The following is a 191,108-nucleotide window of genomic DNA, read 5'->3' on the forward strand; positions in this document are numbered from 1 at the left end:
GACCCAGCGCCTTGGCCAGCGCCCTGGCCAGCGCCTTGGGAGGAACTGGAAGCCCTTGGTGCCGGGCGGGCGCCGGATGATTTCGATGGTCCAGTGGCCGGTAGGGGCAAGCGCGCGCAGCAGCTGGTCACCGCGATAGACTCGGTCGGCGAGGATGTGGTCGAGATCGGGAAAGCGCTGACGCAGCTTGGTCGGCAGTGGCACGGCGCCGTGGCAGTCCTGCACGTTGGCGGGGTGGACGTGGACGGCGAGCAGGTTGCCTCGCGTACTCGGTGACGATGTGCCGTTTGCGCCCCTTCACCCTTTTGGCCGCATCCTTTCCAGTGACCTTTCGCCCGAGCACCCGCCGCAATAGAACTCCCCGGTCCCACCGCGATCTGCGCCACGCACGGCAAAAAGGCCGCGCGGGCTCGTCGCCCCCGCGGCTCTGGCCGATTCGCCGCCGAAGTCGGCTTACTTGATCTTGGCTTCCTTGAAGTCGACATGCTTGCGCACGACGGGGTCGTACTTCTTGAACGACAGCTTCTCGGTCTTCGTGCGCGGGTTCTTCTTCGTCACGTAGAAGAATCCAGTGTCGGCGGAGCTGACGAGCTTGATCTTGACGGTAGTCGGCTTGGCCATGAGCCCGGTCCTTGCGTTCTTCGAATAGCTAAAGCGACGGCAGGGAGCCTGCCGTCGCTATCAGCGGTGGCGCATGGCGCAGCAGGGCTGGCAAGTCAACCGACGCCTGGCCTCAACCCTGTCCTTAACCGCGTCTTCATTCCGATACGCGCAGCATGTGCGCAGGGGATCGGGAGAGTCGGCATGGCGGAGCAGGTGGACATGGATTCGGTGCGTGCGGACCTTGCGGCGCGGATCTCGGCGCTGGACGTCCGCGCGCCTCATGCCCGCGCATGCGAGTTGGCGCCGGAGGTGGATGCGATTCGCGTCATCGCCCACCGCAACGGCATGAACCCCGCGGTCACCGTCGCCCATTTCCTCGATTTCGCGCTCGCCCGCGGTGAGCACGGACCGCTGCTCCACGGCTGGCTGTCGGTGCTGCGCGACGCGGTGACCAACGAACGCCAGGATGTCGCCGCCTGCGACGCCTTCGCTGCGGCCTGCGCGGTGCGGATCGCGCATTGATCTGCGGCCAGGCGCTGCCCGGCCGGGCCGCGCTGGCGCCGCGGCGGAAAGTTCGATGGACGCGCTGATGGCCGCACTGGTCGCTGCCGCCGCGGCGCAGGTGGGAGATCGCACCGCATGGCTGGCCGCGATCCTTGCGGATCGCTGGCGCAGGCCGGGACTGGTCATCATCACCGCCGCGCTCGGCCTGCTGGCCGCCAGCGGCATCGCGGCGGCGGGCGGTGCGCTGATCGCGCCGACGATCGCCCCGCAAGCCCGCCAGCTGCTGCTGGCGCTGGCCCTGCTGCTCCAGGGTGCGGGCAGCTTTTTTCCGGCCAAGATGCCCGATCGCCTCACCGGCTGGCGCATCGGCGCGGGTGCGACGACTTTCCTCGGCATGACGATCCTGGCGTTCGGTGACGGCATCCAGTTCATCGTCGCCGCTTTGGCCGCGCGCACGACCGTCCCCGCCCTCGCCGCGATCGGCGCCACCCTCGGCTCGCTCGCAATCATCGCACCCGCCGCGCTGCTCGGCGAAGCCGCCTGGCTCCGCCTGCCGCTGCACCGGGCACGCATGGTCATCGGCGCGGCGTTCCTGATCCTCGGCGCCACCCTTGCACTCGGCGCCCTGGGCCTCGTCTAGAACATCGACTCCAGCACATCTGCGGGGACTGGGAGCGATGCGGCTTGCCCATGCGTTGCGCAACCCATGCACGCCTTCGCCGCGCTCCTCGATTCGCTGATCTACACCCGCTCGCGCAACGCCAAGCTGAAGCTGATCGGCGATTACCTGCGCGCCCCGTCCGATCCGGACCGCGGTTGGGCGATGGCGGCGCTGACCGGGGATCTCGATCTGCCCGGCGTCAAGCCCGCGCTGATCCGCGCGCTGATCGAATCGCGGGTCGATCCGATCCTGTTCCGGATGAGCCGTGACTATGTCGGCGATACCGCCGAGACGGTCGCGCTGCTCTGGCCCGAGCCCGATCCGCCGGTGCCCGCCGAACCCCTGTCGCTGGCGCAGGTGGTCGATGCGCTCGCCCATCTCTCGCGGTCCGATGCGCCGGCGGCGCTGGCGGCGATGCTCGACCGCCTCGATGCCGAGGAGCGGTTCGCACTGTTGAAAATGGCCACCGGTGGCTTGCGGATCGGCGTATCCGCACGCCTCGCCAAGACCGCGCTTGCAAGCGCCTTCGGGATAGACGTCGATGCGGTCGAGGAGGTCTGGCATGGCCTTGAGCCCCCCTATGCCGATCTGTTCGCCTGGGCGGAGGGGACCGGTGCGCAGCCGACGGCGGCCGATGTTCCGGTCTTCCGCCCCTTCATGCTCGCGCATCCACTCGAAGACCTGCGCGTCGATCTCGCGGACTATGCCGCCGAGTGGAAATGGGACGGTATCCGGGTCCAGATCGTCCATGTCGCCGGCGTCACGCGCCTCTACAGCCGCACCGGTGACGACGTGACAGCCGCCTTCCCCGACGTGGCGCAGGCATTCGCCACTCCCGGCGTGGTCGATGGCGAACTGCTGGTGAAGGGCGAGGCGCAGGGTGGCGCGCTGGACGAGGGCGGCGGCGCGGCCAGCTTCAACGCGCTACAGCAGCGCCTCGGACGCAAGCAGGTGTCGGCGAAGATGCTGGCGGAGGCGCCCGCCTTCGTCCGCCTCTACGACATCCTCTTCGACGGCACGCAAGACCTTCGCGCGCTCTCCTGGACCGAACGCCGCGCCCGGCTCGAAGCCTTCGCGCCGGCGCTCGACCCCGATCGCTTCGATCTCAGCCAGGTGATCGAGGCCGCGGATTTCACCGCGCTGGAGGCGCTGCGCGCCGGCGCCCGCGATGCCGCGATCGAGGGCGTCATGCTCAAGCGGCGCGACAGCGCCTATGTCACCGGCCGCCGCGCCGCTTTGTGGTACAAATGGAAGCGCGATCCGCTGACCGCCGATTGCGTGATGATGTACGCCCAGCGCGGCAACGGCCGCAGGTCGAGCTGGTACAGCGACTATACCTTCGGCTGCTGGACCGAGGACGGAGACCTTTTGCCCGTCGGCAAGGCGTATCAGGGTATCACCGATCAGGAGATAGCCCAGCTGGATTCGTTCGTCCGCAAGAACACCCTCGCGCGCTTCGGCCCGGTGCGCGAGGTCGAGAAGACGCTGGTGCTGGAGATCGCCTTCGATTCGATCCACGAATCCAAGCGCCACAAATCGGGCGTCGCCATGCGCTTCCCCAGAATCGCGCGGATCAGGACCGACAAGCCTGCCGCGGAGGCGGACCGGATCGAAGTGCTGAAGCGGATGATGACTTAGGACTTATCGGACAGTGCAGCGATGAACGCCTCGGCGTCGATTCCCGACTGCCGCACGATGCTCCCCAGCGTGCCGCGCTTGACCTCCTTGTGCAGCGGCACAACGCACCCGAGTCCGCCTCGCTGCATCACGACGTGGCTGCCGGCTTCTCACCCGCTCGAAACCAAGCCGCTCCAGCGCCTTGATGATGTCGGCGCCGGAAAGGACGGGATAATCAGGCATGTTCGGCAACGGTAAAGGTCGTCACGAGCGGCGTTCCGCTCACCTTGAGCGGAAACACCTCGAGATAGAGTTCGACGGCTTCGCGCAGGTTGGCAATCGCTTCCTCCACCGTTTCCCCTTCGCTAGCGGTTCCGGTTTCCGGATTTAGCGCGGTAAAGCCGCCTTCGGGCGCGGATATCAGAATGGCTGTCACCTGCATGCGTCGTCTCCCGCGAAAGAAGTCGCACACGATCTATCGGATCGACAGGGCTTCGTCATCAAATACCCAGCCAGGCCAGAGGAGCCGGCAGAGCAAGTGCCGTATAATCGACTTGCAACACCCGCCGGCGGCTGTACCCCAACGCAGCGGACGAGGCATGGACGATCGGTGTAGCGTAAGCCCAGACGTCGCCGCGCGATGCAAGGCAAGTCCGTTCCCCAAACCGATTGATGACCTGCGCCAAATCGGCTTCTGCGACCCGCCCCAGCCGGTGCGACCCCGGTGCGATCAGCAGCGGCGCGTTATGCTCGGGAACGTCGTCCAGATGGATACGCAGCGTAACCATATCTTCGATGATGGCGAACGGCGGTTCGACGTGCTGAATGCCCGCTTTGATGGACCACGGCCCGAAGTTCGGCATGTCGCGTCGTTCGCGAACTGCGATGGTACGATCCTGGTGCCACCCCAGCGCCCAATTCGTGCCGGGCGTCTTGTCGAAAAGAATGGCCCGTACTGGCCGGGCATCCGATCCGAGAATATCGGCGACAATGCGCCCCACGTGACTTGAAGACGCCAGCAGCTGCCCAAGCCCGGCGACGCCATGCAAACGAATCCCGGGACGTTCGTGGACGAAAGGCGCCAGAGCAGCTTCAAATTGACCCAGCATGCCAAGGGCGGCGCCATCGTGTCGCGCCGCCCCGTGTAGATCGAACCGAAGCGGCTCGTCCAAACTACAGCTTCTCCGTCAATTCCGGCACGATCTTGAACAGGTCGCCGACCAGGCCGATGTCTGCCACCTGGAAGATCGGGGCGTCCTCGTCCTTGTTGATCGCGATGATGACCTTGGAATCCTTCATCCCAGCCAGATGCTGGATCGCGCCTGAGATACCGACCGCGACATAGACCTCCGGCGCGACGATCTTGCCGGTCTGGCCGACCTGATAGTCGTTGGGCGCGTAACCTGCATCCACCGCGGCGCGGCTCGCGCCGACGCCCGCGCCCAGCTTGTCCGCGAGCGGGTCGATCAGTTCGTGGAACTTCTCGCCCGAACCCAGCGCGCGTCCGCCCGACACGATGATCTTGGCGCTGGTCAGTTCGGGCCGGGTGTTCGCCGCGATCTCCGAACCAGCAAAGGTCGACAGGCCCGCGTCGCCCGTCGATGCCACCGCCTCGATCGTGCCCGAACCACCCTCGGTCGCCGCCTTGTCGAACGCGGTGCCGCGCACGGTGATGACCTTCTTGGCATCCGACGACCGCACGGTGGCGATCGCGTTGCCGGCATAGATCGGCCGGGTGAACGTGTCCTCGCTCTCCACCGACAGGATATCGCTGATCTGCATCACGTCGAGCAGCGCGGCGACGCGCGGTGCGATGTTCTTGCCGTTGCTGGTCGCAGGAAACAACACCGCGTCGTGGTGGCCCATCAGTTCGACGACCAGCGGCGCGACGTTTTCGGCAAGCGCATGCGCATAAGCCGCATCGTCGGCGACGTGCACCTTGCCGACGCCGGCGATCTTCGCCGCGGCTTGCGCGACCGCATCGACGCCTGCGCCCGCAACCAGCAGGTGGACCTCGCCCAGCTTCGCCGCGGCGGTGACCGCCGAAAGGGTTGCATCCTTGACGGACGCGCCGTCGTGCTCGACCCAGACCAATGTCTTCATGACTTGGAAATCCCCATCGCGGACAGCTTCATCACCAGTTCGTCGACATCGGCGACCTTGATGCCCGCCGATCTCTTGCCCGGCTCGACGACCTTCAGCGTCGCGATCCGCGGGCTTACGTCGACGCCGAAGTCGGCGGGCGTCTTCTGCGCCATCGGCTTGGACTTCGCCTTCATGATATTGGGCAGCGAGGCATAGCGCGGCTCGTTCAGCCGCAGATCGGTGGTGATGATCGCAGGCAGTTTCAGCGTGTCGGTCTCCGATCCGCCATCGACCTCGCGGGTGACGTTCACCGATCCGTCGCCGATCTCGACCTTCGAGGCGAACGTGCCCTGCGCCCAGCCGAGCAGCCCGGCGAGCATCTGCCCGGTCTGGTTGTTGTCGTCGTCGATCGCCTGTTTGCCCAGGATCACCAAGTCGGGCTTCTCCTCCTCGACGATCCTGGCGAGGATTTTGGCGACGCCGAGCGGCTCGACCCGCGTCTCGCTGACCACCAGGATCGCGCGGTCGGCCCCCATCGCCAGCGCGGTGCGCAAAGTCTCCTGCGCCTTCTGCTCGCCGATCGACACGACCACGATCTCGGTGACGCCCTTGTCCTTCAGGCGGATCGCTTCCTCGACCGCGATCTCGTCGAACGGGTTCATGCTCATCTTGACGTTGGCCAGATCGACCCCCGTCCCGTCCGCCTTCACTCTAGGCTTCACATTATAGTCAAGCACGCGCTTGACCGGCACGACTACCTTCATTCCATCCACTCCTGTGGTCGCTGATCCCGTCCTGGGGAGGAAACGGGGCCGTCTCTAGTGCGAGAGTTCGAGGCGCCGTTCGATACGATCGAGGCGCCGGCTGACATTGTCGATGGCGACCTGTTGCGCAGCGTCGGCGGCCGACAAATGCGCGAGATGTTGCATCATCGACGCCAGCGCGCCCCCGAGATTGGCGATACGCCCGATGATCTCGTCCTGCTTGCGTTCAAAGCGATCGAGCGTTGCCTGGAAACGCTTCAGATGCTCCAGCATCAGGTTTTCGACTTCACCGGTCATGTTGCCTCCCTCACGCCGCCTTCTGCACCTCGGCCACGATCTTCTTCGCCGCGTCGCCAAGGTCGTTCGCGGGCACGATCGCCAGCCCGGAATTCGCCAGGATTTCCTTGCCCTTCTCGACATTGGTGCCTTCGAGCCGAACCACAAGGGGAACGCTCAGATTCACTTCCTTGGCGGCCGCGACGATGCCGTCGGCGATGATGTCGCACTTCATGATGCCGCCGAAGATGTTGACCAGGATGCCCTTCACGTTGGGGTCCGCCAGGATGATCTTGAACGCGGCCGTCACCTTTTCCTTGTTCGCGCCGCCGCCGACGTCGAGGAAATTGGCCGGGAACATGCCGTTCAGCTTGATGATGTCCATCGTCGCCATCGCGAGACCCGCGCCGTTGACCATGCAGCCGATGTCGCCGTCGAGCTTGATATAGGCCAGATCGTAGCGCGAAGCCTCGATCTCGGCGGGATCTTCCTCGGTCTCGTCGCGCAGTTCGACCAGATCCTTGTGGCGGAACATTGCATTGCCGTCGAACGCGACCTTGGCGTCGAGCACCATCAGCTTGCCGTCTTCGGTGACGGCCAGCGGATTGATCTCGATCTGCTCGGCATCGGTACCGACGAAGGCGTCGTACAGCTTGGAGGCGACGTTGGTCGCCTGTTTGGCGAGGTCGCCGGTCAGTTCCAGCGCCGCCGCCACCGCGCGGCCGTGATGCGGCATGAAGCCGGTCGCGGTGTCGATGTCGATGCTGTGGATCTTCTCAGGGGTGTCGTGCGCCACCGTCTCGATATCCATGCCGCCCTCGGTCGATGCGACCATCGACACCCGGCCGGTCGCCCGGTTGACCAGCAGCGCCAGGTAGAATTCCTTGGCGATATCGACGCCATCGGTGACGTACAGCCGGTTGACCTGCTTGCCGGCATCGCCGGTCTGGATCGTCACCAGCGTGTTGCCGAGCATGTCCTGCGCCGCGGCGCGCACCTCATCGGCGCTCCTGGCGAGACGCACGCCGCCCTTGGCATCGGGACCGAGTTCGACGAACTTGCCCTTGCCGCGCCCGCCCGCGTGGATCTGCGCCTTCACGACGTACAGGGGTCCGGGCAGCTTGCCTGCCGCCGCCACGGCTTCCTCGACGGTCAGCGCCGCATAGCCTGCGGGAACGGGCACGCCGAACTTGGCGAGGACGTCCTTGGCCTGATATTCGTGGATGTTCATGCGCGCGTGCCTCGCTCGAAGATCGGATAGGTCATGGCCTAAAGCATAGGATCGGAGGCGAATCCACCCTATATGCCGGTTCGATGAGCTGGCCGCTGGGCATCCTGGTGTTTATCGCCACCGTGATCGCGATGGAGGCGTTCGCCTATGCGGCGCACCGCTGGATCATGCACGGGCCGGGCTGGTTCCTCCACGCAAGCCACCACGCGCCGCGCCACGGCAATTGGGAGTGGAACGACCTTTATGCGGCGATCTTCGCGGTGCCGTCGATCGTGCTGCTGCTCGGCGGGGTACAGCTCGGCTGGTGGGCGGGATGTACGTGGATCGGCGCGGGGATTGCAGCATATGGCGCGATATATTTCGGCTTCCACGACGTGATCGTCCATCGCCGCTTGCCGACCCGATACCTGCCGAAATCGGCCTATATGAAGCGCATCGTCCAGGCGCACCGGCTGCATCACGTCGTCGAAACGAAGGATGGCAACGTCAGCTTCGGCTTTCTCGTGGCACCGCCTCCGGAGGCGCTGAAGGCCGAACTCAAGCGCCGCGGGCGGGCGGGGGTGCGGCGAGGAACCGCGGCGGACAGCGGCGTAGAATCATTGCGCGCGTAGGATGTCGTTAAGCATTCCGGGTCTATGTTCCGGTCATGACCCAGCCTGCCTTCGATTCGTCCTTGCAAGCCACGGACGACCCTCGTCAGACACTGCGCAGATCTGTCAAGATGCGCGCCCACCTTCGCGACCGCGGCCAGACGCGCTTCGAGATCGATGTCGTCGACCTGTCGAAGGCGGGTTTTCGCGCGGAGACCAGTTTCACGCTATGGCCGGGCACGGTGGTATGGCTGACGCTGCCCGGCCTGGCGCCGCTGGAGGCCGTCGTCGCGTGGCGCGACAAGTTCAAATACGGCTGCGCTTTCTCCAAGCCGCTGCACCCGGCGGTGTTCGATCATATCGTAGCTTTGTCGCAGCGCTGACGCTGCGACAAAGCAAGATCGGCCGGCAGGCAAGACGGCGATAACAGCTCTGACACCGACCAGCAACGCCGGCAAAGCCGCCGTCGGGCTGGTTCGGCCGAAGCCGACCCGCCGGCCGTGCCGGGTGCTGCTGCGCTTCGCTTGCATCGGCGCGGGCGCCGCCGCGCCTGCACCCGTCATCAATCGAACAAGCTGCTCACGCTCGTCTCATCCGCGATCCGCTTGATCGCCTCACCCAGCAGGGGCGCGATCGGGAGGTGGCGGATCTTGGCGCACGTGCCGATCGAATCGTGATTGCCGATCGAATCGGTAATGACCAGCTCGGTCAGCTTCGATCCTTCGACCCGCGCCACCGCGCCGCCCGACAACACGCCGTGGGTGACATAGGCGACGACGCCTTCCGCCCCTGCCTCGCACAAGGCGGCCGCGGCGTTGCACAGGGTGCCGGCCGAATCGACGATGTCGTCGACCAGGATGCAGAACCGCCCCTCTACCTCGCCGATGATGTTCATCACCTCGGATTCGCCCGCACGCTCGCGGCGCTTGTCGACGATCGCGAGCGGCGCGTTGTCGAGCCGCTTGGCGAGCTGGCGCGCGCGCACGACACCGCCGACGTCGGGCGACACCACCATCATGTTGCGCCCCTTGAAGCGGGCATGGATGTCCGCCGACATCACCGGGGCCGCGTAGAGATTGTCGGTGGGGATATCGAAGAACCCCTGGATCTGCCCCGCATGGAGATCGACCGACAACACCCGGTCCGCGCCCGCGACGGTGATGAGGTTGGCGACGAGCTTGGCGGAGATCGGCGTTCGCGGGCCGGGCTTGCGGTCCTGCCGCGCATAGCCGAGGTAGGGGATGACCGCGGTTATCCGCCGCGCCGACGCACGCTTGAGCGCGTCGATGATGATGAGCAATTCCATCAGATTGTCGTTCGCCGGATAGCCGGTCGACTGGATCACGAACACGTCCTCGCCGCGCACGTTCTCCTGGATTTCGACGAAGATCTCCTCGTCGGCGAACCGGCGCACCAGTGCCTCGGTCAGCGGCGTCTCCAGATAATCCGAGATCGCCTGCGCCAGCGGCAGGTTGGAATTGCCGGTGATGAGTTTCATGGACGCGCCCCTTTGCCGGGCATGCTCTTACCCGGAGAGGCGCCGAACGCAACCGGGGCGGTTGTGGCCATAACGCTCGATCGGGTAGGACAGCGGCAGAGGAGTGCCGTCATGCGCCATGTTCCCATTGCCGAGTTTCAAGACAATGCCGTAGCGCTGCTCGCCGCGGCCGAAGCCGGCGAGGAGATCGTCATCACTCGCGAAGGTTATGATGTCCTGCACCTCGGCCTAACGCATGCTGCGCGCCGTGCGCGCAAGGCGGCGGCATTGAACAACCTTCACAGGATCGGCCAGGAAGTTCGGGCAAAATATGGTCCGACGTCGGCCGCGGAGATCCGGGAGTGGATCGAGGAAGGCCGGCGGTGATCGTCGTTGTCGACGCCTCCTCGATCGGGGCGTTCCTTATCCCGGACGAAGCGGGCACATTGGCCGACTTCGCGCTCATGACATGTCTGGCCAATGAGATTTATGCGCCGCCTCACCTGCCGGTCGAACTGGCGAGCCTCATCGGCACCGCCCGAAAACGCAATCGCCTGGACGCCGAGCAAAGCCGTCGGGCGTGCGCGGATGCCGTCACATTGATGACCACGATCACGCTGGTCGACGGTGCACCGCTCGATGCGGTCGTGGATTATGCGATCGAGCATCTTCTGAGTGCCTATGACGCGGCTTACGCGCTGGTCTGCGAACGCTTCGCGGCTCCGCTGTTGACCGGGGACGGAAGACTTGCCCGCGCGGCGATCGCGCGCGGGATTGCGATCCTCACCCCATGACGCTCACCCGCTTCGCGCCCTCGCCAACCGGCACGCTCCACGTCGGCAACATCCGGGCCGCGCTCCACAATTGGCTGTGGGCCAGAAAGACCGGCGGGCGCTTCGTGCTGCGTATCGACGATACCGATGCGCAGCGCAGCGAGGAGCGGTTCGTCGATGCGATCCGCTGCGATCTCGCCTGGCTTGGTCTGGCGCCTGATGCCGAGGTGCGGCAGTCCGAGCGGTTCGCGCTGTACGAGGCGCGCTTCGATGCGCTGTTGCGGGCGGGGCGCATCTATCCGGCCTATGAGAGCGCGCAGGAACTCGATCTCAAGCGCAAGATCCTGCTCGGGCGCGGTCTGCCGCCGATCTACGATCGCGCCGCGCTGGCGTTGAGCAACGCCGATCGCGCCGCGCTGGAGGCCGACGGCGTGCGCCCGCACTGGCGCTTCAAGCTCGACCGTGACGCGCCGATCGCCTGGAACGACCTGATCCGCGGGCCTCAGAATTTCGATCCCGCGGCGATGAGCGACCCCGTCGTCCGCCGCGCCGACGGATCGTGGCTCTACATGCTCCCCTCCGCGATCGACGACATTGACCTCGGCGTCAGCCATGTCGTGCGCGGTGAGGACCATGTATCCAACACCGCGCTGCAATTGCAGATGTTCGCCGCGATGGACGCCGCCCCGCCCGCCTTTGCGCATGCCGCTCTGCTGACCGGTGCCGAGGGCAAATTGTCGAAGCGGCTGGGCGCGCTGGGGGTCGATCATTTTCGCGAAATCGGCATCGAGCCGCCTGCGATCCGCGCCTTTCTCGCGCGGTTGGGCACCAGTGCGCCGGTGGAGGCCGTGGACGACGCCGCGCTGATCGCGGGCTTCGACTTCGCGCGTTTCGGCCGGGCGCCTGCGCGCTTCGACGAGGGGGAACTTGCGCACCTGAACGCCCGCGTCGTCCATGCGCTGGATCATGCCGACGTCGCCGATCGGCTGCCCGCCGGGATGGGCCGGGCGGAATGGGAGGCGGTGCGCCCGAATCTCACGACCGTCGCCGGGGCCGCCGAATGGTGGCAGGTCATCGAAGGGCCGATCGCCCCGCCGCCAGCGGCCGACGACGCCGGATTCCTGGCCATGGCCGCTCAGCTCGCCGCCACGATCGACTGGTCCGCCGATCCCTGGCACGCGCTGACCGCGGCGCTGAAGGAAGCGACCGGGCGCAAGGGCAAGCCGCTGTTCCTGCCGCTGCGCCGCGCGCTCACCGGCCGCGATCATGGCCCCGACATGGCGGCGCTGCTCCCGCTGATCGGTCGCGACCGCGCGATCGCGCGGCTGGGTGCCGCGGGTCTGGTCTAGCGACGGCGACGCCCCTACATTCGGCGTCATGGGTTTCTTCAGCCGCTTCTCACCCGTCCGGGCCTACCGCGACCTGCGCCTGTTCCTCTCGCACCGCCGGCCGCACGAACTGGGTTTCCTGGTGCTCGCGATGGCGATCACAGGCTTCTTCGTCTACGCCTTCGCCAACGATAGCTCGATCGAGCCGGTGTATCGCCGCGACATCGTGTATTTCGAGCAATGGACGCTCGATCGCACCGACGAACAGATCCGCGCGCAGCAGAAGATCGACGAGCCGATCCGCCAGAAGGCGCTGGCCGAACAGAAGAAGGCCGACGACGAGCGGCGCGCGGCGTTCCGGCGGCTGGACAAGAAGCTCGAAGGCTGGGGACTCTGAACGACGACGCGCGCTGGATGGGCGCGGCACTCGCGCTTGCCGAACGCACGCGCGGCCGCACCGCACCCAATCCCAACGTCGGCTGCGTCATCGTCAAGGACGGCCGCGTCGCCGGCCGCGGCTGGACCCAGCCCGGCGGCCGCCCGCATGCCGAGGCGATGGCGCTGGCCCAGGCCGGCGCGGACGCCCGCGGCGCCACCGTCTACACCAGCCTCGAACCCTGCGCGCATGTCTCGCCCCGCGGCCCCGCCTGCGCCGACCTGCTGATCGCCGCCGGCGTCGCGCGCGTCGTCGCCGCGCTGCCCGATCCCGACCCGCGCACCGGCGGCAGCGGGTTGCAGCGGCTGTCGGCGGCCGGCGTAGCGATAGCGGCGGGCGTCGGAGCCGCCGCCGCCCGCCGCGCGATGGCCGGTTTCCTGACCCGTCAGGCGCACGGCCGCCCCCATGTTACCTTGAAGCTCGCCACCTCGCTCGACGGCTGCATCGCGCTGGCGAACGGGGAGAGCCGCTGGATCACCGGCGAAGAGGCACGCGCCCACGCCCATCTTGAACGCAGCCGGCACGAGGCGATCCTCGTCGGCCGCGGCACGTTCGACGCCGACGCCCCCCGGCTCGACGTTCGCCTGCCCGGGCTGGAGGACCGCAGCCCGATGCGTATCGTGCTGTCCAGTCACCCTCACCCTTCCCACTCGGCTGCGCCGAGCGGGCCCCTTCCCTCTCCCGGCGGGAGAGGGAAGGAGCCGCACGACGCGCGGCGGAAGGGTGAGGGTGACTGGCTCTATCTCGCGAATCCCGCCCAGATCGCCGGCCTCACCAACGTCGATCACCTCCTGATCGAGGGCGGCGCACGCACCGCCGCTTCCTTCCTGGCCGCCGATCTGGTCGATCGTCTGCTGCTCTACCGTGCGCCTGTCCTCGTCGGCGGCGGTGTAGCCAGTCTGGCCGATCTGGGCCTGACAGCGTTGACACAAGCGCATGGCCGCTGGCAGCGAACCGACATGCGCCTGCTTGGCAGCGACACCCTCGAGGTCTACGAGCGCGTTTTGAGCGAGGGTTGAATGTTCACCGGAATCGTCAGCGACATCGGCCGGGTCGCGCGCATAGAGGCGCGCGGCGACACCCGGGTCATGATCGAGACCGCCTATGACATGGGCGACGTCGATCTCGGCGCCTCGATCGCCTGCTCGGGCGTCTGTCTGACCGTCGTCGACAAATCCGCCGCGGGCGTACCCGGCTGGTTTGCGGTCGACGTGTCGGGAGAGACGATCGCGCGCACCGCGCCGCAATGGCATGAGGGCACCCGCATCAACCTGGAACGCGCAATGAAGCTGGGCGACGAACTCGGCGGCCACATCGTCACCGGTCATGTCGACGGCGTCGCCGAGGTGCTCGGCGTCTGTGCGGAGGGCGATTCGAAGCGCATCGGCTTTCGCGTGGTGCCCGCGCTCGCACCGTTCCTGGCGCCCAAGGGCTCGATCACCGTCGACGGCGTGTCGCTGACGGTCAATGCGGTCGAGGATCACGCCGACGGCACCGACTTCGCCGTCAACGTCATCCCGCATACGCAAGCCGCGACGACGCTCGGCGCGCTCGAACCCGGCGGCCGCGTCAACATCGAGATCGACGTCCTCGCCCGCTACCTCCAACGGATGGAGCATTACCGTGCAAAAGCCTGAGCTTGCAAGATTGCGCCACGGTTTCCTCTCCAGTCCGGAGGAGATCATCGACGAGGCCAAGAACGGCCGGATGTTCATCCTGGTCGACGATGAGGACCGCGAGAACGAGGGCGACCTGGTCATCCCCGCGCAGATGGCGACGCCGGAGAAGATCAACTTCATGGCCCGTCACGGTCGCGGGCTGATCTGTCTTGCGATGTCCAAGCGCCGGGTCGACGAACTCGGCCTGGGGTTGATGAGCCGCCACAACGGCACCCGCCATGAAACCGCCTTCACCGTCTCGATCGAGGCGCGCGACGGGGTGACGACCGGCATCTCCGCCGCCGATCGCGCGCGCACCATCGCGGTCGCGATCGATTCTTCGAAGGGCGCGGATGAGATCGTGACGCCGGGCCACGTCTTTCCGCTGGTCGCGCGCGACGGCGGCGTGCTGGTCCGCGCCGGGCATACCGAGGCCGCGGTCGACGTGTCGCGCCTCGCCGGGCTGAACCCGTCGGGCGTGATCTGCGAGATCATGAACGAGGACGGCACGATGAGCCGCCTCGACGATCTCGTCTCCTTCGCGCAATTGCACGGTCTCAAGATCGGCACGATCCGCGATCTGATCGCCTATCGCCGCCGCCACGACCACAATGTCGAAAAGATCGCCGAGGCCAAGTTCACCAGCCGCCACGGCGGCGAATGGACCGCGATCACTTATCGCAACAAGGCGATCGGTGCGGAGACGCTGGCGCTGGTGAAGGGGCGGATCGACCCGTCCAAGCCGACGGTGGTGCGCATGCATCCGCTCAACCTGTTCGGCGACACCTTCGGCGAACTGGGCGAACGCGCCGGGCTGCTCGCCAATGCGATGGAGGCGATCGCGCGGGAGGGGTCGGGCGTCGTCGTCGTGCTCACCCGCCAAGGCCCCGACCTGCTCTCGCGCATCGTCCGCCAGAAGGGGCAGGGCGCCCCGGCGGACGGCGACGACATGAACGAGGTCCGCGATTACGGCGTCGGCGCGCAGATCCTGGCCGAACTCGGCATCCACGACATGATCCTGCTCACCAATTCGCATCACACCCTGGTCGCTCTCGACGGTTACGGCCTGTCGATCGTGGGCGAGCGACCGATCGCATGGGAGGCCGATTCCTGATGGCTCATCTGCTCATCGTGGAGGCGCGCTTCTACGACCATCTGAACGACCTGCTGCTGGCGGGCGCGCGTGCCGCGATCGAGGCGGCGGGGCATAGCCACGAGACGATCACGGTTCCGGGCGCGCTAGAGGTTCCCGGCGCGATCGCGCTGGCCGCCGAATCGTTCGACGCCTTCGTCGCGCTCGGCGTCGTGATCCGCGGCGAGACCTATCATTTCGAGATCGTCGCGGGCGAAAGCGCGCGTGGGATCATGGCGCTGACGATGGACGGGCTGGCGATCGGCAACGGCATCCTGACCACCGAAAACGAAGCCCAGGCCCTGACCCGCGCGCGGCCGGACGAGAAGGACAAGGGCGGCGATGCGGCCAAGGCGGCGCTGGCGATGCTGGCACTGCGCGAACGGTTCGCCTGACGTCGCATGACCACCCGGCCGCCGTCGCCGCGCTACCGCGTCGTCGAACGCGGCCGGCGGCTGGAGGTGATCGACACCCGCGACGGAGAGCCGGTCCGCCCGCGCGCGCCGGGTGGGCTGCCAATATCCAGCCGAAACCCCGGTGGGGCTTTCGCCCGCCTGCTGAGTCGCGGCGAGCGAACGCCCGATGGCCGCTACGTCCTGCGCACCCGCGGCGAGTTCGATGCGCGCGGCCCGCGGGGGATCGCTCTTGCCGAGGGCGGCGCGCGGTTGCTGGCCCTCGTGCTTGGCGGTGTCGCGATACTGGCGGCGGCGGTACTGGCGGCGTTCGCTTGGCTCGGGTTCGGCGGGCTCGTCGTCACCGGGGTGGCGATCGGCATGGCCATGCAGCACGGCCGCCCCGCCTTCACCCGCGTCCTAGACCGGCTCGGCGAGACGATCTAAATCGCTCTCGACCGCCCGGCCTAGACCATGATGTATCAGCCTCACCCACCCGTTCGTCCTGAGTAGCCATCGAGTAGCTGCGCAGCAGCGTATCGAGAGGGCGTATCGAAGGACAGGTGATCGAATACCAACGGTGCTTCGATACGAGTCCTCGATACGCCGCTTGCGCGGCTACTCGGCCTCTAATCAGCACGAACGGGTAGAGGTGACGTCATCATGCCCTGGGCGCTACGCCGCTTCGCGCTCCAGCGCCGGATAATCGACATACCCCTCCGCCCCCTGGCTGTACCAGGTCCGCGGATTGTCCGCGGCCAGCGGCGCGCCCTCGCGCAGCCGCGCGGGCAGGTCGGGGTTCGCGATGAACGTCCGCCCAAAGCTGATCGCATCCGCCACGCCTGAATCCAGGTCCGCCTGCGCGGCCTCGACACTGGTGTAATCCGAATTCAGGACCAGCGCGCCGGGGAATGCCGCGCGGATCGCCGGGCTCAACTTGGGCACGTCGGTGCGCCCGAAAGTGCCCGCGGGGCCGGGTTCGCGCAGTTCCAGGAAGGCGATGCCGATATCGGCCAGCGCCTTGGCGGCGGGGACGAACACCGCATGCGGGTTCGAATCGTCCACCCCTTGCGATTCGCCGTTCGGCGACAGTCGCACGCCCGCCCGATCCGCGCCCGCCACCGCCGCGACCCGCTCGGCCACTTCGCGCAGCAGGCGGATGCGGTTTTCGGGCGTGCCGCCATAAGCGTCGTCGCGGTGGTTGGCGCCGTCGCGCAGGAACTGGTCGATCAGATAGCCATTGGCGGCGTGGATCTGCACCCCGTCGAAGCCGGCGGCAATCGCGTTGCGGGTCGCCAGCGCATAATCGTCGAGCAGCCGCGGCATCTCGTCCAGCGCCAGCGGCCGGGCGGTCTCGAAATCCTGCTTGCCGTCATAGGTATGCGCCTGGCCCTGGGTCGCGGTGGCGGAGGAGGACACCGGCTGGCCTCCGATCACGCTCGAATGCACCTGCCGCCCCATGTGCCACAATTGCGCGACGATCCGCCCGCCCGCGTCATGCACCGCGTGCGTCACCGGCTTCCACGCCTCGACCTGCGCATCGTTCCACAGGCCCGGCGCATAGGGCCAGCCCAGCCCCTCGCGGCTGATTCCGGTCGCCTCCGAGATGATGAGTCCCGCGCTCGCCCGCTGGCGATAATATTCGATCATCAGCGCGGTCGGCACCGCGTTCCGATCGGCACGGCCGCGGGTCAGCGGCGCCATCCACACGCGGTTGGGCGTGGCAAGGGCGCCGGCTTGCAGCGGCGAGAATAGGTCGGCCATGCGAACTCCTGTCAGGTCTGTCGGCAGCGCAGATAGGGCGCTACACGGCCGCATGCACCTGCCCGCTCTCCCAAGAAAATCTGCGCGGCTGCAAATCGGCGTGCAGGGCGGTCCGCGCGTGGCGTTCGCGGCACTGATCGTCGCCAATGTCGCGCTCGCCTTCGGCCCCTGGTTCGTGCGCGTGGCCGATGTCGGCCCGGTCGCATCGGCCTTCTGGCGGATCGCGCTTGCGGCCCCTCTGCTCGCTGCGCTGGCGCTGGCGGGTGGCGTGCGGCCAGGGCGGATGCCGGGCGGGCTTTGGCTGCTGCTTGGCGTCGGCGGCATCGCCTTCGCCGCGGATCTGGCGAGCTGGCATCTGGGCATCCTGCGCACCACGCTGGCCAATGCCACGTTGTTCGGCAATTGCGCCACGCTGATGTTCCCGATCTACGGATTTCTGGTCGCACGCGCATGGCCGACGCGGGGGCAGGGGTTTGCGCTGGCGCTGGCCGCGGCGGGCGCGATGCTACTGCTCGGCCGATCGTATCAGCTCGACCCGCGCAACCTGGTCGGCGACCTGCTCTGCCTGCTCGCCGGCGTGCTCTATACCGCCTATTTCATCGTCATGGCCCGCGCCCGCGAAAGCATGGCGCCGCTGTCCTCGCTCGCGCTGTCGACGATCGCCAGCATCGTGCCGCTGTATCTGGCCACCCTGCTGCTGGGCGAGGGACTGCTGCCGGGGAGCTGGACGCCGCTGATCGGCCTGGCGCTGGTCAGCCAGGTGCTGGGTCAGGGCTGCATGATCTACGCGCTCGGCGCGCTGCCGCCGCTGGTGATCGGCATCGCCCTGCTCATCCAGCCGGTCGTCGCGGGTACGGTCGGCTGGATGGTGTATGGCGAGCGGCTGGGCCTGCCCGACCTGCTCGGCGCGGCGATGGTCGCGGTCGCGCTGGTACTCGTCCGCCGCACGCCCCCGCTTGCGCCGCCGCTTGCACCGCGGCCGCCGGAACCGCATCTTGAAGGCCGAGGAGCCGTTGATGACCAATGACCTGACGCTCGACGAACTGCGTGCGCTGCTTGCGCCCGCGATCGCGGCCAATGCGGCGTTCGATGGCTGGGGCGATGCCGCGCGCGACATGGCGTCCGAGGGCGCCGGTGTCGATCGTGACGTCGCGCGGCTGGCCTTCCCCGGCGGCGCGGTCGACATGATCGACGCGTGGTTTGCCGCGATCGACGTGCGCATGGCTGCCGCCCTGCCGCCCGAGACGCTGGCCGCGATGAAAATTCGCGAACGGATCACCGCATTGGTCGAGGCACGTCTCGACGCGGTCGTGCCCGATCGTGAGGCTCTGCGCCGGGCGCTCGCGGTGCTGGCGCTGCCGACCAACATCGCGCGCGCCGCAAGGCTGGCGTGGCGCACCGTCGATGCGATGTGGCGCCAGGCGGGCGACACCGCCACCGACTATAACCACTACACCAAGCGCGCGACCCTGCTTGGCGTGTACGGCGCGACCGTCAGCGTCTTCCTCGACGACGAGAGCGATGGGCAGGCGGACACCCGCGCCTTCCTCGCCCGCCGCATCGACGGGCTGATGCGTTTCGAGAAGGCCAAGGCAGGCCTCCTGCGCCGCGCGCAGAACGGCCCCAGCCTGTCGCGCTTCATCGGCCGGCTGCGCTATCCGGTGGCATAGCCGCGCGCGGCAGGAGCGCGAGCGCCGCCGCCGTGATGCGCGGCCGCCAGGCGACACGCGTGCGCCAGGCTTCCGGAATGCCGCTCGCGCCGTATAGCGCGCCCGCAAGCTGGCCCGTTATCGCGGCGGTGGTATCGGCATCGTCGCCCAGGTTCGCGGCCAGCAGCACCGCGTCGCGGTAGCAATCGGTGCGATCGACGCACCACAAAGCGGCCTCCAGGCTGTGTGCCACATAGTCCGACGAGGCGATCATGGCGCGGTCCTTGCCGCGCCAGGAACCGCGCAGGATGGCAGCGACGACCCCCGATCCGACACCTTCGCCGGCGCGCACCGCCATCTCGCGCGTCGCACCGGTGATCGCCGCACGCAGGATCATGGCATAGCCTTCGCATGCGTCCATGCACATCGGCGCTGCATGGGTGGTGGCGCTCTGGTCGCGCGCCACCGCGCGCACCGCGTCGTCACGCCGATGTCGAAGCACTCGCCCGTCGGACTATAGGCGCCGTCGCGCCACCAGGATACGAACCGGCGCATGAGGTCGCCTGCATCGAACCCGCCGCCTGCCAGACTGTCGGCCAGCGCCAGCGCCATTGCGGTGTCGTCCGTCCACACCCCCGGCGCCAGCGCGAACGGGCCGCCGCCGATCATGTCCGTCATCGGCGGATAGCTGTCGCGCGGGCAGAATTCGATCGTGGTTCCGATTGCGTCACCGACCGCCAGTCCGAGCAGCGCGCCGATCGCGCGATCCTCCAGACTGCCCGGTACGGGCCCGGACGTGGCTCCTGTCATGGTCCCCCCCCTGCGATGCGGATCGTCATGCCACGCCATCATGGCTTTCGTCATTGATAATCAATCGCAAGGTGCTATCTGCAGTGCATGGCCAGCATCGTCAGTCTCGAATCCTTCCCGCGTCGCCAGCCGGCAACGGTCGCTGCGATAGATTGGACGCGGCTCGCGGTGCCAGAGGCGCGTCGGCTGCGCGAATTGGGCTTTGATGAGGGCGTTTCGGTGGAGGTGTTGCACCGTGCGACGCTTGGCGCCGGGCCGATCGCCTGCCGCATCGGCCGGATGACGGTGGCGTTGCGCCGAGCCGTCGCCGCGTCGATCCGCGTCGCGCCGCTCGCCGGATAGAATAAACGCAACCATGCACGCCCAGCCGCTGGTCGCGCTGGTCGGCAATCCCAATGCCGGCAAGAGCGCGCTGTTCAATGCACTGACCGGCGCGCGCCAGAAGGTCGGCAATTACCCCGGCGTGACGGTCGAGCGCCATTCCGGCCGCCTGGTTCTCGATGACGGCCGCCCGGTCGAACTGGTCGACCTTCCCGGCGCCTACAGTCTCGATCCCTCCAGCCCCGACGAACGCGTCACCCGCGACGTCGTGACCGGCACGCAGGCCGGCGAGCGCCGCCCGGACGCGCTGATCGTGGTCGTCGATGCCGCCAATCTCGACAACCATCTGCGCTTCACCCTTCAGCTCGTGGCCCTCGGGCTTCCGGTGATCGTCGCGCTCAACATGGTCGATCTCGCCGAGCGTGATGGGCTGGTTCTCGATCCGCGGGTTCTCGAACGTGAATTGGGCGTGCCCGTCGTGCCGACCGTGGCGGTGCGCCGCCGCGGACTGGACGAATTGCGCGCGCGCCTGTCGTCGCAGCTGACCGGCGCAGCCCCTGAAGCTGCCAACGAGATCCCCGAGGACATGGCGGTGCTCCAGCGCCGCGCGCGCGCCATCGCGGGCGCTGCGACCGTATCGGAAACCCCGCGCCGCCGCTGGACCCACGCGCTCGACGCGGTGGCGCTGCACCCGGTGGTCGGCCCGCTGCTGCTGCTGGCGCTGCTGTTCGTCATGTTCCAGGCGGTCTTCGCCTGGTCGGAAGCGCCGATCGGCTGGATCGAAGCGGGGTTCGCCGCGCTCGAAGGCGTCGCACGCGAAGAGCTGCCCGCGGGCTTCGTCCGCTCGCTCGTCACCGACGGGCTGATCGCCGGGGTCGGTGCGGTGATCGTGTTCCTGCCGCAGATCCTGATCCTGTTCCTCTTCATCCTGGTGCTCGAAGCCTCGGGCTATATGGTCCGCGCCGCCTTTCTGATGGACCGGCTGATGGCCCCCGTCGGCCTGTCGGGCCGCGCGTTCATCCCCTTGCTCTCCTCCTTCGCCTGCGCGGTGCCCGGCATCATGGCGACCCGCACGATCGACGACGAGCGCGACCGGCTGACGACGATCCTGATCGCGCCGCTGATGACCTGTTCGGCGCGCTGGCCGGTGTACCTCATCATCGTCGGGGCGTTCATTCCCGACCGCGACGTCGCGCCGCTCGTCGGCCTGCGGGGCCTCGTCCTGTTCGCGCTCGTGCTTATCGGCGCAGCCAGCGCCTACGGGGTCGCCTGGGTCTTTCGCCGCACGATCACCAAGGGCGAGTCTTCGGGCTTCATGATGGAGATGCCCAAATACCAATGGCCGCGCCCAGGCGATGTCGCGATCGGGCTGTGGCAGCGCGCGCTGATCTTCCTCAAGCGCGCCAGCACGATCATCGCGCTCACCACGATCGTGCTCTGGCTATTGCTGAGCTATCCCAAGCCACCCGCCGGAAGCCCGATCAGCCAGGTCGATTATTCGATCGCCGGGCGAATCGCGAACGGGCTGGAAGTCGTCGTCGCGCCGATCGGCTTCAATGGCGACATCGCGCTGGCGCTGATCCCCGCGATGGCGGCGCGCGAGTTGGCGGTGGCCGCGATCGGCACCGTCTATGCGATCGACGATCCAGAGGCCGCAGGTGGGCAGAAGGCGATCACGGAGAACCTGCGCCGCCGCTGGAGCCTGCCGACCGCGCTCGCCTTCCTGATGTGGTTCGTCTTCGCGCCGCAATGCATCTCGACGATCGCGGTCACCCGGCGCGAAACCAACGGTTGGAAATGGCCGCTGTTCATGCTCGCCTACCTCTTCGCGCTCGCCTATGTGATGGCTGGAATCACGTATTGGCTCGCCGTCGCGCTGGGCCTGTAGAACGGAGAGAGTCATGGCAGGCAGCGTCAACAAGGTCATCCTGGTCGGCAATCTGGGCAAGGATCCCGAGAGCCGGTCGTTCCAGAACGGCGGCAAGGTCGTCGAACTGCGCATCGCGACGTCGGAATCGTGGAAGGACCGCAACTCGGGCGAGCGCAAGGAAAAGACCGAGTGGCACACCGTCAAAGTGTTCAACGAAGGTCTCGCCAACGTCGCGGAAAAGTATCTCCGCAAAGGATCGAAGGTCTATATCGAGGGCGCGCTCACCACACGTAAGTGGCAGGATCCGCAGGGCAACGACCGCTATTCGACCGAGGTGACGCTGCAAGGCTTCAACAGCGTGCTTACGATGCTCGACGGCGCCGGTGGCGGCCAGGGTGGCGGAAGCGGCGGCGGCAGGGGTGGTGACGAGGATTGGGCCGGCGGCGGAGGCAATGATTACGGCCGTGGTTCAGGCGGCAGCAGCGCGGGCGGGCGCGGCGCCGCGGCGGGAGGGAACGCGGGCGCGCGCGGCGGGTTCAGCCAGAGCGGCGGCTTCGCCGACGACCTTGATGACGACGTACCCTTCTGATCCCTTGAACATCCCCTTCTCCTCTTCACCCGGCCTGCCCGCGGATGTCGAGACCATCGCACGGGTCTCGGCTGCCTATGACGTCGCCGGCGCGGCGGATCGCGGCACCTTCGACGACTTGACGGAATTCCTCGCGGCGCTGTGCGAGGTGCCGATCGCGCTCGTCACGGTCATGGACGATCAGATCCAGCGTTTCCTGGCGCGGGTCGGCACCGAACTCACCCAATCCCCGCGTGAAATATCCTTCTGCACTCATGCGATCGACGGTCCGGGGCTGATGGAGGTCGCCGACGCCTCGGTCGACGCGCGGTTCGCCGACAATCCGCTGGTGACCGGTCCCTTGCACCTGCGCTTCTACGCGGGCGTGCCCCTGATATCAGCAGAGGGCGTGGCATTCGGGACGATCTGCGTCTTCGATACGGAGGCGCGCACCGGGCTGACCCCCTTGCAGCGTCAGGGGATGGAGGTCGTGGCCCGCGCCGCACTCGCCCGGCTGGATTCCGAACGCGGCGGGCGCGAGGAATCCGTTGCTGCCGCGCGCCGCCGCCACAAGCTGGAAGACAGCGAGCGACGCTTCCGCACGCTAGCCGACACGATGCCGCAGATGGTGTGGTCCACGCTGCCCGACGGCTTCCACGATTATTACAACGCACGCTGGTACGAATATACCGGGATGCCGGAAGGTACGACCGATGGAGAGGCCTGGAACGGCGTGTTCCATGCCGACGATCAGGAGCGTGCCAGGGCCTTGTGGCGGCGCTCGCTGGAAACCGGCGAACCGTATCAGATCGAATATCGCCTGCGCCACGCCGACGGCACCTATCGCTGGGTGCTCGGCCGCGCGCTGCCGGTGCGTGACGGCCATGGCACGATCACCCGCTGGTTCGGCACCTGCACCGACATCCACGCGCAAAAGCTTGCGCTCGAAGAACGCGAAGTCATCAGCCAGGAACTGAGTCACCGGATCAAGAACATCTTTGCGGTGGTTGCCGGACTGATCTCATTCGCCGCGCGCGGGCGGCCGGAATTCGCGTCCGCTGCTGCCGATCTGCGACAGAGGATCACCGCGCTCGGCCGCGCGCACGATTTCGTTCGGCCGCACAGCGCGCACTCCCGCCCGACGCCGCGGCAGGACAGTCTCCACGGCCTGCTGGGAGAATTGTTCGAAGCGTATCAGCGCCCCGGTCAGCCGCGCATCGTCATCGAAGGCGCCGAGATTGCCGTGGACGATCGCGCCGCCACCCCGATCGCGCTGCTCTTTCACGAACTTGCGACCAACGCGACGAAATATGGCGCCTTGTCGGTCGAGAATGGCTCGATCGCGGTGCGGATCTCCGTCGAGGGCGATGCCGCGACGATGGTGTGGACCGAACACGGCGGCCCCAGGATAGCGGCGGCGCCGGTCGGCTCAGGCTTTGGTAGCCAGTTGATCGAATTGAGCGCGGTGCGTCAACTCGGCGGCACCGTCTCACGCGACTGGACGCCCGGCGGCCTGGTGGCGACGATCACGACGCCGCTTTCGTCCTTCAGCCGGGCATAACGTCCGGCGAAGTTCTCAGCGAAGCACCACCACATCGCCGTTGGTAGGCGCGACGCCTTCGCCAGCCAGCCGGGCCGCGGCCAGGATCGCCGCGTCGCTGAATGGCTTGCGAATATAACCGAGCGCGCCGCCGCCATCACCGATCTGGGTTGGATTGGCGGTGACGAAGACGCAACGAACACCATAGTCGCGCGCCATCCGCGCAGCGATATCGGGGCCGGTCGGCCCGTCGCGCAAATTCACGTCGACGAAGGCGATCCCGCATTCGGGCGCTGCCGCCAGCGCGGTCTCGCGATCGGCGGCGATCGCCGTGACGGTATAGCCCGCCTCGGTCAGGATACGTTCCAGATCGAGGGCTACGAAGATCTCGTCCTCGACGATAAGTGCGGTCTTGGTCATGGCGCGATAACGAACCCGGTTCCGGCAAACTTGTTCCAGATCAACTTCGCGAAAGCAGAAAAACCGCGTGTTCGGCAAGCGCATTGGCTGCCGCGCGCGACCGTCTGCGGTCGCCGGACAGAAACCAGGCATCCTCGACCAGGATGTCGCGCTCGTTCAGGAACGCGCGAAAATCGTCGATCGTCAGGTGATGGATATTGGGCGTGTCGTACCAGCGTTCGGGCAAGGTCCGCGTCACCGGCATCCGTCCACCCCAGAGCAGCGACAGCCGCACGCTCCAATGCGCGAAATTGGGAAAGCTGACGAACGCCTTGCGCCCGATACGCAGCAGCTGGTCGAGCACCGCATCGGGCGCGCGCGCGGTCTGCAGCGTCTGGCTCAGGATCGCATAGTCGAAGCTGGCATCGGGATAGCCCGCCAGGTCGACATCGGCATCCCCCTGGATCACCGACAATCCGCGCGCCACCGCAGCGGCGACATTGTCCGCGTCGATCTCCAGCCCGCGTGCGTCCACCTGCTTGCGCGCGCGCAGTTCCGCCATCAGCGCCCCGTCGCCGCAGCCGACGTCGAGAACGCGCGATCCGGCCGCGACATGGTCCGCGATGATCGCCAGGTCGGCACGCAGCCCGCTCACGCACCACCCCGCAGGAAGCCATCGACAACGCGGTTGAGTTCGGGCGATTCCAGAAGGAACGCGTCGTGGCCATAAGGGCTGCGCAGTTCGACGAAACTCGCCGCCGCGCCGCCTGCGTTCAGCGCATGAACGATCGCGCGCGATTCCGCGGTCGGATAGAGCCAGTCGGTATCGAAACTGACCAGGCAGAAGCGCGTGCCGGTGCCGCGGAATGCGTTGGCCAGCCGGCCGCCATGCTCCTCGGCCAGGTCGAAATAGTCCATCGCCCGCGTGATGTAGAGATAGGAATTGGCGTCGAAACGATCGACGAACGCGATCCCCTGATGCCGCAGATAGCTTTCGACCTGGAAATCGGCGTCGAAGCCAAACGATTTCGCACCATCGGGGGCGTCGGGCCGCCCTTGCAGCCGCCGCCCGAATTTCTCGGTCAGCCCGGCTTCGGACAGATAGGTGATGTGCGCCGCCATCCGCGCGACCGCCAGCCCCGCGGCAGGAGGATCGTCCTGGCCGTAATAGTCGCCGCCGCGCCACTTGGGATCGGCCATGACCGCCTGCCGCCCGACTTCGTGGAAGGCGATGTTCTGCGCGGTGTGGCGCGCGGTCGATGCGATCACCACTGCCGCGCGTACCCGCTGCGGATAGGTCGCGGCCCAGGACAGCGCCTGCATCCCCCCCATCGACCCGCCGACCACCGCCGCCAGCGCGGGCACGCCCAGATGATCGAGCAACAGCGCCTGCGCCCGCACCATGTCGCGGATCGTGATGACCGGAAACGCCATGCCCCACGCACGGCCGCTCGCCGCGTCGATGCTTGCCGGTCCCGACGATCCCATGCAGCTGCCGAGCACGTTGGCGCAGATGACGAAATGGCGCGCTGGATCGATCGGCTTGCCCTCGCCCACCATCCGCGTCCACCAGCCCGGCTTGCCGGTGCGCGGATGCGCGGAGGCGACATGTTGATCGCCGGTCAGCGCATGGCAGATCAGGATCGCGTTCGACGCATCGGCGTCCAGCACGCCGTAGGTCTCATACGCCACATCGACCCGATCGAGCCGCCCGCCCCCGTCGAGCGCGAGCGGGCCGAGCGTGACATGGCGCCCGAGGCCGAAGCGCTGGTCGAATTGCATGGGGTCGGCCCTAAGCGGTGCTTGGGCACGTCGCAATGCCCTGTCCTCACCCTTCCCACGGCCTGCGGCCGCGGGCCTCTTCCCTCTCCCGGCGGGAGAGGGAGGGAGCGCCGAAGGCGCGGAAGGGTGAGGGCGGCGGCCCTCGGGGCAGATCATCAGCATGTCCGCGTTGGCAATCGCCCCCTTCCCCCGCTACACCCCGCCCCATGACAGCCCCCGCGCCAAAGCCCTGGATTCAGGCGATCGCCCCCTATGTCCCCGGCCGTTCGACGACCGACGACGGGCGCGTCGTCGCCAAGCTGTCGTCGAACGAAAACCCGCTCGGCACCAGCGCGGCCGCGGTCGCCGCCTTCGACGCCGCCGATCGCACGCTGGCGCGCTATCCCGATGCGAGTGCCGCGGACATGCGCGCCGCGATCGGTGCCGCCCACGGCCTCGACCCCGACCGGATCATCTACGGCACCGGTTCGGACGAACTGCTCCACCTGGCGGCCGGCGCCTATGCCGGGGTCGGCGACGAGGTGATCCACGTCCGCTACGGCTTTGCGGTCTACGACATCGCCACCCGGCGCGTCGGCGCCACCCCCATCGTGGTGCCGGCCCGCGATTACGCGACCGATGTCGACGCGATCCTGGCGGCGGTGACGGAGCGTACCCGCGTCGTCTTCGTCGCCAATCCCAACAACCCCACGGGCACGTTCGCCCCCCGCGCGGAAATCGCGCGGCTGCACGCCGGATTGCCGCGCGACGTGCTGCTCGTCCTCGATCAGGCCTATGCCGAATATCTCGAGCCGCACGAAGACGACGCCGGCCTCGCGCTGGCGATGACCGAGGCCAATGTGCTCGTCACCCGCACCTTCTCCAAAATCCACGGGCTGGCGGCGGAACGGATCGGCTGGGGCTATGCGCACCCGCAAGTGATCGACGCGCTCCACCGCATCCGCGCACCCTTCAACGTCACCACGGCGGGCCAGGCCGCCGCCATCGCCGCGATCGGCGACACCGCGTTCGTCGACGCAACCCGTGCGCACAACACACGCTGGCGGGCGTGGTTCGAGGGCGAGGTCGCCGCGCTCGGCAACGCCGGCTTGCGCGCTATCCCATCCAAGGCGAACTTCGTGTTGATCGTCTTCGAAGGCAAGCTGACCGCCGAGGCCGCCTACAAGGGCCTGATGGACGCCGGCTATATCGTCCGCTGGCTCCCCGGACAGGGCCTGCCGCAGGCCTTGCGCATCACCATCGGCACCGAGGAGGAGACCCGCGGCGTCGCCGCCGCCCTGCGCGCCTTGGCCGCCTGATGCTGCCCTTCGCGCGCGTCGCGGTGATCGGGCTGGGGCTGATCGGCTCGTCGGTCGCGCGTGCGGTGCGGGAGACGATGCCGACGGTGCGGCTGTCGGGCCATGACGCCGATCCGGCGGTGCGCGACACCGCCCTGCGCCTCGAATTGTGCGACGATATCGCCGACACCGCCGGCGCCGCGGTGATCGACGCCGACCTCGTCGTCCTGTGCGTCCCCGTCGGCGCGATCGGTGCGGTCGCCGCCGGCTTCGCCGCCGATTTGCCCGCCGAGGCGATCGTCACCGATGTCGGCAGCTGCAAGGCCGAGGTCGCCCGCGCGCTCGCCGCCGCGCTGCCCGGCGTCTCGGTCGTCCCCGCGCACCCGGTCGCGGGCACCGAGCGCAGTGGCCCCGAAGCCGGTTTCGCCACCCTCTTCCGCCACCGCTGGTGCATCCTCACGCCCGTAGCGGGCACCCCGGAGGTCGCGGTCGCGCGCGTGGCGGAATTCTGGCGCCGGCTGGGTGCCGAGGTGGAGCGGATGGACCCCGATCATCACGACCGCGTGCTGGCGATCACCAGCCATTTGCCGCACCTCATCGCCTACACCATCGTCGGCACCGCCAGCGACCTGGAGGAAGTGACGCAGAGCGAGGTCATCAAATACAGTGCCGGCGGCTTCCGCGACTTCACCCGCATCGCCGCGTCCGACCCGACGATGTGGCGCGACGTGTTCCTGACCAACCGCGAGGCGGTGCTGGAGATGCTCCAGCGCTTCTCCGAGGATCTGAGCCACCTCCAGCGCGCGATCCGCTGGGGCAAGGGCGACGAACTCTTCGACCTCTTCACCCGAACCCGCGCGGTCCGCCGCTCGATCGTGGAGCAGGGCCAGGACGATGCGAGGGAAGATTTCGGGCGGTCGCACTGAGGCGACTGGAACGCGCGCTGACAGCGAACGCGTGCCGGTGTCAGAACCGTTCGGTTTTGACACCACCACTGATACGATCGATTTCGCTGAGCAGACCCTTACGGTTCATTAGCGGCCCATTCGCGATGCTGTTCCGCCATGCTTTCTCGCGCCCACTCATCAAGCGAGAAGAAAATGGCTGCTACCGGCCATGTCGGGTCGGGTTCCTCGCCGCAGCTCCATGTGAGGTGGACTTCAGCTAACTGCCCGTTTGGTATTTGGAATAGGGCGTCATCTGTATCGAAGCGACGTGCAACGAGGGTGGCGGTCGTGCCCCGCAAAACGTGTTGAGGGCCTACCTCCCGCGCTAGCTGGCGTTCCCATGCTGAACAATATTCGACCTTCTTCTGTTCAGGCCAGTCCAAGTCGGTGATCGCGACCCAGGGTTCTAGCCAGTCCATACCAATTCTCCTTCAACGCTGGAGATTAGCTTGGTGAGCAGCACCCAGCCACCCTCGCCGTCTCGTGGTGTCAAAACCGGTCGGTTTCGACACCGGCATCCCACCCATGCTTTTCGGCGGCTCCCAAGGTGTCACACCCCAAGGTCAGAGCCGCCGCTGCCGATGACGCTGGCGGCGTCTTCTCAGCGGCTCCCGGCAAAAGCGTACATCGCCTCTGTCCTACAAAGCTCAACCCCGGCATGGTGGCGAAGGGTCACGCCCATGCTCTTTGAACATCGATGCAGAAAAGAACCGGCGCGCCCATCCGCGGCGCGTCCTGCGCCACCCGCCGCGCGGCGATTCACCTGGGTAGGATTCGACTTTCCAGTGACCTTCCGCGACCGCAGTCTACCCGCGCGGTCAGGACTGCCCCCTCGCAGGCGCATCCAGCACGTTGATCGCGCGGTGCACCCGCGCCTCGATCTCCGCGCGGGGCAGCCCGGGCAGAATCGCTTCGCCGAAGCGGAACGTCACCACGCCCGCGCGCTTGGCACCGCGCTTGGGCAACAGCCGCCCGCTGTCCACCGCGATCGGCACCGTCGGCAACGCCAGCATGCGGTATAGCCCCGCAAAGCCGGGTTTGAGCGGTGGCTGCTCGCCCGGCGTCACCCGCGTCCCTTCGGGAAAGATCAGGATCGAGCGCCCCTGTGCCTTTGCCGCATTCGCCTCGCGCAGCATCCGCCGGAGTGCGCCCGACGACCCTTCGCGGTCGACGACCAGCGCGCCATAACTGCGCGCCGCCCAGCCCCAGGCCGGGATGCGCGCCAGTTCCTCCTTGATCGCCATCGCCGGCCCGTCGAGCATCCATTGCAGTTCCAGCGTCTCGAACATCGCCTGGTGCTTGCTCGCATACAGCGCCGGCCCGGCGGGCCGCTCGCCCTCGATGCGGATGCGGATGCCCAGGAATATACGCGCCGCCCAGTGATGGAAGCGCGTCCACACCACGGCATGCGCCATCACCACGCGCTGGCCGAACAGCGCGGAGATCGGCACCGTCGTCACGATCGGCACCGAACCGGCGTAGAAGACGATGCGAAAAAGGGTGGTGCGAATCCAGTCGATCATCCGCCGATCCCGAACCACAAAGCCACGCGCCGCAACAGCCATTTGTCATATTCGTTGACGAGCGTGCCCAGCCGGGGCGTGCCCCCCACCCCGTCGCCCAGCACGATCACGCCGGGGCCGAGCGCGGCGGTCAACTCCATCCTTGCGCGCGGCAGATGCCAATCGGAAGTCACCAGGCGGACGCTGCGAAAGCGGTGGCGGCGTACCCAGGCGGCGGTCTCCTCGGCATTGGAGCGCGTATCGACTGCCTCGCGGCCCAGATCGACGCAGCATGCGAATACGCGCGCCGGCACGCGGTACGTGCGTGCCAGATCGGCCGGCCGCACGCCCGCGCCGACGCCGGTAACCAGCATCCGCCGCGCCTGCCTGGCTCGCAGCAGTGCCAGGCCACGGTCTATCCGCCCCGCCCCCCCGGTGGGCACGACGATCGCGTCGGTCGTGTTCGGCTTCAACGCGCCCGGCAGCGCGAGCATGAACGCCGCAAAACCCAGCGCCCAGCCGATCCCCAGCATCGCCAGCAGCCGGACGATCACCGGATGCCCCTCACAGGGTCGCACTCAGGGCACGCGTCACCGACACGCGCGCCGCCACCATACCCAGCATGACGAAGCAGAACGGCAGGGTGGCCACCAGGCCCCAATCGACCGGCGTCAGCGCGACCTGCCCCAACAGGTCAGACCCCAGCGCCGAAACCCGCGCGCCGAGGATCGCCGCCACGACCAGCGCCGCCACGCCCCCGCAAGCACCGCCGATCGCCGCGTCGATCGCGATCCGCCGTTGAAAAAGCCGGGCGACCTGAACGTCGGTCGATCCCAGCATGTGCATGACCTCGATGGTCGCACGGTGCGCCTCCAGCCCGGCGCGCACGGCCAGCACGACGACGACCGCGGTGGCGCTCGCCATCAGCACGACGACGGCCGCGGCCAGCCATGTCAGCGTGCGCATGAAGCCGCCGACCGGCGACATCCACGCCGCCTGCGCATCGACCCGCGCCGAGGGGCTGCGCGCACGCACCAGCGCCTCGACGCTCGCGCGAGCGCCACCGTCTGCCAGCTCCACGTCGATCATCGCGGGCACCGGCAGGTCGGGATCGGCGCCCTCGCTGCCCAGCCACGGACTGAGCAGCCGCGTCATGGTCGCGCGATCGACCGGTGCGGCACGCTGCACCTGCGGGCGCGTCCGCAGTTCCGCAGCGATTCCGGCGGCGGTCGCGTCGCGCGTCGCGGCATCGCCCGCGACGATCTGCACCGTCAGCTTGCCGGCCAGCCCGCGATCGAGCGACCGCGCCGCGCCTGCGGTGGCCAGCCCCAATGCGGCCGCCAGCATCGTCAGGAACACCATGATCGCCATCACCCACGTCATCGCGCGGACCCCGCCGGCTTCGTCGAGCACGCGGCGATCGGCGGGCGCGGCCCTCATCGCGCGCCCGCGGTTTCGGCGCGTGCGGGGGGATAGCGCAGCGCACCCGTCGGATCGAGCAGCCGGCCGTGATCGAGCCGCATCATCTGGGCGTGCGGAATGCTGCCGATCAGGTGCAGGTCGTGGGTCGCGACCACCACCGTGGTGCCCAGCCGGTTGAGCGTATCGAACAGGTGGAGCAGCCGTTCGGCCATGTCGGGATCGACGTTGCCGGTCGGCTCGTCGGCGACCAGGATTTCGGGCCGCGCGATCACCGCGCGCGCGATCGCCACCCGCTGCTGCTCGCCGCCCGACAGGGTTGCCGGCCGCGCATCGGCCCGCTGCGACAGCCCGACCCAGGCGAGCATCTCGCGCACCGGCTGGACGATGTCTGCCTCGGCCACCCCCGCCACGCGCAGCGGAAGCGCGACATTGTCGGCCACCGACAGATGCGGCACCAACCGAAAGTCCTGGAACACCACCCCGATCCGCCGCCGAAAGCCGGGGAGGCGTTCGCGCGGCAGCAGCACCATGTCCTCGCCGAACAGCCGGACGACCCCACGGCTCGGTCGCTGCGCCAGATAGAGCAGTTTCAGCAGCGACGTCTTGCCCGCGCCGCTTGCCCCGGTGAGGAAATAGAAGGCGCCGCTCCCCAGCGTGAAGCTGACGTCGGACAGAGTCTCGTCCCCGGTGCCGTAGCGCAGGCCGACATTCTCGAACTGGACGATGCTCGCCATGGCCGACCCGCTTCGCACAGGAAGCGTGCCCGCGACAAGCATCGCCGCATTGGCCATCCCGCTTGCAACCGCATGCGCCGCCGTGCTTAGTCGCGGTCGGCGCTGCATCGTGCGACGACCGGCGTGAAGCGAAGACGTGATCCTGGCCCGATGATCCCTGCTCGATGATCCTAGAATGCCCCGAATGCAGCACGCGCTACCTCGTGCCCGACAGCGCCATCGGGATGGAGGGGCGAACGGTGCGTTGCGCCACGTGCCGGCACAGCTGGTTCCAGGCGCCGGTCCCCATCGAACTGCCTGCCACGCAAGGTCGACCTCAGAACCCGGCCGAAGAGCCGGACAGCGTGCCGGATGCCGATGCTGACGACGGGTTCGACGATACCGCCGCCGAACCTGCCCCCACCCGATCTTCCTCGCCGGCCTCCGTACCGCCTCCCCCGCTCCCGGCCTTTCCGCCGACCGCCGACCCGGCCGAATACGATGCCTTCGCACACCAGCCGCCTTTCCGCCCGCGCCGAAACCTGGCGCGGCGCCGGACCTGGGCGGCGGTCGTCGCCGGGCTGCTGATGCTCGCCGCAGTCGCGGCCATCCTGTGGCTTGGCGCGCCGGGGTTGGCCTCCCGCATCGGTCTGTCGAGCAACACCGAATCACCGCTGCGGCTGAAGGACAATCCGATCGAACGCCGCGAACTGGAGAACGGCTCCGAACTGTTCGCGGTCAGCGGCCAGGTGACGAACCCGTCCTCCTCGCGCCAGCGGGTGCCCGACATCCGGGCCGAACTGCGCGACGCCCAGGGTCGCCTGGTCTATGGCTGGACGATCACGCCCGAACGCCGGATGCTGGCGCCCGGCGGCAGCATCGACTTCAATTCCGCCAAGCTCGACGTGCCCTCCAATTCCAAACGCCTGGAACTCAGCTTCGCCGGCGAAGACGCGCGCTAGACCAGTCGATGATCGCGCACCTGAAAGGCCGCCTCGAGTCGACGGGCATCGACCATGCGGTGATCGACGTCGGCGGCATCGGCTATCTGGTCGGCGCCTCGTCGCGAACCCTGGCTGCACTCGGAGCCATCGGCGAAGCGGCGATGCTCCATACCGAGATGCTGGTGGCCGAGGATTCGATCCGCCTCGTCGGCTTCGCGCACGCGGCCGAACGCGACTGGTTCCGGCTGCTCACCGGCGTGCAGGGCGTCGGCGCGCGGGTGGCGCTGGCGATCCTCTCGACGCTGGAACCGGCTGATCTGTCGCGCGCGGTGGCGAGCGGGGACAAGGCGATGGTCGCGCGCGCCAATGGCGTCGGGCCGAAGCTGGCGGCGCGCATCGTGCTGGAACTCAAGGACCGCGTCGGCGGCATCGCACTGCCCACCGCCAGCGGCCTTCCCGCCCCTTCGGGCGCTGGCGCCGACGCGGTGTCCGCCCTGCTCAACCTCGGCTTCCGCCCCGCCGACGCCGCGACGGCGGTCGCCGCGGCAGAGGAGGAACTGGGCGCCGCCGCCACGCTCGACGCGCTGGTGCGCCTCGCGCTGAGGAAAGCGGCGAAATAAGAGAGACTTCAGGCCGGCAGCTTGACGTCAAACCGCCGTGCCGCCCACCGTCAGCCCCTCGACCAGCAATGTCGGCTGGCCGACGCCCGCGGGCACGCTCTGCCCGCCCTTGCCGCACACGCCGATGCCCTCGTCGAGCGCGAAGTCGTCGCCGATGCCGGTCACCTTGGTCAGCACCGTCGGCCCGTCGCCGATCAGCGTCGCGCCCTTGATCGGCGCGCCGATGCGGCCGTCCTCGATCCGGTATGCCTCGGTGCAGCTGAAGACGAACTTGCCCGACACGATATCCACCTGCCCGCCACCAAAGCTCTTGGCGAAGATGCCGCGCTTCACCCGGCTCAGCAGCTCGGCGGGGTCATCGCGCCCGGCCTTCATGAAGGTATTGGTCATCCGCGGCATCGGCGCGTGCGCGAAGCTCTCGCGGCGGCCGTTGCCGGTCGCGGCGACGCCCATCAGCCGGGCGTTGAGCCGGTCCTGCATATAGCCCTTGAGGATACCGTCCTCGATCAGGATCGTCTCGGAGGTCGGCGTGCCCTCGTCGTCGATGCTCAGCGATCCGCGGCGGTCCTGGATCGAACCGTCGTCGACGATCGTGATGCCGGGCGCCGCCACCCGCTCGCCGATCCGGCCCGAGAAGGCGCTGGTGCCCTTGCGGTTGAAATCGCCCTCCAGGCCGTGGCCGATCGCCTCGTGGAGCAGCACGCCGGGCCAGCCGGGGCCGAGCAGCACCGTCATCTCGCCCGCCGGCGCCGCGACCGATTCCAGGTTCACCAGTCCTTGCGCCAGCGCCTCGTCGATGCCGCGGTTCCACACCGCGGCGTCCATCAGCCGGTCGTAGAGATAGCGCCCGCCGATACCGAAATTGCCCGTCTCGCGCCGCCCGTTCTGTTCGACCACGACCGAGATGTTGAGCCGCACCAGCGGTCGCACGTCGGTCGCCACAAAGCCGTCGGGGCGGACGATCTCGACGACGCTCCACGTGCCCGAGAGGCCCACCGACACCTGCACGACGCGCGGATCGCGCGCCCGCGCCGCGGCGTCGATCGTCTGGCACAAATTCACCTTCTCGGCGAAGGGCACCAGGTCGAGCGGGTCGGCATCGGTATAGAGGTGGCGGTTGTTGCCCTGCGGCGGCGCGGCCTTGGGCGTGGTGCTCGGGTCGATCAGCGCCATCGTCTCGGCGGCGCGCGTGATCGCCGCTTCGCTCAGTTCGTTGGCATGCGCGAAGGCGGTCGTCTCCCCCGAAACCGCGCGCAGGCCGAATCCGGCATTGGTATCGTAGCTCGCGGTCTTCAGCCGCCCGTCGTCGAAGCCGAACGCCTCGGCCTTGCGATATTGCAGATAGAGTTCGCCGTCGTCGGCCCTGGCCAGCGCCTGTGCGGTCAGGCGCTGCGCCGCCGCCGGGTCCAGCGTGTAGCGGTAGAGGAACGAGCGGGGGTCTGCATGGATCGTCATGCAAGCGGATATAGGCGCCTCAGCGGCCCGCGCCATCCCCGTGATCGCGCAAGTCGGACTGATCCACACCGTCGGCGGCACCACCGATCAGCACGAAGCGCCGGTCGCAATAGCCGCAATCGACATAGCCGGCCTCGGCCATCTGCAACCACACCCGGGGATGCCCCAGCGCGGCGCCGCCGGGGATGTCGGTCGCCCCGTCGCAGGCGACGCGGGCGTGGGTGACGCGGATGACTTCGGGTGGCGGCTGCATGGGAGAGCGATAGCAAGCGCGCCTTCCGTCTTCAATCCTCCGCGCGAGCGGGGAGGGGGACCATGCGAAGCATGGTGGAGGGGGTTTTCCGCGAGGGTGATCGCCTGCGGCGAACCCCCTCCACCACGCCGCAATGCGTCGCGGTCCCCCTCCCCGTGCCGGGGAGGAATAGGTTGCGCCCGGACGCCAGCGGCCTATTTCCCCGCCATGACCCAGGCAGCCATCCAGATCGACTCCGTCAGCAAGACCTATGCCGGCGGCAAGCAGGCGCTCGACGGCGTGACGTTCGACGTGCCGCAGGGTTCGATCTTCGGGCTGCTCGGGCCGAACGGCGCGGGGAAATCGACGCTCATCAACATTCTCGCCGGGCTGGTGAACAAGACCGGCGGCACCGCGTCGATCTGGGGCTTCGACATCGACGCGCACCCCCGCAATGCAAAGGCGGCGATCGGCATCGTCAATCAGGAAATCCTTTTCGATCCGTTCTTCACGCCGATCGAGACGCTGGAGATCCAGGCCGGACTCTACGGCGTGGCGAAGAAGGACCGTCGCAGCCTCGAACTGCTGCGCGCGGTGCATCTGGAGGACAAGGCCAATGCCTATGCCCGCACGCTGTCGGGCGGCATGAAGCGGCGGCTGATGGTGGCCAAAGCGATGGTCCATACGCCCCCGGTGCTGGTCCTCGACGAGCCGACCGCGGGCGTCGATATCGAACTGCGCCAGCAATTATGGTCCTACGTCAAGGAACTAAACGCCGGTGGGGTGACGGTCGTGCTGACCACCCATTATCTCGAAGAAGCCGAAACCCTGTGCGATCGCATCGCGATCATCAACCACGGCCGCCTGATCGCCAACGAACCAACCCGCGAACTGGTCGGCAAGGCGCAGGAAAAGGTCGTCGCGGTCACCGTCGACCGCGACGTAGCCGCGGTCCCCGAGAACGTGTGTTTCCAGAAGATCGTGCTGAAGGGCGATCGCACCCTGGAGATTACCTATGCCAAGGACCGGGTGAACGCCGGCGAAGTGCTGGCCGCGGTGCAAGGCTCGGGTTTCGGCATCGTCGACGTCTCGACGCGCGAGGCCGATCTGGAGGATGTCTTCCTGAGCCTCACCCGCGCCGCGAACGCGACGGCCTAGGGGCGCGGCGGCCTAGGCGCGCGGCCTGCGCGCATAGCGGTGGGCGAACTCCTCGTCGGACATGACGAGATAGCGGATCATGTCGATCAGCGCCCAAGGCCCGCTGATGAGGACGCCGATGATGGTCAGGCTCAGCACCAGCATCAGGATGCCCGATCCGGTCCGCCCGAGGTAGAAGCGGTGCACCCCCAGCGTGCCGATGAAGAACGCCAGCAACGCCGCGACCAGCTTGTTGCGGTCGCTGCTCGCCGCGCGCGCGGCCGGCACCGCATCCTGCCGCACCGGCATCGCGCCGGGGACCGGATAGATGCTGCGCGCCCGCGTCTCATCGGATTCGAAATCGACCTGCAGCCCGATCGCGGGTTCGCCGCGGTTCGCCCAATCCTCCGGCCGGAAGGTGTAGCGCCGCCCGTCGTCGCCCGCGACCAGCCCGTCGCCGGTCCGCGTATCGACCCCCAGAATCTGTCCCCGCATCATCCCGTCCCCGCTATCCTGGCCGCTTCTTGGCAAGCGCAAGTTGGCGAGGCAACGGCGAAGTCGCGCAACGCGGGCTGTCGCGCACCGCCGGACCTGTGCAATGGAGCGGCGATGAACTCCGACGTCCTCATCATCGGCTCCGGCGCCGCGGGTCTCACCGCCGCGCTCAACCTCGCCGACCGCTTCCGCGTCACCGTGCTGGCTAAGGGTGCGCTCAACGAAGGCTCGACCGCCTGGGCGCAGGGTGGGATTGCGGCGGTGCTGGAGGCGGGCGACACGTTCGAGAATCACGTCGAGGACACGATGGTCGCCGGCGCGGGGCTGAACGATCGCGCGATCGTCGAATTCGTCGTCGAGGGCGCCCCCGCCGCGATCGAGCGGCTGACGAAGCTCGGCGTCCCCTTCGCGACCGAGGGAGACGCGCTCCACCTGACCCGCGAAGGCGGGCATTCGCACCGCCGCATCGTCCACGTCGCCGACGCGACCGGCTGGGCGGTGCAGGAGGCGTTGCAAAAGGCGGCCGAGGCGCATCCCAACATCACGCTCGTCCCCGATCAGGTCGCGATCGACCTGGCGACCGCGCGCCACGAGGAGCGATACTCCGGCGCGGGCAACGTCTGGGGCGTCTATGCGGTCGATCGCACATCGGGCCGGGTGTCGCTCTACACCGCGCGCGCGACGATCCTGGCGACCGGTGGCGCGGGGCGGACCTATCTGTTCTCCACGGCACCACGCGGCGCCACCGGAGACGGCATCGCGATGGCGTGGCGCGCAGGCGCGCGCGTCTCGAACATGGAATTCATGCAATTCCACCCGACCTGCCTCTATCATCTGGAGGTCAAGAACTTCCTGATTACCGAGGCGGTGCGCGGCGAGGGCGGGCATTTGCGCAACCCGAAGACCGGCCACCGCTTCATGCCCGATCTCGATCCCCGCGCCGAACTGGCGCCGCGCGACGTGGTGGCGCGCGCCATCGACGCCGAGATCAAGCGCGACGGCCTGGATTACGTCCACCTCGACATCAGCCACATGCCCGCCGATTTCATCCGCGGCCACTTTCCCAACATCCACGAAAAACTGCTGGGGCTGGGCATCGACATGACCCGCGGCCCCATCCCGGTGGTGCCCGCCCAGCATTATACCTGTGGCGGCGTCATGGTGGACCGCGACGGGCGCACCGATCTGCCCGGCCTGTATGCGGCGGGCGAATGCACCCAATCGGGGCTGCACGGCGCCAACCGGCTGGCGTCCAACTCCTTGCTCGAATGCTTCGTCTTCGGCGAGGCCGCGGCGCGCAGCATCGCTGAACGCTGGGACGATCTGCCCCCCGTCCCTCCGATCCGCGACTGGGACGAAAGCCGCGTCACCGATTCGGACGAAGAGGTCGTCATCAAGCAGAACTGGACCGAGATTCGCCGGTTCATGTGGAATTACGTCGGCATCGTCCGCACGACCAAGCGCCTCCAGCGCGCCGCACACCGCATCCGCCTCCTCACCAGCGAGGTCGAGGATTATTACGGCCATTTCCGCGTCACCCCGGACCTGATCGAACTGCGCAACCTCCTCCAGACCGCCGATCTGATCGTCCGCTCCGCGCTCCACCGCAAGGAAAGCCGCGGGCTTCATTTCACGCTCGATTACCCCGAGACGCGCCCGGAAGCGGTCGACACGATCCTCGTTCCCTGACCGCGACTCGATCGGTCGCGGATCGCGGGCACTTCGTCGCACCGCAGCATGGCGGCGGTTTCGCCCCGACGAACCGGGCCTATGCTTGGCGCATAACAATTCAGGCGACGTTTCAACCGCATGCGCTTCACCGGCCGTTCCTGCCTTCTCGGCCTGACCCTAGCGCTTGCCGCCTGCATCCCTTCACGCCCGAGCGGTTCGGGGCGCACCCCCGAGCGTGTCGACCAGGTCGTCGTCTCGATCCCGCTGCCGCCGGTGACCGCCAAGCCCGTCCGCCCCGCGCCCGCCCCCCTGGAAGCGGCGGTGGATCGGCTGTGGCGCGGCTTCGACGGGATCAGCGGCATCGCGGTGCGCGCGGTCGATGAGGGCTGGTCGGTCGAGCGCGGGGGCCGCCGCCGCCTGCCCCAGCAATCGGTCAGCAAATTGTGGGTCGCGATCACCCTGCTCGACCTGCGCGATTCCGGACGTGCCAAGCTCGACGAGCCGATCACCGTCCGCCCCGAAGACCTTACCCTTTTCCACCAGCCGATCGCGTATCTGGTCAAGGGCGAGGGGTTCCAGACGACGGTGGGCGGCCTGCTCGATCGTGCGCTGACCCATTCGGACAATACCGCCAACGACCGGTTGCTCACCTATGTCGGCGGCCCGTCGGCGGTGCGCGCGATGATCGCGGCCAAGCGGCTGGGCGACATCCGCTTCGGTCCGGGTGAGCGGCTGCTCCAGTCGAAGACGGCGGGACTGATCTGGCAGCCGTCGTTCGCGATCGGCAATGGGTTCGAGATCGCGCGCTCTCGGCTCGATCCAGCCGCCCGCGCCGCCGCGCTCGACGCCTATATCGCCGATCCGCCCGACGGCGCGGCACCCGTGGCGATCGCCGATGCCCTCGCCCGGCTGGCGCGCGGTGAGCTGTTGTCGGAAACCTCGACCCGCTATCTGCTCGACACGATGGGCCGCTCAGTCACCGGCCGCGCCCGCCTGCGCGCCGCGCTTCCCGCCGGCTGGAAGATCGCGCACAAGACCGGCACCGGCCAGGACCTGGGCAGCCGCAACGCCGGCTTCAACGACGTCGGCCTGCTCACCGCGCCCGATGGCCGCCGCTACACGATCGCGGTGATGATCGGCGACACCCGCCGCCCGACCCGCGAACGCCAGCAGTTGATCCAGGGCGTCGCCGCTGCCGTGGCGGCGTATGGCGTAGGGGGGACGGACAGCGCGGCGGCGAACTGAGCGTCAGCGTGGCGCCGCTGTCCGCAACGCCACGCTCGGGATCCAGTCCGATCTCCAGATCGCGTTCACCCAGCGTGAACTTCACCGCCCCCAGGAAGCCGCGAAGCACTCGTAATCCCCGCCGCGCCTTTTCCTTGGCCGCGTCTACCATGCTGAGCGCGAAAAGCAGGTTGCGGACGGCGGCAGCAGCAACTCGGGCAACGACTTGCCCTCATGCGCTTCGACGAACGCCGTCCGGAAATTCAACGCGTCGGCCATAGCCCTGATACGGACCAGCAGCACGGTCTTGCCGACGCCGCGAAGTCCGACAAGGATCAGACTTTGGGTCGCACGGCGAAGCGCCACACGCTGCAGCGCTACGTCGGCCTGATCGAGCAAGAGGGCACGCCCCGCCAGTTCGGACGGCGGTTACCTGCGCCTGGCGCAAAGGGGTTGTGAACGGGATCCATGCCGGGTTTATCCATTTTTACCTGGATCGGAGCAAAATTGGATAAACTCGTTCAATGGCGTGTAAACCGGTATGAGCGCTGCTAGACCCGCGCCACGATGCCCCATCTCTATCTCGTCGACGGCTCCGGCTATATCTTCCGCGCCTATCATCGCCTGCCGCCGCTCACCAACAAGCATGGCGAGCCGGTCGGCGCGGTCTATGGCTATACCACGATGCTGTGGAAGCTGGCCGACGAGCTGCACGCCGCAGATGGCCCGACGCATATGGCGGTCATCCTCGACAAATCGTCGCAGACCTTCCGCAACGATCTCTACGACCAGTACAAGGCGCACCGGCCGCCGCCGCCGCCCGATCTCGTCCCGCAATTCCCGATGATCCGCGACGCCACCCGCGCCTTTTCGCTGCCGTGCATCGAGACCGAGGGGCTGGAGGCCGACGACATCATCGCCTGCTATGCCAAGGCCGCGCTGGCGCAGGGGTGGCAGGTGACGATCGTCAGTTCCGACAAGGACTTGATGCAGTTGATCGAGCCCGGTCTCGACCTGTACGACACGATGAACAACCGCCGCCTCGGCGCGGATCATGTCGCGGAAAAGTTCTTCGGCATCGCGCCGGCGCAATTGGGCGACGTGCTGGCGCTGATGGGGGACAGCGTCGACAACGTCCCCGGCGTCCCCGGCGTCGGGCCGAAGACCGCGGCCAAGCTGATCCTCGAACACGGCGACCTCGAAGCGGTGCTCGCCGCCGCGCCCGCGATGAAGCCGGGCAAATTGCGTGACAATCTGATCGAGCACGCGGGGATGGCGCGGCTCAGCCGCGAACTGGTCGAACTGAAATGCGACGTCGCGCTGCCCGAGCCGCTCGACGAGCTGGAGATGCAGGGCATCCCCGACGCGCCGCTACGCGCGTTCCTGGAACATCACGGCTTCCGCTCGCTGCTGACCAAGCTGGGGCAGGTCGCCGATGCGCCCGTGCCCGCGCCCGCCAGCGTGCCGTTCGAGGAAGATCCGCCGTGCGAGCATGATGCCTATGAGACATTGGTCGATGTCGAAGCGCTCGACCGCTGGATCGCGGCGGCGCATCATCAGGGCTGGATCGCGATCGACACCGAGACGACCGGGGTCGATGCCACCCGCGCCGAACTGGTCGGCATCAGCCTGGCGCTCGCCGCCAACCGCGCCTGCTATCTGCCGCTGGCGCATGGCGGCACCGACCTGCTCGCCGAGACGCCGGTGCAGATCGACCGCGCCACCGCGCTCGCCCGGCTGAAGCCGCTGTTCGAAGACCCGTCGGTGCTCAAGATCGGCCACAATCTGAAATACGACATGGTCGTGCTCGGCCGGGCCGGGCTGGCGGTCGCGCCGCACGACGACACGATCGTGATGAGCTTCGATCTCGATGCCGGGCTCCACGGCCACGGCATGGACGAACTCGCCGCCACCCACCTCTCGCACAGCTGCATCGCGTTCAAGGACGTGGTCGGCACCGGCAAGACGCAGCGCGGTTTCCACGAAATCGACCTGAAGGCCGCGACCCGCTACGCCGCCGAGGATGCCGACGTGACGCTGCGGCTGTGGAAACGCTTCAAGGCGCGACTGCCGAACGAACAGGCGACGCGCGTCTACGAGATGGTCGATCGCCCGCTCGTGCCCGTCATCGCCGCGATGGAGACGCATGGGATCAAGGTGGACGCCGGGAAGCTGGCCGCGCTCTCCGCCGATTTCACCACCCGCATCGCCGCGCTGGATATCGAGATTCACGCGCTCGCCGGCGGCCCGTTCACGATCGGCAGCCCCAAGCAATTGGGCGACGTGCTGTTCGAGCGGCTGGGAATCAAGGGCGGGCGCAAGGGCAAGTCCGGCGTCTATTCCACCGACGTCACCGAACTGGAACGGATCGCGGCGGATAAGGACTCGCCCGGCGCGGTGATCGCGGCGCGGGTGCTCGACTGGCGCCAGCTGACCAAGCTCAAGAACACCTATACCGATGCGTTACAGCAGCAGATCAATCCGGCGACCGGCCGCGTCCACACGTCGTACAGCCTGACCGGCGCACAGACCGGGCGGCTGTCCTCGACCGATCCCAATCTGCAGAACATCCCTATCCGCACCGAGATCGGTCGCCAGATCCGCGACGCCTTCGTCGCCGAACCCGGCAGGGTGATCCTCTCGGCCGATTATTCGCAGATCGAACTGCGCCTGGCCGCACACATGGCCGACGTGCCGCAGCTGCGCGAGGCCTTTGCGCAGGGGCACGACATCCACAGCCTGACCGCGCAGGAGCTGTTCGGCGAGGTCAACCGCAACACCCGCGGCCGCGCCAAGACGATCAACTTCGCGATCCTCTACGGCATCAGCCGCTGGGGGCTGGCCGGGCGGCTCGATGTCAGCGCCGACGAGGCGCAGGCGATGATCGACCGCTATTTCGAACGCTTCCCCGGCATCAACCGCTACATCGCCGAGACGCTGGAGGAGGTGCGCGCGCGCGGCTTCACCACGACGCTGTTCGGGCGCAAGACCCATTTCCCGCGGCTGAAATCCAAGGTCCAGCACGAGCGCCAGGGGGCAGAGCGCGCCGCGATCAACGCGCCGATCCAGGGCACCTGCGCCGACATCATCAAGCGCGCGATGGTGCGAATGACGCCTGCCTTGGTCGAAGCGGGGCTGCCGGACGTGCGCATGCTGCTCCAGGTCCATGACGAACTCGTCTTCGAACTGCCGGAGGGCGATGTCGATGCTGCGCGGCCGGTGATCGAACGCGTGATGGCGACGGCCGCCGAACCTGTCGTCACGCTTACCGTTCCACTCGGGGTCGAGATCGGCACGGGTGCAAGCTGGGGCGCGGCGCATTGAATTCGACTTCCGGTCCACCCTCACCCTTCCGGCGCTACGCGCCTCCCTCCCTCTCCCGGCGGGAGAGGGAAGGGGCCCGCTCGCCGCAGGCGAGTGGGAAGGGTGAGGGTGATCGCACCGTAATCGCACCGTGACCGCATCCACCCAGGACATCGACCAGCTCGCCAAGGGCGGGCGCACCAACATCGCCGGCTTCGCGCTGCGGCTGCTCGCGCGCATCCCGTTCCTCTTCATCGCAGGACGCATCTACGGGCCGGACCTCGTCGGCCGCTTCGCGCTCGCGGTCGTCGTCGTCGAACTCGCTGCGCTGGTGGCCACGCTCGGGCTCAAGCGCGGGCTGGCGCAGGCGCTGTCCAAGGCCGATCGCCCGCACGTCTGCGTGGTCTGGGATGCGATGGCGGTCGCCTTCTTCGCCGCGCTGGCGGCCAGCGCCTTCCTCTCCGCCTTCCCGCAGATCATGTATCCGAACTCGCCCATCACCGGGCTGGACCGCTGGCTGCCGATCATCATCGTCGCCAGCGCCTGGAGCGACGTGGCGCTCGCCGCGCTCGCCTATCGCCGCAACGTGAAGGCCGCGGTGACCGCGCGCGCGGTGGTCGAGCCATGGACGATCTCGATCGCGGCCTGGGTCTTCTCCTATTTCACGATCCGCGACGGCCTGGTTCTCTCCTATGTCGCGTCGATGATCGCGGCGCTGATCGCCAGCATGGTGCCGTTCGTGCGCAGCTACGGCCTGCCTTATGGCTGGTCGCCGCATTTGCGCCCGCTGCTGGCGCTGGCGCGAACCAACGTGCCGCTGGCGGGGGCGGACGCGCTGGAATGGGGCACGCGCAACGTCGATCGCTTCATTCTGGGCGTGCTGTTCGAGCCGCGGATCGTCGGCATCTATTACATGGCGCAGCAGGTCGCGTCGCTGCCACAGAAGCTCAAGACCAGCTTCGACCCGATCCTGGGACCGGTCATCACCGAAGCCCTGGCGCGTGATGACAGGCCCGCGATCGCCAACCAGGTGCGTCAGGTCGCCTTCTGGATCATCGCCGCGCAACTGGGCCTCGCGCTGATGGGGTCGATTCCCGGCGAAGCGGTGATGGGCGTCGTCGGGCCGCAGTTCGTCGCAGGGACCGCGGCACTCGCCTTCCTGCTCACCGCAGAGGCGCTGGCCTCGACCGGTGCGGTGTCGGAAACCGCGCTCGTTTATATGGCACGCCACCGCAATCTGATGATTTCCGGCGCGATGCTGACGTTCCAGGTCGTGCTGTCGTTCGTGCTGGTGCTGGCGATTCGGCAACTCGGCTGGCCGCGCGAGTGGCAGGCGGCGGGGCCGGCGTTCGCGCTGATGCTGTCGCTCGGGCTGACGTCGGTGCTCAAGGCCCGGCTGCTCGCGGGCCTGCTCGCCACCTCGGTCTCGCCGCTGCGCTGGCCGATCGTTTGGGCAGTGCTCGCCGCGATCGTCGTGGGCGGTGCCTTCACCGCCCTGCCCAGGCGTCTGGAATGGGTCGAGCTGGTAATCGGCGTGCCCGCGATCGCCGCGGTCTATTGCCTGATCCTGTGGCGCTACGCCTTCGGCCCCGCCGACCGGGCGCTGTTCGTCAAGGCGCCCACCACCGCCGCCCTGCCGCAGGAAGGCAGCGCGACCGCCTAGCTCAGTGCCGGAAGTGGCGCATGCCGGTGAACACCATGGCCAGCCCCGCCGCATCGGCCGCGGCGATAACCTCGGCATCGCGGATTGACCCGCCGGGCTGGATCACCGCCGTCGCGCCGGCCTCCACCGCCGCCATCAGCCCGTCGGCAAAGGGGAAGAACGCGTCCGACGCCACCGCCGAGCCGATGGTCCGCACCGCGTCCCACCCCGCTTTCTCCGCAGCGTCACGCGCCTTCCACGCCGCGATCCGCGCCGATTCCAGCCGGTTCATCTGCCCCGCACCGACGCCCGCGGTCGCGCCGTCCTTCGCATAGACGATGGCGTTCGACTTCACATGCTTGGCGACCACCCAGGCGAAGCGCAGGTCGGCCATTTCGCGCTCGGTCGGGCTGCGCTTCGTCACCACGGTCAGTTCACCCAAAGCGCCATCGTCGCGCGACTGGACCAGCAAGCCGCCGGCAATCGACTTGATCGCCAGGCCGGTGCGCGCCGCATCGGGCAGCGCGCCGGTCAAGAGCAGGCGTACGTTCTTCTTCGTCGCGAACACCGCCCGCGCCTCTGCGTCGGCATCGGGGGCAACGACGAGTTCGGTGAAGATCGCAGCGATCGCCTCTGCCGTCGGACCATCCAGGGATTGGTTCAGCGCCACGATCCCGCCGAACGCCGACACGCTGTCGCACGCGAATGCCGCGCGATAGGCTTCGATCAGCGTCGGCGCGCTCGCCACGCCGCACGGGTTGGCGTGCTTGACGATCACCACCGTCGGCGCCGCATCGCGGAACTCGGCCAGCAACTCCAGCGCGGCATCGGCGTCGTTCAGATTGTTGTAGCTCAGCGCCTTGCCCTGAACCTGGGTTGCCTGTGCGATGCCGCGCGCCGCCGGCCCCTGCGGCAAATACAGCGCCGCGGCCTGATGCGGATTCTCGCCGTATCGCAAGGTCTCACCGCGGGTGAACGCCAGCGGCAGCGTCGCGGGGAACCGCTCGCCCTGATCGGCGAAGGCGAACCATTGTGCGATCGCCGAATCGTAGGATGCGGTCGCCGCGAATGCCTTGGCGGCGAGCCGCTTGCGCACCTCCAGTGTCGTCGATCCCGCGGCCACCAGCGGATAATCGGCCGGGTCGGTGAGACACGCGACATAGGCGTGGTTCTTGGCCGCCGATCGCACCATCGACGGCCCGCCGATGTCGATGTTCTCGACCACCTCGGCGCGCCCCGCACCCTTCGCCACGGTCGCGGCGAAGGGATAGAGATTGACGACCACCAGGTCGATTGCGCCGATCCCGTGCGCCGCCATCGCGGCGGTATGACCCGCATCATCGCGCACGCTCAACAGCCCGCCATGGATCATCGGGTGCAGCGTCTTGACCCGCCCGTCCATCATTTCGGCGAAGCCGGTGACCTCGGCGACGTCGCGCACCGCCAGCCCCGCCTCGCGCAGCACCTTGGCGGTGCCGCCGGTGGAGATCAGCTCCGCGCCCTGCGCCGCCAATCCACGCGCGAGTTCGACGACACCGGTCTTGTCGGACACGGAAAGCAGGGCGCGGCGGATGGCGATGTCGGTCATGGCCGTGCCGCTTAGCCGCGCGGCATACGTCCTACAATGCCCGCTTGAACGCCCAGCTCACGCTTGCCCCGCCGGCAGGCGCCTCGCCGGACACAACCAGCTGCTGCGTCGCCACCGCACGGCCCTGACCGTCGATCCACACGCTGTCCTCGACCGCCAACGTGCCGCCGCGCACCCGGAACTGCCACATCGCGCCCCCTCCCGATCCCTGGCCAGGCAGGCGCAGGATCGCGGCCAGCCCGTCGGCGGTCGGCGATGTCCGTACGCCCGCGCCCAGGTGGAACCGGACCGCGAATGGTGTCGTGCCCGGCCGCCGCTTGCGCCCGCGCGGCAACAGCGCATCCTCACCGCGCAATTCGCGGCCGTCACCGGTCAGCATCAGCTGGCGGCGGTGGACCAGGCCCCAGCGGCGGACATAGCCGTCGTGGCTCGCCTCGATCCGGCTTGCCGCATCCGATTCCTGCCGCCCCAGTTCGACCTCGCCGACCCCGCGTCCCAGCGTGCCGTCGGCGTGGATCGCGGTGGAATTGCTGTCGCCGACGACCAGGGTGGAATGCGCCGCCGTGGTCCGCAAACCTTGCGCGAGTTCGCTCGGCAGCGACGCCGCGGCCACCGCTGCGCCACCGCAATTCACGACGATCCTGTGCGCGCCGTCGGAAAATTCGAACGCCAGCGTCGATGCGCACCCGCCCTCGACCACGCGTGCGACCGGCGGCGGCGCGGCATCCATGACCAGCGCTGCGGTGCCGGTCGCCAGCCGCTGATACCCCCAGTCGCGCGCCTGGCGCAGCGGCCGGGTCCGCACCCCGCTCGCCTCGATCACCGCGGCGATATGCTCGGCCGTGTCCGGCCCTGCCCCCTGCCAGCTCGACAGCGCGCGGTCGCCATGCGTCGTGCCGAGCAGCGCGCCGACCATCCGCACCAGCGTCTCCGCCACGCCCTCGGGCAGTTCCAGCCGGCGCGCAGCATACACCTCGCGCAGCATCGCCAGCAGCTGGATCGAATCGAGCAGCATCGCCGGCGAACGCGACACCGACCCCCCGTCATCGAACAGCGACGTGCCCAGCGCACGCGCCAGTCCGGCCTCGCCGAACGCCTGACGCGGCTCGCCGCCGGGGATCAGCAGCCCCGCCGCCGCCACGCCGCACCACGCGGCGATCCGCCGCGCGCCCGGCGGCACCTTGTCCGCGCCGCGATCCAGATGCCTGGCCCCGCGCGCCAGCACGTTGAGCACCCGCGAGCGATACACCAGGTCGGCCGAAGACAGGATCAGCGGCGCATGCGCGGTCCAGAATAGGATGCGCCGTCCCCACAGGTCGGGCCTCCACGCCAGCGGATCGACGGTGTCGCCATGCGCGTCCAGCCAGCGCGCCATCAGCGCCTCGGCCACCGGCGCCCCTTGCGCCCGCGTCGCCACCGTCGACAGGTCGCGCAGCCAGGCAAAGCCGTGGAGATGCTCGACGAACGCCGCCGACGCATCGGGCCGTTTCAAGTCGAGCGACGCGATCGCGCAGACTTCGCCGCGATAAGCGAGGTCACCGTCGAGCAGTGCGCGCCCGCGGGCGACGTCGCCGATCACCGGATCGTCGGGCACCGCGATCAGCTTCAGGGGGTAACGACCCTTCAGCCGCAACCCGTGGATCGGCGTACGCCACGTCAGCCGCTGGAAGCGCTCGGACAGCCGCTCGGCGAGCGACAGGCCGGTCGCACCGCCGACCCGCATCAGCCGCCTGCCCTCCGCGATGCCGTCCAGCGCCTCCACCGGGGCCGCGCGATCCTCGCCGCCGCCCTCCGCCCGAACCTCGCTCATTCGCCCCTCAATGCCGCGATGTTGGCGGCATAAGCCGGGGCGCCGCCGCGGAATACCGCCGTGCCTGCGACGAGCGCATCCGCCCCCGCCGCGATGCAGCGCGCCGCCGTCGCCGCATCGACCCCGCCGTCGACCTCCAGGTCGATCGCCCGCCCGCTCGCGTCGATCATCTTGCGCACCGCCGCGATCTTCTTCAGCTGCCCCTCGATGAACCCCTGGCCGCCGAAGCCGGGGTTCACGCTCATCACCAGCACCAGATCGGCCAGGTCGAGCAGATAGTCGAGCGCCTTGGCCGGGGTTCCCGGACACAGCACCACGCCCGCGCGCAGCCCGAGCGATTTGATGTGTTGCAGCGAGCGGTGGATGTGCGGCCCCGCCTCGATATGCACGCTGATGCAATCCGCCCCCGCTTCGGCGAAGGCATCCAGATACGCGTCGACCGGGGCGATCATCAGATGGACGTCGAACGGCTTGGCCGTGCATCCGCGCACCGATTTCATCACCGCCGGACCGAAGGAGATGTTGGGCACGAAATGGCCGTCCATCACATCGACATGAATCCAGTCCGCGCCCGCCGCGTCGATGGCGCGCACCTCCTCGCCCAACCGCGCAAAATCGGCGGAAAGGATCGAAGGCGCGATACGAACGGGTTGCTGCATGGGCGAGACTCTGGCGTGATGGATTGCGTCGACCATCCCCTTCCCCTTCGTGCTGAGCGACGTCGAAGCACATGAGACTCATGCCGTTCGACGTCGCTCAGGGCGAACGGAGGTAACGGTTCAACCCGGTATGGCGGTTCTCTACCAGCCTTGCCTCGGGCTACAAGGCGCGGCGGAACTTCGCGACGAAGAAGCCGTCGCATCCGCCCTGGTCGGCCAGCATGTCGGGCAATGTCCTCAGCCACCCGCGCTCGGTGGTGCCGAACGGCATCGCCGCGGGTTCCAGGGCAAAGCGCGAATCGCCCGCCAGGAAGGTTTCGGCCTGATCCTCGCCCTCCTCGCGCTCCAGCGAACAGGTGGCATAAACCAGCGCGCCGCCGGGCTTCACCCAATCCGCTGCCCGCGCCAGAATCCGGCGCTGCACCTCCGCCATCCCGGCGATCACCGCCGGCCGCACGCGGTGGAGCACGTCGGGATGGCGCCGGAATATTCCCGTGGCGCTGCACGGCGCATCGACCAGCACCGCATCGGTCGGCGCGGCGGGCTGCCACTCCAGCACGTCGGCGCGCACGACATTCGCGTCCAAAGCGTTGCGCTTCAGATTGTCGCGAAGTCGCGCCAGACGACTTTGCGAACTGTCCACCGCGGTCACCTGCCACCCGGCAGCGGCCAGTTGCAGGGTCTTGCCGCCGGGCGCCGCACACAGGTCCAGTACGGTTCCCAAGCCCTCGCCAAGGAGGCGCGCGGGTAGCGACGCGGCGATATCCTGCACCCACCAGCCGCCATCGGCGTAGCCGCGCATGTCGGGCACATGATCGGCGTCATGCAGCCGCAGGTGGCCGGGCAGCAGGGTCTCGCCCTCGGGCACCGCGACATCGCCGTCGGCCAGCGTCAGGTCCAGCGGCGGCGGCGCGGCGATGGCACGCGCCGCCGCTTCGATCATCGCCTCACCCCATGCCGCACGCCAGCGCTCCTCGGTCGCGGGCGGCAGTGTCGGCACCTGGGGCAGCGTGGCGCCGCCGCGCATCAGCGTGCCGAACACGCCGTGGACCAGTTTGCGCGGCCCGCCGTCGACCAGCGGCAATACCGTGGAGATCGCGGCATGCGGCGGCGTGCCCAGCGCCAGCACCTGGACCAGCGCGATCCGGAGCGCGAACCGCGCCTTCGCATCGTCCGGCAGTCGCTGCTTGGTGGCCGAATCGATCAGGGCATCCAGATCGGGAATACGCCGCAGCGCCTCGGCGGCTATGGCATGCGCAAGGCCGCGGTCGGGTCCGCCCGGAATCGCCCGCGTCGCGGCCGGCAACGCTGCCTCCAGCGCCTCGCCCCGCCGCAACACCGCATCCAGCAGCCGGAGCGCCGCGCGTCGCGCGGCCGTGCCCAGCGGGTCGGGACCACGCGGATTCAACGGCGAACCGCAAGGTTGGGGCGTGTCACTTGGAAAATCTCCCTGAAAGCCCATCTGGGTCAAGAGCCCATGTGGGTCACGCGCTCTACCGGCGCAATCGAGGAGTGACCAGCGATGGGCCAGCGCCCCCCCCATGTGAAGCCGCCCGCGCATCTCTCGGCCAATCCGCCGGTCCCCAAACCCGCGCCCGCCCCCGCCACCACCGACCCGATGGGCAAGGATCCCACCCGCTACGGCGACTGGGAACTGAAGGGCATCGCCATAGACTTCTGAGCGGCTGTTTGCGGAAACGAAGGAGCGCGCGTTTCAAGACGATGCCGGCCCCCTCCCGCCGCGACCCGGAACGTGGTCGGCAGTTGAACCTCTCGACCAGGTAAAATCATCATTCACCCCGGCGCAGGCCGGGTCCATGGTTTAGCGAACCGAGAGCTTGGAGCCTCCTGTAACCGCGCGCCGCATGGCTGACCCCGGCCCACGCAGAGCGACGTGCGCCATGTCCGAGCGGGGCAATTCTCGAACCGATCCGGGTCTATCCACCTTGCCGCCGCCGGGGTGACCACAGCCCGCAGCGCCCCTTGCAATGTTGGAAATCCTGCGCGACGCTGCAGCACGCTGTTTCTCAGACCTGCCGGAATGTCGGAGCCGTCGTGCATCGCGGCGCGCTCGTACAGCCACGACCTTGGCAAACCTCGCACCGAGCTACCGCTCCGCAGGGATTCGCGTTACCTTCGTTACCTTTGGGAAGAGTTCACGCCTTCACCCCCGCCCCGCGCACCGCCTCTGCGCCAGGATCGAGCGGCCAGCGCGCCCGCGCCGCCACGTCGAGCGGATCGGTCAGCCCCGCCGCGAATCGCTCCACCCCGGCCCAGGCGATCATGGCGGCATTATCGGTGCACAGCCACGATGGCGGCGCCACGAAGCGCAGACCCCGGCTCGCCGCCAGCGCCTCCAGCGCGCCCCGCACGGCACCGTTCGCCGCCACCCCGCCCGCGACCACCAGCGCGGTGACCCCCTCGACCCGCATCAGCGCGCGTGTCGTGCGGTCGATCAGGCAATCGACCACCGCCTGCTGGAACGATGCCGCAATGTCCTCCGCCGCATGATGCCCGGCCGCCCGCGCCACCGCGCTCTTGAGGCCTGCAAAGGAGAAATGCGGCTCGGCCGATCCCATCAGCGGCCGCGGCAATGAAACCGCCTTGGCGTCACCCAGAAGCGCCGCCCGTTCCACCGCCGGCCCGCCCGGAAAACCCAGCCCCAACAGCTTGGCGGTCTTATCGAACGCTTCGCCCGCGGCATCGTCGATCGTCGTCGCCAGCCGGCGATAGCGCGCCACCCCCTCGACCAGCAGCAGCTGACAATGCCCCCCCGAAACCAGCAGCAGCAGATAGGGAAACGCCAGGTCCGGGTCCGAAAGCCTGGGAGAGAGCGCATGGCCCTCCAAATGGTTGACCGCGATGAGCGGCTTGCCCGCCGCATGCGCCAGCGCCTTGCCGGTCACCAGGCCCACCATCACGCCGCCGATCAACCCCGGCCCCGCGGTCGCAGCGACCGCATCGACATCGGCCAGTCGCACGCCCGCATCGGCCAGCGCGGCTTCGACGAGCGGTGCCAGCACCTCGACATGCGCGCGCGCCGCGATCTCGGGCACCACGCCGCCATAGGGCCGATGCGCCGCCTCCTGCCCCGCCAGCCGGTGCGACAGCACCCGGCGGTCGCCGGTGACGACCGCCGCGGCGGTTTCGTCGCATGAGGATTCCAGACCCAATATCAGCATGGCATGGCTTTAGCGGCTCGCCGCCGCCTTGTCCCACCACCTTGTCGAAGTGCTGTAGGTTCGCCAAAGGGCCGCGATGCAGTTCAGGCTCGGCACCCGCGGTTCGGCACTCGCCCTCGTCCAGGCGCGGATGACCCGCGACGCTTTGTGCGCCGCCCACGGCTGGTCGCCCGATCGGGTCGAGATCGTCCCCATCCGCACCACCGGCGACCGGGTGCAGGATCGCGCGCTCGCCGACATCGGCGGCAAGGCGCTGTGGACCAAGGAACTGGACCGTGCGTTGCTCGACGGCGCCGTCGACGCCTGCGTCCACTCGATGAAGGATGTCGAGACGATCCGCCCGGCCGCGATCGCCATCGCCGCCATGCTGCCCCGCGCCGACGTCCGCGATCGCCTCATCGGCGCCGCCGCGATCGGCGACCTGCGCCACGGCGCGGTCGTCGGCAGCAGCAGCCCGCGCCGCCGTGCCCAGTTGCTGCGGATGCGCCCCGACCTGCGCATCGTTCTTTTCCGCGGCAACGTCGGCACCCGTCTGGCCAAGTTGGCGGCGGGGGAGGTCGATGCGACCCTGCTGGCCGCGGCGGGACTCGACCGGCTCGATCATGGCGACATCGGCCATGCGCTCCCCACCGACGTCATGCTGCCGGCCCCCGCTCAGGGCGCAGTCGGTATCGAGGTCCGCGCCGCCGATGTCGGGGCGCAGGCGCTGGTTGCGGCGATCGATCACCGCGAGACCAGCCTGTGCGTTCTTGCCGAACGTGCCCTGCTGGCGGGCCTGGGTGGCGACTGCCACACGCCCGTCGCCGCCATGGCGTCGCTCGCCGGCGAAACCCTGCGGCTTCGTGCAGAGCTGCTCGCCGAAGACGGCAGCGCGCATGTCGAAGGCAGCATCGAAGGCATTGCCGGCGACGATTGCGGTCGCGAACTCGCGGCCGACCTGCTCGGGCGCGCGCCGCCGGCAATCCGCCGGCTGTTCGCCCCGCCCCCTCAGCCGTGACCCGCCCCCTTGCGGTGCTGCGCCCCGAACCGGGCAACGCCGCGACCGTCGCCCGCATCGAAGCGCTCGGTCTGACCGCGATCCGGCTGCCGCTGTTCGCTATCCGAACCCTTGCGTGGACCGCGCCCGACCCGTCCGGCTTCGACGCATTGCTCCTGACCAGCGCCAACGCCGTCCGCCACGCCGGGCCCCAGCTGGAAAGCCTGCGCCACCTGCCCGTCATGGCCGTCGGCGCGGCTACAGCCAGCGCCGCCCGCGCCGCGGGGTTACGTATCGCAGCGGTCGGCACCGCCGACGCCGCCGCGGCCGTCCGGGCAAGCACGGGCAAGCGCCTCCTCCATCTTGCGGGCCGCGACCGTGCCGCAACCGGCGTAGCGGCGATCACAGTCTATGCCGCCGATCCCGTGCCGGTTCCCTCCTGTGCGATGCTTGCGGGCTCCGTCGTCCTCGTCCACTCGGCGCGCGCCGCCGCACGGCTCGCGGACCTCGTTGCGCGCGACGGCGTGACCGACCTGCGGATCGCCGCCTTGAGCGCTGCGGTTCGCGCTGCGGGGCCCCACTGTCCCGGAGCGGTTGCAGGCTGGCCGGACGATGCCACCCTCGTCGCGCTCGCCGCACGCCTCGCCGATTGACCCACGCCCCCGACCCGCGGATAAGTAGGCCGATGAGCGATTTCCCGCCGATCCAGACATCGCCGCGCGATGGGCCGCCTAATGGGCCGCGCCACGGGATGCGGTCCGGCACCGTGGCGATCCTCGTGCTGCTTGCTTTCGCCGCCGGTCTCGCGCTCGCGCTCTACGCCGTGCGGCGCGTCGCCTGGTTCGCGCCTGCGGCCACGGTCTCGGCACCACCGGCGCAGAAGTCGATGCCGGTTTCGGCCGTTGCCGCACCGGCGCAAGTGGATGCGGTCGCGCTCGCCACCCGTGAGGCCGTTCTCGCGGGGCAGCTCGCCGTCCTCGAAGCCCGCACCGCGGCGGTCGCGGCCGATGCTCAGGCCGCCGGCACCCAGGCGAGCCGCGCGGAGGCCTTGCTCGTCGCCTTCGCCGCGCGCCGTGCGCTCGATCGCGGCCTTGGCCTAGGCTATCTCGACGCGCAGCTCCGCGCCCGCTTCGGCGCAACCGAGCCGCGCGCGGTTGCCTATGTGCTTCAGGCCGCGCGCCAGCCGCTGACGCTCGGCGACCTGCGCGAAGGGCTTGCGACCATCGGACCCGACATCGCCAGCGGCGCCAGGGAGGGCTGGTTCGCGGGCGTCCGGCGGGAGTTCGGCTCGCTGGTGATCCTGCGCAAGGGCAGCAGCCCCTCACCCCTGCCCCAGGACCGGCTGGAACGCGCCCGCCGCCTGCTGGAAGGCGGGCAGGTGGAGGCGGCGCGCGCGGAAGTCGCCCGACTACCCGGCGCGTCGCAGGCCGGGAACTGGATGGCCGCGGCCAAACGCTACGTCACCGCACGCCACGCTCTCGATATCCTGGAGAGCGCCGCGATCCAGGGCGCCACCGTGCAACCCGCCGCGCCTGCGATCACCACCTATCCCTGAAGCCGGGCGATCAGCGCCATCGCGCCGTGCGGCGCGCGGACCTTGGCGCCGTTGATGAAGAAGACAAAGGTGTCGCGTGCCCGCTCGGGCGCTGCCGCATCCTCGACATAGGGCAGCCCGCCCGGCCGTCCCCCGGCGTCCCAGGTCCGTGCCGCATCGGCCCAGCGATCGAGCGCTTCGGGCGCATAGCCCGCATCGAACCGCTCCTCCCCCGCCTCGAATCGCGCATAGACGAAATCGCCCGTGACGTCGGCGATTGACGGATAATCCGCCGAATCGGCGAAGACGATTGCCACCCCCGCCCCGCGGCACATCGCCACGAACGCCGGGTCGGCGAAGCTCTCATGCCGGACATGCACCGCATGCCGGAGCGCGACGCCGTCCTGCGTGGCCGGCAGGAGGGCCAGGAAAGCACGGAAATCGTCGGCGTCGAACCGCTTGGTCGGCATGAATTGCCACAGGATCGGTCCCAACATATCGCCCAGTTCGACGATCCCCTGCCCGCAGAAGCGCGCGATCGAGTCACCCGCCTCGGCCAGCACCTTGCGGTTGGTGCAATAGCGCGACGCCTTCAGCGTGAAGACGAACCCGGCGGGCACCTGGGCGCGCCAGCTTGCAAAGGTCGCCGGCTTGAACCCCGAATAATAGGTGCCGTTGACCTCGATCGCGCTCAGCCGCCCGGCGGCGTATTCCAGCTCGCGCTTGTGCGGCCATTTCTCGGGAAAGAACGTGCCGCGCCACGGTTCATAAGTCCAGCCGCCGATCCCGATCCTGATGGTCATCGGTGCCACGGTAGCGCGGACATGGCGGTTCTGGAAGCCACCCGCCAAAAGTCCCCTGCCGCCGCACGACGGCTTGCGCGCCATCGCGCATCCGTCTGATAATCAGCAATCCCATGTGAGCGCGCGGTCAGCCGGAACTGTTCGACGGTTTTCGAGGACTTCCAACATTATGGAAGTCGCTGGAGCGGGCGAAGGGATTCGAACCCTCGACCCCAACCTTGGCAAGGTTGTGCTCTACCCCTGAGCTACGCCCGCTCTGGCGCTATGCCCGGACGGGTCCGGGCGGGTGGAGGCGGGGCCACTAGCATCGGCCTTCGGACGCCGCAAGCCCCGATGCGCGAACCTCGTCCGGCGGATTCGGGGCTGGCGACTCGCTGAATAGAACATTACAGGAACATGTAATGCGCGACTCGACCGCCCTCATCGCCCGATTACGGCATGTCGCCAGCGACACGGGCGTGCGGCAAGGTGACTCTCGGGCCGAGGATGGGTGGCTGACGCAAGGATTGGCGCGGGCGCAGCTGCATGAAATCCACGCCGCTCATGTCGAAGAGGGGGCTAGTGTGGCAGGGTTCGGTGTCGCATTGGCACTGGTGGCGCGGGCAACCCCGATCCTGTGGCTGCGCACCGAGGCGGCCGAACGCCGGGGCGGGCGGCTGCACGCGACCGGACTCGTCGAACTTGGGGTTGCCGTCGATGCGCTAGTGCTCGGCGTCGTTGCCGATGAAGACGCGTTGCTACGTGCCGCCTCGGATAGTGCGCGCTGCGCCGGATTGGGCACGTTGATCGTCGAGGCCTGGGGGCGGTGCCCTGGCATCGACCTTACTTCGACACGACGGCTGATGCTGGCGGCCGAGGTGTCAGGGGTTACCGTCCTGCTGCTCAGGGTCGACGCCAGCCCGGTGCCGACTGCCGCGGCGACGCGCTGGGGCGTGGCCGCTGCGGCATCGACCCCTTTGGAGGCCCACGCGCCAGGTGCGCCTGCCTTCGACATCGAATTGCAGCGCCGACGCGGCGGCCCATCCGGCCGGCGCTGGCGCGTGGAGTGGAACCGTGATGCGTGCCGATTCGACGATTCCCAAAGCCCAGCAGTCCAGGCTGCCGGCACGCCGTTATCTGGCGCTCGTCTTCCCGTGGCTTCCGGTGGAACGGCTGCGCAACGTCCGCCCGCATCTGTTCGCCGGGCGTGACGCAGTGCCGGTCGTCTTCGTCGAGCGTGCCGGCAATGCGGTCCGACTCGCCAGCCTGGATGCGACTGCTGCTGCAATGGGGCTGGTCCCCGGTCTGACCCTTGCAGATGCGCGTGCGCGTGTGCCGGAACTGGAGGTGTTCGAGACCGACGCGCATGCCGATCTGGACTGGCTGGAGAAGCTCGCCGATTCCTGTGCTCGCTATACGCCATCGGTGGCGGTCGATCCGCCACAGGGGCTGGTGCTCGATATCGCGGGGTGCACTCATGCCTTCGACGGCGAGCGGCGGCTGGCTGCCGATGTCGAGGCGCGCATGGCCCGACGGGGCGTGGTTGCGCGGCATGCCTTCGGCGACTCGCCCGACGCCGCACGCGCACTGGCGCGCTTCGCAGGCGCGCCGGCACCTGACGAGCAACGCGCGCTCAAGCGCCTGCCGGTCGCCGCCCTGGGACTCGACGCAGACGCCACCGAGGCGCTCGTCCGCGCCGGGTTGAAAACGGTGGGCGACGTCGCGCAGCGGCCGCTCGCCGGGATAGCCGCGCGCTTCGGCGGCGAGGCCGCGACGATGGTCCGTCGCCTGTTCGGCCAGGCCGAAAGCCCGCTGATCCCCCGCCGGGTCGAGGCGCCTATTACCGTCGAACGCCGCTTCGCCGAACCGATTGCGCGCACCGAACACGTGCTGGCGGTGCTCGCCGAACTGACTGCGGAGGCCGGCGAACGCCTCGAACGTCGCCATGAGGGTGGTCGTCGCTTCGAAGCCCGGCTGTTCCGCGCCGATGGCCTCGTCCAACGCCTGCGAGTCGAGACCGGCCGGCCGACCCGCGATCCCGCCATGCTCGGGCGGCTGTTCCGCGAGCGGATCGACGCGCTCGCCGATCCGCTCGATCCGGGCTTCGGCTACGACATGATCCGCCTCGACATCGTCGCGGCCGAGCGGATCGACGCATCGCAGTTGAAGCTGGAGGGTGGCGAAACTTCGATGCCCGAAGTGGATGCGCTGGTCGATCGTCTCGCCACTCGCCTGGGCCGCAATCGCGTCCGCCGCTTCGGCCCGCGCGACAGCCATATCCCTGAACAGGCCGAGTTGATGCTGTCCGCGACCGATGCGGCGCCGCCTGGCGATTGGCCCATGCCCGAAGCCGGCGAGCCGCCGCTGCGACCGATCTACCTCTTCGATCCGCCCCAGCGCATCGACGCGGTGCTCTCCGAGGTTCCCGACGGCCCGCCGATGCGCTTCCGCTGGCGCCGCGACCTTCACGAAGTCGCGCGATCCGAAGGACCGGAACGGATCGCAGGCGAATGGTGGCGCCGCCACGACGGCGTCATCCCGACGCGCGATTATTACCGCGTCGAGGACCGCCGCGGGCGCCGCTTCTGGATATTCCGGCACGGTCTGTATGACGAGGTCGATACGCCGCGCTGGTACGTCCACGGGCTTTTTGCGTGAGCCGCACGCGTGGCCCGGTTAGATGAGCGACCCCGCTTTCGCCGAACTCGTCGCGGCCTCCAACTTTTCGTTCCTCGACGGCGCGAGTCATGCCGCCGACATGGTTGCGCGTGCCGTCGAACTGGGGCTGGCGGGGATTGGCATCGCCGATCGGAACACCGTCGCTGGCGTCGTGCGTGCACACCAGGCGCTGAAGAAGGCACGGCAAGGCCTGCTCGGCGCGCAATTACCGCCGCTGGACTTCAAACTGGCGGTCGGCGCGCGGCTGGTCTTTGCCGACGGCACGCCGGACATCGTGGCCTTTCCTTCGCACCGCGCCGCATGGGGAATGCTCACCCGGTTGCTGACGGTGGGCAATCGGCGCGCGATCAAGGGTGGGTGCATCCTAGGCTTCGACGATCTCGTCGCGCACCACCGCGGCCTGCTGCTGATCGTCATGCCGCAATCCTCGGCGCGCACGGCAACGCCGGTAAAGGACGGGGACATGCCGCCACGGCGGGCCGATCCCAGCTTGCAGGCCACACTTGCCGCGCTCAAGCCGCTGGCCCGGGAGTCGCTTTGGTTGGGCGTGTCGATGCCGCATGCCGGCCGCGACCGACGGCAGCTGACGCTGCGCGCGCGTATCGCCGGCGACCTCGGCGTGCCGCTGCTGGCGACGACCGATGCGCTCTATGCCGATCGCCAAGATCGCGACCTGCACGATATCGTCACCTGCATTCGCGAAGGCGTCACCATCCAGGGCGCCGGACGCCTCCTCGCTGCCAATGGCGAGCGGCACATCCACGGTGCCGACGAGATGACGCGGCTGTTTCGCGATTTTCCCGAGGCGGTGACCAACAGCCTCGATCTGCTGCGCCGGATCGGCTTCGATCTGGACCAATTGCGCTACGAATATCCGCATGAGCCGGTGCCAGCGGGATGGGATTCGCAGGATTGGCTGGAGCACCTCGTCTGGAGGGTCGCACTCGACCGCTATGAGGACCGCGTTCCGGACAAGATGCTGAACCTGCTTCGCGAGGAATTCTCGCTCATCCGGGAAAAGGCGTATGCCTATTATTTCCTGACCGTGCACGACGTGGTCCGCCACGCCCGCTCGCTCGACCCGCCGATCCTATGCCAGGGACGGGGTTCGGCAGCCAACTCGGTGGTCTGCTATCTGCTCGGCGTCACCTCGGTCGATCCGATGAAATACGACCTGCTGTTCTCGCGCTTCGTCTCGGCCGAGCGCGACGAGCCACCCGATATCGACGTCGACTTCGAGCACGAGCGGCGCGAGGAGGTGATGCAATATATCTACACCCGCTATGGCCGTGACCGCGCCGCGATCGCCGCCACCGTCATCCATTATCGGCCGCGCTCGACCGTGCGCGAAGTCGGCCGCGCGCTCGGGCTGACCGAGGATGTGACGCAGCGGCTGACCAGCACCGTCTGGGGCAGTTTCGCGCATCGTTTCGAAGATAAGAGGTTCGCCGAAACCGGCTTCGACATCGCCAATCCCGAAATTGCACGGTTACGCGACATGGTCGGCCGCCTGCTCGAATTCCCGCGGCACCTGTCGCAGCACGTCGGCGGCTTCGTCCTGACGCAGGGACGGCTGGACGAGATGGTGCCGATCCACAACGGCGCGATGCCCGATCGCACCTTCATCGAATGGGACAAGGACGACATCGACGCGCTCGGCCTCATGAAGGTCGATATCCTCGCGCTCGGCATGCTGACGTGCATCGGCAAGGCGTTCGACCTGATGCGCCGGCACGGTCTCGGCGATCACCAGCTCGATACGATCGCCACCGCCGAAGACCCGCGGGTCTATGACATGCTGTGCAAGGGCGACAGCATCGGCGTCTTCCAGGTCGAGAGCCGGGCGCAGATCAACATGCTGCCGCGCCTGAAACCTCGCGAACTCTACGATCTGGTCGTGCAGGTTGCGATCGTCCGGCCCGGCCCGATCGAGGGCGACATGGTCCATCCATATCTGCGCCGCCGTTCTGGCAAGGAAGCGGTCGAATTCCCCTCTCCGGACCCGCGACATGGCCCGCCCGACGAACTCCGGCAACTGCTTCGCTTCACCTATGGCGTGCCCTTGTTCCAGGAACAGGCGATGAAGCTGGCGATCGTCGCCGCGGGGTTCACGCCCGGCGAGGCAAATCAGCTCAGGCGGGCGATGGCGACCTTTCGCCACGTGGGCGGCATGGAGAATTTCCAGGCCAAGCTGGTCGGCGGAATGATTCGGCGCGGCTATCAGCGCGATTTCGCCGAGCGCTGCTATCGCCAGATCGAGGGCTTTGGCTCCTACGGCTTTCCGGAGAGCCATGCTCTGTCCTTCGCGCGCCTTGTATATGTTTCGTCGTGGATCAAATGCTTCCACCCCGCCGTTTTCGCCTGCGCGATCCTAAATTCGCAGCCGATGGGCTTCTACGCGCCTGCCCAGCTCGTGCGCGATGCCGCCGAACACGGCGTGCGCATCCTTCCGGCGGATGTGAACCACAGTGCCTGGGACAACATTCTTATTCGCTTTCCTGCACGCGAATTGGCTTTACGGCTGGGTTTTCGCCAGATCGACGGCTTCCGCGAAGATTGGGCTAAGGCGCTCGTCACGGGAGCGCCTTTCGCCAGCATCGAGGACGCTGCACGCCGCGCCGACCTTCCACAACGCGCGCTCTCGCTGCTCGCCGATGCCGACGCCTTCCGCTCCCTCACAATGGACCGGCGGGAGGCCGGGTGGGAGGTGCGGCGCACCCCGCCCCGCCAGCTAGCGCTGTTCGCCGCCGCCGATGCACCAGAACTCGGCATGGAGGCGAGCGCGAACCTTCCCGCCATGCCGCTGTCCGAACACGTCGCCGCCGATTATCAGACGACCCGGCTTTCGCTCAAAGGTCATCCCATGGCCTTCCTGCGCGATCTTTTCGCGCGTGAGGGGATGCTTTCCAGCGCCCAGGCCGCGCGTGCCAAGAACGGTCGTCGCGCCAAGGTCGCGGGCATCGTCCTGGTCCGTCAGCGGCCGGGGAAGGGCAATGCAATCTTTGTCACGATCGAGGACGAGACCGGCATCACCAACGGCTTGCTATGGGCGCGCGATTTCGAGGCCAACCGGCGCGACGTCATGGCGGCAAGGCTGCTGGTGCTCGAAGGCACGATCCAGCGCAGCGAGGAGGGCGTCGTCCACCTGATGACCACCCGAGTCCAGGATCGCAGCCACGAACTGTCGCGCCTGTCGCAGGACCGCACCATCGAACCCGAAGTCGCCCGCGCCGACGTCTTCATCCACCCCAAACCGGCCCGCGCGCCCGATCCGCGTCACGGCCACCCGCGCGATGCCCATCCGCTCAGGAGCCTGTTGCCCAAGTCGCGGGACTTCCATTGACGTGCCCGCCGCCCCAGATAGGAAACGTAAGACGTAAGGGAGCACGACTTGGCTACGCTGGGAATGACCGCCGACCAGAAGACCGCAGTGGAGGCGTTCCGCCGCGACGTCGTCGAACCGTCGATGACGAGCCTGGTCATCATCGACTTCTGGGCCGAATGGTGCGGGCCGTGCAAGGCGCTGACCCCGATCCTGGAAAAGGTCGCGGCAGCCTATGTCGACAAGGGCGTGGTGCTGGCCAAGGTCGATACCGACAAGAACCAGTTCATCGCCACGCAGTTCCAGATCAAGTCCATCCCCACGATCTATGCGATGTTCCAGGGTCAGCTGGTCGCCGATCTGACGCCTGCGCGCACGGAATCGCAGCTGCGCGTGATGATCGACCAATTGCTCAAGCAGTTGCCGATCCAGTCCCCCGCAGCAGAAGCGGAGGCCGAACTGGAGCCGCTGATCGCGATGGGCGAGGAGGTGTTGGCCCAAGGCGACCCGGAGCGAGCACTTTCGATATTCGATCAGCTTTTCGACATGGCGCCGGAGCATCCTGCGGTGCTTTCGGGACGTATTCGCGCGCTGGTCGCCGCGAACCTGACCGAGGAAGCCGAAGCGGCGATCGCGGCACTTCCTGCCGATCTCAAGGATGCCGGAATCGATCGCGCCAAGGCGGCGCTGGATCTCGCCAGAAGCGCGCCGGCGATCGACGATTATGGCACGCTGGCGGCCGAAGTCGCGGCGAACCCGGAAGATCACGAGAAGCGCTTCACCCTGGCCAACGCCCAGATGGCCGCCGGAGAGCGCGATGCCGCCGCCGACAATTTCCTGGCCCTGATCGCCGCCGACCGCGAATGGAACGACGGTGCGGCGCGAACGCAATTGCTCAAGCTGTTCGAAGTCGTCGGACTGATGGACCCCTGGGTATCGACCCAGCGCCGCCGCCTGTCCGCGATCCTGTTCGGATGACCGATCCGGGCAAAATCGTTCGTCTTTCGGTCTTCCCCCTTCCGGGCGCCTTGCTCTTTCCGGGGATGCACCTGCCGCTCCACATCTTCGAGCCCCGCTACCGCGCCATGGTATCGGATGCGATGGCGCGCGACCGCCGGATCGGCATGATCCAGCCGCGACCCGGTCCAAGCGAAAACAAGGGGAATCCACCCGCCCTATTCGATCTCGGCTGCGTCGGCCGGATCGCGGAGGTCGAGGCGATGGATGACGGCCGCTACAATCTGGTGCTCGAAGGCGTGGCGCTGTTCCGTATCATCCGCGAACTCGACGTGACCACCCAGTTTCGCCAGGTCGAGGCCGAGCTGCTGCCTGCCACCGAGGACGAAACCCTGTCGCTCGGTGCACGCGCCGCGCTGGAGATGGAATCGCGGCGCTTTGCGGAGGCGCAGGGATATGCCGTCGATTGGGACGCGGTCGCACGGCTCGACGACGAGGCGCTGGTCAACGGCATCGCCCAGATCGCACCGTTTGATACCGCAGCCAAGCAGGCGCTGCTGGAGGCACCGGGAATCGAGGTTCGCGCCGATCTGATCGTTCAACTGATGCAATTCTTCGGCCGCCACGACGGCGAGGAGCGGGTGACGCTGCAATGATCGACCCGTGGCTGCTCGAGCGATTGGTCTGCCCGGTTACTCGGCAGCCTTTGCGCTATGACGATATAGCGCAGGAATTGGTCAGCGAAGCCGCCCGACTTGCCTACCCGATCCGCGACGGCGTGCCGGTGATGCTGGTGAAGGAAGCACGCCCGCTGACGCCATGAATTGGCATGAAACTCGGCAGCAAGGCCCGAAGGGCATGATACCGAAGCTCCAGTGGCCTGGTCAGATCCTCATGCCCTGCAACAATTTGGGCAGGTCGCCGGCTTCACCACGCGCTTCGGCCATGAAGCGTGCCTTGAGCGCCGGGAAGGCGTTGACCGCCGAGATGCCGAAGCGGCGAACCGCGCTTGCCGCTTTGCCAGGTACGCCGAACAGCCGGGTCAGCGTATCGGTCGCCATCGCCACCATCAGCGTGTCGGCGCCGCGCCAGCGCTGGTAGCGTGCGAGCAGCGCTGCATCGCCGAGATCGAGGCCGAGGCGCTTGCCCTCGACCAGCACCTCAGCAAGCGTGGCGACGTCGCGAAAGCCCAGGTTCAGCCCCTGCCCGGCGATCGGATGGATCCCGTGTCCCGCGTCGCCCACCAGCACCAGCCGCTCGGCCGTGACTCGCGCCGCATGGTGGAAGCCGAGCGGATAGCTGGCGCGGGGCGACGGCGCCGAGAGCGCGCCCAGGAAGCCGCCCATGCGTTTCTCCGCTTCGGCCAGAACCCCGCGGTCGCCCAGCTTCATCATGCCGGCGGCATCCCCCGCCGCCACAGTCCACACGATCGCGGATCGGTGGCCGTGGTCATCATCGGTCAGGGGAAGCAGCGCGAACGGTCCTGCGGGGTAGAATATTTCGAATGCGGCGCCGTGATGTGGGCGTTCGTGGTGGAAGGCGCCGACGATAGCCTCGTGATCGTAGCGCCAGCGCGCGACCGCGATCCCCGCGGCGTCGCGCGTCGGCGAATTTCGCCCTTCGGCGGCGACGAGCAAGGGTGCCGAAACGATGGTGCCATCGTCGAGCGTCGCGATGACCCCGGCGGCGCTGCGGGCCACGTGGGTCGCACGCGTCTTCATGCGCAGATCCACGTGGCGCGCCTCGCTGGCCGCCTCAAAAAGGGCGCGGCGGAGGATGCGGTTTTCGTACATCGTGCCCAGCGCGCCGTCGTCGGCGTCGGGCACGAAGTCGAGCCGACCGGGTTCCAGCCCGTCGCTGACCCGGATTGCGGCGATCGCGCAGCCATCGCCCGCCAGCCGCGCACCCACCCCGATCGCATCCAGCATCCGGCCGCTCGCACTCGCCACCGCCGACGCGCGGCCATCGAAGGCAGGGGCGAGCGTGATAGCGGGATCGGCCGGGTCGATCACCACCGACGCGATGCCATGCGCGTCGAGCGCCAGGCTGAGCGTCGTGCCGACGAGTCCGCCGCCGAGGATGATGACGTCGGGGCGAAGTGTTGCGCTATCCATATGTCCTCCTATCCCTGCGCCGCGGATGTGCCAATGATGCCGATGCCTTGACGCCGCCCCGTCGTAGGAGGATGATTCCGGCAAACTCCCGAAGCATGAAGGACGAACGATGGCGAGCCGAGCGCAGCCGGCCCTGTGGCGCGAGACGGTGAAGGCAGGGGCCGTGCGCAGCGGCGCGGTCATTGCAGCAATCGCCATCTTCGCGGTCACGCTGGCGCTGGTGCTGGCGCTCGCCAGCTACCGGCCCAGCGACCCGGCCATCAATACCGCGTCCGGCGGCGAAGTCCGCAATCTGATCGGCCCACCCGGTGCCTGGATCGCCGATCTGTTGCTGACCTTGTTCGGCCCGGCGGTCGCGCTGGTGCTGCCGGTCGGTCCGATCGTGGCGATGCGGTTGTGGCGCGATCTGCCGGCGGGACGATGGTTGCGGATGGTGTTGCGTGCGATGATCGGAGTCGCGCTGATGGCGAGCGCCCTCGCCTTCGTGTCGGACGGCGCGGTGCTGGCTCTGCCCGCCAGTTGGGGCGGGGTTATCGGGCTGACGGTTGCGGGTGGCGTACGCTGGGCGCTGGCGTTTGCGCAGGATGCGACGATCGCCACCTGGGGTGCGCGGGCGATCGGGGTGATCGTCGCGGTGGCCGGCGCGATCGTCTGGAGCCGCAGCCTGGAGCTGGAACTGCCGCAACGCGATTGGCGACGGCGGCGCGGCATCCGCGCAGAGGACATGGGTGCCGAGGACGAGGAGCCACTGACGCTTACCCGCAAGCCGGTGGAGCCGCGCGCCGCGGTAGCACCCGATCCGCGGCCCGCCCCCGTCATTGCGGATCGACAGGTCGCGCCATCGGCCGCCAAGCCCAAGCCGCAGGCGCGGCTGGACCTGCGCGACAATTACACCCTGCCCTCGATCGATCTGCTGGCGCTGCCGCCTGAGGGGCCGAAGAACGTGATCGACAAGGCGGCGCTGGAACGCAACGCCCGCCTCCTGGAGAACGTGCTCGACGATTTCCACGTCAAGGGCGCGATCACCGAGGTCCGCCCCGGCCCGGTCGTGACGATGTACGAACTGGAACCCGCCCCCGGCATCAAGGCCAGCCGCGTCGTCGCGCTGGCCGACGATATTGCGCGCAACATGAGCGCGATCTCCGCGCGCGTCGCGGTGATCCCCGGGCGCAACGTCATCGGCATCGAATTGCCCAACCAGCGCCGCGAACCGGTGACGCTGCACGAACTGGTCGCCAGCCAGACCTTCGAGGATCAGGCCGCGCAGCTGCCGATCATCCTGGGCAAGAACATCGCGGGCGATCCGGTGATCGCCGATCTCGCGCCGATGCCGCATCTGCTGGTCGCGGGCACCACCGGATCGGGCAAGTCGGTGGGGCTGAACTGCATGATCCTCAGCCTGCTCTACCGGCTGACCCCGGACCAGTGCCGGATGATAATGATCGACCCCAAGATGCTCGAACTGAGCATGTACGACGATATCCCGCACCTGCTCTCCCCCGTCGTCACCGATCCGGCCAAGGCGGTGCGCGCGCTGAAATGGGCGGTCGAGACGATGGAGGACCGCTATCGCCAGATGTCGTCGGTGGGCGTGCGCAGCCTGGCGAGCTTCAACGACAAGGTCCGCGCCGCCAAGGTCAAGGGCCAGCCGCTCGGCCGCAAGGTGCAGACCGGCTACAACCCCGACACCGGCCAGCCGATCTACGAGGAAGAAAAGCTCGAATACGACGTGCTGCCGCAGATCGTCGTCATTGTCGACGAACTCGCCGACCTGATGATGACCGCGGGCAAGGAGGTGGAATTCCTGATCCAGCGGCTGGCGCAGAAGGCGCGCGCGGCGGGCATCCACCTCATCATGGCGACACAGCGTCCCTCGGTCGACGTCATTACCGGCGTCATCAAGGCGAACCTGCCGACGCGGATCAGCTTCCACGTCACCTCCAAGATCGATTCGCGCACCATCCTGGGCGAACAGGGCGCCGAACAGCTGCTGGGCAAGGGCGACATGCTTTACATGCCCGGCGGCAAGGGCATCATCCGCGTCCACGGACCCTTCGTCTCCGATGACGAGGTCCACGCCGTCGCCGACCATTGGCGCAGCCAGGGCCGGCCCGATTATATCCAGTCGGTCACCGAAGAGCCGGAAGACGGCTTCGCCCTGGAGGGTGCGCCGACCGGCGAGGATTCGGCGGAGGACCAGCAATATCGCGCCGCAATCCAGCTGGTGTGCGAATCGCAGAAGGCCTCGACCTCCTGGCTCCAGCGGCAGTTGCGCATCGGCTACAACTCGGCCGCCCGCTTGATCGAGCGGATGGAGAAGGACGGCATCGTCGGCCGTCCCGATCATGTCGGCCGACGCGAAGTGCTGCGCGATGCCGAGGGGCATGCGATCTGACGGGTTCAGCACGGGTTCAACGCCGCGCGGCCAAGCGGTCGGCTCAGGAGATCATGATGTTCGGTTCGCGTGCCCTTTTGCTTGCCCCCATAGCGCTTGCCGCCGCCCCGCTCGCAGCCCAGGCGACCGGCGATCTGGCGGCCGTGCAGACGCATTTGCGCAGTGTCGAGACGATGACGGCCAGTTTCAGCCAGTCGGATCGGGACGGCAAGGTGTTGACTGGTACGCTGACTCTCAAGAAGCCGGGGCGCATCCGCTTTCAATATGAGAAGGGCGTGCCGATCCTGATCGTCGGCGATGGCAAGGCTCTTTGGTTCCTGGATTATTCGGTGGGGCAGAAGCAGCGCTGGCCGATCGCCAATTCGCCGCTGGGCGTGCTGCTCGATCCCAATCGCGACATGACGCGGTTCGCCAGCGTGGTGCCGGGTGGCGATCCGCGGATCGTGTCGGTCGAGGCGCGCGATCCCAAGCACCCCGAATATGGGCGGATCACCCTGGTCTTTGCGCGTCAGGCGTCGGCACCGGCGGGGCTGATGCTGCAGGGATGGGTGGCGCTCGACAGCCAGGGCAATCGCACCACCATCAGGCTGACCAACCAGCGCTTCAACGCGGCGGTTGCCGACAACGTCTTTCGCTTCAACGAACCGCGTGCTGCGGCGCGGCGAAATTAGGCGCATTCGTCCTATCATTCATCCACGCGACAGGTTCCGGCCGCTATGGCGATCCGTGCGGATGTGAGGCGTTCGGGATTTTCCCCCTGTTGCCCGGACCAACCCCATGTCCTGCCTGCGTGACGAACGCCAGGTCGGCCCTCGCTCCATGCCCCCGGAGCGGGGGCCTTTCTGCGCAGGGCGGCTTGGCGGCGCTAAGACTCGCCCAAGCACGGCCGGCGCGGCAAAGCCCCGTCCGACGCCGCGGCTTTGCCGCGGCGGGCAAAATAGCATAACCGGCTCCCTGTGAAGATCGCCTCGTGGAACATCAATTCGGTCCGTTTCCGGATCGGCATCGTCGAACGCTTTCTGCGCGAGGTCGAACCCGACGTCCTCTGTCTTCAGGAAACCAAGGTCGTCGACGAGGACTTTCCGGCGGACGCCTTTCGTGCGCTGGGGTACGACCATGTCGTGATCCACGGCCAGCGGATGTATCACGGCGTCGCGATCCTCAGCCGCATACCATTGATCGAGGACGATCGTTTCGACTGGCAGGCCAATCGCGAGGCGAGGCATGTCGGCGTCGCCTTGCCCAACGGCGTGCGGCTTGAGAACGTCTATGTGCCCGCCGGCGGCGACGTGCCGGATCGCACGGTGAACCCCAAATTCGGGCAGAAGCTCGATTTCGTCGAGCGGATGACGCGCTGGTCCGAGACGCTCGCCTGCCCCGCCATCCTGGTCGGCGACCTGAACATCGCCCCCCTGCCCTGCGACGTGTGGAGCCACAAGGCGTTGCTCAAGGTCGTCAGCCATACGCCGGTAGAGGTCGACGCGCTCGAGCGGTTGCAGGCGTCGGGCGGCTGGGTAGATCTGGGGCGGCACTTCCATCCGGCGCCAGCGCGGCTGCACACCTGGTGGAGCTATCGGTCGCCGGACTGGACGAAGAACGATCGCGGACGGCGGCTGGATCACCAATGGGCGACCCGCGACGTGGCGGCGGCGGCGACCGCGCATATCGTCTTCGAGGATTGCCGAAGCTGGCTCGCGCCGTCGGACCATGTGCCGATCATGACCGAGTTCGCCTTTTGACCGGATCGCGAGCGTGAGCGACCCGCGCGCCGCCGCTCGCGCGATCGACGCCCTGCGCCGCGGGTGGCCGATCGCGGTCGGCGGATATACCCTGCTGGCGGTCGAGACCGGGGATGAGGCGCGCCTCGCCGCGTTCGATCCGGAATCGCGTGCCGACGTGCTGATATCCTGGGGCCGTGCGGTGACGCTGAAGCTGGCAAACCAGCGCGCCGCCGCCGATCCCGACGCGCCGGTGCTGGTCGAGCGGGCGCCGTGGATCGACTTCGCCGCCGCGACCGCGCTGGCGGACCCGCAGCTTGACCTGGCCACGCCGATGAAGGGGCCGTTCCGCGCCCTGCCCCTTGCCGACCCCATAGCGGCGGCCGCCGCGCTGCGGCTGGCGCGGATCGCCGGGTTGCTGCCGGCGTTCTTCATCGGTGGCGATGGGAGCGAGGCCGAGGTTTCGATCGTGGCGGCCGACATCGCGGCCCATGAGGACGCCGGGCGGCTGGCGCTGGCGACCCGCGCTCGGCTCCCCGTCGAAGGCGCGGAGGATGCGGAGATCGTCGCCTTCCGATCGCCCGAGAGCGCCGACGAACACGTGGCGCTGCTGATCGGACAGCCCGATGGCCGACCGCCGCTGGTGCGGCTGCACAGCGAATGCCTGACCGGCGACGTGCTGGGCAGCCTGAAATGCGATTGCGGGCCGCAGCTGCACGCCGCGATCCGGGCCATTGCCGCGTCGGGATGGGGCATATTGCTGTACCTGCGGCAGGAGGGGCGCGGGATCGGGCTGGTCAACAAGCTGCGCGCCTATGCGTTGCAGGATCAGGGGTTCGACACGGTGGACGCGAACACCCGGCTGGGCTTTGCGGTGGATGCGCGCGACTTCGGGGTGGCGGCGCGGATGCTGACCCTGCTGGGGCAGAACCACGTTCGATTGCTGACCAACAACCCCGCCAAGGTTGCGGGGCTGGAGGCGGCGGGCGTGCGCGTGACCGAACGGGTGCCCCATGCCCTGCCCGCCAACGTTCACAACGCGGGCTATCTGGCGACCAAGCGGGATCGGACGGGCCACCAGTTCTAGGGCGCCGCGATTCCCGCGATCGGCCATACCCGCCGTTCCAAACCGGACGAACCACACGCTACGTCGCGGAGGAAACGGCCCTCCCGAAAACCTGCGCAATCGAAACCCGTGCTTCCAAGAGGATAGAGGTGCGAAATAAGCATGATGCCCGGACGATGGCAGGTCCGCCGGTTGTAGGACAGCGGCGAATCCGTCAGCCGAGCAGCGCCGCGACCTCTTCGAAATCGTGGGCGATCGCATCGACGCCGAGTGCCCTCAGCCGATCGGGGTGGCCGGTGCCGCAATGGGTGCCCGCGCACAGCCCGATGACATAGGCACCCGAGGCGACCGCGCCGGTGGCGCCGACCGGCGAATCCTCCAGAATGGCGCAGCGGGCGATGTCGACCCCGAGCGCGTCGGCGGCGTGGAGGTAGAGATCGGGGGCAGGCTTGCCGCGGACGACATGTTCGCTGCCGCTGTAGATGTGGGTGCCGAACGCGTCACTCAGCCCCAGATGCGCGAGGTGGGTCGAAATCCAGCGGGTCGAACTGGACGACACGACCGCGCGCGGCAGGGCTGGCGGGAGCGCGCGGACGAAGGCGCGCGCGCCGGCGACCTCGGCGATGCCCTCCGCCATGACGCGTGCGTCCTCGGCCTCGCGTGCCGCGTGGAAGGAGGGCGGTATCGGCCCGCCGATCCACCGTTCGATCGCGGCGCGGAAGTCCGGCCCGGACAGGCCCATGAACTGCGCCATCGACTGTTCGGGGGTGGTCGGATGACCCTCGGCGCTCAGCCAGTCGGCGATCTGGCGGTTGCCGATATATTCGCTTTCGATCAGCACGCCGTCGAAGTCGAAGAGCAGGGCATCGAACTTCATGCAGCGTCTCCCTGGCCACGCGCCCCGAACAGCGCGCTGCCCACCCGGACGTGGGTGGCGCCGATGGTCACCGCGGTCTCGAAATCGTCCGACATGCCCATGCTGAGACCGGCGAGGCCGTGGTCGCGCGCGATTCTGGCGAGCAGCGCGAAATAGGGAGCGGATTCAACGCTTGCGGGAGGCACGCACATCAGCCCGACGATCGGCAGGTCGCGCGCCGAGGCGAGCAGTGCGGGGAGATCGGAAATCGCGCAACCGCCCTTCTGCGGCTCCTCGCCGATGTCGACCTGGACGAAGCAGTCCGGGCGGCGGCCGGTGCGCTCCATGGCGCGGGCGAGCGCGGTGACGAGCGAGGGGCGATCGACCGAGTGGATGACGTCGAACAGCGCGACCGCATCCTCGGCCTTGTTCGATTGCAGCTGACCGACGAGGTGGAGGCGCACGCCATCGTAGCGTCCGCGAAGCGCGGGCCATTTGGCGGCTGCTTCCTGGACCCGGTTCTCGCCGAAGTGGCGCTGGCCCGCGTCGAGCAGGGGCGCGATCGCGTCGGCGGCATGGGTCTTGGACACCGCGACGAGGGTGATCGCTTCGGGCTTGCGGTTCGCCAGCCGGGCAGCGTGGGCGATGCGCGCCTGCACGCCGGCGAGATTGGGATCGGTCATCGAGGCGCTATAGGGGGGCGGATGCGCGCCCGGAACCCCGTCCCTAAAGCCTGGCTGATGACCGACGAGCGGCTGGGCGACGATCTGTGGGCGGCGCTGGCCCGTGTGCCGCCGGGGAGTGGCGTGGTGTTCCGGCACCTGGCGACGCCGCGGGGGGAGCGGCTGGCGCTGTTCCGGCGGGTGCGCAGCGTCGCGGTGGCGCGGCGGCTGGTGCTGGTGGTGGCGGGGGAGCGGCTGCCGTGGCGCGCGCATCATGGCGGGCCGCGGCCGGCGACCGCGCCGGCGCATGACCGGCGCGAGGCGGTGGCGGGGGTGCGGCGGGGGGCCAGGGCGCTGTTCGTGTCGCCGGTGTTCGCGACGCGGACGCATCCGGGCGCGCGGGGACTGGGGATCATGCGGGCGCGGCAGATCGGGCTGGGGTTGCCGCTGGTCGCGGTGGCGCTGGGGGGGATGGATGCGCGACGGTGGCGGGGGCTGCGGGGGTTTTGGGGGTGGGCGGGGATCGATGCGTGGGTGTGAGGTTCGCCGGCCGGACGGTCAGCCGAGCCGATAAAGGCCTGCTCCATGCGGCGCGATGGTTTGCCCGAAACGACCCGATGTCGGCGCGAGCATCTTCCCGCTCCACAGGTCGCGCACGGGCGTGCTGCCGCTGAAGCCGAGATCGCTGAGCGGCAGGCCGACCGCCTTGGCGGCGGCCGTGGTGTTGAACAGCGCGACGTAACGGCCCGTGCCCGACGGCGGCCGGGCCGACCAGATTCGCGTACCGTCTTCGACGAAATGCGGGCGATTGTCGGTGCTGGCCTGATTGACCGCAATCACCGCGCGGTTGGTGAGCAAGGCGAGGGTCGCGTCGTCCAGATGGCGCAAATCGCCGCCCATGATGAGGGGCGAACGGGCGATCGACCACAAGGTCATGACCGTGCGCTGTTCGTGGGGCGTGAACTTGGTATCGCGCTCCCCGAGCGCGAGCCGGCCGAGGGGCAGCATGTCCGCGTCCGGCCAGGCGCCCGGACGGCGCCACACGTTCCAATTCTCCAGACGGACGAACTGCGCCTCCAGCAGCGGCCATTCGTCCCAGAAATCGTCGCTGATCCGCCACATCTGCGCATGCCGGCGGACATGATCGCCGCGTGCGACGGGGGTTTCGCCCGGCGAAAGGCTGAGCATCATCGGCCGACCCGATGCCAGAATCGCCTTATGCGCACCCTCGATCTCGGGCGCATGCGCATCATAGGGGCGGCTCATGTCGTCCATCTTGATGAAATCGACGCCCCAGGACGCGTAGAGCGCAAAGACGCTGTCGTAATAGGCCTGAGCCCCCGGCCGGGTCATGTCGACGCCGTACATATCGGGGTTCCATGGGCACAGGCTGGTGGTGTCCGCCACGTCGGCGGCGCGAAAGCGGGTGCCCAGGATAGGAAGGTTGCGCTTGACCGCCAGGCGCGGAATGCCGCGCATCAGGTGGATACCGAACTTCAGGCCCATTGCGTGAACGTCCGCGGCCAAGGGCGCGAATCCCTTGCCGCCGGTGCTCGACGGAAAGCGATTGGGCGCGGGGATCAGCCGGCCGTAGCCATCCATCGCGGGTTTGGGATCGCGATTGTAGGTATAGCTCGACGCCTCCGGCTCATACCATTGGATGTCGATCGTGAAGACGTCATAGCCGAAAGGCAGCAGCTTGCGGCGCATGATGGCCGCTGTTTCACGCGCCTGCGCCTCGGTGATCGTCGTCGCGAAACTGTTCCAGCTGTTCCAGCCCATCGGCGGTGTCGGCGCGAGAAGGCGATCGGGTTTGCCGGTATCGACGGCTGCCGCCTTGCCGGGCAGGAGCGACGCGACGGTTCCTGCGGTCGCCGCGGTCAACAGGTCTCGTCTATTGACGGTCATCCATATCTCCTGCGGGCTTGGCCGTGCGGTTCGATCGTAACCGACCGGCGATGACCATGCTATTGCTTAGAGTGGTCTGATGGCGGCGGGAGGTCGGGCCGTTTCCTGGCAGCGTCGCGGCGAAGCCGCGCCGTCGGTCGTGGCTGGGCCACGCCGGCCGGGCTTGGGCTGCGCGTTGCGCATCGGCGCGGACGTAGCCGCGCCTGCCCTTCGCCTAGAACCGGAACGCCGTCCCTACATACACCGCCCGGCTGTCGCGGCGGTCGTCGGCGAGGCGGGCCAGGCGTTCGCGGTCGGTGCGATAGCGCATGCCGGCGGTGACATCGAGATTGCGAGTGAGCGCGTAGGAGCCGCCGACATCGACCGAATAGGTCCGCACGTTCTCGATCATCACCGGGGTAATGCCCTCCAGCGGACGGTCAGCTGCTGCCTTCACGCGTGCGCCGAAGCGCTTGCCGGTATAACTGACGCCGAGGTCGAAGGCTTCGCGGCTGCCCGGCTGGATACCGGCGTCGACTCGCTTGACGTCGCCCGATACCGCAAACCGCTTCCAGCCGACCGCGACGCCCAGGTTGTAGGCGATCGGCGCAAGCCCGACCGAAAGCGACGGCGCCGCGGCGATGCGCTGTGCATCCAGCGCGCGGGTGGTGCGCGCCCGGACCGCGACGGTGATCGCGCGGCCGCCCGAGCGGGTCTGTGCCGGCGTGAAGCGAAAGCCATCCTCGGTCAGGCCGCTGCGCGCAAAAACCGCGGCAAGGCGGGGATCGGCGGCGGCGGGGGTGAAGGTGCTGCCCAGGCGGGCAATAGGGGCGGCGCGCGTGGCGATGCGCTGCCGCTCGGTGGCGCCGGATGCGGGCGCGACGGCGAGCGCGCAGGCGGCCAAAGCCCCCACGGCAACACCAGCCAAGACCCGCCGCTTGTCCACCCGCAATCCCCGTTCCGCCTCGACCATTCGAGTCCGTCCCAACGCGCCTAGCATGAATCAGATTAGCGCAAACACCATAGCCGCACGATTAATCACAGGTGTTGCACAAGGTCCACAATCCGCCCTGCTACCCCCCCTGCCACCCCTGCCGCTTGCGGGGGGGGTGGCGGCCCTGTAGAGGCATGATCGCCCCCGTATGCTTCAATCAGGATGCCCCGCATGAACCGTCCGTCGCCGGCCAAGCTGCCGATTCTCATCGCCGCCGGCCTCGCTCTGTCGCTGAGTGCCTGCGGGGGCAAGAGCGGCAATCGCACCGATCTCGCCGCGTCGAAGGTGACCACGATCGGCGTCAACAGCTATCTTTGGCGGGCGAGCCTGGACGCGCTGTCGGTGATGCCGCTGCTCCAGACCGATTCCAATGGCGGGGTGATCGTCACCGACTGGTACGTCAATCCGCAGTCGCCGGGCGAGCGGATCAAGGTGACGGTGTCGATCCTCGATCAGGATCTGCGCGCCGATGCGGTTCGCGTCGCGGCGCTGCGCCAGGTGAACCAGGGCGGGCAGTGGGTCGCGGCGCCGGTGATGGCGGCGACGACGCAGAAGCTGGAGGACATCATCCTGACGAAGGCGCGCGACCTGCGCCGTGCCTCGCTTGTCGGCTGAGCCGCAGGCGGACGGGGGCACGACGCGGGTGAATGCCCCTTCGCGCTTCAACGCGCTGAAGGCCGATGCCGCCTGGCAGGCGGTGTGGGACGAGCGGCAGACCTTCGCCGCGGACGATTTCAGCCCGAAGCCCAAGAGCTACGTGCTCGAGATGTTCCCCTACCCATCGGGGAAGATCCACATGGGGCACGTCCGCAACTATACGATGGGCGACGTGCTGGCGCGCTATCGGCGGATGCGCGGCTATGAAGTACTCCATCCGATGGGGTGGGACGCGTTCGGGATGCCGGCCGAAAACGCTGCGATGGAAAAGGGCGTCCATCCGGGCAGCTGGACGCGCGCCAATATCGCGGCGATGAAGGCGCAATTGAAGCGGCTGGGTTTCGCGCTCGATTGGGCGCGCGAACTGGCGACGTGCGAGCCGGAGTATTACGGCCACGAACAGGCGCTGTTCCTGGACCTGTTTGCGGCCGGGCTGGTCTATCGCAAGGAATCGGCGGTCAATTGGGATCCGGTCGACATGACCGTGCTCGCCAACGAACAGGTGATTGATGGGCGCGGCTGGCGTTCGGGCGTACTGGTGGAACGGCGCAAGCTGAGCCAGTGGTTCCTCAAGATCACCGATTTCGCCGACGAACTGCTCGATGGCTTGCGGGCGCTGGATCAGTGGCCCGAGAAGGTCCGGCTGATGCAGGAGAATTGGATAGGGCGATCGCGCGGATTGCAGTTCCGCTTTCTGATCCTCCCCGCTCGCGGGGAGGGGGACCGCTCGCAGAGCGGTGGAGGGGGTGCGCAACAAGCGGCATCGCCCGCGGACAACCCCCTCCACCACCAGCCTTCGGCTGGCGGTCCCCCTCCCCTTGCAGGGGAGGATCATGTCGAAGTCTTCACGACACGGCCCGACACGATCTTCGGCGCCAGCTTCGTCGCGGTGGCGGCGGATCATCCGATCGCGCGAGCCTGTGCCGATCGCGATCCCGCAGCGGCGGCGTTCATCGCGCGGTGCAAGCAGGGCGGCACGACCGCGGCCGAGCTGGAGACACAGGAAAAGCTGGGCTTCGACACCGGGCTGACCGCGGCACATCCGTTCGACGCCGCGTGGCACCTGCCGGTGTACATCGCGAACTTCGTGCTGATGGAATATGGCACGGGCGCGGTGTTCGGCGTCCCCGCGCATGACCAGCGCGACTTCGACTTTGCGCGCAAATATGATCTGCCGCTGCGCTGGGTAATCGGTGCGCAGGGCGAACCGGTCGATGACGAGGCTTACACGGGCGCCGGGACGCTCATCAACTCGCACTTCCTCGACGGCATGGCCATCGAGGATGCCAAGCGCGCGGTGATCGCGCGCGCCGAGGATGGCGGCTGGGGCAAGGGAACGACCGTCTATCGCCTGCGCGACTGGGGGGTCAGTCGCCAGCGCTATTGGGGGACGCCGATCCCGATCGTGCATTGCCAGGCGTGCGGTGCGGTGCCGGTGCCCAAGGACCAGTTGCCGATCGTGCTGCCCGAGGATGTGTCGTTCGCGGTCCCCGGCAACCCGCTGGACCGGCATGCGACATGGAAGCATGTCGCATGCCCGGCTTGCGGCGCAGACGCGGTGCGCGAGACCGATACGCTCGATACGTTCGCGGATTCGTCCTGGTATTTCATCCGCTTCGCCAGCCAGCCCAAGGACCGGCCGTTCGATCGCCGGCAAGCCGAGCAATGGCTGCCGGTGGGGCAATATATCGGCGGCGTCGAGCATGCGATCCTCCACCTGCTCTATGCGCGATTCTGGACGCGGGCGTTGAAGCACATCGGGCAGCTGGACGTGGCCGAGCCGTTCACCGGGCTGTTCACGCAAGGCATGGTGACGCACGAGACCTATCGTGCCCCCGATGGACGTTGGCTGGCGCCCGACGACGTGCGCGACGGCGTGGAGATCGCGACCGGGGATGGGATCACCATCGGCCGCGTCGAGAAAATGTCGAAGTCCAAGAAGAACACCGTCGATCCCGAGCCGATCGTCGATCAATATGGCGCGGACGCGGTGCGCTGGTTCATGTTGTCGGATTCGCCGCCCGAGCGCGATCTGCCTTGGTCCGAAGCGGGCATCGAAGGCGCGTGGCGGTTCGTCCAGCGGCTGTGGCGGCTGTTCGAGGGGCATGCGGCAGCGGCGGACGGCCAAGATGTGGCGCTCCGCAAGCTCACCCATCGCACGATCGCGGCGGTGGCGGAGGCGATCGAGGGGTTGCAGTTCAACAAGAGCGTCGCGCTGATCTACACGCTGGCCAATGCGGTCGAGAAGGCGGCGCCGTCGCGCGATCGGCAGGAGGCGATCGCCACGCTGCTGCGGCTGATCGCGCCGATGGTGCCACATGTCGCCGAGGAGGCCTGGGCTGCGGCAGGACGCGATGGGCTGATCGCCGATGCTGCCTGGCCCGAGGTCGATCCGGCATGCCTGGTGGATGACGAGGTGACGATCGCGATCCAGATCAACGGCAAGCTGCGCGACACGCTGGTCATGCCCAAGGGCACGCCGCGCGACGCGATCGAGGCGGCGGCGCTCGCCTCCGAAAAGATCGTGCGCCTGCTGGACGGCAAGGCGCCGCGCAAGATCGTGGTGGTCCCCGACCGACTCGTGAACCTGGTCGCATGAGGCATCTCGCGCTCATCGCGCTGCTGGCGCTGTCGGCTTGCGGGCTGAAACCGCTCTATGGTGGCGGCAGCGACGGCGGGGTGGCGGGGACGCTGCGTCAGGTGGAGGTGGCGACCATCGAGGGCAAGGCGGGCTGGCTGGTCGGCAACGCCCTGCGCGATCGGATCGCGGCCGATGGCCCGGCGCTGTACCGGCTCGACGTGCGGCTGGCCGACAGCATCAGCGGGCTCGGCGTGCGGCGCGACGACAGCGTCAGCCGCGAACGTCGGACCCTGCGCGCGCGCTATCAGCTGGTCCGCCTGAGCGACGGCCAGACGGTGCTGGATGCCAGCGCCGGATCGGACGCGGGCATCGACGCGGTACAGTCCGAATATGCGACGATCGCGGCCGAAAATACCGCGCTGGAGCGGCTGTCGGGGATTATCGCCGACAAGATCGTATCGCGGATCGCGCTTTATGCGCAGCGGAACCCCGCCGGGGCCGCACCGACGCCGTGAAGGCCACATTCGGCCAGATTCGCACCGCGCTCGATCGGCCGAGTCCCGATGTTCGGCTATACCTGCTCCACGGGCCGGACGAGGCGGCGGCGTCGGAACTTGCGGTTCGGCTCGGACATGCGCTGGGCACCGACGCGGAGCGTGTCGATCTGGATGCGGGGACGCTGAAGTCCGATCCCGCACGCCTTGCCGACGAGGCGGCATCGCTGTCGCTCTTCGGTGGCGTACGGTTCATCCGCGCAGGGCCGATCGGCGACGAAAGCCATGAGGCACTGGCCGGGCTGCTCTCGGCGGAACGCGCGGGCAATCCGGTCGTCGCGCTGGCGCCAACGGTACGCACGACGGCCAAGATCGTGAAGCTGGCGATCGAATCGCCACGCGCGATAGCCTTCGGCTGCTATCTGCCCGAGGGCGAGGCGGCGGATCGCATCGTCCTCGACATCGCGCGCGCGCATGGCCTGCGGACCAATGCGACGATCGCGCGGCGGATCGCGGAAGGATGCAGCGGCGACCGGGCGGTGATGACGCGCGAGATCGAGAAGCTGGCGCTGTATCTGGATGCCGATACCGATCGGCCGGCCGACCTGGACGATGCGGCGCTGGACGCCGTGGGCGCGGATTTGGGGGAGGCGGAATCGGCGCACGTCGTCGAGGCGCTGGTGGACGGCCATTCCGCGCGTCTGGGCGCCGAAATCGCGCGACTGGAGGCTGCGGGCACATCGCCGATCCCGTGGCTGCGCGCGATCACCCGGCGGCTGATCGTGCTGGCCGAGATGCGCGCGGAAATCGACGGCGGCGACAGCCTGGATTCCGCGATGAAGCGCCATCGCATCTTCCGCGGGGAGGAAGCGGCGACCGCACGCGCGGTGCGTCGCTGGTCTCCGGCGATGCTTGCCGGCGCGCTGGCGCGGGTGCGGACAGCCGAGCGTGCGGTCATGACGCCAGGCAATGCCGGTTCGATCCTGGCCGACGCCGCCATGTTGACGCTGGCGCGCGACGTCGAACGCCGGGGTTAGAGCCTGGCGCGTGACGACGTGTACCGATCCGTCCGTCCTGAGGAGCCGCTGAGCGAAGTCGGAAGAGATTGTGTTTGGCGCGGAGGCGCGGAGCACGCGGAGGTGTTTTGCTTCGAGGCAGCGTCTCGCATCCGCAATGGCGGTCAGGTCGGGAGTAGCGTTGCTGCTCGGCAAGCTCGTCCCGAGCGCGACACCTCCGCGTCTCCGCGCGAACACGATCGTCTTCGCAAATCCTGCTGCTTGCCAGCGGGTCATATGCGATCGCCTGCCGTTACGGGGCTAGATCATGAGACATCAGCCTCCCCCACACCGTTCGTCCTGAGTAGCCACCGAGTAGCTGCGAAGCAGCGTATCGAGAGGGCGTATCGAAGGACGGGGGATTCGCGTCCCAACGGTGCTTCGATACGAGCCCTCGATACGCCGCTTGCGCGGCTACTCGGTCTCTACTCAGCACGAACGGGTAAAGGTGACGTCATCATGCCCCAGCGCGTATCTAGATGTCCTCGCCGGTCAGGCGCTGGCACACCATGTCGAGCTGATCGAGCGTGCTGTAGCCGAGCGTCAGCGTGCCGCCCTTGTCCGAATAGGCGATGCGCACCGACAGGCCCAGAAGATCGGCCAATTGGCGTTCGAGCGCGGCGATGTCGGCATCGGGGCCTTTGCGCGGTGCATCGCCGTCGCGGTTGCGCTCCGGCTTGGCATCGCGCGCCAGCCTTTCGGCATCGCGCACCGACAGATTGCGGTCGATGATGCGATCGGCGAGCAGCTCGATATCGCGGGCGCCGAGCAAGGCGCGGGCGTGGCCCATCGTGAGCCTGCCTTCGATGACGTGCTGCTGCACCGGCGCGGGCAGTTCGAGCAGCCGCAGCAGATTGGCGATGTGACTGCGCGATTTGTGGACGATCTTCGCCAGGGCATCCTGGGTATGGCCATAATCGCCTGCGAGGCGCTGATAGGCCTGCGCCTCCTCGATGGCGTTCAGATCCTGGCGCTGGATATTCTCGACGAGCGCGATCTCCAGCGTCTCGGCGTCGCTGAAGTCGCGGACGACGACGGGGACTTCGTGCAGGTGCGCGCGCTGCGCCGCCCGCCAGCGACGCTCGCCAGCGACGATCTGATAGCCGTGGGCATGGGGGCGAACGACGATCGGCTGGATGACCCCGCGTGCGGCGATCGAGCCGGCCAGTTCGTCGAGCATCGCGTCATCGAAGTGGCGACGCGGCTGATCGGGGTGCGGCGCGAGCGATTCGATCGGCAGCACGCGCACGCCCTGCGCCGAGGCTTCGCCCGGTGTCACCGGTGCCTCGCGCGCGATCTCTCCCAACAGCGCGTTGAGGCCCCTGCCCAGCCCGCCCGGCCGGCTTCTCTTGATGTCGCTCATGCTGCCTGGGCTGCCTTGGGCAAGCGCCCGATCATCTCGCGGGCGAGCGCGATATACGCCTCCGACCCGGCGCAGCGATGATCGTAGATCAGCGCGGGTAACCCGTGGCTGGGGGCTTCGGAGAGGCGGACATTGCGGGGGATGACCGTGTCGAACACGACCCGGCCCAGCACCGCGCGGACATCGGCCGACACCTGATCGGTCAGGCGATTGCGGCGATCGAACATGGTGAGCGCGACGCCGATGATCGACAGGCCCGGATTGAAGCGGCTACGGATGCGCTCGACGGTGCTGAGGAGTTGCGAAAGCCCCTCCAGCGCGAAGAATTCGCATTGCAGCGGCACGAGGAGGCAATCGGCCGCGACCATGGCGTTGATCGTGAGCAGGCCGAGCGAGGGTGGACAGTCGATGAGCGTGATGTCCCACCGGCGGCCCGAATCCTGAAATGCCCGATCGAGCCGGTGGGTACGCGCCTCATAGTCGATCAGTTCGATCTCGGCCCCCGACAAGTCCACCGTAGCCGGGACGACATCGAGACGGGGTACGCAGCTGGGGATCGCAGCCTCAGCGATCGTCGCAGAACCCAGGAGCACATCGTAGCTCGACTTCGTGCGCTGCGACGGCTTGATGCCCAAGCCGGTAGAGGCATTACCCTGCGGATCGAGATCGAGCAGCAGCACCGACATGCCCGTCGCCGCGAGCGCAGTGGCGAGATTGATCGCGCTCGTGGTCTTGCCGACCCCGCCCTTTTGATTGGCGATGGCGATGCACGTCATCGCACACGACCCTTCATGACGAGAATCGTCGATTGTGGATCGGTGATGCTGTGTTCCACGTGAAACATCGAGGGGTTCAGTTTTGCCAGAGAGGCCTGATCGCGCTCGGCAGCACTGCCGCGCGGCAGCAACCAGGTCGTGTCAGCCTTGGCGCAGTGACCCGCCGCTTGCAAAAGGTTTTCGACGGAAGCGACCGCGCGTGCGGAAATCACGTCTGCGGTTTGATCGACCATTTCGATTCTTGCCTGCACGACGCTGGCTTTTGGGAGGTCGAGCGCATCGACGCACGCGTCCAGAAAAGCCGCACGCTTGCGGCGCGGCTCGACCATGACGACGGTCCGCTCCGGCGCGAGAAGGGCGATGACCATCCCGGGGAATCCGCCCCCCGTGCCGATGTCGATCCACGACTGCCAACCGGCATGGACCAGCCCGAGCAGTTGGGCCGAATCGGCGGCGTGACGGGACCAGATCGCATTGACCGAGGCAGGCGAGACCAAATTCTGTCGGGTGTTCTCGGCGATGACGAGATCGAGAAACGCGGCAATCCGCTCGGCGGCGTCGGTGCCATGACGGCCCGCGATCCAGCCCCGCGCCGCCTCCTCGTTCACGCGGCGAGACGCTTAGTGTGGAGGAGCACGGCCGACAAGGCGGCGGGCGTAATGCCGCGAATACGTCCGGCAGCGGCCAGCGACGCCGGCCGGGCGGCGGTGAGGCGCGCGACCATCTCGGTCGAGAGGCCGGGCACCGCGGCGAAATCGAGCGCCTCGGGCAGCAGCACCGCCTCGCCCGCGCGCAGGCGAAGAACCTCCTCCGCCTGGCGCTCCAGATACGGGGCGTAGCGCGCATCCTCCAGCACTTCTGCGACGACGCTAGGATCGTGTGCCGCCGTGTCGGGCAACACCGCGGTGAGCGACACACCGTCGTCGCGGAGCCAGTCGAACAGCGATCGCCGCGAGCCGTCCTGGCTCACCCGTCCCCCTGTCGCGGCGATCTGAGAAGCGCTGACGACCGGTTCGAGGCGCTCGCGAAAAGCGCTGCGATCGGTGTCGCGGCGATCCTGATACACCTGCCTGGCTTTCCCCAAGCAACCGATCGCACGCGCTGTGGCGCCGAGGCGGGTTTCGGCGTTGTCGGCACGCAGCGCGAGCCGAAATTCGGCGCGCGCGGTCAACATGCGATATGGTTCGGTCACCCCCTGCAACGTGAGATCGTCGATCATCACGCCGATGTAGCTGGAGGCGCGGTCCAGCACCACGGGCGCCTTGCCGCGAACCTTCGCCGCCGCATTGAGGCCGGCGATCAGCCCCTGCCCCGCCGCCTCCTCATAGCCGGTCGTGCCGTTGATCTGGCCCGCACAGAAGAGGTTCTCGATCGCACGCGATTCCAGCGTGGCGTCCAAGGCGCGCGGATCGAGATAATCATATTCGACCGCATAGCCGGGCACAGCCATGCGGACGCGTGCGAAGCCGGGGATTGTTTCGAGCAGCGCCTGCTGCGCGTCGGTCGGCAGCGAAGTCGACAACCCATTGGGGTAGATCAGGTGCGTGTCGAGTCCCTCGGGTTCGAGGAACAATTGGTGCGATGAACGATCCGCAAAACGGTGGATCTTGTCCTCCACCGATGGGCAATAGCGCGGCCCGGAGGCTTCGATCGCGCCCGAGAACATCGGCGATCGGGACAGATTGGCGCGGATGACATCGTGCGTCGCCTCGGTGGTGCGGGTGATCGCGCAGGCGAGTTGCGGCAACGTTCGCTCTGACGTCATCGACGACATCGTCCAGGGCTCTTCGTCCGAAGGCTGCATTTCGAGCTGCGCCCAGTCGATCGTCCGGCCATCGAGACGCGGCGGCGTTCCCGTCTTGAGCCGCGCCACCGGCAAGGCGCGTGCGCGCAATTGCGCGGCAAGGCGGGTGGCGCCGCCCTCTCCCTGGCGCCCGCCGACGGCGCGCTCCTCGCCGCGGAACATCGTGCCGCCGAGGAACGTGCCGGTGGCAAGCACCACGCAGCGCGCGACGATGCGCGTATCGTCGGCAAGGCACACGCCGGAGACCGCGTCCCCCGCGAACAGCAACTCCACGACCTCGCCTTCGATGATCGTGATGCCCAGATCGCCTAGCCCAGCCTGGATCGCTGTACGATAGCGCTGCCGATCCGCTTGCACCCGCGGTCCGCGAACCGCCGAGCCGCGGCTGCGGTTGAGCATGCGGTAGTGGATAGCTGCGGCATCGGCGGCGCGCGCCATCATGCCGTCCATCGCATCGACCTCGCGGACGATATGGCCCTTCCCCAAACCGCCGATGGACGGGTTGCAGGACATCGCGCCGATTCCGGATTGGTCGATTGCCACCAGCGCCACGCGGACGCCGCATCGTGCGGCAGCAGCCGCAGCTTCGGTGCCAGCGTGGCCACCGCCGATCACGAGAACGTCGAACATCGCCGCCTGCTACAGAATCGCCGGCCTGTTCGTCAAAGATGTTCCACGTGAAACATCACTTCCCTAAGCAGAACCGGCCGAAGAGCGCGTCGAGCATCGCCTCCGTCGCGTCGATTCCGAGCAGCTGGGACAATATACGGCGCGCGTGCGCCAAGTTCTCCGCGACGATCAGAGGGTCTCGCGTGACGCCGCCGAGTGCCGCCGCAGCCGCTTCGCAACGGCGGCGCTGATGTTCGTGCATCGCCGGAACGTCATCGCTGGTCGCCAACAAGGCCTTCGCGCGCGCCGTTACCAGTTGCCACAGGGCCGCGATAGTTTCCGGTTCGCGTGCGGAGATGGCGATGTCCGCCGTGTGCGGTGTCTCCCGCCGCCCGTGTTCGTCACGGCGGGCGTGGACGCGGATGGCATCGTTCCTCGGCGGTGAATCGTCGCCCAGCCACAAAAGCACGTCAGCGCTCAGCAGCGCATCGCGCGCGCGATCGACCCCGATCGCTTCAACGGGATCGTTCGTCTCGATCAAGCCGGCGGTGTCGATCAGGACGACCGGCAGCCCGGCGCGAACGACCGGCGCCTCGATACGGTCGCGCGTGGTGCCCGAGATGGGGGAGACGATCGCGGCGTCGCGCTCGGCGAGCAGGTTGAGCAACGTCGACTTCCCCGCATTCGGCGGCCCCGCGATGACGATCCGGATGCCGTCTCGCAGACGCTCGACAGAGGGTGCGGCGAGCGCTGCCACGATCGCACTCCTCAGCTTCGCCATGTCCGCGATTATGGCGTCGATCACGTCGGCATCATCCGCCACGTCCGCCTCCTCCGCATAGTCGAGCAGCACTTCGACCCGCGCGGAAAGCAGTGCGACGGCATCGAGCCAGTCGCGGGTGCGTGCGCTCAGCCTCCCCTCCGCGGCGGCCATGGCGGCGATACGTTGCGCCTCGGTTTCGGCGGAAAGCAGGTCGGCCAGCCCCTCCGCTTCGAGCAGGTCTATGCGACCGTTTTCCAGCGCCCGCCGCGTGAACTCCCCCGGCTCGGCGAGGCGCAGCCCGGGTTGTGCTGCGAGAGCACGCTCGACGGCGGCGACCACGGCGCGGCCGCCGTGACAGTGAAATTCGACCAGGTCTTCGCCCGTCGCGCTGGCGGGTCCGGGAAAGCAGAGGACGAGCGCCGAGTCGAGCATGCGGCCCTCCCCGTCGTGCAGCGAACGCAGCGATGCCCGGCGGGGTCTTGGCAGCGTCCCGGCCAACTTCGTCGCGGCGATGAACGCCTGCGGTCCACTGCACCGGATCACCGCGATCGCGGCGGGCGGGCGGCCGCTGGATACCGCGAAGATCGTCGCCATGGCCTCAGCCTGGCTTGCCCGCGTCGAACAGCCGCCGCCACATCGCCATCCCCGCCTCGCCCATCGGCGCCCAGTTGCGCATCATCGATTCGAGCAGTTCGGGCTTGATCCCGCTTTCCATCGTTTCCGTCATCATCGCGACGTAGCGATCGTGAACCGGCGTAAGGTCGGGAAGACCCATCGCGCGACGTGCCTCTTCCGGGGTGCAATCGACCTCGATCGTGACCTTCATCGTCTTCTTCCCCCGTGCCGCGTGGCGCACCACCATAGCGCGCCCGCGGCTCAGCGGCAAAGGCTGGTCAGAAGAGCGTTGCGACGCCGACCGAAGGATCAATGATGCCCTCATAGATCATCTTGCCCGCGACATAGACGATGACGAGCAGCCCGACATACGCGATCCAGCGATAGCGCTCGATATATTTGGCGATCAGATTGGCGGCGATCCCCATCAACGCGACCGAGAGCAGCAGGCCGATAATCAGGATGCCGGGATGGTCGCGCGCCGCGCCGGCGACCGCCAGCACGTTGTCGAGACTCATCGACACGTCGGCGACGGCCACCGCCCAGGCGGCGGCGGCGAAGCTCTTGGCGGGGCGGACCCCGTCGATGCCTTCGTCCGCGCGCGGGCCAGACTCGCGCAGTTCGCGCCACATCTTCCATGCGACCCAGATCAGCAGCAGCCCGCCCGCGAAGATCAGTCCGACGATCCCGAGCAGCCAGCTGACCGCGAGCGCAAAGATGATCCGTAGCACGAGCGCCGCGATGATCCCGATCAGGATCACCTTCTTGCGCTGCGCCACCGGCAGTCCGGCCGCCAGCGCACCGACGACGATCGCATTGTCGCCCGCCAGCACGATGTCGATCATCAGCACCTGCACGAAAGCGGCGAGTGCAGCAGGCGAACCGATGTTCGAAAAATCGGCGACGATATGCTGCCAGATATCGCCGAACGATCCTGGACCCGAGGCAGCGGCGGCTGCGAGCGTGGCTATGATGGTCACGTCAAGTGCTCCCGTTATGCAATCGGCCATAGCCTGTCATCGCGTCGCGGCAAAGCCGCGCCGTCGGTCGCGGTCGAGCCCCGCGGGCCAAGCCGATGCGAGTCCTGCCGCAGCGTGCGGCAGGCCGCATTCAGCTACTGGTTCATCGAATCAAAGAAATCGTCGTTGGTCTTGGAATTCTTCATCTTGTCGAGCAGGAATTCCATCGAATCGATCGTGCCCATCTGCATGAGGATGCGGCGAAGCACCCACATCTTGCTGAGCTTGTCCTTCTCGACCAGCAACTCTTCCTTGCGGGTGCCGCTCTTGCCGACGTCGAGTGCTGGGAAGATACGCTTGTCCGCCACCTTGCGATCGAGGACGATCTCGGAATTGCCGGTGCCCTTGAATTCCTCGAAGATCACCTCGTCCATGCGGCTGCCGGTGTCGATCAGCGCGGTGGCGATGATCGAGAGCGAGCCGCCCTCCTCGATGTTGCGCGCCGCACCGAAGAAGCGCTTCGGCCGCTGAAGCGCATTGGCGTCGACGCCGCCGGTCAGCACCTTGCCCGAGGACGGCACGACGGTGTTGTAGGCGCGGCCCAGGCGGGTGATCGAATCGAGCAGGATGACGACGTCGCGCTTGTGCTCGACCAGGCGCTTGGCCTTTTCGATGACCATCTCGGCAACCTGGACGTGGCGCTGCGCAGGCTCGTCGAAGGTCGAGCTGACCACCTCGCCCTTCACGCTGCGCTGCATGTCGGTGACTTCCTCGGGGCGCTCGTCGATCAGCAGCACGATCAGGAACACCTCGGGATGGTTGTCGGTGATCGCCTTGGCCATGTTCTGGAGCATGACCGTCTTGCCGACACGCGGCGGCGCGACGATCAGCGTGCGCTGGCCCTTGCCCTGCGGGCTGACGATGTCGATGACGCGCGCCGACTTGTCCTTGACGGTCGGGTCGGCGGGATCGAGCGTCAGCTTGCGCTCCGGATAGAGCGGGGTCAGATTGTCGAAATTGACGCGGTGGCGCACCACGTCGGGATCGTCGAAATTGACCGCGGTCAGCTTCACCAGCGCGAAATAGCGTTCGCCGTCCTTCGGCCCGCGAATCTCGCCCTCAACGGTGTCGCCGGTGCGCAGGCCGTGTTTGCGGACCTGGTTGGGGGATACGTAGATATCGTCCGGCCCCGCCAGATAGTTCGATTCCGGTGAGCGCAGGAAGCCGAAGCCGTCCTGAAGCACCTCGATCGTGCCCAGCCCCATGATGAGGTCGCCATTTTCGGCCTGTACCTTGAGGATCGCGAAGAGCAGATCCTGTTTGCGCAGGGTCGAGGCACCCTCGACGCCGAGTTCCTCGGCCATGCTGACCAGTTCGGCCGGCGTCTTCTTCTTGAGGTCTTTGAGATGCATCAGATTTCCGGGCATTGACGAGCGACGGACGGCGAGGACTCGCGGCGTTACGAAGCTGGCGCGCGCACGACAGGACGTCGCCGCGGGTGATGCGGCGGTAGAATTGGGTTGAGCGCAAGTCAAGCAGTCACGACTGACGCCCCGGCTAGGGTCAGCCCTTAACCCGTTCGCTCAGGGCGACGGGAGGACGTGCTAAAACGGCTTCACGATCGCCAGCACCACGATCACGGCGGTCGCAAGGCCAGGCACCTCGTTCAGCAGCCGCAATTGCTTGCCGGTCAGCGTCGGCCGGTTGCCGGCGAGCTTCCTGGCATAGCCCACCATCCAGCCATGATAGCCCGTCAGGCCCAGAACGAAGAGCAGCTTGAGGTGAAGCCACCCTTCTGCCCAATGCTGCCCCACGGTCGCCAGCGTCAGCCCTAGCACCCAGACGACGATCATCGCCGGCGTCAGGATGATGTGCCGCAGCTTGCCCTCGCGCACCACCCACAGCGCGGCTTCCTCGGTACGGCCGGCGGCAAGCGCCTCCTGATGATAGACGAGGTAGCGCGGGAGCATGAACAGGCCCGCCATCCAGAAGATGACGAAGATCAGATGCGCGGCGACGATCCAGCTGTAGGACAAGGCGAGATACTCCATGCGTCTATCCCCGCACCTGGGCGATCAGCGCCTCGACATGCGCGATCGGCGTGTCGGGCAGGATGCCGTGCCCCAGATTGAAGACATGGGGGCGATCCGCGAAGGCGGCAAGGATACGGGCGGTGGCGCTGCGCAGCGTCTCGCCCCCGGCGATGAGCGCCAGTGGATCGAGGTTGCCCTGGACCGGCATGTCGGCTGGCAGATTGGCATGCGCCCATTCGGGATCGACGGTTTCGTCCACGCCGAGCGCATCGACGCCGGTTTCTCGCGCATAGGCGGGCAGCTTGCCGCCCGCGCCCTTGGGAAAGCCGATGATCGGCACGCCGGGACAGCGGGCGCGCAGCCCCGCGACGATCGCGGCGTTGGGAGCGACGACCCAGCGTTCGAACTGCGCCGGGCTGAGCGATCCGGCCCAGCTGTCGAACAATTGCACCGCCTCGACCCCAGCGGCGATCTGGCCGGCGAGATAGTCGATCGTCATCACGGCGATCGCGTCGATGATCTCGGCGAAGGCGGCGGGATCGCGGTAGGCGGAGCGGCGGGTCTCACCCTGGTCCTTGGAACCGCGCCCCGCGACCATATAGGTCGCGACGGTCCAGGGTGACCCTGCAAAGCCCAGGAATGTGGTCTCGCCAGGCAGGGACGCGGACACCCGGGCACATGTCGCATACACCGGATCGAGCCGCGCGGGCACGCGCGCGAGCGAGGCCAGCGCGGCATCGACCAGCGGTGGTTCGAGACGCGGGCCTTCGCCGATGCCAAAGCTCAAGTCCTGCCCCAGCGCCCAGGGTACGATCAAGATGTCGGAGAAGAGGATGGCGCCATCGAAGCCGAACCGGCGGATCGGTTGCAGCGTCACCTCCGCGGCGCTTTGCGGGTCCATCGCCAGCGCGAGGAAGCCACCCTTATCCGCCCGCAGCGCGCGGTATTCCGGCAGGTAGCGCCCGGCCTGACGCATCAGCCACAGCGGCGGCACGGCCTGACGCTCGCCCCGCAGCGTGGCGAGCAGCGGCTTGGTCACGGGAACGGTCAGGAGCCTGCTCCTTCTTCAATAGAGAAGAATCTGAAAAGATTGTGGTAGGTAGTGAGCACGTGGGTCGTGGGGCTTATGCGGATGTGCCGATAATGCCAACAGCTTGACCATGCGCGAAGCACGCGGCTACGCCGATTCCGGATCGGCGATCCTCGTTATCCACACGCTGTGCAACGAAAGCGGATCTGTGCACGGGTTTGTGGATATGTCTTCGACTGTCCACCGTTGTCGGCTCGCTTTGCGGCTGATCCAGGTTGCGCTAGCCTTTGCCACCATGTTGTCCACAGATCGTTGCCGGAGGTTGTAGATGCGGCGTCTTCATGTCCATCTTCTGTCCGACTCCACCGGCGAGACGCTGGAGAATATCGCCAAGGCGGCGCTTGCGCAGTTCGACGAGGTGGAGACGGTCCGCCACTTCTGGCCGATGGTCAGGACCGAAGCCCATCTGGAACGCATCCTTCAGGAGGTCGCCCAGAAGCCGGGGCTGGTGATCTACACGCTGGTCAACGTCACGACGCGGCGTATCCTGGAACAGCGGTGTGCGGCGCTCGGCCTGCCCGCGGTCGCGCCTCTGGACTCGGTCAACGATGCACTGTCGGCGCTGCTGGGCCAGACCGCGAAGGCGCGGCCGGGGCGGCAGCATGTCCTCGACGCCGCCTATTTCGCGCGGGTGGACGCGATCCAGTTCACGATCGCACACGACGATGGCACCGCGTGGGAGGAATGGGAGGAGGCCGACATCGTGCTGGCGGGGGTGAGCCGATCGTCCAAGACGCCGACGTCGATCTATCTGGCCAATCGCGGGTTCAAGACCGCCAACATCCCGATCGTCGTCGAAAGCCCGCCGCCGGCCGCCCTGTTTCAACTAAAGAACCCGCTCGTCGTCGGGCTGACGACCAGCGCCGACCGGCTGATTGCGATCCGGCGCAACCGGCTGCTGTCGCTGAACCAGGCGCCCGATACCCGCTATGTCGAGGAGGAGGCGGTGGTGCGCGAACTGGCGTTCGCGCGGCGGATGTTCGCGGACAACGGCTGGCCGGTGATCGACGTGACAAGGCGCTCGATCGAGGAAACCGCCGCCGCGATCATCGCGCTGGTCAACGATGATCGGGGATCGGAAGCATGATCGTGCTGGCCTCGCAAAGCGCATCGCGGCGGGCGATGCTGGCGGCGGCGGGGGTGTCGTTCGAGGCGCAGGCGGCGGGCGTCGACGAGGATGCGGCCAAGAATGCGCTTGCCGGCCTCAGCGCGCGCGATCTGGCGGATGCGCTGGCGGAGTTGAAGGCGGTGAAGGTATCCATGCGGCGGCCCGAGATGCTGGTGCTGGGTTCGGATTCGGTCGTCGTGCTTGCCGACGGGACGCTGCTCGACAAGCCCGTCGATCGCGCGGAGGCGGCGCGGCACCTGACCGCAATATCGGGCGCGACCCACGACCTGTGGAGTGCAGCGGTTATCGCCGAGGGTGGACGTGCGGCGTGGCGGCATGTCGAGCGGGCGCGGATGCGCGTGCGGACGCTGTCCCCGGCGTTCATCGAGACGTATCTGGACGCCGAGTGGCCAGCCATCGCAGGATGCGTCGGCTGTTATCGGATCGAGGGTCCGGGAGCGCAATTGTTCGATTCGATCGAGGGAAGCCAGTTCACCGTGCTCGGGCTGCCGCTGCTGCCGGTGCTCGGCTATCTGCGCACCCGCGGGGAGCTGCTCGCATGATGTATGCCGACGTCATCGGCGATCCGATCGCGCATTCCAAATCGCCGCTCATCCACGGCTTCTGGCTCGATGCGACAGGCGTGGCCGGCGACTATCGCAAGGTCCGCGTGACCGCGGCCGATCTGGGCGTCTATTTCGCCGAGCGTCGCGCCGACCCGAACTGGCGCGGGTGCAACGTCACCGTTCCCCACAAGGTGGCGGTGCTCGATCACGTCGAGGACCGGGGCGACCTGCGCGGTTCGATCGGGGCGGCCAATCTGGTGTTGCGCGCCGAAGACGGGGCGTTGATCGGCATCAACACCGACGTCGCGGGCTTCTACGCGCCGATCGCCGGACTCGAGCTGGAAGGACGGCCGGTGACCGTGATCGGGGCGGGGGGCGCGGCGCGCGCGATCCTCTTCGCGCTGGCACGGGTCGGCGCGGGTCCGGTGACCTTGCTCAATCGCAGTCCGCTGAAGGGTGCTGCGCTGCTGGCGGCTTTCGGATTGAAGGGCCGCGCGCTGCCGCTGGATGCCGCGATTCCTCCCAGCGCGCTGGTGGTCAACGCGACGACGCTGGGGATGGTCGGACAGCCGCCGCTGATGGTCGACCTGTCGGGGCTGGACGAGGATGCCGTGGTGTACGACGTGGTCTATGCGCCGGTCGAGACGCCGCTGCTGGCGCAGGCGCGCGGGCGGGGGCTGGACACGGTGGACGGGCTGGACATGCTGATCGGCCAGGCGGCAGTGGCGTTCGAACTGTTGTTCGGCGCGGCACCCCCGCGCGATCGTGACGACGAACTGCGCGCGCTGCTGCTCGCATGATGACGCTCGCATGGTGATCCTGGGCCTCACCGGCTCGATCGGGATGGGCAAGTCGACGGTGGCGGCGATGTTCGCCGATTCGGGCGTGCCGGTATTCGATGCCGACGCCGCGGTTCACCGGCTGCAGAGGCAGGGCGGGCGCCTGGTCGAGGCCATCGAGCGGGCGTTTCCGGGAACGACGGGTGCGAACGGGGTAGATCGGGCAAGGCTGGGCCAACGGGTGCTCGGCGACGACGCGGCGATGCGCGTGCTGGAGGCGATCGTCCATCCCGCCGTGGCGCAAGAGCGCGCCGCCTTTCTGTCCCGGCATGAGGCCGCGCCGCTGGTGGTGTTCGACGTGCCCTTGCTGTTCGAAACCGGCGGCGACGGCAGGGTCGATGCGGTGGCGGTGGTGTCCGCGGCTGTCGACGTCCAGCGCGCCCGCGTCCTGGCGCGTGAGGGCATGACCGAAGCCAAGTTCGCCGCGATCCTGGCTCGCCAGACTCCCGATGCCGAAAAGCGTGCGCGTGCCCGCTTCGTCATCCCCACCGACGTACCGTTGGCGGAGACGCGTGCGGCCGTCGCGCGCGTGATCGCTTGCCTAGCGGGCGACGAAGGTCGATAACCACGCGATGCGCGAGATCGTGTTCGATACCGAGACGACCGGCTTCGACTTCAAATCGGGGGACCGGCTGGTCGAGATCGGCTGCGTCGAACTGGTCAACCGGGTCGAGACCGGGCGGACCTTCCACGCCTATTTCCATCCCGAGCGCGGCATGCCGGCGGAAGCGCAGGCGGTGCACGGCCTGACCGATGCGTTCCTTTCGGACAAGCCGCTGTTCGCGCATCGCATCGCCGATCTGCTTGCCTTCGTCGGCGACGATACGCCGCTGGTCGCGCACAATGCGACGTTCGATTTCGGTTTTCTCAACGGCGAGATCGCGCGGTGCGGTCACCCCGAAGTATGCCTTTCGCGGATGATCGACACGTTGCAGATCGCGCGGACTCGGCATCCCGGTGCCAAGCACAGCCTGGATGCGCTCTGCAACCGCTTCGGCGTGGATCGCAGCCACCGCGTCCAGCACGGCGCGCTGCTCGATGCCCAGTTGCTCGCGCAGGTCTATGTCGAGCTGATGGGCGGGCGGCAGATCGGACTGGGCCTGGTCAGCAGCAACGTCGCCGCCTTGGCTGCGGGGGCGGCGCACCGTATCGCACCGCCGCGAACCGTGCGGCCAGCGCGTCATTTTGCGGCGAGCGCGGGAGACTTGGCGCGGCATGCTGCGTTCATGAAGGGGATCGTTGATCCGATCTGGGGGGCCGAGGCGTCTGGCTGACGCAACCATCCGCGGAACGCCAACCGGCGCCGCGGCAAAATAGATGGAGACGAGAATGGATATCCGGATTTCAGGTCATCAGGTCGACACCGGCGATGCGCTCAAAGCCCATGTCACGGACCGGCTCCAGGGTATCGCCGACAAATATTTCGCCCGTGCCATTTCCGCCGAAGTTACGTTCGGCAAGGGACCGCACGACGCCGGTTTCCGGTGCGATATCGTCGCGCATGTCATGCGCGGACTGGTGCTCAAAGGCGGGCATGAGGCGCATGATGCACACCCCGCCTTCGATGCAGCCGCCGAAAAGATCGAAAAGCAGCTGCGCCGCTACATGCGTCGGCTGAAGGACCGTCACGCCGGAGAGGCGATCGCGATGGCCGAGGAAGGTGCCTATGACAATGCCGGCTATACCCTGTTCCAGGAGCCGGCGGGCGAGGACGAGGCGAGCGATGCGCCGCTGATCGTCGCCGAAACGCGGGTGGACGTTCCCGACGCCAGCGTCTCCGACGCGGTGATGATGCTCGACCTGCGCAATACCGCCGCGCTGCTGTTCCGCAACGCCGGCACGGGCGCATACAACATGGTCTATCGCCGGGGTGACGGCACGATCGGCTGGGTCGAGCCGCAACGCGGCGCAAGCCAGGGCGCGGGTGCGGCCTCCGGCTGACCTTTCGCGCGCGCGCGGTTGGGGCTAGAGCGCCGCCGCGCGCATCCGCGCGTGCGAGATTTCCACTGCCATGAACGACCTGAGCGACCTGCTGCGCCCCGACGGCGTCCTGACCGACGTGACCGCGCCATCGAAGAAGATGGTGTTCCAGCTGCTCGGCACGACCGCCGGGCCGCTGGTCGGTATCGAGCCGCGCGTGATCGCGGACCGGCTTGCCGACCGGGAGAAGCTGGGATCGACCGGCTTCGGCGGCGGTGTCGCCATCCCGCATGCCAAGTTCGACGGCCTGGCGCAGGTGACCGGGTTGTTCGTGCGGCTGGGGCAGGCGATCGACTTCCAGGCGGTCGACGACCTGCCCGTCGACCTGGTATTCGCCTTGCTTTCCCCGACTCAAGCGGGGGCCGACCATCTGAAGGCGCTTGCGCGGGTGTCGCGGCGGATGCGCGATCGGACGTTTCTGGCCAAGTTGCGCGGCGCGGGGTCGCCTGACGCATCCTATGCCTTGTTCGCGACCGATGAGGCGCGCGATGCCGCCTAAACTGCACGACACGGTGCGTGAGCGCGGCGACGGCGAAGCGGCGCATTTCCGCGCGCTGGAATCGCTCTATGCGCGCGCACCCATCAACGGCATCTTCGAATCGCGCCTCGAAATCGTCGCGGCTGGCGTCGCGCGCATCCATTTCGTACTCGATGAACGCCACTTCCACGCGGCGGGCGCCGTCCACGGCACGAGCTATTTCAAGATGCTGGACGATGCCGCCTTCTACGCGGCCAACAGCCTGGTGACCGATCGCTTCCTACTGACGACCGCGTTCAACCTGCTGTTCACGAAGCCGTTGCAGGCCGGTCCGGTCGTGGCGGAAGGGCGCTGGGTCAGCGGCAAACGGCGGGTGTTCGTCGCCGATGCGCGCCTGATCGACGCGGAGGGTGACGAGGCGGCCCGGGGAACGGGCACTTTCATGCGATCCCGGATCGGGTTGGCGGGTCTTCCCGGCTATGTCTCGTGAGCGACAGACTGCCCACCGGCATCCTGGTGTCGGCGTTGTTGCGACGGGTAAATGACAGCGGTGGCATGGCGGCCGTCGTGGCCAAGGGCAACGCGCAAGGAGGGGGTGTGCTGGTCGTCATCCTCGATCGCGCAGGGTCCGCGCGCGTCTTCGAGCGGGGAATCGGTCCTGCAGGACAGATCGCCCTGATCGAGTCGACACCGTCCGGCAGTGTCGATGATTACTGGCGTCGGCGGCGCGCGCGCGACCCGGACTTATGGGTGATCGAACTGGACAGCCCGCAGGCAGAACGCTTCGCCGCTGAAACGATGCTCGTTAATTGACTCGCAAACCCGCGCATTCAATCGGGGTTCATCGATGAAGAGCGTTGGGCCGGCCGGTGTGCGATACGGGTCGGTGACGCAGTCGGGGGGAAGCCCGGACGGACGGATTTAATCCGCCGTGTCCGTGATCTCACCGCATATGATTAGCCAAGAATGTCGTTTTTTTCTCGCGCTGCAACCTTTGCCGCGCTGACCCTGTCGCTTGCCGGCCTGCTCGCCACGAGCACGCCCGGCCTGGCTGCCGAGCTAGATCGTGCCGTCGTCGCACCGATCGCCCAGCCCGCCGAATCCGTTTCTTCCGACCAGTACCAGCAGAACACGCAAGCCCCGCTCGCGGTTCCCGATCTTCCGCTTGACGAGGCTATGAGCCTGGCCGAGCCGGCGGGTTTCGCCAGCCTCGCCGAGGCCGTTGCGGCGCAAAGCGATACCGCCGCCGAAGAGGCGCTACGCTGCCTGGCCGGCGCGATCTATTTCGAGGCGCAGGGTGAGCCGCTCGCGGGCCAGCTCGCCGTGGCCGAGGTCATCATCAACCGGTCGAAGTCCGGACGCTTTCCGTCGGACGTCTGCTCGGTCATCACCCAGCGCGGACAGTTCGGCTTCGTCCGCGGCGGCGCGATCCCCGCGATCGACGCGGCGCGGGCGGGCTGGAAGCGCGCGGTAGCGGTGGCCAAGGTCGCACTGGCCGATTCCTGGAACAGCCCGGCGTCGAATGCGCTATACTTCAACGCATCACGGCGTAGCCCCGGCGCGCGCATCGTCCGCGTGGCGGCCATCGGCAACCACGTCTTTTACCGCTAGTTCGGACCCTGGGGATATAGGGCGAGCGGGGTTGTCCCGTTCGCTGGATGTTCTATGGCGCGGCGGATGGTTGCCGCTCCATCCTCCTGCATAGACGCGCCCGGATCGCCGCTGTGCGCCGCCGACGTTTGCCGCGGCGTCACCCGGATGCTGCTGCGGCATGACATCGTGGCGGTTCCCGAAGTGTTGCTGGAGGGCGGACGCCGTGCCGACCTGATGGCGGTGGACGCGCGTGGACGACTGGTCATCGTCGAGATCAAGGTGTCGCGGGTCGATCTGCTCGGCGATGCGAAATGGCCGGACTATCTGGCGCATTGCGACCGTTATTATTGGGCAGTGCCCGGCGGGTTCGACCTCGCGCCGCTCGACACCCCGGCTTTCCTGCCAGCGCGTTCCGGCATCATCGTCGCCGATCGCTATGATGCGGAGATCGTCCGCGAAGCCGCCACCGTCGCGCTCCCCGCCCATGTGCGCAAACGCTGCACCCTTGCCCTGGCACGCCGGGCGGGGCGGCGGGTGATCGGGCTGACCGATCCCGACGCGCAGGGGGCGGCGTATTAGAGCGCGATGACTTGATACCGATCCGTTCGTCCTGAGGAGCCGCTGAGCGAAGTCGAAGCGGCGTCTCGAAGGACAGGTGAGACCCACTGTCCTTCGAGACGGTCCTTCGCCTGCGCTCAGTCCCTCCTCAGGACGAACGGAAGTAAGTCAATCCAAGGTCATCATGCTCTAGGATCATCCGCGGGCAAACTGATACGATCCGGTCCGTCGATGACCGCGCTGACGAGCAGCATGATTTGCAAAGAAGATTGTGTTCGCGCGGAGGCGCGGAGGACGCAGAGGTGTTCTACTCGAAGGCGGCGTATCGCCTCCGGAAGTGGCGACGGGGTGGGGAGCAGCGTTGCTGCTCGGGGAGCTTGCCCCGAGCGCGACACCTCTGCGTCCTCAGCGCCTCCGCGCGAAACATCCTTCTTCTTCCCGCTGCGAGCCCCGTCGCCAGCTGCTCTGCAGGGCTATAGCCTGGGGCCGGACACCGCCCGGCGAACGCGCTTGGGGGTTTCGGCGATCAGTTTGGCGACCGTGACGTTGCGCGCGTCCTCGGTCGCATAGTCGCGCGCGGACTTGCCGGCGACGACGTCGGGCTGGTCGGGATCGGCGTTTACGGCCAGCAACTCGCGCACCATCCCCAGATCGCGGCGCTGGACCGCGCGGATCAGCGGGGTCTCGCCGGCGGAATTGCCGAGATTGGGGTTGGCCCGTGCGCGGGCCAGGATGGCGATCAAGTCGCCCTGTCCGGCGTTGACCGCCAGCAGCATCGGCGTGTTGCCCCTGGCATCGCGCGCGTTCGCGTCGGCGCCCTTGCCGAGCAGGTAATTGACGTAGGGCGTGTCGCCGCGCTTGACGACGATGTGGAGCGCGGTCTCGCCGTTCGCCACATCGCGGGTGTTGACCAGGGTGCTGCCGGGCCTGTCCATCATCGCGATGACATCGTTGCCCTTGGCATCGCGCACGGCCTGGAGAAACTTGTAGCTCTCCGACTGCTGCTGTGCGCCAGCGGGCACGGCGAGGCTCAGCAGGAGAACCGTCAGGAGGGGGCGGCGCATCGGGCACATCCTTGAATAGCGACGCGATCCCGTGTGGCGCGCCATGCTTGCGCTGCGGCCGCTAACAGATCAAGGCTGGCGCTGTCATGAACATCTTGCCCGCTTCCGCACTGGCGCTGTTGCTCGCGGCGTGCAGCCCGACGGCCGATTCGTCGCAACCTGAGGCGCCGGGCCGACCGCCGCTCGAAGGCGCGCGGATCGGCGGACCTTTCGCGCTGATCGACCAGGACGGGCGCGCGGTCACCGATCGCAGCTTTGCCGGACGATACCGGCTGATGTACTTCGGTTATACCTTCTGTCCTGACGTCTGTCCGGTCGACATGCGCAATGTCGGTGCCGGGTTGCGGCTGCTGGAGAGGACAGATCCGGCACTGGCGGCGCGGATCGTGCCCGTCTTCGTGACGGTCGATCCGGCGCGCGATACGCCTGCGGTGCTCAAGGAGTTCGTCACCGCCTTTCACCCGCGGATGATCGGGCTGACCGGCAGTCCGGCGGCGATCGCTGCGGCTCAGAAGGCGTATGCGGTCTATGCGAAGAAGGGTGAAACGTCGGCGGGTGGCGGCTACCTGATGGATCATCAGAATAGCGTCTTTCTCATGGACCCGGCGGGACAGCCGCTTGCGCTCATACCCGCCGACGAAGGCCCGCAGGCGGTGGCGGACGAGATCGCGAAGTGGGCGCGATGAGTTCCGGGCGGTTCTGGGAAGACACGCCGATCGACAAGCTGGACCGCGGGCAGTGGGAGGCGCTGTGCGACGGCTGCGGCAAATGCTGCGTCCACAAGCTGGAGGACGAGGATACCGGCGAACTGCTGACGACCAACGTGGCATGCCGGCTGCTCGATCGGCGATCCGGGCAATGTTCGGACTATCGCAACCGGCGCGCCTATGTGCCCGAATGCGTCCGGCTGACCCCGCGCAACGTGCTGGGCGGGATCGACTGGCTTCCCTCGACCTGCGCCTATCGGCTGCGCGCGGCGGGGGAGGCGCTGCCGGGGTGGCATTATCTGGTCTGCGGGGACCGGGACGCGGTGCATCGCGCGGGCGTTTCCGTCCGAGGCTGGACGATCAGCGAGGACGAGGCGGGCGATCTCGAGCACCATCTGGTCGATCGCGAATTGTGATGGAGGGTGTCGAGATCGTCCGCAGCCCGCGTGCGCGCTCGCTGCGGCTGACGCTCGATCCGACGACGGGGCGTGCACGGTTGGTGCTGCCGCGGCGTGCGGCCTTGAAGACAGCGATCGCATGGGCCGAGGGCAAGCAGGACTGGCTCGCGGCACAACGCGCGACCCTGCCGCAGCCGGTGCCCTTCATGCCCGGCACATTGCTGAGCGTCGGTGATGCCAGGCTGACGATCGCCTGGGCCGAGGGACGGCGGCGGACGGTGGTGCGCGAGGGCGACACGCTGTCGCTGGAGGGCCCGATCGAGACCGTGCCGCGGCGGGTGGAGGCATGGCTGAAGCGGGCGGCGCTGGACGCCCTGACCGAAGATACCCGGCATTATGCGGCGCTTGCGGGGGTTTCGGTCGCGCGGGTGGCGATCGGCGATGCCCGGGGGCGGTGGGGGAGTTGCGCCGCGTCGGGGGCGATCCGCTACAGCTGGCGGCTGATACTCGCGCCGTCGTGGGTACGCCGCGCGACGGCCGCGCACGAGGTCGCGCACCGTGTCCACATGAACCACGGCGCGGCCTTCCACGCGCTGGTCGCGACGCTGTATGGCGCCGATCCGACGCCGGCGCGCGCGTGGCTGCGGCGCCACGGCGCAGCGCTTCACTGGGTCGGCCGCTCGTCCTGAAGCGGGCGCGGGGCCGGTGCGCGGGGCTGGGTGACTGGCGGCTGGCGTGACGGGTCGCTGCGCCCGGTGACGCGGTCGATCCAATCCTGGTTGAGCTGCTGCGGTGTCGCGGGCGCGGTGTCGGGCGCGGGGCGGGACTCGCCGTCGATCACCGCGTCCTCGCCTTCGTCGGCGGGCGCCGTGGTGACAGGATTGCCGTCGCCATCAACCATCTGGCCGCCGGACTCCCCATCGTCAGGCGCGCCGTAGTAACTCTCCTCGTCGGGTTCGAGCTGCCATTCGGGCAGGGTCACCTGAGTCTCGAACTGTTCGATCGGGCGCTTGGCCGTGGCCGGGCGCATGAACGCGGCCCATGCGAGCGCGGGCGCGCGACCGCCGCTGAGCCCCGATATCGGCCGGGCGTTGTCACGTCCGAACCACACGCCCGTGGTCAGGCCGCTGGAAAAGCCCAGGAACCAGCCGTCCTTGGACGAACTGGTCGTGCCGGTCTTGCCCGCAACCGGCCGGCCGATCTGCGCCGCGCGACCGGTGCCGGTGTTGACCGCGGTCTGGAGCAGGTCGGTCATCTCCGCGGCGACATAGGGTGCGACGAGAACATGGCTGCGATCGACCTCGTGGGTGTAGATCGTCTCGCCGTTCGCGGTGACGCGGGTGATGCCGTACGGTGCGACCGCGACGCCCCTGTTCGCGACGCTGGCAAAGGCGCGGGTCATGTCGAGCAGGCGGACGTCGGAGGTGCCGAGCACCATCGACGGATGCGTGTTGACGGTGGTCGTGATGCCGAACCGCCGCGCCATGTCGGCGACGGTCGCGAAGCCGACCTCCTGCCCCAATTTCGCCGCGACGGTGTTGAGCGAATAGGCGAAGGCGGTGCGCAGGGAAACCGGCCCGGAATTGCGGCGCGAATCGTTGCGCGGGCTCCAGCCGTCGATGGTTATGGGTTCGTCGACGATCGAATCCTCGGGCTTGTGCCCGGCCTCCAGCGCGGCGAGATAGACGAACAGCTTGAACGCGGAGCCGGGCTGGCGCTGCGCCTGGGTCGCGCGGTTGTAGATGGACGACACGTAATCGGTGCCGCCGACCATCGCGCGGACCGCACCGTCGCGGTCGAGGCTGACGAGCGCACCCTGCGCGCCGCCGGGCACGTTGGCGCGGATCGCGGCATCGGCCTGGCGCTGCATCGCGGGATCGAGCGTCGTCCAGACCTCGAGCGGCGCCTGCTGCTCGTCGATCAGCACGTCCAGCTGGGGCAGTGCCCAATCGGTGAAATAGCGCACGCTATTCTGGCGCGGTTCGGGGGCGAGTTTCAGCCCCTCGACATCGGCGGCGGCCGCCTGGGACGCGGTGATCGCGCCGGTTTCCTTCATCGTTTCGATGACGACCCCGGCGCGGCCGACCGCGGCGTCGGCATCGGCGGTGGGCGAATAATTGGACGGCGCCTTGACCAGGCCGGCGATGACCGCGGCTTCGGCAAGCGTCAGTTCGTCGGCGCCATGCCCGAAGAATTTGCGCGCGGCGGCGTCGATCCCATAGGCGCCGCCGCCATAATAGACCTTGTTCAGATACAGTTCGAGGATCTGGTCCTTGGTGAACGCGCGTTCGATCGCCAGCGCCAATATCCCTTCGCGGAACTTGCGGCCGAACTTCTTCTGGCTGGACAGGAAGATGTTGCGCGCGAGCTGCTGGGTGATCGTCGACCCCCCTTGCGTCCACCGGCCGCGGTCCCAGCGCGCCTTGATCGAGCGTGCGACCCCGATCGGATCGACCCCCGGATGCGAGCGGAAGCGCCGATCCTCGACCGATATGGTCGCATCGCGCATGACCGCGGGGATGCGTTCATAAGGCAGCCATTCGCCGTAGCTCGGCCCCAGGCTGACGATCACCGATCCGTCCGAGGCATGGACCCGGATCATCTGGCCGTTCGGCGAGGATTTGAGTTCGCTGAACGACGGCAATTGCGCGCGCGTGACATAGACCGCGACGGCCAGTGCCGCGACAGCGATCAGCCCCATGCCGATCAGCAGCTGAAGCGCGATGACGATCCGGCGGCGCCAGGGCGAACGCGCGGGTTTCGGGGCGGGTTTGGGGGAGCGTGCGCGAGCCATCAGCGGGCCGCGGAATACGCGCTAACCATCCGCCCTACAAGCGACGCGTCAATCCGGTAATGGCTCAATTTGAATTTGATTGAGCCGCTTGGGCAGGAACAGGCGATTGCCACTTCGTGGGCATGCAGTTCTCCCCGGCGCAAACGCTTACCTCTCCGGTTTGACGATCCAAGCGGTATGCGGACGCGAACTCTCCGCCGCCTGTAATCATGGCGTACCTCGGTTCTTTTAATGGCGAAAATAGAAGAGCCGCAGCGATGATGGCTGCGGCTCCTAAGATTGCCTTGTCTCGGCTGTCCAAGATCATTCCTCCGCTGATCGCTTCTTGTACGGTCCACGCTTTGCCGGGACGGGCGCATCGGCGTCAATCCGGGCAATCACGTCGCGTCAGCGGGGCGCTTCTCTCCGTTGCGACCCTTAAACAACGGAACCACTCCGATCGAACAGCGACCGCCGCTCAGCCGCGACCGTCCGCTTCATCTCGCGAGCGCAGGCATCTAGATCATCCTTCAACGCTTGTATGTTCGCGTCGATCTCACCGTCTGCTATGCAGCCCGCCGTAAGCTGGTGTGATCGCGTCATCACCCGCGCGCCGTGAATGCCATGTTCGATATAGAACGTGTCGAGTTTGCCGCTCATTGCCACCTCCATGCTTTGCGATAAGCATATAGGAGGTGGCGAGCGCCGGAGGCCACCGGATCAGCGTCCAGTTTCAACCTGAGACACTACGGTCAATCCTTGCGTGGCCGGAAGTCCAGGCTGACCGAATTCATGCAATAGCGCAGGCCGGTGGGCGGCGGGCCGTCGGGAAAGACATGGCCGAGATGGCTGTCGCAGCGCGCGCAGCGCGTCTCGGTACGCGTCATGCCGTGGCTGGTGTCGCTGTGATCGACGACCCGATCGGCGTCGATCGCCTGGGTGAAGCTGGGCCAGCCCGATCCGGAATCATATTTGTCGGCGCTATCGAACAGGTCGAGCTGGCATGCGGCGCAGCGATAGATGCCGTCGGCCTTGTTGTCGTTGAGCCGCCCGCTGAAAGCGCGTTCGGTTCCGGCCTGGCGCAGCACGTGATATTGCTCGGGAGTCAGGCGCTTGCGCCATTCGTTCTCGGAAAGGTTCATCTGATCCATATCTCCGAATTTCGGGTGGCGATGACACGTCGTCAAGCGGTCAGTCGCCGATTCGGGTCGCGTTCGCGCTGATGCGGATCAGATCGGGACGCAACAGCGGGAGCAGCGCGGCCGCAACGGGGCTTTCCGCCAAGCGGCGCAGCATGGCGGCGGCACGCATCGGGCGTGCTACCGTGCGTGCGAAGGCGGACTGCCAATGCTCCGCCGCTTCGCCGCTCACATGTGCCGCGGCGGCGGCGGCGCCGCTGGCGATGGCGATGCCCATGCCTTCGCCCGCCAGCGAGGGGATGACCGCGGCCTGATCGCCGAGGCGGAAGGTGCGGCAAGTCGTCGCCAGCGCGCGCCAGCCATAGGGCACGTTGGCGACCGCATCCGGCGCGCCACCGTCCCACGTCGACAGCCGTTCGCCGAAACGGGGCAGGGCGTCGCCCAGCGTGCGCAACAGCGCCACCGGGCCGCCCGCCGCCTGCATCCGCGATCGGTGGACCGCCATGCAGATGTTGACGCTGCCGTCCTCCTGCACCGCGATGCCGGCATAGCCGCCGCGGAAAAGATGGAGTTCCACCGCGTCACCGACCAGCCGGGCCGTCGATGGATCGGTAAGGCGGATGCGCAGACCCAGGGTCGGGTCCGCGCCGCGCGCGTCCTCGGGGCGGGCGACACCGCGGATGTCGTGCTTGCCGCTTGCCAGGAACATCGTGTCCGCGGCGATAGTCGCGCCATCGGCGGTGCGCGCTGCCAGCGCCTCTATAGCGCGAACCGTCACGCCGCGCTCGACCGACGCTCCGCCGGCGATCGCATGCGCAAGCATCACGGTGTCCAGACGGCGGCGCGAGACCGAAACCGCGGGAGCGGGCAGGGGGGCCTCGACCTGACGCGCGCCTGCGATGATGCGGACGCGGGTGACGCGCGCCGGGTTGAGCATGTCTGCCTCCACCCCCAAAGCAGCGAGCGTGCGCAACGTGCGCCAGCTGAGGAAGCCACCGCACAGCGCGTCGCCGGTATCGCGGCTACGCTCGACGAGCAGGTGCGGCGCCCCCGCGCGCGCAAGGACGATCGCCGCGGCGGCACCCGCGGGTCCGCCGCCGACAATCAGCGCGGGCGTTCGACGCACAGTCTGAACGGAAAGGCGCGGAACACGCGGGCGCCGGTGACGCCAGCCTCTGCCAGAATCGGCCGCCATTCCGAAGGGCGATAGGACCGCGCGATCGACAGCGCGCCGTCGTGGCGGACGATCGGATGCCAGCGTGCCAACGCGGCGAGCAGCGGATAGCCGCGATAGGCGAAGCCGTGGCGATGGAGGTCGTTGACGAACCAGGCGCTGGCATGGGCGTCCATGAAGCGCAGGAAGGCGACGAGCTGCGCCTGCGTCATGTGATGCGCGACGAGGCTGGAGACGATCGCGTCCCACGGGCCGGCGAGGTCGGCATAGTCGCCGGTGACATAGCGGATCGGCAGATCGGACCGGGTGTGCGCGCGGGCGGCAGGTTCGCTGCGCGGGTTGAGATCGACTCCGACCAGTTCGGCCTCGATACCGCGCTGCTTTGCCCAATGCGCGATGCGGCGGAGCATGTCGCCGTCGCCGAACCCCACGTCGAGCAGCCGAAACCGCGAAAGGCCGCGCGTATTGCGTGCCAGGAACGCCAGCGTCGGTCGTGATGCAAGCGTAACGGCATTGACCTTCGCGAGATCGCCGACGACCGCGGCATAGGTCGCGGGGTCGAGATCGTCGGCGTCCATCAACTCCTCTGCCTGCGCACGGCTGTCCAGCATCAATGCGCACCGGCGAAGGCGAAGCCCTCGGCTGCGAGGCCGGGACCGAAGGCCAGCGCGACGCCGGCATCCACGCGCGGCCCCGCCAGCAGACGCGCGAGGACGAACATCAGCGTGGCCGACGACATGTTGCCGTTGTCGGCGAGCACCGCGCGCGACGCATCGAGCGCGGCGGCGTCGAGCGCCAGCGCCTGCGCGACGGCATCCAGGATGGAACGGCCGCCGGCATGGACCGCCCACGCATCGATCGCGCGGGGATCGCGCCCGCCGGTGACGCGCGCGGCGAACCGGGGGTCGGTGAGCGCGGCGCCGATTCGCGCGGGGACTTCGCCCGACAGGTGCATCGCAAAGCCCCGGTCGGTGATGTCCCAGCGGATCAGCGCTGCGGAATCGTCGAGCGTGGCCGCGAACGGCGTGCCGATCGCCAGTCCGTGCGGTTCGCCGGTGACCAGCGCGGCGGCGGCACCATCGCCGAATTGCAGCATGGCGAGCAGCGGCTCGATTTCGCGTGCGGGTTGCAGGTGGAGCGTCGAGAGTTCGACGGTGACGACCAGGACGCGGGCGGCAGGTTCGGAGCGGACGATGTGGCGGGCGCTGCGCAGGGCTGCGACCGCTGCATAGCAGCCCATGAAGCCGATCAGCAGCCGCTCGACGCCCTCCAGCTTCAGGTCGGCGGCGATGATCTGGTCGATCCCCGGCGCGACGAACCCGGTGCAGCTGGCGACGACCAGATGGGTGATTCCGCCGAGGTCGATCGAGGCCGACAAGGCGCGGATCGCATCGAGCGCCAGCGCGGGCGCCTCCCGCGCATAGACCGCCATCCGGTCGGCGGTGCCGGGCAGCGGATCGCTGTCGTAGAAGCCGCCGGTCGCGACGGGTGATCCACCGCCGGGGGCGGAGGGAAGCACCGACCAGCGGTGCGTGATCGCGGCGCGGCGTGCCATCCGCTCGAACACCGCCGCCTCGCGCGACGCGACGCGCGCTTGCGCCCAGCCCCGGAACGCATCGTGGATGTCGTGCGCGGGAACTGCGGTGCCGATGGCGTTGATGAAGGCGCAGGGCGGATGGGCGGGCACGACTCGACCTTTCGGGTATCAGCGCCCAACGCGCATCTCACCCGCACGGTGCCGTGGACGTCGATCGGGCCGCACGCCACCCGAAAAGGCATGGCGCGCGTGCTTCCGCCAGTCAGGGTGCCGCTGGGGGAAGGGCACCGATCCGTCATGAAAAAGTGGTGCGGCCGAGAAGACTCGAACTTCCACGGGCTTTCGCCCACAACGACCTCAACGTTGCGCGTCTACCAGTTCCGCCACGGCCGCACGTGAACATCGCCGGTTACCCGGCATCTGGCAGGCGCGAGCCACTAGCAGCGGCATGCGCGCGCCGCAACCGGCTTTTGGCGAGTCTCGTGGATGGCGACCCGCCGTCTATCCGACCTGCCGCCGCGCGCTGGCCAGATGGTGCGCGTGGCAGATCGCCACCGCCAGCGCGTCGGCGGCATCGGCGCCGGCGATCGTCACGCCGGGGAGCAGGCGCGCGACCATCGCGTGAACCTGCGCCTTTTCCGCGCCGCCGGTGCCGACGACCGCCTTCTTGACGAGCCGCGCGGCATATTCGCCGGGGTCGATCCCGACGCGCGCCACGCCGAGCAGGACGATGCCGCGGGCGTGGGCGAGTTTGAGCGTGGACTGGGGGTTGGTGTTGACGAACACTTCCTCCACCGCCGCCGCCTGGGGGCCGTGATCGGCGAGCAGGGCGGCAAGCATCGTATCGAGATGCGCCAGACGGCGGGCGAGCGGGGCGGCGGTGTCGGTCTTCAGCCGGCCGTTGGCGATATGGCTGAGGCGGTTGCCCTCGGCACGGATGACCCCCCAGCCGGTGGTGCCGAGGCCGGGGTCGAGGCCGAGGACGATCAAAACCCATTCCTCCCCGGCACGGGGAGGGGGACCGTCCGCCGGAGGCGGATGGTGGAGGGCGCGCGCCACGCGCCGGTACGTTCGCGGCGAACCCCCTCCACCATGCTACGCATGGTCCCCCTCCCCGTCCCGGGGAGGAATGACATTCAACCCAATGTCTCCATCACCGCGTCCGACACTTCGTAATTGCCCCACACGGTCTGCACGTCGTCGTCGTCGTCCAACGCGTCGATCAGCTTGAACAAGGTCGCGGCGTCACTCTCGTCCACCGAGACCATCGTCTGCGGGCGCCACGCCAGCTTGGCGCCTTCGGCCTCGCCCAGCACCGGCTCCAGTGCCTTGGTTACCTCGTGCAGGTCGCCGACCGCGGTCCAGATCTCGTGGCCGTCCTCGCTCGACGTCACGTCCTCGGCGCCTGCGTCGAGCGCGGCCTCGAACACCTTTTCGGCGTCACCCGCCGTTGCGGGATAGGTGATGAGGCCGACCCGGTCGAAGGCGTGGCTCACCGATCCGCCCGCACCTAGATTGCCGCCGTTCTTGGAAACCGCGACGCGCACGTTGGTCGCGGTGCGGTTGCGGTTGTCGGTCAGCGCCTCGATGATGAGGCTGACGCCGCCGGGGCCGAAGCCTTCGTAGCGGATTTCCTCATAGGTCTCGGCGTCGCCGCGCGCCGCCTTGTCGATCGAACGCTGGATATTGTCCTTGGGCATCGACGGCGCCTTGGCGGCGTTGATCGCGGCGCGCAGGCGCGGGTTCATGTCGGGATCGGGCAGCCCCATCTTGGCCGCGACGGTGATCTCGCGGCTGAGCTTGGAGAACATGCCCGAGCGCTTCTTGTCCTGCGCACCCTTGCGATGCATGATGTTCTTGTATTTGGAATGGCCTGCCATCGGTGCCTCTGTATCGGTTGGCACGGCTCTTAGGCCTGTCCCGCCCATCGCATCAAGCCTTGCGCCCCCGCCCCCCGATCGGCCACACGCATGTGCGATGACCGTCAGCGTAGACATGGGGACCGACGAACGCGGCGCCCCCGTCCCCATCGACCTCGAAGAATTGCTCGCCACCCGGCTGCTCGTCCAGGGCAATTCCGGGTCGGGCAAGTCGCACCTGCTGCGCCGCCTGCTGGAGCGATCGGCGGGGCAGGTGCAGCAGGTGGTGATCGACCCCGAGGGCGATTTCGTGACCCTCGGCCCGGCTTACGGCCATGTCGTGATCGAGGCACCGGATTATAGCGAGCGTGAGATCGCGCGCCTCGCCGCGCGGTTGCGCGAGCACCGCGCGTCGGTGGTGTTGAGCCTGGAGGGGCTGGAGGCCGAGGGGCAGATGCGCTGCGCGGCGGCGTTCCTCTCCGCGCTGTTCGATGCGCCGCGCGAACATTGGTATCCGGCGCTGGTGGTCGTGGACGAGGCGCAATTGTTCGCGCCTGCCGCGGGGGGCGAGGTGTCCGAGGAGGTACGCCGCGCGTCGCTGGGCGCGATGACCAATCTGATGTGCCGGGGGCGCAAGCGCGGGCTGGCTGGCGTGATCGCGACGCAGCGGCTGGCCAAACTGGCGAAGAACGTCGCGGCGGAGGCGTCGAACTTCCTGATGGGGCGCACCTTCCTGGATATCGACATGGCGCGCGCCGCCGATCTGCTGGGCATGGAGCGGCGTCAGGCGGAGGCGATCCGCGATCTGCCGCGCGGGCACTTTCTGGCGCTCGGCCCGGCGGTATCGCGGCGACCGGTGTCGGTGCGGATCGGCCCGGTCGATACCGCGGCGCGCAGCGGCAGCCCCAAGCTGACCCCGCTGCCGAGCGCACCCGCCGCCGACCTGGCCGGGCTGGTGTTCGCGGAACCCGCGGTGGACGAGGCGCCGCAGCTGCCGATGACCTTCGAGGCCCGCCCCCGCCGGGTGCCCGCCGACGAGCTGATCGCGGATCTGTCGCGCCCGGCGACGGTGCGCTCGCCCGAGCCCGAACGGGCGCCGGAGGAACTCGACGCATTGCTGGCCGGGGTGATGCGCGCGATCGTCGAGGATCGCGATGCCACGCTGCGCCCCGCATCGGTGCTGTTCCAGGATTTTCAGGTGCGCTGCCGGATGGCGGGGCTGGCGCGTCCGCCGCTCGATCTGTCGACCTTCGCGCGGCGGCTGTCGGCGGCGCGTGCCGGCGTCTTCGACATCGCCGATCCCGCCTGGGACGAGGCGCTGACGCTGGCCGGCGACCTGCCCGACGACATGCTGGGCGCGTTCCTGCTCGTGGCGCGCGCGGCGCGGGAGGGCGGGCCGTGCCCGTCCGATGCGGCGCTGGCCGAAACCTATGGCACCAGTTCGCTCGGCCGGGTGCGCCGGCTGATGACCTATATCGAATCGCGCGATCTGATCGTGTGCCGCACCGATCTGTCGGGGAAGCGGTCGATCACGATCCCGCGCCTGGGATGGACCACCGCGGCGGCGGAAGCGGCCTAGAGCGTGATGACGTCACCTTTACCCGTTCGCTGAGTAGAGACCGAGTAGCCGCGCAAGCGGCGTATCGAGGGCTCGTATCGAAGCACAATTGGTACGCGAGTCCCCTGTCCTTCGATACGCCCTCTGGATACGCTGCTGCGCAGCTACTCGATGGCTACTCAGGACGAACGGCGTGGGTCAGGCTCATTTCATCACACTCTAGCGGGACGCACAAAGGGCCGCGGCATCGCTGCCACGGCCCCTTGGCGGTGCATCAGACGATCCGGGCGTCAGCCCTCGTAATCGGCGCCCAGGTTCTGGTTGCGCGGGGGGGCCGCGGCGGTCAGGCGCAGCGCCTCTGCCGATGCGGAGAGCGAGCCGACCGCATCCACCTCGTCCTCGTCGTCGATCTGGACCTTTTGCAGGCTGTTGATCGCGGCTTCCTCGAGGTGCTTGGGACGCACCGTCTCCTCGGCGATCTCGCGCAGCGCCACGACCGGGTTCTTGTCGCGGTCGCGGTCGATCGTCAGATCGGCGCCGCCCGATATCTGCCGCGCGCGCTGGGCGGCGAACAACACCAGGTCGAACCGGTTGGGAATCTTGTCGACGCAATCCTCGACGGTGACGCGTGCCATGCCGTGTCCTTCGTTAGCTAACGATGGGGAAAGGCGGGCGCCTATCCGTGCCCACGCCTTTAGTCAAGGATACAGGTTGCCGGAACGCCGCGCGTCGGCCATCTCCCGGCCATGCCCGACCCCTCGGATGCTCCTGCCCAGCCGACATTCGCGGTCGATGGCAACCGCCTGACGCTGCTCGATACAGGGCCGCAGCGCCTTGATGCGCTGCTTGCGCTGATCGACGGCGCGCGGGTGTCGTTGCGCATCCTCTATTACATCTACGCCGACGACGACACCGGCTGCCGGGTCAACGCAGCCCTCGCTGCCGCGGCCGCGCGCGGAGTGAGCGTTTCGCTCATCATCGACGGTTTCGGCAGCCCGGTCGACGCTGCCTTCTTCGCACCGATCGAGGATGCGGGCGGATCGGTATGCCGTTTCGCGCCACGGTTCGGGCGCCGCTACCTGCTGCGCAACCACCAGAAGCTGGCGCTCGCCGACGGCGATGGCGGCGATGCGCGGATCATCATCGGCGGCTTCAACGTCGAGGACGATTATTTCGGCACCGCCGCCGATCAGGCGTGGCGCGACCTGGGGCTGCTCGTCGAAGGCCCCGCTGCGGCGCGCATGGCACCCTATTTCGATGCGCTGCACCGCGCGATCACCGGGCCCAAGGCCCGCGTCCGCCCGGTCAACAGGATCCTGTCCAGATTCAGCGAGGGCAGCGGTCCGCTGCGCTGGCTGATCGGCGGGCCGACGCGCAAGCTGTCACCCTGGGCGCGCACGCTGCGCGCGGACATCGCGGCGGGCAAGTGCATCGACATCATCGCGGGCTATTTCACCCCCAGTCCGCTGATCCTGCGCCGGATCAAGCGCGCAGGAGCTGCCGCCAAGCGTGTTCGCATCGTCACCGCCGCCAAATCCGACAATAGCGCCACCATCGCCGCGGCGCGCTTCGGCTACGCGGGGCTGCTGCGCAAGGGCGTGCGGCTGTTCGAATATCAGCCGAGCAAGCTGCACACCAAGCTCTACGTCGTCGACGACGTCGTCCATGTCGGTTCGGCGAATTTCGACATGCGCAGCCTGTTCATCAACCTCGAACTGATGCTGCGGATCGACGATGCCGCGTTCGCCGCGCACGTCCGAGCCTATATCGACGGTGAGGTCGCACGCTCGGTCGAGATCACGCCCGCGCTCTACAAGGCGCAAACCGGCTGGCTGCAACGGCTGCGACAGTTCGTCGCCTATTTCCTGGTGGCGGTGGTCGATCCGGGCGTGTCGCGCGGGCTGAATTTCGGGATCGACGACGGGTGAAACCCGAGACAGCGAAACCACCCGCGTCGGGTGCTAGCCTTGCATCGGCGTGGCAGCAGCCGCGCCTTTGGTCTTCCACCCCCAATAGAGCTGGGCCGGGGGCACGTTCCACCATTCCATTTCGTGGTCGATGTCGGTGAAGTGCGGCGCGATGAACAGCCGCACGCGCGGCGAATATTGATACACCAGGAACGCGCCGCCCGGCCGGATCACCCGCTGCGTCGCGGCCGCGATGGCCGGGCCGACGCCGGGGGGCAGGGTGGAAAAGGGCAGGCCCGAGAGCACGTAATCGGCATGGTCGTGGCCGTGGTCGCGCACGATCCGCTCGACGTCCGCCGCCGATCCGTGAACCGCGACGAACCGTGGATCGGTGATCGTGTGGCGCAGATAGCGGATGAAATCGGCGTTGGTGTCGATCACGATCAACTGCGCATCGGGCGTCATCCGATCCAGGATCGCGGGGCAGAAGGTGCCGACACCCGGCCCATATTCGACGAACAATTTGGTATTGGCCCAATCCACCGGTCCCAGCATCTTGCGGATCAGCCGGTCGGACGACGGCACGATCGACCCGACCATCACCGGATGTTTCAGGAATTGCTGGAAGAACATCTGCCACGGGGTGGGCACGCCGGGGGTACGGGTGCGCGCACGTCGCGCGGTGGTGGTCGTGCTGGGCATGGACATCCTGTTCCTGGTCGGCCGTTTCCCGCGAAGGGCAGTCAAGTCCGTCGCACGTTTCGCAAACACCTTTCAAGCACTGGGGTTGCATCGCGCCGGCAAACCGGCGCAATCGAGCCGTGATGGACGAGAACGCCAAAGCGGATCGCACCGGGCAGATCGCGGTGATCTTCATCGCGACGCGCACGCCCGCCGACGACGAAGGCTATGCGCAAGCCGCCGCGGCGATGGACGCGCGCGCGGCACGCCAGCCGGGTTATCGCGGCATCGACAGCGCTCGCGATGCGGCCGGGTTCGGCATTACCGTCAGCTGGTGGGCGGACGAAGCGGCTGCGGTCGCCTGGCGCGAAGATGCCGCCCATGCCGCGATCCGGGCCACGGGGCGCGCGCGCTGGTACGTATCCTACGAAGTCGCGGTTGCCGGGGTCACCCGCAGTTATGCGTGGTGCCGCGCATGACCATGCGGGGCACCTTTCCGCTGATGTTCCTGGTCATGCTGACGATCGCGGCGGGCAACACCGGGCTGCAATCGGTCCTCCCCGCGCTCGGCCGCTCGCTGGGCGTCGCCGACAGCGCGGTGGCGGCGGCCTTTTCGGTTTCCGCGCTGTTGTGGGTGATCGCCGCACCGTTCTGGGCGAACCGTTCCGATCGACATGGCCGGCGTGCGATGATCCTGCTGGGCATCGGCGGGTTCGCGGTCTCGCTGCTGCTGTGCGGCCTGTTTCTGATGGCCGGGATCAACGGATGGATCGGCGGCACCGCCGCATTCGCGGCCTTCATCGGCGGTCGCCTGATCTATGGCCTGTTCGGCGCCGCGGCCCCACCCGCGGTCCAGGCGCTGGTCGCCGGAGAGACGACGCGCGAGGAGCGGACCAAGGCGCTGACCCTGCTCGCCTCCGCGTTCGGCTTGGGCACCATCCTCGGCCCCGCGATCGCGCCGCTCCTGATCCTGGGACATTTCGGCGAGACCGAGATCGGGCTGGCGGGGCCGGCGTTCGTCTTCGCGCTGTTCGGTGTGGGCGTGTGGATCACGGTGCGGCGGATGCTGGCCGACGATCGCGCGCGAATACCCGGCATAGACGATACGCACGGCAGCAGCAGCGCCTATCCCTCGATCGGCGGCGCCCCCAGCGGCGCCACCGTGATTTCCGCAACCCAGTCGCACAGCGAACGCATCGGCTATGGCGACCGCCGCATCCGCGGCTGGATGATCGCCGGGCTGGTGATGGGGCATGCGCAGGCGATGACCGGCCAGGCGATCGGGTTTCTGGTCATCGACCGGCTGAACGTCGCGCCGGCCGAGGCGCTGCAGCCGACCAGCCTGGTGCTGATGATGGGGGCCGGCGCGGCGCTGCTGGCGCAATGGGGGGTCATCCCGCGACTGTCGCTGACCCCGCGCCAGCTGGTGCTGATCGGGCTGGCGATCGCGGCTTTGGGCACGGCGCTGACCGGCCTCGCCACCTCGCTCTACGGCATCGCCACCGCTTATGCGCTCGCCAGCCTGGGCTTCGGCTTCACCCGCCCCGGCTTTACAGCGGGCGCCAGCCTGGCCGTGGGCGCCGAGGCGCAAGGATCGGTGGCGGGCAAGGTCACCAGCGTCAACGGCGCCAGCTTCGTCCTCGGCCCGTCGATCGGCGTCGGCCTCTACGAAGCGCAACATGCGCTGCCGTATCTGACTGCGGGGGCGGCGTGCGCGGTGATGATCGCCTATTGCTGGGTGGCGCTCAAGGAGCAGCCCTAGAAAATGACGACTCGATACCGATCCGATCGTCCTTAGGAGCCGCTGAGCGAGGTCGAAGCGGCGTCTCGAGGACAGGTGAGACCCACTGTCCTTCGAGACGGGCCTTTGGCTGCGATCAGCCACTCCTCAGGACGAACGGAAGTAAGTCAATCCAAGGTCATTATGCTCTAGCTAATCTTGCCCCTTGTTGCCGCGCGGCGTAAGTTGTCCGGGGGTGATGAAGCCAATCGGCTGAATCGCGGCGGCATCTTGTTTCAGGCGTGCTGCGATCAGTTCGTAATCGCGTTCGGTCTCCGGCGTCACGCTGGCGCGCGATTCCTTCAGCGCTTCCTCGAAATCCGCCATCGTGACGACGATCGAGGCGATGTCGCGCCGCAGCGCGACGAGGCCGGCCCGCCGAACGACGTCCTCCAGATCGGCGCCGGTGAACCGGTCGGTGCGCGCCGCGACGCGCGCCAGATCCACGTCCGGCCCCAGTGGCATCCGCGCGGTCTGGATGCCCAGGATGCGCGCGCGTCCTTCCTGCGAGGGTACGCCGACATAGATCAGTTCATCGAACCGCCCGGGCCTGAGCAGCGCGGGATCGACCAGATTCGGGCGATTGGTCGCGCCGATCACGACGACCGACTGCAATTCCTCCAGCCCGTCCATCTCGGCCAGGATGGTGTTGACCACGCGCTCGGTCACCTGCGGCTCGCCCGCACCGCTGCCACGCGCGGGGACCAGCGAATCGAGTTCGTCGATGAAGATCACGGTCGGCGCGACCTGGCGTGCGCGCTGGAACAGCCGGGCGATCTGCTGTTCGCTCTCGCCATACCATTTGCTCAGCAGGTCGCTCGATTTGGTGGCGATGAAATTCGCCTCCGCCTCGCGCGCCACCGCCTTGGCGAGCAGGGTCTTGCCCGTGCCCGGCGGCCCATAGAGCAGGAAGCCCTTGGCGGGCCGTATCCCGAGCCGCCGGAACGCATCGGGGTTCTTCAGCGGCAGTTCGACGCCTTCCTTCAGCCGCATCTGCGCATCGTCGAGCCCGCCGACGTCCGCCCAGCGCACCGTCGGCGCCTGCACCATCACCTCGCGCATCGCCGATGGCTGGACGCGTTTGAGCGCCTCCAGGAAATCCTCGCGGGTCACCGACAGCGTGTCGAGCACCTCGGCCGGCACGGTGCGATCCTGCAGGTTCAGGCGCGGCATGATCCGCCGGATCGCCTCGATCGCCGCCTCGCGCGCCAACGCCGCCAGATCGGCGCCGACGAAGCCGTAGGTGGTGCGCGCCAGCTCGGCCAGATCGACCGTGTCGCCAAGCGGCATGCCGCGGGTGTGGATGCCCAGGATCTCGCGCCGTCCGCGCTCGTCGGGAACCCCGACGACGATCTCGCGGTCGAACCGGCCCGGCCGCCGCAGCGCCTCGTCGAGCGCCTCGGGCCGGTTGGTCGCCGCGATCACCACCAGATTGGCGCGCGCTTCCAGCCCGTCCATCAGCGTCAGCAATTGCGCGACCAGGCGCTTCTCGGTCTCGCCCTGCACCCGGTCGCGCTTGGGGGCGATCGAATCGATCTCGTCGATGAAGACGATCGATGGCGCCGCCTTGGTCGCCTGTTCGAAGACCTCACGCAGTTGCGCTTCGGACTGGCCGTAGGCCGATCCCATGATCTCGGGACCGTTGATGAGGAAGAATTGCGCGTCGCTCTCGTTCGCCACCGCGCGCGCCAGGCGCGTCTTGCCGGTGCCCGGCGGGCCGTGGAGCAGCACGCCCTTGGGCGGATCGACGCCCAGCCGCTGAAACAATTCGGGATAGCGCAGCGGCAGTTCGACCATTTCGCGCAACTGGTCGATCGTCGCCGCCATGCCGCCGATATCGTCATAGGTCACGTCCGCCCGCCGCGCCGCCTGCGGCTCGGTATATTCGGGCAGCAGTTCGATCTCGGTGTGCTCGTCGATGTGGACGATGCCCTTGGGCGTGGCCGACACCACGACCAGCCGGATTTCCTGCAAGGCATAGGCCGGCGCGTTCATGAAGCGCTGCACGCCCGGCGGCATGTCCGACACCCTTTGGTGTCCCGCGGTCGCCACGACGTCCCCCTGGCAGAACGGCCGCCCCAGGAACGTGCGTTTCAGCGCGTTGGTCGATCCCTGCAACCGCAGGTTCTGCTGGGCGGGGGCGAAGACGACGCGGGTGGCGGGCTTCGAATCGGCCTTGCGCACCTCGACGAAATCGCCTGACCCGACGCCCGCGTTCGCGCGCTGCAATCCGTCGATGCGCAGCAGGTCGAGGCCTTCATCCTCGGGATAAGGGCCGACGACCCGCGCCGGAGTGGACTGTTTGCCCACGATCTCGATCACGTCACCCTCGCCGACCTGGAGCGCGGCCATCAGCGCGCGCGGCAGATGCGCCAGTCCGCGGCCCGAATCCTCCGGCCGGCTGTTGGCCACCTGTATGCGGCGGCCGGGCGTTTCGGTGTCGGGCATGGCATTCCTCTCGTCGGCCCTTGGAAGCGCGCGAGTGCCGCGTGGGTTCCGCGATACGCCGTGGTGCCGCGGACCGGCAGCACGCCTGACGAACGAAAAAAAGGGCCGGTCTTGCGACCAGCCCCTTGAAAGTTTTTAGGAGAGGATGCCTGAAAGGCACCGTCCTTTTGCGGCAGCGCGGCATTTGCTGCAATTGCGAAAGGCGCTGTCGCGCTTGTTCATTTTGCAATCGTTCCTTGCAAGGCGCCGTGTGGCACGACAGATTGTCTGCATGACGCAGCGCACAACAGCCTGATCCATGCGCAGGCTGCCCCCACTCGGCGCCATCGAGGCGTTCGTTCAGGTCGCCCGCCTGGGATCGGCGAAGGCGGCGGCGCAGGAACTCGCGCTGTCCGCTCCCGCGCTCAGCCGCCGGGTCCAGAGCCTGGAACGCTTCATCGGCAAGCCGCTGTTCGACCGTCGTCACCAGGCGATGGTCGCCAACGCCGATGGCGAACGCCTGATGGCGCAGATCGCGCCGGTGCTCGATCAACTCTCCGACGCGGTGGAGGCGATGACGAGCAGCACCGAAGTGTTGCGGCTGCGCCTGGGCATCCTGCCGCTCTATGCCTCCCAGCGGCTGTTCCCGCGGCTGGGCGAGCTGCGCGCCGCGCATCCCGAACTCCATCTCGACATCGACACCGCCGGGCACGGCATCGCGCGGCTCGGCGAGGGACTCGATGCCGCGATCGCGCTTGCCCGTGATATAGACCCGGCGCTCTATGCCAAGCGGCTGGATCGCAATTCGGTCTATGTCATCGGCGCGCGTGCACTGGTCGAGGGCGAGACGCCGATTGCCGAACCAGCCCAGCTGGCGTCGCTCAGCGCGCTGGTTCACCGCGACATGCCCGATACGTTCGACGCCTGGCGCGACGCGGCCGGGCTGGCGGACGTAGAGCCGGTGGCGATCGACATGTTCGATTCGGGCGCGCTGATGCTGGAGGCCGCGGCGCAGGGCCTGGGCGTGGCCTTCATGCACGCCAGCCACTTCGAAGACGCCAACGACCCGCGACTCGTCCGACTGTTCGGGATCGAGGTCGAGAGTCCGTACAGCTACTGGTTCGTCTGCCGCCCGCGCGCGCTTTTGCAGAAGCCGGTGAAGATGTTCCACGACTGGCTGCTGAAGACTTTGGTCGAGGCTTGAACCTCCTAGTCCTCTCCCGCGCTAGCGGGGGAGGGGGACCGCTGGGCGTTAGCCGAGTGGTGGAGGGGGAAAGCGAAACGCTCGACAGCTCGCTTGCCCCCTCCGTCAGCCTGCGGCTGCCACCTCCCCCGCTATCGCGAGGGAGGACAAATATTCCTACGCCGCCACAGCCTTCACGATCTTGCCCGGCGAACGCGGCGGCTCACCGGTCGGCAGCGCGTCGATCAGCTCCATGCCGCCGGTGACTTCGCCCCAGACGGTATATTGCCGATCCAGAAACTTGGCGTCGTCGAACACGATGAAGAATTGCGAATTGGCCGAATCGGGATCGCTCGTCCGCGCCATCGAACAGATGCCGCGCACATGCGGTTCGCTCGAAAACTCCTGCGCCAGGTTCGGCTTGTCCGATCCGCTGGTGCCGGTGCCGGTGGGATCGCCGCCCTGCGCCATGAAGCCGGGAATGACGCGGTGGAACACCACGCCGTCGTAAAAGCCCTCGTTCGCCAGTTCGACGATGCGCGCGACATGGTTGGGGGCCAGGTCGGAACGCAGTTTGATCGTCACGTCGCCGCCTTCGAGCGTCAGGGTCAGCGTGCTTGGGGTATCGGCCATCATCGGTCTCCAGGGAATGTCGCGTGGCGCAGATAGGGACGCGTGCCCTGACTGGCAAATCGCGGCGCCGCACAGTAGAGCCGCCGAACCGCAGCAAGGGAGGCATGCCGCGTGACGGAAAGTGAACTCCCCGAGGCGGACGGCGAAACCCAGGTCGCCGAGCAACTGGACCGCGACGACCGCCTGAAACCCGAATTCGTCCGTGCCGTCCTCGACGCGGTCGAGGCGGGCGATACCGAGGGCGCACGCGCGCTCGTCGAGCCGCTCCACCCCGCCGACGTCGCCGATCTGTTCGAACTGACCCCGCGTGAGGATCGCGCCGGTCTGGCGCATGCGGTCGCCGACCTGCTCGACGGCGACGTCTTCGCCGAGATGAACGATTACGTCCGCGAGGATCTGATCGACGCACTGACCGCCAGCGAGGTCGCCGACCTGGCGTCCGAACTCGACACCGACGATGCGGTCGCGATCATCGAGGACATGGACGAGGACGAGCAGCGCGCGGTGCTGCGCGCGCTCGATCCCGACGATCGTGCCGCGATCGAGGAGGCGCTGAGCTATCCGGAGGAATCCGCCGGCCGCCTGATGCAGCGCGAACTGATCGCGGTGCCCGAACATTGGACCGTCGGCGACGCGATCGACTATCTGCGCGGCCACGAGGAGCTGACGACCGACTTCTGGGAGATATTCGTCGTCGATCCGGCGCACCGCCCGGTCGGCACCTGCCAATTGTCGTGGATTCTGCGCACCCCGCGCGGCATCGCGATGGCCGACGTGATGAAGCGCGAACAGACGCTGATCCCGGTCGACATGGATCAGGAAGAAGTCGCGCTGCGCTTCCAGAAATATGCGCTGATTTCGGCGGCGGTGGTCGACGGCGGCGGGCGGCTGGTCGGCATGGTGACGGTCGACGACATCGTCCACATCATCCAGGAAGAGGCAGGACAGGACGCGCTGCTGCTGTCGGGCGCAGGCGAGGGCGACATCAACGAGCCGATCCGCGAAAGCTATGTCGCGCGCGTCCGCTGGCTGATCGCAAACCTGTTCACCGCGCTGCTGGCCTCGTCGATCATCGCCGCGTTCGAGGGCACGATCGCGCGGATGGTGGCGCTCGCCACGCTGATGCCGATCGTGGCGGGCGTTGGCGGCAATGCGGGGACGCAGACGATGGCGGTGACGGTGCGCGCGCTCGCCACCAATCAGCTGACCCAGTCGAACACGATGCGCGCGATCGGCCGCGAAATGCGCGTGGCGGTGCTCAACGGCCTGACGATCGCGGTCATCATCGGCGTCGGCGTCGCGCTCGTCTTCGGCAACGTCCAGCTAGGCGGGGTGATCGCGGCGGCGATGCTGACCAACATCGTCATCGCCGGGCTGGCGGGCGTGCTGGTGCCGTTGACCCTTGAGCGATTCGGCGCCGATCCGGCGGTCGCCTCGTCGGTCTTCGTGACGATGACCACCGATTCGATGGGCTTCCTGGCGTTCCTTGGCCTGGCGACCGCATGGGGGCTGGGGAGTTGATCGCGCGGCGCGGCAGCCCACATCGGCTGGCGTGCCCCTTCATCTCACCAAAGTCGCGTTCGGCAATCCCAGCGTCGAGCATCTCGCCGAGCGCCTGGCGCAGCGCGCCGGCGAAGGCCCGCTGTTCCTGACGACCCGCTATCTGCCCAAGCGGCACGAGGAGGTGGCGGGCACGGGTTCGCTCTTCTGGATCATCAAGCACCAGCTGGTCGCGCGATCGGCGATCCTGCATTTCGGCGAGGCGGAGGGCGGCCGCGTCGCCATCCATATCGACTCCGCGCTCGTCCTCGTCCACGCCCGGCCCAAGCGCGCGCACCAGGGCTGGCGCTACCTCGAACATGCCGACGCGCCGGTCGATCTGGGCAGCGGCGCCGCCGGCCTGGCCGATATGCCACCTGCGCTGGTCGGCAGGCTGGCCGAACTGGCGTTGATCTGATCCCCAAATCCTCCCCGTGAACGGGAAGGAGCGGGGGGTGGCAAGCCGCGGAGCCCTCACCATATTCCCCCCATGCGCACGCCCATCCTTCTCGCCGCCGCCGGTATCTTTGCCATCGGCCTCGCCACCACCGTCGCCGGCGCCGAGCGCGCGGTCGTCATCCCTGCCGCCGCCATCGACGTTCCCGCCGCAAAGGGACCGCAGGTCGCGGTGCTCGCAGGTGGCTGCTTCTGGGGCATGGAGGCGGTGTTCGAGCGGGTGAAGGGGGTGACCGGCGTCACCTCGGGCTATGCCGGCGGCACGCGCGAGACCGCCAGGTATGATGCGGTTTCCACCGAAACCACGCGCCATGCCGAGGCGATCCGGATCGCCTATGATCCCGCGAAGGTCAGCTATGCCACGCTGCTGCGCGTCTATTTCTCGATCGCGCACGATCCGACCCAGGTGAACCGCCAGGGGCCGGACAGCGGCCCCAGCTACCGCTCCGCGATCTTTCCGCAGACCCCGGACCAGGCCCGAGTCGCGCGCGCCTATGTCGCCCAGCTCGACCGCACCGGCGCTTATGCCAAGCCCATCGCGACGCGGATCGAGCAGGGCCGGTTCTTCCCGGCCGAAGCCTATCACCAGAACTTCTTCGACCGGAACCCGGCGCATCCGTATATCGTGACGTGGGACAAGCCCAAGGTCGCGGCATTCCGCGCCGGATTCCCGACGCTGGCGCGATAACTCCTCCCCGGCACGGGGAGAGGAACCAGCCGCAGGCTGGTGGAGGGGGCGCTCCACAAAGGACGCCGCTGGTGGATAGCTCCCTCCACCACCGCTTCGCGGCGGTCCCCCTCCCCGCGCGGGGAGGAATGAGACTTACGCCGCGATCGGAAAGCGCAGCATCCGGTCCGCCACCGGCACCAGCGCCTCGGCACCGCCGCCCACCGCGCGGCCGATCTCGGGATGCGTCACGTCCAGCCCGCCGGTCAGCGCGCCGAACGCGGGCAGGATCAGCTTGGTCCCCGTCGCCACGAAACACCGCCGCGCCACCTGCCGCCCGCGCACCCGGATGCGCAGCTTGGGATGGAAATGCCCCGATAATTCGCAACGCGTCTCGCATGGGTCCGCTTCGTGGCGCAGCACCAGGCCGTCGACCAGAGCCTCGTCCACCACCGCGCCGCCGCAATGATCGGCAACGACCGGATCGTGGTTGCCGGTGATCCACGTCCAGCGCACCGATGCGGTCAGCGCGCGCAGGGCGTCGCGCGCCGCCGGCTGCAGCCGCTCGCATCCGGCGACGTCGTGGAAGCTGTCGCCCAGGCACCAGATCTCGCGTGCCGCCGTCGCACTCGCCAGCGCAGCCAGATCGGCGAGCGTGGCCATCGTGTCATAGGGCGGCAGCATCTGTCCGAAGCCGGCATACCAGCTCGCCTTCTCGAAATGCAGGTCCGCCACCAGCAGCGCGGCACGCGCGGGCCAGAACAGGGCGCCGCCGCTGAGCGCCAGCCATGCGTGCCCACCGAACGAAAAGGGAACCATCGGTGCGCCATGCCGATTGAGCGAACGTAGATCAAGCGCTTGCGTCATGGCACCATGCGCGTAAAGCGCGCCGTCCTCATAGGGTGCCTCCTGCATGTCGTCGCCCGATCCGTCTGCCGTTCCTCAGGCTTCGCCGCATTCGGCGCCCCATCCCGCACTGGCCGCGCTGACGGTGGGTGCGATCGGCGTCGTCTTTGGCGATATCGGCACCAGCCCCCTTTACGCCTTTCGCGAAGCGCTCGCGCAATCGGGCAAGGACGGTATCGACGCCAGCGAGATATTGGGGGTGCTCAGCCTCGCGCTCTGGTCGTTGATCCTGGTCGTTACCGTCAAATACGTCATCTTCCTCATGCGCGCGGATAATCAGGGGGAGGGCGGCGTGCTGGCGCTGGCCGCGCTCGCCCGGCGCGCGCTGGGCAAGCGTTCGGTGGTCGCGATCGTCCTGGGTGCGATGGGCGCGTCGCTTTTCTATGGCGATGCGATCATCACGCCAGCGCTGTCCGTCCTCTCCGCGATGGAGGGGCTGCGCACCATCCCGAACGCGGCGGACATCTTCAGCGAATCGGTGGTGCGCGCGACGACGATCGTCATCCTGGTCGGGCTGTTCTTCATCCAGTCGCGCGGCACGGCGCAGGTTTCCCGGCTGTTCGGGCCGGTGTGCATCGTGTGGTTTCTGGCGATCGGCGGGCTGGGCGTGTGGCATATCGCCGACGAACCCTCGATCGCACGCGTCATCTGGCCGGGCTATGCGGTGTCGTTCATGGCGACCCACGGGACGACCGGGCTGTTCGTGCTGGGCGCGGTGTTCCTGACCGTCACCGGCGCGGAGGCGCTGACCGCCGACATGGGGCATTTCGGCCGGCTGCCGATCCGCATCGGCTGGTTCGCGCTCGTCTTTCCCGCGCTGATCCTCAATTATCTGGGGCAGGGCGCGTTTGCGCTTTCCACGCTGGAGGCGGCGGCGGCGGCGGGCAAGCCGTTCGCCAACACCGACTGGTTCTTCCTGATGGCGCCCGATGCTTTGCGCCCGTGGCTGGTCGTGCTGGCGGGCGCGGCGACGATCATCGCCAGCCAGGCGGTCATCACCGGCGCGTTCTCGCTGACCCAGCAGGCGATCCAGCTCGGCCTGCTGCCGCGGCTGCGCATCCGCCAGACCTCGGCGGCGTTCGCCGGGCAGATCTATCTGCCCGCCATCAACTGGCTGCTGCTCGCGGGCGTGCTGGTGCTGGTCGTCCAGTTCAAGACGTCGTCGGCGATGGCCGCGGCTTACGGCATCGCGGTGACGGGCACGATGGTGGTGACGACGCTGCTGGCCTATATCGTGGTGCGCCACCGCTGGAATTGGTCGCGGCCCTTGGCGCTGGCCGTTATCCTCCCCTTTTTAGCGCTCGACAGCGTGTTCTTCGGCGCCAACATCCTGCGCGTGACCGAAGGCGGCTGGGTGCCGCTGGTGATCGCCGCCGCGATCGGCGTGCTTATCCAGACGTGGGTGCGCGGCCGCGGCATCGTCGGCGATTTCGAGAAGCGTCAGGCGATCCCGCTCGCCGATCTGGCCGCCGCGCTCGAACGCCGTCCGCCCGAACGCGTCCCCGGCACCGCGGTGTTCCTGACCGCAAACCCCGATGCGGCACCCGGTGCGCTGCTCCACAACCTCAAGCACAACAAGGTGCTCCACGCGCGCAACCTGATCGTCAGCATCCGCACCACCGACCGTCCGATCGTGCCGCAGGAGGAACGTGCGAAGACCGAGCGGATCGACGATGCGTTCAGCAGCGTGGTGCTGACCTATGGCTTCATGGAAACCCCGGACGTGCCCCACGATCTGGGGCTCGATACGCTGGCCGAGCGCCGGGCGGACGAGGCCATGCGGACATCGTTCTTCATCGGCCGCAATACCATCAAGCCCGAAGCGGAGAAGGGCATGCCGCCGTGGCAGGATCGGCTGTTCATGTTCCTGCAACGCAACGCCAGCGACCCGACCGACTTCCTGCGCATCCCGCCGGGCAAGGTGCTGGAACTAGGCGAACAGGTGACGGTATAGGCCCGGCGCCGCTATCGGCCCTGGGCGCGCCACCGGGCGACGGTGCGCTGGATGATCTGGTCCTCGCGGCCCACTTCGCACCATAATCGGGAAAAGAGCGGATCGCTGGACGCGGGCCGCTTCGCCTCGTCCAGTGCGTCGAAGGACACCCGGATCGGGATGGCGACGCCTTCGCCACAGACGATGCCCTCGCGGTTGCGCAGCGCAGGGATGGAATCGAGGAAACCGCGCGCGCCCTCGGGCATGGCGGCGCGCACGAAGGCCTGATCGCGGTCGTTGTTCAGGCGCATCGCGATGATCGTGCCGCATTGCGACAGCACCCCTTCCGCCAGATCCGACGGTCGCTGCGTCACCAGCCCCAGGCTGACGCCGTATTTGCGCCCTTCCTTGGCGATGCGGCTCAGGATGCGGCCCACCGAGGACGTCGCGTCGGCGTTGCTGGGGATGTAGCGATGGGCCTCCTCGCAGACCAGCAGCACCGGACGCTGCGGCTCGTTGCGCGACCAGATTGCATAGTCGAAGGTCATCCGCGCCAGCACCGCGACGACCACCGACGTGATGTCGGAAGGCACGCCGGACACATCGATGATCGAGATCGGCTTGCCGCCGCCGGGCATGCGAAAGATGCGTGCCAGGAATGCGGCCATCGTGTCGGCGACCAGCATTCCTGAGAACATGAAGCCATAGCGCGGATCGGCCTTGATCTCCTCGATCTTGGATTTGACGCGCAGATAGGGCGCGGTGTCGCCGGCGCGGTCCATCTTGCCCATTTCGTTCTGGATGATGTTGGTCAGATCGCTGAGCAGATAGGGGATCGGCGCGTCGACGGTCAGCTTGGCGATCTCCTGCCCCAGCCGGTTCTTGGCCCGCGCGGCCAGCAGGCATTTCGCGAGGATGTCGGCGTCGTGCTGCCGCTCCGCGCCCTGGGTGGTGAGGAAGACCTCGCAATGCTCCTCGAAATTCATCAGCCAATACGGCATCGCCAGGTTCGACACGTCGAACAGCGCGCCGTTGCCCGCGAACGCCGCGGCATATTCGCCGTGCGGGTCGATCATCACGATATGCCCCTGCGGCGCCAATTCGCAGATGCGGTGCAGGATCAAGGCCGCGGTGGTCGACTTGCCGGTGCCGGTCGATCCGACCAGCGCGAAATGCTTGCCGAGCATCGCGTCGATGTAGAGCGAGGCGCGGACGTCGCGCGTCGGATAGACGGTGCCGATGCCGATGCTGGCGCGATCCTCGGCGGCATAGATCTGATGAAGATCGGCGTCCGTCACCGCGAACACGTCGCACCCCGGCATCGGATAGCGGGTGACGCCGCGGCGGAAATTGTAGAGCTTGCCGGTCAGCCGTTCCTCGTCGCCTTCCCCCAGAAAGTCGATCTCGGCGACGATCCGTTCGCCGACGCTGCCCTCCAGCGCCAGGCTGCGGACGTTGGCGATCAGCCACGCCCCCCCGACGCGCATCTTGATCTGGCTGCCGACCTGGCCTGCTGCGCTAGGCTCGCTCGCGTTCGCGGCAGTCAGCGTGGCGCGATCGAACACCACCTTGCTGCTTGCCCCCGCGACCGTCAGGACAAAGCCGATCGCGCCGTCATATTCGTTTTCGTGAGCCGATGCCTGCTGGGCATGCTCGAACACCTGCGGTCGGGGCATTTCGCTCATGCGATGGTCCTCGGGGATACTAAGCCCAGGTATTTACCCGCGAAAGGTAAAGATCATGTGTCAGCGGCGTCCCGCGGCCCAACCGGCCAGCCACCCCAACCCCACCGACAAGGCCACCGCGACCAGGCCGTAGACCCAGGCCGAGCGCTCGGCCGCGCGTGCGACGAAGCGCTCGAACCCCGATTTGCGGATGTCGATGTCGCGCACCGCGGCGGCCAGCACCCGGCCATCGCGAATCAGGAAGGTTTCGGCAGTGAAGCGACCGACGGGCACCCGCGCCGGGATGCGCACCCGTGCTCGGTAGAGCACGCCATCGGTGATCTCGACGCTGCCCGGTGCTTCGTAATACAGCCCGGCGCGACGCTTGAGATCGACGAGGCCGCGCGTGAACCGCGCCTGCTCGCCCGACAGCGCGTTCGATGCGGGCGACAATTGCAGGCTGTCGAGCCCGAGTTCGTAGATCGCACGCGTCCGCTCGTCGACCAGGGTGCCGACCGGACGCGAAGAGGCGATCGCATAGAAGGACGGTGCCGAGCGAAACCTTGTCCGCGCGGCGTTCACCCAGATGCCGGCGACTTTCTCCTTTTCGCGCATCAGGACGGATTGGGTCGGCCCCTTGACCACGACGACGATGTCGGCGGGCCGCTCGCTCCCCGGGGCGCGGCCGCCGGGATAGAGGATCGCGCCGAACAGCAGCAGGTCGGCGCCGGTGAAGCTATAGACGATCTCGATATCGCGCTGCGATACGTCGGGCACGAGGACCGGCTTGGCTTGCGCCATCAGCAGCGGCGCGGCGATCGCCAGCGCATATCCCTTCACGACAGCTCGACCGAAAAGATTTCCTCGGGCCGCCAGACCAGCCCGAGCAGGATGCGCGTGCCCACCAGCAGCACCATGATCGCCAGCGCGAGGCGCAGATGTTCGGGCCGGAAACGCGTCGCGAACCGCGCGCCGACTTGCGCGCCGGTGACCGATCCGATCAGCAGCAGCGCGGCCAGGACGATGTCGACCGCCTTGGTCGTCGTCGCATGCACCATCGTCGCGACCGCCGTGACGAACAGCGTTTGAAAAAGCGACGTGCCCACCACCACCTGCGTCGCCATGCCGAGCAGATAGATCATCGCGGGCACCATGATGAAGCCGCCGCCGATCCCCAGCAGGATCGTCAATATGCCGGCGGCAAAGCCCAGCAACAGCGGTGCGAGCGGCGAGATATAGAGGCCCGAGGCATAGAAGCGCGTGCGGAACGGCAGCGCCGCGACCAGCGGATGATGGCGCCGCTTGGCCGCGCGGGGCGGCCGACCGCGCCGGACCGCGACGATGGTGCCGAGCGATTCGCGCGCCATCATCCCGCCAATCGAGCCGAGCAGGACGACATAGACGACCGCGATCACGGTATCGATCTGCCCAAGCTGCTGGAGCCAGCGGAATATCCAGGCCCCGAAGAAGCTGCCGAGCACCCCCCCGGCCACCAGCACGCCGCCCATCTTGCGATCGACGCCGCCCCGCCGCCAGTGCGCGAACACGCCCGAGACGCTGGCGCCGGTCACCTGGCTCGCCGAGGAGGCGGCCGCGACGGTCGGCGGAATGCCGTAGACGATCAGCAGCGGCGTGGTCAGGAATCCGCCGCCGACCCCGAACATCCCCGACAACAGCCCGACCCCGCCGCCGAGCAGCACGATCACCAGCGCGTTGACCGACAGATTGGCGATGGGAAGGTACAGGTTCACGGATGCCCGGTTATACCGGCCGGCGGCTATGCGCTAGAAGTCGCTGCCGATCGACAGCGCCGGCCCCGAGCCTGGCCGCGCCCGCCCGGCGATACGCTGCCGCCAGTCGATCGACAGGCGCACGCGGCGCTGCGCCACCGGCAGCGCGACGCCGAGCGTCGGGCCGAGATCGACGCGGGCCGTGCCGGGCTGCACCCCGCCCCAGGCGCCGATGCCCAAATCGACGGTCAGCGTCTCGCGGGAAATGACGGGGCGCGCTACTCGGGCGGCGCCGTCGGCGAACCCCGCTGCGCGCCCCCGCACCACGACGCCCGCTTGCGCATAGGCTTCGAGGCGGAAGCCTGCGGCAATCGGAACCGGCGCGGTGCCGCCGACCGCGTAGAGCGCCTGCCCGCCGCGCCCACCGTCGAGCGCCACACGCTGCTCGGCGATCACGCGCAGCGGCAGGTTGGGAGGGCGGAATTCGATCCCCGCCGCGGCTTCCCTGCCACGGCCCTGCAGCGGCGTCGAAATCCGCGCGGCGAGCGCGAAACGCCGGGCCGCACCGAGTGCATAAGCGATCCGAACTCCGGCTTGCGACCCACCCAATTGGCCGCCCGGCAGACCCTGCGCCTGACCATCGCGCGCGATTGCCCATAGGCTGGCGCTCAGTCGCCGCTCCGGGTGCGCGGGCAGGGGACGCAGCGGCGGCGCGATCACCCCGGCCTGCTCGATCGGCGCGGGTTCCTGGCTGCTTCGATCATGCCCGGTGCTCCACGATCGCACGGCGCCAGAGTTCTCACCGTTGCGCGAGGGCATCGGTGGTCGCGGAGCCGGCATCGCAGGCAGGTCAACCGCCGGTTTTCCGGGCAGTACCGATGCCGCCGGAGCTTCCGCCTGCGCGCGCCCCGCCGCGGCCGCCGGCGGCGCCAACAGCTGGATCAAATCGCGGGGTGCGTCCAGCGTCGGCCACAGCAGCCCCACGCGCAGCAGCACCCAGCCGCCCAGCGTCGTGCCGAGGAAGCGCAAGGGCCGCCCGCCGCGTGTCACCGACCGTCGAGCGCCTCGGCGTCGGGGAACATGTGGTGCGTCTTGTCCCACACCGGCGCGCGGCCGCGCAGCATGCCCATGTACCGCAGCATCGCCCGGCGCGCCGCCATCAGCGCGATGATGTTGCCGACGACGAAGCGCGGCACCGACAACAGCCCTTCGCCGAAGCCATAGACCCGCGTGGTGAAGACGAACCGCGAAACGAGCCGCCACAGCAGCATCGCGCCGTTGATTGCCAGGATCGCCAGCAGGCCCTCGCCCGCCGCCGGCATCGGCGTTGCGGCGCCCCAATGTGCGAGCGCGCTCATCGGCCAGGCAAGCAGCGCGATATAGGCGACCGCCAGAACGAGCACCGCCAGCGGTGCGCGCCGGTCGTGCATCCGCATCCAGTGATCTCCGATCGCGCTCCACCGCCCCCAGCCGACCCGGTCCCACCCGGCGAGCGAGATGCCGATCATCCAGCGGGCCTTCTGCCGCACCGCGGCGCGCACGTCGGCGGGGAAATAGGCGCGCGTTGCGACGTGTTCGCCATCCGCGTCCAGCACCTGCGCGAAGATGCCCCGACCGCCAAATGCTGCGATTCTCAGGCCCAGCTCATAATCTTCGGTCAGACTTTCGGCGTCGAACGGATTGCCGTCGCGCATCGCCGCGATCCGCGTCAGCATGTCGGTGCGGATCGCGCAGCCTACCCCCGCCAGCGGCATGCCCGCGCCCAGCGCCACGCGCACGACCATGTTGCGTCCGTGAGATTCCGCGAACTCGTCCGCATACACCCCCGACACCAGCGATCCGGCGGCGATCAGCGCCTGCACCGGCAATTGCACGACCGCATGGGTATCGAGCAGGACATCGAACACGCGCAACGCGTCCGGGTGGACGACATCCTCGGCATCGTGGAGCACGACCGCGCGCACCGCGGCCCCGCTTCGTCTCAGGTCATGCCAGAGCACGTTCAGGCAGTCCGCCTTGGTGGTCGGGCCATCGCGCGGCCCCACCACCGCGCGCACCCTCGCGTCGCGCCGTGCGACCTTCGTCACCGCTGCGATGGTCGCGGCGTCGTTCGGATAAAGGCCGACGTGGATGCGGTAATCCTCATGCCGGATGCGAGCGAGCGCGGTGTCCAGCATGGCGCCGATCACCGCCGCCTCGTCCCAGGCCGGCACGAAGATCACGAATCTTCCCGCGCCTTCGCAGGCGCCGAGCCGTGCGATCGGCACCGCGCGATCGTGCCCGGCCAGTCGCCGCACCCAATAGACCGCGTCGGTCGCCAGATCGTCCACGCCGCCGATCAGCAGCCCGACCGCGGCGAAGAGCATCGTCTCGCGCGCAAGCGAATCGAGTATCCAGATCATCTGCGGCCCCCCGTTGTCGTCAGCATCGCCGGGGCATGCGGGCCGCGCAATCCCTGCTGGCGTCGGCCGTTGGCGCGGCTTAGCTTGGCGCTCAGCTAGGGGGAGGCGACGATGCGGCTGTGGGGGCGGGTGACGATGCTGGCGCTCGCATTCGCGCCCGTCGCTGCGCTCGGCGATTCCAGCCCGCACGTCATCCTGGCCGTGCCAGGAACCGGCGGCGGCGCAGGCGCGATCGAGCGGTTCACGCTACGCTTCAGCCAGCCGATGGTCCCGCTGGGCGACCCACGCGCGGCGGCGCCCTTCGCCACCGCCTGCACGGGCTCGGGCCGCTGGGTCGATGCACAAAGCTGGGTCTATGATTTCGCCGCACCGCTGGCGGGCGGCACGACCTGCACGTTCGACGCGCGCGACGGCGTGCGCTACGTCGCGGGTGTCGCGCTGAGCGGGCAGCGTCGCTTCACCGTCGATGCGGGCGGACCGTCGGCGCGCGCGATCCTGCCGGCCGCCGATGGCAGCGGCGGCGAGATCGAGGAGGACCAGACATTCCTCGTCGCCACCAACATGCCGGCGACGCGCGAGTCGATCGTGGCACATGCCTATTGCGCGATTCAAGGCATCGGCGAGAAGGTGCCCGTCGATGTGCTCGGCAGTGACGTGCCGTCCAAAGTGCTCGGTGCGATGGATACCGGCATGTGGCCGGTCCAGCGCTTCCTGGACGAGGCCGGCCTGCCCGATGCGATCCCGGCCAGTGCCGCGGACCGGAAGCGTATGCTCGCCGGAGTCGTGGCGCTGCGCTGCCGCCGCGCGTTGCCGCCGGGTCAGGACGTGGCGCTCGTCTGGGGGGCGGACATCGCCGGCGCCTCGGGCAAGCGCGCGGGCACGGTTCGCCGTTTCGACTTCACCGTTCGCCAGCCGTTCACCGCGCGCTTCGAATGTTCGCGGGTCAATCCGCAGGCCGGGTGCAGCCCGGTCGAGCCGGCGCATGTCCGCCTCACCGCGCCCATAAGGCTGGTCGACGCGCGCGCGGTTCGCATCCGTCTGGCCGACGGCCGCACCATCGCGCCGAAAATCGGTGACGACGAGGCCAAGCGCGCCACGATCGCCGACCTGACCTTCGCAGCGCCGCTACCCGCCGATGTCGCGGCGCGAGTCGAGATGCCGCGCGACTTGCGCGACGAAAGCGGGCGTCCGCTCGCCAATGCAGCGCGCTTCCCGCTCGCGATCCGCTTCGACCGCGCGCCGCCGCTGGTGAAGTTCGCGGCGAAATTCGGCATCCTCGAAGCCGCGCAGGGCGGCGTATTGCCCGTCACCGTCCGCAACGTCGAGCCCGGGTTGCGCGGTCGCGTTTCCCCGATCGGGGGCCGTACGCTGCGGGTGGGCGATTCCGATCGGGAGGTCGCACTCTGGCTGCGCACCGTCGCGGATGCCGACGAAACGACTATCGACGAAGGCAAGGACGGCACCCGCATCAACCGCACCGCCGCCGCGTCGATCCTGCCGACCGGTCAGGGTACGCCGCTGGCGGTGCCGCTACCCGGCAAGGGCCGCGATTTCGAGGTCGTCGGCATCCCGCTGGGCAAGCCCGGCTTCTACGTGGTGGAGCTGGAAAGCCGAACGCTCGGCCGTGCGCTCCTCGGCCGCGATGCGCCGCGCTACGTCGCGACCGCGGCGCTGGTCACCGATCTGAGCGTCCACTTCAAATGGGGGCGCGAGCGCAGTCTCGCCTGGGTCACCTCGCTCGGCAGCGGCAGGCCGGTCGCGGGCGCCGACGTCCAGGTCAGCGACGCCTGTACCGGCCGCGCGCTGGCGAAGGGGCGCACCGATCGCAGCGGCGGGTTGATGATCCCGGCCGGACTGCCCCAGCCCGAAACCTACGGAAGCTGCGATGGCGAGGCGCATCCGCTGATGATCTCGGCGCGCACGAGCGGCGATTTCGGCTTCGCGACGACGCACTGGGGAGAGGGGCTGCGCCCCTACGATTTCGAAATGCCTTATGGCTACGAAGTGCCCACGGCCAAGGTCCACACGATCTTCGACCGCATGCTCGTGCGCCAGGGCGAGACGATCCACATGAAGCACGTGGTCCGCCGGCCGGCGGGGCAGGGCTTCGTGATCCCTGCGGGGTTCAAGGCGCAGTTGCGGCTGTCGCACCGCGGATCGGAAACCCAGTTCGATCTGCCGCTCGCCATCGACGCACGTGGCCGCGGCGAAAGCAGCTGGACCGCGCCTGCCGCCGCGCCGATGGGCGATTACGACGTTCAGGTCGTGATGGCCGACGGCAATACGCTCTACACCGGACAGTCGTTCAAGGTTGACGAATACCGCCTGCCGACGATGCGCGCGAGCGTCTCCGGCCCGCGCGAGGCGGCGGTCCGGCCGAAGTCGCTGCCGCTCGACCTGTTCGCGGGCTATCTCTCGGGCGGCGGCGCGTCGAACCTGGCGGTCGATCTGCGCATCGGCTGGTCCCAGCACGGCGGCACGCCGGAGGGCTATGAGACCTATACTTTCGGCGGAACCGCGGTCAGCGAAGGCGTCCGCGCGCTCGATGGCGAGGGCAATGACACGCCGGTCGCGCTGCCGCCGGCGCAGACGCTGCCCGTCACGCTCGGTGCCGACGGCACCCGGCGCACCGCCATCCCCATGCCGCCGCTCGACGCGCAGGCCGACATGCGCGTCGAGATGGATTACCGCGACGCCAATGGCGAGGTGCTGACCGCCTCGCGCACCATCCCGATCCTGCCGTCCGCGGTGCAACTGGGCCTGCGCACCGATGGCTGGATGATGAAGCAGGACGATCTGCGACTGCGCTTCGTCGCGCTCGATACCCAGGGCAGGCCGATCGGTGGCCAGCGGGTCGCGGTGGCGCTCTACAGCCGTCAGATCCTTACCGCGCGGCGGCGGCTGATCGGCGGCTTCTATGCCTATGATAATCAAATGCGCACGACCCGCCTCGACGCGACGTGCGATGCGAAGACCGACGCGCAAGGGTTTGCGGGCTGCACGATCGACCCCGGCGTATCGGGGGAAGTCTATGCCGTGGCGACCGCGAAGGACGCCGACGGCAATGTCGCGCGCGCGGTGCGACCGGTATGGCTGGCGGGGGACGACGACTGGTGGTTCGGCGGCGACAACGGCGACCGCATGGACCTGGTGCCGGAGCGAACCTCGTACAAGGCGGGTGAGACCGCGCGCTTCCAGGTGCGCATGCCGTTTCGTGCCGCCACCGCGCTGGTCACGGTCGAGCGCGAAGGTGTCCTCGCCAGCTACGTCACGCAGGTGTCCGGCAAGGATCCGGTCGTGGAGGTGAAGATGCCCGCCGCCTATGCGCCCGACGTCTTCGTGTCCGTGCTCGCGGTGCGCGGGCGGGTCGAACCGGGCTTCTGGTCGTGGCTGCGCGGACTCGGCCGCAGCCTGGGGCTGGTTCGCGGGCCGGACGACGCGCCGCCGCCGACAGCCTTGGTCGATCTCGCCAAGCCTGCCTATCGCATGGGCGTCGCCAGGGTGAAGGTCGGGTGGGAGGGACACCGCCTCGATGTCGCGGTGAAGGCCGATCGCGCGCGCTACGCCGCGCGCGATGTCGCGCAGGTGGCGGTCCGCGTCCGCCGCCCGGACGGCACCCCGGCGCGCTCCGCCGACGTCGCCTTCGTCGCGGTCGATCAGGCGCTGCTCCAGCTTGCCCCCAACGAATCCTGGGACGTCCTCGGCGCGATGATGGGCGAGCGCGCGCTGTCGGTGCTGACCTCGACCGCGCAGATGCAGGTCGTCGGCAAACGGCATTACGGCCGCAAGGCGGTGGAGGCGGGCGGCGGCGGCGGCGATGCGTCGGCGCTCAACCGTGAGAATTTCCAGCCGGTGCTGCTCTGGCGCGGTACGCTGCCGCTGGATGCGCAGGGGCGCGCACGCGTCGCGGTGCCGCTGTCGGACGCCCTGTCGTCGTTCCGCCTCGTCGCGGTGGCGACCGAGGGGCAGGCGCTGTTCGGCACGGGTCAGGCGGACATCCGCAGCACGCAGGATCTGTCGCTCTACGCCGGGCTGCCGCCGCTCGTGCGCACCGGCGATTTCTACGCCGCGGGGTTCACGCTGCGCAACGGATCGACGCGCGCGATGACGGTGACCGCAACGGTCGCGGTCACGCCGCGGGTCGCGAACGGGCGTGCGATCACGGTGACGATCCCGGCGGGGGGCGCGGTGCCGATCGCCTGGAACCTCACCGCGCCCGAAGGTGTCGATACCCTGCGCTGGCAGGTGTCGGCGCGCACCGCCGACGGCCGCGCCGCCGACCGCATCACCGCGACCCAGGACGTCGTGGCTGCGATCCCCGTCGAGACCTGGGCCGCGACGCTGGCGCGGGTCGGCGCGGCGACGACCATCCCGATCGCGGCACCCGCCGGCGCGCTGCCCGATCGCGGATCGGTCGATATAGCGCTTGCCGATACGCTCGCGCCGCCGCTCGCCGGGGTCCGCGCCTATATGGCGGCCTATCCGTATCAGTGCTTCGAACAGCAATTGTCACGCGCGGTGGCGCTGGGCGACATGGCGGCCTGGACCCGGCTGGCGGGGGCGCTGCCGACCTATCAGGCGCCCGACGGGCTGCTGCGCTATTGGCCCAGCGGATCGCTGAACGGGTCGGAGGCGCTGACGTCCTACGTCCTCTCGCTCACCGCCGAAGCCGGGCTGGCGGTGCCCGACACCGCCCGCGCCCGGATGATCGAGGCGCTGAAAGCGGTGCTCGACGGCCGCCTCGCCCAGGAGGATTACGGCGACGTCCGTCTGCGCAAGGTCGCGGCGCTGGCCGCGCTGGCCCGCGCCGGTGCCGCGACCCCGGCGATGCTCGGCCAGATCGGCATGGGCGCGGCCGAGATGCCGAGCGGGGCGCTGATCGACTGGATCGCCGCGATCGACCGCATCCCCGGCCTGGCCAATGCCGCCGCCCTGCGCGCCCAGGCCGAAACCGTGCTGCGCGGACGACTCGCCTATGAGGGCACGAGGCTGGACCTGTCCGACCAGGGCGACGCCGCATGGTGGCTGATGCAATCGGCGGACGAGACCGCGGCGCGGGCGGCGCTGCTGGCGATCGGCCGCGTCGGTTGGCAGGACGAGGCGCCGCGGATGATGACGGGCTTCGCTGCACGCCAGCGCCGCGGCCATTGGGACACGACGCCCGCCAACGCCTGGGGGTCGCTGGCGGTGCGCCGATTCGCGCGAACCTATCCCGCACAGGCGATCGCGGGCACGACCACGCTGTCGCTGGCGGGGCGGAGCATCGCCAAGGGCTGGCCGTTGGCGCCGCAGGCGCGGGCCGCGTCGTTCGCGCTGCCCGCCCGCGCCACGCTGTCGCTGAGCCAATCGGGGGGAGCAGGACCGTGGGCAAGCGTCGCGATCCGTGCCGCCGTGCCGCTACGCGCGCCGCTGTTCGCAGGATACCGGATCACGCGACGGGTCGAAATCGTGCAGGCGCGCCACGCCGGGCGGCTGACCCGCGGCGACGTGCTGCGCATCACCATCGCGGTCGATGCGAATGCCGAGCGTAACTGGGTCGTCGTCAGCGATCCCGTGCCCGCGGGCGCGACGATCATCGGCGATCTGGGCGGTCAGTCGCAGATGCTCGATGCGGGTTCGGGCGCCGCGGGGCCGGGGCCTTCCTATGTCGAGCGCGGGCGCGACGCCTGGCGCGGCTATTTCGCCTGGCTGCCGCGCGGTCGCACCCGGATCGCGTATACGGTGCGTCTGAACGGCGCCGGCCGTTTCAGCTTGCCGCCGACCCGCGTGGAGGCGATGTACGATCCCGCGATCCATGCCGCGCTGCCCAATGCCGGGGTGGCGGTGGCGGATCGGTGACCCGCGGCGTGCGCACCGCGCTGGGCGCAGGCGCGTTGCTCGTCCTGACGCTGGGTGTCGCCGACATGGCGACGCTCCCGCCACCCCTCCCGGCCTATGCCGCCGTGCGCGCCGCCTGGCGTCCGTCGGAGGCCTGGCTCTACGATCGCCACGGTGTTCTGATCGATTCGGCACGGGTCGATTTCGCGCGCCGCCGCCTGGCCTGGACGCCGCTGGCTGCCGTCGCGCCGGTCGTCGCACGCACCATCGTCGCGGCCGAGGATCACCGATTCGCTGCGCATGGCGGCATCGACTGGATCGCCGTAGCCGCCGCCCTGCGCGATCGGATAGCGGGCCGCCCGCCGCGCGGCGCCAGCACGCTCTCGATGCAGGTCGCAGGCTATCTCGTGCCCGCGCTCGACACGCCGGGCCGCCGGGGCTGGCGCGCCAAGCTGGGCCAGGCGCGCGCGGCGCAGGCGCTGGAGGCGCATTGGTCGAAGGACCAGATTCTGGAGGCGTATCTGAACCTCGCGGGGTTCCGTGGCGAGGCGCAGGGGATCGGCGCCGCGGCGCTCGGGCTGTTCGGCAAGACGCCCGCGGCGCTTTCCCGCGACGATGCGCTGCTGCTCGCCGCGCTGTTGCCGCAGCCGCAGGCGCCGCCCGCTGCGCTCGCCCGCCGCGCCTGCACGCTGTCGGGGACGCGCGACTGTACCCGGTTCGCGGGCGCCGCTGCGGCAATGTCCGGCCCGGCGCGCACGCTTGCGCTCGACCCCGGCCTCGCGCCGCATCTCGCCGGCCACCTGCTGACCCGCCCCGGCGCACGGGTTCGCACCACGCTCGACGCCGCGATCCAGCGCCTCGCGACCGCGGCGCTGGCCCGCCAGTTGCAGGGGCTGGGCGGCACCCGCGCCCGCGACGGCGCGGTGATCGTCGCGGACAATGCCAGCGGCGACGTGCTTGCCTGGGTCGGCGGCGTCGGCGGCACGTCCACCGCACCTGCGGTCGACAACGCCCGCGCCTATCGGCAGGCGGGATCGACGCTCAAACCCTTCCTCTATGCGCAGGCGATCGAGCGCCGCTATCTGACCGCCGCCTCCATCCTCGACGATTCGCCGGTGCAGCTCGACACCGCATCGGGGCTGTACGTGCCCCAGAATTACGATCGCGGGTTCAAGGGGCCGGTGTCCGCGCGCGTGGCGCTGGCGGGATCGCTGAACGTGCCGGCGGTGCGTACCCTGCTGCTGGTCGGGGTCGAACCGTTCCGCGACCGCCTGTGGGACAGCGGCTACCGCGGCCTGGTCGAGGATGGCGGCCATTACGGCTTTTCGCTTGCGCTCGGCTCGGCCGAGGTGACGCTGGCCGAGCAGGTCGCGGCCTATCGCACGCTGGCCCGCGGCGGACTCTGGTCGCCGCTGCGTCTCACCGCTGCCGACCGCCGCGGCCGCGACCGGGTGACGACCACCCCCGCCGCCGCCTTCATCGTCACCGACATGCTCGCCGACAACGATGCCCGCGCCGCCACGTTCGGCAGCGATTCGGCACTCCGCCTGCCGTTTCGCGCCGCGGTGAAGACCGGCACGTCGAAGGGGATGCGCGACAATTGGTGCATCGGCTTCACCCCGCTTTTCACCGTCGGCGTGTGGATCGGCAATGCGGAGGGCGATCCGATGCGCGGCGTATCGGGCACCAGCGGCGCGGCGCCGGTGTGGCGCGACGTGATGATGGCGATCGAGGCGGGCCGCATGTCCCCGGCCCCGCCCGCCTCGGTGGAATCGCGCCGGATCGTCTTTGCCGATGCGCGCGAGGCGCCAAGGCGCGAATGGTTCGTGCGCGGCACCGCGCAGAGCGTGATCGCCGCTGCTCCCGCCGCCGCGCGCCGCCCCCGCTTCGTCAATCCCGCCGCGGGCAGTGTCTATGCGCTGGACCCCGACATCCCCATCGACCGCCAACGCGTGGCGATCGCGGTATCGGGCGATGCCTCGCGCCACCGCATCGTCCTCGACGCGCGCGATCTTGGCCCCGCCGACGCGCGGCCGATGATACTCCCCGGCCCCGGGCTGCACCGCCTGCGGCTGGTCGATCTCACCGGCCGGGTCGTCGATCAGGTGCGCTTCACGATGCGGTGAGGCAGGCGCCGGAATGGAAATTTCGAAAGGGTTCGAACCAAATCACCGCAAGGGCGTTGCGCGGATGGTCCTTAAACCCCCTTTCGGGACCGGTGCCGACCCAAGCACGGCACGGCCGCGCCGACGCGTAAACGCGGCGCGGCCAAATCCTGTCGAGCCGTGGCGACCGCGTAACGGGCTATTACGGCGTGTCGCGCCCGCCGCCGCCGCCACCCTGGCCCGGCCCCTGTCCGCCGGCACCCGGCGCACCTACCGTGCCGATATTGCCGAACAGGTCGGAGAAGAAGCTGCGCTCGCGGCCCAGCGTCGGGGTCTTCTTGCTGTCCGGGCTGATCGACGCGATCTGCTCGGCCGATCCGCGGCGGATCGCGGTGACCGTGCCGGCGGCGTCGAAGGTGATCTGCAGCGTCAGCTGCGCCTTGGGGTTCGGCTTCTGGAACCCGTAAGCGCGGCTTTCGCGCGCGATATAATACCAGTCACCCTGGTTGAACTGGCTGGCGAAGCTCGGGCGACCCAGCGTCTGGAGCACCGATTCGCGATTGTCGACGCCCGGCTGGACCGAATTCACGAGGTCGGCATCGACGATATAGCCCTGATGCGACGGCAGCGGGGAGCAGCCGCCGACGCTCAGCGCGCCCGCGCAGAAAACGCCGAGCCATGCCTTGGCGGCACGCGGGATGGGGAACAGGCTCACGAGATTTCTCCGCAGATGGGTACAGGCTTACACGGCCCCCGCCCGCGATGTGATCCCCATGCGATTGCATCGGCGGCCGATCGCTTCGATATGCGAGGATGCGCGGGCAGACAAGCATATGCCGGGCGTGCGCGGCGAAGGGATGTATCTTGGGCTGGTTGGCGACGATGTTCGGATCGAAGCGGGATGAGGCGATGCTCCCGCTCTACAATGCGGTGGTGGCAAGGGCGCGCGCGCCGCACTGGTATCTCGACGGGGGCGTGCCCGATACCGTGGACGGACGGTTCGACATGATCGCCGCGGTCCTCTCCTTCGTCCTGCTGCGGCTGGAGGGGGTGCCGGAGGGGGCTGGTCCGTCGGCGGCCCTGGCCGAGCGTTTCGTCGACGACATGGACGGCCAGCTTCGCCAGATGGGGATCGGCGACATCGTCGTCGGCAAGCATATCGGCAAGATGATGGCGATGCTCGGCGGCCGGCTGGGTGCCTATCGCGAAGGGCTGGCGCGCGGCGCGATCGACGACGCGCTGGTCCGCAACCTCTACCGGGGGGAGGCGCCCGCGCCCGCAGCCCTCGCGCATGTCCGCGACGCGCTGCTCGCATGGCATGCCGCGCTCGCAGGCCTGCCGGCGGCGCAGGTGATCGAAGGAGAGCTTGGATGACCGTGCCTGCCGAATTCGCCCGCCCCATCGCGATCGACACGATCGGCGAGGGTGATCGCATGATCGCGATCGAGGCCGATGCCGACGAACGCCGCCGCCTGGCCGCGCGCTTCGCGCTGATCGCGATCGACTCGCTGACCGCGCGGTTCGCGGTGCGCCGCGACGGTGCGGCGATCGTCGCCACCGGAGACGTCGCCGCGCAGGTGGTGCAGGCCTGCTCGGTCACCGGCGAACCGATCCCCGCAACCGTGGCGGAGGCGGTCACGCTGCGCTTCGTCGACGATCTCGCGGCTGGCGAGGAGGAGGTCGAACTGTCCGACGACGCGCTCGACACGCTGCCGATCGAGGACGGCGGGATCGACCTGGGCGAAGCCGCGGCGGAGACGATGGCGCTGGCCCTCGATCCCTTTCCGCGTGCGCCCGAAGCCGCGGCGGCGTTGCGCGCGGCCGGCGTGTTCGGCGAGGACGAGGCCCGGCCGTTCGGCGCGCTTGCCGGGTTGAAGGCGAAACTCGGGAAGCCGTCCTGATTCGGCCGGCCCATGCGATCGGCGGTGTCGCACATCGGTGAACGATAGTACGACCCCTGCGCCATGACCGACGACCGCCTCCTCGCCCCGGCGCGCAAGCCCGAAGACATCGACGCCGCGCTGCGCCCCAAGACGCTCGACGAATTCGTCGGGCAGAAGGTCGCGCGCGAGAATTTGCGCATCTTCGTCGCCGCGGCCAGACAGCGCGGGGAGGCGCTCGATCACGTCCTGCTGTTCGGCCCGCCCGGCCTCGGCAAGACCACGCTGGCGCAGATCGTCGCGCGCGAGATGGGGGTGGGGTTCCGCGCCACCTCCGGCCCGGTGATCGCCAAGTCCGGCGATCTCGCCGCGCTGCTGACCAATCTGGAGGATGGCGACGTCCTCTTCATCGACGAAATCCACCGGCTCCAGCCTGCGGTCGAGGAAATCCTCTACCCCGCGATGGAGGATCGCGCGCTGGACCTGATGATCGGCGAGGGACCGTCCGCCCGGTCGGTCCGCATCGACCTGCCGCGCTTCACGCTCGTCGGCGCGACGACGCGTCAGGGGTTGCTCACGACGCCGTTGCGCGACCGGTTCGGTATCCCGGTGCGGCTGCAATTCTACACCGTCGACGAACTCACCCGCGTCGTCACCCGCGCCGCCGGGCTGCTCGGCCTTGCCATCGCCCCCGACGGCGCCATCGAGATCGCGCGCCGCGCGCGCGGCACCCCGCGCATCGCCGGACGCCTGCTCCGCCGCGTCCGCGACTTCGCCGACGTCGCCGGCGACGCGGTGGTCGATGCGCGAGTCGCCGACGCCGCGCTGCTGCGGCTGGAAGTCGACGCACTCGGCCTCGATGCGATGGACCGCCGGTATCTGAACATGATCGCCGACATCTATCGCGGCGGCCCGGTCGGCGTGGAAACGCTCGCGGCCGGCCTCAGCGAACCGCGCGACACGATCGAGGAAGTGATCGAACCCTATCTCATCCAACTCGGCCTGGTCGCCCGCACCGCCCGCGGCCGCTGCCTGAATGCCGGCGGGTGGAAGCATCTGGGGCTGAACCCGCCGGCGGGAAGCCAGGACGGGCTGTTCGACTGAGGGGAGGCTGAGCGGGCTGTTCCGGGGGGTGGTTCGCGGGGCGCCGAAGGAATCGAGCCTACCCCAAATGTCGTAACCGTTCGATTGTGACACCTCGGCAATTATGTCCGCTTAGGCTCCTGCAACTCAGTGCGGGGCGCCTGCGACCCCCAGTGCTCGATACGCCGTCACCCCGCACGCTCGCGGCTTCGAAGGGGTTAAACTATGCTGCCCTTGCCCCTTTATGTTTTACCTGATTCAATTACGTAACCGGTGTGCGCCAGCTCAAGCGAAGATAGGAAGCAGGATGACAGAAGAGCCTACCGCTGGCCATAATGGCACACTCGCAATGATCGTAAAGCAAACTGGTTTACCTTCCACTCTGAAAGGCCATGCTCAACGCGTTATCATTCGATGGCTAGCTGGTACGATAGCTCATCCCTATTTCCAGAATGTTCGGGAAAATCTCGACACGATTGAGGGGCGCTCTCGTGTCAACATGATGCTAGCAGAGGAGGTTGGCCGGCAGGCCTTAACTGATCCCGAGCAGATTGAGAGAGCAAAGGCACGTTTTCTCGGCGACACCTTTCGGAAGCAAGAAAACGTAGAGGCGGTTGCCACGGCAGCGGCAGTCAAAATCGAGGCGCAAGCTGATGCAGAGACCGAAGGTAAGCCAGCCGAGGAGCCCTCCGCCGATTTCATGAATGCATTTACGCATGAAGCTGAAAATGCATCATCCGAGCAACTGCGGGATCGTTTAGCGGCTATTCTTGCTGGTGAAATCAAGCGGCCAGGTACATTTTCTAAATCCGTGTTACGCCTTGCTGGCGAAATAGATCAGCAGTCCCTCGCACAGTTTCATAAGGTTCTAGAGAATAGGGTTCAAAAATATATAGTGACACCGCCTGATTGGAATACCGGAGAAATGTATATTACTGGACTTCACCTTAGCGACCTTGGATTGGTAAGTGGGGCAAGCGGAACAAGTCACAATTTCAAACCGGACGAGAACTTGAACGGGTTTATGGTCGGTACCCGTCACGGCATAGTAATAAAATTCAAAGTCGACACTGCTATGATGCAATCTAGTATTTGGATATTGACTAAGGTAGGATTGTGTTTTGCAAATCTTCTACCCGAAACGGATGAACGAATACCACTTCGCCGACTGGCGACAGAGTTAGATAAAGCCAATGTCCGTCAGATAGTTGTTGGCAGAGTAACACCGATCTCTGGCGAAAAAGTCAACGTTTCTTATGACGAGATTGTGTACAGTGAACCAGCACATCACGTTGGACCCGTGAAGTCTGGGTTGATCGGTGTTTCGGCGCAGGCTCCGCCAATTGACTTCAAAAATCCCTAGTTGTGGGTGTACGCGATCACTGTGCACTACATACACGCATGACGGAGCTGTAGGGTCTTTCGCCATTTTCAGGCAGAGGCAAAAACCTGCGATTTACTCATCGCGAACGTTCGCTCTTGGGTCGAAAGCGGACAAGTGTCACAACCGGTCGGTTCTGACGCGACTCGCCTGCCGACGCATTTCAGCACGCTTTCCGGTATCAGAGTTCCGCTTCAGAATGCCCACGCGCCAGCCCGCAAGTTGCCGCTGTCCTACACGTCGCACCCCCGCCATGCGGGCTACGCGGACAAACCCCCGTTCTCGTCCCGGCCGGACTCGAGGAGAATGCGTCCGGGCGTGACTTTCCAGTGACCTTCCCCTCCGGCGCCCGCGTCCCAAACTTTTGTTGCGTGGCACCCACGCTCCCCATCTGATAGCGAGTGGCGCATGCTATCGGCCGCCGCCTCCGCCCGCGAAATCCTCGTCCGCCTTCACGACGTGATGGCCGGGCGCACGCCGCCGCAGGCCAAGCTGAACGCGGTCGTCCAGATCATCGGCGAGACGATCGGCAGCGAGGTCTGCTCGATCTATCTGCTGCGCGAGGGGCTGCTCGAACTCTACGCCACCCGGGGCCTCGCGCAGGAGGCGGTGCACGTCACCAAGCTGGCGCTGGGCGAGGGGCTGGTCGGCACGATCGCCGCGGATGTCGAGGTGCTCAATCTCGACGAGGCGACCAGCCATCCCAATTTCGTCCACAATCCCGAGACGGGGGAGGATCGGTTCCACAGCTTCGCCGGCGTGCCGATCATCCGGCGCGAACGGTCGGTGGGGGTGCTGGCGGTCCAGCACGTCGATCCGCGCCGTTATCAGGATGTCGAGATCGAGGCGTTGCAGACCGTCGCGATGGTGCTCAGCGAACTCATCGCCAACGCCGGGCTGATCGACGTCGCGACCGGCGCGGGCAATCGGCCGCAATCGACCGCGTCGGTGCGGCTGCCGGGGCTGAAACTGGTCGAGGGCATGGGCGCAGGCTTCGCGGTCTTTCACCAGCCGCGGATCACCATCGAGCATACCGTCGCCGAGGACACCGACGCCGAGCGCCACCGCGTCTATGCCGCGTTCGACAAGATGCGCGCGCAGATCGACCGGATGACCCATGAGGCCGAATTCGGCACCGCGGGCGAGCATGACGAGGTGCTCGCGACCTACAAGATGTTCGCCTATGACGAGGGCTGGAGCCGCCGGATCAACGAGGCGATCGACAGCGGGCTGACGGCCGAGGCCGCGATCGAGCGGGTGCAGCAGCGCACGCGCCAGCGGATGCGCCAGATCGACGATCCGCTGCTCGCCGATCGCATGCACGATCTGGAGGATCTGTCGAACCGGCTGCTGCGCATCGTCTCGGGCCAGATGGGCACCGCCGCGCAGATGGGGCTGCGTCAGGACACGATCCTGATCGCGCGCAACCTGGGTCCGGCCGAACTGCTGGAATATGACAAGCGCCGGCTGAAGGGCGTGGTGCTGGAGGAAGGATCGCTGACCGCGCACGTCACCATCGTCGCGCGCGCGATGGGGGTGCCGGTGCTCGGCCGGGTGCGCGACGTGCGGCGGACGATCGCGGAGGGCGACATGCTGCTGCTCGATTCGACCGAGGCGAACGTCTTCGTGCGGCCGTCGGCGGCGATGGAGGAAGCGTTCGAGGGCAAGCTGGCCACCCGCCAGAAGCGCAAGGCGGCGTTTGCCGCGCTGCGCGACGTGCCGCCGGTGACCAGGGACGACGAGCGCGTGACGCTGATGGTGAACGCGGGGCTGCGCGACGACGTCGCCGCGCTCGACATTACCGGCGCCGACGGCATCGGGCTGTTCCGCACAGAATTCCAGTTCCTCATTTCCTCCTCGCTCCCCCAGCGCGAGCGCCAGCAGCGGCTGTACAAGGAGGTGCTCGACGCCGCCGGCGACAAGCCGGTGGTCTTTCGCACCGTCGACATCGGCGGCGACAAGGCTTTGCCCTACCTGGTGGTCGAGGCCGGGGACGAGGAAAATCCCGCGATGGGCTGGCGCGCGCTCCGCCTCGCGCTCGAACGCGACGGGCTGATGAAGGCGCAGGCGCGCGCGCTGATCGACGCCGCCGCCGGGCGCGTTCTCAACGTGATGTTCCCGATGGTCAGCGAACCGTGGGAATTCGACGAGGCCAAGGCGCTGTTCGAGGCTCAGCGCGCGTGGATCGGCGCGCGCGGCAAGCGGCTGCCGACCGACATCCGCTACGGCGCGATGCTGGAGGTGCCGGCGCTTGCCGAACAGCTCGATATCCTGCTGCCCAGGGTGCAGTTCCTGTCGGTCGGCACCAACGATCTGACCCAGTTCCTCTTCGCCGCCGATCGCGCCAATCCGAAGCTGGCGGAGCGCTACGACTGGCTCAGCCCGTCGATCCTGCGCTTCCTCGCCCGCCTCGTCGCACCGTGTCGTGCGGCAGGCGTGGACCTGGGCGTGTGCGGCGAGATGGGTGGGCGGCCGCTGGAGGCGATGGCGTTGATCGGGCTGGGCATCGACCGGCTGTCGATCACCCCTGCCGCGATCGGGCCGCTGAAGGCGATGGTCCGCTCGCTCGATGCAGGAACGCTGCGCCAGCGCATGGTGGAGTGGCTCGCGCATCCGCCGCGCGACCTGCGCGGCGTGCTGACCGCGTGGGCGGCGGAAACCGGGGTCGAACTGGCCTGACGTCCGACGGATGCCCCGGGTGACGCGTTGACAGCGTTGCCCGCCTCTGGGACACGTTGCTTAACGGACGCGCGGGCGCAGGGCCTTGCCCGCGCCGAACTCGGAGAAGTTGATGGACGAGGTCGAGGCGGGTCGGACGGAAGGCCAGCCGAGCGTGACGCCGCGCACCATCGGTGAGAGCTTGCGTGCCGCACGCGAGACGCAGGGGCTGTCGCTTGCCGACATCACCGCGCGCACCCGCGTGCCGCTGCGCCACCTCCAGGCGATCGAGGCGTCGGACTATACGACCCTGCCGTCGCCCACCTATGCGGTGGGCTTCGCGCGCGCCTATGCCCGCGCGGTGGGCGCGGACGAGGTCGCCGTCGCCCAGGGCGTGCGGATCGAGGTGGATCGGCTCGGCCGACGTCAGCCCGAATACGAACCTTATGAGGTCACCGACCCCGCCCGCGTGCCATCGCGCGGGGTCGCGATCGTCGCGGCGGGGCTGGCGCTGGGCCTGCTGGTGCTGGTCGCGCTGTATTTCGGCGGCGACTGGCTGCGCGGCCCTGCGCCATCCGCGACGACGGTCGATCCCGCGCCGGCGGTGGCTGCCCGCACGATACCCGTGGCGAGGCCGACGGTGGCATCGGGCGAGGTCGCGCTGACCGCGAGCGACGAGGTGTGGATGCGCGTCTATGATTCGGCGGACAAGACGCTGTACCTGGGCACGATGAAGCCTGGCGAACGGTTCGTCGTGCCGCCGGGTGCGGACGAACCGATGATAAATGTCGGCCGTCCTGACAAGCTGGCGGTGACGCTGAACGGCGCCGCGGTGCCGCCGCTGGGCACCGGCGAGCGCGCGATCAAGGACGTGCGGATCGGCGCCGTGGCACTCGCGGCCCGAATGGCAGGCACGCCCGCGTCCCAGCCGACATCGGCCGCTTCTCCCAGTGCGGCACCCGGTTCGGCGGCCGATGCGACGCCTGCGCCGTCACCCCCGCCCTCGGCCGTCACGCCGCGTCGCACGGTGCAGCGCGAGCGTCCCCGGCCCCGCCGGGTGCTGACCGAAACCCAGCGCGCCAATCTGGAAGCCGCACGCGATCTGCCGCGCGCCCGATAGGCTCAGCCGCGTGCCCTACGGGCTGGAAACCGCGTCTTCAAACCCGCTATAGCGATCCCGCGTACATCCCTGAGGGCCTCGTAACCGATGCGTAAGCTGCTGATTCCCATTCTGTTCGCCACCGTGGCCCTGCCCGCCACGGCGCAGGGCCAGGCCGCGATCGAGGGCCGCGTCGGCAAGCTGGAGAGCGAGATGCGCGCCGTCCAGCGCAAGGTTTTTCCCGGCGGCTCGAGCCAGTATATCCAGCCCGATGTCACCGCGCCCGTGCAGCCCGCCGGCCCCGGTCCGGGCACGCCGGCGTCGAGCGCGATCGTCGATCTCACCGCGCGCGTCACCTCGCTGGAAAGCCAGATCGCGTCGATGACCGGGCAGATCGAACAGAACGAGTTCCGCGTCCGTCAGCTTCAGGAGGCGTTCGACGCCTACCGCCGGTCGAACGATGCGCGGGTGAAGGCGGCCGAGGTTCCCGCCACGGCCGCAAGCGATGGGCCTGATGCGCCAGCGGCCGCCGGCACGCGTCCGGCCTCTCCCCGATCCCCCCCGGCGGCACCCGCCGCCACCACGCCCGCAAAGGGCGATCCGGCACGGGCGCGGCTGATCGCCGCGGTCGCAAAGCCGGCCAGCGGCGACACGCCCGAGGACGAATATCTCTACGGCTACCGGCTGTGGGCGGCCAAACTCTACCCCGAGGCCGAGGCCCAGTTGAAGAAGGTCGCCGCGGACTACCCCAAGCACCGCCGCGCCAGCTACGCCAAGAACCTGCTCGGCCGCGCGTATCTGGACGAGGGCAAGCCCAGCCTGGCGTCGATGACCTTCTACGACAATTATAAAACCCTCCCCGACGGCGAGCGCGCGCCCGAGAGCCTTTATTATCTCGCCCAGGCATTGGTGACGCTCAAGAAACCCGCCGACGCCTGCAAGGTCTATGGCGAATTGAGCGACGTCTATGGGGCGAAGATGGCCGCCTCGATGAAAGCCGACATCGCCCGCGGTCGTGCGGTCGCCAAGTGCGGGTGATGGTCGGGAGATAGATCGCACCGGCATGCAGCGCCGATCGCCTCGCTCCTCCCCGCTTGGCGGGAAGGGGGGGGGGACCGCCGCCGAAGGCGGTGGTGGAGGGGGCTCGCCGCAAGGGACTCGCTCGTGGCACACCCCCTCCACCAGCCTTCGGCTGGTCCCCCTCCCCGTGCCGGGGAGGAATGCAACACCCATCGGCCCCAGGAATGTGCCGTTCAATGACCGAAGCCGACCGCTTCCGCACCGATCTCGCGCGCATCGCGGGCGACATCCCGAACCCCCTGCTCCTCGCGGTCTCCGGCGGACCCGACAGCATGGCGATGCTGGCACTCGCCGCCGCCGCCCTGCCGGGAGGCATAACGGCGGCGACCGTCGATCACGGCCTGCGCCCCGATGCGGCCGGAGAAGCGGCGATGGTGGCCGCCGCGTGCGCCGCGCTGAACGTGCCCCACATCACGCTGACCGCGGCCGAGCCACCCGCGGGCGCCAGCCTCCAGGCGCAGGCGCGCGGGGCTCGCTATGCGTTGCTGACCGCGCACGCCCGCGCGATCGGCGCCGCGGCCGTCGCGACCGCACATCATGCCGATGACCAGGCCGAGACGTTCCTCATGCGCGCCGCGCGCGGATCGGGCCTGTCGGGGCTGGCGGGGGTGCGGACGCGCGTGGTCATCGACGGGGTAACGATCGTTCGCCCGCTGCTCGACTGGCGCCGCGCAGAACTGCGCGCGATCGCCCGGCGCGCGGAAATGCCATTTGTCGACGATCCCGCCAACGCCGACGACCGCCACGACCGTACCCGGTTTCGCCGCCTGCTCGGCGCGAACGAATGGCTCGATCCGCCGCGCCTGGCCCGCGCGGCGGCGGCGCTGGCGGAGGCGGACGCCGATCTGCGCGCGGTCGCCGACTGGATCTGGGACGCGCGCGCCGCGGTCCACGACGGCGCGGTGGTGACGCTGGCGATCGACGATCTGCCGCGCGGCCTGTTGCGCGTCCTTGCCCGTCGCGCCATCGCCGCGGTGCGCGATTCGGGCGCCATCACCACCCCCGACTGGTCCGAAGCCATGAACGTCGAGCCCCTGCTCGATGCACTCGCCCAGGGCCGCCGCGCGACTCAGGCGGGGGTGGTCGCCGGCATGCGCCGCGGCGTCTGGCGCTTCCGCCCCGCGCCCCCCCGCCGCCGCACCTGATTTCCCTACAGCCTGGCTGGGGGGGACGAAGGCTGGTCCAGGCGCGACGAAACGCCGATCTGTTCCATTGCCATTAACCCGGCGGCGCTTATCTTGAGCCGCATGAGTGACAACGACAAGCAGCCGGACGGCAATGGCGGGGGCAGCGGCCCCAATCCGTGGATGAAGAGCCTGCTGATCTGGGTCGGCATCCTGATGGCGCTGGCGGTGTTCGTGACGATGCTCGACGGGCGCACCTCCGCGGCCGGCGGCAGCGCGGTCGAATATTCGACCTTCCTCGACAAGGTGGATGAGGGCACCGTCAAGGACGTGGTCATCAGCCGCGAACAGATCACCGGCACCTGGTCGTCCGGCGAGAAGTTCAAGACGATGCCGGTCCCCGATCCGCAGCTTATCCCCAAGCTGCGCGAAAAGGGCGTGACCTTCACCGCGCGGGCAGAGGACGGCCCGTCGATCTGGCAGTATATCCTGGTCCAGTCGCTGCCCTTCCTGCTGCTGATGGGCATCGCCTTCTTCGTACTGCGCCAGATGCAGAAGAATTCCGGCTCGGGCGCGATGGGCTTCGGCAAGTCGCGCGCCCGCATGCTGACGCAGAAGGAGGGCAAGGTCACCTTCGACGACGTCGCCGGCATCGACGAAGCACGCGAGGAACTGGTCGAGATCGTCGACTTCCTGAAAGACCCGACCAAATTCGCGCGGTTGGGCGGCAAGATTCCGAAGGGCGCGTTGCTCGTCGGCTCGCCCGGCACCGGCAAGACGCTGCTCGCCCGCGCCATCGCGGGTGAGGCGGGCGTGCCGTTCTTCACCATTTCCGGTTCGGATTTCGTCGAGATGTTCGTCGGCGTCGGCGCGAGCCGGGTGCGCGACATGTTCGAACAGGCCAAGAAGTCGGCGCCGTGCATCGTCTTCATCGACGAGATCGACGCGGTCGGCCGTCATCGCGGCGCTGGGCTCGGCACTGGCAACGACGAGCGCGAACAGACGCTCAACCAGCTGCTGGTCGAGATGGACGGTTTCGAAGCCAATGAGGGCATCATCATCGTCGCGGCGACCAACCGCCCCGACGTGCTCGACCCTGCGTTGCTGCGTCCCGGCCGCTTCGATCGCCAGGTGATCGTGCCGCGCCCCGATATCGAGGGGCGGATCAAGATCCTCGAAGTGCACATGAAGAAGGTGCCGCTGGCGCCCGACGTCGATGCGCGCACCATCGCACGCGGCACGCCCGGTTTCTCGGGCGCGGATCTGGCCAACCTCGTCAACGAGGCGGCGCTGACCGCGGCGCGCAAGGGCAAGCGGCTGGTCGCGATGGCGGAATTCGAGGAGGCCAAGGACAAGGTCATGATGGGCGCCGAGCGGCGCAGCATGGTGATGACCGAGGACGAGAAGCGCATGACCGCCTATCACGAGGCGGGCCATGCGGTCGTCGCGCTCCACGAAGCGGCGAGCGATCCGATCCACAAGGCGACGATCATCCCGCGCGGGCGTGCGCTGGGCATGGTCATGCGGCTGCCCGAGCGCGATTCGTACAGCTATCACCGCGACAAGATGTACGCCAACCTGGCCGTCGCGATGGGCGGGCGCGTCGCCGAGGAAGTGATCTTCGGCTACGACAAGGTGTCGTCGGGCGCATCGAGCGACATCCAATATGCGACGGGCCTGGCGCGCGACATGGTCACCAAATGGGGCATGTCGGACAAGGTGGGTCCGGTCGAATACGCGCAGCCGGAGGGCGAATCGTTCCTGGGCTATTCGTCCAGCCAGCCGGTGCGCATGTCGAACGCCACCGCACAGCTGATCGACGATGAGATCAAGAGCATCGTCCAGGGTGGCCTCGACCGTGCCAAGGCGCTGCTGACCGATCATGTCGATCAGCTTCACCTGCTGGCCGGCGCGCTGCTCGAATATGAGACGCTGTCGGGCGACGAGATCAAGGCGCTGATCGCGGGCGACGAGATCGGCCGCGACTCAGGGCCGAAGTCGCCGTCGGTACCGCGCGCCGGCACCTCCATCCCCAAGACGCGCCGCGGTTCCGGCCCGTTCGGCTCCCCCGCCCCGGCCGGCGCCTGACGTTCAGGATAACGCAATGAAGTCAATGACATGGGTCGGCAATCTTCACGAAGGCCGGCCCATGCAAAGATTGCTCCTGTGCGCGATGATAGTGACCTTTGCCGCCGCGCCCGCCGCCGCGGGGCAGACCGTCGCCGGCTTCCTCGATCGCGCGATGCCGATCCGCGACCAGGGCGTGCTCGGGATGCTGTCGCCGGAAGTCCCCGCGCTGCGCGCCGAGGCGAAAGCAGCGGTTCGCCAGATGCGCGCCGAACGCGACGCGCGCCGCGCCGCCGGCAAGCCTCCGCTCTATTGCAAGCCTGCGGACGAACCCGATCCGTCGGTCGAGGAGATGGTCGACGCGCTGGCCGACCTGCCCGAACGCCAGCAGCGCGCGCTATCGCTCAAGGACGGCATCGTCCGCGTCATGGCCCGGATGTACCCGTGCCGCCGGCGTTGACGCCCAGCCGCTTGCCCATGCTGACCCGCGGCTCGACGCAATAGCCGAGCGACTCGTAGAAGCCGGTCACATCCGCATTGCCGGCGCGCACCTGAAGATTGATCTTCCCGCAACCCGCCGCCGCCAGCCGCGCCTCCACCGCCTGCACCAGCCGCGCGCCGAGGCCTTGCCGGCGGTGCGACGCCGCAACGGCGACCGCATAGAGCCAACCGCGCGTCCCGTCATACCCGCCGGATGCGGTGCCGACCACGCGCTCGCCGTCGGTCGCGATCAGCAGATATTGGGGCTGTACCGCGAGCTTGGCGGGGATCGCCACCTCGGCGCGGCTGTACGGCGGATCGTCGGGAAACACCGCCCGCCAAAGCTCCGCGACGCCCGCGAAATCCGCCGCCACATAGGCGCGGATCGGGATCAGCCGGACATGCCCATCGCGAACACTCCCAGCCCATACAGCCCCAGGATCGTGACCGCGAACCCCAGCAGGATCACCGTCCGCCACAAGGCCGAGAAGGTCGACAGCCCGTAAGCGCCGCGCAGCTGTGCGAACATGTGCGCAGGCGGGATCAGCAACGCAGGCAGCGCGATCCAGCCGCCACTCAGACCCGCCGCGCCGGCCAGCGTCAGCGCGATCACCAGCAGCATCATGAAAGCCAGCGAATAGGTGATGAAGATCGCATGGTCGTACAGCCCGAACCGCCGCCGCCAAAGGAAAAGCAGGGCGACGAACGGCGTCGACAGCGGGATCAAGGCCCAGCTGTATTTATACGCGCTCGATTGCAGTTTGTAGAGCATGAGGCCCGGATTGCCTTTGAACTTCTGGATGGCGTTGCGCCTCAGCGCCGCCCAGCCTTGCGGGGCTGGCCCGTCGACCTTCGTCGATACGGTGATCGGCGTCGAAAACTGCTTCGCGGTCTCCAGCGCGTCGATCACGGTCTGCTGTGCCTCGACCTCCTCCTCACGGTCGGCGCCGGTTCGCGATTGCGCCCGCGCCAGTCCGGCGCGCGCCTTGACCAGTTCGACGTCGATCTTGCGATCGTTCTCCGCGCGCTCCGCGGCACTGGTTTCCAATGTGCGATCGAGTTCGCCACCGACCGCACTGATCGCCGCGAACATCAGGAACACGGTGAAGAGAAACAGCGCGAGCGGCGAGACGAACCGCGCGCGTTCGCCCGCGATGTAGCGCCGCGTCAGCTGGCCCGGCCGCAGCACCAGCATCGGCAGAGTCCGCCAGATGCGCCCTTCGAAATGGAAGACGCCGTGCGCGATCTCATGCCCGATCGCGCCCACCGTCCGGTGGACGTGCCCGGATTGGCCGCAGGCGTGGCAATGCGCGCCGAGCAATCTCGTCCCGCAATTCAGGCATAGTTCTGCCTGGCCACCAGCGTGTCCGCCTCGCCCGTCCACGGCCTGCGCAGCCAGCATCCCCGTCACGGCGTCACCCGCCGCTGCCATATCCCCCGTCATGCTCGCCATCCTATCACGGCGGACCCGTTTGGCGAGAGTGCGCGCGCATGCTAGCCCCGCACCGATGAACGATACGCCCGCAACGATGATGGCTGCGATGGGCGCGCGCGCGCGCGATGCGTCGCGGACGCTTGCGCGGTGCCCGACTGCGGCCAAGCAACGCGCGATCGCTTGTGCCGCAGAAAGTCTGCGCGGGGCGGGGCCAGCGATCCTCGCTGCCAATGCGCAGGACATGGCGGATGCCGCCGCGGCCGGATTGTCGCCGGCGATGCTCGACCGGTTGCGCCTCGATCCCGCGCGCGTCGCCGCAATGGCGGACGGGGTGGCGGCGGTGTCGACGCTTCCCGACCCCGTCGGCGCGGTGATCGACGAGACTCGCCGTCCCAATGGCCTGGCCCTTGCGCGGGTGCGCGTGCCGATCGGTGTCATCGGGATCATCTTCGAGAGTCGCCCGGGCGTCACCGCGGATGCCGCGGCGCTGTGCGTGGGCAGCGGCAACGCCGTCATCCTGCGTGGCGGCTCAGAAGCGCGCGCGAGCAATGCCGCGATCCACACGGCCTTCGTCGAGGGACTCGAAACCGGCGGCCTGCCGCGCGACGCGGTGCAGTTGGTCGCGACGACCGATCGTGCTGCGGTCGGTGCAATGCTCGCGGCGGAGGGGCTGATCGACCTTATCGTCCCACGCGGGGGCAAGGGGCTGGTCGCGCGCGTCCAGGCGGAGGCGCGGGTGCCGGTGCTGGCGCATCTCGACGGCATCAACCACGTCTATGTCGATGCCTCGGCGGACTTCGACATGGCGTGCGCGGTCGTGGTCGACGCCAAGATGCGGCGCACCGGCATCTGCGGCGCGATGGAGACATTGCTGATCGACAGCAATTTCGGTCGCGTCGGCGGGCTGGTCTCGGCGCTCGCCGATGCTGGGTGCCAAATTCGATGCGATCCCGCCGACCAGCGGCTCATGCCCTGGAACGACCTATCGGATGGCGTCGACTTCGGCGTCGAATATCTCGATGCGATCGCCTCGGTCGGCTTGGTCGAGGGTATAGACGGCGCCATCGCCCATATTGCGGCGCACGGCTCGCACCACACCGACGCCATCGTCGCCGAGGATGCCGCCGTCGCCGAACGCTTCCTGGCAGAGGTCGATTCGGCGATCGTGCTGTGGAACGCCTCGACCCAGTTCGCCGATGGCGGCGAATTCGGGCTGGGGGCCGAGATCGGCATCGCCACCGGCCGCCTCCACGCCCGCGGACCTGTCGCGCTGGAGGGCCTGACGACGTATAAATGGGTTGGCCGCGGGGCAGGGCAGGTGCGGGGTTGATAGCCATGTATACATGTGCAACATCTGTTGGATGGCCGAAACGATAGTCGTTACCGCGCGCATCAGCGAAGAACTCTCCGCCGATCTGGACAGATTGGCTGCGCTGCGTGACCGCAGTCGCGCCTGGCTTATACAGAAGGCAATCGCGGCCTTTGTCGAGGAAGACCTCGGCCTGCGCGCGTCGTTGCAGGAGGCCGAAGCGCAGGTCGAGCGCGGTGAGTATCTGACGCACGAGGCGTTCATGGCCGACTTGAAGGCGGAATTCGGCAAGCGGCAGGCCGCTTGATCCGTCTCGTCTGGAGCAAGGATGCCCAAAGCGACCTGCGCGCGCTCACCCTGTTCTACGCGCAGATCATGCCTGACCTGCCGGAACGGCTGATTGCCCGGATCGAGGAAGCCGCGGCCAAGCTCATCGACTTCCCCCGGCTCGGCCCCGAACTGCCCGACAGCGATGTCCGATCGTGGGCTGCCAAGGGGACGCCGTTCCTCCTGCTATACCGCGTGACACCGGACAGCGTCCGGATTCTCAAGGTGCGCGATGCCCGCACCGACTGGAAGCCACGCGCTTGAACGGCCGGCGCATCGGCCTGTTCGGCGGCAGCTTCAACCCCGCCCACCGCGGACATCGCCACGTGAGCCTGAACGCGATTCGCGCATTGGCGCTGGACGAAATGTGGTGGCTGGTATCGCCCGGCAATCCGCTGAAGGCCGGCGCGGCCGACATGGCGCCGCTCGCCGCCCGCCTCGCCTCGGCGCGCGCGATGGCCAGGCGGGCGCCGATCCGCGCGACCGCGATCGAGGCGCGGCTGGGTACGCGCTACACCATCGACACGATCGTAAGACTCCAGCGTCTCTACCCGCGCACCCGCTTCATCTGGCTGATGGGCGCCGACAATCTGGCGCAATTCCATCGCTGGCGGAATTGGCGCGGAATTGCGCGCGCGATCCCGATTGCGGTGATCGCGCGCCCGCGGTATGATCGACGCGCCTTAGCGGACCCCGCGACGGCGTGGCTGCGGCGCTTCGAACGGCGTCAAGCCACGGCTAAGACCTGGACGACGTGGAGTTTGCCGGCGATCGTGCGCGTGCGCTTCCACCCCGACCCGACCTCTGCCACGGCCGTGCGCGCGGCCGATCCCCACTGGCATAGCCACATGCCGGTCCCCCGACCCAGGAGCTGAATTGGCCAATCCGAACCCCGCCCCCCGCCCCTCCGACCCGCAGGAAGTCGAAGCGCTCCACGCCCTCGTCATGGCGAGCCTCGACGACGACCAGGCAGTCGACGCGATCTCGATTCCCCTTGCGGGCAAGTCGTCGATCGCCGACCACATGGTCATCGCCAGCGGCCGGTCGACTCGCCAGGTGGCGTCGATGGCAGCCAAGCTCGCCGAACGGATCAAGGCCGAAACCGGCCGCCCGACCCGTATCGAAGGCCTGCCGACCGCGGACTGGGTGCTGATCGACGCGGGCGACGTGATCGTCCACCTGTTCCGGCCCGAGGTCCGCAGCTTCTACAATCTGGAACGGATGTGGTCGTTCGGCGACGCGCCTGCGCCCCCCATGGCACCCCACGACGCCTGACGGCGGCATGCTGCTGCATATCGTGGCGCGCGGACGGATCGGGCGCTCGCCCGAGGCGGACCTGCTCGATCGCTATATGAAGCGCGTCACGTGGCCGACGCGGGTCACCGAATTGCCCGATAGCGGCGGCAGAATGCCCGATCTGCCCGCGCAGTCCCGGCGCGTTCTTCTCGATGAGACGGGTAACGTGCTGTCGTCGATGGCCTTTGCGCAGACGCTCGGCCGCTGGCGGGATGACGGCGTGCGCGAGGCGCGGTTCGAGATCGGCGCGGCGGACGGCTTCTCGGCAAGCGAACGCGCGGGCGCGGACCTGCTGCTGTCCTTCGGGCGCGCGACCTGGCCGCATTTGCTGGCGCGCGCCATGCTCGCCGAGCAGCTTTTTCGCGCGGTCAGCATTCTCGCCAACCACCCTTATCACCGGGAGGGGTGATGCGCGGCTACGCTCTGCTCGCGCTTGCCGCCGGCGTGCTGCTGACGACCAGCGGTGCAGCCCGACCGTCCGAGATCGCGGATCAGCGTCGCCGCCTGATCGAGGCCCGTCGTGCGGCGTCCGAGGCGACGATACGCGCGGAGCGACTGAGCGCCCAAGCCGGTGCCGAACGCGACGCCGCAGCCAGGGCGCAGGCCCATGAACGCGCGCTTGCCGGTCGCATCGTGGCTGCCGAAGCCGAACTGAACGCCGCCGCCGCGCGTGCGGCCCTGGTCGAGGATCTGCTCACCCGCCGTCGCGCCAACCTCGCCGCGGCCCAGGCCCCGGCGGCGCGTCTGCTCGCCGCGCTCCAGTCGCTGGCGCGGCGTCCGCCGATCGTCGCGATCGTCCAGCCCGGATCGGTGGACGATCTGGTGCATGTCCGCGCCGTCCTGGGCACCGCGCTTCCCACCGTGCGCGCACGCACCGCGGGCCTGCGCGCCGAGATCGACAACACGCGCCGGCTCCGGACCGCGGCGCTGACCGCGGCGGCGGCCCTGCGCGATAGCCGGGCCAAGCTGGCGTCGGCGCGGGTCACGCTCGCGCAGGCCGAAGCGGCGCACCGCGCGCGCGCGCAGGCGCTCGGCCGGGGCGCGCTGGGCGAATCGGATCGGGCGCTCGCGATGGGCGAGCGTGCGCGTGACATGGTGGATCGGATGGCCGAGACCGGCGCGGCGGATGCGACCGCCACCGGCCTCGCCAGGCTGGATGGCCCGCTGCCGCGCCCGCTGGCGCCCGGAGCCACCGCGCCGCCGCGCGTCCGTGGCGCCTATCGCCTGCCGGTCGCGGGCCGGCTGGTCACCGGGCTCGACGAGATTTCGGACGCCGGCATCCGCTCGCGCGGGTTGACCTTTGCGGTGGCGGCAGGCGCCGCGGTCAGCGCGCCTGCCGCCGGCACGATACGCTATGCACGGCCGTTCCGCCGCTATGGCACGATCGTAATCCTGGATCACGGCGCCGGCTGGACCTCGCTCGTCACGGGCCTTGGCACCGCGACGGTAGCGGCGGGGGACCGCGTCGGCGCGGGGACGACGATCGGCCGCGCGGCCAATCGCGAAGATCCTCGGATAACCGTGGAATTGCGCCGCCGTGGCCGCCCCGTCGATGCGGCCGCGCTCGTCGGTTGACGGGCCGGCCGGTCGGTCAGGCGTGGTTCAGCCCACGTCCGCTTTGATCGCCGGCGCGGAACCGGCTATTCCGTCCCTTCGACCCCTTCGATACGCGCAGGAACACCGATGCCCCGTCCTTCGACTGCAACGCTCGCGCTCCTCGGTGCGCTGGTCCTCGTCCCCGTCGCCACCTCGGCGATGGCGGCGGTCGACAGCGCCAATTACCGCGAGTTCGAACAGTTCCTCGACGTCTACAATCGGGTGAAGGCCGATTACGTCGACAAGGTCGACGACAAGACCCTCATCAAGGGTGCGATCCAGGGCATGCTGGCCAGCCTCGATCCGCACAGCAGCTATGTCGATGCGCTCGATTACGACAATCTGCGGATTATGACCGAGGGCAATTACGGCGGCCTCGGTCTCTCCGTCTCGATGGAGGACGGCGCGGTCAAGGTCATCGCGCCGCAGGAGGATACGCCCGCCGCGCGTGCGGGGGTGAAATCGGGCGATTACATCACCCATGTCGACGGCAAGTTGATCTTCGGCGGCACGCTCGACGAGGCGGTGGCGATGATGCGCGGCAAGCCCGGCAGCAAGGTCGCGATGACGCTGGTGCGGCCCGGGAATCCCAAGCCCATCGAGATCGCGATGATGCGCGAAGTCATCGTCCAGAAGCCGGTGAAGTGGGAGGCCAAGGGCGACGTCGGCTATATCAACATCAACACATTCTCCGAAAACACCGGCGCCGACACCCGCGACGCGATCCGCGCGATCGACCGTGCGCTCGGGCACAAGCCGCTCGGCTATGTCGTCGACCTGCGCGACAATGGCGGCGGCCTGCTGACCCAGGCGATCGCAGTCAGCGATGCCTTTCTCGACCATGGCGAGATCGTCTCGCAACGCGGCCGCGAAAAGACGGACATCGAACGCTATTTCGCCAGGCCGGGTGACGACGCGAAGGGGCTGCCGGTCGTCGTGCTAACCAACGCGGGCACCGCCTCGGCGAGCGAGATCGTCGCGGGCGCGATCCAGGATCATCACCGCGGGCTGGTGATGGGCGAGCGCAGCTTCGGCAAGGGATCGGTCCAGACCCTGCTCCAGGTCGGGCCGCAGACGGCGCTGCGCCTCACCACGGCACGCTACTACACGCCGTCCGGCCGATCGGTGCAGGAGGGCGGGATCGAACCCGACATCCGCGTGCCCCAGATCAGCGATCCCGATTACAAATCGCGCCCCGTCTTCCGCGAAGCCGATCTGCGCCGCCACCTCATCAACGAGGTGAAGGCGGACAATGCGGTGCTCGAAGAGGACGCAAAGACCGATCCCCGCTTCGGTCAAACGCCGGAACAGCTGAAGAAGGCGGGGATCGAGGATTTCCAGCTCTATTATGCGCTGAAAACCGTCGCCCGGCTCGGCGGCCCGGCGCAGGTCGCCGCGGCCACGCGTCCCGCCATCAAGACGCCGACGAAGTGATTCGAATTTGACGATGAACCGCCACGAACGGCGCGCAAGGCTGATCGCGCTGCTGCTCCCCGCCGCGCTGCTGGCCGGCGCGTGGGGCGCGCAGCTGATCGGCGGGCTGTATCCGTGCGAGATGTGCCATTGGCAGCGCTGGCCGCATTATGCCGCGCTCGTGCCCGCGGCCTTGGCCTTCGCAGTTCCCCGGCGCGGTCTCGCGCGCATGCTCGTCATCGCCGCCGCGGTGCTGGTCGCGGTCAGCGGCGCGATCGGCATAGCGCATGCCGGCGTCGAATATCACTGGTGGAGCGGCTTCACCGGCTGCACCCAGACGGCGTCGCTCGCCGGCATGGACGCCGCGGCGCGGCTGGACGCGATCCTGCACGCCCCGGTGGTGCGCTGCGACGCCGCACAATGGACGTTTGCGGGCATTTCGCTCGCCGGGTTCAACGCGATCCTGTCGCTGGGCGGCGCCGTGCTGATCCTGATGCTCCTGGCCCGGAAAACACGATGACGGACACGATGACCGACTCTTGGCGGCCGGGAGATTCCAAACGCGCGACCGATGCGATGATCCGCGTCGACCAGGCGGGTGAATATGGCGCGACCCGCATCTACGCAGGGCAGCTCGCGGTGCTGGGGGACCGGCATCCGGCGGCGCGCGCGATCCACCACATGGCCGCGCAGGAGGAGCGTCACCGCGCCTTCTTCGATCGGATGATCGCGGAGCGGGGCGTCCGTCCGACGATCCTGCAACCCTTGTGGAACGTCGCCGGCTTCGCGCTCGGCGCCGTCACGGCCGCGATCGGCCCCGACGCGGCGATGGCCTGCACGGCCGCCGTCGAGACCGAAATCGACAAACATTATTCCGAACAGCTCGAAATTCTGGGCGCCAGCGATCCCGAATTGTCCGCCGCGATCGTGGATTTTCAGGCCGAGGAGGTCGAGCATCGCGATCACGCACTGGCGGCCGGCGCCGAGAATGCGTTCGGGTATCCGGTACTCAGCGGCCTCATACGGTTGGGATGCAAGGTCGCGATCGCGGCGGCCAAGAGGATATGAGGAAAGCACGCATGAACAGGCTCCTGATTGCAGCGATGCTCATCGCCGCACCCGCAACGGCGCAACAGGTCGGCCCGCCGGCCGCAGCGACGCGCAAGCCCATTTCGATCCCCGGCGAGATCTCGCGCAGCGCCCCCGTCAACGGCGTCGTCGTGCTCTACGGCAACGAACGCTGCCCGACCGACGGCGACGGCAACGAGGTGGTCGTCTGCGTGCGCCGCAGCGCGCAGGAGCAATTCCGCGTGCCCAAGGAGTTGCGCAACTTTCAGGTCACGCCGCAGAACGAAAGCTGGGCGGCGCGCGCGCAGGGGACGATGGACACCGGCGTCGGCACGAACAGCATCGGCAGCTGTTCGGTCGTCGGTGCCGGCGGCCAGACCGGCTGCTTCGCCCAGCGTGTCCGCGAGAGCAAGCGTGAGGATGCGGCCCGCGACGCCGAACAAGCACGCGTGCCGTAAAGAGGCGCGGCTCCGCAGCGAGTTGCCGATCGCTTGCAATGTTGGATTTGGTGCGGCAGCCCCTTCCCATGCCATGCCGAACCCTCCTCGCGCCGGATCCCATGCCACCGCCGCGGGGCGCGTTTCTTCGGGTATTCGCGTGACCTTCGTTACCTTCGGACCGCTGTCGTGCTTGCCGATGCGCACGGATCGCGCGAGTGTCCGGCCAAACGGATTGGGGGGTCTGCGATGGCAACGACGATAGGATCGGCCGCGGCCCCGACGAACCCGTGGGACGCCGACACGTTCGAAAAGATATTGTCCGCGGGTGCCGTCATCCTCGGCGTGGCGATGGTCGTCGCCATCCTGCGGGGGCACGCGCACTGGGCCGAGGTGCCCGTGCTGGTGTGGCTGCACCTGCTGACCATCGGGGTTGCGGTCGCGCTGACCCCGACGATGCTGCTGGCGCGTCGCGGCACGCAGCGGCATCGCTGGCTGGGCCGCATCTGGGCGGTGTCGATGGCAGCGACCGCGGCACTGACCTTCGGCATCGCGACGATAAATTCGGGTCGCTATAGCCTGATCCACCTGCTGTCGGCGTGGACGCTGATCCAGGTGCCGCTGATCTGGTGGACCGCGCGCACGCATCAGGTGCTGCGGCATCGCCGGGCGGTGCGCGGGATGGTCACCGGCGCGCTGCTCGTGGCGGGGTTCTTCACCTTTCCCTTCGATCGCATGCTCGGCACCTGGCTGTTCGGCTGACGCGGGTGCGCGACCGACGCTTCATCGCCGTGCTGTTCGTGCTGGTCTGGTTCTCCTGCGCGTGGTTCGGCTCGTGGGAATGGAATCCCAACACCGCGACTCGGATGTACGCCGCGATCAGCCTGGTCGAGGATGGCGATGCGACGATCGACGAATTCGCCGAACTGACGATCGACAAGGCGCGCTTCGGCTCGCACACCTATCTGGACAAGGCGCCGGGGATGACGCTGATGGCGCTGCCTGCGGTCGCGCTGGCCGCAGCCGTCACCGGGGATCGTTCCTCCCGTTACGCCAAGCGGTTCGGCGACGCGGAACTCGGCCGCTTCCTGCGATTGCGCACACGGGGGGCGGCGGCGAGCGGACCAGCGCTGCTGACCGCCATCGCCGCGGTGCTGCTGTACGATCTTGCGCTGGGTCTCGGCGCCAGCCGCGCCGCGGCCTTGTTCGCCAGCCTGGGCTATGCGCTCGGCACGCCGATCTGGGGCTGGTCCACGACCCTGTTCGGCCATGCCGCGGTCGCCGCCTTGTACGTGATCGCCGCCTGGGCGGGGTGGCGCGCGACTGGCGACCGAGTGCGGCCCGGCATGGCCGCGCTCGCCGGGGCGGCGCTGGGCTGGGCGGTGGTGGTCGAACATCAGGCGGTGCTCGCGGGCACCGCGATCGGCCTCTGGATCCTTTGGCGGTCCTGGCGTTGCGAGAATCGCTGGCGGAGTTTCGGTGCGCTGGCGGCGGGGGGCATCGCCGCGCTCCTGCCGCTGCTCGCCTATAATCTGATCGCGTTCGGCACGCCGTTCCGTCTCGGCTACCAAGGCGTAGTCGGCTGGGAAGGCATGGACCGGGGATTGTTCGGGCTGACCTCGCCCGATCCGGATGTGCTCTGGGCCATCGTCTTCGGCCTGCGCCGCGGTCTGATCTGGGTCGCGCCGGTGCTCGTCCTGGCGCCGCTCGGGCTTGCGGCGCTGGTCCAGGATCGTCGCACGCGCGCCACCGGGATCATAGCAGCGGCGGTCGTCGCGATCGTGCTGCTGGTCAACGCCGCTTATGTCTATTGGGACGGCGGCAACAGCACCGGACCGCGCCTCGCCATGCCGATGGCCGGCGTGATGGCGCTCGGCCTTGCGCGCGTCTGGGACATGCTTGGGCGCTACGGTCGGCTGGCTGCGGGCAGCCTCCTCGCGCTTTCGATCGCGATCAACGCAGTGATCGCCGCGGCTGAGATATTCAGCCCGCCTCAGTTCGGCTTTCCTATCTGGACCGCGGTCTTCGAACTCCGCTTCAGCCCGGGCGACCTGCGAACCGTCGCCAGCGAGTGGCTGGGCTGGTCGGCGTGGGCGGGATTCGGATTGTGGGCCGCGCTCGCCCTTCCAGCGCTCGCCTGGCTTGCACGCCGCACGACCCGGGCCTAGCTTGGCGCGGTTCGCGTGACTGGCGCAGCTGTGGAGCACCACGAGGAAGCGCGGACCCGATCCGCCGCGCGCCTGGGCATCCTCTCTGACGAAGGAGCCTCGCGCATGCCCGAACCCCTGCACATCGCCTTTTTGCTTTTCCCCAACGTCACTCAACTCGATCTGACCGCGCCGGTGCAGGTGCTGTCGCGACTCGGCAATGCTCGCCTCGATCTGGTCTGGGCGACGCGCGATCCGGTGCCCACCGACGCGGGTTTCTCGATCCTGCCGACCGCGACCTTCGCCGATGTCCCGCGCGCCGACATCCTGTGCGTGCCCGGCGGCTTCGGGGTGAACGGGGTGATCGCCGACGACGTCGCGATGGACTGGGTCGCGGCCATCGGCGCGGACGCGACGTGGGTGACCAGCGTGTGCACCGGATCGCTGATCCTGGGCGCTGCGGGGCTGCTGACGGGCTATCGCGCCGGCTGCCACTGGGCACAGCGCGACATGCTGCCGCTGTTCGGCGCCATACCCGTGGCCGAACGCGTCGTGATCGACCGCAACCGGGTGACCGGCGGCGGGGTGACCGCGGGGATCGACTTCGCCCTCACGTTGACCGCGCTACTGCGGGGCGAGGGGCATGCGCGCGCGGTGCAGCTGAGCCTGGAATACGACCCCGCACCGCCGTTCGACAGCGGCTCGCCGGAGCGCGCGGGGGCGGCGCTGGTGGAAACCTATGCGCGGCGGGTCGCGGCGCTGGTACCCACCCGCGACGACGATCTGCGGGCTTTGGCGATCAGGCGCGGTTTTTCCTGATGCCGTTGACGCGGTGCCAGATGTAGAGCGCGGCCAGTGCGATCAGGATCAGCCCGATCGCCAGGTCCGCGCGGTGGAACGCGGCCTTCACCCGCGGGTCGCTGTTCCACTTGTCGCCCAGCTTCATCCCGATCCACGTCAGCGCAAAGCAGAACGGCCAGGAGCCGACGAAGGTATAGAGATGGAACGGCAACAGCTTCATCCGCGCCATGCCCGCCGGGAAAGCAATGAAGGTGCGGATCACCGGCAGCAGCCGCCCGATCAGCACCGCGGCACTGCCCCAGCGCGCGAAGAAGCGGTCGGCGGCGTCAAGTTCGTCGGCCCCGATCAGCAGATAGCGGCCCCAGCGCTCGACGAGCGGGCGCCCGCCGCGCTTGCCCGCTTCATAGGCGACGATCGACCCCAGGTTGCATCCCAGCGCCCCTGCGGTCGCGGCCAGATACAGGCCGAACCGCCCGGTCGAGACGAGGTATCCGGCGAACGGCATGATGATTTCGGACGGCAGCGGCACGCACGCGCTCTCGATCGCCATCAGCAACGCGATGCCGATATAGCCGCCGGTGGAGATCACCCAGATCGTAAAGGCGGCCAGCGCACCCAGGATTTGCTCGAACATGGCCGCGGCGCTTGCGCGATCGGGGCGCGAGCGTCAATCGGAACCCCTCGGCCCTCAGGAAGGTTGGCACCGCATGACCGATATCACGCTCAACGACGGCCGCATCATGCCCGCACTCGGCATGGGCACCTACAAGGTTCCCGATTCGCAGGCCGCGATGGTGGTCCGCGCCGGAGTCGACACCGGCTTCCGGCTCGTCGACACCGCGGCCTTCTATCATAACGAGCGCGGGGTCGGCGAAGGTCTGCGTGGATCGGACGCCTTCGTCACCACCAAGCTGTGGAACGACCGCCACGAGGACGCCGAGGTCGCGCTGGACGAGAGCCTGGCGCTGCTCGGCCGCGATTCGGTCGATCTCTATCTGATCCACTGGCCGTCGCCCACACAGGGCAAGTTCGTCTCCGCCTGGAAGACGCTCGTGAAGCTGCGCGAATCAGGCAAGGCGAAGTCGATCGGCGTGTCGAACTTCCTGGCGCGGCATCTGGAACGCGTCATCGACGCGACCGGCGTGGTGCCGGCCGTCAACCAGATCGAACTGCATCCGCGCTTTCAGCAGGTCGAACTGAGGAGCTGGATGGAGGAAAGCGGCATCGTCGCGCAGAGCTGGAGTCCGCTGGGGCAGGGCGACATTCTGAGCGATTCCGCGATAGTCGCCATCGCCCGCAAGCACGGCCGCTCGCCCGCACAAGTGGTGATCGCCTGGCATCTGGCGCTGGGTCTGTCGGTCATTCCGAAGGCGGGTTCACCCGATCATCTGGCCGAGAATGCCGCCGCAGCCGCGCTGGTTCTCGATGAGGAGGACATGGCGGCCATAGCCGCGCTCGATTCCGAAGACGGACGGATCGGGCCGGACCCGATGTCCATGTGAGCCATCACGCGCGAACCGCGGTGACCAGATAATTCAACGCCGTCGACGCGCCGAGCGCGAAGCCGGTGGCGGGAGAGACGATCAGGCCGCGGACGTCGATGACGCGCAACCCGGCATCCGTGAGCAGCACGGTCAATTCCTCGGGCGTGAGAAATCGGTGCCAGTCATGCGTGCCCTGCGGAATCACGCCGACGCCTTCGGCAACCGCGATCATCGCCACGCGGGACAGCGCGGTGCGGTTGGGCGTAGACATCACCAGCAGCCCGTCGTCGGCCAGCGCGCCCGCAACGCCGCGAACGAAGGCGGGGCGATCGACGACATGCTCGATCACCTCCAGGCAGGTGACGAGGTCGAAGCGTTCGTCGGTGCCCAGCGCCGCGACCCCGCCCGCGCGATAGGCGATTTCGAGGCCGGCAGCCTGCGCATGGGTCTGCGCCACCACGATATTCTCGGGCGCCGCGTCGATACCGGTGACGGCGGCACCAAGCCGGGCGAGCGGCTCGCACAACAATCCCGCGCCGCAGCCGATGTCGAGCGCACGGCGCCCGACCAGCGGAGTGAAGCCGGTATCATCGCCGCCCCAATGTGCATCCACCTGCTCGCGGATATAGGCCAGGCGCGGCGGATTGAGCTTGTGGAGCATAGCCGACGATCCCGTCGGACTCCACCAATCGGCTGCCATCCGCCCGAAATGCGCGGCCTCACGCGGGTCGATCGTTTCGGTCGTTACGGTTGCGCTCGCCATTTTCGGTTCCTATCAGGACGCCCGCCGTCTCCATAGCGGCTTGGACGCGAAGGATCGACGCCGCGATGGCCCGTATCGTGATGAAGTTCGGCGGCACGTCGATGGCCGGGATCGAGCGCATCCGCAGCGTCGCCGCCCGCGTGAAGCGCGAGGTGGAGGCGGGCAACCAGGTCGCGGTCGTCGTGTCGGCGATGGCGGGGGAAACCGATCGGCTGGTCGGCTTCTGCCGCGAAGCCTCGGCGCTGTACGACCGCCGCGAATATGATGTCGTCGTGTCGGCGGGGGAGCAGATCACCAGCGGGCTGCTAGCGATTGCGCTCCAGGCGGCGGGCGTGCCCGCGCGCTCGTGGCTGGGCTGGCAATTGCCGATCAGCACGTCGGATGCCCATGCATCCGCCAGGATCGGCACGATCGACACCGCGGCGCTCGATGCGTCACTGGCGGCGGGCGAGGTGGCGGTGATCCCCGGTTTCCAGGGGCTGGCGCCGGGCGGGCGGGTGACGACGCTGGGCCGCGGCGGCTCCGACACCAGCGCGGTGGCGATGGCGGCGGCGATGAAGGCCGACCGCTGCGATATCTATACCGACGTCGATGGCGTCTACACCACCGACCCGCGCATCGTGCCGCGCGCGCGCAAGCTGGGCAAGGTGACCTACGAAGAGATGCTGGAACTCGCCAGCGTCGGTGCCAAGGTGCTCCAGACGCGGTCGGTGGGACTGGCGATGAAGGAGAAGGTGCGCGTGCGCGTGCTCTCGTCCTTTGACGACACGCATGATGCAGACGGGCACCGCGGCACGTTGATCGTGGGCGAAGAGGAAATCGACGACATGGAACGCCAGCTCATCACCGGCATCGCGCACGACAAGAACGAGGCGAAGATCACGCTGACCCAGGTGCCCGACCGGCCCGGCGCGGTCGCGTCCATCTTCGCGCCGCTGGCGGATGCCGAGATAAACGTCGACATGATCGTCCAGAACATCGCGCATTCGACCGGATCCACGGACGTGACCTTCACCGTGCCCGCCGTCGAGCTGGCACGCACGCTCGACACGCTGGAGCGCGCGCGCCCCGGCATTGGGTTCGACAAGCTGATCCACGACACCCGCGTCGCCAAGATCTCGGTCGTGGGCGTCGGCATGCGCAGCCACGCGGGCGTCGCCTCGACGATGTTCACGACGCTGGGAGAGCGCGGCATCAACGTGCTCGCGATCACCACCAGCGAGATCAAGGTCTCGGTGCTGATCCAGGAGGACTACACCGAATTGGCGGTGCGAGTGCTGCACACCGCCTACGGCCTGGACGCCGAGGAGATATAGTTCGCTCCTCCCCGCTCTAGCCTGCGTCGGGCATCGTCGCGGGTGCGGCATCGCGCTGGAGCATCGCGGCCTTCAGCTGCTTGGTTATCATCCCGCCGCTGACATGCGCGTGGACCAGTTCGAAACCCTCGCGCGACAATTGGCGGCGGATGTCGTCGATGGTGCGGCAATTTCCTGCGCGCGCAAGCTCGAACGCGCGTTCGAGGGTGGATTGGCCATTGTTCATGGCCGCGGGTCTAGCACGCGTCCGGGACGTTTGCGAAGGGGGTTGCGCATGCGCCATGCGCAGGGGCATGGCGCGGTGATGACCGACACATTTGCAGCAGTCTCACCCTCGTCCGGCACCGATCGCCTGCACCGCCGGATGGCCCGTGGCGCCGCGTTCCTGGGGTCCGAGGTCGCGGTGATGGCGGGTGCGATGTCATGGGTGTCGGAGCGCAATCTGGTTGCCGCCATGTCGAACGCCGGCGGATTCGGGGTGATCGCGTGCGGGGCGATGACGGTCGACCTGCTCGACCGCGAGATCGCCGCGACGAAGGCGCTGACGACGCGACCGTTCGGCGTCAACCTCATCACCATGCACCCCGATCTGTTCGCGCTGATCGAGGTGTGCGGGCGGCACCGGGTGGGCCATGTCGTGCTCGCCGGCGGGTTGCCGCCCAAGGGAAGCCTGGAGGCGATCAAGGGCACGGGCGCGAAGGTCATCTGCTTCGCGCCTGCGCTCAGCCTTGCCAAGAAGCTGATCCGCTCGGGGGTGGATGCGCTGGTGATCGAGGGGATGGAGGCCGGAGGGCATATCGGCCCGGTATCGACCAGCGTGCTCGCGCAGGAGATGCTGCCCGAGATCGGACCCCAAGTGCCGGTGTTCGTCGCCGGCGGCATCGGGCGCGGCGAGGCGATCGCGGGCTATCTCGACATGGGGGCGGCCGGGGTCCAGCTCGGCACGCGCTTCGTCTGTGCCACGGAGTCGATCGCGCATGCCAATTTCAAGCGCGCCTTCATCCGCGCCTCGGCGCGCGACGCCGTGGCGAGCGTCCAGCTCGACCCGCGTCTGCCCGTCATCCCGGTACGCGCGCTGAAGAACGCAGGTGGCGAGTTGTTCACCGCCAAGCAGCGCGAGGTCGCCGGGCATCTGGACGAGGGCCGCGTCGCGATGGCGGAGGCGCAATTGCAGATCGAACATTATTGGGCCGGCGCGCTGCGTCGCGCGGTGATCGACGGCGATGTCGAGCATGGCAGCGTCATGGCGGGCCAGTCGGTCGGGATGGTGACGAAGGAGGAGCCGCTGGCGGAAATCCTCGCCACGCTGATGGCCGAAGCGGCGCAGGCGCTCGACAAGCGGGCAGCCTGAGGGTTCCGTCGCGGGGCGGGTTCGGTTAACAGCCGCGGCGATGGTGGAGACCGATCAACCGGCCGGAGGGCGCTTCGTGGGCGCGGAGCATCGTTTTGCGGTGCGCGTCTATTTCGAGGATACCGACCTGTCGGGCGTGGTCTATCACGCCAACTACCTGCGCTGGATGGAACGGGCGCGGTCGGACATGTTGCGGCTTGCCGGGATCGACCAGCGCGACGTCTTCGAAAGCGGATGGGGCGCCTATGCGGTCGCCGACCTCACGATTCGCTATGCCGCGCCCGCCCGGCTCGACGACGCCGTGGTCGTCGCCAGCAATGTGGTGAGGGCGACACCCGCGCGCGTCGTCATTCAGCAACGAGTCAGCCGGGCGGACGTTGTCCTGAGCGAGGCGACCGTGACGGCGGCGCTGGTCGGTCCCGATGGCCGCCCACGGCGCCAGCCCGCGGCATGGCTCGAAATCTACGAACGCCTGATCGGCGAAGGGAAGAATGCGTGAACCCGGTTTTGAACATGGACGCCGCGACGATGTCGCCCGTCGCGCTGTTCCTCCAGGCCGACGTGGTCGTGAAGGTGGTGATGGCGGGGCTGTTGATCGCCAGCATCTGGACCTGGGCGATCATCGTCGCATCCTGGCGGCGGTTCGGGCGGACGCGCAAGGAAATGGCGCGGTTCGAGCGGGATTTCTGGAAGGCCGAGGACATCGACGCCTTCCACAAGGAAGAAGCCAGCCGCGAGCTGCCATCCGCGCGCGTGTTCGCAGCCGGGGTGGCCGAATGGCGGCGATCCACCGCGCAGGGGCATATCGACAAGGTCGGCACGCGTGAGCGGCTGTCGATCACGATGGGGGCAGCGGTCGCCAAGGAGGTCGATGCGCTGTCCGATCGGTTGAACATCCTGGCGACCGTCGGGTCGGTCGCGCCCTTCGTCGGCTTGTTCGGGACGGTGTGGGGGATCATGCGCAGCTTCACCAGCATCGCCAGCGCCCAAAACTCTTCGCTGGCCGTCGTCGCGCCGGGGATTGCGGAGGCGCTGTTCGCCACCGCGATCGGGCTGTTTGCGGCGATCCCGGCGGTGATCGCGTACAATCGCTTCAGCCATGCGGTGAACCGGATCGAAGCCAGCCTCAGCCGCTTCGCCGACGGCTTCCACGCCACGCTGTCGCGCCAGCTGGATGGGGCGCGGTGATGCGGTTCGGCGTAACCCTTCCCGGCATGCGGAAGGCCTAGCATGGCGATGCTTCCCTCGCGTTCCGCGCGCGGCCGGCGGGCGCCGATGGCGGAGATCAACGTCACGCCGCTGGTCGACGTGATGCTGGTGCTGCTCATCATCTTCATGGTCACCGCCCCGCTCCTGACCGCAGGTGTGCCGGTGAACCTGCCCGACAGCCGTGCCAAGCCGCTGGACCAGGATGCCAAGCCGACCCAGATCTCGATCGACGAACAGGGACGGCTTTTCGTCGACAAGGACGAGGTCGCCGACGACGCCCTCCCCGCACGGCTGGAGGCGCTGGCGGCAAAGGCGGGGCCGGATGGTCAGCCGCCGCAGGTGTTCCTGCGTGCCGACCGTACCTTGCCCTATGAGCGCGTCATGCGGGTGATGGGCGAACTGAACCGCGCCGGGCTGAACCGCGTCGCCCTGCTGACGACCGAGGCGCCGGGAGCGCGCTGATGGAGTTCACCGGTGGATAGGGTGGAGAAGGTCGGACTCGGCGTCGCGGTCGCGGGGCACCTCGTGCTTTTCGGCCTGCTCTCGCTCGGCTGGCGATCGCCCAGCGAGCCGCCCAAACCGCTACAGCCTCCCGTCGAGGTGAGTCTCGTCAAGGACGTCGGGCTGGAGGCGACCGCGCCGCAAGCGATCGAGCCGCCGGCACAATCGGTCGCGCCCGACCAGGGTGCGCCCGAGGAGGCCGCGCCTGCACCGCAGGAACCGGCGCCGGAGCCGGAACCCGCGCCACCTGAGCCAGCCGTGCAGCCGAAACCTCAGCCGCAGCCTAGGCCGCAACCCGCGCCCAAGCCCGCCCCCGCAGCCAAGCTAGCCCCGGCGCCAAAGCCTGTCGCAAGCCCCAGGCCCGCCCCCCGCGCCACGCCCGCTACCAAGCCCGCCGCGACCATCAGGACCACGGCCAAGCCTGCACCCGCCGCCGCGCGTACCACCGCGACGCGCACGCCTGCGGCCGCCAAGCCATCCGCGGCACGCGGCACGGGCAGCAGCGCCACCGCGACCGCTACGCGTCCGCGCGGCTCGCGGCTGGGCGACAATTTCCTCAAAGGGCTGACCAGCGATCCCTCGCCCAGCAGGTCCGAAGCGCCGCGCGCCGCCAGGATCGACGCGCGTGCGCTGGCGGGCATCCAGGACGCGATCAGCCGGCAGATTCAGCCGTGTGCCGATCGCCAGGTCGATCCCGGCCCCGGCGCGAACCGCATCGTCACCGTGCTCAACCTGCGGCTGAACGACAACGGCACGCTGGCCGCTACCCCGACGATGGTCCGCCAATCGGGCGTAGACGACGAGAACGATCGCTATGCGCGCCGTGTCGTCGATCTCGGTATCGCGGCGTTCAAGGGCTGTTCACCCTTGAAGCTGCCTGCTGAATTCTATTCGACGCCCGGTGGCGGATGGAACAACATCAACTACAAGTGGCAGCTGCGTTAGGATGCGTATGAAGACCGTTTTCGCCGTTCTCGTGCTGCTTGCCGCAGGCCCCGGGTTCGCGCAGGACGCGCCGCCCGCCGCAGATGCCGCCGCGCAGACCCCGCCGCCGCTCGAAGTGTCGGTTACGGGGGGCGTGTCGGCGCCGATGCCGATCGCGATTCCCGCCATGCCCACCGCCGCAGTGGTCGAGACGCCCGCCGGCTCCACCGAGACGCTCGGGCGGCAGCTGGCGGACATCGTCGCGAACGACCTGCGCAATTCCGGCCTCTTCACCCCGCTGGGCGCGGCGCAGCTGCGCGCCATCGCCTTTCCCGAGGTGACCGCGCCCGGCTTCGACTATTGGGGCGGCACCGGCGCGCAAGCGCTGGTCCAGGGCTTCGTCCGCGCCAACGCGGACGGCACGCTGACCGTCGGCTGCTACCTCTACGATGTTTCGGCGCGTGTCGAACTGACGCGGCAGGGCTATGTCGTGCCGCCATCGGACTGGCGCCGTGCGGGGCACAAATGCGCCGACATGGTCTATGCGCGTCTGACCGGGGAGGGCGGCTATTTCGACAGCCGCGTCGTCTATGTCTCGGAGACCGGCCCCAAGGGCAAGCGGATCAAGCGCCTGGCGATCATGGATCAGGACGGTGCCAATCACCGCATCCTAATCAATTCCACCTCGATCATCCTGACGCCGCGGTTCGCGCCCAACCAGCAGTCGATCGTCTATATGAGCTACGTCAACGATCGCCCTACCATCTACGTCTACGATCTGGGCAGCGGGCGCCAGCGCCGCGTGGTGACGACCGACAATCTCGCCTTCGCCCCGCGCTTCTCGCCCGACGGACGCTACATCCTCTTTTCGATGGCGGCCGGCGGCAACACCGACATCTACCGCGTATCCGCCGCGGGCGGCACGCCGCAGCGGCTGACCAGTTCACCGGGGATCGACACCGGCGGCAGCTATTCGCCCGACGGGTCCAGGATCGTGTTCGAAAGCGATCGGTCGGGCGGGCAGCAATTGTACGTGATGAACGCCGATGGCTCGAATCAGCAGCGGATCAGCTTCGGCGGCGGGCGTTATGCCACGCCGGTATGGAGTCCGCGCGGCGACCTGATCGCCTTCACCCGGCTGGCGGGGTCGTTCCGCATCGGCACGATGTCGCCGAGTGGCGGCGGCGAAAAGCTGCTGACGAACAGCTGGCAGGACGAAGGGCCGAGCTGGTCGCCCAACGGCCGCGTCATCACCTTCTATCGGGCAGGCAGGGGGTCGGAAGGCAAGGCCGATCTCTGGTCGGTCGACCTGACCGGGGTCAACGAGCGCCGGATTCCGACCCCCCTCGATGGATCGGACCCGGCCTGGGGACCGTTGCGCCCCTGACCATATTTTCACGGGAGAAGTTGCATGAAGACGATCACGCCGAATATCGCTGGCGTCCTGATGGCTGCCACCGCCCTGATCGCGGTCTCGGGCTGTTCCAAGAAGCGCCCCGAGACACTGCCGCCGGCTCCCCTCAATCCGGCGGCCGGCGGGCCGGAGCGGACGACATCCGCCGATCCCGTCGATGGCGCCGTGGTGCCCGGCTCCGACGCCGATTTCCGTCGCTCGGTCAGCGCGAACACGGTCAATTTCGGACTCGATCAATATGATATCGATTCCACCGCACGCGCGATCCTCGATTCGCAGGCCGAGTGGCTCGCCAAGTTCCCGGATCGGCGCATCACGCTGGAGGGGCATTGCGACGAGCGCGGCACGCGCGAATACAATCTCGCCCTCGGCGATCGGCGCGCGAATGCGGCAAAGAACTACCTCGTCGCACGTGGCGTCGACGCAGCCCGCATCTCGACGATCAGTTATGGCAAGGAACGCCCGCTTGCGCTGGGTTCCGATGACGAGAGCTACGCACAGAACCGCCGCGCGGTGACGATCGTCATCAGCTGACGACACCGGTCCTCCCCGATCGCGGGGAGGACCGACGCCCTGCGATTGCGCGCCTCAGCCGAGGGCGCGATCGAGCATCCGCGCCAATCGCAAGCCGCCACGCTGCACCTCCAGGCGGGCGACGGGCACCAGCCTTTCGATCGCTGCCGCATCGAGCATGCCGCGTGCCGGGAAAGGCGCACAGGCCCGGCCGCCGGTCGCCGCATCATAAGCGGTGCGCGCGACTTGCCAGCTTTCTCGGCTCCAGTCGGCGACACTGCCCGCGGCCAGACGGGCGCGTTCACGGGGCGCATAGCGGCGGACCAGCGTGGGTGGAGCGGAAATCGCGCGTTCGGCGAGCAGTCCGTCCCAGATCGAATGCAGGTTCAGCCGCGCCGGCGCATAGATGCCGTAAGCCATCGCAGCATCGTTGCCGCCCCTGTCGCTCTTGTCGCCCGCGTGGAGCGGCTGGTGTAGATCGCCGACGAAATGGATCAGGAAAGCCAGCGCCATCACCCGCGCGCGCTGACCGGCGTGTCGGTCTCGCAGGATCGCGGCCTGCCGCTCGATCTGCGCCGACACGCAATTCCCGTCCTTACAGGCGGGGGTCAGGTCGAAGTCCCGGCAGATGTCGGCATTCTGAAAGTGCCAATTATAGGCATAGCCGAAGCGCGAACTGCCGTCGGCGGCCTTCAGCGGCTTGATGCAATCGGCCCAGATGCTCGCCTGTTCGATCGTGCCCGCCAGGCATTCCGGGGTATCGAGCAGCGACTGGCGCGCCAGCAACCGGCGGATCGCGAGGCGGGTCGCGGGGCGGACGTTGGCCACCGCGATCTTTGCGACCGTCTCATGGCCATATTCCCAATAAGCCGAAGCGGGACTCGCGGCGGCAAGGGCCAGGACGAGGGCGAACAGGCGGAACAGCATGCCGCCCGCCTAGCGACTGGCGTGTTCTCCGCCAAGCATCACTCGTCGCCGTAGATCGCGACCCTTGGCGCGGCGGCGGAGGACGCGTGGCCGCGATACATGCCCTTGGTCGAAAACCGAGTCGCGGTGTTGCCATCGAGGGTGACGACGATGATCCCGCCGGTCCCCCCGAGCGCGACGACCTCGTCGAGCACCGCCTGCGCCGCGGTTCCGGCGTCCTCGCCCAGATGGCGTACCCGCGCCGCGATCGCATGCGCCACCCCGATGCGAAGAAACGTCTCGCCCGATCCAGTGCACGAGACCGCGCACCCTTCGTCGGCCCAGGTGCCCGCGCCGATCACCGGCGAGTCGCCGATTCGTCCCCAACGCTTGCCGGTCACTCCGCCAGTCGACGTGGCGGCGGCGACATGGCCCTGCACGTCTCTCGCCACCGCGCCGACCGTGCCGTATTTCATGTCGACGTCGAACGCCCCGGCGCCGGCGGCCTGCAACTCGGCCAATTGGCGGCGGCGCTCAGGCGTGACGAACCACGCCTCTCCCGCCTGCTCCAGGCCGTGCACCAGGGAAAAGGCGTCCGCACCTTCGCCCGCGAGAAAGACGTGCGTGCCTTCGTCCATGACCGCGCGGGCCAGCGTTACCGGATTGCGGGTGGCGGTGACTCCAGCCACTGCGCCCGCGCGCCGGTCCCCCGCCATGATCGCCGCATCGAGCGAGATATTGCCCTCCCGAGTCAGCACCGCGCCGCGCCCGGCGTTGAACGGCGGATCGTCCTCCAGCACCGCGACCGCAGCCGCCACCGCGTCCAGCGCGGTTCCATCGGCGGCCAGCACCTGCGACCCTGCCGCGAGCGCCGCCGACAGCCCGCGCCGTGCCGCGGAATCCTGCTCGGCGGTCAGCACGTCGCGGGTGATGCCACCCGCGCCGCCGTGGAGGGTGAGAGTCCAGAGAGGGTTCGTCATTGCATCGGTCCTAAAGCAGATCGACATTCAGCCGTTGGAATGGTTTGGTGTAGTTCGATCTCCGCTGTTCTCTTGGCGAAAGCAGGAGCCCAGGGTAGCAGGGCGCGTCGCCCGTGGCTCTGTTCTCCTGCTTTCGCCAAGAGAACAGATGCCGGAAGGCGAGACTCGCCTGAATGTCATGTCCGTCCTAGAGCAAGGCAGGCACCGCGGGCCGCTGTCGCTGCCTCAGCCCGATCAGCGGCCGCAGCCACGGCACCTCGCGACCGCCGAGATAGAAGGCCCAGCAGCCCGCGATCGTCGCGGCGACCAGGATCGCGAACTCGGCCCAACCGGGCAGCCCTGTGCCGAGCAGCCAGTACATCGCCACGACGATGATCGTCTGATGGATGATGTAGAAGGGAAAGACCGCTTCGGTCAGCATCGGGCGGAAGTGTGCGTCGCGGTTCCAGTGACGTTCGGCGATCCCGATCAGGGCAACGATCGTCGCCCATTGCTGCACCGCATGCGCGATGCCGTAGGGCCGAAACCCCCAGGACCAGGCCCAGGCCTTGGCATTGTAGGATAATTCGAAAGCCAGCACTCCCGCATAGCCGAGAAGCGCCAGCAGCGCGGCCGGCTTCCACAATCGCACCGCCGCGGCGAGCGCAGCCGGTGATCCGGCGAGGCCGAAGCCGAAGAGAAAGGCAGGCAGATAGGAAGCGTGGGCGATGCCGTCTCCCACCAGCGCATGCGTCTCCCCGACCATCGTGAACCACCAGGCGTGGACGCAGCCGAACCAGGCGAGAGGCAGGATCAGCAGACCCCAACTCCCAAAGAACTTGTCGAACGCAGTCTGCGCGCGCGGTATCCGCACCAGGGCCACGCCGACCGAAAGGACGAGCGTATAAATCCACAGATAGACGACGAACCAAAGATGGTTCCAGGTCGGCAGCGGCACTCCGTCGATCAGCCCGAACCGCCAGTAATCGCGTACCCAGAATGCGGCGAACCCCGCCGCATAGCCATGCCGCGTCACCAGTTCGACCCAGGGTTGTGGCGGCACGATCACGACGATGCCGAACGCCAGCGGCACCAGCAGGCGCGCGGTACGATTGCGCGCGAACTGCAAGGCGCCGGCATGCCGCGCGAGCAGCGCACGGCTGGCATAGCCGGATACGACGAACAGCAACGTCAGCCGCCACGCGTTGGTCGCCAGCATGGGCAGCGTTACCCATTGCGCGATGTGCGAAGACTTCACGTGGAAGTTCCAGGGCACGAACGCCATGCCGACGTGGTACAGGATCAGCAGCGCAAATGCGCCGATCCGAAGCCAATCCATGCCGTAATGCCGCTGCATCCCGCGGCCCTAGGGGCGAGCGGATGCGGCGGCAAGCGCCCGCCGGTTCAACGATCGAAGCGCGGTATGCCCATGAAATCGCGCTTGCCGATCGCCAATCCGCGCGACCGCAGGATCGCGTAAGCGGTCGTGGCGTGGAAATAGAAATTGGGTTGCGAGAAGGAGAGCAGGAAATTGGCGCCGGTGTAGGGCATCACGGTCTGGCCGAACGCGAACGTCGTCCTGGCCTCGGCCAGCGCATCGACTGCGCCGGGGTCGATCGCCTCCAGCCGCGCGATGGCGTCGCGGATCAGCGTATGCAGACCGGCGAAGTCGGTGGGCCAAGGCGTTCGGTCGGGTGAGAAGCTGCCGGCGCCGACGCTTTCGACCGCGCCGATCGAATGAACCGCGCAGGCTTTCACCTGATACCCCAGCGGCAGCATGTCGTCGGCGAGCCGCGCCTCGATCAGTTCGGCGGGCGCCATGCCCCGTTCGACGGCGAACGTCTCGGCCTTGTCGAGCAGCGCGTCGAGCGCGCGCAGGATCTGGAGGGTCGAGGGGATCGTGGCGTCGTAGAGGGAAAAGGTCATCGCTGGCGCTCCGGTATGGGGCATGGCCTATGCCGGACGGCCGGGACGCCCGCCAGTCTTGTTCCGTTCGCTGGTGCGCGGCGCTATAGGGCGTATCTCTTCACGAGGAATCCTCATGTCCATCCGACCATGGCGCGACATCGCGCGCCGCTCGAGCCGCCAGATCATGGTCGGCGCCGTCCCCGTCGGCGGCGATGCGCCGGTCACCGTCCAGACGATGACCAACACGCCCACCGGCGACGCCCGCGCGACGATCGACCAGATCCGCCGGTGCGAGGATGCGGGCGTGGACATCATCCGGGTGAGCTGCCCCGACGTCGAATCGACCGCGGCGCTGGGCCAGATCGTCCGCGCCGCGCGCGTGCCGATCGTCGCGGACATCCATTTCCACTATAAACGCGCGCTAGAAGCCGCGGATGCGGGCGCCGCGTGCCTCAGGATCAATCCGGGCAACATCGGTTCCTCGGCGCGGGTCGCCGAAGTCGTCCGCGCGGCCAAGGCGAACGGCTGCGCGATCCGCATCGGCGTGAACGGCGGCAGCCTGGAACGGCATCTGCTGGAGAAATACGGCGAGCCGTGCCCGGATGCGCTGGTCGAGAGCGCGATGGACCATATCAAGCTGCTCCAGGATCACGATTTCCACGAATATAAGGTCGCAGTGAAGGCATCCGACCTGTTCCTGGCGGTGGCGGCGTATCAGCAGCTTGCCGAACAGGTCGATTGCCCGCTCCATCTTGGCATCACCGAGGCGGGCGGGTTCGTCGGCGGCACCGTCAAGTCCGCGATCGGCATCGGGTCGCTGCTCTGGTTCGGGATCGGCGACACCATCCGCGTGTCGCTGTCGGCCGAGCCGGAGGAGGAGGTCCGCGTCGGCTTCGAAATCCTCAAGTCGCTCGGCATCCGCAACCGCGGCGTGCGCGTGGTGTCGTGCCCCAGCTGCTCGCGCCAGGGCTTTGACGTGATCCGCACCGTCCAGGCGCTGGAGGAACGCTTGCAGCATATCCGCACGCCGATGTCGCTCTCGGTGCTCGGCTGCGTCGTCAATGGTCCCGGCGAAGCGCGCGAAACCGACATCGGCATCACCGGCGGCGGCAACGGCAAGCACATGGTGTATCTGTCCGGCGTCACCGACCACCATGTCCAGGACGAGGGCATGATCGAGCATATCGTCCGCCTGGTGGAGGCCAAGGCGGCGGAAATCGAGGCGGTGGAGGCGGGCGCCAGGGTAGCGGCCGAATGACGGCGGATGCGCGACGGCTGATCGAGCGGGCCTGGGATGCGCGCACGCCGAAAACGCGCGCGAAACATGCGCGGGCGGCGATCGAGGCCGACCCGGACGCGCTCGACGGTTATGTCCTGCTCGGCCAGTCGCTCACCGATGCGGAGGCGGCACGTGCGCTCTATCAAGAGGGCGCGGCGCGGGGGCGGCGTATCTGGGCGACGGCGATGAAGGCGCCTGCGCGTCATCACTTCTGGCTCGATCTGGATACGAGGCCGTTCATGCGCGTCATCCATCTTCATGCGCTCGCGCTCTGGGATGCGGGTGCCCGGTCCGAGGCGATCGGCGAAGCGAAGACGCTGCTCCGCCTCAACCGCAACGACAACCAGGGTATCCGGGAACTGCTGGCCGTCTGGTATCCGGCGACTGGCGACTGGAGCGCGTTGGCCAAGCTGCTGGCGCGTTACCCGGATGATTGGTCGACCAGCCGCGCTTATGCGATGTGGCTCCTCGCCTTTCGTGACGGGTCGCCGGGCGCGGAGGCGCTGGAGAAGGCGTTGGAGATCAATCCGCACGTTCCACGCTTCCTCGCCGATCCCGAGGCACGCGTGGACGCAGATTCCGGCGATCGTCTCCCGCTGCCCGGCTATGTCGTCATGGGCTCGCCGGCCGAGGCGCAAGGCTATTCACAATTCGCCCGTGACGCATGGATTGCCGTGCCGGGGGCGATCGAACGCCTGGTGGCCGATGCCGGCGGCGCGCGGGCCGGAGATTGAGCGCCCGCGCCATCTCCCCTGCGCTCGCCTTCGGCATCGCGGCCATCGGGATCGGGCTGTTCTCTATCATGGACGCCTTCATGAAGGCGCTGGTGCTGTCGCTGGGCGTCTACAACGCGTTGTTCTGGCGAACGATGATCGGGGCGGGGTTCGGCGCGGTGGCGTGGCAGGCTGGCGGTGGCGGGGCGCCGAGCCTGCGGGCTTTCAAGCTGCATCTGGCGCGTGGGAGCGTGACCGCGGTCATGGCAACCCTGTTCTTCTGGGGCCTGGGCCGGGTGCCGATGGCGCAGGCGATCACGCTGACCTACATCGCGCCGATCCTGGCGCTGCTGCTCGGCGCGATCATCCTGCACGAACGGGTGGGACGCCGCGTGGTGTTCGCCTCGGTCGCCGCGTTCGGGGGTGTCCTCGTTCTGCTCGCGGGACAGTCCCGGATGGAACTCGGGCCGGAAGCGTTCGAGGGCGCGGTCGCGATCCTGGTGTCGGCGGTTCTGTATGCGGTCAATCTGGTCATCGCACGGGTGCAGAGCCAAGCCGCGCGTCCGGGAGAGATCGCCTTCTTTCAATCGACCATCGTCACGCTGCTGCTGGCTTGTGCGGCGCCTTGGTTTCTTGTCGTGCCCGATGCCGCGGCATGGCCGATGCTCGTCATCGGGGCCGCGCTCGGCTCGGGATCCCTTCTACTGCTCGCCTTCGCCTATGCGCACGCCGATACCGGGTTTCTTGCGACGACCGAATACACGTCCTTCCTCTACGCTGCCGTGCTGGGATTCGCGGTGTTCGGGGAGCGAGTGTCGCTGTTCACGATTCTGGGCGCTGCGTTGATCGTGGCAGCATGTCTCTACGCAGCCCGCCGCCCCGTCATCGGTCCGATCGAGGCGTCGGCATGACCATTGTTCGCGCTGCGACACCCGACGACGTTGCCATAATCCTGGGCTTCGTCCGTGACCTGGCCGCGTTCGAGCGCGAACCTCATGCGGTGGACGCAACCGAGGACATGCTGGCCGACGCGCTATTCGGCGCGCATCGGGCGGCAGAGGCCGTCATCGCCCGAGTCGACGGTGTCGAGGTGGGCTTCGCGCTGTTCTTCCACAATTTCTCGACCTGGACGGGGCGGCGCGGGCTGTATCTCGAAGATTTGTACGTCACGCCCGCAGCGAGCGGGCGCGGGGTGGGCCGGGCGCTGCTTGCGCATCTGGCGGCGCTTGCCCTCGACCGCGGCTGCGCCCGTTTCGAATGGTCGGTACTCGATTGGAATGTCGATGCCGTGCGCTTTTACCGCGGTCTGGGCGCCATCGGCATGAAGGAATGGACGGTGCAGCGGCTCACCGGCGACGCGCTGATGCGGCTGGCGGGGCGGGTCGGCCAGCCAGGCGGCTGTGACCCGCTGGCCGATGTTCGCGCCGGCCGCCTCGACTAAACGCGTCCGGCCGCTTCGTCCTGGTCGTGCGGCTCTTGCCCTGTGGCCTTGGCGGCGTCGTAGCGCGCGATCGCCTCGATCGTGATGCGCCGGGCTTCGTCGGCGTCGCCCCATTTGCCGACCCGGACCCACTTCTTCTTCTCCAAGTCCTTATAATGCGTGAAGAAATGTTCGATCTGCTCGAAGACGATCTCGGGCATGTCACCGCGCCCGCCGACGTCGGAATAATATGGAAAGACAGCATCGACCGGCACGCAGACGAGCTTTTCGTCGCCGCCGGCCTCGTCCTCCAGGTTCAGCACCGCGATCGGGCGCGCACGCACCACGCAGCCGGGAATGAAGGGCGAGCGCGCAATCACCAGCGCGTCGAGCGGATCGCCGTCGGGCGACAGCGTGTGCGGCACGAAGCCGTAATTCGCGGGATAGCGCATCGGCGTGTGCAAGATGCGATCGACGAACAGCGCGCCGCTCGCCTTGTCGAACTCGTATTTCACCGGTTCGCCGCCGGTCGGCACCTCGATGATGACGTTGAGATCCTCGGGCGGGTTGTTGCCGACCGGGATGAGATCGATGCGCATGAGAGTCCCCTGTGATGATGAAGCGCGTCAGCGCGGGCTGAGCAACCGGTCCAGGCCGCCGTCGCCGGCGCCGACCTTCTCGAAGCGCGGATAGCGGGGGCCGTCGTGGTAGTCGATGGGGACGTCGCGGAAGCGCTCTCCATTCCTTACAAGCAGCCGGATCGGCTCCTTGCGCCCCTTCGCCGCGGCGATGGCGGCGAGCAGCCGGTCGCGCGACCACGCCTGGCCGTCGATCGCCGTGATCGCGGTGCCGACGTCCACACCCGCCTTGAATGCGGGGCTGTCCCAGATCGTCGCGGTAACGACGCCGTCCTTGTCGGCGACAAGACCGATCGAATAGCTGACATCCGTGCCGCGCGCCTTCTCCGCCTGCTTGAAATACGGCGTGGGTTCGGCGGCATAGACCAGCTTGTAGCCGTTCATCGCAAAACCCTGAACCGGCGCGGGCTTCCCCGTTTCGGTCAGCCGCATCGTCAGGAAGCCGGCCCAGTCGAACGGCACGATGCGGCTCAGCGTCCCCGCGACATCGTCGAACGTATAGGTCAGTTCGCCCCAGTCGCCATCGCGCACGCCGAAGAAGGCCTTCGCGAAATCGTCGATCGACCTGGCGCCGCCCGATTTCTGGCGGAGCATCGCATCGACCTCCATCCACACCATCAGGCCTTCGTTGTAATAATCCTCCGACCGCTGCCAGCTCGTCCAGCCCTTGGGCTTGCGCGCCGAGATGACCGGATCGTTGGTGGTGTCGAGCAGGTTGCGCCAGGCGCGGGCGGGCGCGCGATCGTAGACGCCAGCGATCGCCGCCAGCGCATCGAGCGTGTCCTGCTTGGACACCAGCCCCGAGCGCGCCTGGAGCACATAGCCCCAAAACTGCGTCTGCCCTTCGTAGACCCACAAAAGCGAATCGCGCATCGGCGTGCGGAAATCGGGGGTCCACAGGTCCGCCCCGCGGCGGAACTTGCCGTCCCAGCTATGGGTGAATTCATGCGGCAGCAGGTTGCGCCGGGGGACGACGTTCGCCCAATCGGTGAAATACCCGGGCGCCGATCCGTTCTCCGAGGAGCGATGATGCTCCAGGCCGATGCCGCCCAGCTCGTCGGTCAGCGACAGCAGGAATTCGTAGCGGTCGTAATGCTGCGCGCCGAAGGTCTTCACCGCCTGATCGACCAGCCGCCGATGTGCGTCGATCTGTTCGGGGGTGGCGGCGAGATTCTCGGGCGTATCGGCGAAGACGTTGAGGTTGACCCGTGGGCTGAGCGCCCACGTCTTGCCGTAACGGCCCGCCAGGATCGGGGAATCGACCAGAACTTCGTAATTGGTCGTTTCATAGGCATAGGTGACGCCGTCGGGCGCCTGCGTCACGCGGGCCTTGAGCGCGCCCGCGGCTGTCCAGCCAGCCGGAAAGCGGGCGGTGAACTTCACCGGGATAGCCCGCGTGAAATAGCCCGCCGGATAGAGGCTGACCGAATTGGGTTGCAGGCTGACCATCGTCGGAGTGGCGACGATGCGGCCCTGGTCGGCCTTGGTGGCGGAAAGGAACTGGAACTCGACGTCGAGGCGGCGGGCACCGTTCATCGCACTCTGCGGCACGTCGATGTGGAAGGCGAAGACATCCACCATGTCGCGCGTCCACGGCAGGACACGGCCGTTCGCGCGGATGACCAGGCCCGCCAGCTTCTCGATCTCGCCACGCGGGCTGTGCGCACCGGGCAGCCATTTGGGGAACAGCAGGGTCATGCGCCCGGCCCTGGTGACGGGAACCGTCTCCTTGACCCGGAAGATGCCGCGCTCGGTATCGGTCGCGTCGACATCAACCGTCAGCGTGCCGGGGTAAGGGATATCGCGCGCCGCGGGGATGGTGTCGGCAAAGGGCGTTGGCTGCGGCGCCGAATTGCCCTGGGGCACCTGCGCTGCGGCTGTGGGCCCCAGGAAGAACGAAGCGGCCAGGAGGATGCGGATCATGGTTCAGGGCATAATCCGCGAAAAGGGCGGGCGTCCAGTGGCTTATCCTCCCAGCGCGTTTATCGTGAAGGCGACGACGCCGAGGTTGAAGACGAAGGCGGCCAAGCAGTGGCCGATCGCGACCTTGCGGATGTGGCGTGCGGTGATGTCGTTGTCCGAGGTCTGGAACGTCATGCCCAGCGTGTAGCTGAAGTAGAGGAAGTCCCAGTAATCGGGTTGCGTGCACCGGGGAAAGTCGATCCCCGCGCTGTCGCCTCCTTCTGCGTCCGGGAGATAGTAGAGGTGCGCATAGTGCAGCGCATAGATGGTGTTGGAGAACAGCCATGCGAGCACCAGCGTGGCGACGACCAGCGCGACAGCGGCGGTATCGTTGCTTCCCTGAAACTCACCCGCCACCGCGACCAGAATGACCGTCAGCGTCACCGCGCTGAACGCGAGCAGGATCGCGCGATTCGCGTCGTTCGCTTGCGAGGCGCGGCGCATCTGGTCGGCTTCGCCGCGGCGGAGCAGGGTGGCGGCGGCGATCAGGAATACGGTTGCGGCAATGTCGAACGCGGCCATCGTGCCACGCCCCGCGCCGAACGTCGGGATCGCTGCGCACAGTCCCGTCGCGAACAGGATCGCGAACAGCACGAAGCGCGGGGGCGCGATGCGGTGGCCCATGCCGGCCAGGGTCGATGGTTCTTCACGCATGCCCGAGCCTAGCGCTCGCGCGCCCGCTCCACTAGATGCCCGGCCGACATGGCCCGAATACAGACACCCCAGCGCGTCCGAGGGACGCAGGACATCTTTCGCGAGGACCAGCGACGCCACGCGCATGTGCTCGCCACGTTCGAGCGCGTGCGTGCGCTCTATTGCTTCGAGCGCGTCGACGTGCCGGTGTTCGAGGCGACGGAAGTGTTCGCGCGCTCGATCGGCGAGACGACCGACGTGGTGTCGAAGGAGATGTACACCTTCCCCGACCGCGGCGGCGATTCGCTGACGCTGCGCCCCGAATTCACCGCAGGCATCGCGCGCGCCTATCTGACCGAGGGGTGGCAGCAATATGCGCCGCTGAAACTGACGACCAGCGGCCCGGTGTTCCGCTACGAGAGGCCACAAAAGGGGCGCTTCCGGCAATTCCACCAGATTGACGCCGAGGTGATCGGCGCGGCGGAACCGGCGGCGGACGTCGAACTGCTGGTGATGGCGGACCAGTTGTTGCGCGAACTCGGCATCGAGGGGGTGACGCTCCAGCTGAACACGCTGGGCGATGCGGAGACGCGCGACGCGTGGCGCGCCGGGCTGGTGGCGCATTTCGCGGCGCATCGCGGAGACTTGTCGGAGGAGAGCCTGGTGCGGCTCGACAAGAATCCGATGCGCATCCTCGATTCGAAAGACCCGCGCGACCGGCCGGTGGCGGACGCGGCGCCGGACATCGACGCGTATCTGACGCCAGAGGCGCGCGCCTTCTTCGACGCGGTGACCGCGGGGCTGGACGCCGCCGGAGTGGCTTGGGAGCGCAACGCGCGGCTGGTGCGGGGTCTCGATTACTACCGGCACACCGCGTTCGAATTTGTCACCGACCGGCTGGGGGCGCAGGGAACGGTGCTGGCTGGCGGGCGCTACGATGGGCTGATCGGATCGCTGGGTGGGCCGGAGACGCCGGGCGTGGGCTGGGCGGCCGGGGTCGAGCGGCTGGCGATGCTGGTGGCGGAGCCGGTTGCTGCCGCAGGTTATTTGGCAGTTATTCCAGACGATGCCGACGCGCTACAGCCTGCCACCAAGCTGCTTTCCGATCTGCGCCGGGGCGGCGTGACGGCCGACATGGGGTTTCGAGGAGCGCCCAAGCGTCGGATCGAAGTCGCTCGTAAATCGGGCGCAGTGGGCGTTCTTTTCGTTCGTTCGCCGGGCGCGAGCGGCGCGGACTGCAATCTGCGCTACTTCGGTACTGACGAAGAGGGCATGTATCGCTTGAGTGACATGGTGCGTTCGGCGCTTGGATTTGAATTCCTTGTGCGGGGCATGCCAGCATGATCCGCCTCAAAATCCTCCCCGTGCCGGGGAGAAATTCATGACAACCATCTCCCCCGAACGCATCGCGCAGATCGAAGCGCGCCGTGACGAGCTGCAAGCCCTGATGGCGACTGGCGAACTGCCGTCCGAGCGTTTCGTCGCGGTATCGAAGGAATATGCCGAACTCGAACCCGTCGCCCAGGCGGCCGGGGCGGTGCGGCGGTTGCGAGCCGAGGCGAAGAGTCTCGCCTTCATGGCCGAGGATGCCGACGACGAACTGCGCCAGATGGCCGCCGAGGAGCTGCACGAGAACAAGGCCGCGCTCGATGCCGCCGACCGCAGCCTGGCGCTGGCGCTGCTGCCGCGCGATGCCGCCGACGAGCGCGCGGCGATGCTCGAAATCCGCGCGGGCACCGGAGGCGACGAGGCGGCGCTGTTCGCGGGCGATCTGTTCCGCATGTACCAGCGCTATGCCGAAAGCCGCGGCTGGCGGGTCGAGATGATCTCGGGCTCGTCGTCCGATGCGGGCGGCTTCAAGGAAGTCGTTGCCAGCGTCACCGGCCAGGGCGTGTTCGCGCGGCTGAAGTTCGAAAGCGGCGTCCACCGCGTGCAGCGCGTCCCCGCGACCGAGGCGGGCGGGCGCATCCACACCTCCGCCGCGACCGTCGCGGTGCTGCCGGAGGCGGAGGAGGTCGACGTCAAGATCGACGAGGCGCGCGACCTGCGCATCGACATCTACCGATCGTCCGGCCCCGGCGGCCAATCGGTCAACACCACCGATTCGGCGGTGCGCATCGTCCACATCCCGACCGGGCTGACGGTGATCCAGCAGGACGAGAAGTCGCAGCACAAGTACAGGGCCAAGGCGCTCAGGGTGCTGCGCACGCGGCTTTACGAACTGGAGCGCGACCGCCTTCACGCCGAACGGGCGGGCGCGCGCAAGTCGATGGTCGGATCGGGCGACCGTTCGGAGCGCATCCGCACGTATAATTTCCCGCAAGGCCGCGTCACCGACCACCGGATCAACCTGACTCTGCACCGCCTGCCCGAGATCATGGCGGGCGAGATGGACGAACTGGTCGGCGCGCTGATCGCGCAGGACGAGGCGGATCGGCTGGCGTCGCTGGATGGCTAACGTTCGATGCTCCCCGCTCCGCGGGGAGGAATTGATGACTGCTCGTCACGCGCTCGCCGAAGCTGCCGCGCGTTTAGCCTTTTCCGCCACCGCGCGGCTCGATGCCGAACTGCTGATGGCGCATGCGCTCGGGATCGAGCGATCCGTGCTGCTTCTCGACGTCCACCGCGAAACGCCACCCGCCTTTGCCGCGCTGGTGGAGCGCCGCGTTGCGCATGAGCCGGTCGCCTACATCACCGGCAACCGCGGCTTCTGGACGATCGACCTTGCCGTCGGCCCCGGCGTGCTGGTGCCCCGCGCCGATAGCGAGACGCTGATCGAGGCGGCAATCGCACATTTCGGGGTGGGCGCGCCCGCGACGATCCTCGATCTAGGCACGGGATCGGGTGCGCTGTTGCTCGCCGCGCTCGACCAATGGCCCGAGGCGACCGGCGTCGGCGTGGACATGGCGGGGGCGGCGATCGAAATTGCGCGCGGGAACGCCGAGCGGCTGGGGATGAAGAACCGCGCGCGGATCGTGCGCGGCGGCTGGGGGGGTGTCGGGGGGCTGCACGATCTGATCCTGTGCAACCCGCCCTATATCGCGCTCGATGAGTCTCTGCCCGAGGAGGTGGCGCGCTACGAGCCTCCCTGCGCGTTGTTCGCGGGCGTGGACGGACTCGACGACTATCGCGCGATCGCGCCGCTCCTTCGCGCCCAGCTGGCACCCGGCGGTGCCGCGATCCTCGAGATCGGATCGACTCAGGCCGAAGCAGTCACGGCGCTGCTCGGCACGCAGGGCTTCGCGGTCACGCCGCGTCGCGATCTCGGCGGGCGCCCCCGTGCGCTGGTCGCGACTTGAACGCACGTAAACCAAATTGCGCATATTTTACTTGTAGGACGCTCTCACGGGCCGCTATGGGGCGTTCGGGGGCACGCGACATCGATAGCCGGCTGTTAATAGCCATCTGTTGGGCTAGCGCGCGCCGATCCGCATCCTTCGTCGTGACGCCGCTGCTGCCGCATGCCGCGAGCGACGCAGTTTGCACCGCGGAAACGGCAGAGAGACCGATCTCAGATTTCGGACCCAAAACCTTACGATTAGGACGAACAGCTTGATCAACAATCGGCAGGCCGGCCGCCGTCGCGGACGGGGCGGCAACAACAATGGCGGCGGTGGCAACGGTAACGGGCCTCGCACCAACCAGGGCCAGCGCGACAACGGCAACCGGATCGACAGCCGCGCGCGGGGCAACGCCAACCAATTGTATGAAAAGTACAAGAACCTGGCCTCCGACGCGCAGCGCCAGGGCGATCGGGTGAACACCGAATATTATCTGCAATTCGCCGATCACTATTTCCGCGTGCTGAGCGAGACGCGCAACCGTTTCGAGGAACAGAACCAGCAGCGCCGCCAGCAGAACGACGGTTATGAAGCGCAGGCCTTCACCGGCAGCTTCGATACCGGCTTCGACAGCCAGGACGATGAGTTCGGCGACGAGGGCGAGCCGATCCGTGCGGGCGAACAGGCGTTCGGTGAGGACCGTGGTGGGGACCGTGACGGCAATCGGGGCGGCGAACGCGACGGGAACCAGCGCGACGGGCAACGCGGTGAGGGGCAGCGCGACAGCCAGCGTGGCGATCGTCAGAACGGGCAGGCGCCGCAAACCCATGCTCAGAACGCCGGCCACAACGGCAGCCAGAACCCGGATCGTCCGCGCCGCGACGGCCGTGTGCAGCGCGACGGCAACCGCCAGCCCGATGACGCGCGTGAGGGCGGTGGCGAGCGTGGCCAGCGCGAGGCGCAGCCTCGCTACGAAGGCCAACGCGGCCAGCGGGAAGAGGCACCGCGGGATGGGGCTTCGCGCGATGCCGAACCGCGCCGTGCTCCGCGCGGTCCGCGCCGTGATCGCGAGGAGGCCGTGCCCGACGTCGCCGTCGGCCCGCAGACCGACACCCTGGTCGAAGCGCTGCCCGCGCCGATCGGCGCGTCGGTGAGCACGGATGCCGGTGCAGAGCCCGAGGCGCCGCGGCGCCGCGGTCGGCCCCGGCGCGAGCGGCCGGTCGACGACGAACCTGCCGCCTTTGACGCCGCGCTGTTGCCGCCGTCGCTCGGCATCGCGCCTGCCGCGACCACGGCAAGCGCGGACGAGAGTCCGGCCGAAGACAAGCCGCGCCGCCGCCGCATGCGCGCCGTCGTGGAGGCGCCGCCCGCTGCGGAGTGATCGGCCAACAGATCGACGAACAGGCCGGCCCGCTCCCCGCGGTGCCGGCCTTTTTCGTATGACTTGCCCGCGTCATGCGCCGGGGTTAGCGTGGCGCCACAAGGCGTAGCGGAGGGGCGAGGATGCGGGCGACGACGAGGATGGCGCTGGCGTCATCGATCCTGATGGCCGCGCTTCCGGCGATGCTCGCAGCGCAAGCCGCACCACCGCAAGCGCAGCTCCCCGGCCGCAGCGCGCAGGGGCAGGTGGCGGTGACCATCTACTCCACCGGCACCGCCTTGATCCAGGACACGCGGACGCTGAACCTGCCCGCGGGGGTGTCGCGGCAGGACTTTCCCGATGTCGCCGACACCATCCGTCCCGCCACCGTGCGGCTGGATGCGCAAGGCACCGAGGTGGTTGAGCAGAATTATGATTACGACCTGCTCTCCCCCCAGGCATTGATGGAGAAGGCGGTCGGCCAGACGATCACCCTGGTGCGCACCAACCCCGCGACCGGCGCCGAAACGCGCGAGACCGCGCGCGTGCTGGCGTCGAACGACGGCGTGGTGCTCCAGATCGGCGAGCGGATCGAGGTCTTGCGCGACGACGGCGTGCCGGTGCGCGTCGTCTTCGCCTCGCTGCCGCCCTCGTTGCGCGCCCGCCCGACCCTGTCGGTGACGCTCGACGCCAAGGCTGCGGGCGCCCGCCCGGTGACGCTCAGCTACCTGGCCAATGGTCTGGGCTGGTCGGCGGATTACGTCGCGCTGTTCGACGAGGCGAAGTCGACCCTGGACATGCAGGGTTGGGTGACGCTGAACAACAGCGGCAGCGTGCCGTTCGTCGATGCCGAGACGCTGCTGGTCGCCGATGGCGGCGGCCAGGGCGTGCCGATGAGACAGCCGGGCACGCAGACCGCGGGCCGGGCACGGCTCGGCGACCATTATCTCTATCCGATCGCGGGCCGCACCACGATCGCCGCGAACCAGCAGAAGCAGGTGAGCTTCCTTTCGGTCGATAATGTGCCCGCGACGCGCGGCTATGGCTATCGCAATCCGTGGCTGGGCAGCAGCGACACCGCGCAGGGCGCCTGGAGCCTGCTGACCTTTTCCAGCGCGCGCGAAGGCGGGCTGGGCGACGCGCTGCCCGCGGGGACGGTGCGCGTCTATATGCGCGATGCGCAGGGGCGGCCGCAGTTCGTCGGCGAGAACGCCATCGGCCACACGCCCATGGGATCGTCGGTGGAAATCGCGACCGGCGTGGCGTTCGACGTAAAGGTGCGGCCGACGGTCGAGACGCGCACCCGCAACGGCGATCGGTGGCGTACCGCGATGCGCTATATCCTGACCAACGCCTCGCCCGTGCCGGTGACGGTATCGCTGGTGCAGAGCGGGCTCGACAACGGCTTTACCGACACCCGGATCGTCGAGGAAAGCCAGAAATCGGAACGCCGGTCGTCGTCCGAAGCGGTGTGGCGGGTCGCTGTGCCCGCCAATGGCGAGGCGGTGGTGACCGCCAGCTTCGACACGCGGTACTGAGGCGTGCGCCTGCTGGCGCTCGTCCTGCTCGCCGCACCCGCGGGGCAGGCGCAGGAACCCTCCGTAACCTCCGCCATGCCGGAACGCGTCGCGCTCACGGTGTACCGTGCCCCGGATCGCTCGCCCGACGACGCCGTCGATCCGCAGGCCCGAGATCAGCAGGGCTATGCGCTGGTCACCGAAACCCGGACGGTGAATATCCCCGCCGGCCCGGCGACGCTCAGGTTCGAGGGCGTGGCGGGCAACATCTTCGCAGAGACCGCGATCCTCACCGGCTTGCCCGACGGGGTCGCCGAGCGAAACCTCGACGCCGATCTCCTCTCGCCGCGCACTCTGTACGACCGTGCGCTGGGCCGCAGGGTGATGATCCGGCGCACCGATCCCGCCACTGGCACGGTGCGCGAGGAGCAGGCGACGATCCGCTCCGGCGCGGGCGGCGCGGCGGTGCTGCAAGTGGCTGGCGGGATAGAAGCCTTGCGCTGTTCGGGGTTGCCCGAGACCATCGTCCAGACCGGCCTGCCGGACGGCCTGGTCGCGCGGCCGACACTGTCGATCCGCACGCGATCGGCGCGCGCTACGACCGCGACGGTGACGCTGTCGTATCTGGCGGGCGGGTTCGACTGGCAGGCGGATTATGTCCTGACGATGCGCGACGATGGACTCGCCGACCTGTTCGCCTGGGTGACGCTGGCATCGAGCGACGTCACCCCCTTCGCCGATGCCGCGACCTCGGTGATCGCGGGCAAGCCGAAGCGCGAAGAGCGCCGGGCGACAGACCTGGGGCAGGAGGATGGCACGCTGCGGCTGCGATGCTGGCCCACCAACGTCATCTATGGCCGCAGTCCGCCACCGCCGCCGCCACCGCCTCCTGCGCCTCCTGCGCCGCCTCGCGTATCGGCGGCTACCGAGATGGACATCGTGGTGACCGGCATGAAGCGCGTCGCCAGGCAGGAGGATCTGGGCGACCTGAAACTCTATCGCCTGCCCGAGGCGGTGACCGTCGCCGCACGCTCGCAGAAGCAGGTGGCGATGCTCATGCGTGAGGGCATTGCCTTCGACCCGGTCTATGTCGGTGCGGTCGATGGCGACGATGCCGGCCAACCGCGCCTGACCCTGCGCACCCGCAATGTCGCCCCGCGCGGACTTGGTCTGCCGCTGCCCGCGGGACGCGTGGCGGTGTTCGAAGAGGGCGCGCGACGGCTGCTGCTCGGCGAGAGCAGCCTGGAGGACCGGGCGGTCGGCGAAGATGTCGAGATCACCATCGGTCCAGCCTCGGCGGTCACCACCACCGCCGAACTGCTGACCCGGACCAAGCGCGAAGCGCGCTACCGCCTGACGGTCACCAACGCCCTGCCGCGCACCATCGTCTATGAAGCGCGCATCGCCGTCGCGGACGGCGCGCGCATGGCAACCCGCGCCCGGCTCGGTCACCATGGGGACGTGCGAACGTGGGCGGTTACGGTTCCGGCAAACGGGCGGGTCACGCTCGCCTATGCGATTCGCGAATAGCGTCCGGTCGCTTTCCCGAACGCGGCCGACTCAATCCAGCCGATCGACGTCCTCGTCGTGGCCGGTTCCCGAACTGAGGAACACCAGTCCCATCAGCGCGGCGGCCATCATCACCGATCCACCGACGCCGCCGATGATCCCCAGCATGGTGACGATGTGAAGCGGCCCCTGAATTCGAGTCATCACCACGATCGTCAGCAGGACGCAGATCGCCGCCGCCAGCGTCATCCATGACATCAGCTCGCGAAAACGACGCCACGCAAAGCGGGCATAGGCCGGATCGCCCAGGCCCCGCGGCGCATCTGGCGGCGTCTGCTGCGGATTATGCTCGTCCATGCTTCCCCTTGGCCGCGGAAGGTGCTTTTCTCAAGCCAAGCAAATATGCACGATAGGGGAGAAGAGCGATGACGATCGGCGCGATCCTGAAGGACAAGGGCGGCGAAGTGGTGTCGCTCGCCTCGACGGCCACGGTGCGCGAAGCGGTGGCGCTGCTGGCCGAACGACGGATCGGCGCGGTGCCCGTGGTGGACGGAGAGGGCGAGGCACGCGCGGTGGCGGGAATCTTCTCCGAACGCGATGTCACCTATTGCCTGGCACGCGAAGGCGCCGCGGCGCTCGATCGGCTGCTTTCGGAGGTGATGACCTCGCCGGTGCAGACCGTCACCTCGGCCGAACCGGTGATCGGCGCGCTGTCGCTGATGACCAAGCGGCGAATCCGCCATCTGCCGGTGTGCGATGGCGGCCGAATCGTCGGGTTCGTTTCGATCGGTGATCTGGTGAAGCACCGAATCGACCGGATCGAAGCCGATGCCGCAGCGATGCGCGATTATATCCAGCAGGCTTAGGATTTGGCGCGGACGGCGCTTGCGATCTCGCGCAGCAGCGGTCGGGCGAAGACGCTGAGCCACGCACCGTATATCGCCGCACCCGTCGCGACGAGCATCGCCAGGCGGATCGGCGCCGATGGCCAGGCGATCTGTCGGTCGAGAAGCGTGACGGCAACCGCCATCGCGACGCTTCCCAGCAACGGCGGCGCCACGGCCTTCGCCACATCGCTCGACCGCGCGCCGATCACCGGCAGCGACCGCCAGAGGCTGATGCCTAGGTACAGCGGATAGGCCGCAATCCATGCGCTTGCGAGTCCGGTCGGCCCCCATCGTACCCCGAGCAGGAAGGCCAGCCCCAGGATCGCCGCCCCGGTCGCACCATTCGCGACCCCGATCCCCGGGCGTCCACGCGCATCGCAGGCTGGCGCCAACAGTACCTGCAGCGTCATGAACGGCATTGCCAGCGCGAGCAGCCGGACGATCGGCGCCACGCCTGCCCATTTGGCGCCGAGTATCGTGAGCACCAGCGGCTCGGCGACCACCGCGAGACCGAGATAGAAGGGCAGCGCCGCGGTCATCACGATCCGCATGCCCTTCAGGAAGGCAGCCGCCAGTGCGGACGGATCGTGCTGAAGCCGCGAATAGGCGGAGAAGGCGACCTCGTTGAGCGGTGGGACGATCTTGGCCACGAAGATCTGCGCCAGGAAAAGCGCGGTCGTATAGAGGCCGAGCTGGTGTGCGCCGAACATGCGCCCGGCGATGAACACGTCGGCCTGGCTCTGCAGAAACCAGAACATCTGTGCGCCCACCATGACCCCGCCGTAGCGCGCCAGGGTGCCTGCGCCGCGAAAGTCGAACACCGGCCAGACCAGCGCGCCGACCGCCCGTGTCATCACTGCGCCGCGTACCGCAAAGAGCACCAGCGGCGCGAGCACCAGCGTCCACACCCCCATGCCGGCCAGCGCGCCGCCGAGCGCCGCGGCGGCAGCAGCGATGGAAGCGGCGACGTTGGCCTTAGCCTGGCGCCGGAAATCCATCGCCCGGCTGAGGAGCGCATAGGGCAGCGCGATGAAGGGTGTCGTCAGATAGAGCAGGGCCTGGACGCGCAGCAAGTCGGCGACCAGCGGCTGCCCGTAGTAATGCGCGGCAAACGGGGCGAGCGAGAACTGCACGGCGGCCAAAGCGCCGTTGAGCAGGATCAGCATGCCGAAGAGCTGGCGCACCTGGCGCTCGCTGACCTCCGGCGCGCGGACCAGTCCGCTGGCGAGACCATAGCCGTTGAGCATGTTGAGGAAGGTCAGCACCACCTGCGTCATTGCGAACAGCCCGTAATCGGCGGGGCTGAGGACACGGATGACCAGGAAGGTGGCGGCCCATTGCACCAGTTGGGCGACGATCTGGCTGCCCGACCGCCACAGAATCGCGCTGCGAACCCTCCCGGCGAGCGAATCACTGCTTACTTTTTCGTCGTGATTCGCGATTCGCGCGGTGTCGAGCATCGCCGGCGCTATAGGCGCAGGCCCTTCACAAGGCGTGAAGGCGCGGTTTTCTGAGGTTTTCGGCAAAAAGTGCCACAAATCTGCAAAAAGTGTTTGACGGTGTTGGATACCCCGCCTAGAGGGGTGTCACCGCAGCGATGAACCAAACGGTTCGCTTCTGACGGTCATCAAATCTCCGATGCCAGACCGGCCCACCAAAAAGGGGCTGCGTCGAAGCGTCGGTGCTTTGCGCTCTTTGACATTGTTGGTCAAGATGAAGGGACATGTGGGCGGCGGCTCCGGGTTCTGGCGGCTTCAAGGCGTCGGATACTCGGTTAAAGCTAAGTCGCTCTTACATGTCCTTCACGTATCCATACGTAATAGATATTGTGCAGAGCGGCTCCTTGAGATGAGCGGCTTGATCAGGGAATTCCACCTCGATCTTGTCGTACATAAACTTGAGAGTTTGATCATGGCTCAGAATGAACGCTGGCGGCATGCCTAACACATGCAAGTCGAACGAAGGCTTCGGCCTTAGTGGCGCACGGGTGCGTAACGCGTGGGAATCTGCCCCTTGGTTCGGAAT

Annotated in this window: 193 protein-coding genes, 2 tRNA genes, 1 rRNA gene, 4 pseudogenes and 1 riboswitch; of the genes and pseudogenes, 120 read left to right on the top strand and 80 right to left on the bottom strand. The window is 68.2% G+C overall.

Translation table 11 applies throughout. The features are described from left to right. Positions 1 to 255, bottom strand: a 255-nt coding sequence (locus VF643_RS06735) for a transposase (RefSeq protein WP_331042787.1), incomplete at its 3' end; no start/stop codon positions are given. A 198-nt stretch (positions 256 to 453) separates the two neighbouring features. Continuing rightward, positions 454 to 621, bottom strand: coding sequence for a 50S ribosomal protein L33 (gene rpmG / locus VF643_RS06740; RefSeq protein ID WP_055844439.1), 168 nt, complete (start codon positions 619 to 621; stop codon positions 454 to 456). Positions 622 to 804: 183 nt separating this feature from the next. Here rpmG and VF643_RS06745 point away from each other — a divergent pair, with 183 nt between their 5' ends. From VF643_RS06745 to VF643_RS06755, 3 genes are all read left to right on the top strand, one after another. Then, the gene (locus VF643_RS06745; RefSeq protein WP_331042612.1) at positions 805 to 1,125 is read left to right on the top strand and encodes a hypothetical protein; all 321 of its coding nucleotides are present in this window, start codon (positions 805 to 807) and stop codon (positions 1,123 to 1,125) included. A 55-nt stretch (positions 1,126 to 1,180) separates the two neighbouring features. Then, entirely contained in the window at positions 1,181 to 1,747 is a 567-nt protein-coding gene (locus VF643_RS06750) for a TMEM165/GDT1 family protein (protein WP_331042613.1), read from the top strand. A gap of 66 nt (positions 1,748 to 1,813) precedes the next feature. Next, complete coding sequence (locus VF643_RS06755) at positions 1,814 to 3,406, top strand: cisplatin damage response ATP-dependent DNA ligase (protein WP_331042614.1); 1,593 nt, start codon at positions 1,814 to 1,816, stop codon at positions 3,404 to 3,406. Here the strand turns inward: VF643_RS06755 and VF643_RS06760 are convergent. The 7 genes and pseudogenes from VF643_RS06760 to sucC all read right to left on the bottom strand — a co-directional run. Next, a pseudogene (locus VF643_RS06760) lies at positions 3,403 to 3,540 on the bottom strand (hypothetical protein); the annotation flags it as partial. The gene VF643_RS06755 and the pseudogene VF643_RS06760 sit on opposite strands and share 4 nt — an antisense overlap. A gap of 80 nt (positions 3,541 to 3,620) precedes the next feature. Then, positions 3,621 to 3,827 carry a type II toxin-antitoxin system HicB family antitoxin gene (locus VF643_RS06765; protein ID WP_331042615.1) on the bottom strand — a complete coding sequence of 69 codons (207 nt, stop codon included), beginning with the start codon at positions 3,825 to 3,827 and terminating at the stop codon, positions 3,621 to 3,623. Positions 3,828 to 3,885: 58 nt separating this feature from the next. Next, a complete protein-coding gene (locus VF643_RS06770; RefSeq protein ID WP_331042616.1) occupies positions 3,886 to 4,557 on the bottom strand; it encodes a phytanoyl-CoA dioxygenase family protein in 672 nt (223 codons plus the stop codon). Position 4,558: 1 nt separating this feature from the next. Further along, a complete protein-coding gene (locus tag VF643_RS06775; RefSeq protein ID WP_331042617.1) occupies positions 4,559 to 5,488 on the bottom strand; it encodes an electron transfer flavoprotein subunit alpha/FixB family protein in 930 nt (309 codons plus the stop codon). Next, positions 5,485 to 6,234, bottom strand: coding sequence for an electron transfer flavoprotein subunit beta/FixA family protein (locus tag VF643_RS06780; RefSeq protein WP_331042618.1), 750 nt, complete (start codon positions 6,232 to 6,234; stop codon positions 5,485 to 5,487). Before VF643_RS06780 ends, VF643_RS06775 begins: the two co-directional genes overlap by 4 nt. Positions 6,235 to 6,288: 54 nt before the next feature. Next, complete coding sequence (locus VF643_RS06785; RefSeq protein ID WP_331042619.1) at positions 6,289 to 6,531, bottom strand: hypothetical protein; 243 nt, start codon at positions 6,529 to 6,531, stop codon at positions 6,289 to 6,291. Between the two features lie 10 nt (positions 6,532 to 6,541). Continuing rightward, positions 6,542 to 7,741, bottom strand: a complete 1,200-nt coding sequence (gene sucC, locus VF643_RS06790; protein ID WP_331042620.1) for an ADP-forming succinate--CoA ligase subunit beta — start codon at positions 7,739 to 7,741, stop codon at positions 6,542 to 6,544. Positions 7,742 to 7,824: 83 nt separating this feature from the next. Between sucC and VF643_RS06795 the strand changes: the two genes are divergently transcribed. Together VF643_RS06795 and VF643_RS06800 are read left to right on the top strand one after the other, a co-directional pair. Further along, positions 7,825 to 8,352 (top strand): beta-carotene hydroxylase, encoded by a 528-nt coding sequence (locus VF643_RS06795; protein ID WP_331042621.1) that lies wholly within the window; start codon positions 7,825 to 7,827, stop codon positions 8,350 to 8,352. A gap of 110 nt (positions 8,353 to 8,462) precedes the next feature. Beyond that, positions 8,463 to 8,714, top strand: coding sequence for a pilus assembly protein PilZ (locus VF643_RS06800; protein WP_331042622.1), 252 nt, complete (start codon positions 8,463 to 8,465; stop codon positions 8,712 to 8,714). A gap of 179 nt (positions 8,715 to 8,893) precedes the next feature. Here the strand turns inward: VF643_RS06800 and VF643_RS06805 are convergent, their stop codons facing one another. Further along, positions 8,894 to 9,829, bottom strand: a complete 936-nt coding sequence (locus VF643_RS06805) for a ribose-phosphate pyrophosphokinase (RefSeq protein ID WP_331042623.1) — start codon at positions 9,827 to 9,829, stop codon at positions 8,894 to 8,896. Positions 9,830 to 9,940: 111 nt separating this feature from the next. Here VF643_RS06805 and VF643_RS06810 point away from each other — a divergent pair, with 111 nt between their 5' ends. Genes VF643_RS06810 through VF643_RS06850 form a run of 9 tightly spaced genes read left to right on the top strand, consistent with a single transcriptional unit; the run spans position 9,941 to position 15,974 of the window. Continuing rightward, positions 9,941 to 10,195 carry a hypothetical protein gene (locus tag VF643_RS06810; RefSeq protein WP_331042624.1) on the top strand — a complete coding sequence of 85 codons (255 nt, stop codon included), beginning with the start codon at positions 9,941 to 9,943 and terminating at the stop codon, positions 10,193 to 10,195. Then, positions 10,192 to 10,602 carry a type II toxin-antitoxin system VapC family toxin gene (locus VF643_RS06815; protein WP_331042625.1) on the top strand — a complete coding sequence of 137 codons (411 nt, stop codon included), beginning with the start codon at positions 10,192 to 10,194 and terminating at the stop codon, positions 10,600 to 10,602. Before VF643_RS06810 ends, VF643_RS06815 begins: the two co-directional genes overlap by 4 nt. Then, the gene (gene gltX, locus VF643_RS06820; RefSeq protein ID WP_331042626.1) at positions 10,599 to 11,930 is read left to right on the top strand and encodes a glutamate--tRNA ligase; all 1,332 of its coding nucleotides are present in this window, start codon (positions 10,599 to 10,601) and stop codon (positions 11,928 to 11,930) included. Before VF643_RS06815 ends, gltX begins: the two co-directional genes overlap by 4 nt. A gap of 28 nt (positions 11,931 to 11,958) precedes the next feature. Continuing rightward, the gene (locus VF643_RS06825) at positions 11,959 to 12,306 is read left to right on the top strand and encodes a hypothetical protein (RefSeq protein ID WP_331042627.1); all 348 of its coding nucleotides are present in this window, start codon (positions 11,959 to 11,961) and stop codon (positions 12,304 to 12,306) included. A gap of 17 nt (positions 12,307 to 12,323) precedes the next feature. After that, positions 12,324 to 13,364 carry a bifunctional diaminohydroxyphosphoribosylaminopyrimidine deaminase/5-amino-6-(5-phosphoribosylamino)uracil reductase RibD gene (ribD, locus tag VF643_RS06830; protein WP_414713810.1) on the top strand — a complete coding sequence of 347 codons (1,041 nt, stop codon included), beginning with the start codon at positions 12,324 to 12,326 and terminating at the stop codon, positions 13,362 to 13,364. Next, a complete protein-coding gene (locus VF643_RS06835) occupies positions 13,365 to 13,982 on the top strand; it encodes a riboflavin synthase (protein WP_331042628.1) in 618 nt (205 codons plus the stop codon). Then, positions 13,969 to 15,117: a 3,4-dihydroxy-2-butanone-4-phosphate synthase gene (gene ribB / locus VF643_RS06840; protein WP_331042629.1), complete on the top strand. Its 1,149-nt coding sequence runs from the start codon at positions 13,969 to 13,971 to the stop codon at positions 15,115 to 15,117. The genes VF643_RS06835 and ribB overlap by 14 nt, the downstream gene beginning before the upstream one ends. Further along, positions 15,117 to 15,530 (top strand): 6,7-dimethyl-8-ribityllumazine synthase, encoded by a 414-nt coding sequence (ribH, locus tag VF643_RS06845; protein ID WP_331042630.1) that lies wholly within the window; start codon positions 15,117 to 15,119, stop codon positions 15,528 to 15,530. The genes ribB and ribH overlap by 1 nt, the downstream gene beginning before the upstream one ends. Positions 15,531 to 15,536: 6 nt before the next feature. After that, positions 15,537 to 15,974 (top strand): hypothetical protein, encoded by a 438-nt coding sequence (locus VF643_RS06850; protein WP_331042631.1) that lies wholly within the window; start codon positions 15,537 to 15,539, stop codon positions 15,972 to 15,974. Positions 15,975 to 16,202: 228 nt separating this feature from the next. Here the strand turns inward: VF643_RS06850 and VF643_RS06855 are convergent, their stop codons facing one another. Next, positions 16,203 to 17,291 (bottom strand): alkene reductase, encoded by a 1,089-nt coding sequence (locus tag VF643_RS06855; RefSeq protein ID WP_331042632.1) that lies wholly within the window; start codon positions 17,289 to 17,291, stop codon positions 16,203 to 16,205. Positions 17,292 to 17,343: 52 nt separating this feature from the next. On the opposite strand from VF643_RS06855, the gene VF643_RS06860 reads away from it, so the two are divergent. Together VF643_RS06860 and VF643_RS06865 are read left to right on the top strand one after the other, a co-directional pair. Then, entirely contained in the window at positions 17,344 to 18,318 is a 975-nt protein-coding gene (locus VF643_RS06860; protein WP_414713811.1) for a DMT family transporter, read from the top strand. Continuing rightward, the gene (locus VF643_RS06865) at positions 18,308 to 18,961 is read left to right on the top strand and encodes a COQ9 family protein (protein ID WP_331042634.1); all 654 of its coding nucleotides are present in this window, start codon (positions 18,308 to 18,310) and stop codon (positions 18,959 to 18,961) included. The genes VF643_RS06860 and VF643_RS06865 overlap by 11 nt, the downstream gene beginning before the upstream one ends. Here the strand turns inward: VF643_RS06865 and VF643_RS06870 are convergent. Next, positions 18,930 to 19,804, bottom strand: a pseudogene (locus tag VF643_RS06870) (ADP-ribosylglycohydrolase family protein). The gene VF643_RS06865 and the pseudogene VF643_RS06870 sit on opposite strands and share 32 nt — an antisense overlap. A gap of 33 nt (positions 19,805 to 19,837) precedes the next feature. Here VF643_RS06870 and VF643_RS06875 point away from each other — a divergent pair. The 4 genes from VF643_RS06875 to VF643_RS06890 are packed head-to-tail and all read left to right on the top strand — an operon-like array spanning position 19,838 to position 24,070. Beyond that, positions 19,838 to 20,092, top strand: coding sequence for a FeoA family protein (locus VF643_RS06875; RefSeq protein ID WP_331042635.1), 255 nt, complete (start codon positions 19,838 to 19,840; stop codon positions 20,090 to 20,092). Positions 20,093 to 20,105: 13 nt separating this feature from the next. Next, the gene (gene feoB, locus VF643_RS06880) at positions 20,106 to 21,959 is read left to right on the top strand and encodes a ferrous iron transporter B (RefSeq protein WP_331042636.1); all 1,854 of its coding nucleotides are present in this window, start codon (positions 20,106 to 20,108) and stop codon (positions 21,957 to 21,959) included. Between the two features lie 13 nt (positions 21,960 to 21,972). Further along, positions 21,973 to 22,530 (top strand): single-stranded DNA-binding protein, encoded by a 558-nt coding sequence (gene ssb, locus VF643_RS06885; protein ID WP_331042637.1) that lies wholly within the window; start codon positions 21,973 to 21,975, stop codon positions 22,528 to 22,530. After that, positions 22,511 to 24,070, top strand: a complete 1,560-nt coding sequence (locus VF643_RS06890; protein ID WP_331042638.1) for a sensor histidine kinase — start codon at positions 22,511 to 22,513, stop codon at positions 24,068 to 24,070. Before ssb ends, VF643_RS06890 begins: the two co-directional genes overlap by 20 nt. 15 nt (positions 24,071 to 24,085) lie before the next feature. Here VF643_RS06890 and VF643_RS06895 read toward each other — a convergent pair whose 3' ends face one another. The 3 genes from VF643_RS06895 to metX are packed head-to-tail and all read right to left on the bottom strand — an operon-like array spanning position 24,086 to position 26,230. After that, positions 24,086 to 24,601, bottom strand: a complete 516-nt coding sequence (locus VF643_RS06895) for a response regulator (protein WP_331042639.1) — start codon at positions 24,599 to 24,601, stop codon at positions 24,086 to 24,088. Continuing rightward, positions 24,510 to 25,103, bottom strand: coding sequence for a methionine biosynthesis protein MetW (gene metW / locus VF643_RS06900; RefSeq protein WP_331042640.1), 594 nt, complete (start codon positions 25,101 to 25,103; stop codon positions 24,510 to 24,512). Before metW ends, VF643_RS06895 begins: the two co-directional genes overlap by 92 nt. Continuing rightward, on the bottom strand, positions 25,100 to 26,230 hold the full coding sequence (gene metX / locus VF643_RS06905; RefSeq protein ID WP_331042641.1) for a homoserine O-acetyltransferase MetX: 1,131 nt from the start codon (positions 26,228 to 26,230) through the stop codon (positions 25,100 to 25,102). The genes metW and metX overlap by 4 nt, the downstream gene beginning before the upstream one ends. A gap of 206 nt (positions 26,231 to 26,436) precedes the next feature. On the opposite strand from metX, the gene hisC reads away from it, so the two are divergent. Continuing rightward, entirely contained in the window at positions 26,437 to 27,528 is a 1,092-nt protein-coding gene (gene hisC, locus VF643_RS06910; RefSeq protein WP_331042642.1) for a histidinol-phosphate transaminase, read from the top strand. Then, entirely contained in the window at positions 27,528 to 28,433 is a 906-nt protein-coding gene (locus VF643_RS06915) for a prephenate/arogenate dehydrogenase family protein (RefSeq protein WP_331042643.1), read from the top strand. Before hisC ends, VF643_RS06915 begins: the two co-directional genes overlap by 1 nt. A 98-nt stretch (positions 28,434 to 28,531) precedes the next feature. Here the strand turns inward: VF643_RS06915 and VF643_RS06920 are convergent, their stop codons facing one another. From VF643_RS06920 to ftsE, 5 genes are all read right to left on the bottom strand, one after another. Further along, complete coding sequence (locus VF643_RS06920) at positions 28,532 to 28,873, bottom strand: hypothetical protein (protein WP_331042644.1); 342 nt, start codon at positions 28,871 to 28,873, stop codon at positions 28,532 to 28,534. Between the two features lie 399 nt (positions 28,874 to 29,272). Further along, positions 29,273 to 29,977, bottom strand: coding sequence for a 1-acyl-sn-glycerol-3-phosphate acyltransferase (locus VF643_RS06925; RefSeq protein WP_331042645.1), 705 nt, complete (start codon positions 29,975 to 29,977; stop codon positions 29,273 to 29,275). Continuing rightward, positions 29,974 to 30,510, bottom strand: a complete 537-nt coding sequence (locus tag VF643_RS06930) for a YdcF family protein (RefSeq protein WP_331042646.1) — start codon at positions 30,508 to 30,510, stop codon at positions 29,974 to 29,976. The genes VF643_RS06925 and VF643_RS06930 overlap by 4 nt, the downstream gene beginning before the upstream one ends. A gap of 10 nt (positions 30,511 to 30,520) precedes the next feature. Further along, entirely contained in the window at positions 30,521 to 31,396 is an 876-nt protein-coding gene (locus tag VF643_RS06935) for a cell division protein FtsX (RefSeq protein WP_331042647.1), read from the bottom strand. Continuing rightward, a complete protein-coding gene (gene ftsE / locus VF643_RS06940) occupies positions 31,393 to 32,112 on the bottom strand; it encodes a cell division ATP-binding protein FtsE (RefSeq protein ID WP_331042648.1) in 720 nt (239 codons plus the stop codon). Before ftsE ends, VF643_RS06935 begins: the two co-directional genes overlap by 4 nt. A 164-nt stretch (positions 32,113 to 32,276) precedes the next feature. Here ftsE and VF643_RS06945 point away from each other — a divergent pair, with 164 nt between their 5' ends. Further along, complete coding sequence (locus VF643_RS06945; RefSeq protein WP_331042649.1) at positions 32,277 to 33,053, top strand: MJ0042-type zinc finger domain-containing protein; 777 nt, start codon at positions 32,277 to 32,279, stop codon at positions 33,051 to 33,053. Positions 33,054 to 33,061: 8 nt separating this feature from the next. Continuing rightward, positions 33,062 to 33,655: a Holliday junction branch migration protein RuvA gene (gene ruvA / locus VF643_RS06950; RefSeq protein WP_331042650.1), complete on the top strand. Its 594-nt coding sequence runs from the start codon at positions 33,062 to 33,064 to the stop codon at positions 33,653 to 33,655. Positions 33,656 to 33,682: 27 nt separating this feature from the next. Here the strand turns inward: ruvA and tldD are convergent, their stop codons facing one another. Together tldD and VF643_RS06960 are read right to left on the bottom strand one after the other, a co-directional pair. Continuing rightward, on the bottom strand, positions 33,683 to 35,110 hold the full coding sequence (gene tldD / locus VF643_RS06955) for a metalloprotease TldD (protein WP_331042651.1): 1,428 nt from the start codon (positions 35,108 to 35,110) through the stop codon (positions 33,683 to 33,685). A gap of 19 nt (positions 35,111 to 35,129) precedes the next feature. Further along, entirely contained in the window at positions 35,130 to 35,363 is a 234-nt protein-coding gene (locus tag VF643_RS06960; RefSeq protein ID WP_331042652.1) for a zinc-finger domain-containing protein, read from the bottom strand. A 207-nt stretch (positions 35,364 to 35,570) separates the two neighbouring features. On the opposite strand from VF643_RS06960, the gene VF643_RS06965 reads away from it, so the two are divergent. After that, positions 35,571 to 36,500, top strand: coding sequence for an ABC transporter ATP-binding protein (locus tag VF643_RS06965; protein WP_331042653.1), 930 nt, complete (start codon positions 35,571 to 35,573; stop codon positions 36,498 to 36,500). Positions 36,501 to 36,512: 12 nt separating this feature from the next. Here VF643_RS06965 and VF643_RS06970 read toward each other — a convergent pair whose 3' ends face one another. Then, a complete protein-coding gene (locus VF643_RS06970) occupies positions 36,513 to 36,977 on the bottom strand; it encodes a TM2 domain-containing protein (protein WP_331042654.1) in 465 nt (154 codons plus the stop codon). Positions 36,978 to 37,088: 111 nt separating this feature from the next. Here VF643_RS06970 and nadB point away from each other — a divergent pair, with 111 nt between their 5' ends. The 5 genes from nadB to VF643_RS06995 all read left to right on the top strand — a co-directional run bounded on the left by nadB (position 37,089) and on the right by VF643_RS06995 (position 44,835). Then, on the top strand, positions 37,089 to 38,663 hold the full coding sequence (gene nadB, locus VF643_RS06975; protein ID WP_331042655.1) for an L-aspartate oxidase: 1,575 nt from the start codon (positions 37,089 to 37,091) through the stop codon (positions 38,661 to 38,663). A 120-nt stretch (positions 38,664 to 38,783) separates the two neighbouring features. Continuing rightward, positions 38,784 to 39,890 (top strand): serine hydrolase, encoded by a 1,107-nt coding sequence (locus VF643_RS06980; protein WP_331042656.1) that lies wholly within the window; start codon positions 38,784 to 38,786, stop codon positions 39,888 to 39,890. A gap of 213 nt (positions 39,891 to 40,103) precedes the next feature. After that, complete coding sequence (locus tag VF643_RS06985) at positions 40,104 to 40,328, top strand: hypothetical protein (RefSeq protein WP_331042657.1); 225 nt, start codon at positions 40,104 to 40,106, stop codon at positions 40,326 to 40,328. A gap of 108 nt (positions 40,329 to 40,436) precedes the next feature. Then, complete coding sequence (polA, locus tag VF643_RS06990) at positions 40,437 to 43,193, top strand: DNA polymerase I (protein ID WP_331042658.1); 2,757 nt, start codon at positions 40,437 to 40,439, stop codon at positions 43,191 to 43,193. Between the two features lie 130 nt (positions 43,194 to 43,323). Continuing rightward, entirely contained in the window at positions 43,324 to 44,835 is a 1,512-nt protein-coding gene (locus VF643_RS06995) for a lipopolysaccharide biosynthesis protein (RefSeq protein ID WP_331042659.1), read from the top strand. A 1-nt stretch (position 44,836) separates the two neighbouring features. On the opposite strand, the gene purH is transcribed toward VF643_RS06995, so the two are convergent. From purH to VF643_RS07015, 4 genes are all read right to left on the bottom strand, one after another. Then, positions 44,837 to 46,402 carry a bifunctional phosphoribosylaminoimidazolecarboxamide formyltransferase/IMP cyclohydrolase gene (gene purH, locus VF643_RS07000; protein WP_331042660.1) on the bottom strand — a complete coding sequence of 522 codons (1,566 nt, stop codon included), beginning with the start codon at positions 46,400 to 46,402 and terminating at the stop codon, positions 44,837 to 44,839. A 31-nt stretch (positions 46,403 to 46,433) separates the two neighbouring features. After that, positions 46,434 to 48,212, bottom strand: a complete 1,779-nt coding sequence (locus VF643_RS07005; RefSeq protein WP_331042661.1) for a heparinase II/III family protein — start codon at positions 48,210 to 48,212, stop codon at positions 46,434 to 46,436. Then, complete coding sequence (gene rpe / locus VF643_RS07010) at positions 48,209 to 48,871, bottom strand: ribulose-phosphate 3-epimerase (protein ID WP_331042790.1); 663 nt, start codon at positions 48,869 to 48,871, stop codon at positions 48,209 to 48,211. The genes VF643_RS07005 and rpe overlap by 4 nt, the downstream gene beginning before the upstream one ends. A 160-nt stretch (positions 48,872 to 49,031) precedes the next feature. Beyond that, positions 49,032 to 50,333, bottom strand: coding sequence for an RsmB/NOP family class I SAM-dependent RNA methyltransferase (locus VF643_RS07015; protein WP_414713812.1), 1,302 nt, complete (start codon positions 50,331 to 50,333; stop codon positions 49,032 to 49,034). A 60-nt stretch (positions 50,334 to 50,393) separates the two neighbouring features. On the opposite strand from VF643_RS07015, the gene VF643_RS07020 reads away from it, so the two are divergent. Beyond that, complete coding sequence (locus tag VF643_RS07020; protein ID WP_331042663.1) at positions 50,394 to 50,552, top strand: DUF1674 domain-containing protein; 159 nt, start codon at positions 50,394 to 50,396, stop codon at positions 50,550 to 50,552. Between the two features lie 475 nt (positions 50,553 to 51,027). On the opposite strand, the gene tsaD is transcribed toward VF643_RS07020, so the two are convergent. Further along, positions 51,028 to 52,053, bottom strand: coding sequence for a tRNA (adenosine(37)-N6)-threonylcarbamoyltransferase complex transferase subunit TsaD (gene tsaD, locus VF643_RS07025; RefSeq protein ID WP_331042664.1), 1,026 nt, complete (start codon positions 52,051 to 52,053; stop codon positions 51,028 to 51,030). Between the two features lie 76 nt (positions 52,054 to 52,129). Between tsaD and hemC the strand changes: the two genes are divergently transcribed. From hemC to VF643_RS07040, 3 genes are read left to right on the top strand one after another with little or no spacing between them, the layout of a single operon-like run. Beyond that, positions 52,130 to 53,050, top strand: coding sequence for a hydroxymethylbilane synthase (hemC, locus tag VF643_RS07030; protein ID WP_331042665.1), 921 nt, complete (start codon positions 52,130 to 52,132; stop codon positions 53,048 to 53,050). Further along, positions 53,047 to 53,682: a uroporphyrinogen-III synthase gene (locus tag VF643_RS07035; protein WP_331042666.1), complete on the top strand. Its 636-nt coding sequence runs from the start codon at positions 53,047 to 53,049 to the stop codon at positions 53,680 to 53,682. Before hemC ends, VF643_RS07035 begins: the two co-directional genes overlap by 4 nt. A 32-nt stretch (positions 53,683 to 53,714) precedes the next feature. Then, complete coding sequence (locus tag VF643_RS07040) at positions 53,715 to 54,584, top strand: hypothetical protein (RefSeq protein ID WP_331042667.1); 870 nt, start codon at positions 53,715 to 53,717, stop codon at positions 54,582 to 54,584. Here the strand turns inward: VF643_RS07040 and VF643_RS07045 are convergent. Beyond that, positions 54,575 to 55,366, bottom strand: a complete 792-nt coding sequence (locus tag VF643_RS07045) for a DUF72 domain-containing protein (protein ID WP_331042791.1) — start codon at positions 55,364 to 55,366, stop codon at positions 54,575 to 54,577. The two genes, VF643_RS07040 and VF643_RS07045, sit on opposite strands and share 10 nt — an antisense overlap. Positions 55,367 to 55,546: 180 nt before the next feature. Further along, positions 55,547 to 55,621 (bottom strand) — tRNA-Gly (locus VF643_RS07050). Between the two features lie 146 nt (positions 55,622 to 55,767). Between VF643_RS07050 and VF643_RS07055 the strand changes: the two genes are divergently transcribed. The 6 genes from VF643_RS07055 (at position 55,768) to VF643_RS07080 (ending at position 63,126) form a co-directional block, all read left to right on the top strand. Next, positions 55,768 to 56,556, top strand: coding sequence for a hypothetical protein (locus VF643_RS07055; RefSeq protein WP_331042668.1), 789 nt, complete (start codon positions 55,768 to 55,770; stop codon positions 56,554 to 56,556). Continuing rightward, positions 56,519 to 58,003 (top strand): DNA polymerase Y family protein, encoded by a 1,485-nt coding sequence (locus VF643_RS07060; protein WP_331042792.1) that lies wholly within the window; start codon positions 56,519 to 56,521, stop codon positions 58,001 to 58,003. Before VF643_RS07055 ends, VF643_RS07060 begins: the two co-directional genes overlap by 38 nt. A gap of 22 nt (positions 58,004 to 58,025) precedes the next feature. After that, entirely contained in the window at positions 58,026 to 61,367 is a 3,342-nt protein-coding gene (locus VF643_RS07065; RefSeq protein ID WP_331042669.1) for an error-prone DNA polymerase, read from the top strand. 63 nt (positions 61,368 to 61,430) lie between these two features. Continuing rightward, the gene (locus VF643_RS07070) at positions 61,431 to 62,324 is read left to right on the top strand and encodes a tetratricopeptide repeat protein (protein ID WP_331042793.1); all 894 of its coding nucleotides are present in this window, start codon (positions 61,431 to 61,433) and stop codon (positions 62,322 to 62,324) included. After that, positions 62,321 to 62,959: an LON peptidase substrate-binding domain-containing protein gene (locus VF643_RS07075; protein WP_331042670.1), complete on the top strand. Its 639-nt coding sequence runs from the start codon at positions 62,321 to 62,323 to the stop codon at positions 62,957 to 62,959. Before VF643_RS07070 ends, VF643_RS07075 begins: the two co-directional genes overlap by 4 nt. Further along, the gene (locus tag VF643_RS07080) at positions 62,956 to 63,126 is read left to right on the top strand and encodes a Trm112 family protein (RefSeq protein WP_331042671.1); all 171 of its coding nucleotides are present in this window, start codon (positions 62,956 to 62,958) and stop codon (positions 63,124 to 63,126) included. Before VF643_RS07075 ends, VF643_RS07080 begins: the two co-directional genes overlap by 4 nt. A gap of 61 nt (positions 63,127 to 63,187) precedes the next feature. Here the strand turns inward: VF643_RS07080 and VF643_RS07085 are convergent, their stop codons facing one another. Further along, positions 63,188 to 64,417 (bottom strand): UbiH/UbiF/VisC/COQ6 family ubiquinone biosynthesis hydroxylase, encoded by a 1,230-nt coding sequence (locus tag VF643_RS07085; protein ID WP_331042672.1) that lies wholly within the window; start codon positions 64,415 to 64,417, stop codon positions 63,188 to 63,190. Positions 64,418 to 64,526: 109 nt separating this feature from the next. Here VF643_RS07085 and VF643_RS07090 point away from each other — a divergent pair, with 109 nt between their 5' ends. From VF643_RS07090 to ribA, 4 genes are all read left to right on the top strand, one after another. Further along, entirely contained in the window at positions 64,527 to 66,812 is a 2,286-nt protein-coding gene (locus VF643_RS07090; protein ID WP_331042673.1) for a DNA translocase FtsK, read from the top strand. A gap of 53 nt (positions 66,813 to 66,865) precedes the next feature. Next, positions 66,866 to 67,483, top strand: a complete 618-nt coding sequence (locus tag VF643_RS07095) for an outer membrane lipoprotein carrier protein LolA (protein WP_331042674.1) — start codon at positions 66,866 to 66,868, stop codon at positions 67,481 to 67,483. A gap of 285 nt (positions 67,484 to 67,768) precedes the next feature. Continuing rightward, positions 67,769 to 68,551 carry an exodeoxyribonuclease III gene (locus VF643_RS07100; RefSeq protein ID WP_331042675.1) on the top strand — a complete coding sequence of 261 codons (783 nt, stop codon included), beginning with the start codon at positions 67,769 to 67,771 and terminating at the stop codon, positions 68,549 to 68,551. Positions 68,552 to 68,564: 13 nt separating this feature from the next. Then, the gene (ribA, locus tag VF643_RS07105) at positions 68,565 to 69,617 is read left to right on the top strand and encodes a GTP cyclohydrolase II (RefSeq protein WP_331042676.1); all 1,053 of its coding nucleotides are present in this window, start codon (positions 68,565 to 68,567) and stop codon (positions 69,615 to 69,617) included. 193 nt (positions 69,618 to 69,810) lie between these two features. On the opposite strand, the gene VF643_RS07110 is transcribed toward ribA, so the two are convergent. Both VF643_RS07110 and VF643_RS07115 read right to left on the bottom strand, forming a co-directional pair. Next, positions 69,811 to 70,473, bottom strand: coding sequence for an HAD family phosphatase (locus VF643_RS07110; RefSeq protein ID WP_331042677.1), 663 nt, complete (start codon positions 70,471 to 70,473; stop codon positions 69,811 to 69,813). Next, positions 70,470 to 71,135, bottom strand: coding sequence for a YggS family pyridoxal phosphate-dependent enzyme (locus VF643_RS07115; protein ID WP_331042678.1), 666 nt, complete (start codon positions 71,133 to 71,135; stop codon positions 70,470 to 70,472). Before VF643_RS07115 ends, VF643_RS07110 begins: the two co-directional genes overlap by 4 nt. 21 nt (positions 71,136 to 71,156) lie before the next feature. Between VF643_RS07115 and VF643_RS07120 the strand changes: the two genes are divergently transcribed. Beyond that, complete coding sequence (locus VF643_RS07120) at positions 71,157 to 71,654, top strand: thiamine phosphate synthase (protein ID WP_331042679.1); 498 nt, start codon at positions 71,157 to 71,159, stop codon at positions 71,652 to 71,654. Between the two features lie 18 nt (positions 71,655 to 71,672). On the opposite strand, the gene VF643_RS07125 is transcribed toward VF643_RS07120, so the two are convergent. Both VF643_RS07125 and VF643_RS07130 read right to left on the bottom strand, forming a co-directional pair. Next, positions 71,673 to 73,022: a glycoside hydrolase family 27 protein gene (locus VF643_RS07125; RefSeq protein WP_331042680.1), complete on the bottom strand. Its 1,350-nt coding sequence runs from the start codon at positions 73,020 to 73,022 to the stop codon at positions 71,673 to 71,675. Between the two features lie 214 nt (positions 73,023 to 73,236). Continuing rightward, positions 73,237 to 73,929, bottom strand: coding sequence for a hypothetical protein (locus VF643_RS07130; RefSeq protein ID WP_331042681.1), 693 nt, complete (start codon positions 73,927 to 73,929; stop codon positions 73,237 to 73,239). Between the two features lie 237 nt (positions 73,930 to 74,166). On the opposite strand from VF643_RS07130, the gene VF643_RS07135 reads away from it, so the two are divergent. The 5 genes and pseudogenes from VF643_RS07135 (at position 74,167) to holA (ending at position 78,764) form a co-directional block, all read left to right on the top strand. Next, the gene (locus VF643_RS07135; protein WP_331042682.1) at positions 74,167 to 74,610 is read left to right on the top strand and encodes a DUF3576 domain-containing protein; all 444 of its coding nucleotides are present in this window, start codon (positions 74,167 to 74,169) and stop codon (positions 74,608 to 74,610) included. A gap of 28 nt (positions 74,611 to 74,638) precedes the next feature. Further along, a pseudogene (locus VF643_RS07140) lies at positions 74,639 to 75,352 on the top strand (class I tRNA ligase family protein); the annotation flags it as partial. 138 nt (positions 75,353 to 75,490) lie between these two features. Next, positions 75,491 to 77,251 (top strand): annotated as a pseudogene (leuS, locus tag VF643_RS07145) (leucine--tRNA ligase); the annotation flags it as partial. Next, positions 77,248 to 77,748 (top strand): LPS assembly lipoprotein LptE, encoded by a 501-nt coding sequence (gene lptE / locus VF643_RS07150; RefSeq protein WP_331042683.1) that lies wholly within the window; start codon positions 77,248 to 77,250, stop codon positions 77,746 to 77,748. The pseudogene leuS and the gene lptE, both read left to right, overlap by 4 nt. Beyond that, a complete protein-coding gene (gene holA / locus VF643_RS07155; protein ID WP_331042684.1) occupies positions 77,745 to 78,764 on the top strand; it encodes a DNA polymerase III subunit delta in 1,020 nt (339 codons plus the stop codon). Before lptE ends, holA begins: the two co-directional genes overlap by 4 nt. A 493-nt stretch (positions 78,765 to 79,257) precedes the next feature. On the opposite strand, the gene VF643_RS07160 is transcribed toward holA, so the two are convergent. The 10 genes from VF643_RS07160 to hemE form a co-directional block, all read right to left on the bottom strand. Further along, a complete protein-coding gene (locus VF643_RS07160; protein WP_331042685.1) occupies positions 79,258 to 80,145 on the bottom strand; it encodes a ParB/RepB/Spo0J family partition protein in 888 nt (295 codons plus the stop codon). Further along, complete coding sequence (locus VF643_RS07165) at positions 80,142 to 80,921, bottom strand: AAA family ATPase (RefSeq protein WP_331042686.1); 780 nt, start codon at positions 80,919 to 80,921, stop codon at positions 80,142 to 80,144. The genes VF643_RS07160 and VF643_RS07165 overlap by 4 nt, the downstream gene beginning before the upstream one ends. Continuing rightward, complete coding sequence (rsmG, locus tag VF643_RS07170) at positions 80,918 to 81,529, bottom strand: 16S rRNA (guanine(527)-N(7))-methyltransferase RsmG (RefSeq protein ID WP_331042687.1); 612 nt, start codon at positions 81,527 to 81,529, stop codon at positions 80,918 to 80,920. The genes VF643_RS07165 and rsmG overlap by 4 nt, the downstream gene beginning before the upstream one ends. Further along, positions 81,526 to 83,355: a tRNA uridine-5-carboxymethylaminomethyl(34) synthesis enzyme MnmG gene (gene mnmG / locus VF643_RS07175; protein ID WP_331042688.1), complete on the bottom strand. Its 1,830-nt coding sequence runs from the start codon at positions 83,353 to 83,355 to the stop codon at positions 81,526 to 81,528. Before mnmG ends, rsmG begins: the two co-directional genes overlap by 4 nt. Before the next feature lie 55 nt (positions 83,356 to 83,410). Continuing rightward, complete coding sequence (mnmE, locus tag VF643_RS07180; protein WP_331042689.1) at positions 83,411 to 84,691, bottom strand: tRNA uridine-5-carboxymethylaminomethyl(34) synthesis GTPase MnmE; 1,281 nt, start codon at positions 84,689 to 84,691, stop codon at positions 83,411 to 83,413. Between the two features lie 4 nt (positions 84,692 to 84,695). Then, complete coding sequence (locus tag VF643_RS07185; RefSeq protein ID WP_331042690.1) at positions 84,696 to 84,923, bottom strand: DUF6489 family protein; 228 nt, start codon at positions 84,921 to 84,923, stop codon at positions 84,696 to 84,698. Positions 84,924 to 84,990: 67 nt separating this feature from the next. Further along, positions 84,991 to 85,722, bottom strand: coding sequence for a TerC family protein (locus VF643_RS07190; protein ID WP_331042691.1), 732 nt, complete (start codon positions 85,720 to 85,722; stop codon positions 84,991 to 84,993). Positions 85,723 to 85,826: 104 nt separating this feature from the next. Then, positions 85,827 to 87,083 carry a transcription termination factor Rho gene (gene rho / locus VF643_RS07195; protein ID WP_331042692.1) on the bottom strand — a complete coding sequence of 419 codons (1,257 nt, stop codon included), beginning with the start codon at positions 87,081 to 87,083 and terminating at the stop codon, positions 85,827 to 85,829. Positions 87,084 to 87,275: 192 nt separating this feature from the next. After that, positions 87,276 to 87,722 carry a CopD family protein gene (locus VF643_RS07200; RefSeq protein WP_331042693.1) on the bottom strand — a complete coding sequence of 149 codons (447 nt, stop codon included), beginning with the start codon at positions 87,720 to 87,722 and terminating at the stop codon, positions 87,276 to 87,278. Positions 87,723 to 87,726: 4 nt separating this feature from the next. After that, positions 87,727 to 88,743 (bottom strand): uroporphyrinogen decarboxylase, encoded by a 1,017-nt coding sequence (gene hemE, locus VF643_RS07205; RefSeq protein WP_331042694.1) that lies wholly within the window; start codon positions 88,741 to 88,743, stop codon positions 87,727 to 87,729. Between the two features lie 319 nt (positions 88,744 to 89,062). Between hemE and VF643_RS07210 the strand changes: the two genes are divergently transcribed. The 11 genes from VF643_RS07210 (at position 89,063) to VF643_RS07260 (ending at position 95,937) form a co-directional block, all read left to right on the top strand. After that, positions 89,063 to 89,881, top strand: a complete 819-nt coding sequence (locus tag VF643_RS07210) for a pyruvate, water dikinase regulatory protein (RefSeq protein ID WP_331042695.1) — start codon at positions 89,063 to 89,065, stop codon at positions 89,879 to 89,881. Continuing rightward, positions 89,878 to 90,465 (top strand): nucleoside triphosphate pyrophosphatase, encoded by a 588-nt coding sequence (locus VF643_RS07215; protein ID WP_331042696.1) that lies wholly within the window; start codon positions 89,878 to 89,880, stop codon positions 90,463 to 90,465. Before VF643_RS07210 ends, VF643_RS07215 begins: the two co-directional genes overlap by 4 nt. After that, a complete protein-coding gene (locus VF643_RS07220; RefSeq protein WP_331042697.1) occupies positions 90,462 to 91,268 on the top strand; it encodes a shikimate dehydrogenase in 807 nt (268 codons plus the stop codon). Before VF643_RS07215 ends, VF643_RS07220 begins: the two co-directional genes overlap by 4 nt. A gap of 10 nt (positions 91,269 to 91,278) precedes the next feature. Beyond that, the gene (gene coaE / locus VF643_RS07225; RefSeq protein WP_331042698.1) at positions 91,279 to 91,872 is read left to right on the top strand and encodes a dephospho-CoA kinase; all 594 of its coding nucleotides are present in this window, start codon (positions 91,279 to 91,281) and stop codon (positions 91,870 to 91,872) included. Between the two features lie 7 nt (positions 91,873 to 91,879). Beyond that, positions 91,880 to 92,581: a DNA polymerase III subunit epsilon gene (dnaQ, locus tag VF643_RS07230; protein ID WP_331042699.1), complete on the top strand. Its 702-nt coding sequence runs from the start codon at positions 91,880 to 91,882 to the stop codon at positions 92,579 to 92,581. 55 nt (positions 92,582 to 92,636) lie between these two features. Then, on the top strand, positions 92,637 to 93,248 hold the full coding sequence (hpf, locus tag VF643_RS07235) for a ribosome hibernation-promoting factor, HPF/YfiA family (RefSeq protein WP_331042700.1): 612 nt from the start codon (positions 92,637 to 92,639) through the stop codon (positions 93,246 to 93,248). Positions 93,249 to 93,318: 70 nt separating this feature from the next. Then, a complete protein-coding gene (locus VF643_RS07240; RefSeq protein ID WP_331042701.1) occupies positions 93,319 to 93,786 on the top strand; it encodes a PTS sugar transporter subunit IIA in 468 nt (155 codons plus the stop codon). Beyond that, on the top strand, positions 93,776 to 94,255 hold the full coding sequence (locus VF643_RS07245; protein ID WP_331042702.1) for a PaaI family thioesterase: 480 nt from the start codon (positions 93,776 to 93,778) through the stop codon (positions 94,253 to 94,255). Before VF643_RS07240 ends, VF643_RS07245 begins: the two co-directional genes overlap by 11 nt. Continuing rightward, positions 94,252 to 94,578 (top strand): DUF1491 family protein, encoded by a 327-nt coding sequence (locus VF643_RS07250; RefSeq protein ID WP_331042703.1) that lies wholly within the window; start codon positions 94,252 to 94,254, stop codon positions 94,576 to 94,578. The genes VF643_RS07245 and VF643_RS07250 overlap by 4 nt, the downstream gene beginning before the upstream one ends. Before the next feature lie 153 nt (positions 94,579 to 94,731). Beyond that, entirely contained in the window at positions 94,732 to 95,376 is a 645-nt protein-coding gene (locus VF643_RS07255) for a cell wall hydrolase (protein WP_331042704.1), read from the top strand. A 66-nt stretch (positions 95,377 to 95,442) separates the two neighbouring features. Further along, a complete protein-coding gene (locus VF643_RS07260) occupies positions 95,443 to 95,937 on the top strand; it encodes an MmcB family DNA repair protein (RefSeq protein WP_331042705.1) in 495 nt (164 codons plus the stop codon). Between the two features lie 452 nt (positions 95,938 to 96,389). Here VF643_RS07260 and VF643_RS07265 read toward each other — a convergent pair whose 3' ends face one another. Further along, positions 96,390 to 96,980 carry an ankyrin repeat domain-containing protein gene (locus VF643_RS07265; RefSeq protein WP_331042706.1) on the bottom strand — a complete coding sequence of 197 codons (591 nt, stop codon included), beginning with the start codon at positions 96,978 to 96,980 and terminating at the stop codon, positions 96,390 to 96,392. 86 nt (positions 96,981 to 97,066) lie between these two features. On the opposite strand from VF643_RS07265, the gene VF643_RS07270 reads away from it, so the two are divergent. Genes VF643_RS07270 through VF643_RS07280 form a run of 3 tightly spaced genes read left to right on the top strand, consistent with a single transcriptional unit; the run spans position 97,067 to position 98,774 of the window. Further along, entirely contained in the window at positions 97,067 to 97,666 is a 600-nt protein-coding gene (locus tag VF643_RS07270) for an SCO family protein (RefSeq protein WP_331042707.1), read from the top strand. Continuing rightward, positions 97,663 to 98,103 carry a YcgN family cysteine cluster protein gene (locus VF643_RS07275; protein ID WP_331042708.1) on the top strand — a complete coding sequence of 147 codons (441 nt, stop codon included), beginning with the start codon at positions 97,663 to 97,665 and terminating at the stop codon, positions 98,101 to 98,103. Before VF643_RS07270 ends, VF643_RS07275 begins: the two co-directional genes overlap by 4 nt. Continuing rightward, a complete protein-coding gene (locus VF643_RS07280; protein WP_414713813.1) occupies positions 98,103 to 98,774 on the top strand; it encodes a M48 family metallopeptidase in 672 nt (223 codons plus the stop codon). Before VF643_RS07275 ends, VF643_RS07280 begins: the two co-directional genes overlap by 1 nt. On the opposite strand, the gene VF643_RS07285 is transcribed toward VF643_RS07280, so the two are convergent. The 9 genes from VF643_RS07285 to VF643_RS07325 form a co-directional block, all read right to left on the bottom strand. Next, positions 98,750 to 100,879: a PBP1A family penicillin-binding protein gene (locus VF643_RS07285; RefSeq protein ID WP_414713814.1), complete on the bottom strand. Its 2,130-nt coding sequence runs from the start codon at positions 100,877 to 100,879 to the stop codon at positions 98,750 to 98,752. The two genes, VF643_RS07280 and VF643_RS07285, sit on opposite strands and share 25 nt — an antisense overlap. A 417-nt stretch (positions 100,880 to 101,296) precedes the next feature. Next, a complete protein-coding gene (locus VF643_RS07290; RefSeq protein ID WP_331042710.1) occupies positions 101,297 to 101,518 on the bottom strand; it encodes a hypothetical protein in 222 nt (73 codons plus the stop codon). A gap of 92 nt (positions 101,519 to 101,610) precedes the next feature. Further along, positions 101,611 to 102,009 carry a peptide-methionine (R)-S-oxide reductase MsrB gene (gene msrB, locus VF643_RS07295; protein WP_331042711.1) on the bottom strand — a complete coding sequence of 133 codons (399 nt, stop codon included), beginning with the start codon at positions 102,007 to 102,009 and terminating at the stop codon, positions 101,611 to 101,613. Between the two features lie 40 nt (positions 102,010 to 102,049). Next, complete coding sequence (locus VF643_RS07300) at positions 102,050 to 103,123, bottom strand: NAD(P)/FAD-dependent oxidoreductase (protein ID WP_331042712.1); 1,074 nt, start codon at positions 103,121 to 103,123, stop codon at positions 102,050 to 102,052. Beyond that, positions 103,102 to 103,785: a methyltransferase domain-containing protein gene (locus tag VF643_RS07305; RefSeq protein ID WP_331042713.1), complete on the bottom strand. Its 684-nt coding sequence runs from the start codon at positions 103,783 to 103,785 to the stop codon at positions 103,102 to 103,104. Before VF643_RS07305 ends, VF643_RS07300 begins: the two co-directional genes overlap by 22 nt. Next, positions 103,782 to 104,858, bottom strand: a complete 1,077-nt coding sequence (locus VF643_RS07310; RefSeq protein ID WP_331042714.1) for a type III polyketide synthase — start codon at positions 104,856 to 104,858, stop codon at positions 103,782 to 103,784. The genes VF643_RS07305 and VF643_RS07310 overlap by 4 nt, the downstream gene beginning before the upstream one ends. Positions 104,859 to 105,014: 156 nt before the next feature. Then, positions 105,015 to 105,101, bottom strand: a tRNA-Leu gene (locus tag VF643_RS07315). Positions 105,102 to 105,209: 108 nt separating this feature from the next. Continuing rightward, a complete protein-coding gene (ruvC, locus tag VF643_RS07320) occupies positions 105,210 to 105,698 on the bottom strand; it encodes a crossover junction endodeoxyribonuclease RuvC (protein WP_331042715.1) in 489 nt (162 codons plus the stop codon). 146 nt (positions 105,699 to 105,844) lie between these two features. After that, a complete protein-coding gene (locus VF643_RS07325) occupies positions 105,845 to 106,588 on the bottom strand; it encodes a YebC/PmpR family DNA-binding transcriptional regulator (RefSeq protein ID WP_331042716.1) in 744 nt (247 codons plus the stop codon). Between the two features lie 97 nt (positions 106,589 to 106,685). Between VF643_RS07325 and VF643_RS07330 the strand changes: the two genes are divergently transcribed. After that, positions 106,686 to 108,146, top strand: a complete 1,461-nt coding sequence (locus VF643_RS07330; RefSeq protein ID WP_331042717.1) for an ATP-binding protein — start codon at positions 106,686 to 106,688, stop codon at positions 108,144 to 108,146. A 269-nt stretch (positions 108,147 to 108,415) separates the two neighbouring features. On the opposite strand, the gene rpoZ is transcribed toward VF643_RS07330, so the two are convergent. Beyond that, the gene (gene rpoZ / locus VF643_RS07335; RefSeq protein WP_331042718.1) at positions 108,416 to 108,760 is read right to left on the bottom strand and encodes a DNA-directed RNA polymerase subunit omega; all 345 of its coding nucleotides are present in this window, start codon (positions 108,758 to 108,760) and stop codon (positions 108,416 to 108,418) included. A 111-nt stretch (positions 108,761 to 108,871) separates the two neighbouring features. On the opposite strand from rpoZ, the gene VF643_RS07340 reads away from it, so the two are divergent. Further along, entirely contained in the window at positions 108,872 to 110,053 is a 1,182-nt protein-coding gene (locus VF643_RS07340) for a phosphatidylserine/phosphatidylglycerophosphate/cardiolipin synthase family protein (RefSeq protein WP_331042719.1), read from the top strand. Between the two features lie 33 nt (positions 110,054 to 110,086). Here VF643_RS07340 and VF643_RS07345 read toward each other — a convergent pair whose 3' ends face one another. Continuing rightward, positions 110,087 to 110,734 (bottom strand): class I SAM-dependent methyltransferase, encoded by a 648-nt coding sequence (locus VF643_RS07345; protein ID WP_331042720.1) that lies wholly within the window; start codon positions 110,732 to 110,734, stop codon positions 110,087 to 110,089. 122 nt (positions 110,735 to 110,856) lie between these two features. On the opposite strand from VF643_RS07345, the gene VF643_RS07350 reads away from it, so the two are divergent. Both VF643_RS07350 and VF643_RS07355 read left to right on the top strand, forming a co-directional pair. Further along, positions 110,857 to 111,192, top strand: coding sequence for an antibiotic biosynthesis monooxygenase family protein (locus VF643_RS07350; protein WP_331042721.1), 336 nt, complete (start codon positions 110,857 to 110,859; stop codon positions 111,190 to 111,192). Then, the gene (locus tag VF643_RS07355; RefSeq protein ID WP_331042722.1) at positions 111,189 to 112,475 is read left to right on the top strand and encodes an MFS transporter; all 1,287 of its coding nucleotides are present in this window, start codon (positions 111,189 to 111,191) and stop codon (positions 112,473 to 112,475) included. Before VF643_RS07350 ends, VF643_RS07355 begins: the two co-directional genes overlap by 4 nt. Before the next feature lie 171 nt (positions 112,476 to 112,646). Here the strand turns inward: VF643_RS07355 and VF643_RS07360 are convergent, their stop codons facing one another. Beyond that, on the bottom strand, positions 112,647 to 114,941 hold the full coding sequence (locus tag VF643_RS07360; protein WP_331042723.1) for a CDC48 family AAA ATPase: 2,295 nt from the start codon (positions 114,939 to 114,941) through the stop codon (positions 112,647 to 112,649). A 298-nt stretch (positions 114,942 to 115,239) separates the two neighbouring features. On the opposite strand from VF643_RS07360, the gene VF643_RS07365 reads away from it, so the two are divergent. Next, a complete protein-coding gene (locus tag VF643_RS07365) occupies positions 115,240 to 116,124 on the top strand; it encodes a LysR substrate-binding domain-containing protein (RefSeq protein ID WP_331042724.1) in 885 nt (294 codons plus the stop codon). A 156-nt stretch (positions 116,125 to 116,280) separates the two neighbouring features. Here VF643_RS07365 and VF643_RS07370 read toward each other — a convergent pair whose 3' ends face one another. Further along, positions 116,281 to 116,736, bottom strand: coding sequence for a peptidylprolyl isomerase (locus VF643_RS07370; RefSeq protein WP_331042795.1), 456 nt, complete (start codon positions 116,734 to 116,736; stop codon positions 116,281 to 116,283). Between the two features lie 111 nt (positions 116,737 to 116,847). Here VF643_RS07370 and mgtE point away from each other — a divergent pair, with 111 nt between their 5' ends. From mgtE to msrA, 3 genes are all read left to right on the top strand, one after another. Next, a complete protein-coding gene (mgtE, locus tag VF643_RS07375) occupies positions 116,848 to 118,257 on the top strand; it encodes a magnesium transporter (RefSeq protein ID WP_331042725.1) in 1,410 nt (469 codons plus the stop codon). Positions 118,258 to 118,288: 31 nt separating this feature from the next. After that, positions 118,289 to 118,693: a DUF1489 domain-containing protein gene (locus VF643_RS07380; protein WP_331042726.1), complete on the top strand. Its 405-nt coding sequence runs from the start codon at positions 118,289 to 118,291 to the stop codon at positions 118,691 to 118,693. A 72-nt stretch (positions 118,694 to 118,765) separates the two neighbouring features. Beyond that, positions 118,766 to 119,419: a peptide-methionine (S)-S-oxide reductase MsrA gene (gene msrA, locus VF643_RS07385; RefSeq protein ID WP_331042727.1), complete on the top strand. Its 654-nt coding sequence runs from the start codon at positions 118,766 to 118,768 to the stop codon at positions 119,417 to 119,419. 135 nt (positions 119,420 to 119,554) lie between these two features. Here msrA and pdeM read toward each other — a convergent pair whose 3' ends face one another. Next, positions 119,555 to 120,217: a ligase-associated DNA damage response endonuclease PdeM gene (pdeM, locus tag VF643_RS07390; protein ID WP_331042796.1), complete on the bottom strand. Its 663-nt coding sequence runs from the start codon at positions 120,215 to 120,217 to the stop codon at positions 119,555 to 119,557. Between the two features lie 94 nt (positions 120,218 to 120,311). Here pdeM and VF643_RS07395 point away from each other — a divergent pair, with 94 nt between their 5' ends. Beyond that, a complete protein-coding gene (locus VF643_RS07395) occupies positions 120,312 to 122,258 on the top strand; it encodes a potassium transporter Kup (RefSeq protein ID WP_331042728.1) in 1,947 nt (648 codons plus the stop codon). An 11-nt stretch (positions 122,259 to 122,269) separates the two neighbouring features. On the opposite strand, the gene VF643_RS07400 is transcribed toward VF643_RS07395, so the two are convergent. Genes VF643_RS07400 through VF643_RS07420 form a run of 5 tightly spaced genes read right to left on the bottom strand, consistent with a single transcriptional unit; the run spans position 122,270 to position 128,033 of the window. Then, entirely contained in the window at positions 122,270 to 123,922 is a 1,653-nt protein-coding gene (locus tag VF643_RS07400) for an ATP-binding protein (RefSeq protein ID WP_414713815.1), read from the bottom strand. A 60-nt stretch (positions 123,923 to 123,982) separates the two neighbouring features. Next, positions 123,983 to 124,702, bottom strand: a complete 720-nt coding sequence (locus tag VF643_RS07405; RefSeq protein ID WP_331042798.1) for a TIGR02186 family protein — start codon at positions 124,700 to 124,702, stop codon at positions 123,983 to 123,985. 35 nt (positions 124,703 to 124,737) lie between these two features. Then, positions 124,738 to 125,652: a sulfite exporter TauE/SafE family protein gene (locus VF643_RS07410; protein ID WP_331042729.1), complete on the bottom strand. Its 915-nt coding sequence runs from the start codon at positions 125,650 to 125,652 to the stop codon at positions 124,738 to 124,740. Between the two features lie 33 nt (positions 125,653 to 125,685). Beyond that, positions 125,686 to 126,660 carry a hypothetical protein gene (locus VF643_RS07415; RefSeq protein ID WP_331042730.1) on the bottom strand — a complete coding sequence of 325 codons (975 nt, stop codon included), beginning with the start codon at positions 126,658 to 126,660 and terminating at the stop codon, positions 125,686 to 125,688. 17 nt (positions 126,661 to 126,677) lie between these two features. Further along, positions 126,678 to 128,033 (bottom strand): glycosyl transferase family protein, encoded by a 1,356-nt coding sequence (locus VF643_RS07420; protein WP_331042731.1) that lies wholly within the window; start codon positions 128,031 to 128,033, stop codon positions 126,678 to 126,680. A gap of 111 nt (positions 128,034 to 128,144) precedes the next feature. Here VF643_RS07420 and VF643_RS07425 point away from each other — a divergent pair, with 111 nt between their 5' ends. Then, positions 128,145 to 133,871 carry an alpha-2-macroglobulin family protein gene (locus VF643_RS07425; RefSeq protein ID WP_331042732.1) on the top strand — a complete coding sequence of 1,909 codons (5,727 nt, stop codon included), beginning with the start codon at positions 128,145 to 128,147 and terminating at the stop codon, positions 133,869 to 133,871. A gap of 65 nt (positions 133,872 to 133,936) precedes the next feature. Beyond that, a complete protein-coding gene (pbpC, locus tag VF643_RS07430; RefSeq protein WP_331042799.1) occupies positions 133,937 to 135,976 on the top strand; it encodes a penicillin-binding protein 1C in 2,040 nt (679 codons plus the stop codon). A 181-nt stretch (positions 135,977 to 136,157) separates the two neighbouring features. Here pbpC and VF643_RS07435 read toward each other — a convergent pair whose 3' ends face one another. After that, positions 136,158 to 136,664 (bottom strand): outer membrane protein assembly factor BamE, encoded by a 507-nt coding sequence (locus VF643_RS07435; RefSeq protein ID WP_414713817.1) that lies wholly within the window; start codon positions 136,662 to 136,664, stop codon positions 136,158 to 136,160. A gap of 173 nt (positions 136,665 to 136,837) precedes the next feature. On the opposite strand from VF643_RS07435, the gene VF643_RS07440 reads away from it, so the two are divergent. From VF643_RS07440 to VF643_RS07485, 10 genes are all read left to right on the top strand, one after another. Beyond that, positions 136,838 to 137,329: a ubiquinol-cytochrome C chaperone family protein gene (locus tag VF643_RS07440; protein WP_331042801.1), complete on the top strand. Its 492-nt coding sequence runs from the start codon at positions 136,838 to 136,840 to the stop codon at positions 137,327 to 137,329. Then, complete coding sequence (locus tag VF643_RS07445) at positions 137,326 to 137,856, top strand: DUF177 domain-containing protein (protein WP_331042733.1); 531 nt, start codon at positions 137,326 to 137,328, stop codon at positions 137,854 to 137,856. The genes VF643_RS07440 and VF643_RS07445 overlap by 4 nt, the downstream gene beginning before the upstream one ends. Positions 137,857 to 137,919: 63 nt before the next feature. Next, on the top strand, positions 137,920 to 138,939 hold the full coding sequence (gene ruvB, locus VF643_RS07450; RefSeq protein ID WP_331042734.1) for a Holliday junction branch migration DNA helicase RuvB: 1,020 nt from the start codon (positions 137,920 to 137,922) through the stop codon (positions 138,937 to 138,939). 286 nt (positions 138,940 to 139,225) lie between these two features. Further along, on the top strand, positions 139,226 to 140,281 hold the full coding sequence (locus VF643_RS07455) for a DUF2806 domain-containing protein (protein WP_331042735.1): 1,056 nt from the start codon (positions 139,226 to 139,228) through the stop codon (positions 140,279 to 140,281). 426 nt (positions 140,282 to 140,707) lie between these two features. Then, positions 140,708 to 142,978, top strand: a complete 2,271-nt coding sequence (gene ptsP, locus VF643_RS07460) for a phosphoenolpyruvate--protein phosphotransferase (RefSeq protein ID WP_331042736.1) — start codon at positions 140,708 to 140,710, stop codon at positions 142,976 to 142,978. A gap of 112 nt (positions 142,979 to 143,090) precedes the next feature. After that, positions 143,091 to 144,077 carry a helix-turn-helix domain-containing protein gene (locus tag VF643_RS07465; RefSeq protein WP_331042737.1) on the top strand — a complete coding sequence of 329 codons (987 nt, stop codon included), beginning with the start codon at positions 143,091 to 143,093 and terminating at the stop codon, positions 144,075 to 144,077. 87 nt (positions 144,078 to 144,164) lie between these two features. Next, positions 144,165 to 145,094 (top strand): hypothetical protein, encoded by a 930-nt coding sequence (locus tag VF643_RS07470; RefSeq protein WP_331042738.1) that lies wholly within the window; start codon positions 144,165 to 144,167, stop codon positions 145,092 to 145,094. Between the two features lie 218 nt (positions 145,095 to 145,312). Next, on the top strand, positions 145,313 to 146,281 hold the full coding sequence (gene tilS / locus VF643_RS07475; RefSeq protein ID WP_331042739.1) for a tRNA lysidine(34) synthetase TilS: 969 nt from the start codon (positions 145,313 to 145,315) through the stop codon (positions 146,279 to 146,281). Positions 146,282 to 146,383: 102 nt separating this feature from the next. Continuing rightward, on the top strand, positions 146,384 to 148,348 hold the full coding sequence (ftsH, locus tag VF643_RS07480; RefSeq protein ID WP_331042740.1) for an ATP-dependent zinc metalloprotease FtsH: 1,965 nt from the start codon (positions 146,384 to 146,386) through the stop codon (positions 148,346 to 148,348). A gap of 61 nt (positions 148,349 to 148,409) precedes the next feature. Next, on the top strand, positions 148,410 to 148,787 hold the full coding sequence (locus VF643_RS07485; RefSeq protein WP_331042741.1) for a hypothetical protein: 378 nt from the start codon (positions 148,410 to 148,412) through the stop codon (positions 148,785 to 148,787). Here the strand turns inward: VF643_RS07485 and VF643_RS07490 are convergent. Both VF643_RS07490 and VF643_RS07495 read right to left on the bottom strand, forming a co-directional pair. Beyond that, positions 148,753 to 149,202: a GNAT family acetyltransferase gene (locus VF643_RS07490; protein WP_414713818.1), complete on the bottom strand. Its 450-nt coding sequence runs from the start codon at positions 149,200 to 149,202 to the stop codon at positions 148,753 to 148,755. The two genes, VF643_RS07485 and VF643_RS07490, sit on opposite strands and share 35 nt — an antisense overlap. Further along, positions 149,199 to 150,251 carry a DUF3667 domain-containing protein gene (locus VF643_RS07495; protein WP_331042743.1) on the bottom strand — a complete coding sequence of 351 codons (1,053 nt, stop codon included), beginning with the start codon at positions 150,249 to 150,251 and terminating at the stop codon, positions 149,199 to 149,201. The genes VF643_RS07490 and VF643_RS07495 overlap by 4 nt, the downstream gene beginning before the upstream one ends. Before the next feature lie 64 nt (positions 150,252 to 150,315). On the opposite strand from VF643_RS07495, the gene VF643_RS07500 reads away from it, so the two are divergent. The 14 genes from VF643_RS07500 (at position 150,316) to VF643_RS07565 (ending at position 160,654) form a co-directional block, all read left to right on the top strand. After that, entirely contained in the window at positions 150,316 to 151,572 is a 1,257-nt protein-coding gene (locus tag VF643_RS07500) for a glutamate-5-semialdehyde dehydrogenase (RefSeq protein WP_331042744.1), read from the top strand. 31 nt (positions 151,573 to 151,603) lie between these two features. Further along, on the top strand, positions 151,604 to 151,858 hold the full coding sequence (locus tag VF643_RS07505) for a CopG family ribbon-helix-helix protein (RefSeq protein ID WP_331042745.1): 255 nt from the start codon (positions 151,604 to 151,606) through the stop codon (positions 151,856 to 151,858). After that, positions 151,855 to 152,142, top strand: a complete 288-nt coding sequence (locus tag VF643_RS07510; RefSeq protein ID WP_331042746.1) for a type II toxin-antitoxin system RelE/ParE family toxin — start codon at positions 151,855 to 151,857, stop codon at positions 152,140 to 152,142. Before VF643_RS07505 ends, VF643_RS07510 begins: the two co-directional genes overlap by 4 nt. Then, a complete protein-coding gene (locus VF643_RS07515; protein ID WP_331042747.1) occupies positions 152,139 to 152,753 on the top strand; it encodes a nicotinate-nucleotide adenylyltransferase in 615 nt (204 codons plus the stop codon). The genes VF643_RS07510 and VF643_RS07515 overlap by 4 nt, the downstream gene beginning before the upstream one ends. 70 nt (positions 152,754 to 152,823) lie before the next feature. Next, positions 152,824 to 153,153 (top strand): ribosome silencing factor, encoded by a 330-nt coding sequence (gene rsfS / locus VF643_RS07520; protein ID WP_331042802.1) that lies wholly within the window; start codon positions 152,824 to 152,826, stop codon positions 153,151 to 153,153. A 7-nt stretch (positions 153,154 to 153,160) separates the two neighbouring features. Beyond that, positions 153,161 to 153,583, top strand: coding sequence for a 23S rRNA (pseudouridine(1915)-N(3))-methyltransferase RlmH (locus tag VF643_RS07525; protein WP_331042748.1), 423 nt, complete (start codon positions 153,161 to 153,163; stop codon positions 153,581 to 153,583). After that, complete coding sequence (locus VF643_RS07530; protein ID WP_331042749.1) at positions 153,583 to 154,749, top strand: murein hydrolase activator EnvC family protein; 1,167 nt, start codon at positions 153,583 to 153,585, stop codon at positions 154,747 to 154,749. The genes VF643_RS07525 and VF643_RS07530 overlap by 1 nt, the downstream gene beginning before the upstream one ends. Before the next feature lie 108 nt (positions 154,750 to 154,857). Continuing rightward, a complete protein-coding gene (locus VF643_RS07535; RefSeq protein WP_331042750.1) occupies positions 154,858 to 156,204 on the top strand; it encodes a S41 family peptidase in 1,347 nt (448 codons plus the stop codon). Between the two features lie 13 nt (positions 156,205 to 156,217). Beyond that, entirely contained in the window at positions 156,218 to 156,703 is a 486-nt protein-coding gene (locus VF643_RS07540) for a disulfide bond formation protein B (RefSeq protein WP_331042751.1), read from the top strand. Next, positions 156,700 to 157,251 carry a demethoxyubiquinone hydroxylase family protein gene (locus VF643_RS07545; RefSeq protein WP_331042752.1) on the top strand — a complete coding sequence of 184 codons (552 nt, stop codon included), beginning with the start codon at positions 156,700 to 156,702 and terminating at the stop codon, positions 157,249 to 157,251. The genes VF643_RS07540 and VF643_RS07545 overlap by 4 nt, the downstream gene beginning before the upstream one ends. A gap of 11 nt (positions 157,252 to 157,262) precedes the next feature. After that, entirely contained in the window at positions 157,263 to 157,709 is a 447-nt protein-coding gene (locus VF643_RS07550; RefSeq protein ID WP_331042753.1) for a hypothetical protein, read from the top strand. 228 nt (positions 157,710 to 157,937) lie between these two features. Further along, positions 157,938 to 158,450, top strand: coding sequence for a hypothetical protein (locus tag VF643_RS07555; RefSeq protein WP_331042754.1), 513 nt, complete (start codon positions 157,938 to 157,940; stop codon positions 158,448 to 158,450). 5 nt (positions 158,451 to 158,455) lie between these two features. Continuing rightward, positions 158,456 to 159,856, top strand: a complete 1,401-nt coding sequence (locus tag VF643_RS07560; RefSeq protein ID WP_331042755.1) for a hypothetical protein — start codon at positions 158,456 to 158,458, stop codon at positions 159,854 to 159,856. A 5-nt stretch (positions 159,857 to 159,861) separates the two neighbouring features. Beyond that, a riboswitch (ZMP/ZTP riboswitch) is annotated at positions 159,862 to 159,941 on the top strand. A 20-nt stretch (positions 159,942 to 159,961) separates the two neighbouring features. Beyond that, on the top strand, positions 159,962 to 160,654 hold the full coding sequence (locus tag VF643_RS07565) for a DJ-1/PfpI family protein (RefSeq protein WP_331042756.1): 693 nt from the start codon (positions 159,962 to 159,964) through the stop codon (positions 160,652 to 160,654). Here VF643_RS07565 and VF643_RS07570 read toward each other — a convergent pair. Beyond that, positions 160,635 to 161,270, bottom strand: a complete 636-nt coding sequence (locus tag VF643_RS07570) for a DedA family protein (RefSeq protein WP_331042757.1) — start codon at positions 161,268 to 161,270, stop codon at positions 160,635 to 160,637. The genes VF643_RS07565 and VF643_RS07570 overlap by 20 nt on opposite strands. Positions 161,271 to 161,343: 73 nt before the next feature. On the opposite strand from VF643_RS07570, the gene VF643_RS07575 reads away from it, so the two are divergent. Further along, positions 161,344 to 162,138: an aldo/keto reductase gene (locus VF643_RS07575; RefSeq protein WP_331042758.1), complete on the top strand. Its 795-nt coding sequence runs from the start codon at positions 161,344 to 161,346 to the stop codon at positions 162,136 to 162,138. A 4-nt stretch (positions 162,139 to 162,142) separates the two neighbouring features. On the opposite strand, the gene ubiG is transcribed toward VF643_RS07575, so the two are convergent. Further along, positions 162,143 to 162,883, bottom strand: coding sequence for a bifunctional 2-polyprenyl-6-hydroxyphenol methylase/3-demethylubiquinol 3-O-methyltransferase UbiG (gene ubiG / locus VF643_RS07580; protein WP_331042759.1), 741 nt, complete (start codon positions 162,881 to 162,883; stop codon positions 162,143 to 162,145). Between the two features lie 65 nt (positions 162,884 to 162,948). Between ubiG and VF643_RS07585 the strand changes: the two genes are divergently transcribed. Further along, positions 162,949 to 164,199 (top strand): aspartate kinase, encoded by a 1,251-nt coding sequence (locus VF643_RS07585; protein WP_331042760.1) that lies wholly within the window; start codon positions 162,949 to 162,951, stop codon positions 164,197 to 164,199. 16 nt (positions 164,200 to 164,215) lie between these two features. Here VF643_RS07585 and VF643_RS07590 read toward each other — a convergent pair whose 3' ends face one another. After that, on the bottom strand, positions 164,216 to 164,425 hold the full coding sequence (locus tag VF643_RS07590; RefSeq protein WP_331042761.1) for a hypothetical protein: 210 nt from the start codon (positions 164,423 to 164,425) through the stop codon (positions 164,216 to 164,218). Positions 164,426 to 164,563: 138 nt separating this feature from the next. On the opposite strand from VF643_RS07590, the gene VF643_RS07595 reads away from it, so the two are divergent. From VF643_RS07595 to pal, 7 genes are read left to right on the top strand one after another with little or no spacing between them, the layout of a single operon-like run. Further along, complete coding sequence (locus VF643_RS07595; protein WP_331042803.1) at positions 164,564 to 165,550, top strand: nitronate monooxygenase; 987 nt, start codon at positions 164,564 to 164,566, stop codon at positions 165,548 to 165,550. Positions 165,551 to 165,590: 40 nt separating this feature from the next. After that, positions 165,591 to 166,049: a YbgC/FadM family acyl-CoA thioesterase gene (locus tag VF643_RS07600; protein WP_331042762.1), complete on the top strand. Its 459-nt coding sequence runs from the start codon at positions 165,591 to 165,593 to the stop codon at positions 166,047 to 166,049. A 14-nt stretch (positions 166,050 to 166,063) separates the two neighbouring features. Further along, a complete protein-coding gene (gene tolQ / locus VF643_RS07605; protein WP_331042804.1) occupies positions 166,064 to 166,738 on the top strand; it encodes a protein TolQ in 675 nt (224 codons plus the stop codon). Positions 166,739 to 166,780: 42 nt separating this feature from the next. Next, positions 166,781 to 167,221 (top strand): protein TolR, encoded by a 441-nt coding sequence (tolR, locus tag VF643_RS07610; RefSeq protein ID WP_331042763.1) that lies wholly within the window; start codon positions 166,781 to 166,783, stop codon positions 167,219 to 167,221. Between the two features lie 12 nt (positions 167,222 to 167,233). Next, positions 167,234 to 168,205: a cell envelope biogenesis protein TolA gene (locus VF643_RS07615; protein WP_331042764.1), complete on the top strand. Its 972-nt coding sequence runs from the start codon at positions 167,234 to 167,236 to the stop codon at positions 168,203 to 168,205. Between the two features lie 7 nt (positions 168,206 to 168,212). Continuing rightward, the gene (gene tolB, locus VF643_RS07620; RefSeq protein WP_414713816.1) at positions 168,213 to 169,571 is read left to right on the top strand and encodes a Tol-Pal system beta propeller repeat protein TolB; all 1,359 of its coding nucleotides are present in this window, start codon (positions 168,213 to 168,215) and stop codon (positions 169,569 to 169,571) included. 24 nt (positions 169,572 to 169,595) lie between these two features. Next, the gene (gene pal / locus VF643_RS07625) at positions 169,596 to 170,132 is read left to right on the top strand and encodes a peptidoglycan-associated lipoprotein Pal (protein ID WP_331042766.1); all 537 of its coding nucleotides are present in this window, start codon (positions 169,596 to 169,598) and stop codon (positions 170,130 to 170,132) included. Positions 170,133 to 170,186: 54 nt separating this feature from the next. On the opposite strand, the gene VF643_RS07630 is transcribed toward pal, so the two are convergent. The 4 genes from VF643_RS07630 to VF643_RS07645 form a co-directional block, all read right to left on the bottom strand. Further along, positions 170,187 to 171,038 (bottom strand): S1/P1 nuclease, encoded by an 852-nt coding sequence (locus VF643_RS07630; RefSeq protein WP_331042767.1) that lies wholly within the window; start codon positions 171,036 to 171,038, stop codon positions 170,187 to 170,189. Between the two features lie 38 nt (positions 171,039 to 171,076). Then, complete coding sequence (locus tag VF643_RS07635) at positions 171,077 to 171,997, bottom strand: isoaspartyl peptidase/L-asparaginase (protein ID WP_331042768.1); 921 nt, start codon at positions 171,995 to 171,997, stop codon at positions 171,077 to 171,079. Positions 171,998 to 172,184: 187 nt separating this feature from the next. Next, a complete protein-coding gene (locus tag VF643_RS07640; RefSeq protein WP_331042769.1) occupies positions 172,185 to 173,315 on the bottom strand; it encodes an acyltransferase in 1,131 nt (376 codons plus the stop codon). A 65-nt stretch (positions 173,316 to 173,380) separates the two neighbouring features. After that, complete coding sequence (locus VF643_RS07645) at positions 173,381 to 173,902, bottom strand: DUF1993 domain-containing protein (RefSeq protein WP_331042770.1); 522 nt, start codon at positions 173,900 to 173,902, stop codon at positions 173,381 to 173,383. 115 nt (positions 173,903 to 174,017) lie between these two features. Here VF643_RS07645 and ispG point away from each other — a divergent pair, with 115 nt between their 5' ends. Genes ispG through VF643_RS07665 form a run of 4 tightly spaced genes read left to right on the top strand, consistent with a single transcriptional unit; the run spans position 174,018 to position 177,317 of the window. Beyond that, the gene (ispG, locus tag VF643_RS07650) at positions 174,018 to 175,142 is read left to right on the top strand and encodes a flavodoxin-dependent (E)-4-hydroxy-3-methylbut-2-enyl-diphosphate synthase (RefSeq protein ID WP_331042771.1); all 1,125 of its coding nucleotides are present in this window, start codon (positions 174,018 to 174,020) and stop codon (positions 175,140 to 175,142) included. Further along, on the top strand, positions 175,139 to 175,897 hold the full coding sequence (locus VF643_RS07655; protein ID WP_331042772.1) for a hypothetical protein: 759 nt from the start codon (positions 175,139 to 175,141) through the stop codon (positions 175,895 to 175,897). Before ispG ends, VF643_RS07655 begins: the two co-directional genes overlap by 4 nt. Then, positions 175,894 to 176,787, top strand: a complete 894-nt coding sequence (locus tag VF643_RS07660) for a DMT family transporter (protein WP_331042773.1) — start codon at positions 175,894 to 175,896, stop codon at positions 176,785 to 176,787. Before VF643_RS07655 ends, VF643_RS07660 begins: the two co-directional genes overlap by 4 nt. Continuing rightward, entirely contained in the window at positions 176,784 to 177,317 is a 534-nt protein-coding gene (locus VF643_RS07665) for a GNAT family N-acetyltransferase (protein ID WP_331042774.1), read from the top strand. Before VF643_RS07660 ends, VF643_RS07665 begins: the two co-directional genes overlap by 4 nt. On the opposite strand, the gene ppa is transcribed toward VF643_RS07665, so the two are convergent. The 3 genes from ppa to VF643_RS07680 are packed head-to-tail and all read right to left on the bottom strand — an operon-like array spanning position 177,314 to position 180,550. Further along, entirely contained in the window at positions 177,314 to 177,895 is a 582-nt protein-coding gene (ppa, locus tag VF643_RS07670; RefSeq protein ID WP_331042775.1) for an inorganic diphosphatase, read from the bottom strand. The two genes, VF643_RS07665 and ppa, sit on opposite strands and share 4 nt — an antisense overlap. A 27-nt stretch (positions 177,896 to 177,922) precedes the next feature. Next, positions 177,923 to 179,857 (bottom strand): peptidase M61, encoded by a 1,935-nt coding sequence (locus VF643_RS07675; RefSeq protein WP_331042776.1) that lies wholly within the window; start codon positions 179,855 to 179,857, stop codon positions 177,923 to 177,925. A gap of 42 nt (positions 179,858 to 179,899) precedes the next feature. After that, a complete protein-coding gene (locus VF643_RS07680) occupies positions 179,900 to 180,550 on the bottom strand; it encodes a DUF1345 domain-containing protein (protein WP_331042777.1) in 651 nt (216 codons plus the stop codon). A gap of 48 nt (positions 180,551 to 180,598) precedes the next feature. On the opposite strand from VF643_RS07680, the gene hisS reads away from it, so the two are divergent. From hisS to VF643_RS07710, 6 genes are all read left to right on the top strand, one after another. Further along, entirely contained in the window at positions 180,599 to 181,873 is a 1,275-nt protein-coding gene (gene hisS, locus VF643_RS07685; RefSeq protein ID WP_331042778.1) for a histidine--tRNA ligase, read from the top strand. Positions 181,874 to 181,910: 37 nt separating this feature from the next. Then, on the top strand, positions 181,911 to 182,987 hold the full coding sequence (prfA, locus tag VF643_RS07690) for a peptide chain release factor 1 (RefSeq protein ID WP_331042779.1): 1,077 nt from the start codon (positions 181,911 to 181,913) through the stop codon (positions 182,985 to 182,987). 34 nt (positions 182,988 to 183,021) lie between these two features. After that, the gene (gene prmC, locus VF643_RS07695) at positions 183,022 to 183,828 is read left to right on the top strand and encodes a peptide chain release factor N(5)-glutamine methyltransferase (RefSeq protein ID WP_331042780.1); all 807 of its coding nucleotides are present in this window, start codon (positions 183,022 to 183,024) and stop codon (positions 183,826 to 183,828) included. 253 nt (positions 183,829 to 184,081) lie between these two features. Next, the gene (locus tag VF643_RS07700; protein ID WP_331042781.1) at positions 184,082 to 185,191 is read left to right on the top strand and encodes a DUF4167 domain-containing protein; all 1,110 of its coding nucleotides are present in this window, start codon (positions 184,082 to 184,084) and stop codon (positions 185,189 to 185,191) included. 164 nt (positions 185,192 to 185,355) lie between these two features. Beyond that, positions 185,356 to 186,708, top strand: coding sequence for a DUF4139 domain-containing protein (locus VF643_RS07705; protein WP_331042782.1), 1,353 nt, complete (start codon positions 185,356 to 185,358; stop codon positions 186,706 to 186,708). A gap of 3 nt (positions 186,709 to 186,711) precedes the next feature. Further along, complete coding sequence (locus VF643_RS07710; protein WP_331042783.1) at positions 186,712 to 188,217, top strand: hypothetical protein; 1,506 nt, start codon at positions 186,712 to 186,714, stop codon at positions 188,215 to 188,217. A gap of 30 nt (positions 188,218 to 188,247) precedes the next feature. Here the strand turns inward: VF643_RS07710 and VF643_RS07715 are convergent, their stop codons facing one another. Continuing rightward, a complete protein-coding gene (locus tag VF643_RS07715; RefSeq protein WP_331042784.1) occupies positions 188,248 to 188,553 on the bottom strand; it encodes a hypothetical protein in 306 nt (101 codons plus the stop codon). Positions 188,554 to 188,621: 68 nt separating this feature from the next. On the opposite strand from VF643_RS07715, the gene VF643_RS07720 reads away from it, so the two are divergent. Then, on the top strand, positions 188,622 to 189,062 hold the full coding sequence (locus tag VF643_RS07720) for a CBS domain-containing protein (RefSeq protein WP_331042785.1): 441 nt from the start codon (positions 188,622 to 188,624) through the stop codon (positions 189,060 to 189,062). On the opposite strand, the gene VF643_RS07725 is transcribed toward VF643_RS07720, so the two are convergent. Beyond that, positions 189,059 to 190,543, bottom strand: coding sequence for a lipopolysaccharide biosynthesis protein (locus VF643_RS07725; protein WP_331042786.1), 1,485 nt, complete (start codon positions 190,541 to 190,543; stop codon positions 189,059 to 189,061). The two genes, VF643_RS07720 and VF643_RS07725, sit on opposite strands and share 4 nt — an antisense overlap. A gap of 433 nt (positions 190,544 to 190,976) precedes the next feature. Here VF643_RS07725 and VF643_RS07730 point away from each other — a divergent pair. Continuing rightward, a 16S ribosomal RNA gene (locus VF643_RS07730) occupies positions 190,977 to 191,108 on the top strand; the annotation flags it as partial.

Source organism: Sphingomonas sp. (assembly GCF_036387595.1).
In the GTDB taxonomy this organism is placed as follows: Bacteria; Pseudomonadota; Alphaproteobacteria; order Sphingomonadales; family Sphingomonadaceae; genus Sphingomonas.

Bases quoted from the DNA above. Each gene is read 5' to 3' on its own strand.
- rpmG (WP_055844439.1), bottom strand. From the start codon at position 621: ATGGCCAAGCCGACTACCGTCAAGATCAAGCTCGTCAGCTCCGCCGAC.
- VF643_RS06745 (WP_331042612.1), top strand. From the start codon at position 805: ATGGCGGAGCAGGTGGACATGGATTCGGTGCGTGCGGACCTTGCGGCG.
- VF643_RS06750 (WP_331042613.1), top strand. From the start codon at position 1,181: ATGGACGCGCTGATGGCCGCACTGGTCGCTGCCGCCGCGGCGCAGGTG.
- VF643_RS06755 (WP_331042614.1), top strand. From the start codon at position 1,814: ATGCACGCCTTCGCCGCGCTCCTCGATTCGCTGATCTACACCCGCTCG.
- VF643_RS06765 (WP_331042615.1), bottom strand. From the start codon at position 3,827: ATGCAGGTGACAGCCATTCTGATATCCGCGCCCGAAGGCGGCTTTACC.
- VF643_RS06775 (WP_331042617.1), bottom strand. From the start codon at position 5,488: ATGAAGACATTGGTCTGGGTCGAGCACGACGGCGCGTCCGTCAAGGAT.
- VF643_RS06780 (WP_331042618.1), bottom strand. From the start codon at position 6,234: ATGAAGGTAGTCGTGCCGGTCAAGCGCGTGCTTGACTATAATGTGAAG.
- VF643_RS06785 (WP_331042619.1), bottom strand. From the start codon at position 6,531: ATGACCGGTGAAGTCGAAAACCTGATGCTGGAGCATCTGAAGCGTTTC.
- sucC (WP_331042620.1), bottom strand. From the start codon at position 7,741: ATGAACATCCACGAATATCAGGCCAAGGACGTCCTCGCCAAGTTCGGC.
- VF643_RS06795 (WP_331042621.1), top strand. From the start codon at position 7,825: ATGAGCTGGCCGCTGGGCATCCTGGTGTTTATCGCCACCGTGATCGCG.
- VF643_RS06800 (WP_331042622.1), top strand. From the start codon at position 8,463: ATGCGCGCCCACCTTCGCGACCGCGGCCAGACGCGCTTCGAGATCGAT.
- VF643_RS06805 (WP_331042623.1), bottom strand. From the start codon at position 9,829: ATGAAACTCATCACCGGCAATTCCAACCTGCCGCTGGCGCAGGCGATC.
- VF643_RS06810 (WP_331042624.1), top strand. From the start codon at position 9,941: ATGCGCCATGTTCCCATTGCCGAGTTTCAAGACAATGCCGTAGCGCTG.
- gltX (WP_331042626.1), top strand. From the start codon at position 10,599: ATGACGCTCACCCGCTTCGCGCCCTCGCCAACCGGCACGCTCCACGTC.
- VF643_RS06825 (WP_331042627.1), top strand. From the start codon at position 11,959: ATGGGTTTCTTCAGCCGCTTCTCACCCGTCCGGGCCTACCGCGACCTG.
- ribD (WP_414713810.1), top strand. From the start codon at position 12,324: ATGGGCGCGGCACTCGCGCTTGCCGAACGCACGCGCGGCCGCACCGCA.
- VF643_RS06835 (WP_331042628.1), top strand. From the start codon at position 13,365: ATGTTCACCGGAATCGTCAGCGACATCGGCCGGGTCGCGCGCATAGAG.
- ribH (WP_331042630.1), top strand. From the start codon at position 15,117: ATGGCTCATCTGCTCATCGTGGAGGCGCGCTTCTACGACCATCTGAAC.
- VF643_RS06850 (WP_331042631.1), top strand. From the start codon at position 15,537: ATGACCACCCGGCCGCCGTCGCCGCGCTACCGCGTCGTCGAACGCGGC.
- VF643_RS06855 (WP_331042632.1), bottom strand. From the start codon at position 17,291: ATGGCCGACCTATTCTCGCCGCTGCAAGCCGGCGCCCTTGCCACGCCC.
- VF643_RS06860 (WP_414713811.1), top strand. From the start codon at position 17,344: ATGCACCTGCCCGCTCTCCCAAGAAAATCTGCGCGGCTGCAAATCGGC.
- VF643_RS06865 (WP_331042634.1), top strand. From the start codon at position 18,308: ATGACCAATGACCTGACGCTCGACGAACTGCGTGCGCTGCTTGCGCCC.
- VF643_RS06875 (WP_331042635.1), top strand. From the start codon at position 19,838: ATGGCCAGCATCGTCAGTCTCGAATCCTTCCCGCGTCGCCAGCCGGCA.
- feoB (WP_331042636.1), top strand. From the start codon at position 20,106: ATGCACGCCCAGCCGCTGGTCGCGCTGGTCGGCAATCCCAATGCCGGC.
- ssb (WP_331042637.1), top strand. From the start codon at position 21,973: ATGGCAGGCAGCGTCAACAAGGTCATCCTGGTCGGCAATCTGGGCAAG.
- VF643_RS06890 (WP_331042638.1), top strand. From the start codon at position 22,511: ATGACGACGTACCCTTCTGATCCCTTGAACATCCCCTTCTCCTCTTCA.
- VF643_RS06895 (WP_331042639.1), bottom strand. From the start codon at position 24,601: ATGCCTGGTTTCTGTCCGGCGACCGCAGACGGTCGCGCGCGGCAGCCA.
- metX (WP_331042641.1), bottom strand. From the start codon at position 26,230: ATGCAATTCGACCAGCGCTTCGGCCTCGGGCGCCATGTCACGCTCGGC.
- hisC (WP_331042642.1), top strand. From the start codon at position 26,437: ATGACAGCCCCCGCGCCAAAGCCCTGGATTCAGGCGATCGCCCCCTAT.
- VF643_RS06915 (WP_331042643.1), top strand. From the start codon at position 27,528: ATGCTGCCCTTCGCGCGCGTCGCGGTGATCGGGCTGGGGCTGATCGGC.
- VF643_RS06920 (WP_331042644.1), bottom strand. From the start codon at position 28,873: ATGGACTGGCTAGAACCCTGGGTCGCGATCACCGACTTGGACTGGCCT.
- VF643_RS06925 (WP_331042645.1), bottom strand. From the start codon at position 29,977: ATGATCGACTGGATTCGCACCACCCTTTTTCGCATCGTCTTCTACGCC.
- VF643_RS06935 (WP_331042647.1), bottom strand. From the start codon at position 31,396: ATGAGGGCCGCGCCCGCCGATCGCCGCGTGCTCGACGAAGCCGGCGGG.
- ftsE (WP_331042648.1), bottom strand. From the start codon at position 32,112: ATGGCGAGCATCGTCCAGTTCGAGAATGTCGGCCTGCGCTACGGCACC.
- VF643_RS06945 (WP_331042649.1), top strand. From the start codon at position 32,277: ATGATCCTAGAATGCCCCGAATGCAGCACGCGCTACCTCGTGCCCGAC.
- ruvA (WP_331042650.1), top strand. From the start codon at position 33,062: ATGATCGCGCACCTGAAAGGCCGCCTCGAGTCGACGGGCATCGACCAT.
- tldD (WP_331042651.1), bottom strand. From the start codon at position 35,110: ATGACGATCCATGCAGACCCCCGCTCGTTCCTCTACCGCTACACGCTG.
- VF643_RS06960 (WP_331042652.1), bottom strand. From the start codon at position 35,363: ATGCAGCCGCCACCCGAAGTCATCCGCGTCACCCACGCCCGCGTCGCC.
- VF643_RS06965 (WP_331042653.1), top strand. From the start codon at position 35,571: ATGACCCAGGCAGCCATCCAGATCGACTCCGTCAGCAAGACCTATGCC.
- VF643_RS06970 (WP_331042654.1), bottom strand. From the start codon at position 36,977: ATGATGCGGGGACAGATTCTGGGGGTCGATACGCGGACCGGCGACGGG.
- nadB (WP_331042655.1), top strand. From the start codon at position 37,089: ATGAACTCCGACGTCCTCATCATCGGCTCCGGCGCCGCGGGTCTCACC.
- VF643_RS06980 (WP_331042656.1), top strand. From the start codon at position 38,784: ATGCGCTTCACCGGCCGTTCCTGCCTTCTCGGCCTGACCCTAGCGCTT.
- VF643_RS06985 (WP_331042657.1), top strand. From the start codon at position 40,104: ATGCGCTTCGACGAACGCCGTCCGGAAATTCAACGCGTCGGCCATAGC.
- polA (WP_331042658.1), top strand. From the start codon at position 40,437: ATGCCCCATCTCTATCTCGTCGACGGCTCCGGCTATATCTTCCGCGCC.
- purH (WP_331042660.1), bottom strand. From the start codon at position 46,402: ATGACCGACATCGCCATCCGCCGCGCCCTGCTTTCCGTGTCCGACAAG.
- VF643_RS07005 (WP_331042661.1), bottom strand. From the start codon at position 48,212: ATGAGCGAGGTTCGGGCGGAGGGCGGCGGCGAGGATCGCGCGGCCCCG.
- rpe (WP_331042790.1), bottom strand. From the start codon at position 48,871: ATGCAGCAACCCGTTCGTATCGCGCCTTCGATCCTTTCCGCCGATTTT.
- VF643_RS07015 (WP_414713812.1), bottom strand. From the start codon at position 50,333: ATGGGCTTTCAGGGAGATTTTCCAAGTGACACGCCCCAACCTTGCGGT.
- VF643_RS07020 (WP_331042663.1), top strand. From the start codon at position 50,394: ATGGGCCAGCGCCCCCCCCATGTGAAGCCGCCCGCGCATCTCTCGGCC.
- tsaD (WP_331042664.1), bottom strand. From the start codon at position 52,053: ATGCTGATATTGGGTCTGGAATCCTCATGCGACGAAACCGCCGCGGCG.
- hemC (WP_331042665.1), top strand. From the start codon at position 52,130: ATGCAGTTCAGGCTCGGCACCCGCGGTTCGGCACTCGCCCTCGTCCAG.
- VF643_RS07040 (WP_331042667.1), top strand. From the start codon at position 53,715: ATGAGCGATTTCCCGCCGATCCAGACATCGCCGCGCGATGGGCCGCCT.
- VF643_RS07045 (WP_331042791.1), bottom strand. From the start codon at position 55,366: ATGACCATCAGGATCGGGATCGGCGGCTGGACTTATGAACCGTGGCGC.
- VF643_RS07055 (WP_331042668.1), top strand. From the start codon at position 55,768: ATGCGCGACTCGACCGCCCTCATCGCCCGATTACGGCATGTCGCCAGC.
- VF643_RS07065 (WP_331042669.1), top strand. From the start codon at position 58,026: ATGAGCGACCCCGCTTTCGCCGAACTCGTCGCGGCCTCCAACTTTTCG.
- VF643_RS07070 (WP_331042793.1), top strand. From the start codon at position 61,431: ATGACCGCCGACCAGAAGACCGCAGTGGAGGCGTTCCGCCGCGACGTC.
- VF643_RS07075 (WP_331042670.1), top strand. From the start codon at position 62,321: ATGACCGATCCGGGCAAAATCGTTCGTCTTTCGGTCTTCCCCCTTCCG.
- VF643_RS07080 (WP_331042671.1), top strand. From the start codon at position 62,956: ATGATCGACCCGTGGCTGCTCGAGCGATTGGTCTGCCCGGTTACTCGG.
- VF643_RS07085 (WP_331042672.1), bottom strand. From the start codon at position 64,417: ATGGATAGCGCAACACTTCGCCCCGACGTCATCATCCTCGGCGGCGGA.
- VF643_RS07090 (WP_331042673.1), top strand. From the start codon at position 64,527: ATGGCGAGCCGAGCGCAGCCGGCCCTGTGGCGCGAGACGGTGAAGGCA.
- VF643_RS07095 (WP_331042674.1), top strand. From the start codon at position 66,866: ATGATGTTCGGTTCGCGTGCCCTTTTGCTTGCCCCCATAGCGCTTGCC.
- VF643_RS07110 (WP_331042677.1), bottom strand. From the start codon at position 70,473: ATGAAGTTCGATGCCCTGCTCTTCGACTTCGACGGCGTGCTGATCGAA.
- VF643_RS07115 (WP_331042678.1), bottom strand. From the start codon at position 71,135: ATGACCGATCCCAATCTCGCCGGCGTGCAGGCGCGCATCGCCCACGCT.
- VF643_RS07120 (WP_331042679.1), top strand. From the start codon at position 71,157: ATGCGCGCCCGGAACCCCGTCCCTAAAGCCTGGCTGATGACCGACGAG.
- VF643_RS07125 (WP_331042680.1), bottom strand. From the start codon at position 73,022: ATGACCGTCAATAGACGAGACCTGTTGACCGCGGCGACCGCAGGAACC.
- VF643_RS07135 (WP_331042682.1), top strand. From the start codon at position 74,167: ATGAACCGTCCGTCGCCGGCCAAGCTGCCGATTCTCATCGCCGCCGGC.
- lptE (WP_331042683.1), top strand. From the start codon at position 77,248: ATGAGGCATCTCGCGCTCATCGCGCTGCTGGCGCTGTCGGCTTGCGGG.
- VF643_RS07160 (WP_331042685.1), bottom strand. From the start codon at position 80,145: ATGAGCGACATCAAGAGAAGCCGGCCGGGCGGGCTGGGCAGGGGCCTC.
- VF643_RS07165 (WP_331042686.1), bottom strand. From the start codon at position 80,921: ATGACGTGCATCGCCATCGCCAATCAAAAGGGCGGGGTCGGCAAGACC.
- mnmG (WP_331042688.1), bottom strand. From the start codon at position 83,355: ATGTTCGACGTTCTCGTGATCGGCGGTGGCCACGCTGGCACCGAAGCT.
- mnmE (WP_331042689.1), bottom strand. From the start codon at position 84,691: ATGGCGACGATCTTCGCGGTATCCAGCGGCCGCCCGCCCGCCGCGATC.
- VF643_RS07185 (WP_331042690.1), bottom strand. From the start codon at position 84,923: ATGAAGGTCACGATCGAGGTCGATTGCACCCCGGAAGAGGCACGTCGC.
- VF643_RS07190 (WP_331042691.1), bottom strand. From the start codon at position 85,722: ATGGCCGATTGCATAACGGGAGCACTTGACGTGACCATCATAGCCACG.
- rho (WP_331042692.1), bottom strand. From the start codon at position 87,083: ATGCATCTCAAAGACCTCAAGAAGAAGACGCCGGCCGAACTGGTCAGC.
- VF643_RS07200 (WP_331042693.1), bottom strand. From the start codon at position 87,722: ATGGAGTATCTCGCCTTGTCCTACAGCTGGATCGTCGCCGCGCATCTG.
- VF643_RS07210 (WP_331042695.1), top strand. From the start codon at position 89,063: ATGCGGCGTCTTCATGTCCATCTTCTGTCCGACTCCACCGGCGAGACG.
- VF643_RS07215 (WP_331042696.1), top strand. From the start codon at position 89,878: ATGATCGTGCTGGCCTCGCAAAGCGCATCGCGGCGGGCGATGCTGGCG.
- VF643_RS07220 (WP_331042697.1), top strand. From the start codon at position 90,462: ATGATGTATGCCGACGTCATCGGCGATCCGATCGCGCATTCCAAATCG.
- coaE (WP_331042698.1), top strand. From the start codon at position 91,279: ATGGTGATCCTGGGCCTCACCGGCTCGATCGGGATGGGCAAGTCGACG.
- dnaQ (WP_331042699.1), top strand. From the start codon at position 91,880: ATGCGCGAGATCGTGTTCGATACCGAGACGACCGGCTTCGACTTCAAA.
- hpf (WP_331042700.1), top strand. From the start codon at position 92,637: ATGGATATCCGGATTTCAGGTCATCAGGTCGACACCGGCGATGCGCTC.
- VF643_RS07240 (WP_331042701.1), top strand. From the start codon at position 93,319: ATGAACGACCTGAGCGACCTGCTGCGCCCCGACGGCGTCCTGACCGAC.
- VF643_RS07245 (WP_331042702.1), top strand. From the start codon at position 93,776: ATGCCGCCTAAACTGCACGACACGGTGCGTGAGCGCGGCGACGGCGAA.
- VF643_RS07255 (WP_331042704.1), top strand. From the start codon at position 94,732: ATGTCGTTTTTTTCTCGCGCTGCAACCTTTGCCGCGCTGACCCTGTCG.
- VF643_RS07260 (WP_331042705.1), top strand. From the start codon at position 95,443: ATGGTTGCCGCTCCATCCTCCTGCATAGACGCGCCCGGATCGCCGCTG.
- VF643_RS07265 (WP_331042706.1), bottom strand. From the start codon at position 96,980: ATGCGCCGCCCCCTCCTGACGGTTCTCCTGCTGAGCCTCGCCGTGCCC.
- VF643_RS07270 (WP_331042707.1), top strand. From the start codon at position 97,067: ATGAACATCTTGCCCGCTTCCGCACTGGCGCTGTTGCTCGCGGCGTGC.
- VF643_RS07275 (WP_331042708.1), top strand. From the start codon at position 97,663: ATGAGTTCCGGGCGGTTCTGGGAAGACACGCCGATCGACAAGCTGGAC.
- VF643_RS07280 (WP_414713813.1), top strand. From the start codon at position 98,103: ATGGAGGGTGTCGAGATCGTCCGCAGCCCGCGTGCGCGCTCGCTGCGG.
- VF643_RS07285 (WP_414713814.1), bottom strand. From the start codon at position 100,879: ATGGCTCGCGCACGCTCCCCCAAACCCGCCCCGAAACCCGCGCGTTCG.
- VF643_RS07290 (WP_331042710.1), bottom strand. From the start codon at position 101,518: ATGAGCGGCAAACTCGACACGTTCTATATCGAACATGGCATTCACGGC.
- msrB (WP_331042711.1), bottom strand. From the start codon at position 102,009: ATGGATCAGATGAACCTTTCCGAGAACGAATGGCGCAAGCGCCTGACT.
- VF643_RS07325 (WP_331042716.1), bottom strand. From the start codon at position 106,588: ATGGCAGGCCATTCCAAATACAAGAACATCATGCATCGCAAGGGTGCG.
- VF643_RS07330 (WP_331042717.1), top strand. From the start codon at position 106,686: ATGACCGTCAGCGTAGACATGGGGACCGACGAACGCGGCGCCCCCGTC.
- rpoZ (WP_331042718.1), bottom strand. From the start codon at position 108,760: ATGGCACGCGTCACCGTCGAGGATTGCGTCGACAAGATTCCCAACCGG.
- VF643_RS07340 (WP_331042719.1), top strand. From the start codon at position 108,872: ATGCCCGACCCCTCGGATGCTCCTGCCCAGCCGACATTCGCGGTCGAT.
- VF643_RS07345 (WP_331042720.1), bottom strand. From the start codon at position 110,734: ATGCCCAGCACGACCACCACCGCGCGACGTGCGCGCACCCGTACCCCC.
- VF643_RS07350 (WP_331042721.1), top strand. From the start codon at position 110,857: ATGGACGAGAACGCCAAAGCGGATCGCACCGGGCAGATCGCGGTGATC.
- VF643_RS07355 (WP_331042722.1), top strand. From the start codon at position 111,189: ATGACCATGCGGGGCACCTTTCCGCTGATGTTCCTGGTCATGCTGACG.
- VF643_RS07360 (WP_331042723.1), bottom strand. From the start codon at position 114,941: ATGCCCGACACCGAAACGCCCGGCCGCCGCATACAGGTGGCCAACAGC.
- VF643_RS07365 (WP_331042724.1), top strand. From the start codon at position 115,240: ATGCGCAGGCTGCCCCCACTCGGCGCCATCGAGGCGTTCGTTCAGGTC.
- VF643_RS07370 (WP_331042795.1), bottom strand. From the start codon at position 116,736: ATGGCCGATACCCCAAGCACGCTGACCCTGACGCTCGAAGGCGGCGAC.
- msrA (WP_331042727.1), top strand. From the start codon at position 118,766: ATGCGCACGCCCATCCTTCTCGCCGCCGCCGGTATCTTTGCCATCGGC.
- pdeM (WP_331042796.1), bottom strand. From the start codon at position 120,217: ATGGTTCCCTTTTCGTTCGGTGGGCACGCATGGCTGGCGCTCAGCGGC.
- VF643_RS07395 (WP_331042728.1), top strand. From the start codon at position 120,312: ATGTCGTCGCCCGATCCGTCTGCCGTTCCTCAGGCTTCGCCGCATTCG.
- VF643_RS07400 (WP_414713815.1), bottom strand. From the start codon at position 123,922: ATGAGCGAAATGCCCCGACCGCAGGTGTTCGAGCATGCCCAGCAGGCA.
- VF643_RS07405 (WP_331042798.1), bottom strand. From the start codon at position 124,702: ATGGCGCAAGCCAAGCCGGTCCTCGTGCCCGACGTATCGCAGCGCGAT.
- VF643_RS07420 (WP_331042731.1), bottom strand. From the start codon at position 128,033: ATGATCTGGATACTCGATTCGCTTGCGCGCGAGACGATGCTCTTCGCC.
- VF643_RS07425 (WP_331042732.1), top strand. From the start codon at position 128,145: ATGCGGCTGTGGGGGCGGGTGACGATGCTGGCGCTCGCATTCGCGCCC.
- pbpC (WP_331042799.1), top strand. From the start codon at position 133,937: ATGGCGACGCTCCCGCCACCCCTCCCGGCCTATGCCGCCGTGCGCGCC.
- VF643_RS07440 (WP_331042801.1), top strand. From the start codon at position 136,838: ATGTTCGGATCGAAGCGGGATGAGGCGATGCTCCCGCTCTACAATGCG.
- VF643_RS07445 (WP_331042733.1), top strand. From the start codon at position 137,326: ATGACCGTGCCTGCCGAATTCGCCCGCCCCATCGCGATCGACACGATC.
- ruvB (WP_331042734.1), top strand. From the start codon at position 137,920: ATGACCGACGACCGCCTCCTCGCCCCGGCGCGCAAGCCCGAAGACATC.
- VF643_RS07455 (WP_331042735.1), top strand. From the start codon at position 139,226: ATGACAGAAGAGCCTACCGCTGGCCATAATGGCACACTCGCAATGATC.
- ptsP (WP_331042736.1), top strand. From the start codon at position 140,708: ATGCTATCGGCCGCCGCCTCCGCCCGCGAAATCCTCGTCCGCCTTCAC.
- VF643_RS07465 (WP_331042737.1), top strand. From the start codon at position 143,091: ATGGACGAGGTCGAGGCGGGTCGGACGGAAGGCCAGCCGAGCGTGACG.
- VF643_RS07470 (WP_331042738.1), top strand. From the start codon at position 144,165: ATGCGTAAGCTGCTGATTCCCATTCTGTTCGCCACCGTGGCCCTGCCC.
- tilS (WP_331042739.1), top strand. From the start codon at position 145,313: ATGACCGAAGCCGACCGCTTCCGCACCGATCTCGCGCGCATCGCGGGC.
- ftsH (WP_331042740.1), top strand. From the start codon at position 146,384: ATGAGTGACAACGACAAGCAGCCGGACGGCAATGGCGGGGGCAGCGGC.
- VF643_RS07485 (WP_331042741.1), top strand. From the start codon at position 148,410: ATGCAAAGATTGCTCCTGTGCGCGATGATAGTGACCTTTGCCGCCGCG.
- VF643_RS07495 (WP_331042743.1), bottom strand. From the start codon at position 150,251: ATGACGGGGGATATGGCAGCGGCGGGTGACGCCGTGACGGGGATGCTG.
- VF643_RS07500 (WP_331042744.1), top strand. From the start codon at position 150,316: ATGAACGATACGCCCGCAACGATGATGGCTGCGATGGGCGCGCGCGCG.
- VF643_RS07505 (WP_331042745.1), top strand. From the start codon at position 151,604: ATGGCCGAAACGATAGTCGTTACCGCGCGCATCAGCGAAGAACTCTCC.
- rsfS (WP_331042802.1), top strand. From the start codon at position 152,824: ATGGCGAGCCTCGACGACGACCAGGCAGTCGACGCGATCTCGATTCCC.
- VF643_RS07525 (WP_331042748.1), top strand. From the start codon at position 153,161: ATGCTGCTGCATATCGTGGCGCGCGGACGGATCGGGCGCTCGCCCGAG.
- VF643_RS07530 (WP_331042749.1), top strand. From the start codon at position 153,583: ATGCGCGGCTACGCTCTGCTCGCGCTTGCCGCCGGCGTGCTGCTGACG.
- VF643_RS07535 (WP_331042750.1), top strand. From the start codon at position 154,858: ATGCCCCGTCCTTCGACTGCAACGCTCGCGCTCCTCGGTGCGCTGGTC.
- VF643_RS07540 (WP_331042751.1), top strand. From the start codon at position 156,218: ATGAACCGCCACGAACGGCGCGCAAGGCTGATCGCGCTGCTGCTCCCC.
- VF643_RS07545 (WP_331042752.1), top strand. From the start codon at position 156,700: ATGACGGACACGATGACCGACTCTTGGCGGCCGGGAGATTCCAAACGC.
- VF643_RS07550 (WP_331042753.1), top strand. From the start codon at position 157,263: ATGAACAGGCTCCTGATTGCAGCGATGCTCATCGCCGCACCCGCAACG.
- VF643_RS07555 (WP_331042754.1), top strand. From the start codon at position 157,938: ATGGCAACGACGATAGGATCGGCCGCGGCCCCGACGAACCCGTGGGAC.
- VF643_RS07565 (WP_331042756.1), top strand. From the start codon at position 159,962: ATGCCCGAACCCCTGCACATCGCCTTTTTGCTTTTCCCCAACGTCACT.
- VF643_RS07570 (WP_331042757.1), bottom strand. From the start codon at position 161,270: ATGTTCGAGCAAATCCTGGGTGCGCTGGCCGCCTTTACGATCTGGGTG.
- VF643_RS07575 (WP_331042758.1), top strand. From the start codon at position 161,344: ATGACCGATATCACGCTCAACGACGGCCGCATCATGCCCGCACTCGGC.
- ubiG (WP_331042759.1), bottom strand. From the start codon at position 162,883: ATGGCGAGCGCAACCGTAACGACCGAAACGATCGACCCGCGTGAGGCC.
- VF643_RS07585 (WP_331042760.1), top strand. From the start codon at position 162,949: ATGGCCCGTATCGTGATGAAGTTCGGCGGCACGTCGATGGCCGGGATC.
- VF643_RS07590 (WP_331042761.1), bottom strand. From the start codon at position 164,425: ATGAACAATGGCCAATCCACCCTCGAACGCGCGTTCGAGCTTGCGCGC.
- VF643_RS07595 (WP_331042803.1), top strand. From the start codon at position 164,564: ATGGCCCGTGGCGCCGCGTTCCTGGGGTCCGAGGTCGCGGTGATGGCG.
- VF643_RS07600 (WP_331042762.1), top strand. From the start codon at position 165,591: ATGGTGGAGACCGATCAACCGGCCGGAGGGCGCTTCGTGGGCGCGGAG.
- tolQ (WP_331042804.1), top strand. From the start codon at position 166,064: ATGGACGCCGCGACGATGTCGCCCGTCGCGCTGTTCCTCCAGGCCGAC.
- tolR (WP_331042763.1), top strand. From the start codon at position 166,781: ATGGCGATGCTTCCCTCGCGTTCCGCGCGCGGCCGGCGGGCGCCGATG.
- tolB (WP_414713816.1), top strand. From the start codon at position 168,213: ATGAAGACCGTTTTCGCCGTTCTCGTGCTGCTTGCCGCAGGCCCCGGG.
- pal (WP_331042766.1), top strand. From the start codon at position 169,596: ATGAAGACGATCACGCCGAATATCGCTGGCGTCCTGATGGCTGCCACC.
- VF643_RS07630 (WP_331042767.1), bottom strand. From the start codon at position 171,038: ATGCTGTTCCGCCTGTTCGCCCTCGTCCTGGCCCTTGCCGCCGCGAGT.
- VF643_RS07635 (WP_331042768.1), bottom strand. From the start codon at position 171,997: ATGACGAACCCTCTCTGGACTCTCACCCTCCACGGCGGCGCGGGTGGC.
- VF643_RS07640 (WP_331042769.1), bottom strand. From the start codon at position 173,315: ATGGATTGGCTTCGGATCGGCGCATTTGCGCTGCTGATCCTGTACCAC.
- VF643_RS07645 (WP_331042770.1), bottom strand. From the start codon at position 173,902: ATGACCTTTTCCCTCTACGACGCCACGATCCCCTCGACCCTCCAGATC.
- ispG (WP_331042771.1), top strand. From the start codon at position 174,018: ATGTCCATCCGACCATGGCGCGACATCGCGCGCCGCTCGAGCCGCCAG.
- VF643_RS07655 (WP_331042772.1), top strand. From the start codon at position 175,139: ATGACGGCGGATGCGCGACGGCTGATCGAGCGGGCCTGGGATGCGCGC.
- VF643_RS07665 (WP_331042774.1), top strand. From the start codon at position 176,784: ATGACCATTGTTCGCGCTGCGACACCCGACGACGTTGCCATAATCCTG.
- ppa (WP_331042775.1), bottom strand. From the start codon at position 177,895: ATGCGCATCGATCTCATCCCGGTCGGCAACAACCCGCCCGAGGATCTC.
- VF643_RS07675 (WP_331042776.1), bottom strand. From the start codon at position 179,857: ATGATCCGCATCCTCCTGGCCGCTTCGTTCTTCCTGGGGCCCACAGCC.
- VF643_RS07680 (WP_331042777.1), bottom strand. From the start codon at position 180,550: ATGCGTGAAGAACCATCGACCCTGGCCGGCATGGGCCACCGCATCGCG.
- hisS (WP_331042778.1), top strand. From the start codon at position 180,599: ATGGCCCGAATACAGACACCCCAGCGCGTCCGAGGGACGCAGGACATC.
- prfA (WP_331042779.1), top strand. From the start codon at position 181,911: ATGACAACCATCTCCCCCGAACGCATCGCGCAGATCGAAGCGCGCCGT.
- prmC (WP_331042780.1), top strand. From the start codon at position 183,022: ATGACTGCTCGTCACGCGCTCGCCGAAGCTGCCGCGCGTTTAGCCTTT.
- VF643_RS07705 (WP_331042782.1), top strand. From the start codon at position 185,356: ATGGCCGCGCTTCCGGCGATGCTCGCAGCGCAAGCCGCACCACCGCAA.
- VF643_RS07715 (WP_331042784.1), bottom strand. From the start codon at position 188,553: ATGGACGAGCATAATCCGCAGCAGACGCCGCCAGATGCGCCGCGGGGC.
- VF643_RS07720 (WP_331042785.1), top strand. From the start codon at position 188,622: ATGACGATCGGCGCGATCCTGAAGGACAAGGGCGGCGAAGTGGTGTCG.
- VF643_RS07725 (WP_331042786.1), bottom strand. From the start codon at position 190,543: ATGCTCGACACCGCGCGAATCGCGAATCACGACGAAAAAGTAAGCAGT.